This is a genomic window from Pedobacter sp. UYP1 (assembly GCF_040547305.1).
Taxonomy (GTDB): Bacteria; Bacteroidota; Bacteroidia; order Sphingobacteriales; family Sphingobacteriaceae; genus Pedobacter.
The window spans coordinates 114560-345245 of record NZ_JBEPPL010000002.1 but is presented as its reverse complement, the minus strand read 5'-3'; the positions used below and the strand labels follow the sequence as shown (position 1 = coordinate 345245).

The 230686-nt window shown below is 38.8% G+C and carries 197 protein-coding genes and 1 tRNA gene (2 of these 198 cut by a window edge); 100 read left to right on the top strand and 98 right to left on the bottom strand.

Annotated features, from left to right (window positions below; translation table 11 throughout):
• Together ABIB30_RS05470 and ABIB30_RS05465 are read left to right on the top strand one after the other, a co-directional pair.
• Positions 1-554, top strand: the 3' portion of a protein-coding gene (locus ABIB30_RS05470; RefSeq protein WP_354299985.1) for a nucleotide-diphospho-sugar transferase. 403 nt of this gene lie to the left of the window's left edge; the window shows 554 of its 957 coding nt (coding positions 404-957); its start codon lies off the left edge, out of view; its stop codon occupies positions 552-554.
• 51 nt (positions 555-605) lie between these two features.
• On the top strand, positions 606-1463 hold the full coding sequence (locus ABIB30_RS05465) for an alpha-1,2-fucosyltransferase (RefSeq protein WP_354299983.1): 858 nt from the start codon (positions 606-608) through the stop codon (positions 1461-1463).
• A gap of 95 nt (positions 1464-1558) precedes the next feature.
• Here ABIB30_RS05465 and infB read toward each other — a convergent pair whose 3' ends face one another.
• The 4 genes from infB to ABIB30_RS05445 all read right to left on the bottom strand — a co-directional run bounded on the left by infB (position 1559) and on the right by ABIB30_RS05445 (position 7043).
• On the bottom strand, positions 1559-4627 hold the full coding sequence (infB, locus tag ABIB30_RS05460) for a translation initiation factor IF-2 (RefSeq protein ID WP_354299980.1): 3069 nt from the start codon (positions 4625-4627) through the stop codon (positions 1559-1561).
• A 72-nt stretch (positions 4628-4699) separates the two neighbouring features.
• Positions 4700-5935, bottom strand: a complete 1236-nt coding sequence (gene nusA, locus ABIB30_RS05455; protein WP_111635455.1) for a transcription termination factor NusA — start codon at positions 5933-5935, stop codon at positions 4700-4702.
• 2 nt (positions 5936-5937) lie between these two features.
• On the bottom strand, positions 5938-6402 hold the full coding sequence (rimP, locus tag ABIB30_RS05450; RefSeq protein WP_354299977.1) for a ribosome assembly cofactor RimP: 465 nt from the start codon (positions 6400-6402) through the stop codon (positions 5938-5940).
• A gap of 206 nt (positions 6403-6608) precedes the next feature.
• The gene (locus ABIB30_RS05445) at positions 6609-7043 is read right to left on the bottom strand and encodes a hypothetical protein (protein ID WP_354299975.1); all 435 of its coding nucleotides are present in this window, start codon (positions 7041-7043) and stop codon (positions 6609-6611) included.
• Positions 7044-7061: 18 nt separating this feature from the next.
• On the opposite strand from ABIB30_RS05445, the gene ABIB30_RS05440 reads away from it, so the two are divergent.
• Positions 7062-7409 carry a phage holin family protein gene (locus ABIB30_RS05440; RefSeq protein ID WP_354299973.1) on the top strand — a complete coding sequence of 116 codons (348 nt, stop codon included), beginning with the start codon at positions 7062-7064 and terminating at the stop codon, positions 7407-7409.
• A gap of 58 nt (positions 7410-7467) precedes the next feature.
• Here the strand turns inward: ABIB30_RS05440 and ABIB30_RS05435 are convergent, their stop codons facing one another.
• The 3 genes from ABIB30_RS05435 to panC form a co-directional block, all read right to left on the bottom strand.
• On the bottom strand, positions 7468-8607 hold the full coding sequence (locus tag ABIB30_RS05435) for an acyl-CoA dehydrogenase (protein ID WP_183891962.1): 1140 nt from the start codon (positions 8605-8607) through the stop codon (positions 7468-7470).
• A 90-nt stretch (positions 8608-8697) separates the two neighbouring features.
• A complete protein-coding gene (gene panD / locus ABIB30_RS05430) occupies positions 8698-9048 on the bottom strand; it encodes an aspartate 1-decarboxylase (RefSeq protein ID WP_111635459.1) in 351 nt (116 codons plus the stop codon).
• Between the two features lie 44 nt (positions 9049-9092).
• Positions 9093-9932 (bottom strand): pantoate--beta-alanine ligase, encoded by an 840-nt coding sequence (panC, locus tag ABIB30_RS05425; RefSeq protein ID WP_354299969.1) that lies wholly within the window; start codon positions 9930-9932, stop codon positions 9093-9095.
• 152 nt (positions 9933-10084) lie between these two features.
• Here panC and ABIB30_RS05420 point away from each other — a divergent pair, with 152 nt between their 5' ends.
• Together ABIB30_RS05420 and ABIB30_RS05415 are read left to right on the top strand one after the other, a co-directional pair.
• Entirely contained in the window at positions 10085-10909 is an 825-nt protein-coding gene (locus tag ABIB30_RS05420) for a glycogen/starch synthase (RefSeq protein WP_068407750.1), read from the top strand.
• Positions 10910-10932: 23 nt separating this feature from the next.
• The gene (locus ABIB30_RS05415) at positions 10933-12420 is read left to right on the top strand and encodes a DUF4270 domain-containing protein (RefSeq protein WP_354299965.1); all 1488 of its coding nucleotides are present in this window, start codon (positions 10933-10935) and stop codon (positions 12418-12420) included.
• A 217-nt stretch (positions 12421-12637) separates the two neighbouring features.
• Here the strand turns inward: ABIB30_RS05415 and ABIB30_RS05410 are convergent, their stop codons facing one another.
• Positions 12638-13063 (bottom strand): single-stranded DNA-binding protein, encoded by a 426-nt coding sequence (locus ABIB30_RS05410; protein ID WP_041883024.1) that lies wholly within the window; start codon positions 13061-13063, stop codon positions 12638-12640.
• A gap of 14 nt (positions 13064-13077) precedes the next feature.
• Positions 13078-14127 (bottom strand): A/G-specific adenine glycosylase, encoded by a 1050-nt coding sequence (gene mutY, locus ABIB30_RS05405; RefSeq protein WP_354299961.1) that lies wholly within the window; start codon positions 14125-14127, stop codon positions 13078-13080.
• 259 nt (positions 14128-14386) lie between these two features.
• On the opposite strand from mutY, the gene ABIB30_RS05400 reads away from it, so the two are divergent.
• From ABIB30_RS05400 to ABIB30_RS05375, 5 genes are all read left to right on the top strand, one after another.
• A complete protein-coding gene (locus ABIB30_RS05400) occupies positions 14387-14689 on the top strand; it encodes an HU family DNA-binding protein (protein WP_041883022.1) in 303 nt (100 codons plus the stop codon).
• Between the two features lie 7 nt (positions 14690-14696).
• Entirely contained in the window at positions 14697-15560 is an 864-nt protein-coding gene (locus tag ABIB30_RS05395) for a tetratricopeptide repeat protein (RefSeq protein WP_183869379.1), read from the top strand.
• A 254-nt stretch (positions 15561-15814) separates the two neighbouring features.
• Positions 15815-17365, top strand: coding sequence for an Rne/Rng family ribonuclease (locus ABIB30_RS05385; RefSeq protein ID WP_183869378.1), 1551 nt, complete (start codon positions 15815-15817; stop codon positions 17363-17365).
• Between the two features lie 107 nt (positions 17366-17472).
• On the top strand, positions 17473-18849 hold the full coding sequence (gene radA, locus ABIB30_RS05380; RefSeq protein ID WP_354299957.1) for a DNA repair protein RadA: 1377 nt from the start codon (positions 17473-17475) through the stop codon (positions 18847-18849).
• 109 nt (positions 18850-18958) lie between these two features.
• On the top strand, positions 18959-20932 hold the full coding sequence (locus tag ABIB30_RS05375; protein WP_354299955.1) for a KUP/HAK/KT family potassium transporter: 1974 nt from the start codon (positions 18959-18961) through the stop codon (positions 20930-20932).
• Positions 20933-20995: 63 nt separating this feature from the next.
• On the opposite strand, the gene carB is transcribed toward ABIB30_RS05375, so the two are convergent.
• Entirely contained in the window at positions 20996-23812 is a 2817-nt protein-coding gene (gene carB / locus ABIB30_RS05370; protein WP_183869373.1) for a carbamoyl-phosphate synthase large subunit, read from the bottom strand.
• 520 nt (positions 23813-24332) lie between these two features.
• On the opposite strand from carB, the gene ABIB30_RS05365 reads away from it, so the two are divergent.
• The gene (locus tag ABIB30_RS05365) at positions 24333-25805 is read left to right on the top strand and encodes an MAC/perforin domain-containing protein (RefSeq protein ID WP_354299952.1); all 1473 of its coding nucleotides are present in this window, start codon (positions 24333-24335) and stop codon (positions 25803-25805) included.
• A 230-nt stretch (positions 25806-26035) separates the two neighbouring features.
• Positions 26036-26560 (top strand): hypothetical protein, encoded by a 525-nt coding sequence (locus ABIB30_RS05360; protein WP_354299950.1) that lies wholly within the window; start codon positions 26036-26038, stop codon positions 26558-26560.
• 57 nt (positions 26561-26617) lie between these two features.
• Here the strand turns inward: ABIB30_RS05360 and ABIB30_RS05355 are convergent, their stop codons facing one another.
• Positions 26618-29020 (bottom strand): TonB-dependent siderophore receptor, encoded by a 2403-nt coding sequence (locus ABIB30_RS05355; protein WP_354299948.1) that lies wholly within the window; start codon positions 29018-29020, stop codon positions 26618-26620.
• 120 nt (positions 29021-29140) lie between these two features.
• On the opposite strand from ABIB30_RS05355, the gene pnuC reads away from it, so the two are divergent.
• The 6 genes from pnuC to ABIB30_RS05325 all read left to right on the top strand — a co-directional run bounded on the left by pnuC (position 29141) and on the right by ABIB30_RS05325 (position 35213).
• On the top strand, positions 29141-29782 hold the full coding sequence (pnuC, locus tag ABIB30_RS05350; RefSeq protein WP_354299945.1) for a nicotinamide riboside transporter PnuC: 642 nt from the start codon (positions 29141-29143) through the stop codon (positions 29780-29782).
• Positions 29775-30296 carry an AAA family ATPase gene (locus ABIB30_RS05345; protein WP_354299943.1) on the top strand — a complete coding sequence of 174 codons (522 nt, stop codon included), beginning with the start codon at positions 29775-29777 and terminating at the stop codon, positions 30294-30296. The genes pnuC and ABIB30_RS05345 overlap by 8 nt, the downstream gene beginning before the upstream one ends.
• 9 nt (positions 30297-30305) lie before the next feature.
• Positions 30306-30458, top strand: coding sequence for a hypothetical protein (locus ABIB30_RS05340; protein WP_354299941.1), 153 nt, complete (start codon positions 30306-30308; stop codon positions 30456-30458).
• Positions 30459-30711: 253 nt separating this feature from the next.
• Positions 30712-33162, top strand: coding sequence for a TonB-dependent receptor (locus ABIB30_RS05335; protein ID WP_354299940.1), 2451 nt, complete (start codon positions 30712-30714; stop codon positions 33160-33162).
• A gap of 52 nt (positions 33163-33214) precedes the next feature.
• Positions 33215-33847, top strand: a complete 633-nt coding sequence (locus tag ABIB30_RS05330) for a thiamine phosphate synthase (protein ID WP_354299939.1) — start codon at positions 33215-33217, stop codon at positions 33845-33847.
• A gap of 91 nt (positions 33848-33938) precedes the next feature.
• Positions 33939-35213: an MFS transporter gene (locus ABIB30_RS05325; protein WP_354299938.1), complete on the top strand. Its 1275-nt coding sequence runs from the start codon at positions 33939-33941 to the stop codon at positions 35211-35213.
• A gap of 3 nt (positions 35214-35216) precedes the next feature.
• On the opposite strand, the gene ABIB30_RS05320 is transcribed toward ABIB30_RS05325, so the two are convergent.
• The 9 genes from ABIB30_RS05320 to ABIB30_RS05280 all read right to left on the bottom strand — a co-directional run bounded on the left by ABIB30_RS05320 (position 35217) and on the right by ABIB30_RS05280 (position 42708).
• On the bottom strand, positions 35217-36956 hold the full coding sequence (locus tag ABIB30_RS05320; protein WP_354299937.1) for an ABC transporter ATP-binding protein: 1740 nt from the start codon (positions 36954-36956) through the stop codon (positions 35217-35219).
• Positions 36957-37051: 95 nt separating this feature from the next.
• Entirely contained in the window at positions 37052-37615 is a 564-nt protein-coding gene (gene frr, locus ABIB30_RS05315; RefSeq protein WP_183869365.1) for a ribosome recycling factor, read from the bottom strand.
• Between the two features lie 40 nt (positions 37616-37655).
• A complete protein-coding gene (gene pyrH / locus ABIB30_RS05310) occupies positions 37656-38363 on the bottom strand; it encodes a UMP kinase (protein WP_068404326.1) in 708 nt (235 codons plus the stop codon).
• 44 nt (positions 38364-38407) lie between these two features.
• Positions 38408-39517: an N-acetylglucosamine-6-phosphate deacetylase gene (gene nagA / locus ABIB30_RS05305; RefSeq protein WP_354299935.1), complete on the bottom strand. Its 1110-nt coding sequence runs from the start codon at positions 39515-39517 to the stop codon at positions 38408-38410.
• A gap of 96 nt (positions 39518-39613) precedes the next feature.
• Positions 39614-40450, bottom strand: a complete 837-nt coding sequence (gene tsf / locus ABIB30_RS05300; RefSeq protein ID WP_111632682.1) for a translation elongation factor Ts — start codon at positions 40448-40450, stop codon at positions 39614-39616.
• A gap of 104 nt (positions 40451-40554) precedes the next feature.
• Positions 40555-41379: a 30S ribosomal protein S2 gene (gene rpsB / locus ABIB30_RS05295; RefSeq protein WP_068404332.1), complete on the bottom strand. Its 825-nt coding sequence runs from the start codon at positions 41377-41379 to the stop codon at positions 40555-40557.
• 20 nt (positions 41380-41399) lie between these two features.
• Entirely contained in the window at positions 41400-41786 is a 387-nt protein-coding gene (gene rpsI / locus ABIB30_RS05290) for a 30S ribosomal protein S9 (protein WP_068404334.1), read from the bottom strand.
• Positions 41787-41802: 16 nt separating this feature from the next.
• Positions 41803-42246 (bottom strand): 50S ribosomal protein L13, encoded by a 444-nt coding sequence (gene rplM / locus ABIB30_RS05285; RefSeq protein ID WP_068404336.1) that lies wholly within the window; start codon positions 42244-42246, stop codon positions 41803-41805.
• A gap of 99 nt (positions 42247-42345) precedes the next feature.
• Positions 42346-42708, bottom strand: coding sequence for a hypothetical protein (locus ABIB30_RS05280; RefSeq protein ID WP_354299931.1), 363 nt, complete (start codon positions 42706-42708; stop codon positions 42346-42348).
• A gap of 92 nt (positions 42709-42800) precedes the next feature.
• On the opposite strand from ABIB30_RS05280, the gene ABIB30_RS05275 reads away from it, so the two are divergent.
• The 6 genes from ABIB30_RS05275 to ABIB30_RS05250 all read left to right on the top strand — a co-directional run bounded on the left by ABIB30_RS05275 (position 42801) and on the right by ABIB30_RS05250 (position 47756).
• Complete coding sequence (locus tag ABIB30_RS05275) at positions 42801-43007, top strand: YtxH domain-containing protein (RefSeq protein ID WP_183869361.1); 207 nt, start codon at positions 42801-42803, stop codon at positions 43005-43007.
• A 75-nt stretch (positions 43008-43082) separates the two neighbouring features.
• A complete protein-coding gene (locus ABIB30_RS05270) occupies positions 43083-44504 on the top strand; it encodes an MBL fold metallo-hydrolase RNA specificity domain-containing protein (protein WP_354299929.1) in 1422 nt (473 codons plus the stop codon).
• The gene (locus tag ABIB30_RS05265; protein ID WP_354299927.1) at positions 44492-45595 is read left to right on the top strand and encodes a mechanosensitive ion channel family protein; all 1104 of its coding nucleotides are present in this window, start codon (positions 44492-44494) and stop codon (positions 45593-45595) included. The genes ABIB30_RS05270 and ABIB30_RS05265 overlap by 13 nt, the downstream gene beginning before the upstream one ends.
• A gap of 5 nt (positions 45596-45600) precedes the next feature.
• The gene (locus ABIB30_RS05260) at positions 45601-45906 is read left to right on the top strand and encodes a hypothetical protein (RefSeq protein WP_354299925.1); all 306 of its coding nucleotides are present in this window, start codon (positions 45601-45603) and stop codon (positions 45904-45906) included.
• A 75-nt stretch (positions 45907-45981) separates the two neighbouring features.
• Positions 45982-46671 carry a class I SAM-dependent methyltransferase gene (locus tag ABIB30_RS05255; protein WP_354299922.1) on the top strand — a complete coding sequence of 230 codons (690 nt, stop codon included), beginning with the start codon at positions 45982-45984 and terminating at the stop codon, positions 46669-46671.
• Positions 46672-46745: 74 nt separating this feature from the next.
• The gene (locus ABIB30_RS05250) at positions 46746-47756 is read left to right on the top strand and encodes an LLM class flavin-dependent oxidoreductase (RefSeq protein WP_354299919.1); all 1011 of its coding nucleotides are present in this window, start codon (positions 46746-46748) and stop codon (positions 47754-47756) included.
• A 1-nt stretch (position 47757) separates the two neighbouring features.
• Here the strand turns inward: ABIB30_RS05250 and pepT are convergent, their stop codons facing one another.
• Positions 47758-49014, bottom strand: a complete 1257-nt coding sequence (gene pepT, locus ABIB30_RS05245) for a peptidase T (RefSeq protein ID WP_354299916.1) — start codon at positions 49012-49014, stop codon at positions 47758-47760.
• A 130-nt stretch (positions 49015-49144) separates the two neighbouring features.
• Here pepT and ABIB30_RS05240 point away from each other — a divergent pair, with 130 nt between their 5' ends.
• From ABIB30_RS05240 to ABIB30_RS05230, 3 genes are read left to right on the top strand one after another with little or no spacing between them, the layout of a single operon-like run.
• Positions 49145-49855 (top strand): putative outer membrane beta-barrel protein, encoded by a 711-nt coding sequence (locus tag ABIB30_RS05240; protein ID WP_354299913.1) that lies wholly within the window; start codon positions 49145-49147, stop codon positions 49853-49855.
• 38 nt (positions 49856-49893) lie between these two features.
• Positions 49894-51606 carry a M14 family metallopeptidase gene (locus tag ABIB30_RS05235; protein WP_354299910.1) on the top strand — a complete coding sequence of 571 codons (1713 nt, stop codon included), beginning with the start codon at positions 49894-49896 and terminating at the stop codon, positions 51604-51606.
• 24 nt (positions 51607-51630) lie between these two features.
• Positions 51631-52257, top strand: coding sequence for a rhomboid family intramembrane serine protease (locus ABIB30_RS05230; RefSeq protein ID WP_354299908.1), 627 nt, complete (start codon positions 51631-51633; stop codon positions 52255-52257).
• Here ABIB30_RS05230 and ABIB30_RS05225 read toward each other — a convergent pair.
• Positions 52254-53222, bottom strand: coding sequence for a hypothetical protein (locus tag ABIB30_RS05225; protein ID WP_354299906.1), 969 nt, complete (start codon positions 53220-53222; stop codon positions 52254-52256). The genes ABIB30_RS05230 and ABIB30_RS05225 overlap by 4 nt on opposite strands.
• Positions 53223-53309: 87 nt before the next feature.
• Between ABIB30_RS05225 and ABIB30_RS05220 the strand changes: the two genes are divergently transcribed.
• Positions 53310-54344, top strand: coding sequence for a dipeptide epimerase (locus ABIB30_RS05220; protein ID WP_354299904.1), 1035 nt, complete (start codon positions 53310-53312; stop codon positions 54342-54344).
• Here the strand turns inward: ABIB30_RS05220 and ABIB30_RS05215 are convergent.
• Together ABIB30_RS05215 and ABIB30_RS05210 are read right to left on the bottom strand one after the other, a co-directional pair.
• Positions 54325-54558: a DUF6358 family protein gene (locus ABIB30_RS05215; RefSeq protein ID WP_354299902.1), complete on the bottom strand. Its 234-nt coding sequence runs from the start codon at positions 54556-54558 to the stop codon at positions 54325-54327. The genes ABIB30_RS05220 and ABIB30_RS05215 overlap by 20 nt on opposite strands.
• Before the next feature lies 1 nt (position 54559).
• Entirely contained in the window at positions 54560-54877 is a 318-nt protein-coding gene (locus tag ABIB30_RS05210; RefSeq protein WP_068404367.1) for a rhodanese-like domain-containing protein, read from the bottom strand.
• Positions 54878-55045: 168 nt separating this feature from the next.
• Between ABIB30_RS05210 and ABIB30_RS05205 the strand changes: the two genes are divergently transcribed.
• Both ABIB30_RS05205 and ABIB30_RS05200 read left to right on the top strand, forming a co-directional pair.
• Positions 55046-56131: a DUF4407 domain-containing protein gene (locus ABIB30_RS05205; RefSeq protein ID WP_354299900.1), complete on the top strand. Its 1086-nt coding sequence runs from the start codon at positions 55046-55048 to the stop codon at positions 56129-56131.
• The gene (locus ABIB30_RS05200; protein ID WP_354299898.1) at positions 56128-57444 is read left to right on the top strand and encodes a M20/M25/M40 family metallo-hydrolase; all 1317 of its coding nucleotides are present in this window, start codon (positions 56128-56130) and stop codon (positions 57442-57444) included. The genes ABIB30_RS05205 and ABIB30_RS05200 overlap by 4 nt, the downstream gene beginning before the upstream one ends.
• Here ABIB30_RS05200 and ABIB30_RS05195 read toward each other — a convergent pair.
• Both ABIB30_RS05195 and ABIB30_RS05190 read right to left on the bottom strand, forming a co-directional pair.
• Positions 57441-57956, bottom strand: a complete 516-nt coding sequence (locus tag ABIB30_RS05195; RefSeq protein ID WP_354299896.1) for a GNAT family N-acetyltransferase — start codon at positions 57954-57956, stop codon at positions 57441-57443. The genes ABIB30_RS05200 and ABIB30_RS05195 overlap by 4 nt on opposite strands.
• Complete coding sequence (locus tag ABIB30_RS05190) at positions 57953-58516, bottom strand: thiamine pyrophosphokinase (protein WP_354299893.1); 564 nt, start codon at positions 58514-58516, stop codon at positions 57953-57955. Before ABIB30_RS05190 ends, ABIB30_RS05195 begins: the two co-directional genes overlap by 4 nt.
• A gap of 98 nt (positions 58517-58614) precedes the next feature.
• On the opposite strand from ABIB30_RS05190, the gene ABIB30_RS05185 reads away from it, so the two are divergent.
• Positions 58615-59802 carry a hypothetical protein gene (locus ABIB30_RS05185; protein WP_354299891.1) on the top strand — a complete coding sequence of 396 codons (1188 nt, stop codon included), beginning with the start codon at positions 58615-58617 and terminating at the stop codon, positions 59800-59802.
• A 63-nt stretch (positions 59803-59865) separates the two neighbouring features.
• Here the strand turns inward: ABIB30_RS05185 and ABIB30_RS05180 are convergent, their stop codons facing one another.
• Positions 59866-61353 (bottom strand): RagB/SusD family nutrient uptake outer membrane protein, encoded by a 1488-nt coding sequence (locus tag ABIB30_RS05180; protein WP_354299888.1) that lies wholly within the window; start codon positions 61351-61353, stop codon positions 59866-59868.
• Between the two features lie 13 nt (positions 61354-61366).
• Positions 61367-64552 carry a SusC/RagA family TonB-linked outer membrane protein gene (locus tag ABIB30_RS05175; RefSeq protein WP_354299886.1) on the bottom strand — a complete coding sequence of 1062 codons (3186 nt, stop codon included), beginning with the start codon at positions 64550-64552 and terminating at the stop codon, positions 61367-61369.
• 463 nt (positions 64553-65015) lie between these two features.
• Here ABIB30_RS05175 and ABIB30_RS05170 point away from each other — a divergent pair, with 463 nt between their 5' ends.
• The 6 genes from ABIB30_RS05170 (at position 65016) to ABIB30_RS05145 (ending at position 73789) form a co-directional block, all read left to right on the top strand.
• A complete protein-coding gene (locus ABIB30_RS05170; RefSeq protein ID WP_354299883.1) occupies positions 65016-66125 on the top strand; it encodes a sensor histidine kinase in 1110 nt (369 codons plus the stop codon).
• A gap of 6 nt (positions 66126-66131) precedes the next feature.
• A complete protein-coding gene (locus ABIB30_RS05165) occupies positions 66132-66890 on the top strand; it encodes a LytR/AlgR family response regulator transcription factor (RefSeq protein ID WP_354299881.1) in 759 nt (252 codons plus the stop codon).
• A 157-nt stretch (positions 66891-67047) separates the two neighbouring features.
• Positions 67048-68223, top strand: a complete 1176-nt coding sequence (locus ABIB30_RS05160; protein ID WP_354299878.1) for an efflux RND transporter periplasmic adaptor subunit — start codon at positions 67048-67050, stop codon at positions 68221-68223.
• Between the two features lie 51 nt (positions 68224-68274).
• Positions 68275-71406, top strand: a complete 3132-nt coding sequence (locus ABIB30_RS05155; protein WP_354299876.1) for an efflux RND transporter permease subunit — start codon at positions 68275-68277, stop codon at positions 71404-71406.
• Positions 71407-71427: 21 nt separating this feature from the next.
• A complete protein-coding gene (locus tag ABIB30_RS05150; RefSeq protein ID WP_354299874.1) occupies positions 71428-72837 on the top strand; it encodes an efflux transporter outer membrane subunit in 1410 nt (469 codons plus the stop codon).
• A gap of 106 nt (positions 72838-72943) precedes the next feature.
• Positions 72944-73789, top strand: a complete 846-nt coding sequence (locus ABIB30_RS05145) for a YitT family protein (RefSeq protein ID WP_183869340.1) — start codon at positions 72944-72946, stop codon at positions 73787-73789.
• A gap of 83 nt (positions 73790-73872) precedes the next feature.
• Here ABIB30_RS05145 and ABIB30_RS05140 read toward each other — a convergent pair whose 3' ends face one another.
• Complete coding sequence (locus ABIB30_RS05140) at positions 73873-75270, bottom strand: S41 family peptidase (protein ID WP_354299872.1); 1398 nt, start codon at positions 75268-75270, stop codon at positions 73873-73875.
• Between the two features lie 397 nt (positions 75271-75667).
• Between ABIB30_RS05140 and ABIB30_RS05135 the strand changes: the two genes are divergently transcribed.
• The 6 genes from ABIB30_RS05135 to ABIB30_RS05110 all read left to right on the top strand — a co-directional run bounded on the left by ABIB30_RS05135 (position 75668) and on the right by ABIB30_RS05110 (position 80241).
• Positions 75668-76207, top strand: a complete 540-nt coding sequence (locus tag ABIB30_RS05135; protein ID WP_354299870.1) for a hypothetical protein — start codon at positions 75668-75670, stop codon at positions 76205-76207.
• A gap of 154 nt (positions 76208-76361) precedes the next feature.
• Positions 76362-76676: a hypothetical protein gene (locus ABIB30_RS05130; protein ID WP_157288024.1), complete on the top strand. Its 315-nt coding sequence runs from the start codon at positions 76362-76364 to the stop codon at positions 76674-76676.
• Position 76677: 1 nt separating this feature from the next.
• Entirely contained in the window at positions 76678-77007 is a 330-nt protein-coding gene (locus tag ABIB30_RS05125; protein WP_354299867.1) for a hypothetical protein, read from the top strand.
• On the top strand, positions 77007-78140 hold the full coding sequence (locus ABIB30_RS05120) for a glutathionylspermidine synthase family protein (protein ID WP_354299865.1): 1134 nt from the start codon (positions 77007-77009) through the stop codon (positions 78138-78140). The genes ABIB30_RS05125 and ABIB30_RS05120 overlap by 1 nt, the downstream gene beginning before the upstream one ends.
• A gap of 82 nt (positions 78141-78222) precedes the next feature.
• Positions 78223-79110, top strand: coding sequence for a helix-turn-helix domain-containing protein (locus ABIB30_RS05115; RefSeq protein ID WP_354299863.1), 888 nt, complete (start codon positions 78223-78225; stop codon positions 79108-79110).
• 90 nt (positions 79111-79200) lie between these two features.
• Complete coding sequence (locus ABIB30_RS05110) at positions 79201-80241, top strand: NAD(P)-dependent alcohol dehydrogenase (RefSeq protein WP_354299861.1); 1041 nt, start codon at positions 79201-79203, stop codon at positions 80239-80241.
• A 90-nt stretch (positions 80242-80331) separates the two neighbouring features.
• On the opposite strand, the gene ABIB30_RS05105 is transcribed toward ABIB30_RS05110, so the two are convergent.
• The 6 genes from ABIB30_RS05105 to ABIB30_RS05080 form a co-directional block, all read right to left on the bottom strand.
• Positions 80332-80610: a hypothetical protein gene (locus ABIB30_RS05105; RefSeq protein WP_354299859.1), complete on the bottom strand. Its 279-nt coding sequence runs from the start codon at positions 80608-80610 to the stop codon at positions 80332-80334.
• Positions 80611-81096: 486 nt separating this feature from the next.
• Positions 81097-81168: transfer RNA gene (locus tag ABIB30_RS05100), tRNA-Arg, on the bottom strand.
• A gap of 4 nt (positions 81169-81172) precedes the next feature.
• Positions 81173-83281, bottom strand: coding sequence for a methionine--tRNA ligase (gene metG / locus ABIB30_RS05095; RefSeq protein WP_354299857.1), 2109 nt, complete (start codon positions 83279-83281; stop codon positions 81173-81175).
• A 131-nt stretch (positions 83282-83412) separates the two neighbouring features.
• Positions 83413-83919 carry a hypothetical protein gene (locus tag ABIB30_RS05090; RefSeq protein WP_354299844.1) on the bottom strand — a complete coding sequence of 169 codons (507 nt, stop codon included), beginning with the start codon at positions 83917-83919 and terminating at the stop codon, positions 83413-83415.
• Positions 83920-83949: 30 nt separating this feature from the next.
• Positions 83950-85404, bottom strand: coding sequence for a SusD/RagB family nutrient-binding outer membrane lipoprotein (locus tag ABIB30_RS05085; protein WP_354299841.1), 1455 nt, complete (start codon positions 85402-85404; stop codon positions 83950-83952).
• A gap of 23 nt (positions 85405-85427) precedes the next feature.
• On the bottom strand, positions 85428-88595 hold the full coding sequence (locus ABIB30_RS05080) for a SusC/RagA family TonB-linked outer membrane protein (protein ID WP_354299838.1): 3168 nt from the start codon (positions 88593-88595) through the stop codon (positions 85428-85430).
• 594 nt (positions 88596-89189) lie between these two features.
• Here ABIB30_RS05080 and ABIB30_RS05075 point away from each other — a divergent pair.
• The gene (locus tag ABIB30_RS05075; RefSeq protein ID WP_354299836.1) at positions 89190-90089 is read left to right on the top strand and encodes a S66 peptidase family protein; all 900 of its coding nucleotides are present in this window, start codon (positions 89190-89192) and stop codon (positions 90087-90089) included.
• A gap of 74 nt (positions 90090-90163) precedes the next feature.
• Here ABIB30_RS05075 and ABIB30_RS05070 read toward each other — a convergent pair whose 3' ends face one another.
• The 3 genes from ABIB30_RS05070 to ABIB30_RS05060 form a co-directional block, all read right to left on the bottom strand.
• Entirely contained in the window at positions 90164-91645 is a 1482-nt protein-coding gene (locus ABIB30_RS05070) for a SusD/RagB family nutrient-binding outer membrane lipoprotein (protein WP_354299834.1), read from the bottom strand.
• Positions 91646-91657: 12 nt separating this feature from the next.
• On the bottom strand, positions 91658-94930 hold the full coding sequence (locus ABIB30_RS05065; RefSeq protein WP_354299832.1) for a SusC/RagA family TonB-linked outer membrane protein: 3273 nt from the start codon (positions 94928-94930) through the stop codon (positions 91658-91660).
• Positions 94931-95561: 631 nt separating this feature from the next.
• Positions 95562-98048, bottom strand: coding sequence for a M14 metallopeptidase family protein (locus ABIB30_RS05060; protein ID WP_354299830.1), 2487 nt, complete (start codon positions 98046-98048; stop codon positions 95562-95564).
• Positions 98049-98142: 94 nt separating this feature from the next.
• On the opposite strand from ABIB30_RS05060, the gene ABIB30_RS05055 reads away from it, so the two are divergent.
• A complete protein-coding gene (locus ABIB30_RS05055; RefSeq protein WP_354299828.1) occupies positions 98143-99498 on the top strand; it encodes a UDP-N-acetylmuramoyl-tripeptide--D-alanyl-D-alanine ligase in 1356 nt (451 codons plus the stop codon).
• A gap of 128 nt (positions 99499-99626) precedes the next feature.
• Here ABIB30_RS05055 and ABIB30_RS05050 read toward each other — a convergent pair whose 3' ends face one another.
• Genes ABIB30_RS05050 through ABIB30_RS05040 form a run of 3 tightly spaced genes read right to left on the bottom strand, consistent with a single transcriptional unit; the run spans position 99627 to position 102737 of the window.
• Complete coding sequence (locus ABIB30_RS05050) at positions 99627-100109, bottom strand: gliding motility lipoprotein GldH (protein ID WP_354299826.1); 483 nt, start codon at positions 100107-100109, stop codon at positions 99627-99629.
• Positions 100096-101586: a regulatory iron-sulfur-containing complex subunit RicT gene (gene ricT / locus ABIB30_RS05045; protein ID WP_354299824.1), complete on the bottom strand. Its 1491-nt coding sequence runs from the start codon at positions 101584-101586 to the stop codon at positions 100096-100098. Before ricT ends, ABIB30_RS05050 begins: the two co-directional genes overlap by 14 nt.
• Before the next feature lie 2 nt (positions 101587-101588).
• On the bottom strand, positions 101589-102737 hold the full coding sequence (locus ABIB30_RS05040) for a DNA polymerase III subunit (protein WP_354299821.1): 1149 nt from the start codon (positions 102735-102737) through the stop codon (positions 101589-101591).
• Positions 102738-102776: 39 nt separating this feature from the next.
• Between ABIB30_RS05040 and ruvX the strand changes: the two genes are divergently transcribed.
• From ruvX to ABIB30_RS04995, 9 genes are all read left to right on the top strand, one after another.
• Entirely contained in the window at positions 102777-103193 is a 417-nt protein-coding gene (gene ruvX, locus ABIB30_RS05035; protein ID WP_183869306.1) for a Holliday junction resolvase RuvX, read from the top strand.
• 8 nt (positions 103194-103201) lie between these two features.
• The gene (locus ABIB30_RS05030) at positions 103202-103837 is read left to right on the top strand and encodes an O-methyltransferase (protein WP_354299815.1); all 636 of its coding nucleotides are present in this window, start codon (positions 103202-103204) and stop codon (positions 103835-103837) included.
• 3 nt (positions 103838-103840) lie between these two features.
• Positions 103841-104551: a glucosaminidase domain-containing protein gene (locus ABIB30_RS05025; protein ID WP_354299813.1), complete on the top strand. Its 711-nt coding sequence runs from the start codon at positions 103841-103843 to the stop codon at positions 104549-104551.
• On the top strand, positions 104551-105387 hold the full coding sequence (locus ABIB30_RS05020; protein WP_354299810.1) for a glucosaminidase domain-containing protein: 837 nt from the start codon (positions 104551-104553) through the stop codon (positions 105385-105387). Before ABIB30_RS05025 ends, ABIB30_RS05020 begins: the two co-directional genes overlap by 1 nt.
• Positions 105388-105436: 49 nt before the next feature.
• The gene (locus ABIB30_RS05015) at positions 105437-106186 is read left to right on the top strand and encodes a hypothetical protein (protein ID WP_354299808.1); all 750 of its coding nucleotides are present in this window, start codon (positions 105437-105439) and stop codon (positions 106184-106186) included.
• Entirely contained in the window at positions 106183-106506 is a 324-nt protein-coding gene (locus ABIB30_RS05010) for a hypothetical protein (protein ID WP_354299806.1), read from the top strand. Before ABIB30_RS05015 ends, ABIB30_RS05010 begins: the two co-directional genes overlap by 4 nt.
• 35 nt (positions 106507-106541) lie before the next feature.
• Positions 106542-107567, top strand: a complete 1026-nt coding sequence (locus tag ABIB30_RS05005; RefSeq protein WP_354299804.1) for a DUF3078 domain-containing protein — start codon at positions 106542-106544, stop codon at positions 107565-107567.
• Between the two features lie 104 nt (positions 107568-107671).
• Entirely contained in the window at positions 107672-109012 is a 1341-nt protein-coding gene (ffh, locus tag ABIB30_RS05000) for a signal recognition particle protein (protein WP_068404601.1), read from the top strand.
• Positions 109013-109130: 118 nt separating this feature from the next.
• Entirely contained in the window at positions 109131-110669 is a 1539-nt protein-coding gene (locus ABIB30_RS04995) for a YifB family Mg chelatase-like AAA ATPase (RefSeq protein WP_354299801.1), read from the top strand.
• Between the two features lie 54 nt (positions 110670-110723).
• Here the strand turns inward: ABIB30_RS04995 and ABIB30_RS04990 are convergent, their stop codons facing one another.
• The 3 genes from ABIB30_RS04990 to ABIB30_RS04980 form a co-directional block, all read right to left on the bottom strand.
• On the bottom strand, positions 110724-112133 hold the full coding sequence (locus ABIB30_RS04990) for an MAC/perforin domain-containing protein (RefSeq protein ID WP_354299799.1): 1410 nt from the start codon (positions 112131-112133) through the stop codon (positions 110724-110726).
• Between the two features lie 172 nt (positions 112134-112305).
• Positions 112306-113139 carry a M57 family metalloprotease gene (locus ABIB30_RS04985; protein WP_354299797.1) on the bottom strand — a complete coding sequence of 278 codons (834 nt, stop codon included), beginning with the start codon at positions 113137-113139 and terminating at the stop codon, positions 112306-112308.
• Between the two features lie 200 nt (positions 113140-113339).
• Positions 113340-114176, bottom strand: a complete 837-nt coding sequence (locus tag ABIB30_RS04980; protein WP_354299795.1) for a M57 family metalloprotease — start codon at positions 114174-114176, stop codon at positions 113340-113342.
• A gap of 97 nt (positions 114177-114273) precedes the next feature.
• On the opposite strand from ABIB30_RS04980, the gene ABIB30_RS04975 reads away from it, so the two are divergent.
• On the top strand, positions 114274-117111 hold the full coding sequence (locus ABIB30_RS04975; RefSeq protein ID WP_354299793.1) for a S8 family peptidase: 2838 nt from the start codon (positions 114274-114276) through the stop codon (positions 117109-117111).
• Between the two features lie 45 nt (positions 117112-117156).
• On the opposite strand, the gene ABIB30_RS04970 is transcribed toward ABIB30_RS04975, so the two are convergent.
• The gene (locus ABIB30_RS04970) at positions 117157-117423 is read right to left on the bottom strand and encodes a hypothetical protein (RefSeq protein WP_354299791.1); all 267 of its coding nucleotides are present in this window, start codon (positions 117421-117423) and stop codon (positions 117157-117159) included.
• Positions 117424-117459: 36 nt separating this feature from the next.
• Entirely contained in the window at positions 117460-118047 is a 588-nt protein-coding gene (locus ABIB30_RS04965; RefSeq protein WP_354299789.1) for a TlpA family protein disulfide reductase, read from the bottom strand.
• Positions 118048-118188: 141 nt separating this feature from the next.
• Here ABIB30_RS04965 and ABIB30_RS04960 point away from each other — a divergent pair, with 141 nt between their 5' ends.
• Complete coding sequence (locus tag ABIB30_RS04960; protein ID WP_354299787.1) at positions 118189-120336, top strand: S9 family peptidase; 2148 nt, start codon at positions 118189-118191, stop codon at positions 120334-120336.
• An 85-nt stretch (positions 120337-120421) separates the two neighbouring features.
• Here ABIB30_RS04960 and htpG read toward each other — a convergent pair whose 3' ends face one another.
• Entirely contained in the window at positions 120422-122311 is a 1890-nt protein-coding gene (gene htpG / locus ABIB30_RS04955; RefSeq protein WP_354299785.1) for a molecular chaperone HtpG, read from the bottom strand.
• A 129-nt stretch (positions 122312-122440) separates the two neighbouring features.
• Here htpG and ABIB30_RS04950 point away from each other — a divergent pair, with 129 nt between their 5' ends.
• The 4 genes from ABIB30_RS04950 to def all read left to right on the top strand — a co-directional run bounded on the left by ABIB30_RS04950 (position 122441) and on the right by def (position 126574).
• A complete protein-coding gene (locus ABIB30_RS04950) occupies positions 122441-123421 on the top strand; it encodes a DUF2157 domain-containing protein (protein WP_354299783.1) in 981 nt (326 codons plus the stop codon).
• Entirely contained in the window at positions 123418-124608 is a 1191-nt protein-coding gene (locus tag ABIB30_RS04945) for a hypothetical protein (RefSeq protein WP_354299781.1), read from the top strand. Before ABIB30_RS04950 ends, ABIB30_RS04945 begins: the two co-directional genes overlap by 4 nt.
• Positions 124609-124658: 50 nt before the next feature.
• Positions 124659-125888, top strand: coding sequence for a M16 family metallopeptidase (locus ABIB30_RS04940; RefSeq protein WP_354299779.1), 1230 nt, complete (start codon positions 124659-124661; stop codon positions 125886-125888).
• A gap of 122 nt (positions 125889-126010) precedes the next feature.
• On the top strand, positions 126011-126574 hold the full coding sequence (gene def, locus ABIB30_RS04935; RefSeq protein ID WP_354299777.1) for a peptide deformylase: 564 nt from the start codon (positions 126011-126013) through the stop codon (positions 126572-126574).
• On the opposite strand, the gene ABIB30_RS04930 is transcribed toward def, so the two are convergent.
• Genes ABIB30_RS04930 through ABIB30_RS04920 form a run of 3 tightly spaced genes read right to left on the bottom strand, consistent with a single transcriptional unit; the run spans position 126571 to position 128620 of the window.
• On the bottom strand, positions 126571-127212 hold the full coding sequence (locus ABIB30_RS04930) for a hypothetical protein (protein WP_354299775.1): 642 nt from the start codon (positions 127210-127212) through the stop codon (positions 126571-126573). The genes def and ABIB30_RS04930 overlap by 4 nt on opposite strands.
• A gap of 53 nt (positions 127213-127265) precedes the next feature.
• Positions 127266-127511 carry a NifU family protein gene (locus ABIB30_RS04925; protein ID WP_354299772.1) on the bottom strand — a complete coding sequence of 82 codons (246 nt, stop codon included), beginning with the start codon at positions 127509-127511 and terminating at the stop codon, positions 127266-127268.
• A 32-nt stretch (positions 127512-127543) separates the two neighbouring features.
• Positions 127544-128620 (bottom strand): Mrp/NBP35 family ATP-binding protein, encoded by a 1077-nt coding sequence (locus tag ABIB30_RS04920; protein ID WP_354299770.1) that lies wholly within the window; start codon positions 128618-128620, stop codon positions 127544-127546.
• 118 nt (positions 128621-128738) lie between these two features.
• Between ABIB30_RS04920 and ABIB30_RS04915 the strand changes: the two genes are divergently transcribed.
• The 3 genes from ABIB30_RS04915 to ABIB30_RS04905 all read left to right on the top strand — a co-directional run bounded on the left by ABIB30_RS04915 (position 128739) and on the right by ABIB30_RS04905 (position 132173).
• Positions 128739-130886 carry a transglycosylase domain-containing protein gene (locus ABIB30_RS04915; protein WP_354299768.1) on the top strand — a complete coding sequence of 716 codons (2148 nt, stop codon included), beginning with the start codon at positions 128739-128741 and terminating at the stop codon, positions 130884-130886.
• 15 nt (positions 130887-130901) lie between these two features.
• The gene (gene hpt / locus ABIB30_RS04910) at positions 130902-131447 is read left to right on the top strand and encodes a hypoxanthine phosphoribosyltransferase (protein WP_354299766.1); all 546 of its coding nucleotides are present in this window, start codon (positions 130902-130904) and stop codon (positions 131445-131447) included.
• Positions 131448-131513: 66 nt separating this feature from the next.
• Positions 131514-132173, top strand: coding sequence for a phosphatidylserine decarboxylase family protein (locus ABIB30_RS04905; RefSeq protein WP_068404647.1), 660 nt, complete (start codon positions 131514-131516; stop codon positions 132171-132173).
• Between the two features lie 1203 nt (positions 132174-133376).
• Here the strand turns inward: ABIB30_RS04905 and rplS are convergent.
• The 9 genes from rplS to ABIB30_RS04860 form a co-directional block, all read right to left on the bottom strand.
• Positions 133377-133724, bottom strand: a complete 348-nt coding sequence (rplS, locus tag ABIB30_RS04900; protein ID WP_041883657.1) for a 50S ribosomal protein L19 — start codon at positions 133722-133724, stop codon at positions 133377-133379.
• 165 nt (positions 133725-133889) lie between these two features.
• On the bottom strand, positions 133890-134162 hold the full coding sequence (locus ABIB30_RS04895; RefSeq protein ID WP_354299763.1) for a hypothetical protein: 273 nt from the start codon (positions 134160-134162) through the stop codon (positions 133890-133892).
• A gap of 166 nt (positions 134163-134328) precedes the next feature.
• Positions 134329-135006: a tRNA (guanosine(37)-N1)-methyltransferase TrmD gene (gene trmD / locus ABIB30_RS04890; protein ID WP_354299761.1), complete on the bottom strand. Its 678-nt coding sequence runs from the start codon at positions 135004-135006 to the stop codon at positions 134329-134331.
• Positions 135007-135015: 9 nt separating this feature from the next.
• Complete coding sequence (rimM, locus tag ABIB30_RS04885; protein ID WP_354299758.1) at positions 135016-135543, bottom strand: ribosome maturation factor RimM; 528 nt, start codon at positions 135541-135543, stop codon at positions 135016-135018.
• Positions 135544-135633: 90 nt separating this feature from the next.
• Entirely contained in the window at positions 135634-136197 is a 564-nt protein-coding gene (locus ABIB30_RS04880) for a 30S ribosomal protein S16 (protein ID WP_354299756.1), read from the bottom strand.
• 136 nt (positions 136198-136333) lie between these two features.
• The gene (gene pfkA, locus ABIB30_RS04875) at positions 136334-137317 is read right to left on the bottom strand and encodes a 6-phosphofructokinase (RefSeq protein ID WP_354299754.1); all 984 of its coding nucleotides are present in this window, start codon (positions 137315-137317) and stop codon (positions 136334-136336) included.
• Complete coding sequence (locus tag ABIB30_RS04870) at positions 137317-139011, bottom strand: protein-disulfide reductase DsbD family protein (RefSeq protein WP_354299752.1); 1695 nt, start codon at positions 139009-139011, stop codon at positions 137317-137319. The genes pfkA and ABIB30_RS04870 overlap by 1 nt, the downstream gene beginning before the upstream one ends.
• Before the next feature lie 187 nt (positions 139012-139198).
• Positions 139199-139648 carry a protein-disulfide reductase DsbD domain-containing protein gene (locus ABIB30_RS04865; protein ID WP_354299749.1) on the bottom strand — a complete coding sequence of 150 codons (450 nt, stop codon included), beginning with the start codon at positions 139646-139648 and terminating at the stop codon, positions 139199-139201.
• Between the two features lie 43 nt (positions 139649-139691).
• The gene (locus ABIB30_RS04860; RefSeq protein ID WP_354299747.1) at positions 139692-140465 is read right to left on the bottom strand and encodes a biotin--[acetyl-CoA-carboxylase] ligase; all 774 of its coding nucleotides are present in this window, start codon (positions 140463-140465) and stop codon (positions 139692-139694) included.
• A 44-nt stretch (positions 140466-140509) separates the two neighbouring features.
• Between ABIB30_RS04860 and rsfS the strand changes: the two genes are divergently transcribed.
• The 4 genes from rsfS to ABIB30_RS04840 all read left to right on the top strand — a co-directional run bounded on the left by rsfS (position 140510) and on the right by ABIB30_RS04840 (position 144862).
• The gene (gene rsfS, locus ABIB30_RS04855) at positions 140510-140884 is read left to right on the top strand and encodes a ribosome silencing factor (protein ID WP_068404664.1); all 375 of its coding nucleotides are present in this window, start codon (positions 140510-140512) and stop codon (positions 140882-140884) included.
• Between the two features lie 35 nt (positions 140885-140919).
• The gene (gene ftsH, locus ABIB30_RS04850) at positions 140920-143013 is read left to right on the top strand and encodes an ATP-dependent zinc metalloprotease FtsH (protein WP_183869278.1); all 2094 of its coding nucleotides are present in this window, start codon (positions 140920-140922) and stop codon (positions 143011-143013) included.
• Positions 143014-143070: 57 nt separating this feature from the next.
• Positions 143071-143715 carry a LutC/YkgG family protein gene (locus tag ABIB30_RS04845; protein ID WP_354299742.1) on the top strand — a complete coding sequence of 215 codons (645 nt, stop codon included), beginning with the start codon at positions 143071-143073 and terminating at the stop codon, positions 143713-143715.
• A 64-nt stretch (positions 143716-143779) separates the two neighbouring features.
• Complete coding sequence (locus tag ABIB30_RS04840) at positions 143780-144862, top strand: 3-oxoacyl-ACP synthase III family protein (RefSeq protein ID WP_354299739.1); 1083 nt, start codon at positions 143780-143782, stop codon at positions 144860-144862.
• Here ABIB30_RS04840 and ABIB30_RS04835 read toward each other — a convergent pair.
• The 9 genes from ABIB30_RS04835 to ABIB30_RS04795 form a co-directional block, all read right to left on the bottom strand.
• Complete coding sequence (locus ABIB30_RS04835; protein ID WP_354299737.1) at positions 144859-146364, bottom strand: tetratricopeptide repeat protein; 1506 nt, start codon at positions 146362-146364, stop codon at positions 144859-144861. The genes ABIB30_RS04840 and ABIB30_RS04835 overlap by 4 nt on opposite strands.
• 141 nt (positions 146365-146505) lie before the next feature.
• Entirely contained in the window at positions 146506-147249 is a 744-nt protein-coding gene (locus ABIB30_RS04830; RefSeq protein ID WP_354299735.1) for a zinc ribbon domain-containing protein, read from the bottom strand.
• A 243-nt stretch (positions 147250-147492) separates the two neighbouring features.
• Entirely contained in the window at positions 147493-149922 is a 2430-nt protein-coding gene (locus ABIB30_RS04825) for an outer membrane beta-barrel protein (RefSeq protein ID WP_354299733.1), read from the bottom strand.
• Positions 149919-151028: a PepSY-associated TM helix domain-containing protein gene (locus tag ABIB30_RS04820; RefSeq protein ID WP_354299731.1), complete on the bottom strand. Its 1110-nt coding sequence runs from the start codon at positions 151026-151028 to the stop codon at positions 149919-149921. The genes ABIB30_RS04825 and ABIB30_RS04820 overlap by 4 nt, the downstream gene beginning before the upstream one ends.
• Positions 151029-151089: 61 nt before the next feature.
• On the bottom strand, positions 151090-152322 hold the full coding sequence (locus tag ABIB30_RS04815) for a DUF4374 domain-containing protein (protein WP_354299728.1): 1233 nt from the start codon (positions 152320-152322) through the stop codon (positions 151090-151092).
• Positions 152323-152462: 140 nt separating this feature from the next.
• Complete coding sequence (locus tag ABIB30_RS04810; protein ID WP_354299726.1) at positions 152463-154907, bottom strand: TonB-dependent receptor; 2445 nt, start codon at positions 154905-154907, stop codon at positions 152463-152465.
• 195 nt (positions 154908-155102) lie between these two features.
• A complete protein-coding gene (locus ABIB30_RS04805; RefSeq protein ID WP_354299724.1) occupies positions 155103-156290 on the bottom strand; it encodes a DUF4374 domain-containing protein in 1188 nt (395 codons plus the stop codon).
• A 10-nt stretch (positions 156291-156300) separates the two neighbouring features.
• Complete coding sequence (locus ABIB30_RS04800; RefSeq protein ID WP_354299722.1) at positions 156301-156954, bottom strand: hypothetical protein; 654 nt, start codon at positions 156952-156954, stop codon at positions 156301-156303.
• A gap of 74 nt (positions 156955-157028) precedes the next feature.
• The gene (locus tag ABIB30_RS04795; protein ID WP_354299719.1) at positions 157029-157583 is read right to left on the bottom strand and encodes an RNA polymerase sigma-70 factor; all 555 of its coding nucleotides are present in this window, start codon (positions 157581-157583) and stop codon (positions 157029-157031) included.
• A 142-nt stretch (positions 157584-157725) separates the two neighbouring features.
• Here ABIB30_RS04795 and ABIB30_RS04790 point away from each other — a divergent pair, with 142 nt between their 5' ends.
• Complete coding sequence (locus tag ABIB30_RS04790; RefSeq protein WP_354299716.1) at positions 157726-160161, top strand: phosphocholine-specific phospholipase C; 2436 nt, start codon at positions 157726-157728, stop codon at positions 160159-160161.
• Positions 160162-160222: 61 nt separating this feature from the next.
• A complete protein-coding gene (locus ABIB30_RS04785; protein ID WP_354299714.1) occupies positions 160223-161863 on the top strand; it encodes a beta-N-acetylhexosaminidase in 1641 nt (546 codons plus the stop codon).
• Positions 161864-161908: 45 nt separating this feature from the next.
• On the opposite strand, the gene ABIB30_RS04780 is transcribed toward ABIB30_RS04785, so the two are convergent.
• The 3 genes from ABIB30_RS04780 to ABIB30_RS04770 are packed head-to-tail and all read right to left on the bottom strand — an operon-like array spanning position 161909 to position 163749.
• Positions 161909-163006, bottom strand: a complete 1098-nt coding sequence (locus tag ABIB30_RS04780) for a Nif3-like dinuclear metal center hexameric protein (RefSeq protein ID WP_354300779.1) — start codon at positions 163004-163006, stop codon at positions 161909-161911.
• Between the two features lie 27 nt (positions 163007-163033).
• Positions 163034-163396 carry a TM2 domain-containing protein gene (locus ABIB30_RS04775; RefSeq protein ID WP_068404691.1) on the bottom strand — a complete coding sequence of 121 codons (363 nt, stop codon included), beginning with the start codon at positions 163394-163396 and terminating at the stop codon, positions 163034-163036.
• Between the two features lie 17 nt (positions 163397-163413).
• Positions 163414-163749 carry a DUF2752 domain-containing protein gene (locus tag ABIB30_RS04770; protein ID WP_354299711.1) on the bottom strand — a complete coding sequence of 112 codons (336 nt, stop codon included), beginning with the start codon at positions 163747-163749 and terminating at the stop codon, positions 163414-163416.
• A 51-nt stretch (positions 163750-163800) separates the two neighbouring features.
• Here ABIB30_RS04770 and mfd point away from each other — a divergent pair, with 51 nt between their 5' ends.
• Both mfd and ABIB30_RS04760 read left to right on the top strand, forming a co-directional pair.
• Entirely contained in the window at positions 163801-167142 is a 3342-nt protein-coding gene (gene mfd / locus ABIB30_RS04765; protein ID WP_354299709.1) for a transcription-repair coupling factor, read from the top strand.
• Between the two features lie 9 nt (positions 167143-167151).
• Positions 167152-167364, top strand: coding sequence for a DUF3820 family protein (locus ABIB30_RS04760; RefSeq protein ID WP_354299707.1), 213 nt, complete (start codon positions 167152-167154; stop codon positions 167362-167364).
• 29 nt (positions 167365-167393) lie between these two features.
• Here the strand turns inward: ABIB30_RS04760 and ABIB30_RS04755 are convergent, their stop codons facing one another.
• From ABIB30_RS04755 to ABIB30_RS04740, 4 genes are read right to left on the bottom strand one after another with little or no spacing between them, the layout of a single operon-like run.
• Entirely contained in the window at positions 167394-168041 is a 648-nt protein-coding gene (locus tag ABIB30_RS04755) for a hypothetical protein (RefSeq protein WP_354299705.1), read from the bottom strand.
• Positions 168042-168047: 6 nt separating this feature from the next.
• Positions 168048-168857: a phosphatidate cytidylyltransferase gene (locus tag ABIB30_RS04750; RefSeq protein WP_111632777.1), complete on the bottom strand. Its 810-nt coding sequence runs from the start codon at positions 168855-168857 to the stop codon at positions 168048-168050.
• Positions 168854-169063, bottom strand: coding sequence for a putative signal transducing protein (locus tag ABIB30_RS04745; protein ID WP_068404701.1), 210 nt, complete (start codon positions 169061-169063; stop codon positions 168854-168856). Before ABIB30_RS04745 ends, ABIB30_RS04750 begins: the two co-directional genes overlap by 4 nt.
• A complete protein-coding gene (locus ABIB30_RS04740) occupies positions 169044-169976 on the bottom strand; it encodes a CPBP family intramembrane glutamic endopeptidase (protein ID WP_354299702.1) in 933 nt (310 codons plus the stop codon). The genes ABIB30_RS04745 and ABIB30_RS04740 overlap by 20 nt, the downstream gene beginning before the upstream one ends.
• A gap of 53 nt (positions 169977-170029) precedes the next feature.
• On the opposite strand from ABIB30_RS04740, the gene dusB reads away from it, so the two are divergent.
• Together dusB and apaG are read left to right on the top strand one after the other, a co-directional pair.
• A complete protein-coding gene (dusB, locus tag ABIB30_RS04735) occupies positions 170030-171037 on the top strand; it encodes a tRNA dihydrouridine synthase DusB (protein WP_354299700.1) in 1008 nt (335 codons plus the stop codon).
• Positions 171038-171081: 44 nt separating this feature from the next.
• Positions 171082-171468, top strand: coding sequence for a Co2+/Mg2+ efflux facilitator ApaG/CorD (apaG, locus tag ABIB30_RS04730; RefSeq protein ID WP_354299698.1), 387 nt, complete (start codon positions 171082-171084; stop codon positions 171466-171468).
• On the opposite strand, the gene ABIB30_RS04725 is transcribed toward apaG, so the two are convergent.
• Positions 171465-172160 carry a zinc metallopeptidase gene (locus ABIB30_RS04725; RefSeq protein WP_354299696.1) on the bottom strand — a complete coding sequence of 232 codons (696 nt, stop codon included), beginning with the start codon at positions 172158-172160 and terminating at the stop codon, positions 171465-171467. The genes apaG and ABIB30_RS04725 overlap by 4 nt on opposite strands.
• A 318-nt stretch (positions 172161-172478) precedes the next feature.
• Here ABIB30_RS04725 and ABIB30_RS04720 point away from each other — a divergent pair, with 318 nt between their 5' ends.
• Complete coding sequence (locus tag ABIB30_RS04720) at positions 172479-173807, top strand: DNA recombination protein RmuC (RefSeq protein ID WP_354299694.1); 1329 nt, start codon at positions 172479-172481, stop codon at positions 173805-173807.
• Here the strand turns inward: ABIB30_RS04720 and thiL are convergent.
• Complete coding sequence (gene thiL / locus ABIB30_RS04715) at positions 173797-174837, bottom strand: thiamine-phosphate kinase (protein WP_354299692.1); 1041 nt, start codon at positions 174835-174837, stop codon at positions 173797-173799. The two genes, ABIB30_RS04720 and thiL, sit on opposite strands and share 11 nt — an antisense overlap.
• 110 nt (positions 174838-174947) lie before the next feature.
• Positions 174948-175940 carry a quinolinate synthase NadA gene (gene nadA / locus ABIB30_RS04710; protein ID WP_354299690.1) on the bottom strand — a complete coding sequence of 331 codons (993 nt, stop codon included), beginning with the start codon at positions 175938-175940 and terminating at the stop codon, positions 174948-174950.
• 398 nt (positions 175941-176338) lie between these two features.
• On the opposite strand from nadA, the gene nadB reads away from it, so the two are divergent.
• Positions 176339-177925 (top strand): L-aspartate oxidase, encoded by a 1587-nt coding sequence (gene nadB, locus ABIB30_RS04705; protein WP_354299688.1) that lies wholly within the window; start codon positions 176339-176341, stop codon positions 177923-177925.
• Positions 177926-177937: 12 nt separating this feature from the next.
• Positions 177938-178447, top strand: coding sequence for a gamma carbonic anhydrase family protein (locus tag ABIB30_RS04700; RefSeq protein ID WP_354299686.1), 510 nt, complete (start codon positions 177938-177940; stop codon positions 178445-178447).
• 1 nt (position 178448) lies between these two features.
• Here ABIB30_RS04700 and ABIB30_RS04695 read toward each other — a convergent pair whose 3' ends face one another.
• The 8 genes from ABIB30_RS04695 to ABIB30_RS04660 form a co-directional block, all read right to left on the bottom strand.
• On the bottom strand, positions 178449-180083 hold the full coding sequence (locus tag ABIB30_RS04695) for an Ig-like domain-containing domain (RefSeq protein ID WP_354299683.1): 1635 nt from the start codon (positions 180081-180083) through the stop codon (positions 178449-178451).
• 144 nt (positions 180084-180227) lie between these two features.
• Complete coding sequence (mnmG, locus tag ABIB30_RS04690; RefSeq protein WP_354299681.1) at positions 180228-182090, bottom strand: tRNA uridine-5-carboxymethylaminomethyl(34) synthesis enzyme MnmG; 1863 nt, start codon at positions 182088-182090, stop codon at positions 180228-180230.
• Positions 182091-182251: 161 nt separating this feature from the next.
• Positions 182252-184126, bottom strand: coding sequence for an ABC-F family ATP-binding cassette domain-containing protein (locus tag ABIB30_RS04685; RefSeq protein WP_354299678.1), 1875 nt, complete (start codon positions 184124-184126; stop codon positions 182252-182254).
• A gap of 504 nt (positions 184127-184630) precedes the next feature.
• Positions 184631-185083: an rRNA maturation RNase YbeY gene (gene ybeY, locus ABIB30_RS04680; protein WP_354299676.1), complete on the bottom strand. Its 453-nt coding sequence runs from the start codon at positions 185081-185083 to the stop codon at positions 184631-184633.
• 10 nt (positions 185084-185093) lie between these two features.
• Positions 185094-188408 (bottom strand): DUF4175 family protein, encoded by a 3315-nt coding sequence (locus ABIB30_RS04675; protein WP_354299674.1) that lies wholly within the window; start codon positions 188406-188408, stop codon positions 185094-185096.
• A gap of 201 nt (positions 188409-188609) precedes the next feature.
• Positions 188610-188801 carry a cold-shock protein gene (locus ABIB30_RS04670; RefSeq protein ID WP_037441187.1) on the bottom strand — a complete coding sequence of 64 codons (192 nt, stop codon included), beginning with the start codon at positions 188799-188801 and terminating at the stop codon, positions 188610-188612.
• A 95-nt stretch (positions 188802-188896) separates the two neighbouring features.
• Positions 188897-189838: a hypothetical protein gene (locus tag ABIB30_RS04665; protein ID WP_354299670.1), complete on the bottom strand. Its 942-nt coding sequence runs from the start codon at positions 189836-189838 to the stop codon at positions 188897-188899.
• A gap of 130 nt (positions 189839-189968) precedes the next feature.
• Positions 189969-192476 (bottom strand): zinc-dependent metalloprotease, encoded by a 2508-nt coding sequence (locus tag ABIB30_RS04660; RefSeq protein WP_354299668.1) that lies wholly within the window; start codon positions 192474-192476, stop codon positions 189969-189971.
• Between the two features lie 172 nt (positions 192477-192648).
• Between ABIB30_RS04660 and ABIB30_RS04655 the strand changes: the two genes are divergently transcribed.
• Entirely contained in the window at positions 192649-193980 is a 1332-nt protein-coding gene (locus ABIB30_RS04655; RefSeq protein ID WP_354299665.1) for a D-alanyl-D-alanine carboxypeptidase, read from the top strand.
• A gap of 217 nt (positions 193981-194197) precedes the next feature.
• The gene (locus ABIB30_RS04650) at positions 194198-195376 is read left to right on the top strand and encodes an MFS transporter (protein WP_354299663.1); all 1179 of its coding nucleotides are present in this window, start codon (positions 194198-194200) and stop codon (positions 195374-195376) included.
• On the opposite strand, the gene ABIB30_RS04645 is transcribed toward ABIB30_RS04650, so the two are convergent.
• The 3 genes from ABIB30_RS04645 to porX are packed head-to-tail and all read right to left on the bottom strand — an operon-like array spanning position 195377 to position 198636.
• Positions 195377-196603, bottom strand: coding sequence for an alanine dehydrogenase (locus ABIB30_RS04645; RefSeq protein WP_111632794.1), 1227 nt, complete (start codon positions 196601-196603; stop codon positions 195377-195379).
• Positions 196604-196650: 47 nt separating this feature from the next.
• Positions 196651-197073 (bottom strand): tRNA (adenosine(37)-N6)-threonylcarbamoyltransferase complex ATPase subunit type 1 TsaE, encoded by a 423-nt coding sequence (gene tsaE / locus ABIB30_RS04640; protein WP_354299661.1) that lies wholly within the window; start codon positions 197071-197073, stop codon positions 196651-196653.
• Between the two features lie 9 nt (positions 197074-197082).
• Complete coding sequence (gene porX / locus ABIB30_RS04635; RefSeq protein ID WP_041883582.1) at positions 197083-198636, bottom strand: T9SS response regulator signal transducer PorX; 1554 nt, start codon at positions 198634-198636, stop codon at positions 197083-197085.
• Positions 198637-198740: 104 nt separating this feature from the next.
• Between porX and ABIB30_RS04630 the strand changes: the two genes are divergently transcribed.
• The 6 genes from ABIB30_RS04630 (at position 198741) to efp (ending at position 204717) form a co-directional block, all read left to right on the top strand.
• Entirely contained in the window at positions 198741-199970 is a 1230-nt protein-coding gene (locus tag ABIB30_RS04630) for an HD domain-containing protein (protein ID WP_354299658.1), read from the top strand.
• Positions 199971-200106: 136 nt separating this feature from the next.
• Positions 200107-201153: a UDP-3-O-(3-hydroxymyristoyl)glucosamine N-acyltransferase gene (gene lpxD / locus ABIB30_RS04625; RefSeq protein ID WP_354299656.1), complete on the top strand. Its 1047-nt coding sequence runs from the start codon at positions 200107-200109 to the stop codon at positions 201151-201153.
• Positions 201154-201179: 26 nt separating this feature from the next.
• Positions 201180-202592 (top strand): bifunctional UDP-3-O-[3-hydroxymyristoyl] N-acetylglucosamine deacetylase/3-hydroxyacyl-ACP dehydratase, encoded by a 1413-nt coding sequence (locus ABIB30_RS04620; protein ID WP_183869240.1) that lies wholly within the window; start codon positions 201180-201182, stop codon positions 202590-202592.
• On the top strand, positions 202589-203374 hold the full coding sequence (gene lpxA / locus ABIB30_RS04615) for an acyl-ACP--UDP-N-acetylglucosamine O-acyltransferase (protein WP_068404747.1): 786 nt from the start codon (positions 202589-202591) through the stop codon (positions 203372-203374). Before ABIB30_RS04620 ends, lpxA begins: the two co-directional genes overlap by 4 nt.
• An 8-nt stretch (positions 203375-203382) precedes the next feature.
• Positions 203383-204000, top strand: a complete 618-nt coding sequence (locus ABIB30_RS04610; RefSeq protein WP_354299649.1) for an ABC transporter ATP-binding protein — start codon at positions 203383-203385, stop codon at positions 203998-204000.
• 156 nt (positions 204001-204156) lie between these two features.
• On the top strand, positions 204157-204717 hold the full coding sequence (gene efp, locus ABIB30_RS04605; RefSeq protein ID WP_354299645.1) for an elongation factor P: 561 nt from the start codon (positions 204157-204159) through the stop codon (positions 204715-204717).
• Positions 204718-204723: 6 nt separating this feature from the next.
• Here efp and ABIB30_RS04600 read toward each other — a convergent pair whose 3' ends face one another.
• Entirely contained in the window at positions 204724-204990 is a 267-nt protein-coding gene (locus tag ABIB30_RS04600; protein WP_354299641.1) for a hypothetical protein, read from the bottom strand.
• Positions 204991-205206: 216 nt separating this feature from the next.
• On the opposite strand from ABIB30_RS04600, the gene ABIB30_RS04595 reads away from it, so the two are divergent.
• On the top strand, positions 205207-205773 hold the full coding sequence (locus ABIB30_RS04595; protein ID WP_354299637.1) for a 5-formyltetrahydrofolate cyclo-ligase: 567 nt from the start codon (positions 205207-205209) through the stop codon (positions 205771-205773).
• A gap of 37 nt (positions 205774-205810) precedes the next feature.
• Here the strand turns inward: ABIB30_RS04595 and ABIB30_RS04590 are convergent, their stop codons facing one another.
• Positions 205811-206581 (bottom strand): exodeoxyribonuclease III, encoded by a 771-nt coding sequence (locus ABIB30_RS04590; RefSeq protein ID WP_354299634.1) that lies wholly within the window; start codon positions 206579-206581, stop codon positions 205811-205813.
• Between the two features lie 139 nt (positions 206582-206720).
• Positions 206721-207443 (bottom strand): peptidylprolyl isomerase, encoded by a 723-nt coding sequence (locus ABIB30_RS04585; protein WP_354299630.1) that lies wholly within the window; start codon positions 207441-207443, stop codon positions 206721-206723.
• Between the two features lie 151 nt (positions 207444-207594).
• Here ABIB30_RS04585 and ABIB30_RS04580 point away from each other — a divergent pair, with 151 nt between their 5' ends.
• The 13 genes from ABIB30_RS04580 (at position 207595) to ABIB30_RS04520 (ending at position 221867) form a co-directional block, all read left to right on the top strand.
• A complete protein-coding gene (locus ABIB30_RS04580) occupies positions 207595-207996 on the top strand; it encodes an HYC_CC_PP family protein (protein ID WP_354299628.1) in 402 nt (133 codons plus the stop codon).
• Positions 207997-208114: 118 nt separating this feature from the next.
• On the top strand, positions 208115-208651 hold the full coding sequence (locus ABIB30_RS04575; protein WP_354299626.1) for a heavy-metal-associated domain-containing protein: 537 nt from the start codon (positions 208115-208117) through the stop codon (positions 208649-208651).
• A gap of 8 nt (positions 208652-208659) precedes the next feature.
• Positions 208660-209469 carry a hypothetical protein gene (locus tag ABIB30_RS04570; RefSeq protein ID WP_354299624.1) on the top strand — a complete coding sequence of 270 codons (810 nt, stop codon included), beginning with the start codon at positions 208660-208662 and terminating at the stop codon, positions 209467-209469.
• Positions 209470-209611: 142 nt separating this feature from the next.
• Positions 209612-210121, top strand: coding sequence for a DUF3347 domain-containing protein (locus ABIB30_RS04565; RefSeq protein WP_354299620.1), 510 nt, complete (start codon positions 209612-209614; stop codon positions 210119-210121).
• Between the two features lie 76 nt (positions 210122-210197).
• Positions 210198-210770: a YceI family protein gene (locus ABIB30_RS04560; RefSeq protein WP_354299616.1), complete on the top strand. Its 573-nt coding sequence runs from the start codon at positions 210198-210200 to the stop codon at positions 210768-210770.
• Positions 210771-210845: 75 nt separating this feature from the next.
• Positions 210846-211673: a 4,5-DOPA-extradiol-dioxygenase gene (gene ygiD, locus ABIB30_RS04555; protein ID WP_354299612.1), complete on the top strand. Its 828-nt coding sequence runs from the start codon at positions 210846-210848 to the stop codon at positions 211671-211673.
• A 105-nt stretch (positions 211674-211778) separates the two neighbouring features.
• Positions 211779-214127, top strand: coding sequence for a S9 family peptidase (locus tag ABIB30_RS04550; RefSeq protein WP_354299610.1), 2349 nt, complete (start codon positions 211779-211781; stop codon positions 214125-214127).
• A gap of 140 nt (positions 214128-214267) precedes the next feature.
• Positions 214268-214813 (top strand): peroxiredoxin, encoded by a 546-nt coding sequence (locus ABIB30_RS04545; protein ID WP_068404771.1) that lies wholly within the window; start codon positions 214268-214270, stop codon positions 214811-214813.
• A 130-nt stretch (positions 214814-214943) separates the two neighbouring features.
• Positions 214944-215528: a carboxymuconolactone decarboxylase family protein gene (locus tag ABIB30_RS04540; RefSeq protein WP_354299607.1), complete on the top strand. Its 585-nt coding sequence runs from the start codon at positions 214944-214946 to the stop codon at positions 215526-215528.
• Positions 215529-215667: 139 nt separating this feature from the next.
• Positions 215668-216279: a TetR/AcrR family transcriptional regulator gene (locus tag ABIB30_RS04535; protein WP_354299605.1), complete on the top strand. Its 612-nt coding sequence runs from the start codon at positions 215668-215670 to the stop codon at positions 216277-216279.
• Between the two features lie 36 nt (positions 216280-216315).
• Positions 216316-217689: a TolC family protein gene (locus ABIB30_RS04530; RefSeq protein WP_354299603.1), complete on the top strand. Its 1374-nt coding sequence runs from the start codon at positions 216316-216318 to the stop codon at positions 217687-217689.
• Between the two features lie 18 nt (positions 217690-217707).
• Positions 217708-218784, top strand: a complete 1077-nt coding sequence (locus ABIB30_RS04525; protein WP_354299601.1) for an efflux RND transporter periplasmic adaptor subunit — start codon at positions 217708-217710, stop codon at positions 218782-218784.
• Entirely contained in the window at positions 218781-221867 is a 3087-nt protein-coding gene (locus ABIB30_RS04520; protein WP_354299599.1) for an efflux RND transporter permease subunit, read from the top strand. The genes ABIB30_RS04525 and ABIB30_RS04520 overlap by 4 nt, the downstream gene beginning before the upstream one ends.
• A 79-nt stretch (positions 221868-221946) precedes the next feature.
• Here the strand turns inward: ABIB30_RS04520 and ABIB30_RS04515 are convergent, their stop codons facing one another.
• The 5 genes from ABIB30_RS04515 to ABIB30_RS04495 all read right to left on the bottom strand — a co-directional run bounded on the left by ABIB30_RS04515 (position 221947) and on the right by ABIB30_RS04495 (position 229328).
• Positions 221947-224535 carry a phosphoenolpyruvate carboxylase gene (locus ABIB30_RS04515; protein ID WP_354299597.1) on the bottom strand — a complete coding sequence of 863 codons (2589 nt, stop codon included), beginning with the start codon at positions 224533-224535 and terminating at the stop codon, positions 221947-221949.
• Between the two features lie 223 nt (positions 224536-224758).
• Positions 224759-226306 carry a DHA2 family efflux MFS transporter permease subunit gene (locus ABIB30_RS04510; RefSeq protein ID WP_354299594.1) on the bottom strand — a complete coding sequence of 516 codons (1548 nt, stop codon included), beginning with the start codon at positions 226304-226306 and terminating at the stop codon, positions 224759-224761.
• A gap of 4 nt (positions 226307-226310) precedes the next feature.
• On the bottom strand, positions 226311-227375 hold the full coding sequence (locus tag ABIB30_RS04505) for an HlyD family secretion protein (protein ID WP_354299592.1): 1065 nt from the start codon (positions 227373-227375) through the stop codon (positions 226311-226313).
• Positions 227376-227394: 19 nt separating this feature from the next.
• Complete coding sequence (locus ABIB30_RS04500) at positions 227395-228711, bottom strand: TolC family protein (RefSeq protein WP_354299590.1); 1317 nt, start codon at positions 228709-228711, stop codon at positions 227395-227397.
• Positions 228708-229328 carry a TetR/AcrR family transcriptional regulator gene (locus ABIB30_RS04495; protein ID WP_354299588.1) on the bottom strand — a complete coding sequence of 207 codons (621 nt, stop codon included), beginning with the start codon at positions 229326-229328 and terminating at the stop codon, positions 228708-228710. Before ABIB30_RS04495 ends, ABIB30_RS04500 begins: the two co-directional genes overlap by 4 nt.
• A gap of 174 nt (positions 229329-229502) precedes the next feature.
• Between ABIB30_RS04495 and ABIB30_RS04490 the strand changes: the two genes are divergently transcribed.
• Both ABIB30_RS04490 and ABIB30_RS04485 read left to right on the top strand, forming a co-directional pair.
• On the top strand, positions 229503-229688 hold the full coding sequence (locus tag ABIB30_RS04490; protein WP_232324642.1) for a hypothetical protein: 186 nt from the start codon (positions 229503-229505) through the stop codon (positions 229686-229688).
• A gap of 52 nt (positions 229689-229740) precedes the next feature.
• Positions 229741-230301 (top strand): DUF2911 domain-containing protein, encoded by a 561-nt coding sequence (locus ABIB30_RS04485; protein WP_354299585.1) that lies wholly within the window; start codon positions 229741-229743, stop codon positions 230299-230301.
• A gap of 63 nt (positions 230302-230364) precedes the next feature.
• On the opposite strand, the gene ABIB30_RS04480 is transcribed toward ABIB30_RS04485, so the two are convergent.
• A protein-coding gene (locus tag ABIB30_RS04480) for a DMT family transporter (RefSeq protein WP_354299582.1) crosses the window boundary here: on the bottom strand, positions 230365-230686 show its 3' portion. 5 nt of this gene lie beyond the right edge of the window; 322 of the gene's 327 nt are visible here — the last part of the coding sequence; its start codon lies beyond the right edge, outside the window — the gene reads right to left on this strand; it ends in the stop codon at positions 230365-230367.

The following is a 230686-nucleotide window of genomic DNA, read 5'->3' as shown; positions in this document are numbered from 1 at the left end:
GCATAAGACATATCGCAGGCTGTAATAATGGATTAGGAAAAAAATGGGGTGATACAACTATATACTTTGCAAACCAGACGCATGTCTGGGGCTGGGCCAGCTGGAGAAGAGTCTGGAAAGATTACGATAAAGATCTTAAAATATATTATGAAGATGAAGTAGGTGCCCAGCTACGTACCATTTTTAATAACTCTTTTGTTGAAGAGATTTGGAAAAACATTTTTAAAAGGGTTAAAGCCGGTGAAATAGATACCTGGGATTATCAACTTGCATTTCTTAATTACTTTAATGGGGGGCTTTCTGTTAACCCTAATGTAAACCTCATTTCCAATATAGGTTTCAGGAAAGATGCAACCCATACAATAGATTTAAACAGTGTTTATTCTAATCTTCCGTTAGAAGAAATTACTGAAATAACGTACCCGAAGTATATCTTACCCGAAAAACAAGCAGATTATTCAGTCCTTAATCGCGATTACAAAATTGACGAACAGATAAAAAGACATAATCTATTAAGAAGGCGCTTCAAAAGGTGGCTAAGGGGCCTATTTTAACTTGATTACTATGAAAATTTAATGATCTGCATTATTTAACAAAACATCATCATGAAAATTATTCGTTTTTTAGGCGGATTAGGTAACCAAATGTTTCAATATGCCTGTTATAAAGCATTGGACAGGAAATTTCCAGATGTTAAAGCTGATTTAAATAGTTTTAATTTCGATACCGCACACAATGGCTACGAACTAGAAGATATTTTCCAATTAACCATAAATAAAGTCTCTCCCTTTACAGGTGGTATTTACGATATAAAAAATAGAAAATGGATTTATCGAAAGATAAGAAGAGTTCTTAACTTAAAAAAGTATCATAAAGCCGAAGAAAAAGACTTCACATTTGATCCTGCAATTTTCTCTGATTCTAAATCAAGGTATTATTCAGGCTTCTGGCAAAATGAAAATTACTTTATTGATATTGCTGATGAGATAAGAAAAGATTTTAAATTCAGTGCATTAACAGCTCAACAAAATATTGATATACTAGAAAAAATAGAACAAGCAAACAGTGTTGGAGTACATGTTAGGAGAGGCGATTATGTTAATCATCCTGCATTTGGAGGACTTTGTGAAAAAGAATATTATGATCAGGCCATACAAATCATACAATCCAAAACAGATGCTGCAAAATTCTTCATATTCTCTAATGACATTGATTGGTGCGTTAATAACCTAAATATTAAGAATTGTGAATTTATTTCATGGAATACAGGTACACAGAGTTACATTGACATGCAATTAATGAGTGCATGCAAGCATAATATCATTGCAAACAGCAGTTTTAGCTGGTGGGCAGCATGGCTTAATAACAATCCGGAAAAGATCGTTATAGGCCCTAAAAAATGGCTCCATGGAGATCAATACGATACCTCTGCACTGTTGCCGGCAGGTTGGATAAAAATATAGGCACTAAGCCCAAACCTCTGTTCATAAAAAGGCCCTGTTAAAAATCTTTTACAAGATTCATTAACAGGGCCTTTTGGCATGTGTTATTTATAAACTTATAACTTTCTTTTTACTTCTACTTGTTCGTAAGCTTCAACGATATCACCAACTTCAATGTTATTAAAGTTCTGTATGTTCAGACCACATTCGTAACCTCTTGCTACTTCTTTCACATCATCTTTATAACGTTTCAGTGAAGCCAGCTCACCAGTGTAAACAACCACACCATCTCTTACAATACGAATCTTACTGTTACGGGTAATCGTTCCATCCAATACCATACAACCAGCAATCGTTCCCACTTTCGTGATTTTGAATGTATCTCTGATCTCAACGTTTGCAGTAATTTTCTCCTGGAATTCAGGAGCAAGCATACCTTCCATCGCAGCTTTGATCTCATTGATCGCATCATAGATGATTGAGTACAAACGAATATCGATTTGCTCAGCTTCAGCAAGCTTTCTTGCACCTGAAGAAGGACGAACCTGGAAACCGATGATAATCGCATCAGAAGCCGAAGCTAACAATACATCAGATTCTGAAATCTGACCTACCGCTTTACTGATAATATTAATCTGAATCTCTTCAGTAGATAGTTTCAGTAATGAATCGGCTAATGCCTCAATCGAACCATCCACGTCACCTTTAACAATAAGGTTAAGTTCTTTAAAGTTACCAATCGCTAAACGACGGCCAATCTCATCCAGTGTAATATGTTTCTGAGTTCTCAAGCCCTGCTCACGCATTAATTGTAAACGTTTGTTTGCAATCTCTCTCGCTTCAGACTCATTCTCTACAGCATTGAACTTATCACCTGCTGTAGGTGCGCCCTGCATACCCAATACCTGTACCGGTACTGAAGGTCCAGCTTGTTCTACTTTTTGCCCACGTTCGTTAAATAACGCTTTCACACGACCACTATAGCTACCCGCTAAAATCGGATCACCTACTTTTAAAGTACCAGCCTGAACCAGTACAGTAGTTACAATACCACGTCCTTTATCTAAGGTCGCTTCAATTACACTACCAGTAGCGCGTTTATTAGGATTAGCTGTTAGTTCTAACAATTCAGCTTCCAATAATACTTTATCTAATAAAAGATCAACATTTAAGCCGCTTTTACCTGAGATTTCCTGAGACTGGAATTTACCACCCCAATCCTCAACTAAGATATTCATGATCGATAACTGCTCACGAATCTTATCAGAGTTTGCTCCCGGCTTATCAATTTTTGTGAAGGCGAATACCAAAGGAACCCCAGCTGCCTGAGCATGGGCAATTGCTTCTTTAGTCTGAGGCATCACTGCATCATCCGCTGCAACAACAATAATTGCAATATCCGCTACTTTCGCACCACGTGCACGCATCGCTGTAAAGGCTTCGTGACCCGGTGTATCTAAGAAGGTTACCTTTTTACCGGTTGGTGTAGTTACCATATAAGCACCAATGTGCTGTGTAATACCACCTGCTTCACCAGCTACAACATTCGCTTTACGGATATAATCCAGTAAAGAGGTCTTACCATGATCGACGTGACCCATGATCGTAACTACCGGTGCTCTTGGTACTAAATCTTCAGGATTATCTGATTCTTCAATAATACTATCGCCTTCATCATCTGGTTTAACGAATTGGATTTCGTAACCAAACTCATCTGCAACGATCGTTAATGTTTCTGCATCTAAACGCTGATTGATCGAAACGAACATACCAAGACTCATACAAGTACCAATAATTTTGGTAACCGGTACATCCATCATGCTCGCTAATTCGTTTGCCGTAACAAATTCTGTTACTTTCAACACTTTAGACTGTAGTTCCTGCTCCATTGCAGCTTCTTCCGCAGAAAGAGCCACATCATCACGTTTACCACGACGCAGTTTTGCACGTTGTGCAAATTTACCAGATTTACCAGCTCCGCTTAAACGTGCAAGCGTTGCTTTAATCTGATCTTGTATTTCTTTTTCCGTAGGTTCTTCTTTAGAGCCTCCAGGTCCGCCTGGTTTGCTGTTTCTAAAGTTTGGCCTGTTGGCAGTATTGTTTGTATTGTTCCTGAAATCAGGTCTGTTGGTAAAAGTTGGCACGCCTGCAGGTTTTGCAGGTGTAGCAGGATTGTTTCCTCCTTGCTGACCAGGCGCTGAAGGATTACCTCCCGACGACTGATTCTGTCCAGGTGCACCCGGAGCCTTTTTACGCTTGCGTTTCCTTTTCGCATCATTACTGTCCGCCGAAGAAGCGACAGGTTGCGATTTACGTTCAGGTGTTGTCGGCAAGACAATTTTACCAATAATATTTGGTCCGGAAAGTTTTACAGAACGGGCTTTGATAACCTCAACTTCGTCAGGTTTATCCGCTTTCGGTGCAACAACTTCTTTAACCGGCTCTGCTTTAACAACAGGTGATTCCACAGGTTTTGGTTTTTCTTCTTTAACTTCTTCTTCCACAGCTTTAACTACTTCAGGTTTAATTTCAACAGGTTTAGCCTCAATAGGTTTTTCTACTGGCTTAACTTCCTCCTGAACTACCTTAGGTGCCTCCGGGATAATCGCTGCTGGTGCAGGTGTTTCAACGGGAGCAGCCGGTACAACCGGAGCTTCAGCTTTCACAACTTCAGCAGCTGGAAGTTCTTCTTTTTTTGCAGGGCGGGTCTTAGCGTTTAAATCGTCAAGATTAATTTTCCCTACAATTTTAACACCTTTTAATGTGCCTTCTTCAACCTTTTCAGTTTCCTTTTCCACTGCCGCTTCTTTTTCAGGAGCAGGGGCAGGAGTTACTTCTTCCTTAGGTTTCTCAACTGTAGGAGGAGCATAGGAATGAAGGTTTTTGATTAAAATACCCTCGCTTTCGAATTCAACATTTTTTCTAGGTGCATCCGTAACTTTCTCAGTTACTTCAGGCTCATCACGACGAATTTTACCTATAACAATTTGATTGGCTTCTTCTTTTACGATTTTATCTCCCTGAAACTCTTTCAATAATGCATTATACATATCGCGGGAGAGTTTAGTAGTGGGTTTATTCTCAACAGAAAAGCCTTTCTTTTCTAAAAACTCAACGGCCGTAGCTATCCCTACGTTAAGTTCCTTAACTGCTTTGAATAAAATTATTGGTTTGTCGTCTGACATTGATATCCTATTTTTTCTTAATTCTTATACAAAAGTAACGTTTATTCTTGTTTTTTCTCATCAAGTCAACGCTTATTCAAATTCTGACTGTAATATACTGATAACTTCTTTAATAGTTTCTTCCTCCAGATCAGTTCTTTTTACTAATTCGTCTACTGACAGCGCTAGTACGCTTCTTGCTGTATCACAGCCAATTGATTTCAATTCATCGATAATCCAGCTATCGATTTCATCCGAAAATTCTTCGATATCCACATCTTCATCTTCTTCACCAGCTTCACGGTAAACATCAATTTCGTAACCAGTTAATTTACCGGCAAGCTTGATATTATGTCCACCACGGCCAATTGCAAGAGAAACCTGGTCAGGCTTCAGGTAAACCGAAGCATGTTTAGTTACATCATCCAATTTGATAGAAGTGATTTTAGCAGGACTCAAAGCTCTTGTGATATAAAGAGAAATATTATTAGTGAAATTGATTACATCAATATTCTCATTTTTAAGTTCTCTCACGATACCGTGTATACGTGAACCTTTCATACCAACACAAGCACCCACCGGGTCAATTCTGTCATCATAAGATTCCACTGCTACCTTAGCACGTTCTCCTGGTTCACGAACAATTTTCTTAATCGTAATTAAACCGTCGAAGATCTCAGGAACCTCAATTTCAAACAAACGTTGTAAAAACTCAGGAGCAATTCTTGAAATGATAATCTTTGGTGTGCTATTCATCATATCCACCTTTAAGATTACCGCACGTACAGTATCACCTTTTTTGAAATAATCAGCTGGTATCTGTTCAGTTTTAGGCATGATTAACTCATTACCTTCATCATCCAGTACTAACGTTTCTTTTTTCCAAACCTGGTAAACTTCTCCTGTTACGATTTCTCCAACTCTGTCCTTATATTTCTTAAAGATTTCGTCTTTCTCTAATTCAAGTACTTTAGATACCAATGTCTGACGTGCAGCTAAAATAGCTCTTCTTCCAAAACTCTCTAAAGTAATCTGCTCAATGTAGTCGTCTCCAACTTCCATATCTGCATCTAACTGCTTAACCTCTGCCAATTCTATTTCAAGATCATCATCTTCAGAAAAGCCGTCTTCCATTACTTTTCTTGTACGCCAGATCTCTAAATCACCATTATCAGGGTTAACAATTACATCACAATTCTCATCAGTACCATATTTCTTACGTAACATGCTACGAAATACTTCTTCCAGCACACTGATCACCGTAGGACGGTCGATGTTCTTGAACTCTTTGAATTCTTGAAATGAATCGATTAAATTAATATTGCTCATTTTTATTTAAATGAAATTAAAACCTTTGTTTCTATTATATTACTAAAGTCCAGACTGGTTTCAACCAATTGTGCTTTCTTTCCTTTTTCTTTTACTTTCGCTTCAATGGTAATCGACTGCTCATTTACATCCAGCAGTTTTCCTTCCATAATATCACCTCCGGTAACTTTAACACTCAATTCGCGTCCGATGTTTTTCTCGTACTGTCTTTGAAGCTTTAAAGGCTCGCCAACACCAGGAGAGGAAACTTCCAGGTTATATGCTTTCTCAATAGTATTTTCTTCTTCCAGATGAAATCCAACATGTCTGCTAATTGCAGCGCAATCCTGAATACTGATACCCTCGTCACCATCCACATGAATGATTAACTTATTGCCAGGCAACAACTTTACCTCAACTAAAAATAACTCCGGTCTGTCCGAAATTTTCTCCTCTACTAACTCTATTACTCTCTTCTCTACTTGCATAAACCAATTTGCGGATAAAAGAAAAGAGGGGACATCTGCCCCCTCTTGCCCCTCTATATCAGTGCAAAGGTAGGGATTTTATTTCAAAAATAAAAACAAATACCGCTTGTAAATCCATATGCTGTTTACCAGAACTAATTTAAAAAAATTAAATAACAGCCTGAAACAGAAAATAAAAAAAAATTAAATGCAGAAGAATTAAAGACTTAACGCTTTAGTGTGACCTGCTGAGGCTTTACACTATGATTTAGCTGACCACTGATGATCTTCTCTGTACTGGCAAACTTCGCATTCATATAGGAGATTACTAAATAATTTTTTCCTGAAATAAATGATTTAGAAGGTCTGAAAACCAAAGTACTGTCCGTTACTTCCAGTTTGCCCGGCACATCATGCTCCATACCTGCAGTATCCTCATCGGAAGGCGTCTCTAAAACAGTAATCAAATCGGCATGTGCTGTATCCACCCCTGGGATATTCCTGATCAGTCCCAAACCAGCAGGATCGATATCTGAAAAGATAATCGCAGAACTATCTGTTGAAAAACGGACAGAAAGTGGCTTATTATTTGCTGAGGAACATGACATTAAACAAGCCATTCCAAACAGTACCGGAGGGAATTTTAATAAACAGCTGTACATTTTTTAAAACTAAACATTATGAAACTTATTATTGAAATTTTATTAATGGGTCTGGCCATGCTGCTGGGTTCATACCTTGTTCCGGGAGTTCACATTGATGGGTTCGGAACCGCTATTATCGCCGCGGTACTGATTGCACTAGCTAACGCGACCATTGGCTTCGTTTTAAGACTGCTCACTTTCCCAATCAACTTTCTGACACTTGGCCTGATGTCTTTCATCATTACCGTTTTAATGATTTTATTAGTAGATAGTATGATGAAAGGATTTAATACCTCAGGATTCTTCGCTGCCGCATTTTTAGGGATTGTTGTGGCTGTTATCAAAGCTTTATTCGGTACGATTGCTGGTACTGACAACGACTAAAATATAAAAAGGCTGTTTTCAAAACAAAAAACAGCCTTTTTATAAAGTTTTTTATTAATTATCTTAATATCTCTCTTGAAATTACCATTTGCTGGATTTCAGAAGTACCTTCATAAATCTGTGTAATTTTTGCATCACGCATTAAACGCTCCACATGGTATTCTTTAACAAACCCATAACCACCATGCACCTGAACAGCCTCAACTGTCACGTCCATTGCCACTTTAGAAGCATATAACTTAGCCATAGAGCCAGCAAGCGTATAAGGTAAGCCCTGATCTTTTAACCAGGCTGCTTTATAAACCAGCATTCTCGCCGCTTCAATACTTGTAGCCATATCTGCCAATTTAAAGGCAATCGCCTGATGTTCTGCAATTGGTTTACCGAATGATTTACGTTGTTTAGCATAAGCAAGTGCCAGTTCGTATGCACCAGCCGCAATACCCAAAGCCTGAGCGGCGATACCGATACGACCACCTTCTAAAGTCTTCATCGCAAACTTAAATCCAAAACCATCTTCGCCAATTCTGTTTTCCTTAGGAACTTTAACATCATTGAACATCAGAGAATGTGTATCAGATCCGCGGATCCCCATTTTATTTTCTTTCGGCCCAATTGTAAAACCTTCCATTCCTTTTTCTACAATAAAAGCATTGATTCCTTTATGTTTAAGATCAGGGTGAGTCTGTGCAATAACCAGGTAAGTAGAAGCATTGCTTCCATTGGTGATCCAGTTTTTTGTTCCGTTTAACAGGTAATAATCACCTTTATCTTCGGCAGTAGTCTGCTGAGAAGTGGCATCCGAACCTGCTTCTGGCTCTGATAGACAAAATGCACCGATTTGTTGTCCTGAAGCTAAAGGCTTAAGATATTTTTCTTTTTGAAATTCAGAACCATAGGCCTCTAAGCCATAACAAACTAAAGAATTATTCACAGAAACCACAACTGAAGCTGAAGCGTCAACTTTAGAAAGCTCCTCCATAACCAGTACGTATGAAACCGCATCTAACCCGCTTCCACCGAACTTTTCTGAAACCATCATTCCTAAAAAGCCCAGTTCGCCAAGTTTTTTCACCTGCTCTGCCGGAAATTTTTGATGTTCATCTCTTTCAATTACACCAGGCTTTAATTCATGCTGCGCGAAATCTCTCGCAGCCTGCTGGATCATCAATTGTTCTTCACTTAGTTGAAATAGCATAATAATTATTTTTGGAAAATTACTTTTTGCCAAATTTAGTATTTCAAACTGAAAGATACTATGGTTGCATAGTATCTTTCAGAAAAATAATTATTTCAGCAGATGATTGTTATCATCAGGGAAGACCAGAATAGGTTTATACAATTTAGCTTCTTCAATAGGTAAAGAGCCATAAGAGATGATAATTAAGGTATCTCCAACCTGCACCTGTCTGGCAGCTGCACCGTTTAAACATACAGTACCTTTACCGCGCTCACCTTTAATCACATAGGTTTCAAATCTTGCCCCGTTATTATTATTGACAATCTGCACCTTTTCATTAGCAATGATATTCGCGGCATCCATCAGGTCTTCATCAATTGTGATGCTGCCTACATAGTTTAATTCCGCCTGTGTCACTCTGACACGGTGTATTTTCGATTTTAAGATCTCGATAATCATGCTGTAAAGTTAGATAATATTATATTGATTCATTGTAATTCTTGTCAGTTCAGCATCATGTTATCGATCAGCCTGGTCTCTCCGACTTTTGCCGCAACCAGGGCAACCAGATGCTGCGCTGCTTTATCTTTTTCCGGAAGAAGTGTCTCACTGTTCGCAATCGTAAAATAGTCGAGTTCAACTCCTTTTACGCTTTGAATGATAGCTATGGCTTGTTTTAATAAGATATCTATATTTTCTGTATGAAAATGATCTTTCACATAAGTCAATGCCTTGCTCAGTACCAGCGCGTGCTCATGTTCTTCAGCAGAGAGATGAATATTCCGCGAACTCATTGCCAGCCCGTCTTCTTCCCTGATAATAGGGCAGGAAATGATATTCACCGGCAAATTGAAATGAGCAACCATATTACGGATCATCAATACCTGCTGAAAATCTTTCTGACCAAAAAACGCCAGATCAGGATCAACTGCATCAAAAAGCTTTTTAACGATTTGAGTTACGCCTTGATAATGTCCTCTTCTGAACTCTCCTTCCAGCAAAAATTCAGCTGGTCCGAGGTCAATATGCCAGTTTTCAGGCACAGGATACATCTCTTTAACGGATGGCATAAACACATAATCACATCCCGCATCCTGCAGCATTTCAATATCATGCTGCAATGGCCTTGGATATTTTTCCAGGTCCTTAGGGTCAGTAAACTGCGTTGGATTCACGAAAATACTGCAAACTACAACATTTGCATGCTGTTGAGCGATCTTAACGAGAGATACGTGTCCTTTGTGCAAAGCGCCCATAGTAGGCACTAATGCTATTTTTTGTTGAGCCAGTTTTAGTGGCTTCAGCAAGCTATTTAATCCTGCTATTGTATTTATAACTTCCAAACCGGGTTGTAAAATTTCAAAGTCCAAAGTTGGTTAATTATATAATCCCAACAAAACATCTAAGCAAGATATTGATAAATTTGAATAAATTGCTTACCTTTGCCCCTTGATTATCTTTTCTTTAACATAAATATTTATTCACAAATATGGAGATGGCAAAAACGAAGCTACTGATTGTTACACACGAGATGTCGCCTTTCCTGGAACTCACCAAAATTTCAGAGATTACCCGTCAATTACCTCAGGCAATGCAAGAAAAAGGATTTGAGATCCGCATTCTTATGCCAAGGTTCGGCAATATCAATGAACGGAGGAACAGGCTGCACGAAGTTATTCGTTTATCTGGAATGAACATCATGATTGATGACAATGACAACCCGCTTATTATCAAAGTCGCATCTATTCCAGCAGCTCGTATGCAGGTTTACTTCCTGGATAATGAAGATTATTTCCAGCGCAAGTATGTATTCAGAGATAAAGAAAACAAGTTTTATGCAGACAATGACGAAAGAACAATTTTCTTTTGTAAAGGTGCGCTGGAAACTGTTAAAAAGTTAGGCTGGGCACCGGATATCGTGCATTGCCACGGCTGGATGACTTCATTGGTTCCTGTTTACATCAAAACTTCTTACAAAAACGACCCTACATTCAAGAATTCTAAAGTAGTTTATTCTGTTTATGAAAACTGCTTCACTGAAACTTTACATGCTGATTTGCATAAAAAAGCAGTGATGAACAACATGACAGCAGACGACACCAAAGTTTTCGAAAATGCAGACAGCAATACTTTGCATATCGGTGCAATTACTTACTCTGACGCTGTAGTTTTGGCTGATGAGAAAATCGATGCAAATGTGTTAAAATTTGTTAAAGATTCAAATAAGCCAACTTTAGCCTTTAATTTAACCGAAAATTTCGAGAACTTCTATGCTTTGTATGAAGAAATCTCGAATGATGAATTGGTTTCAATAGCATAAACTCAGGTATTATTAAATTAATTATGAAATTTTCAAAACTAGACTTATTGACCCTGTTAATAAGTCTTTTTCTTTTTTCGTCTTGTAAAGACTCCAGTACTATCGGTTTAGATATTAATCCAGCTAACGCGGTCAGTGGGATTCTTTTAGATACAGTTACGGTTACTTCCCGTACTGAATTAGATGATCCTGCCTCAACTTACCCTCCTGCAACTACAGGTTCAGCGGTTGGTTTAGTCAGATATCCTCTGGGACAAATGGCTGATCCGATTTTCGGTTCAACCACAGCAAATCTTGCAATGGCAGTTAACTTGCCAGGTGGCGCCGGATACAGCTTTGGTACAGCCGCCGAAATTGATTCGGCAGTATTAGTGATGTCCTACGCTACAAATACTGCGGTTCCGGCTTCAGTTCAGGCAACTATCGGAAGCCAGCTTGCCCAGTTTTATGGTGACAGTACTTCAACTTTCAATGTTAGAGTAACACAGTTAAATGCTAACCTTTCGACACAAACCGGCTTCCTGAATACTACAGACTATGCATCAACTGATCTTCTGGGATCAGCAACCATAACACCAAGACCAGGTTCATCTGTCAGAGTTCTCAGAGTAATTCCCGGAGCAGCAGATACTGCATATAATGCAGCCCCTCAGGTCAGGATTAAATTGTCAACAGCACTGATCAAAAGCAAGATCATGGCACTTGACTCTGTAACTTTAAGTACAAATGCGAATTTAGCAGCTGCATTTAAAGGTTTAAAAGTAACTGCAAGTCTTGTTTCCGGAAAACCTGGGGCAGTGATGTTTTTTGACTTCGCCGGCAGCAATTCTAACCTGGAGATTTATTATAAAAAACAGAACACTACAACTGCAACGCTCAGAGATACAGTAGCAGCAATGTTTCCTATCTCCGCACCTTCAGGACCAGTTGCAGCAACTGTTAAACATGATTATACCAATACAGCTATTGCAACTCAGCTTAAAACTCCTGCAGACTACGCAGTAACTTATTTGCAGGCTATGAGCGGGGTGAGAAACAAAATAACCTTCCCTTACCTGAAGAACCTGAAAGCTTCCATTGGGACAAAAATTGTAATTAACAAAGCGGAATTGGTAATTGACATCAGTGATCCTGCAGATTCAATTCCATTTAAAATACCACCACGTCTTTCTTTATACAGGCTGGATCTTGCAAAACAAAGACAAAATCTGCCGGATAATAACGTTGCCTCACAGACTAACCCATCAGGTGACCCAAGAGCAATACTACCATTTGGAGGATTTTACGATAAAACTAAAAAAAGCTACACTTTTGTAGTGACCAGCTATATTCAGGATATTGTTGACGGAAAAACTGTTGATTACGGGACTTACCTGGCACCAACTGCAACAACCGAATTTAACCTCTTACCTTATGCAACTTCAGCAGGAAGAGCAGTAATCGGTTCCTTTAACAACCCTGCAAGCAGGAAAATAAGACTTAATATTTATTACGTTAAGAATCCCAATTAGTTTTTAACGCTCAGGATATAACAGGCTGCCCTATATGGGCGGCCTTTTTTATTTTAAGCCATTTGCACCCTTTTCCCAGACTGCCAGCAGCAGTGCAGAGGTTAACCTCTGCACTGCTGCTGGCAAAACAGAACAAAAAAGCCAGCCTGTCGGAATTGGACAGGCTGGCTTTTATAAAATATTAAACAAAAAACTTTATGCTATACTTCGAATGACCTTAAAAAGGCAGGTCACCTGAGATACCATCTGCATCCAGGTAATCATTTTCACTTTTAGGGGTACTGTTGGTCGTTACAGGTGTATTTTCAAAATCGCTTTTTCTGCCCAGAATAGTAAAATTCTCGGCCACAACTTCAGTTACATATTTCTTTATCTTCTCCCGGTCTTCAAATGACCGTGTACGTAGTTTTCCTTCTATATAAACGAGTTTCCCCTTCTGCAGATACTTTGATGCTACTTCGGCTAAACCCCTCCACAATACGATGTTATGCCATTCTGTTTGTTCTATGCGTTTTCCATCTTTATTATAGGTTTCTGATGTAGCCAGTGGAAAGCTTGCAACGGTAACACCACCATCTAAGTGACGGACTTCAGGATCCTTCCCTAAATGTCCAACTAAAATTACTTTGTTAATACCTGACATGAATTTGGAGTTTACTATTTGTTAAAATAGAAGTTAATAAATTTGGTTAGAATTTTCGGTTGTGGCAGCTGGTCTAAATCGGCCCATGTGACCCAATTGGCTTCTGCGCTAATATTAAAGTTAATGATATAATTATCTAAACCAAAAAATTGAACGTATATAATTTGGTGTGTCAATAAATGTTTCACTTGCATCAACGGACGGATAACAACAGCAGGCCCGAAATTTTGTTTAACTTTTTCCGAAAAACCCTCATGATTAACGTCTGCTTCTATTAAAGTTTCCAGGTTAGGAAAATCATATAAATGCTGCCAGATATCTTCCGAAATCCTTTTATTAACGAGTACTTTATTGTCATTTTCGCAAATAAAATAATTAATATAGCGTGTTCTGACCTTTACTGTTTTGAGTTTAACGGGAAGAACAGGGATCAGGTTATTATTTTTTGCATAACAGGAAAGCATCAGCGGACAAATTTCACAGTCAGGAGATTTAGGCTTACACTGCAAAGCACCGAATTCCATAATTGCCTGATTATACAGCGCGGGGTTCTGCACATCAATAAGAGATTGTGCAAGCTCTGAGAATTGTTTTTTGCCCAGCGTACTATTAATCGGTGTACTGATTCCAAAATATCTGGAAAGTACACGGAACACATTTCCATCTAAAACAGCCATCGCTTCACCAGAAGAAAAGGAAGAAATCGCAGCCGCTGTATATTCACCAACCCCTTTAAGTTTGATCAGTTCCCGGTAACTTACAGGAAAAACACCATCATATAAATCCATAATCTGCCGCGCGGTAAACAACATATTTCTACCACGTGAATAATACCCCAAACCCTGCCATAGCTTCAGAATCTGTGTTTCTGTTGCTGCAGCAAAAGCCGAAACTGTAGGATATGCTTCGAGGAAACGATTAAAATAAGGCAACCCCTGCTCCACCCTTGTCTGCTGTAAAATGATCTCTGATAACCAGATGATGTAGGGATCTTGCGTATGTCTCCAGGGGAGATTTCTTTTGTTAACCAGATACCAACTAATAAGCTCTTGCTGAAATGCCATAACCCCAAAAATACAAGTAATACATTATTTTGCAGAGTTATAAATTATTATTTTTTCTTGCGCAAAATTCACCAATGTATATTTTGTTATAGCCTGCAGAAATACGCTGATCAGGTTAGATTATGTAAAACTTGCAATTCCCTGATACTATTCAAGATAAATAATTGATCTTTTATTTTCCTATCTCATTAAAAAGCAATACTTTTGCAACCCCAAATCACTTATAATATTAAACACACAACAATTAATAATAGAAAATATGACTAAGGCAGATATTATTTCAGAAATATCAACGAAAACAGGAATTGAAAAGGTAGATGTACAGGAAACCGTTGAGGCGTTTTTCAAAGTAATCAAAAGCAGTATGATCGGTGGCGAAAATGTCTATGTTAGGGGTTTTGGAAGTTTTGTTGTTAAGAAAAGAGCACAAAAAACTGCCAGAAATATTTCAAAAAACACTGCGATTATTATTCCAGAGCATTTTGTACCAAGTTTCAAACCAGCAAAAGTTTTTGTTGATAAAGTAAAAAACAATTCAAAAAAACTAAGCGTAGAAGCTTAATCTGCTTATGATGAACACTATCCGATCTAAACAAACATTAATTATTGCAGCGGTAATTCTGCTGGCCGTATTTTTGTTTACAAGAGATATTAAAGGTTTAGTGAAGCCGAAGAAAGAAACATCTGGCGTTCCTGCCGGAGGGCAACTTACTTCAGCAGGCAGTACAATTAATTTAACAGAGGTCTCGACCGCTGCTAAAAATTCAATTAATGCTAACTTAGCTGCGGAAATCACTACATTGGAAAATGCGTATAAAACTGCATCTGAAGATCAGAAAGTGAACGCTGCGAAAGTTCTTGCAGAAAAATGGGATGATGTTGAACAAGCTGTTCCAAGCGCGTTATATCTGGAAATCATTGCTGGCAAAGAGCGTAACCTGAATAGCTGGTTAGCTGCTGGTGGCAGATTGATGAAAGCTTTTGACAATACACAGGATAGTTTAATATCTCCTGTATTATTACAAAAAGCAAATGCAGCTTATACGAATGCTGTAGCACTGGATTCAACAAATCTTGAAGCTAAAACCGGTTTGGGAATCACTGTCGTAAATGGCATGGGTGCACCGATGTCGGGAATAGCAATGTTGCTGGACGTCATTAAAAAAGATCCTGATAACCTGAAAGCAAACATGAGCTTAGGAACTTTTGCAATAAAATCCGGACAATTTGATAAAGCAATAACCAGGTTCAATGGTATAATAGCTAAAAAGCCTTCACCAGATGCTTATTTCTATCTGGCTACAGCTTATGAGAACCTGGGTAAAAACAAGGAGGCTGTTGAGGCTTACCTGAACAGTAAAAAATTGGCAGCAAATCCAACCTTATCTAATTTCATTGATAAGAAAGTGGCTGAGCTGAAGACCAAAAACTAATAAACAGATTTATAAAAATATCTAAACCTTACAATTATGCCAAGCGGTAAAAAAAGAAAAAGACATAAAATGGCCACCCACAAACGTAAAAAGCGTTTAAGAAAAAACAGACATAAGAAAAAATAGATTTTTCTCCATGATCAACGAATAATAGATACTAAGATTAGTTTTAGTATCTATTATTCGTTGATCTGTTTTTTATATATTCAGTCCATGTGTTTAATAAGGGATTCATCCCTTTAAATGTATAGCTTTTGGTAAAGGAATTAATTATCGATTCGTCTCCTACGGGAGTAACCATAGCTTTGATTGAAGATAAACAACTTGTAGAACTTCATAAAGAACACGTCAACACAAATTACGCCGTAGGCGACATCTATTTAGGCCGCATAAAGAAAATTATGCCGGGACTAAATGCTGCGTTTGTTGATGTGGGTTATGAGAAAGATGCTTTTTTGCATTATTTCGATCTTGGTCCGCAAGTTCAATCTTTATTAAAGCTTACAAAAATTAAGCGGAATGGCACTGTTAGTGGGACGTTATTAGACAATTTAAAGCTTGAAGCCGATATTAATAAGGCTGGCAAAATATCTGAGGTCGTTTCCAAAAACATGCTTATACCTGTTCAAATAGCTAAAGAGCCTATTTCAACTAAAGGACCGCGTCTAAGCTCTGATCTTTCTATTGCAGGACGGTACATTGTATTAGTCCCATTTTCTAATGTAATATCAATCTCGAAAAAAATTAAGAGTAATACGGAACGTAATCGTTTAAAAAAGATTATTGAAAGTATTAAGCCTAAAAACTTCGGTGTGATCATCAGAACAGTTTCTGAAGGTAAAGGGGTTGAAGAATTGCAAAAAGACTTATTGGATTCTGTCTCTAAGTGGGAAAATTTCATCAAGAAATTACCTGAGGCCGAGCCTTCCAAACGTGTTTGGGGTGAGATGGACAGAACGTCAACGTTAATTCGTGACATTTTAAGTGTTGATTTCACTAATGTTTATGTGAACGATGCAGGCTTGTTTGAAGATATCCGTTCTTACGTGCATGAGATTTCTCCGGAAATGGAGAAAATAGTAAAACCTTATAAGCACAAGGAACCTATATTCGAGCATTTCGGAATTGAAAAACAAATTAAGAATGGCTTTGGTAAAACCGTAAATCTTGCCGGTGGAGCTTATCTTGTTGTGGAACATACCGAAGCACTTCACGTTATCGACGTTAACAGCGGTAACAGAACAGCGAATAAAGAAAACCAGGAAGACAATGCCTTACAGGTAAACAAGGAAGCTGCAAAAGAAATTGCACGTCAGCTCAGACTACGTGATATGGGTGGTATTGTAGTAATCGATTTTATCGATATGCACAAACCAGTAAACCGTAAAATGTTATTTGACTATTTGCGTGAACTGATGCTGCTGGATCGTGCTAAACACACTATTCTGCCTCCAAGTAAATTTGGTCTTGTACAAATTACACGTCAGCGTGTTCGTCCTGAGATGAATATTGTGACTAGTGAAGTTTGCCCAATGTGTCATGGTACTGGTGAAATTAAAGCGAGCATCGTTTTAATGGATGATATTGAAAGTAATATGAATTACATTTTGCGTGAGCAGAATGAAAAAAACATTACGCTTTGTGTACACCCGTATATAGAGGCCTTTATCAAAAAAGGTATTTACTCCCTGCAATGGAAGTGGTTCTTTAAATTCGGACAGAAAATTAAAGTTAAGGCAGTTCCGTCTTACTTATTAACAGAGTTTCATTTTATCTCTTCTAAAGACGAAGAAATAAAATTGTAAAACTCGTGTTCAAAACATAATGGAAAAGCCTGGCACTTTAAATAGTAACCAGGCTTTTCTATTTTTCTACCGAATTAAGTTAAATTCGTGTTTTAATCTCAAATCAATTGGCTAAAACTAAATCAGCATATTTCTGTCAGAGTTGTGGGTACGAATCAGCCAAATGGCTTGGAAAGTGCCCTTCTTGTAATTCCTGGAACACCTTCGTAGAAGAAGTTATTGAAAAACCAGGAGCCAGTGTTCCTGCATGGCAGGCATCCGGATCTACGAAAAGATCAAATAAACCTAACAAGATTACTAACATTGCATTTTCTGAGGAGAATAAGCTCTCTACTAACGATCTGGAATTAGATCGGGTATTAGGTGGGGGTTTAGTCGCCGGATCTGTCGTTTTGATCGGAGGTGAGCCAGGCATAGGAAAATCGACATTGATGTTGCAGCTTGCCCTAAACATCACCGGAAAAAAAGTACTCTATGTTTCAGGAGAGGAAAGTGAACAGCAAATTAAAATGCGCGCAGAAAGAATTACGAGCAACCCAACTGCAGATTGTTACATTCTTACCGAAACCTCTACACAAAATATATTTAAACAAATTGAGGTTCTTGAACCCGATATTATTGTGGTGGACTCTATTCAAACCTTGCATTCTGCTCATATCGATTCTACACCGGGCAGTGTTTCTCAGGTAAGGGAGTGTACTGCTGAATTATTACGTTTTGCCAAAGAAACTGATACCCCAGTCTTTTTAATAGGTCATATTACCAAAGATGGAGCGATTGCAGGACCTAAAATCCTGGAACATATGGTGGACACCGTTTTACAATTTGAAGGAGACAGGCATCATGTTTACAGAATTCTCCGTTCGATTAAAAACAGGTTCGGTGCCGCAGCGGAACTGGGTATTTATGCCATGCACAGCGGCGGGCTCAGACAAGTTTCCAATCCTTCAGAAATCCTGCTTTCTCAAAGGGATGAGGAATTAAGTGGTATTGCGATTGCGGCAACATTAGAAGGTGCAAGACCGATGCTAATTGAAACACAGGCTCTGGTCAGTACTGCAGCTTATGGAACGCCTCAACGCTCAGCTACAGGCTTTGATACCCGAAGAATGAATATGCTGCTTGCTGTTCTGGAAAAACGTTGTGGATTCAGATTAAGTACCAGGGATGTATTTTTAAATATTGCTGGTGGAATCAAAGTGGAAGACCCTGCAATTGACCTGGCAATTCTTGCAGCTATTATTTCATCACATGAAGATATTTTCATCTCTTCAAAAATCTGTTTTGCGGCAGAAGTTGGTCTATCAGGGGAAATCCGTGCAGTAAACAGGATAGAACAGCGCATTGCTGAAGCTGACAAACTGGGATTTGAAAGGATTTTTGTTTCCAATTATAATTTAAAAGGGCTGATTACAGATAAATACAAACTGGAGATTACAGGCGTAAATAAAATTGAAGACGTTTTTTCTTTGTTGTTCGGCTAGCAGGATATGAGAATTTAGGGCAAGAATTAAAATGTGGTTAAAATTAAACCGCATATCACTGATATAGAACAAGAAAGCGTAATTTTGTTTTAAATCAGCCTTTAAAAACATGCATCCTAATCTAAAAAAACTATCCGCAGCGGGTATGTTAGTGACGTTGGGTATAATATTCGGTGACATAGGAACTTCGCCGCTTTATACCTTTCAAGTATTACTTAAAGAGGGTGGACAGGTTAATCCCGCCTTAGTATTAGGCGCTATTTCTTGCGTATTCTGGACGCTCACACTGCAAACTACTTTCAAATATATTTTCATTACACTTCAGGCAGACAATAAGGGAGAGGGCGGCATTTTTTCCTTGTACGCATTAGTGAGGCGTTACGGTAAATGGATGGCCATCCCCGCAATAATCGGTGCCGGAACCTTACTGGCCGACGGGATTATTACACCCCCCATTTCTGTAACCTCAGCTATTGAGGGCTTAAATCTTGTTCCAGCATTGTCAAAGATTATTGTACCCGGTAACACCCTGATTTTGTGTATTGTCATTACAATTATTGTGCTGCTGTTCTTTTTTCAGCAATTCGGGACCAAGGTTATCGGCGCTTCTTTCGGGCCTATTATGCTCTGCTGGTTCTGTATGATTGCTCTGCTTGGATTAATTCAAGTACTACATTACCCTGAGATTTTCAAAGCACTGAACCCATATTATGGCGCGAGGTTATTAATGGATCATCCACATGGCTTCTGGTTACTGGGTGCTGTATTTCTATGTACCACAGGAGCCGAAGCGTTATATTCTGATTTAGGACATTGCGGGAGAAAAAACATTCAGATCAGCTGGATCTTTGTTAAAACAGCCTTAGTATTGAATTACCTTGGTCAAGGTGCCTGGGTTTTAATGCAAAGTCCGCAGAAAGATTTCAATGGAATCAATCCCTTCTTTGAAATTGTCCCCCATTTATTTCTGATTCCTGTAGTTATCATCGCAACTATGGCGACTATCATTGCCAGTCAGGCTTTGATTTCAGGTTCCTTTACCTTGATCAGCGAGGCAGTGAGTATGAATTTCTGGCCTAAGGTGACGATTAAATATCCAACTAATATCAGAGGTCAGATTTATATTCCAAGTATTAACTGGCTACTTTGTATAGGGTGTATTGCGGTCTCTCTTTATTTCAGGACCTCCGAGAATATGACCGCAGCGTATGGGTTTTCTATTACGATCGCCATGCTGATGACCACGATACTGATGTATTATTTTATGCGTTATGTAAAGCGCTGGCCACTTTGGCTGGTAATTATCATTGTGAGTGTTTTTGCAGTAGTAGAGCTGTCTTTCTTTGTGGCAAACTCTGTGAAAATTGTTAAAAGATTATTCTTCTTAGTCTTCGAAGTAGGTTTGATTTTTACTATGTTCGTTTGGTTCAAAGCGCGTAAGATTACGAATCGCTTCTTAAAATTTGTAGAACTTGAAGATCAGGTACCGATGCTGAAAGCGCTGAGTGAGGATCGTTCGATAGCTAAATATTGTACTCACCTGATCTATTTAACCAAGGCCAATAACAGCAAGCAAATTGAGCAAAAGGTACTTTATTCTATATTCAGCCGTAACCCTAAGCGTGCTGATGTATACTGGTTTGTACATATCGAAAGAACTGATGAACCTTATACCATGGAGTTTATGGTAGAGGAGCTTTCTGATGATAAAATTATCCGTATTGAGTTCAGACTTGGCTTCCGTATTCATCCAAGGATCAATGTCCTGTTCAGAAAAGTGGTGCAGGAAATGGTGGCGAATAAAGAGATCGATATTACAAGTAAATATGACTCCCTGAACAAGTTCAATCTCGCAGCGGATTTCCGCTTTGTTATCATGGAGAAATTCCTTTCTTATGAGAATGAATTCAGCTTAAAGGATGGGTTTATCCTGAGAAGTTACTTTGCGATTAAGCGATTGGCTCAATCCGATACTAAAGCTTTCGGACTGGATACGAGCGAAACGGTTATTGAAAAGATCCCCCTGGTAGTTTATCCTGCCGAAAATATTCATTTAAAACGTATTTTCAGACCAGTTGGTTAAAATCAAGACATAAAAAAAGGTCCCGTATTTATACGGGACCTTTTTTTATGTCTTGACTTTTTATTATTTCGATAAATACATCGATTTGTCTTTGTACAACTTTCTGAAATATGGATCTTCCAGGTCTTTGATAAACCGGATAGACTCACCAGTTGATTTCATTTCAGGACCTAATTCCTTTGGTACTTCAGGGAATTTATCATAAGAGAAAACAGGCTCCTTAATCGCATAACCTTCTAACTTACGCTCAATTGTAAAGTCTTTCAGTTTGTTCACACCCAACATGATTTTAGCTGCAATATTGATATAAGGAACATCGTATGCTTTAGCGATGAAAGGAACAGTTCTGGAAGCTCTTGGATTCGCTTCAATTACATAAACCTTCTCGTCTTTCACAGCAAACTGAATATTCAGTAAACCAATTACGTTTAATGCTCTGGCAATTTTCTTAGAGTAAGTCTCCATGCTTTCCATTACTTTGGCAGAAAGACTGAACGGAGGCAATACAGCAAATGAATCTCCGGAGTGGATACCAGCTGGCTCAATATGTTCCATTAAACCTACAATATGTACATCCTCACCATCACAGATCGAATCTGACTCAGTTTCTTCTGCTCTGTCAAGGAAATGGTCAATCAGTACTCTGTTACCTGGCAGATCACCTAATAACTTCACTACTGCTTTTTCCAGATCCTCATCATTGATGACAATGCTCATTCCTTGTCCACCTAATACATAACTAGGACGAACCAGCACCGGGTAACCTACTTCATTAGCTACTACAATAGCTTCTTCAGCATTTTCCGCAACACCATATTTAGGATAAGGGATATCTAATTCTTTTAATAAGTCTGAGAAACGACCACGATCTTCTGCAACATCCATATCATTGTAAGATGTTCCGATAATCTTGATTCCATTCTCATGAAGTTTTTCTGCCATTTTCAAAGCAGTCTGACCACCTAACTGTACGATTACACCTACCGGATTTTCCAGCTCGATGATTTCACGCACATGTTCCCAGAATACTGGCTCAAAGTATAACTTATCAGCCATGTTGAAATCTGTAGAAACTGTTTCAGGATTACAGTTGATCATAATTGATTCAAATCCGCTTTCTTTTGCTGCCAGTAAGCCATGCACACAAGAGTAATCGAATTCAATACCCTGACCAATACGGTTCGGGCCTGATCCTAATACAATGATTTTCTTTTTATCCGTAGGGATAGATTCATTCTCCTCCTCAAAAGTTGAGTAGTAGTATGGAGTTTGTGCAGAGAATTCAGCAGCACAGGTATCTACCATTTTATAAACTCTCCTGATTCCCAGAGATTTTCTGCGGTCATAAACCTCATCCTCAGTCACATTACCTAACAAGTAAGCAATCTGAATATCAGAGAATCCTTTTTGTTTCAGCGTGAAGAAGAATTCCTTCGGTATATTATTTAATGAATAACGTTTTAATTCTGTTTCCAGCTGTACCAACTCCTGGATCTGTGCTAAGAACCATTTATCAATTCTGGTTACTTTACGGATAGACTCCAATGGAACGCCCATGCTCATTGCATCCTTGATCAGGAATAAGCGGTTCCAGCTTGGATGTTCCAAACCGTGCATAATCTCTTCAATACTTCTGTTATGTTTTCCGTCGGCACCTAAACCAGCACGTCCGATTTCTAAACTCTGACATGCTTTTTGAAGAGCTTCGATAAAGCTGCGGCCAATAGCCATAACTTCACCAACAGATTTCATCTGTAAGCCTAACTCCATGTTCGCACCTTTGAATTTATCAAAGTTCCAGCGTGGTATTTTAACGATTACATAATCTAACGTAGGCTCAAAGTAAGCCGAAGTAGTTTTAGTAATTTGATTTTCGATTTCATCCAGGTTATAGCCAATCGCCAGTTTAGAAGCAATTTTAGCAATCGGATAACCAGTTGCTTTACTTGCCAGTGCTGATGAGCGGGAAACCCTTGGATTAATCTCGATAGCGATGATATCGTCGTTATCAGGGTTAACTGAGAACTGTACGTTACATCCACCTGCGAAAGTACCAATCGCACGCATCATTTTAATAGCCTGGTTACGCATCTCCTGGTAACAAGTATCAGATAAAGTCATTGCTGGTGCAACCGTAATAGAATCACCAGTATGAATACCCATCGGATCAAAGTTTTCGATCGAGCAAATGATAATCACGTTATCATTGCTGTCTCTTAATAACTCCAGCTCGTATTCTTTCCAGCCTAAGACTGCTTTTTCTACTAGTACTTCGTGTGTTGGAGAAGCTTCAAGACCACGTTTCAGCGCAGCATCAAATTCTTCTTTCTTGTGTACGAAACCACCACCTGATCCACCCAGTGTATAAGAAGGGCGGATAACCAGCGGATAGCCGATTTCCTGCGCTGCTTCTTTACCTTCAAGGAAAGAGTTTGCAATTTTTGAGGGCGCAACACCCACACCTATATCTACCATTAACTGGCGGAAAGCTTCTCTGTTTTCTGTTTTTTCAATTGCAGCAACATCAACGCCAATTACTCTAACGCCATGTTTTTCCCAAACACCACGTTCTTCAGCTTCTTTACAAAGGTTTAAGGCAGTTTGCCCTCCCATTGTTGGCAATACAGCGTCAATTTTCCGCTCTATTAAAATCTGCTCAATAGAATCTACCGTTAAAGGTCTGAGGTAAACATGGTCTGCAATGATCTTATCAGTCATAATAGTTGCAGGATTGGAGTTTATAATAGAAACTTCAATTCCTTCTTCTTTTAAGGATAAGGCAGCTTGGGATCCGGAGTAATCAAACTCACAGGCTTGGCCAATAATAATAGGTCCGGAACCGATAATCAATACTGAACGTATGGAGGTGTCTTTAGGCATAAGGCTTTAAAAAAGTCTAAAGTGTTTTGTTAAAAAATGTTCGTCTTGTAAGACTGATAGCTGGGCGAGATTTTACGTGCTATTGCTAAAGAATCCCGACTGTTCTGTCGGGATGCAAAGATACATCATTAGCCTGTAATAATTCAGATTTTTTTAAAGAATTTCTTAAATAAAAGAGATGGCCAAATCCTTTATCTCCATGGATTGAGAGATCCTTTTAAAGCGCCCTAAAATCATATTCTTAAAAAGGACTTCTTAATCAAGAAAAGTCGCATTAATATATGTATAAGAAAAAAACAAACAGGAATGCACACTAATAAATGATATATTTTATTCTTTTATAATATTTTTAACCAAAAATCATTTAATTACATATCTTTACAAGACATTAAAAGAAAATTAATAGAAAAATATTGCTCATATAATTACAAAACACTGATTATAACCCTATTATTTATATAAAAACTTTAACATACGCAATAGCGCAATCACCTACTATTTATTAATCAAATTTATTATCATGAAAAAACTTTTACTTCTTTTAATTCCTGTTACTATGTTTTGGTCCTGCAAGCGCCAGGACGACATTTCACCCGCTACGAAAGGAGAAAAAACTCAAACTTTCTCCGCCGGAGATGGTTCGTTTGACCGATTAGGTTATGGATTAGATGTCACCAGGGATGTCCTTAATTTAAAAGCCACATCTGATGCTCCAATTTTTGACGCGAAAAAATTTGTAGCTGACAATCCTGCTAGAATTGACATAAGCACTTCTACAGAAGGGAGAGAGCAATATTATGGTGGAGCATCAGCCGTAGATTACATAAAAGATGTAAGCACAAAAAAATCATTTGATATTAATGGCACGAACACCCCTAAAATTGAAGGTGCCACGCAGGATGGCTCCCAAAATCTTTTCACTGGAAGTCTTAGTTTAAATAGTTCTGATCAAAACAGAACTACTTATTCAAGTAAATATTCCTATGCATCCTACGAAATAACACAGAGGGTGAAACGAATAAGACTTACCGGCGATGCCACTATAAGCCAATTGATGCAGTATTTGACCCCAGATTTCATCAGTAATGTAGCCAATATGAGTGCAGATCAATTAGTAACAAGGTATGGTACCCATGTACTATTGGATATTAGCTTAGGAGGGAATTTAAAATTTAATTATAGTGGTTCTATAGTAACCCAATCTGACTACACAAAAAAAACATCGGATGTAAAAGCGGGATTAGGCTTTGGTCTTCTTAAAATAATTGGAGTTAATATTAATGCCAGTAAAACTAAAGAGGAAATAACCCAAATTACAAATACAACCAATGAAAGAGAATATACAGGCGTCTTCTTTGGTGGAACAAATGGCGGTCAAAGTCTGACAATTGATAAAGATGCAAATACTAGCCAAACTGTTAATATTGCATCTTGGCAACAGAGTATTAATGCAAATAACGCTACGTTAATTGACGTAGACAAAGCCGTTTTTCTTTATAATTTCATAGCTGATCCAGTAAAAAAAGCACAGGTTAAGGCCGCAATTGAAAAACATATCAATGATAGACAGATTAAACTCTCTCCTCAGGAAGTCTATGAGTTTTCTACTCCTCAAATGGATAGTAAGCATGCAAATAACCTGGATCCTAATATGCATCTTAAATATTTACAATTTGGATGGCATCCAAATGGTCAGCCGTTTAAGGCTTATTCTTTTGCGTATAATGGTGCTGTTCCTGTTTATCAATTTATAAATAGAAGCACTAATAACAGATTTTTAACTACTCAAAGAGATCTTCAATATCCAGCATTTGTTAACGAAAGCATTCTTTTCTATGCCTATACCACTCAGGTACCAGGATCTGTACCTGTCTATCAATTTGGTTCGAAAACTAATAGAACTGGTGATTTTTATTACAGTACTATTCAAACCCCATACGATTCCTCGTGGGAAGGTGGTAACTGGGTTGTGTTTTATGCTTTCCCAAACTAAAAGCAATTAAAACCTTCTAAAAATGTAAAAAAAAGTGGTCAAATTGACCACTTTTTTTTACATAACGGACTGAGCAGCCGAACGAACTATATTGGAATCAAATACTGCTAGAACTGAGAAAAAAAAGAGCTTATTAAGCGCTGAAGGTGATTTGATTTTTATTGGCGTACTTTGAGCAGCTTTTGTGCGTTAATTAGAAAATATCTGGCGCTGTTATACATTATAAAACGATGAAAAAAATACTATTTGCAGTCTTTGCTACGGTTATTTCACTGAGCGGATGCGGAACTGTCCAGTCTATTATTAAATCGAGTTTTCCTTATACCGCTACCCAGGTTATTCCTAAATCTTCAAAAGTGGACAGCACAGCTTCTGTGACCAGTGCTGCAGGTAGTTTTGATGAAGTAATCGGTAATCAGAGTGGAAATGATTACGTCAGGGATATCAGGATTGCTTCTGCAAGAATTATGGCTTCTAATCCAAATGATAAAAGTATGGGTATTTTTAAATCCATCAAGATTTTTATTTCCAATGGAAGCAGTGACGAAGTCATGGTTGCTTCAAGAAGTGACATTGCAGAACATATCGGATCTTCTTTAGTCCTGGATATTGACAATTCCCGCTTCGTTGACCAGTATATCAAAGGCAGCAGTCTGAAAGTACGATTGGAATATGTATTGAGAGAAAAGCTAAATACAGATGTGAGTATCAGAACTTCTTTAAGTTTCAGTTCTTCACCTGCCAGCAAAAAATAAAACCAATTCAATGATCCGGAGCCTCATCATTCATCAGGCTCCGGATCATTTATCAAGTTAAAATTTATAAGCAATACCTACCCTGTAATTTCTTAAAGGTTCGGTTTGCCAGGCATAGGCAGTGACTGTACCAAAATTATAGATCTCCCCATCATACAGGTATTTATTTAATATATTAAACACATTACCCGTGATTTTAATATTGCCACAGCTCCAGAACACTCCACCATCCAAACGGAAATAGTTTGGCAATGGCTTATCATCAGACCTGCTCCAGGAACCAGGCACGCGGCCAACCTGCCACGAAAAACCTGTTGAAACTCCCGCACCTTTCAATGGCCCGTTTTGCAGCGTGTAAGTTAACCACGCATTTGAGGTATGTTTAGCGAAACCTGGTACAACATCACCAACTTTAATACTTTCCACACCTGGATTAGCTTTAGTCACTTTTCCGTCCGTATAAGCATAATTAGCAATAAGTTGCAACCCTTTTACAATTTCTCCTCTTAAATCAAACTCAATACCCTGCACTCTTTTTTCACCCAGAACAACGCTGTATATTCTCTTTGGATCAGTTGGATCACCAGTCAGTTCGTTCTGTTTAATAATTCTATAAAACGATAAAGTGGTATTAACCTTTCCATCAAGCCAATCTCTTTTAATTCCGAATTCTGTATTAACTCCCATAAGAGGCTTGATCTTGCTTCCGTCTCTTAGTATTCCGCTCTGAGGGATAAAAGCCTTATCATAAACGGCATACAAAGAAGTTTTGTCATCAATAGAGTAGCTTAGACCGAACCTTGGTGAAAACTGGCTCGCCTTATTTGGATTTTCGGCAGTCAGCCCCCAGCTATATTCAGTTATATTGGTAAATCTGCCAGCCAGGGTCAGCCTCAGTTTATTGTTAAAGAAGCCTAGTTCTTCCTGCAGATAAAATGAGTGATACTTAGAGCCTATTAATCCTCCTGCATCTATAGCCCGCTCTTTTAAAGGAGTTAACCTTCTGACATCAAAAGCAGTATACGCCGCGGGATTGGTACCATAAACAGGATGTTCACTGTCAAAAGGATTAGCATCCGTATCCAGGTTAACACTCGCATTCCAGTCGGCTTCATATTTTTTATCGCCCGCATCAAAACCAGCCAGAATCCGGTGCTGAATACTACCCGTATGGAAGTTGCCGTTTAAAAACACCTGCCCAAGTTTCATGCTGCTGGTTGCATCCCATATTCCAATGTTACGGATGATGGTGCCGTCAGCATTCACTTTAGACGGCCATGCACTATTCCCAGACATATTATAGTCGTAATATGCTCCCTGAGCAGTCAGCTTCCAGTGTACATCGAACTGGTGCTGTACATTCAATGTGACGCTCTGATCGTTGATGATAGTAGGTGGGATCAAAGGATCAGATTGTGAAAAATCTACAGGAAAAGTACCATAACCTTTCACTCCAAAAACATAAGAGGAGCCTACCTGGCTGGTTTTTGCCCGCTGCAAAGTATATTCGGCAGTAATTTTAGTATTCCCAGTCTGATAAGACAGCGTTGGAGCAATACTGTATCTGTCATTGTATTCAAAATCCCTGTGCGATTTCTTATTTTGTCCGGATGCATTAAGCCTGAACAATAACTTCCCATCTTCGGTAAGTTTTCTATCAAAATCTACAGTTGTACGGTACAAACCATAACTCCCGGTCGTAAATGATACCTCTCCTTTATCAATTCCTGCAGGCTTTTTAGTAACTACATTATACAAGCCACTTGGATCACCACTGCCGAGCATAAAACCCGCCGGCCCTTTAACAAATTCAATGTGATCAACAAAACTCATGTCTTCAGTGAGCGGCCCCCAAAAAGAGTTCACTACATTAAAGCCATTTCTAAAAGCCTGAATTTGTGAGCCACGCATTTTGATATTGGCATACATGTCAGACCAGTGCTGAGTCCGTATGGCGCCACTGACATTTCTGATAACGCCATCGCTCATACTGGTAATTTGCTGATCCTTGATAACTTGTTCACTTACAATCTGAATGTTTTGAGGAGCCTCCAATAAAGGTTCATTTAACCTTAAAGTAGCAGAAGGTAAGCTGACTTTATATTTATTTTTAATGGCTGCGATTTTTACTTCTTGTAAAGCCTCATCATTTACGGCCAAAATAAAATCGACTGTTTTAGTTTCTCCCTCACTCATTGAGATCATTTTTTCAGTAGGATGAATACCTACTGCTGATGCCTTAATGATATAATTTCCTGCTTTCACATGTTTGATCACAAAATCTCCCTTTTCATCAGTTGTCGTCCCAATGCTCTTGCCTTTTAGCATTATGGAAATCTGAGGAGCAGCTTTCCCATTGGAAATCTTAACATTGCCTTTGATAATTGCGTGTTGTTGTGCAAAAATAATCAGGCTGCTAAACAACATCGCTGCTGTTAGTATAAGTAGTTTTTTTAACATAGGTATTATTTAGATTTATTATTAATAGCAGCAAAACTAATAGATAACACTCTAAAATTCAAACTATTTAAAATAATTCTAAATAATCAGCAGAAAGAAAAATAATTTTACATTTGACGCATGGTAGCTATAGTAGATGTAGTCAGAGAAAGTATTGAACATTTTTTCAGGATAACCAGCTGGCTGGAATGGTGCGGTGTAATCACCGGAACCCTTTGCGTGTGGCTGGCAGCAAAAAATAATATTCTGAACTGGCCTCTGGCTATTGTCAGTGTACTGATCTATATCTTCATCTTTTTTGAAAGTAAACTCTACTCGGATATGGGCTTACAAGTCTATTTCCTGGTAACCAATGCCTATGGCTGGTATTTCTGGAGTAAAAACAGGAATAATCCCGAAACCTCCAGACCTGTCAGTATCATTACCAACAAAGAAATGGGTTTGTCGGCTGCTGCTATTGTTTTACTAACTATTCTTCCCGGAACTTTACTGCACTACTTTACCAAGGCATCTTATCCATTTCTAGATAGTTTTTGTACTGCATGTAGCCTGGTTGCGCAAATATTCCTCGCCAGAAAAGTCTTGCAGAATTGGCTGATCTGGATTTTTGTAGATATTGTTTATGTAGGTGTTTATGTGTCAAAAGATCTTTATGCAACTGCAATTATGTACGCTTTATATGTTTATATCGCCTGGGTAGGTTACCAGGGATGGAAAAAATCAAGATTGGAAACAGAAATTACAACGAAAAGTCATGACTAAAAAAATAGCTATTGTTGGACCTGAGAGTACAGGGAAGTCCACACTGACAAAATTACTGGCTAAACATTACCACACGCTTTGGGTTCCTGAATTTGCGAGGTATTACTGCGCGGCGTTAACCGCTCCTTGCACTATGCAGGATGAAATTAACATGTTTCATGGACAGCAGGCACTTGAAGAATCAATCCTGGCTATTGCAGAACAGGAGCTCATTTTCTGTGACACCACATTTCTGACGGTAAAAATATGGAGCGATGAGATGCTGGGTGAAACTCCTCAACTGGTATTGGATGCTTTGCCACTGAGAACCTATGATCATTACTTACTGCTGAATATTGACTTACCATGGCAGGAAGATCCACAACGCGATTTTCCGCATATGCGGGAACATTTTATGGCGATATGGCACAAAGAATTGAAAAACCTGGGTGCTGACTATGTTGTGATCAGCGGTATTGAAGACAGATTACAAAATGCGATCAAAGCAATAGATAAATTTTTGGAAACGAAATAAGAATACGAAATGAACGAAACAGAATTTTTAGAGTATTGTAAAAGTCAATTGACACGACCAATTCAAGATGAGGATATTATTACCATGTTAACTGCCTGGGGGAGTATCAAATATTCACAAGGGTATACAAACGCGCAAAGCGAGAAAGAAGATATAGAATAACGATACAAGCGTTGCTAAATTGCTATATCTAAAATATTTTATACATTTGCCGATATCAAAAGGGGTGCCTTGTTTTGTAAAAAACACAAAGACAGGCTGAGATCATACCCATTATTTGAGCGCTGAATTAATTTCAGGCGCTTCAAATATGCACCTGATCCGGGTAATGCCGGCGGAGGGATTGGAGTTATGGAGTTTAATTATGTTGTATTAGCCCTATCTACAACAGGTTTTACTAAAAAACAGTAGCAAATTGAAAACATTATTGATCGCAGTTATAGCTGTGTTCCTTTTACCTGTATTTGCCAATGCGCAATTCACAATCTCGGGATCTGTTTCCGAAAACACCAAACATACCAGCTTACCGGGAGCAAGTATCAGCTTAAAAAACACCAGTATTGGCGTTAATAGCAATACGAATGGAGCCTATCAGCTTAAAAACGTTAAGGCTGGTAAATATGTGCTTACTGCAAGTTTTGTTGGCTATGAAACGCAGCACAAAACTATTGAAGTGAAAGGAGATCAACAGATCGATTTCAACATGGAGCCTTCAGCATACCTGGCAGATGAAGTTATTGTCATGGCTACAAGGGCTACTGAAAAATCAGGTACGACTTATAAAAACGTCAGTAAATCTGATATTGAGGCCAATAATTTTGGACAGGATTTACCTTTCATTATTAACAACACACCGGGTGTAGTAGTCACTTCTGATGCCGGAACCGGCGTAGGTTATACAGGTATCCGGATCAGGGGGAGCGATGCGACAAGAGTCAACGTCACTGTCAACGGAATTCCTTTAAATGATTCTGAAAGTCAAGGTTCATTCTGGGTAAATATGCCCGACTTTGCCTCTTCGGTTGAGAGTATCCAGATTCAGCGTGGTGTAGGAACTTCTACGAATGGTGCAGGTGCGTTTGGAGGAAGCCTGAACATACAAACTTCTGCTCCAGGCTTGGAACCTTATGCAGAGATTAATAGTACCTATGGCTCTTTTAACACTTTAAAAAACACGGTAAAAATCGGGACAGGACTGATTGATAATAAATTCAGCTTTGATGGCCGCTTATCCAGAATACAATCTGATGGTTTTGTAAACCGTGGCGCGTCCTTATTAAAATCTTATTTCTTGTCTGGTGCTTACCATGGCAAAACCGATCTGTTACGAATCAATGTCTTTTCTGGTTCAGAGAAAACTTACCAGTCCTGGAATGGTGTTCCGGAGTCGAAGTTAAGAGGGGATGTACAAGGGATAAATGATTATATCGAAAGAAATGGAATAACAGGCGCTGATGCGACGAATTTATTAACAGCGGATAACAGAAAATATAACTCTTTCTTATACAAAGATCAGAATGATAATTACTGGCAGGATCATTACCAAGTCTTATATGCGAAACAGTTTAATGAAAAGTTCTCTTTTAATGGTGCATTGCATTATACTTATGGAAGAGGTTATTATGAAGAATTTAAAGCCGGACAAAAATTTGCCGACTATGGTTTAGTGAATCCAATTATTAATGGCGCACCAGTATTAACAACCGACCTTGTTCGCAGACGCTGGTTAAACAATAATTTTTACGGCGCAACTTATAGTTTCAATTATAAAGCGTCTTCCCAGTTGAATTTCACAGTAGGTGGTGCTTATAATCAATACCGCGGCAAGCATTATGGTCAGATCAACTGGGCACAAATCTCTTCGAACCTGAATAACTCTGATCATTATTATGATGGAGACGGAAATAAAAATGATTTCAATGTTTATGCAAAGATTTCTTATAGTCCGGTTGAAAAGCTGAACTTATTTGCAGACCTGCAATACAGAAGACTGAATTATGATATTACAGGTAAGGACAATGACTTACTTCCCTTAAACATCCATGATAAGCTGAATTTCTTCAATCCAAAGCTTGGTGCCTCTTATTTTGTAAACCCAAAAAGCAATATTTATGCTTCTTTGAGTATTGCCAACAAAGAGGGTAACCGGGATGACTATGTGAATGCAAATGCAGGTACTCTTCCACATCCGGAAAGGTTATATAACGTAGAAGCCGGGTATCGGATCAAAGATGCACAATACAGCGCAGGTGTGAACGTATATGGCATGTTCTATAAAGATCAGCTGGTGGTAACTGGAAAACTAAGTGATGTCGGGGCTTCTATCCGTCAGAACGTCCCTAACAGCTCCAGAATTGGAGTTGAGTTTGATGGATCTTACACCTTAAGCCGTCACTTTCTGATTAATGCCAATGCTGCATTGAGCAGAAATAAAATTAAAGACTTCTCTGAATTCATTTTTAATTATGATACGAACAAAGAGGATACCTACAATTACACCAATACAAACATTTCTTTTTCACCGGATGCAGTCGTATTCGGAGAGCTGGTTTATAAACCATTCACCAGTTTTGCTGTAGCTTTACAAAGTAAATATGTGAGCAAACAGTATATGGACAATACACAGAATGAAGGCAGAAAACTGAATGGATATTGGGTAAATAATGTCCGCTTAGGCTACGATTTCAGCTTTAAAGGAGTGAAAAACATGAATGTTGGTTTACTGGTCAATAACATCCTCGACAAAAAATACGAGAGTAATGGCTATACTTATGGATCTTATAGTGGCGGTAACCGGGTAACAGAGAATTTCTATTTCCCGCAAGCGGGAACTAACCTCTTATTATCCTTAAATGTTAGGTTTTAAGATTTAACTTTAACAAATTTTAATAAGAACATCTTTAACAAGAAATATACAAATGAAAAAATTCATCGAAAAGCTTCAGTTTATCACACATGATATTGATGCCTTAACGCATATTGAACAGGCGCAACTAGCTTGTGAGGCAGGTGCGAAATGGGTGCAATACCGTTGTTTGACGAAGGATGATGACGCCCTTTTAAAGGATATTCATGCGATCGCAGAAATTTGTGATGACTGGGGCGCAACATTGATTGTAACCAATCACATCCATTTGAACAGAAAAGCAGATATCCAGGGCTTTCATATCGAAGACATGGATGCTGATTTTAAAGCGTTACGTGAGCAATTAGGAGAAGATATTACCATTGGTGGTTCTTCCAATACTTTAGAAGGATTACTAAGACTAGCCGCAGAAGGTGCTGATTACGCAGGTTGCGGCCCGTTCAGCCATACCGATACGAAACCAAACAATTCACCGTGGTTAGGTCTGGAAGGTTATGCGAAGATCGCTTCTGCTTTAAAAGAAAAAGAGATTGACCTAGCGGTATTAGCAGTTGGCGGTGTAAAGTTAACTGATGTAGAAGCTTTATTGGAAACAGGCATCTTTGGAATTGCAGTTTCTTCTGCAATTAACCAGGCTGAAAACATGATGCATGCTTACCAGGATTTCTACGATCTTGTAAAATAATTCGTTAATGTCAAATATGGCTTTGTCATATTTGACATTACATTTCAAAAAGACTTGCTTATAATATACATTTGTTTCAAATTATTTTCCTTTGGACAGTCCCAGAATTGTAGATAAACAAGATCCTTACGCCGCCCTGCGCTACAGGGAATTCAGATCTTTCCTTGGTATGCGTTTCTTTTTTACGTTTGCCTATCAAATGCAAGCTGTAATTATCGGCTTTCACATTTATCACTTAACTAAAGATCCGCTTGCTTTAGGCTTGGTTGGTCTTTGTGAAGCACTCCCTGCAATTGGGATTGCACTTTATGGAGGTTATGTAGCTGATAAATCTGAAAAGAGAGGGCTATTGCTGAAAATATTCCTGGGCGTTTTTATCTGCTCACTGATCATGCTGGTGGCAACTTCTCCTCAAATGCATCCTTATGTTCCGGAAAGTTATATTATCCCAATCATGTATTGCATGGTATTCGGCATAGGGATAGCCAGGGGGTTCTTCAGCCCTGCTACTTCATCTTTGATGGCCATGACCATTCCCAGAGAACTTTATCCGAATTCAAGTACCTGGAATAGCTCTTCTTATATGACAGCCTCTATTTTAGGACCTGCCGTGGGAGGTTTAGTTTATGGATTTTATGGAATTACTGTTACTTATACAGTAATCATCGCTTTTATACTCATTGCTTTAGTCTGCGTATTTTTCCTGAAATCACATCCGCCAAAATATATTCCTAAGGAAAGTATTATGAAGAGCCTGACAGAAGGTGTTCAGTTTGTATTCAAGAGTAAAATGATGCTGGGTGCAATGAGCCTGGATTTATTCTCTGTATTTTTTGGTGGTGCTGTTGCTTTATTACCCGTTTTTGCGAATGATATTTTAAAGGTTGGACCTGAAGGACTCGGTATTATGCGTGCAGCAGCTTCTGCAGGTGCAGTACTGACCATGCTGGTGATGACCAGAATCTCTCCAATGAACAAACCCTGGAGAAACCTGCTGGTAGCTGTAGTTGGCTTCGGCACCAGTATTGTCTGTTACGGCCTTTCTAAGAACTTCTACCTGACTTTGGTGTTCCTGTTCATGGAAGGTGCGTTTGACAGCGTCAGCGTATTGATCCGGTCTACAATCATGCAATTACTAACACCCGACCGGATGCGTGGCCGGGTATCTGCTGTAAATAGTATGTTTATTGGTTCATCTAACGAAATTGGTGCTTTTGAATCCGGACTTACTGCAAAGCTCATGAGAACTGTTCCAGCGGTGGTGTTTGGTGGCTGTATGACTATTATCATTGCAGGTATCACTTATACCAAAACCAAAAGCTTGCTTGGCCTTACTTTACAGGATATTCACGAAGAAACAGTTTAGGAACTATCTTTCTCCTACCTGTTGTCTCCACATCGCATAATACAATCCTTTCTCTTCCAGCAGGTCTTTATGTTTCCCTTGTTCGATGATATGCCCCTTTTCAAGTACATAAATCCGGTCTGCATGACGGATTGTTGATAAGCGGTGTGCAATCAGTATCGTGATATGATTGGTAAACTCTGAAACTTCTCTGATCGTAGCAGTGATCTCTTCTTCTGTCAAAGAATCTAAAGAAGAAGTAGCCTCATCAAATACCAGGATATCCGGCTTACGCAATAAAGCCCTGGCGATAGACAACCTTTGTTTCTCACCTCCGGAAACCTTTACCCCACCTTCTCCGATAACCGTATCCAATCCTTTGTCAGCACGTGCTAAAAGTGTTTGACAGGCTGCTTGCTCCATCACCCGTAAACATTCTTCATCTGTTGCTCCCGGACGGACAAACTGAAGGTTCTCTCTGATCGTACCCGAGAACAGTTGTGTATCCTGAGTTACAAAACCTATTTTCTCCCTGAGCTGATCCAGATCAATCTCTTTACTTGAAATACCATTGTATAAGACTTCACCTACCTCCGGCTGATAAAGACCAACCAAAAGCTTTACAAGTGTGGTTTTACCAGAACCCGATGGCCCCACGAAAGCGATAGTCTCTCCGTCATGTGCTTTAAAGCTGATTTCATTTAGTGCATTTGTTTTTCCGGTCAGGTGCCTGAAATTCAATCCTGAAAATTCTAACGATTCAATTTTGTTCAGCACTTTGGGATTCAAAGGTTTCTGATCGATTGGTGTACTGAGGATCTTTTTAAAATTGCCCAGGGAAACCTCTGCCTCTCTCCAGGAAAGAATCACATTACCTAACTCCTGTAATGGGCCAAAGAGGAAAAATGAATAAAACAGGAAGGAGAAATATTGTCCTGCTGAGATCGTATTTTCAAAAATAAGAATCAGCAATACCACAACCATAATACTTCTGACCAGGTTCACTGTAGTCCCCTGTACAAAACTCATACTCCGCACATATTTGACTTTTCTGAGTTCTAAGCCTAATATCTTGTAGGTAGTTTTATTCAGACGGTCTATTTCCTGGTTAGCAAGCCCCAGACTTTTTACCAGTTCAATATTTCTTAAAGATTCTGTTGTTGAACCTGCCAATGCAGTAGTTTCAGCAACAATACTCCGCTGGATAACTTTAATCTTCCGGCTTAAGAACCAGCTGACAAAACTAATGATAGGGATAGCCAGGAAATAAATTACGGTTACTTTATAACTTACAGTAACGGAATAGACGATGACAAAAACCATCCCGATTAAACTGACAAATAAAATGCTGATGAAAGAGGTAATAAATTTCTCACTATCCAGCCTTACTTTTTGTAGGATTCCAAGCGTTTCTCCGCTTCGCTGATCTTCAAAAACCTGGTAAGGTAATTCCAGTGAATGTTTAAGGCCATCGGCATACATTTGTGCACCGACTTTCTGCACGATAATACTGGTAAAATAATCCTGGAAATTCTTTGCGATACGGGATACCATTGCTGCGCCAACGCCAAGGCCAATCAGCCCTAAGACGCCCCAGACAAACTGATCTCTGCTCAGCACGTCCTTTTTCTCAATGAACCTGTCCACAATGCGACCTGTGATATAAGGATCAAGCAATGAAAAGCCTATGTTAATGGCTGCAAGAACCAGCGCAAGACAAACTATCCATTTATAATTTTTAAGATATTGTACTAATAAGTTCATGTTAAAAAAATAGAGCGCAAAAATAAACAAAGGGAATATAGCAAAAGCCATATTCCCTTTTAATTACTCTTAAATTATATTTGAGCAAATCCGGATTATACCGTCATTACGTCTTTCTCTTTTGCTTCAGCGTGTTTATCCACCTTTACAATATAAATATCCGTCATTTTCTGTACTTCACCTTCACCTGTTTTGATTTCATCATCAGAAACTCCTTCGCCTTTCAGCTTTTTGATTTTCTCATTGGCATCTTTACGGATGTTACGAACTGTGATACGGCCACGTTCTGCTTCTTCTTTAACCTTTTTTACCAGGTCCTTTCTACGTTCTTCGGTTAGTGGCGGCACTACCAGGCGAATAACAATACCATCATTTTGTGGATTGATACCAATGTTAGCTTCCATAATTGCGCGTTCGATTGGAACTAACATGTTTTTTTCCCATGGCTGAACCAAAATAGTACGTGCATCAGGAGTAGTTAAACTCGCTACCTGAGCCAGACCAGTTGCGCTGCCATAATAGTCAACCATAATTCCATCCAGCATACCTACTGAAGCCTTACCCGCACGTATTTTAGTCAATTCAGTTTCACAATGAGCAATTGCCTTGTCCATTGTTGCCTGAGCATCTTGTAATTGTTTCTTTATGAGGTCGTTCATAATTTGTGCTTTTTATCAAAAAAATATATTTGTATTAAATTTAGCCTTTTACCAGTGTTCCGATTTCTTCGCCCTGCGCTATTTTCATGAAGTTCCCTGTTTTATTCATATCGAAAACGATAATAGGAAGTTCATTTTCTTCACAAAGTGTGAAAGCAGTCATGTCCATTACGTTTAATCCTTTCGAATAAACTTCTTTGAAAGAGATTTCTGTATAACGGGTTGCTGTCGGATCTTTTTCCGGATCTGCAGTATAGATCCCATCTACACGTGTACCTTTCAATACCACGTCTGCTTTAATTTCAATTGCACGTAATGCTGCAGCTGAATCTGTTGTGAAGTATGGGTTACCTGTACCCGCACCAAAAATAACAACACGGCCTTTTTCAAGGTGTCTTACTGCTCTTCTGCGAATAAATGGTTCGCAAATCTGCTCCATTTTAATAGCGGTAAGTAATCTTGTTTTAAGTCCTACTTTTTCCAATGCATCCTGTAAAGCCATACTGTTAATTACAGTAGCCAACATTCCCATATAATCAGCTTGTGCACGATCCATACCAGATTTCTCTGCGCTCAAACCTCTGAATATATTACCACCACCTATAACTATTGCAATTTCCAGGCCCTGTGCATGGACAGCTTTAATATCTTCTGCGTACTGCTTAACGCGGTCATTATCAATACCATATTGCTTTTCGCCCATTAGCGACTCTCCGCTTAACTTGAGTAGGATCCTTTTATACTTCATGACTCCAAAAATAACTATTTGTTTTAATTATTAAGCTGAAATGTTCAAACGTTTATTAAACCCGCTACAAAAACCTTTTGAAGGGCTAACTGGTCTGTGATTAATAACAAATCTGCTGCTTTGCCTATGGCTATTTGTCCGTGTTCAGTATCCATTCTCAAAACTTTTGCCGGATGAGCTGAAGCCATATTTAAGGCTGCTGACAGCGGAACATCACAATGGTTAACACAGTTGCGCACTGCATCAAGCAAAGTGATATTAGAGCCCGAAATTGTGCCTTCAGGAGTTACATATCTGGAACCTTCTAACTGATGCTGATACGGCCCTACATTACAAGCAGTAACTGCATCTGTAATCAGAAACAGGCGTTCTGGCATTAATTTATAAGTCATTTTAACAATTTCAAGATCAACATGAGCACCATCCGCAATGATACTGGCCATAGCAGTTGGATGATTAAAGACTGCAGCCGGTAAATTTGGATTCCTGTGGTGGATAGCAGGCATTGCATTAAACAAATGTGTGGTTGTGGTAAAGCCGCTTTTATAAGCATGGTTTGCCTGCTCAAAATTGGCATTGCTATGTCCTAAAGAAAGCACTATCCCCCGATCCAGCAAATAATTGATGACTTCATCATCCTGTAGTTCGTGTGCAATAGTCATCATTTTAACTACACCGTCTGCATTTTCAATTAATTCTTTTACTTCTTCCAACGTAGCTTTATGTACATATTCCAGCGGATGAGCTCCTAATCTTTCGGGATTTAAATAAGGGCCCTCTAAATGCAAGCCTAAAAAAGCACGGGCATGCGGTTTATAAGCTTTAGCCGCTTCAATGGCTTGTTTAAATATATCGATTGTATTGGTAGCCACACAAGCAAGGAAACCTGTTGTTCCTTTACTGATCAGGTCGGCATCCATCTGTTTTAATGTTTCTGCTGTAGGATAAGCAGAAAACAGATTTCCTCCGCTACCATATATTTGCAGATCCATAAATCCGGGGGTCAGATAACTGCCTTGCGCGTCTATGACTTCATATCCTGCTGGGATATCGCCTTTGATAATTTCTTTGATTAACCCATCTGCGATTAAAACAGTCGCATCGGTAATCAGCTGTTCACCTTTGAAAAATCTGGAGTTCTTGATTGCTATCATATCTTGTTTTTAACAGTTCTTAAATATGGACAAAAAATACAGGGCAAAAAAAAAGTCCCTTAAAATAAGGGACCTTTTAATTTATCATTGAAGGAACTATGATCCTAATTGAACACGTTTAAATGCAGTAACAGTTAAACCGTTAGCTGTGTCATTTAAAAATTTACGAACGTCTTTAGAAGAATCCTTAACAAATTCCTGGTTTAATAAAGTACTGTCTTTGTAAAACTTGTTCAGTTTACCAGCAGCAATTTTCTCAACCATTTCTTCTGGTTTACCTTCTGCACGGATTTGCTCTTTAGCAATTTCCATTTCACGCTCGATAGTGTGTGTGTCTACATCTGCTTTGTCTAAAGCAACCGGGTTCATTGCAGCAATTTGCATAGCTACATCTTTTCCAGCTTCGTCAGCACCAGCAACAACTTGGTTTAAAGCAACCAAAACACCTAAACGGTAGTTACTGTGGATGTAAGGGACAACTTTTTCGCCTGATACTGTTTCAAATTTAGAGATACCAATTTTCTCTCCGATTTTACCAGTGTTTTCAACGATGATGTCAGAAACTGTTTGACCATCAACTTCAAGTGCTAATAATTCTTCTAAAGTAGCTGGATTTTTCTCAACAGCTAAATCAGTGAATTTATTTGCTAAAGCGATGAAATCAGCATTTTTAGCTACGAAATCTGTTTCGCAGTTTAACTCAACTACAACACCACGTTTTCCGTCAGCTGTAGCTTTTGCGATTACAACACCTTCGTTAGAATCACGATCCTGACGACTTGCTGCAACTTTAGCTCCTTTTTTACGTAAGTAATCAACCGCAGCTTCGAAATCGCCATTGGCCTCTATTAATGCTTTTTTGCAATCCATCATACCGGCACCGGTTTGTTGGCGTAATTTGTTTACATCTGCTGCAGAAATTTGTACTGACATTTTATTTTCTTTTTTAAGTTTTTATCTAAAAAATTATGGGTTGTACATTGTATGTTGTAAGTAAGAACCCGCAACGCACAACATACAACCCAAAAATATATTATTTATGCTTCGCTTGTACCTTCTTCGGTTTCAGCATTTTCTTTTCTTGCTCTTCTAGCGCCAGGTGCAGCAGTTTCAGGAGCATCAGCAGCAGTTTTAGCAGCTACAGCTTCTTTTTCAGCTTCATCATCTTTTTCACGTTTGCGCTCGTCTAAACCTTCTTCAATTGCTTTGATGATTACATCAGTAATTAAAGAGATAGATTTAGTTGCATCATCATTCGCCGGAATAGGGAAATCGATGTTAGAAGGATCAGAGTTAGTATCAACCATTGCGAAAGTTGGAATGTTTAATTTCAACGCCTCACTAACAGCGATATGCTCTTTTTTAACGTCAATTAAAAAGATAGCAGCTGGTAAACGGTTTAAATCCGCGATACCACCTAATAAGCTTTCCAATTTGATACGCTCACGCTGGATCATCAAACGCTCTTTCTTAGAAAGAATCGAGTAAGTACCGTCTTTAGTCATTTTATCGATGTTAGACATCTTTTTGATTGACTTACGTACAGTTTGGAAGTTAGTTAACATACCACCTAACCAACGCTCAGTTACGAAAGGCATGTTTACTTTTCTTGCTTGATCAGCAACGATTTCTTTAGCTTGTTTCTTAGTCGCTACAAATAAGATCTTACGACCTGATTTTACGATCTGTTTGATCGCTGAAGCAGCTTCTTCAGTTTTAGTTAAAGTTTTGTTTAAATCTATAATGTGAATCCCATTGCGTTCCATAAAAATATATGGTGCCATTTTCGGATTCCATTTGCGGGTAAGGTGACCAAAATGTACACCTGCATCCAATAAGTCTTGATATGTTGTTCTTGCCATTGTCTTTGTCCTCCTTGAGATTAACGTTTACTGAATTGGAACTTTTTACGAGCTTTCTTGCGACCTGGTTTCTTACGTTCAACCATACGCATATCACGGGTCATTAACCCTTTAGCACGTAATGCCGGTTTTTTCTCAGCATCTATTTCAACAATAGCTTTAGCGATAGCTAAACGAACAGCTTCTGCCTGGCCTTTAATACCACCTCCTGCTACGTTTACTTTTACGTCATATTGACCGATAAGTTCTGAAACTTCAAAACTTTGGTTTACAATATATTGTAAAGGTAATGTAGGGAAATATACTTTGTGATCTTTACTGTTAACAGTAATTGTACCGTTGCCCTCTTGCATGTAGATTCGCGCAACAGCAGTTTTTCTTCTTCCTGAAGTGTTAGTAACTGACATTTCTTTCTTCCTTTAATTAAAGTGTAATGGTTTTTGGTGATTGTGCTGCATGAGGATGCTCAGTACCTGCATAAACAAAAAGGTTGGTGTATAATTTTGCACCTAATTTTGTTTTAGGTAACATACCACGAACTGCTTTTTCTACTACACGTGTAGGATGTTTCGCCAATAACTCTTTTGGAGAGATGAAACGCTGACCACCTGGATATCCAGTATATGAAACGTACTGTTTGTCGTTCATTTTGTTTCCGGTCAACTTAATCTTGTCCGCATTGATAACGATCACATTATCGCCGCAGTCTACGTGTGGGGTGTACTCAGGCTTGTTTTTACCACGGATGATCATTGCGATCTTCGATGACAAGCGCCCCAAAATCTCGCCTTGTGCATCAACAACAACCCACTGTTTGTTAACAGTTTTAGCATTGGCAGAGACAGTTTTGTAACTTAACGTATTCACTTGCTTGTATTTAATTTGTTAAACAATTATTTTTTCTCCCTAGGATTTAGGGACTGCAAAGATAGATTAATATGTGTAATTGTCAAATAGTTAATCAAATTATTTACATGTTTTTTTATACAGGCTTGCTAAAAGCTGTAAAAAGATCGTAAATGAGAATAATACCCCTGAAATGATAAGAAGAATCGTTTCAGCAGGATAATAATGATAACTGATCGTATCAATTAACAATGAAACAGCACTGTATCCCATATAGGAAGCATATAGCAGGGTTACAAATCCTGCCAACCATTGTAAAACAGACCAGTTGGTTTGCTCAGTTTCCATATTCCGCAACACCATCCAGTTAAAAACAATGACAATCAATAAACCAAAAACAACCCAGCGATTACCATTCAACAGATAAGTCAAAAAATAAAGGACTGCAAAAATCAGGTTCAGATAAGATAAAGTTCTAAGCATGTATCAATTTTTTCAAAAAACAGCGTTTATTATATAAATTTAAGAACCTTTTTATTCGCATATTGTTACACTAACACAAAAAGACATTTATTATGACAAAAGAAACGAAAATAGTTGCAGGTATATTGGCAGGAGCTGCCCTTGGTGCTGCGGTAGCTTTAATCTTATCTTCAGACAAAAGCGATGACGTAAAAGATAAAGTTACAGACTGGTTCTGTGACTTGCTGGATGCTTCTAAAGACAAAATCTCTGATGTAGCTGACACTGTAAAAGACAAAATTGCAAAAGTAAGAGCTTAATACTCTTTATAACTTTATAGATGGCACCGGATGCTTACCGGTGCCATTACTGACTATTACACCTAAATATAACCGATGAAAATCGCTTTCCATGGTGCTGCGCGCGCCGTTACTGGTAGTAAACACCTGATAACTTTAACAAACCAAACTCAAATACTATTAGATTGCGGCATGTTCCAGGGCATGGGCGAATCAACAGAAAAGCTAAACAGTTATTTTGGATTTGAGCCTTCAAAGGTTACCTACATGATACTTTCGCATGCGCATATTGACCATTGTGGTCTGTTGCCACGCCTGGTAGCAGAAGGATTTAAAGGAAATATATTCTGTACCCCGGCAACAATGGATCTCGCCAGAATTCTATTAATGGATTCAGCAAAAATTCAGGAACAGGATGCGGCATATGCAAACAAGAAAAGACCTCAGAACGAAGAAGTAGAAGAAGCGCTTTATACGGAAGATGATGTAATTAAAACCTTAAGTCAGTTTAAGATTATAGACTACGATACTAGTTTTGACATCTGCCCGGAGGTCGCAGTATGCTTCACAGATGCAGGACATATTGTAGGCAGTGCAGCAGTACATTTGACGATAAAGGAAAATGGAAAATCGACACGCCTTACTTTTAGCGGAGACGTTGGCCGTTATGGAGACCTGATACTCAAAAGCCCGCAGGTTTTTTCGCAAGCAGACTACATTATTATGGAATCTACATATGGAGACTCCCTGCATAAGGATCTTGAGCCTATAGAAAATATGTTGTATGAAATCATTCAGCATACCTGTATAGAAAAAAAAGGTAAAGTTGTTATTCCTGCATTTAGTGTCGGCAGAACGCAAGAATTATTATATGCACTAAATAATCTTGAACTTAAGCACAAATTACCTGATGTTCCTTTCTACGTTGACAGCCCTTTATCTATCCAGGCTACTGAAGTTTTAAAGAACCATCCGGAAGTTTATAACAATGGCGTTAAAGAAGTTATGAAAACTGATGAAGACCCATTTAGCTTCAAAGGACTCAAATTCATCGAAAGTGTAGAAGAATCTAAAGCACTCAACAATGACAACAGACCATCTGTGATCATTTCTGCTTCTGGTATGGCCGAAGGAGGAAGGGTAAGACATCATATCCGCAATACGATCGGTGATCAGAAAAATACAATTTTAATGGTTGGCTACGCTTCTCCAGGTTCACTGGCTGGCAAATTAATGGCTGGAGATAAACAGGTCTATTTATTCAGAGAGAATCTTGATGTGGTTGCCGAAATTCGTTCTATACGCTCCATGAGTGCGCATGGCGATTATGAGGATCTGCTTCAATTCCTTTCTTCTCAGGACCCTGCGCTGGTTAAACAGCTTTTCCTGGTACACGGAGAGTATCCGGTTCAGCAGCATTTTGCAAAAAGACTGAATGAACACGGATTTAAACAGGTAGTCATTCCTGAATATCACCAGGTATTTGATTGCGAGACTGAACCTGCATGGAGCATTTAAATGATTTTTTTGGCTACCCAGTACCGCAATTCCTGCAAAATATAATCATTGCAGTATGCAGTTGCGCACTGGGCGCTATACTGACCATAATCATCCGGAAAGTCTTTAAGTTTTTTGCAAGATACTGGGCAACGTTCGAAATCCAATCGATCATTAAACATCTCAACAGGCCAGTAGGTGTTTTTATTCCCCTGTTATTACTAAACATGTCGTTGAGTTTGATGGTGATGAATGAATCCATCATGGCCCAGCTAAGCAGAATTATAGAGATATCCCTGACTATCATTTTTGCTTTAGTCCTTATCCGGATTATTAAAGTACTCGAAGACTATTTTTATCATAAATACGACCTTAACAAAGAGGATAACCTGAAGGAAAGAAAGATCAGGACACAATTGCAATTTATACGGAAATTTGTGGTTTCACTGATTATCCTGGTTACTGTCTCCATTATCTTACTGAGCTTTGAAAGCATGCGCAAAATCGGTACAGGCTTATTGACCGGGGTCGGGATTGGTGGTATTATTATTGGTTTCGCCGCTCAAAAATCACTAGGTAATTTACTTGCGGGCTTTCAGATTGCTTTTACACAGCCTATCCGGATCGACGATGTTTTGATTGTTGAAGGAGAGTGGGGCCGGGTAGAGGAAATTACACTCACTTATGTTGTGGTCAATATCTGGGATCAGCGGCGGCTGATTCTACCGATCACTTATTTTATTGAAAAACCTTTCCAGAACTGGACAAGGGTTTCCGCGCAGCTATTAGGAACAGTTTTCCTATACCTCGATTATACGATTCCTATTCCACCGTTAAGGGATGAATTAACCAGACTGCTGACCGATCATCCTTTATGGGATAAAAGGGTTAATGTGGTACAGCTTACAGATAATAAAGCAAATACAGTAGAAGTTCGTTTTTTAATGAGTGCCCGCAATTCTTCTCAGGCATTTGATCTGCGCTGTTATGTCCGTGAAGAGATGATTGCTTTTATCAGGGCGAACTATCCGGACAGCCTGCCTAAAACAAGACTGGAATATAATAGCAATAACTATCAGGGGGCAGAAGACGCCGTCCTTCAGAAAAAATAGTTTTTATGGCATTAGACATTCACAGACTCGACAACCACGATCATTTATTTGGAATTGATGATATTAAATTCAAAAATCTGGACGATATATTTACAGCATATAAACATTGGACAGGCACTTCAATTCATCAGTATGACGACACCAGGCTGATGGTAGGAGATCAGAAAATAATGATTAAAGTTATAGATGACTATGTTAAAAAGACAAATTTAAATCAGGACAAATCAAAGACCACAGATATCCTGGAATTCAGAGGTCTGTTAACCTATTTCATCAATAACAATTATGATATTGAATTTTTTAGTGATTAATCCTGCTTAACTCATAAGGAAAGTCCTTCATTATCCCTCAGCTTCAGAAAAAATAATTTAATATCTTTGCCCCCGATGGACGTTTTCGGAAGTGCTTTACAAGATCAGTTTACAAATGGTACCGCAGCAACACTACTGCTGCATAATTCTTATGATGAACCGGAGGAAATGCCAGTTGACATTTTTTTCCGTACAGAAGAAGAAATGCCGGACATAGAACTGGAAGCGATGGATCTTTGTGAAGGCAGAGTACTTGACGTTGGCGGAGGAGCCGGAAGCCATGCGCTTATTTTACAAGAACGTGGCTTTGATGTCATTGCGCTTGATATTTCACCAATCGCCGTAGAAATCATGAAAACAAGAGGCGTAAAGCATGCGGTAGAAGGCGATGTTTTCAGTTACCAGGGCGAGAAGTTTGATACTTTATTATTCCTGATGAACGGAATCGGACTGACAGGTACCATTGATGGCTTCAAAACATTCCTTAATCATGCAAAATCCTTATTAAACGAAGACGGACAATTATTATTTGATACTTCGGATATCTCTTATTTATATGAAGATATGGAGAAACCTGCTGGTAAATACCACGGGGAGATCGCTTATCAATACGAATACAAAGATCAAAAAGGAGAATGGTTCAACTGGCTGTATCTTGATCCACAGCTCCTGAAACAAATCGCTAAAGAATGTGGATGGGAATGTCATTTGTTATTTGATGATGGCCAGGATCAGTATCTTGCAGAAATGAGGGTCACTCAATAATCTGGAAGTCACAATAATTAAGAAACTCATTTGCCAGAAACAGACATTGTATTTTTGTAATACAATTTGTCAATATGAGCAATTCTTCAATTCAATTAAGCGTTCTTGACCAGTCACCTGTTAGAAAAGGTGTTTCTGCACAACAAGCAATACAGGAAACTGTTGAGCTCGCAAAAATAGCGGACAATCTCGGTTATACCCGTTTTTGGGTTTCTGAACATCACAATACAACTGCATTAGCCGGCTCAACCCCCGAAATTCTGATTGCACACCTGGCAGGTCAGACTAAAAATATAAAATTAGGATCAGGAGGCGTTATGCTTCCCAACCATAGTGCCCTAAAAGTTGCTGAGAACTTTCGTATGCTCGAAGTACTTTTTCCAGGAAGGATTGATCTTGGATTAGGCAGAGCTCCAGGTACAGACCGGATTACTGCCAGCGTACTTAATCCGTCTAACCAATGGAGAGAGCAGGACTTTTTAGAACAGCTGAATGACCTCAGAAATTATCTGCATGATTCCGGAGAACCTGGCACTATACAAGAAAAGATTATCGCTATTCCACAAGCAGCAACCGTACCGCCAATGTGGTTATTAAGTTCAAGTGGCCAGAGTGGTTTATTTGCTGCACATTTCGGTATGGGAATGTCTTTTGCGCATTTCATTAATCCTTTAGGGGGCCCTGAATCTGTTCAGATTTACCGCGACCGCTTTCAGCCATCCATTGATAAGACAGCGCCAGAAGTAAACGTAAGTATAGGTGTTTTTTGTTCGGAAAATGAAGAAATCATCTTCCGTCAGCAAGCAGTGATGGACTATAGATATCTGCAGCTTGAAAAAGGAGGCAGATTATATCCAATAGCCTACAACGACATTAAACATGTGACTTATAACGCTGCTGAACAGGAAAGAATAGACCATAACAGGCAAAGGATGTTAATCGGAACGCCGGATATACTTAAAGAAAAAATAGATACATTGCTGGCTGATTACAAAGTAAATGAGCTGATGGCTGTAACGATCACCGAAGGTTTCGAAGAACGCATCCGCTCTTACGAGCTTTTAGCAGCAATGTATCTGAAATAGTTTAGTTGCTCTTTTCTTCCCAGATCAGCGCAATATTGATAATAGTTTCCACTGCTTTTTCCATGTCTTGTACGGAAGCCCATTCCTGCTTGCCATGGAAAGCATGTTCTCCTGCAAAAACATTAGGACATGGTAAGCCCATCAGTGATAATCTTGAACCATCTGTTCCACCTCTGATACTTTGTCTTTTAACCGGAATACCTACACGTTCAATTGCCAGCACACCATATTCCAAGACTTGCGGATGCTGGTCCAGTACTTTTTTCATATTGCGGTATTGTTCCTTGATCTTAAGCTCATAAGTAGCATTCGGATAAGCAGCGATCACTTGTTTAACAATGGTTTCCAGCGTGCGGCCATGTTCAGCCAATAAAGCATCATCAAAATCACGGATAATAAAATGTGCTTCTGCCTGTTCTACATTACCCTGTATCGTAACCGGATGTAAAAATCCTTCTTTTTTCGAAGTCGCTTCTGGCGTTAAAGTATCTTTTGGTAAAGCACTGATAATATCACTCAGAATCTTAATCGCACTTTCCATTTTGCCTCTCGCAAAACCAGGGTGAGAACTAATGCCATGTATAGTTAAAACTGCTCCATCAGCAGAAAAAGTTTCATCTTCAATAGAACCACAGGTTTCCCCATCGATAGTGTAGGCGAAATCCGCGCCAAGTTTATCCAGATCCGCTTTATCTACACCTCTTCCAATTTCTTCATCAGGCGTAAAAAGAATCCTTATTTTACCATGTTTATGCTCAGGATGCTGCATCAAAAAAGCAGCAGCTTCCATAATTTCAGCTAAACCAGCTTTATTATCTGCTCCCAATAAGGTAGTACCACTTGCAGTAATGATATCATTTCCGATCTGATCTTTCAGGTCTTTATGCTCGCTCATTCTCAAAACCACTGAATGGTCATCAGGAAGTACAAGATCCTGTCCCTGGTAATTGGTGTGAATAATTGGTTTTACACCATATCCGCTACAATCCGGAGAAGTATCCATATGCGAGCAAAAACAGATTACAGGAACATCTTTAGTTGTATTGGAAGGAATAGTGGCATACACATAGCCGTACTCATCCAGGTGTGCATCTGTTATACCCAGCTCCAATAATTGAGCAACCAGTACCTTACCCAGATTCTTCTGTTTTTCGGTAGAAGGAACGCTTGCAGACTCAGGATCAGACTGTGTGTCTATTTTTACGTATTCAGTAAATCTATTTTGTAAAGAATTACCTGTGTTATGATATTTTAGCATAATTTTAAAAAAAAGTAAAGGCCTTCTTATTCAGTAAATTCAAAAGCTGTTTTTAAATATATTCAAACAGTTTCTTAAAAGGCTAAAGATAACCAAAGATGATATTTTATCTATAAACAATCAGCATAACTTGAAAAGGATACTTATTTCAACCTTATTTTTAGCATTAGCGTTCTCGTCTTTTGCACAATCAAATTTCTACAAGTTTTCTGTTGGTGCTGGCGCTGGTATTACGCAGTCTTTCGCAGATCTCAAAAAACATGACTTCGGGCTGGCCGGCTATGCTACGCTCGATTATTTATTCACTCCTTACCTTAGCATTGGCCTGGAACTTCAAAAAGGTGAAATCAATGGAGGGGACGTCAACGCTATTCCAGACGACAGGCAGTTCATCAATGGTTACCAGGCGGTGTCTGTCAATGGAAAAATATCTTTAGGACAATTTATAGATTTTGACTATAATGGCCTATCCGGCAAGCTCAGAGGCTTGTATTTTGGAAGTGGCCTGGGAATTATTCAGAACAAGATGAAAGGGATCAGACGCGCAAACGTTAACGACCCTACCCATCCATACCCTGGAGAAGATAGTTCAAATGACATTTACTTTCCATTGAACCTGGGTATTAATTTCTTTTTCCCGGATCAGGAGGGCTTTTACAGATATACACTGAATATTAATTGCCAGAGTAATGTGACCCTGGGAGAAGGACTGGACGGTTATGACAATTCATCTTTAACCCGCAAATCCGGAACACCTGATATCTATAATTTTTATACTATTGGATTCAAATACAGTTTCGGAAAAATGGGGCTGTATAAGAAAACATTCAGACGCTTTTAGTCTGGAGAAATGTGGAGTACTTTTATAAATGCGTATCAATGAAATATCTTTTACTGTCTTTAATTCTGCTAACGATGGAAACATTTGCACAGCAAACGCCTTACGAGCTTAGTAATAAAAATCAAACGGCTACTTATGAGCAGGCCATTGCTTACTATAAACAACTGGCTAAAGTATCTCCACAAGCTAAACTACTTACTTATGGGACTACTGATTTTGGAAAACCGCTTCATTTACTGGTCTTGTCAAAGAACAAGGTCTTTGACCCTGTTGAACTCAGAAAAAATAATCAAAGAATATTATTAATTAATAATGGAATCCACCCCGGTGAACCTGAAGGCATAGATGCATCAATGATGCTGGCCAGAGATTTACTAAAAGACAATCATTTACCAGCTAATGTTGTGATCTGTATTATCCCGGTTTACAATATAGACGGATCATTCAACCGCAGCAGTACCTCCAGAGCCAATCAGAATGGACCGGAAGCCTATGGATTCAGAGGAAACAGTAAAAACTATGACCTGAACAGGGACTTCATTAAAACTGACTCCAAAAACTCAGCTGCCTTTCAGGAAATATTCAATACCTGGCAACCAGAAATCTTTGTAGATACCCATACCAGTAATGGCGCCGATTATCAGTATACAATGACACTTATCCCTACTCAAAAAGACAAGTTAAATCCTATTTTAGCAAATTACCTGACCAAAACTATGGTTCCTGCTTTGTATGCTGGGATGAAGAAAAAAGGATACGAACTCATTCCATATATCAATTCGGTAGAAAACACACCAGATGCCGGAATCACAGGTTTCCTGGAAACACCACGTTATTCAACTGGTTATGCAGCTTTACACAATAGTATTGGATTTATGCCAGAAACACATATGTTAAAGGCTTATCAGAAGAGGGTTGAGTCTACTTATCAATTACTTCAGACCTATGTTGATTTAGTAAGCAGAGATGCAAAAATCATCGGGGAGAACAAGCGCAAAGCGGATGAAGCTGCTTCCATACAAAAAGAATTTCCATTGAGCTGGAAACTAAATGAGACTACCTACGAGCTGATTACTTTTAAAGGATTTGCTGCAAAATATAAGCCCAGTGCTGTGAGTGGAGCTGACAGGCTTTATTATGATAGAAACGATCCTTATACAAAAAAGATCAAATACTGGAATAAGTTTGAACCGCAGCTTACCGTAGCAAAACCAGAGGCTTACGTTATTCCAAAGGCATGGGACAAGGTAATTGGTTTGCTGAAATTAAACGGAGTCAAGGTGCAGGAACTTAAAGAAGATCAGGAACTTGCAGTCGACGTTTATTATATCGAGGATTATAAAACAGCTTCAAGGCCTTATGAGGGGCATTATATTCACAATAACGTTCAGCTTGTTACTAAAAAACAAACTTTAAAATTCTATAAAGGAGATTACCTGGTTTATGTAGATCAGCCGCAAAACAGGTATATTATGGAAACACTGGAACCACAGGCTACCGATTCTTTCTTTAACTGGAATTTCTTCGACTCTGTACTGGATCAGAAAGAACATTACTCTGCTTATGTTTTTGAAGATACAGCTGCCGGGCTACTAAAAGATGATCCTGAGCTTAAAACCAAGCTGAATCAAAAGAAAGTAAAAGATAATACATTTGCCCAGAATCCTTCAGCGCAACTTGAATTTGTATATCAAAATTCAAATTACTACGAAAAAACACATTTACGCTATCCAATTGCTAGATTGCAATAATTTAAAATCCGATACGAATACATTATGATACAAGAATACCTGATCAACACACCTGTCGCTTCTCTGATTTTCATTTTCACGCTGGCGACGAGTATATACGCTTTTAATGACAGTTCCCTGTATGGAAAGTTTATGCTTCATCCTTATAGCGTGTACCGTAGAAGTAATGTTTATACGCTTTTAACCAGCGGCCTGATCCATGGAAGCTGGATGCACCTGGCATTTAATATGTTTACTTTCTATTTCTTCGCTTTCTCATTGGAAGCTACGGTAGGGAGCCTGAGATTTGGCCTGATCTATTTTATCGGTTTGATTTTAAGTGATATTCCTTCTGTGATCAAACATAAAGATGATTACCATTACCATAGTCTGGGCGCGTCAGGAGCAATTTCCGCAGTATTGTTCAGTTATATTATGTTTTATCCGCTAAATACTTTAATGATATTTCCATTACCGGTCCCTATCTGGGCAGCATTATTTGGTGTATTATACTTGGTTTACTCTTATTACATGTCAAAAAGTTCCAGAGATAATATTAACCACGATGCGCATTTATTCGGTGCGATTACTGGTATCATCATTACGATATTAGTTGTACCAGGTATTGTCCCTCATTTTATTGAAACTATCACTGCCCGTTTCGGAGGTTAATCCGTAGCTGGCAGAGAAGGCGGGTTGAAGTAGCTTGTAGGTGCCAGTGGGTCTTTTCTGATTTCCATCAGCAGATTTCCCCAGGGTTTCCAGACGGTCTCTAAAACCTGCGCATAAATTTTATGCTGCCAAACGTCAAACAATGGTTTGTTGGTTGTCCCTCTTAAAGGCATTGCATCAATATAGATTGATCCATCAACAGGCATTATCGTATATTCTGGCAAACGGTTGAACAAATAGGCGGAATAAAAGAACCTTGCACACAGTTCTTCAAACTGCTGGTCTGTTAAAGACTGGCCTGCAATCTGATCAAGGATCTCCTGATGATATCTTTTATTGGTTCCATTATCCTGCAAGCAGGCAATAATACCAAAATCTTTAAGTTTTAAAGAGAAAGTAAGGGTATTGATCTCATCCCTGAAACTGAAAGGAATATCATTCTGCTCCAGCGGTACAATCACCAAAGACCATGGCGTAAAATCTTCCAATATTACACTCCGGTAAATACTCTGGATCATAGTTTGCAAGTTGCCAAATTTATGCATCAGCCCTTGTGACATATTTAATCCATCATCACTAAGTTGCTGCAAGTTTACCGCGGCATTCATCTCAATATAGATCAGGCTATAAAGAAACTTACCTATCCATTTAAACAAGTCCATTTCTTCCAGCTTTGAAACTCCGGCAAACCCTTCTGCAAATGCTGTGGCTATTTTAGCTTCCAGCGGGCCGATAAAATTGAGCAACACCTCTTCACTTACAGGTATTTTCAATGTATTATAAGACCTGATAGACTCATCTAACAATTTAATCTGTTCATCGCCGCTAAAATTTGCAACTTCCAATAACCAAGCAGGCAATACATTGGTCTGTATCACAGGCGCATCAAAAGTATCTCCGCTTAAAAAGCAGTTTTTGAATTTAAAGTCGAAGTTTTTAAACGGCTGATAGATTGTGTTAGTCATATTAAGCGCAATATTAGGGATATTATTTTTACATTCGGTGAGGCGCCCATTTTTTAACTTTGATATTACCAAAAGCTTTTAAAACACATGCAAGCAGTTCATATCTCTTTCAACCTGGAACTTAAACATCCTTTTACTATTGCCGGATTCACCAGAACAAGTACTCCTTTATTGTTATTAAAGCTTACTTATGAAAATATTGACGGTTATGGCGAAGCTTCTATGGTTCCCTATTTGGGTGAGAGTTATAGTTCGGCAGCAGCATTCCTGCAAAAGGTAGACTGGACACGTTTTAAGCAACCTTTTAATTTCGGAGAGTTCATGACCTATCTGGATAGTATTGACGCTGGTAATCCAGCGATAAAGGCTGCTATTGATATCGCACTGAATGACATCAATGGAAAGATTCTGCAAAAGCCATGTTTTGAAATCTACAAAGCCGATCCGGCAAAAATGCCGGTTACTTCATACACTATAGGAATCGCTGCACCAGAATTGATTAAAGAAAAGGTTGCTGAGGCAAAAGGGTTTAAAGTACTCAAAGTCAAATTGGGATCAGGTCATGATAAAGAATTGATCAATGCCATCAGAAGTGTAAGTAATTTACCACTTTATATAGATGCTAACCAAGGATGGACTGACCGGAAAATGGCTATAGATTTGATCTATTGGTTACACGACCAGGGAGCCGTACTGATTGAACAACCGATGGACAAGGCAAATATAGAAGGAAATGCCTGGTTAACGGGGCGTAGTCCAATTCCAATCCTTGCGGACGAAGCCGTACAAAGATTAAGTGATATTGACCACATTAAAGGGGCTTATCATGGTATAAACGTTAAACTAATGAAAAGTGGCGGAATGTATGAAGCCAACCAGATGATTTTAAAAGCCCGTTCTTATGGCATGAAAGTAATGATCGGCTGTATGAGTGAAACTTCTATTGCTACTCAGGCCGGATTGGCTCTAGCACCATTATGTGACTGGGTAGATCTGGATGGGCCTTTTCTGACTAAGAACAATCCATTTGAAACACCTGCGTTTGAGCAAGGCAGGTATATATTAAAAGACCTTCCAGGTTTAGGGCTGAAAGGTCTTTCTGCTAATTTGTTTCTTCCTTAACAGCAGCAGAATTATTCACAATATTTTGTTTTTCTTTGATACCAGCTCTCACTTCTTTGACAATCTTAATCTTCAGGTAAATGAAAAATAAACCTGTAGCGATTAACAAGGCAACAACAGGATAGTTTGCGTTCTGGAAAGCCCATTTAAGGCCGATTACAGAAATCACAATACCCAGGGTATAAAACGTATTTAGTGCAATTTGCTTCTTCATCTTAATAAACTGGCATGCTAGGATCAAATGCAGCCTGCCATGCAAGGATACCGCCTTTTAAATTATAAAGGTTTGTAAAACCATGCAACTGCTCCAATTGCATTACTGCTGCTGCACTGCGTTTACCGCTTCTGCATTGCATAATTACTGGTTTATCGGTTGCAATTTTCTCCACTTCAATCAGAATCCCTCCTAAAGGAATATTCTCTCCGTTAAGGTTTGAAGTATCGTATTCGAAAGTTTCTCTTACATCAATCAGTTGAAAATCTTCCTTGTTATCTATTTTTTGTTTTAATTCTTCTACGCTAATTTCTTTCATCTTCAAAGCTTTTAATGGATGGTTTATGATCCATGAATAATGGTCAAATATAAAGTTTATCAACAACTTATCTGCTAAATGCAAGTCAAAATTTATGGTTTTAACCTATGGCTTGTAACAACTAAGAATGCCGGGCGTTTAATAGTATTCTTTCTTAACTTTGTTATTATGGATGCCCTGTCACGTTTCTTTTGGTTTTGTTCTGGTGTACACCAGCCTACATTAGAGAAGCACCCTACTGAACATAATAAATATGTTGGTATCGGCGCAACTATCTTTTTCACTGGTTTATTCGCTGCTTTATCTGGTGGATATGCCATGTATTTTGTTTTTAAAGGCGACACCGCTGCCGTACTTTTCGCCATATTTTTCGGTATCCTCTGGGGACTTGCCATTTTTAACATGGACCGCTATATAGTGTCCAGTATCAACAAGAACTCTACTTCAACGAAGCAAATTCTACAAGCAACACCTCGTATATTACTGGCTATTATGATCGGCATGGTAATTTCGCGTCCTTTAGAGCTTAAAATCTTTGACAAAGAGATTAAAGAGCGGCTTAAGGTAAGTTACCTGAACAACCAGCGTTCAAAGATTGACACCCTGAATAAAGCATTCACCAATAAGTACACGATTGAGCTCAACAAACTGAACGAATCCAAGGCACAAAGAGACTCTTTGGAAAATGGGATCAAATCTGACCGGCAAAAACTTAACTTTGAAGTGTTCGGAACTAAAACGACCGAAACATCAGGGGTGATGGGTTACGGGCCTTATGCAAAGCGGAAAGAGGAGGAACTCAAACAGCGGCAGCAAAATCTGGATTCCCTGAATTCGGATGTAAGGAGGATGGAGCGTTTTGTAGATGGCAGAAAGCAGTTTGACGGGCTATTATCGGAGCGGCTTTACACAGGCAAACAACTGGATAGCCTGACCAGTATCGCCGGTTTTGCTGATCGTAACTGGGCACTAGGCCAGTTGAGTTTCAATACAGATGGAACCCGTGATACCACAACGGCCTTAGCAGTTACGTTTATTGGCTTGCTGTTCATCTTTTTTGAATGCCTGCCGGTATTTGTAAAAATGATGAGTTCAAGAGGCCCGTATGACAGGTCTGTAGAAAATCTGGAGACCAGCCAGATCCATACCTCTGAAAAGGACAGAGACTTTGAAATCGAAGTGACCGATGGCGTACATGATACCCGTGTAACCACTACTATTGCAAGAGAAAAAGAACTATTAACTAAATTATGATGAAATACTTTTATTACCCATTGATTTTACTTTTTATCGCCCGAACGGCTTCAGCCCAGGATATTGATAAAATTATCACAAAAGACTATGTAGACAATCTGATCAAAACCCTGAGTAGTGATGACATGCAGGGCAGAGCTACATTCAGTCCTGGAATTGATAAAGCAGCTACTTTTATTGAAGGTGAATTTAAAAAAATAGGCTTGCAGCCACTTAAAGGTGCAACAGGCTATAGACAGACTTTTTACAAGTACGAGCTTAAACCCGCCTCAGGTGAGGTATCAATTGATGGGAAAGTGATTGCTCCTGCTAACTTTGCAGTTTGGGGAAATACCAGCGAAAGCTTGAATTTCGATAATACCGGCGGAGACGGATGGGCAAAACTTGATTCTTCAAAAACCTTCAGAGAGCAGTACAGACTTTTAGTCCGTAATAAAAAAACAAAATTGGTTCTGGTAGATCCGAAATTCACCAAAGAATTTAATGAGTTAAAGGCTTACCTTTCAAAAGCAGCTGTTGTAGATGAAAAGATGATGCATGAGATCAACAAGTTTGCTTTAGTTCTGGTATTATCTCCAGATACAACGGTAAAAAACTTTACAGTATCCTTAAAAAACAAGGCCAACAAGCTACCGCTGTTTAACGTTGCCGGTATCATTCCCGGAAAATCAAAAGCCAAAGAATTAGTCATATTCTCGGGACACTATGATCACCTGGGTATTATTCCTTCGGCAGACCAGGATAGTATTGCAAATGGCGCAGATGATGATGCTTCTGGTACCACAGCTATGATTGCTCTTGCCAAATACTATAAGAAACTGAATAACAATGAGCGGACGCTTATTTTCGTTGCCTTTACAGCAGAAGAAATTGGCGGTTATGGCGCAAAATATTTCTCCGAGCAGTTGAATCCCGATGAGGTTGTTGCGATGTTTAACATTGAGATGATTGGTAAAGAAAGTAAATTTGGTAAAAACGCCGCTTTTATCACGGGTTATGATAAATCTGACTTTGGAAAGATTTTACAGAAGAACCTGGAAGGATCAGCGTTTACTTTCCATCCTGATCCTTATTTACAGCAGAATCTATTTTATAGAAGTGATAATGCCACACTAGCTGCACTAGGTGTACCTGCACATACCATCAGCACTGATCAGATAGATATTGATAAACTTTATCATACAGTTAAAGATGAGTACAGCACACTGGACACTGAAAACATCCTGTCAACCATCAAAGCAATTGCTAAAAGTGCAATTACCATTGTAAAAGGTACTGATACGCCAACCAGAATACCTAAATTAACTAATTAAACAGTTTTTAAAGGCGTTAGTGGCAGGGCCATCACATAATCATTCATAAAGAAACCGTTGCCAATTTCAATGTCGACGGTTTCTTTAACGACAAAACCCATCCTTTCGTAAAAGTCTTTTGCATTATTGTAACGGTTTACATTTAATTCCAGGCTATCTGCGCCCGCTTCTATAGCCTTATTTCTTACTTCATTCAGCAAGAGCTTACCCAGGCCTTTTCCATGAGCCTCAGGTAAAACATACAGTTTATGCAATTTGGCCACAATATGTTGTTGATGTGTTATAGTGGAGTAAGACATAAAAGCAAGATCCTGATCGCCATCCTGCGCAATCAGAAAAGTATGACCTTCCATCAGTTGTTTCGTTAAAGCAGTAATACTGTAAAACTGATCAAGCATGTAATCAATCTGTACCTGATCAAGAATATGGCCATAGGTTGGACCATAGGTAGAGGTTCCTATATGCTGGATGATTGCCAGATCTTCTTCTTTTGCTTTTCTTAGTGTAATCATATTTTTTCCGTTAAGAACACATATTCCGTAGCGAAAGTGAACTCTACAAAACCATCTTTCACTACCTCAAATTCCCTTTCGTCTTTTTGCATCAGATTAGTAGCTTCAAAATAAGAAACTACATCGATAAGAAACAGACTTCCGGCAGGTTTCCAAACACTAAATCCAGTGTTAACCGCATAAGACTTCTCGGTTGCACTGAATAAAACGATATTGATTTTAGGCAGGTAAAAAGCCAGATCTGACAGTGCTTTTTGTTCATCAATAATATTTACTGCAGAATACTTCTCTGAAATCAAGTAGTTCAGCACGGTATTATATTCATCACCGGGGCCCATAATAGACTTTGTGTTTTCTTGTGGAGCAAGTTCTCCTGTAGCATTCAGGATCACATCTACTTTTAAACCCAGGCTGAGAACTTTCTCATAAATTGCGCTGTTGACTATTAAAGTAGGACTCCATTCCAGGATTTGTCCTAAGTATTCCTCATCAAAATTGCCCAGATTGTGAATGTATAAGGCTGGCTCCTGTTTTTCTCTGACTATATGGTGCGACGACATGCTGCTAAGGTATTAATGATTACTGAGAAGCTAAATGATTATTTGAAGAAATAACAGGAAACATTCAACTCTGCTTACTGTTATACTATAAATATCATATGTATAAATTAATACTCTTATTGTTGATCATACCAATGCTTACTTTCGCGCAACAAGATAAAGAAGAAACACTCTATTTAAATAGCAAAAATGAAGTTACGACCACAAAAAGCGAGTTTAAATGTATTAAAAACGAGGAATTATCTAAAGAACGTGTGTATTGCTATGCATGTGAAGATGCGCAGCACCGTGTTGTAAAACAGCTCTCTGTTAATTTTCAGATCTCAGATAAGATTAAACAGGGCATTAATCCTGCTTATTTTGGACATCTGAATCATACTGACTACCTGGTTGGTGATTTTAAAACCGGAAAACCCTATAATGGTTTTTTCAAAGAAAAAAGAGATGGTTCTGAGTGGTTGATCTACAATTACTATCAGCAAGGTGTCCTGGTACAGCAATGGTACAATGATTTATTCAATAGACTCCTCTCAGAAGAGCATAAAGAAATGTCTGATGTGAATCTGGATTCTAAAACCACCTTTGTGAACGGCAAAATTGACAATGGAATAGAAATTATTCCTGTTGACATGAAGCAACAACACGCAATGGCAGAGCTCATCCGCACAGTTAAAGACACTAAAACACTTTTATTCAGCGTGCTCATTTTTGCAGAAAACACAGGCATCCTTCTTAGAGTCAGTCCAATTACTCAAGGGTATCTGCTAGAAGATTTCGGGAAGAATAGTCTAAAAATAACTTTTACCCCAGAGGGCCGGAAAATAGAAACAATAGCACCTGAGAAAAAATCGGGAGAGGTAATAACCTATAATTATTATAGCTTTTCAGACCGTACCAAAATTGATAAAACCCGTCCTTATTCCTATTTCCAGAAAAACAACAAACTCTATATAGAACAAGCCAGATTTGCTCAGCCAGAACCGAAAGAATACGATGGGGAAAGCAGCCGTATGCTACAAAGACTATCCTTAAGTTTATATGATAGCACTCCACTGGAGACCTCAGACATGATCAGTTTTCTGCAGGAGCGCAATGAAGTGAAAAATTATATGGGCCACTGCGGGATTTATGAAGGCAAACTAGAGGGATTTATCTATAAGCCGGGAGATACTGAAGGTACCTATACAATGCAGCTGTACAGCCAGGGAAAGCTTGAACCTGCAAAAGTATCCACAAAGAATAAGACGCTGAAGGAGCTTGCTGTAATTCTGAAAGCGCACTATTAAATTTTCTCAAAAAAAGAGGCTATTCTTTTTGGGAATAGCCTCTTAATCATTTTTTAATTCTTACTATGGATTCTGTCCCCCTGGCCCAATCGCTGGATTTGCGTTAATCTCAGATTGTGGAATTACCCATTGCCATTTTGGATCACCAGCAACTTCACCTAAAGTTGTTGCCAATTCATTTGTATGGTTAGAATTACTTCTGTCCAATGCAGAATTTAAACGCTTAAGGTCCGTAAAACGGAATCCTTCACCCCATAATTCAACACGGCGCTGAATTAAGATCTCATTGATCAAAGCATCACCAGTATTGGTTGACAATACATAATTAGGATCTCTGTTCACAGCCAATTTATATAGTGCTGCTTGTGCAAGACTATTCTGTCCTGTTCTGGCTAAAGCTTCTGCTTCAATCAGGTACATTTCAGCAGTACGCATATGCGCCACATCACCTATACTTGTAACGCCCGCTACTGTGAACTTTCTGTTCATATATGGTTTTCTTGCTCCGCTTGGTGGAACAAGAAAAGTCTTGTCTGCACCTGTTGGATCCCATAATGTCTTTCTTACATCAGTTGCAGCGATTTTATCATATAATAATTTGTTAATCGCTTTAGGGTTTGTTCTAACGTTAGAAGAGTTAAAATTTGAAGACATATAAGCAAAGAAAGAAGAGAAATCAGAAGATTGATCTTCCACTTGCTTACTTCCCCAAATCCATTCTTGATTTGCTGAATTATTAAAGCCGCTTTTGTATTCATCATTAGTCATTAAGCTGCTTGCAGCTCTTGCTTCTACAGCATTTGCAGCCGCAACAGTCCACAAACCTTGCGTTAATGCAACTCTGGCTTTGATACCTTTTGCTACTCTTAAATCGAAATGGCTTTTATTTGCTCTTACTGATGTTTTAGCAAAAAGAACAATAGCTGCATCGATATCTTTATTAATCTGCGTATAAACACCTTCAACTGTACCTCTTGGTTTTGCAGTTACATCAGTAGCCAATACGATAGGCACACCTGGCTGTGTATTATTTCCAGCTGCATCATAACGTTTCGAATAGATTTGTACCAATAAGAAATGTGCCCATGCTCTGTAGGTTAATGCTTCGGCCATAATTGCATCTTTAGCTACCTGCTCACCTTCAGCTCCATTTACTTTCGCAATGATCTGATTTGCATTTGCAATAATCGTATAATAAAATTTATACGCGTATTTATCACTTGTGCTGGAAGCATTTCTATGGTCAATCCATTTGTACATGTTATTGTACCAGCCATTACCAGCTGTGGTCATTACCACATCTTCTCCAAGCATGTCCAGGTTGATTTTCATACCCGACTCTCCGCCTTGATCCTGGTTGCTATCATCGAATTGTTTGTACAACATACGGTGAATACCGTTTAAAGCAGCCATTGCGTTATCTGTAGTTTTAAATACAGTAGCATCATCCGCTTTATCAGTAGGATTTGTTTCCAAAAAAGACTTTTTACATGATGCAAAGGTCAATGCAATCAATAAAAAAGGAAGGAATTTATATTTTATAGTTTTCATCAGTATAATTTAATTAAAATGCAACATTTAGTCCCAAAGTAATAGTACGTGTTGGTGAATATCCAGCTGATGTAGTTCCATTATAAGAATAACTTGGATCTAAACCTTTACGTTTGGACAATAAGAATAAGTTCTCTCCGCCAACATATACTCTCGCATTTTTAAGATCTGCTTTGGCAACTAAAGCTTTTGGCAAATTATAAGAAAGCGTAGCTGATCTGAAAGCAAGGTAAGATGCATTGATTAACCAACGATCTGAAGCCGCATTATTGAAAGCAGACTGACCAACATCCAAACGAGGGACATCAGTAACATCTCCAGGGTTTTTCCAGGCATTTAACGCATCAACGTGTAATGCACCACCATATCTGCTGTAAGTCATTAAACCCGCATAAGCAGAATCATAAACTTTACCGCCAATCTGGTAGTTCACCATGAAAGAGAATTGGAAATCTTTGTAAGTAAATGAATTGGTAATACTACCTGCAAGTTTTGGAATAGCAGTCCCAGCATAGCCATATTCAGCATTGTTAGGATTTGTAGTATAATCTACACCATTAATAGTTCTGCTTTGTGCAGCATTACCAACAGGAATATTTTTATCTCTTACATAAAGTGAAACACCATCTGCAGGATCTACACCACCCCATTTTCTTAACCAGAAATCATATCTTGAATGACCACGTTGTAATTTTGTAACGCCATCAATGATTGTTGGTGTTTCTTCAGGTAATTCTGTAACGCTGTTTTTAACAGCTGTCATATTGATATTAGCAGTCCATTGGAAGCTTTTTCTTTTAATGATGTCTCCGCCAATTTCAAACTCAATACCTTTGTTATACATACTTCCAATGTTTCTTGCAATAGTTGGAACACCATTGGAAACTGGAAGTGGAACATTAAATAATAAATTATTTGATCTTCTGTCAAATACTTCAAGTGTACCACGCAATCTGTTTTTAAACAAACCATACTCTAATGCAATATCAGTAGAATAGTTAGTTTCCCATTTCAAATCAGGTGTTGCTAAAGTATTTAAAGCTAATCCACCTTCTTTGTTATTGTTATAGTTCAGATTATAATATGATTTGTAGTTATAATAAATATCGTTTCCATCAGCATCAAGTAATCTATCATTACCAACAGAACCGTATGAAGTACGTAATTTCAAGTAATCTACCCAAGGCGTACTTTTCATGAAGTCTTCAGCAGTAATTAACCACGAAGCGCCTACTGAGAAGAAGTTACCCCATCTCGATTGTGAGGAGAATTTAGAAGAACCGTCACGTCTGAAAGACCCGTTCATGAAATACTTACCATCATAGTTATAATTTAACTGTGTGAAATAAGATTCCAGGTTATAAACGTTTTTGTAAGCATTCAGATCGCTCGTTGTTGTAAAGTTGATCAGCTCAGTATTTCCATCTAAAACCTGTCCATTTCTAGAACCTGTTCTGTAGTTATAAGTATACTGGTAAGTTTCATGACCAGCAAGAAAATCAAAATTACTCTTCTCCACAGTTTTGTTGTAATTTAAAATCTGAGTTGAAGTAAATGAAGTTGTTGTCGAACCAGTGTTAGATGATCTGCCACTAGGAGCTCCATCACCAATAAATCTGTTATCGTAAGCAATTGCACTGTAGTCTGAAACGTCTACATTCAGTTTTTGAGTGAATTTAAAGTCTTTCAAGAAGGTAACCTCTCCGAAAGTTCTTGCACTCAATGAATTTATTTTAGTTAAATCCTGATTTAAAAGAGTTTCTTGTACAACATGTCTTCCACTGCTTGCGCCAGCTGGGCGAAGTGCTCCTGGATCATATATCTTATCCCCATTTTTATCAGTCATAAAAGCACCTGAAGCATCATGCATGTATACAGGATAAATCGGGCCAATATTACGTGCAAAATAGAACACGTTATTATAACTTGTTCCACCAGTAGTTCCTTGAGAGTTCAAAGTCATACCACTTGCTCTGTTCGATTTAGTCAAGTTTCCTGAAACATTTAAACCTGTTTTAAACCAGGTTAATGGATTTGCATTGACACTCACACGGCCAGTAATTCTGTTGTAATCTGAACGTTCAACATATCCTTTGTCATCAAGGTATCCCAATGACATGAAGTAATCTGATTTTTCAGAAGCACCACTGTAGTTAAGATTTGCATCAGTTCTTTTACCAACACGAATCAATGGTTTTGCCCAATCAAAATCATCATATAAAAGTTTTGCATTTGGGTTTAGCAATCCATCAGTACCAACAATTGCATTGTCAGCGACATTGAAAGGATTATATCCTAATGCACCTTTAATTGATGCAGATGCTTTTGCTCTCGCTTCTGCATCAGTCAGCCCTTTTCCACTTTGCGGATATACCAGGTTATTTTTATAAGCCTGCCATGCTAAAGGATAATACTGAGCTGCATCAACTCTGTCATATTCAGGAATACCTCTTGAGCTTATACCTTGAGTAATGTTTAATCCTAATTGATCATTACCTTTTCTACCTTTAATAGTAGTCACAATAACCACCCCATTTGCTGCACGTGATCCGTACAAAGCAGATGCAGAAGCATCTTTTAAGATCGAAATATTCTGAATGTCATTCACGTTCAGATTCGAAAGATCGCCATCATATGGAGCACCATCTACTACGTATAATGGAGTATTTGAAGCGTTAATCGATCCAAAACCACGGATACGAATAGATCCTGAAGCACCTGGCTGTCCACTGCCTGAACTAGACATTACACCAGCAGAAGCTCCAGATAAAGCGCTGTTAACATTCGTTAACGGTCTTAATTCAAGCTCTTTTTTGCTAATTTGTGCTACTGAACCAGTAATAGCTTCTTTTTTTGAAGTTCCGTAAGCAACGTTAATTACCACTTCACTTAACGACTGAGCATCTTCGCTCAGTAAAGCATTGATAACAGCTTTTGATCCAACTGTTTGTTCTGTTGTAGTATAACCGATTGCTGAAAACACAATCACATCTGCTGGAGTAACCGGGCCTATTGCATAAGCACCATTTCCATCTGTTTGGGCACCTGTCGTTTTTCCTTTAACTTTCACAGATACACCCGGAATCGGAAGACCATCTCCTTTTCCTGTTACTTTACCTTTTATTGTTGTATTTTGAGCAAATGCAGAACTTATGCATAGCAAACTCAGCACAATAAAATTGAGTAGTTTTCTTTTCATTTAGAATAAGTAAGGTTAATTATTTGTTATTTGGGGCACAATATGTACAATAAATTATACTTGTAAGAACAGTTGACGGACAAAGACTTCTTTTTAGCTTTTTTACTTATTTCTTTTATTTAACCGAAAATATTTTTACTTAAAGTGTTTAATGGTTCTGAAAAAACATTTTAGCGTATTAAATAAACCACATTCACATACGCTTGATATTTAGACTCCAAAACACAAACTGCCATTTCCCGCTTATAGCCTGTAAAGCAAGAGCCACATGATTTTTAATGAATATGGTTTTCCCTATCTTTGAATTGCCTGTCAAAGATCATTCAGGGCCAGTACTACTGAGCGATTCAAAAGACCGTTTCAGCCCGGTAAATATAAAGTTCAGTCAATAAGATCTTTGCATAAATGGCTTTAACACTAGATTTACAGATTAAACCTGTTTTGTTGATTATAAGAGAAAGTCATGGCCAAGAATACTAAAGAAATAAATGAACGTGCTTTTTATCAGAACTTCAGGTTTTTCATTTTACCTGTTGTCTTTTTCTGCTTCTACACCTTCATCTACCTGTTAAATCCTTACGATCCCTTCTGGAATGTTTATTTTGAACAGAACATTTATACACTGCTCACCGAGTGGCTGGGGGTAATGGTCATTTGTTTTTTGATTACGGAATCCAGTTTGCTGATTGCCCGCTGGCTGGACCGGCATATTCCATGGATAGAGTCGCCATTATTGCGCTTCGTTTGCCAGTTTTTTTTACAGATCCTTAGTGCGAGTATTGTGATCAGCCTGTTGCTTTATATTGATCATCTGGTCTACCCGCATTACGATACTTATTCACAGAGTGACAAAACATTTGGCTGGCAGGTTTGTATGGTAAGTATTATCATCAGCACCCTAATCAGCGCTATTTATACCGCTGATTTCTTCCTCCGCAAATGGAAAATGTCAATGCTTGAAACATCAGCGCTAGAGCTTAAAGCCTATGATCTGAATCAGGTAGCTATGCAGGCAGAACTCCAATCATTGAAAGCACAGCTTGATCCGCATTTTATGTTTAACAACTTCAGTACCCTCTCAAGTCTGATAGCTGAAAACCCGGAATCCGCACTCCTTTTTCTGGACAACCTCTCCAAAGTATACCGCTACATGATCATTAACCTGAGCCGGGATATTATCTCGTTAAGGGACGAAATCAAATTTATCAACTCTTATATTTACCTGATTAAAATAAGGGTATGTGATAACCTGCAGATCAATATTGATATCCCTGAAAATTATGAAACTAAAGGCGTACCACCAATCACACTGCAATTATTGATAGAAAATGCGATTAAGCATAATGTAGCCTCACGGTCACGCCCATTACATATCAATATTTGTATCAATGCTGAAGGCTGGCTCGAAGTTTCAAACAATCTGCAGCTGGTCAACTTTCATATACCATCAACACGGGTCGGACTAAAGAACATTATCAGCCGTTACCGCTTATTATCAGATGCCTGTCCGCAGATCATAGAAAATGATCACATATTTATAGTCAAACTACCCTTATTAGAAATAACTGAATAACAAACGATGAATGTATTAATCATAGAGGATGAAAAATTGAATGCCATACGCCTGCAAAAGATATTGCTTGAAATTGATAGCCATACTGAGATTGTTGCAACGCTGGATACGATCGCAGATAGTGTACAGTGGTTGCGTTCAAATCCACACCCTAACCTGATTTTAATGGATGTACGCCTGGCAGACGGTATTTGTTTTGAAATATTCTCTAAAGTTGAGATTACTGTCCCTGTTATTTTTACGACGGCTTATGATGAATATGCATTACGTGCTTTTAAGGTAAACAGTATTGATTACCTGCTAAAACCAATTGACATTGATGAATTAAGAGGCAGCATTTCTAAATTCAAGCAACAGCACACGCAGAAAATATCTTCCGGAACAATTGAGGAGGTCGTTGCGATTATAAAAAAACAAAATCCAAATTACCGTTCCCGTTTTCTAATTCCATACCGTGATGGTTACAAGACCATTATGGTTCCAGATATTGCTTATTTTTACTCTGAAAACAAGGTCACAAATATCGTTACCCGCGATGCAAAAGAGCAGGCTGTATCTTATACAATGGATGAACTTGAAGAGCAACTAGACCCGGCAATATTTTTTCGTGCCAACCGGCAATACCTGATCAACATCAAAAGCCTGGAGAGTATACACAACTATTTCAATGGTAAATTAAAACTTATCCTGATCCCCGCAGCGGCAGCAGATATTCATATCAGTAAAGAAAAGGCAAGTCAGTTTAAGAAATGGCTGGATAGCTGATTCAGTCGTACTGAAAGTTGTTTCATCAGCCAATAAAGCGTTCTCAGTTATTTCTTCTCCCTCATTTTGTGACTTAAATCATAAAATTGCATCGTTGTAATCTGTATTTCATTAAGCAATATGGGTTCCCGCAATTTATGCAAATCCTATCACACTCATGAAAGTTGAAAACAAATCTCTTCTATTAAGAAGACCAGGCCTTTTATTTTGTTCAGCACTGCTCCTTACTTCTTTGTTCAGTTGCCGCTCCGCTAACGAAGGTTCTGGCGCTCAGGAAGCCCCACCAACAATACCCGTTATTACACTGACTAATTCTGCAGCAACAACTACTAAAGATTATACAGGCACCCTTGAAGGAAAGGTAAATGTTGAAATCAGACCTCAGGTAGAGGGTTATCTCGACAAGGTTTATGTTGATGAAGGTGCATTTGTACACGCAGGCGAACTATTATTTAAAATTAACGATCAGCCTTACCAACAGCAACTTAATAATGCCGTAGCCGTTATGCATGCTGCAGAAGCCACATTAAGCAATACACAGCTGGAAATAGATAAAGTTGTCCCACTGGTTAAAAGTAACGTAGTCTCTGCTATACAACTTAAAACAGTGCAGGCAGCTCATAATGTAGCCAAAGCAAACCTGGAACAGGCAAAAGCTGCAGTAGGGTCAGCAAAGATTAATCTGGGGTTCACAAAAATTAAAGCACCGGTGAATGGGTTCATCGGCAGAATTCCACGCAGGTTGGGCAGTTTAGTTGGCCGGAATGATCAGCAACCTTTAACAACGCTTTCAGATGTACATGAAATCTATGCTTACTTCTCTATTGGTGAAAGTGACTTTATCAATTTCAAATCACAATTTCCAGGCAAAACACTGACAGAAAAGATCAAGCAGATCCCCCCGGTATCCTTACTCCTTGCAGATAATACTATTTATACACATCAGGGGCGGATCAGTATGGTAGACGGACAATTCGACAAGAATACAGGGTCTATTATGCTGAGGGCAACATTTCCGAATGCAGACGGCTTGTTACGTGCAGGGAATACCGGAAAGATCAGAATTGACCAGCTTCACCAAAGTTCTTTACTGGTCCCTCAGGCTTCAACACTGGAACTTCAGAATAAAGTCTTTGTCTACAAACTAGCGGACAGCAACAAACTCAGCAGAGTAATGATTGACATTGCGGGTAAAAGTGGTGCAGACTACATTATTAAGGATGGTTTAAAGCCTGGCGACAAGATCGTATCCGTTGGACTAGACCGCTTACATGAAGGCATGGTTATCAATCCTGGCTCTTCACCGGCGCCTTCAAAAGCTGCAAAAAAATAATATTAACATTAGCCGGCAGTTCAACTGTCCGGCATCATTATACAATGAATCATGTTTAAGAAATTCATAGAAAGACCCGTATTGGCTACGGTGATCTCCATTTTACTGTTAATACTTGGACTCTTAAGTATGACAAAACTCCCGGTCACTCAATTTCCGGAGATTGCACCACCCAGTGTATTCGTAACAGCGGTATATCCTGGTGCAAATGCAGAAACAGTGGCACGTACTGTTGCTCCTTCGTTAGAAGACGCGATTAATGGGGTAGAGAATATGACTTACATCAAGTCAACCTCAAGCAATGATGGCTCCTTAAGTCTCCAGGTCTATTTTAAACTTGGCACAGACCCAGACCAGGCAGCAGTGAACGTCCAAAATAGAGTATCACAAGCCATTAGTCAGTTACCCACCGAAGTGGTTCAAATTGGTGTTACTACGCAAAAGCAGCAGAATAGTATGATTATGTTCATGTCTATTTATGATGAAAGCAAAAATTATGACGCTGCATTTGTTGAAAATTATGCGAAGATCAATGTGATCCCTGTGCTTAAAAGAGTTACAGGAGTTGGTAACGTTACAGTATTCGGGAACAAAGATTATGCGATGCGTATCTGGCTAAACCCGGAACAAATGGCCTCTTATGGGTTAACTCCGCAAGAAGTAATGGCAGCTATTCAGGATCAGAATGTGGAAGCAGCTCCAGGAAAATTTGGTGAAGGCAGTAAAGAAGCATTTGAATATGTACTTAAATATAAAGGTAAATCTAATCAGCCTTTAGGCTTTGAAGAGATGATTATCCGTGCCAACGCCGATGGATCAGTATTGCGGGTAAAAGATGTGGCGAAAGTTGAATTTGGCTCTTATACGTATAGTGGTGACACTTGGGTAAATGGCAAGTTCGGTGCGGGTATGGCTATTTACCAAACCGCAGGATCCAACGCAAATAAGGTACAGGAAGACATCAATGAAGCGATGTTGAAACTCTCAAAAACTTTCCCTAAAGGCTTAAAATATGAAACTCCTTTGAGTACAAAAGTTCAACTAGATCAATCGATTTCACAGGTAATACACACCTTGATAGAAGCATTTATATTGGTTTTTATCGTGGTATTTATTTTCCTTCAGGACTTCAGATCGACCTTGATTCCCGCTATTGCCGTGCCGGTAGCAATTATCGGAACGTTCTTTTTTATGCAGTTATTCGGATTCTCAATTAACTTGTTAACGTTGTTTGCCCTGGTACTTGCCATCGGAATTGTAGTAGATGATGCCATTGTTGTAGTCGAGGCCGTCCATTCAAAAATGGAACATGAGCATCTTGCTGCAAAACCAGCCACTTTATCGGCTATGCACGATATAACCGGGGCAGTAATCTCAATTACACTGGTTATGGCAGCTGTATTTTTACCAGTAGGTTTCATGGAAGGTCCCACGGGAGTCTTCTACAGACAGTTTGCCTTTACCCTGGCCATTGCTATTGTGATCTCAGCAGTGAATGCATTGACACTGAGTCCTGCATTATGTGCATTATTTCTGAAAAACAACCATACCGCGCCTGCTCAAAAGACAAAGTTCAGCGACCGGTTCTTTACCGCATTCAATACCGGATTTTCGGCAATGACAGATAGGTATATCAGAAGTGTCAAAGTATTGATCCGTTTCAAATGGGCAAGTTTCGGTGCATTTGCCTTGTTGATGCTTTTAACTTTCTGGATGCTGCGTACCACACCTAAAGGCTTTATTCCTGATGAGGATGGCAGCTTCATCGTATTTTCTTTAGCAATGCCAGCCGGATCTTCTCTGGACAGGACCGGAAAGGCATTGAAGAAAGCCGATAGTATAATTAAAACCATACCTGCCGCTGAAGGAGTTACCAGTATTTCTGGTTATGATATGTTAAGTTCAGCTACCAGCCCATCGTTTGGTGTTGGGTTCGTGAAGTTAAAAGATCTGGATAAAAGAGGAGAGGTTAAAAACATTAATGAGATCATTGGTGTGATGAATCAAAAACTCTCCACCATTCTGGAAGGCAGCATATTCGTGTTCACCATGCCAACTGTCCCTGGTTTTGGAAATGTCAGCGGATTGGAATTTGTTTTACAAGACCGTACAGGAGCCAAACTTGATAAGTTCAGTGAAATCGCTCAGGGATTTACCCAGGAATTGATGAAGCGTAAAGAAATAGAGGCGGCATTTACTACTTTCAGAACAGATTATCCACAGTTGGAAATGGAGGTCGACGCGGTAAAAGCCAAGCAACTTGGTGTCAGCATAAAGGAACTGATGGGAGTTATGCAAGCCTATTACGGAAGTATACAAACTTCAGACTTTAATCGGTTCGGCAAATATTACAGAGTAGTGGTGCAGGCAAACGTAGCTTCAAGAGCGACACCTGAATCGATGAACGGAATATTTGTTAAAAACAATGGTGGCCAAATGGTTCCTGTCAACACTTTAATTAAATTAAAGAGGGTTTATGGCCCTGAAACTGTAGCCCGTTATAACCTATTCAATGCGATTAGTATTAATGCAATGACCAAAGCCGGATTCAGTACAGGCGATGCCATTAAAGCGACAGAAGAAGTTGCAGCTAAATATCTTCCTGAAGGTTATAGTTATGAATGGACTGGAATGTCTCTGGAAGAAAAAACCTCTGGTGGACAGGCAGCGACCGTATTCGGCTTATGTTTACTTTTCGTTTACTTCCTGCTGGCAGCGCAATACGAAAGCTATATTTTACCACTCGCAGTTATTCTTTCTGTTCCTGTAGGTATTCTGGGTGTACTGTTAGCTGTTAATATGGCAGGGCTGGAGAATAATATTTACGTCCAGGTAGCTATGGTCATGCTAATCGGCTTACTCGCTAAAAATGCGATCCTGATTATTGAATATGCCGTACAAAGAAGGAAGGCAGGAATGACCTTGTTAGATTCAGCTCTTGAAGCATCTAAACTCAGGCTGCGTCCAATTATTATGACCTCTCTTGCATTTATCGTTGGGCTAATCCCTTTGATGCGTGCTGTTGGGCCATCGGCATTAGGCAACCGTTCTATTGGAACAGGTGCGGCAGGCGGAATGGTACTGGGTGTAATTCTGGGTGTGTTTATTATCCCGGTACTTTACGTTGCCTTTCAGTATTTGCATGAAAAAATAAGTGGTAAGCCTACCGCGATAGAAAGTTAACAGACCTTTAGAAATCCGAACATGAAACTGAATAAATATATATACCTTTTAGCTGTACCATTGGCATTATCGGCTTGCAAAACGGGGAAAGACTATGTCAGGCCGCAAACTGCCCCGCCGGGAAAATTCAATACCAGCACAGCAAATACCGGAACAAGTATAGCAAATATTGCCTACAAGGATTTCTTCACAGAACCAACCTTACAGCAACTAATAGACAGTGCAATTCTGCGTAATTTTGACCTGGCTTTTGCCATTAAGAATATAGAAAGCGCCAGATTAAGCTTAAAACAGGCAAACGCAAGCCTGTTCCCTGACCTTAATCTGCAAGTCAATGCAGCGACAAACAGATCTTCAGACAATAGCATAAACGGAATGAGTGCGGCTATGTTCGCCGGATCAAAACATATAGAAGATTACAATGTGAGTCTAGGCTTATCGTGGGAAGCGGACATCTGGGGAAAAATCGGAAGACAAAAAGAAGTTGCACTAGATACTTACCTGCAAACTGGAGCTGCCGCCAGGGCTGTTCAAACCCAGGTGGTAGCGAATGTAGCACAAGGCTTTTTTAACCTGCTGATGCTGGATGCGCAATTGGAAATAGCACACCATAATGTTATCCTGAATGACAGTACTTTAATGGTTATCCGTTTACAGAAGGAGGCAGGACAAGTCAATAGTCTTGCTGTTCAGCAAGCCGAAGCACAACGCCTTTCTGCGGCATTGCTTGTTCCACAATTAGAACAGACGATTGCTATCCAGGAAAATGCGTTAAGGACGCTGGCCGGTGCTTTCCCTTCAAAAGTTGAAAGAAAAGTGAGCCTGACAGCCTTTACTGTACCAGAACATTTAACAACAGGTATTCCTGCAGATATATTAGCCATCAGACCAGATGTTAAAGCTGCAGAACTAGGTGTTATGGCTGCCAATGCAAAAGTTGGAGCAACCCAGGCGAATATGTACCCTTCACTAAACATCACAGCAAGTGGCGGTATCAATGCGTTTAAAGCAAGTAACTGGTTTAATATACCTGGTTCCTTATTTGGGACAGTAGCAGGAGGATTAACACAGCCAATCTTTCAGCGACGCCAATTAAAAACACAATTTGAGCTCGCCAAAGTAGAGAAAGATAAAGCTGTTATAGAATTTAAGAGAGCCGTACTCAATGCAGTAACAGAGGTTACTGATGCGCTTGTTAAACTGGAAAAGCTAAAAAAACAACGTGAAATAGAGGAATCAAGGGTACAAACCTTAAAGCAGGCGATTAAGAATGCAGCTATGCTGTTCAAAAATGGAATGGCAAATTATCTGGAGATCATTACTGCACAAAGTAATGTATTACAGAGTGAATTGAACCTCATGGACATAGAACGTCAGCAACTCAGTGCAATGGTAGATCTTTACCGTTCACTGGGCGGAGGATGGAATTAGTAGTGTAAAAGCCAGAATTGTTTTAGATATTTGCAGAATAAATATCGCTGAAATCCTATTTAACGATCTCCCGATCCTATTTACTCTCATTATCTAAAACAACAACATGGCAACGCCGGCAACAAAAGAACATGCAAAGAATATCGCACTGATAATTTTAGGAACCCTTATTTTCGCTTCGGGTATCAACTACTTTGCTATTCCTAATAAATTGTCTGAAGGCGGAGTAATCGGACTGACCATTGTGGCCTTTTACTATTTTCATTGGTCACCTGGTATTCTGAACCTGATTCTGAATGCTATACTGATGGCAATAGGCTATAAATTACTCGATAAACGTACGATCGTTTACACGTTGTTTGGTATATTTTTCTCTTCCCTATTTTTATTTCTTACAGAGAATACGCATCCTCCTTTAACTTCCGATCCGCTGCTTGCGGCAATATTTGCAGGTTTATTTGTGGGTGGAGGTATAGGCCTGGTCTTTCTTTCGGGAGGAACAACTGGTGGCTCAGCCATTATTGCCAGGCTATTTCAAAAGCTCTGGGGATGGAAACTGGGTACAGCAATGCTGATCGTTGACATTGTAGTTATCGGCCTCTCTACCTTTATTATCGGCCCCGAAAAAACAATGTATACCCTGGTTGCAGTTTATATTGGTGCAAGAGTTGTAGATTTTATCGTTGAAGGCTTTAACACTAAAAAGGCAGTAACTATTATCTCTGCTCAATCGGTGATGATTGCTGAAAAAATAACCATGGGGCTGGTCAGAGGAGCAACTGTTTTACATGGTCATGGTGCTTATACCAAAGACCGCAAAGAGGTTATTTATGTGGTGATCAGCAAACCTGAACTCATAGAATTAAAAACGATGGTACATGAAACAGATCCTGATGCTTTTGTCGTGATCCATGATGTCCATGACGTTTTCGGTAAAGGATTTACTATATAAAAAGGAGCTGCAAATTTTGCACTGCCCCAAAAAATCAGACACTTTATGGGGCAGTCCATTTTAAGATGCAGGCTCCTTTTATTTTATTTCTTCTCCAAAAGATCTTGTGCTGCTGTTACCCAATTTTGAGTAGGTGTCAATAGATAGTCTGGCTTGATCCCGACGTTATCTATACCAAGCCTCATATCAACTCTTCGGCTGCGGCTTGTCGCATAATGCAATGCATAAGGCATACAGTTAAAAGAAATATCCCTGACATTCGCATAATCCAGTACTCCAGCAGAATTTTCACCCATCACGATGATTTTTTTACTCTGTTTTGCAGTCAAAAGAAATTGCTCAGTAGTTGATCCGCAGCCCTTATTAATCAAGACCACAATCTTTTTGGGAAAAACTTTAATGCTATCCAATACTAAATCATTATCTGCCCCCAGGCTAATAAACTGGTCGCGGTGAAGCTGCATATCCTTTATCTTTTCACGGATAAATACTTTCTGGTCTTCCGGAATATCATTCATTTTTAACAGTCCTCTCCATCCTTCTTCGTTATCTTCTGAGGCCAGGATATCCGGTCCTACAGTCTTAATTTTATTCGTATACAAATAAGGGAGCAAAGGTCTGTAGGAGAAATCGGCACCCCCGCCATTATTCCTCAAATCAAGAATCAAATTAGGTGTTTTTTCCAGAATTGCCTGATTTGCCTGGATTACAGAGTCAATGCTTTTAGCATTTCTCTGATTAAACGTACCAATCTGTATATAAAATGTCTGGGCTGAAAGTGATTTACAAGAAATATCGTTTGTCAGTATTTTTTCTGTTTTCACGCCTGCTGTACCTTCTCTCTGCCAATCGCCAAATGCATTTTGACTCAGCTTCCATGAGACAGATTCCGGTGTATAATATTTATCATAGATAATTCCTTTTAAACTGGTTTTCTGAGCTTTCAATTCCAAGAGTACAAAACCTGGTTTCCATGCTTTATTCTTAGACTCAAGAATTACACCTGCATAATCACGAAAGCCATTTTCACTTTTGATAAGCGCCACTTTGTAAATAGAATCTTTGCTCCAGTAAATACCTGTTACTCCTGCAGATTTCTTTAAACTGTCGATATCCTGTTCACTGACTTCACGTTTTTCAAGACTTGCAATTAGCCTGTCCTGATCTGCGTCATATTTCTCTTTAGAAAGTCTGTTGCGCCCAACTTCAATATGCCCATCCTTAAAAAAGCCAATCCATTCATTGATCAAATTGACACAGTAGGCAGGTGAGCTGATCTTTTTAGCTCTTTCCAATACCTGGGCAGAATATTTTTGATAAGCTATTTTAGTTTTAGGGTTTACTTTATCTCTGAACCCGGCATAATTCTTTTCAATCTTATGTTGAACATATTGAAATTCTTCTGCGCAATTACAGTCCTGAGAGAAGCTGCGGGGCTGGAATAGAAAAAATAGAAGGAGAGAAACAAGAATTACTTTCATATGGTCTTAACTGGTGTGATTAATCAAATATAATTATATCTGCTAAACGAAGGAAGCAGCAATAAAATGATACCGTATATTTCTTTTTACAGGATGTCTAAAGCACCAGCTAAACAACAAGAAATTCAGTTAAAAAACGATAAACTTAATTAACCGGACAATTCTATTGAAATCTTCCCCATAAAGATGTATTCCGTTGAATAAGAATAATATATTTCAATATTGTCATATTAATAAATATATAAAGAAATCAATCCGATAATATATCAAATACGTAAAATAATAACTGCATTTATTCTTAAATAATATATTTATTAAAATAAATTATTTTACTATTAAAAATAGTTACATTTATTTTAGTATCAAATGCCTGATACACAACAACCTAACCAAACCTATGAAAAACCTAACCATTTTCAATCTGTTAAAGTCTAAGACGGCACTTTTCGTTTTAGCAGGCACAATGATTCTTGCCTCATGTAAAAAAGAAGTCGAAGTTCAAAACCCTGGTTCACAAGACGTTTCAGCAACCAAAGTTGATGCTGAAGTATGGCGAAAAGCCAATTTAACCAATTATGAATCGTTTCCTCTTCCAGGAAGTCCGGAATGTGTAGAGTTTAATGGCTGCACCTGGGCAGGTCAGTTCGCATTTCTTAATGGGAAACAGACATTAAGCTGGGTAAAAGCAAACAACATTATTTCTATCCATTCAAAAGATGCAGGCAAGTATAAATTAAAAACATTTAGAATAAGACAAGGCAGCAAACAAATTGATGCCAAAGTATACGACAATTGCTCCGATTCTGATTGTGATGGATGCTGTACCATTAATGCGAATGAAAATGGAATCGGCTTTCTGATAGATCTTGAAAAATACACCATGCAGCGTTTCGGTTCAGGAGAAGGAATCGTAGAATGGAGATGTCTTGATTGCTAATCATCTTTAACTTGCAATCGGAGCTCTTTTATTAACAGCAAAGAGCTCCGTAAAAAACCCAAAAGGGAGTTTTCTGATTGAAGAAGCTCCCTTTTATGCTGTATGATATTTTAGATTTCTTATCTTTCAGCAATTAATAGATCAAATTCAATCCATGAAAAAATTAGTACTCGCCATCCTTATGCTATCCTTTATGGCCTGTAAAGAGGAAAATGACGATAAAGTTAAAGAAGTAGATAAAAGCGGATCAGTAGAAACTAAAGTTCACATTTCGCACCTGAATGATTCACTAGATGTAATGAAGACTGAAAATATATTCTGGGTTAAGAACAAAGATGTCAAAAGAGTAACACGGTTAGATACAATCCCCTCACTCGGGCTCTCCACTGAACAGGGAGAAAATAGTTCTGGCCAGGATACCACTTTAAAAGTTAAAAAAAACTACCAGCTCTTTATTACAGTTAATTAATATGAAGAAATCAAAAGTCGTAAACCTGGTGCTTATTACCGCAGCGCTGGCTTCCTGCAGTAAGCCTAAACCAGACTGGGACTCAAATGAAGTGTATATGCGCTCTGATACGACTGCAAATTATACACATACCCAGGGCATGCACCTCTCACCATTTCTATGGTACTATGCATTCAGGCCATATGGCATGTATTATGGAGGCAGCTATCATCACTCTGGTTATTATTCTTCCTCACTCTCTAAACGCTCTAACATTGGCAGATCCAGTATGAAAGGCGCAGCAATAAGAGGCGGGTTTGGGGGCTCACATTCATTTTCTGTTTCTTCGTAATGCAAAGACATACTATTATCCCAAGAAATAATTGGCAAGCCTCAGTAGAAAAACTAGGCTTTGGCTTTCATACGGCAGATGTTCCTTATTGGAATGAAAATGCTTATTATGAGTTTTCTCTTTCAGAAGTTAATAAAATTGAAACAGCTACAGCCGAACTCTGGGGCATGTGCCTGGAAGCAGTGCAGTATGTTATAGACCATAAATTATATGCCAAATTCGCTATCCATGATCAGGCTATAGCAATTATAGAAAAGAGTTGGAATGATGATGTTCCTGCTATCTACGGGCGTTTTGACTTCGGTTTTGACGGAACAGACTTAAAGTTGTTTGAGTTTAATGCAGATACACCAACCTCGTTATTTGAAGCAGGCATTGTCCAATGGTTCTGGCTACTGGATTTCGCATCTCATAAAGATCAATTCAACTCCGTACACGAACGCCTGGTTGATTACTGGAAATATCTGAAACCTTATCTTCATGAGGGGATTTTACATTTTACCTGCGTTAAGCAATCACTGGAAGATTTAACAACAGCAGAATACATGAGAGATTGTGCAATTCAGGCTGGTATACCAACAAAACTTGTTTTCATTGATGATATCGGCTGGAATCAGGAAGAATGTGAGTTTGTAGATTTAGAAGATCAGGAGATTAAGAACATTTTCAAACTTTATCCCTGGGAATGGATGGTTAATGAGCCGTTTTTCGATCAGCTACTCTTAAATCCTGAAGTATACTGGATTGAACCGGCCTGGAAAATGATCCTTTCTAATAAGGCTATACTACCCATTTTATGGAAGCTATACCCTAATTGTCCTTATATCCTGGAATGCTATTTTGAAGAAGAAAACAGATTGAATGATTATGTAAAGAAGCCAATCTATTCCAGAGAAGGAGCAAACATCAGCATTGTTAAAAATGGACAAGTAGTAGAGGAAACCAGAGGTATCTATGGCAAAGAGGGTTTCATTTGTCAGCAAAACTTCAACATCCCCAGATTCGAAAGTAAAATCCCAATTATTGGATCATGGATTATTGGTCAGCAACCTTCGGGCATGGGAATCCGGGAAGATGATAGTTTGATTACCGGAAACACATCCTGTTTCATTCCACACCTGATTAATAATTAAATAGAGTTGATATATACTGATGAAAAGTCCGGACTGAGGAAATGCTCCAGGGCTTTTCTCTTTGAAATATTTAACTTTGCATATGAGCTCAATAGAGGAAACTGGTATTACCGACCAATATCTGGACAATATACAAACTGAACGTACTCAATTCAGAGTCGCAAATACCTGCACAGCCAGTTGCAGCCTGACTTCTTATAATCGCCGCGATTTCTATAAAATCACACTGAAACTAACTGGCAATAGCATGCTGTATTATGCCAACAAAGCGATAGAAATAAATCGGCCTGCCCTGGTATTTACCAACCCGATGATTCCTTATGCATGGGAAGGTGATCATGAAGCTAACATCAGCCATTTTTGCGTTTTTACTAAAGAATTCCTTCAGGAAAACGGACGTATGCACAGTTTGGAAGATTCTAATCTATTTAAGCCTGGGGGAGACCCTATCTATTTCCTGACTGATCAGCAAGCTGATCACCTGACCAGTATCTTTATCAGAATGAAACTAGAGCAAGAGAGCGACTATATACATAAGAATGATCTTGTTCGCAATTACCTGAACCTTATTATTCATGAAGCGATAAAAATGCAACCTGCGGCTGCTTATTTTACCCCTCAAAAAGCTTCCTCCCGTATTGCCAAGCTATTCTTAGACCTTCTGGAGAGACAATTCCCTGTAGATTCGCAGCAATACACACTCCTGCTCAAAAAAGCAAGTGACTATGCAAATCAACTAGCTATACATGTCAATCATTTAAATGCCGCGTTAAGTGAGGTAACAGGACATTCAACCACAACTCATATTAATAACAGAATATTAGCTGAAGCAAGATCACTGCTTACCCATACCGACTGGAATGTAGCAGAAATTGCCAGGAGCCTGGGCTTTGACTATGCTTCTTACTTTAATAACTTTTTCAAAAAGCATACTGGCATTACTCCAATGGCATTACGCAAAACTCTTTGAAAATTATAATTATTGCTTTGAATTTTGTAGTTATGATCCGGACTACAGGTTATACATTTGAATAATAATATAAAACATAAGATCTTAACCATGATACAAGCCAAAGGATATGCAGCACAAGATGCTCAAACAGACTTAGCTCCCTGGAACTTTGAACACAGGGAAGTAGGGCCGCATGACGTTCAAATTGAAATCTCTTATTGTGGCGTCTGCCATTCCGACCTTCACCAGATTAAGAACGATTGGTTTCCGGGTATATTCCCAATGGTACCAGGACACGAAATCGTAGGCAAGATTGTAAAAGTTGGTGAACACGTAAAAAAATTCAGTGCAGGGGAACTTGCTGGCGTTGGCTGCATGGTCGATTCTTGCCAGGTTTGTGAAAATTGCAAAGATGGACTGGAGCAATACTGCCTTGAAGGAAGTACTCAGACCTATAATAACAACGACAGATCAGGAGTACCAACTTATGGAGGTTATTCTAATACAATTGTAGTTCGTGAAGAATTTGTATTGCACATCTCTGAGAAATTATCCCTGGCAGCAACAGCACCATTACTTTGCGCAGGTATTACTACTTACTCACCTTTACGTCACTGGAAAGTTGGTAAGGGCCATAAATTAGCAGTTTTAGGCTTAGGTGGGCTAGGACACATGGGCGTTAAGTTCGGCGTGGCTTTCGGTGCTGAAGTAACCGTATTAAGCACTTCTCCTGCAAAAGAAGAAGCTGCAAAAGCATTAGGAGCACATCACTTTGTAGTGACTTCAGATCCTGCTCAACTTGAAGCTGTAAAGGGCTCATTTGACTTTATCCTGGATACGGTATCTGCAGTACACGATATGGACATGTATATCTCCTTATTGCGTACAAATGGCACACATATTTGTGTTGGTGTTCCATCTGAAGCATATGCGATTCAGCCATTCTCTTTATTAGGTGGCCGTAAAAGTGTTGCAGGTTCAGGTATCGGCGGTATAGCTGAAACTCAGGAAATGCTTGATTTCTGTGCAGAACATGATATTGTTTCTGATATTGAGGTAATTGATATTAAAGATATTACTGCATCTTACGAAAGAATGCTAAAAGGCGATGTCCGTTACAGATTTGTAATTGACATGGCAACGCTTTAAGCGTAAGCTTAGCAATCATACGCTAATCAACAAGAAAAGCCACGTTACGGTGGCTTTTCTTGTTGTGGTTCTGATGAGTAGTAATAAAATCTATGGTGTGAGGTTACCCACTACACGAATAAGCCTTCCGCTTACCGTATAAATCTTAATATTAACCCGGATAACACCGTTAGTTACGAAAACACCCCCATTTTGTACGTTATCAATGGCAATACCATTCCTTGTAGCAGTTTCATAAACGTCTACACTTGATACTTTATTAGTGGCAAGATCTCCAAATATGGAAATAGTATAAATACCCTGGACAATGTAACCCAGATAAGAATTTGCTTGTTTATTACTATGAACAGGAATAATTGTTTTTCGCAAAAGAATAAGATGTTGGGAAGCTTAGAAACATTGACATGAACAGCGCTCCGGTTAATGTTTTTTTCATATATTGATATTTTAGGATTATAAATCATATAAATACACCTATTAATTACTTAATATATCACCATAAGATATTTTGTATATATTGTCTTTACGCTCATTTTGTATTGACAAGAAAAGCCACATTACGGCGGCTCTTCTTAATTGTGATTCTAAAGTGGTTAATCTTTATTTTGTAAGCTTACTGCTTATACGAATAAGGTCTCCATTTACTGTATAAATCTTGACATTAGCAGTAATAACCCTGGATAACGTATCCCAGGTAAGAATTTTCCCTTTGATTATTATGAACAGGATTAACGGTTTTAGCAAAAGAAGGTGAGGCTAAAGGCATCAGTCATTTGCTTTCAACTCAAAAAACCGCTAATAGGAGAATAATACTGAATATAAAAAAAGCCTTTAGAAATAATCTAAAGGCTTTTGTGGTCCCGACGAGAATCGAACTCATATCTAAAGTTTAGGAAACTTCTATTCTATCCGTTGAACTACGGGACCTGTACTACCTGATTACGCTTCCACTTACATGGTTTTGTAAAGGCGACACAAAAGTAAGTTTTCCATCTGAATTTTCAGACATTAAAATCATGCCCTGAGATAAAATTCCTTTAATTTCTCTCGGAGCAAGATTGATCAATAAGCTAACCTGCTGACCAACTACTTCTTCTGGAGTAAAATACTCTGCAATTCCTGAAACAACCGTACGCTCATCCAAACCTGTATCTAAAGTAAGTTTTAACAGTTTCTTGGTCTTCTCCACCTTTTCAGCAGCGATTATTGTCGCTACACGGATATCCATTGCACTAAACTGATCGAAATCTATATTCTCTTTAGCAGGAGCTACCACTACATTAGCCGCTATATTATCAACTTTACTCTGGTTTAACTTATCGATCTGAGCCTGAACATCAGTATCCTCAACCTTTTCAAATAACAAAGCAGTTTCATTCAGCTGGTGACCTGGCTGCAATAAATCAATTTTACCAGCATCTCCCCACAAATGTGCCTCGTGGTTCAACATTCCTCTTAATTTCTCCGCCGTGAACGGTAAAAATGGCTCTATTAAAATCTCCAGACTAGCAACAATCTGCAAACTGATATTTAAAATAGTTTTTACCCTGTCTTCATCAGTTTTAATAACCTTCCATGGCTCAGTCTCCGCCAGGTATTTATTTCCTAAACGTGCTACGTTCATCACCTCAGTTAATGCCTCTCTGAACCTGTAAGTCTCTATAGAAGCGCTAATTTTTGAAGGATATAAAGCCAGTTCATCAATCACTTGCTGATCTTGCTCATTTAACGTCATTAGCTCAGGCACCCTGCCCTCAAAATACTTATGCGTCAATACAACTACCCTATTAATGAAGTTGCCTAATACAGCAACTAATTCATTATTATTTCTGGCCTGAAAATCTTTCCAGGTAAAATCATTGTCTTTGGTTTCAGGTGCAGTTGAAGTCAAAACATAGCGTAATACATCCTGCTTACCCTTAAACTCAACCAGGTACTCATTCAACCATACTGCCCAGTTTTTAGAAGTAGAGATTTTCTGTCCTTCTAAATTCAGGAATTCATTTGCAGGAACATTGTCAGCAAGAATATAATCTCCGTGCGCCATTAACATCGCCGGAAAAATGATACAATGGAATACAATATTATCTTTTCCAATGAAATGTACCAATTTGGTCGCATCATCTTTCCAATAATCTTCCCATTTCCCCTCCACTACATTATCCTTGTTCAGGTAATATTCATCAGCCTTAGGATTCTGGCCTTCCGCACCAGCATAACGGAACAATTCTTTCGTCGCTGAGATATAACCAATCGGGGCATCAAACCAAACATACAAGACTTTGCCCTCAGCATCTTTTACCGGAACCTTTACGCCCCAGTCCAGATCCCTGGTCATAGCTCTTGGCTGCAAACCTGCGTTTAACCAGCTTTGACACTGACCAGAAACATTTGGTTTCCACTCTTTGTGACCTTCAATATAAGTTCTTAATTGTTCTTCATATTTCTCTAACGGCAAGAACCAGTTTTTTGTCTCTCTGCGAACCGGAGGCTCACCAGATAAAGTTGATTTTGGATTAATCAGGTCAGTTGCATTCAGCGTACTTCCGCAATTCTCACACTGATCACCATATGCATTTTCATTTCCGCACTTCGGACAAGTTCCGGTGATATAACGATCAGCAAGAAAAGACTGTGCTTTCACATCATAATACTGCTCCGTTACTTCTTCCGTAAAAATACCTTTATCGTAAAGAGTCTTAAAGAAGTCAGATGCCGTTTCATGATGCATCTCAGAAGAAGTACGGTGATAGATATCAAAAGATACACCGAACTCTTTAAAAGAATCCCCTATGATTTTATGATATTTATCAACCACAACCTGTGGAGTAACACCTTCTTTTTTGGCTTTTAATGTAATGGGTACACCATTTTCATCAGAACCACAAATAAATTTAACGTCTCTTTTATTTGAACGAAGGTAACGTACATAAGTATCAGCAGGCAAATAAACACCAGCTAAATGCCCAATGTGTACCGGACCATTCGTATAGGGTAACGCCGCCGTAACGGTATATCTTTTTATCTTACTGTTATCCAAAACTATTTATATTATTTTATCAAAGATAAGATTTTTGACCCTGATTAAACAGCCCGGAAGCAAGATTTAATAAAACATAAAAAGGGTGCCCGAAACATCAGGCACCCTTTTTAAAGAATAAAATAGTGTTACTATTTATCTACATACACTCTTACATAAGTAGGAACGATTACCTGACCATTATCTAAAGTGATCATGAAGTAAAAGTTTCTAGCCAGAAAGCTGGTTGCAGTACCTGCTGTTGCAGCAGTTGGTGCAGCTAAGCCTGTTTTTGCAGTATACTCTGCTAAAGTTGTATTAAATGTGATCGAAGTAGTTCCCGTACCAGCTATTGGTCCTGTAACATACAAACCTGTTGTAGCCTGTACACTTCCATAAGCTGTACCTGCTGCTACCTTTGTTATTTCCTTTATTGTTCTTCCTGAACTTGCAGGAATCTCAAGAATAACTTTAATAGCACCGCCGCCTGAAAGCGAAGTACTAACTGCAGGAGCAGTGAAAATCCCGATTTTATTCGTTACCGTTACAGGAACGTCAGGAAAATTATTCACTAATGAAACGTTATCCTTCTTACAAGAAGTCATCGCCATTGTAATAATCACACCCAGGGATAATATTGATTTTATATATAATTTCATAATATTCATTTATAATAGTTACTTAATATCTTATAATCCCCACCAAACTTTCTGATCAGTCTTAGGACGAGGCTTAGGTTGATTCGGGTTACCATTTCCTTCAGTCGTAGTGTAAGGCAAACGTTTAGGGATTACAGATGGATTATCACCACCAGTAACATTTAACGCTAAAGCTAACACAGGAAATCCTGTTCTTCTGTAATCGTTATAAGCTTCAAAACCATTACCAACCCAAGATAGATACTTTTGAGTAATAATTTGTTTCAATTTATCCTGAGTAGTTCCAGTTAAGTTAACGACAGTTGGATTGTTTGTGAAATAAGTACTGATTTCTGCAGCAGTCAAACCTGCTTTAGCCATAGAAGCAGTTATACCTGCCTGGTACAATACATTTGCATCACCAGCAGTTCCTAAAGTAAGTGCCGCTTCTGCCAAGTTAAATTTAGTCTGGAAAGCAGTCAGCAATCTTACAGGAGCCTCACCATTTGCACCTACTACATAAGTATTATAGATAGAGCGGGTAGCAAGAGTTGGCGCAGCACTATTCGCACCGTTTTCATAAGCAGTGAATTTACCTCCTGGTTTAGTATAGAATTTAGCCAGTCTAACTGTATCATTTACCGATCTCGATAAAGCCAGTAAGCGAGAGCTTAACATCTCATTATTTTTGAAACTTCCTGAGATATCATAAACATACATCGGATTCTGGTTATTCAATGAAGTTGTGAAAGGAACTGCCAAATCAAATTTTCCATCATCGATAACTCCATCAGCACTTCCCAAAACAGCAGTAACTGTAGAGGTTGCTAATGGCTTGCTTACATTGGAAACAGTAATTGCGAATTTTAATAACAATGAATTCGCTGCTCTTTTCCATTTAGACAGATCACCGCCATAAACAAGATCATCTACTGTACCAGGAACCAAAATTGAAGTTTTATTTAAATCAGCAATTCCGCTTTTTACCAGGTCAAAAAGACCAGTAATTCCTAAAGCAGAATTTCCTTGATAAATATCTTCTTGCTTATCATAACGTGGTTGAGGAAATTGCAAACCGAATCCTGCCTGAGAATAAGGAACATCTCCCCATAAATCTGTCGCCATAGAAATAACATAGGCTAACTGAATTTTAGCAATCCCAGAATAAGCAGGATTAGTCGCCTCATTATTTTTAATAATAATTCTTAAGTTACTTACAATGCCGGCATAGATCTCACCATCCCATTGGTTATTAAATGAGCCTTCGTAATTATAAGAATCATAAGTAAGCGAGGAGTTGGTTATCCCTGCATTATATTGCATTAGGATGGAAGAAACTCTTCCCAGCTCATTTGCATTTGTAAATCCCAGACCAATTGTTGTAGTCGGCAAAAGTACTTTTGCCGGAACATCAGTTGGTGCATTTGGATTCTGGTTTATATCTGTATATTTTTTGCAGGACGCAAGCGAGAGCGTGCATAATGCAAGTACTATTGTCTTTTTCATATCTATATTTTTTAATATTCTCATTAGAAAGTAACTCTTAAACTAGCGCCAAAATTCCTTGTATTTGGAGCACTTTGCAGTTCCAATCCACGAATGTTTCCAGCTCCCTGAGTACTTAACTCTGGATCAACCGGGCTGTTTGGTGCGTAATAATAAAGGTTTCTTCCATAAACTGTTAAACGAATATTTTTAATAGCTTTTGTTTTTAAAACACTTCCAGCAAGATCATAGCTTAAAGTAATTTCTCTTATTCTCAAAGTAGTTGCATCAAATACGTTGAATTCACCGCCGCCAATTCCACCAAAACCACCGTTCCAGTAAGTCTGGCCAGGAATTTGAATATTATTTGGTCTGAAAGTTCCATCGCTGTTTTGAATTACACCAGGTAAAATATGTGGTTGCTCACGGTCAACAGCAGTAACCTCAAGAGAACCATTCTGTCTTAAAGTAGAAGCTGTCCAGGAAACGATATCGCCTCCTTTTTTGAAGTCAACTAATCCTGAGAAAGTAAAGTTTTTAAATCTTACAGTATTGGTAATACCTGCAGTCCATTTTCTGTTTGGATCAGCAATAATCTGATTTGCATTTAATGTAGAGTTATATAAACCAGTATTTGGATCTACGATCAGTTCTCCTGATGGACTACGTTGATATTTACTACCCACAATCACACCAAAAGGCTGGCCTTGATAAACAGAAGGAGTTACACCGGTAAAAGAGTCACCTGCAATCCCGAATGAAGTAACACCTGGTGCTATGTAGATAACTTTACTGTCATTTTTAGAGAAGTTAGCTGAGATATCCCACGATACATTTTTGCTTCTTATAGCACTTCCGTTCAACATTAATTCAACACCTCTGTTTCTTAACTGACCAATATTGGTAGTTTGGCTTTGGTAACCTGAAGATGCTGGTAATGCCACATTCACAATCTGGTTTTTACTTCCCTGAGAGTAGAAAGTCGCATCAAAAGTAAGTCTGTCCTTGAAGAATCCAAAGTTTGCACCTACTTCGTAAGATGTAGTAAATTCTGGTTTCAAATTAGGAGCTGCGATGCGGGTATTTGCACCAAATCCTGCAGTTGGGCCGAAAGGGAAAGAAACACTAGAAGTATTATTTCCAAAAGAACCATTCAGGTAGGTATCCTGAATCTGATAAGGAGTTGCATCTCTACCTACTTTTGCAAAGGAAGCGCGAATCTTTCCTAAAGAAAAGACATCAGACTTAATATCAAATGCATCAGTGAAAACAAAACTACTGGAAACAGATGGATAGAAATAAGTATTATTATTTGTAGGAAGCGTGGAAGACTGATCAACACGTCCTGTTGCTTCTAAGAACAAATAGTTATTGTAGCCAAAAGAGAGCTGAGCATAATAGCCCAAAAGACGTCTTTTAGTATCAAATTCAGTAGTATTTGTAAAATTAGTTGAATTACTCACATTCGTAAAACCAGGAATTGCAAGTCCTAAACCAGATGCAGAGACATTCTGATAAATTCTCTGGTTAAAATTCTGACCCAATAAGGCAGTCATGTTCAGTCCATCAGTAAAGATATTCTTTTTCTTAGCGGTAATGATTAAATCACCATTCAGCTCATTTCTAAAGAATGTATCATCCTGAATAGCTCCAGCAGATCCTGTAGCCTGAGTTGAACCAATTGTGATATAGCGTTTTCTTCTGTCAGTATAAGTATCCAAACCAAGTCTGTAACTTACATTTAACCAATCCAATACATCATATCCAACAGTAACATTTCCCAAAAACCTGGTCAGGTTACTTGTAAATGTATTTTCATTCGCAGAATAAAATGGATTATCTCTTCCTGGAACATACCAGTTATTGGTACCGTCTGGTCTTGTATAGTTATTTTTATAATAATCAAGATCAGTACTTCTTGTTACACCATATAAACCGAAGATTGTACTTCCTGCTCCGTTACCCTGAGTCGTTGCACCATTTTGTAAAGTATTGAAATAATTAATACTTCCAGCGACAGTCAACTTATCTGATAAAGCAGAAGACGCAGAAAAAGCAGCATTTGTTTTTTTGAATTCCGAAACCGGAAGAATACCTGTAGTACTTGAATTTCCTATAGAGAATGAATAATAGTTTTTAGCATCTCCACTGTTTATCGAAAGATTATTATCCCAGGTATGACCTTGTGTGAAGAAATCTTTGATGTTGTCAGGGAAGTTTGTGTAAGGAATAACGTCACCTGGTTTATAAGTAACTCCATTAACATATGGAGACGTACCTGGTGCAACGATTAAGCCATTTGCCAAAGATGGAGTAGTTCCAAATTTCGGGCCTAATGAGTTACCTGAAATTGCATTGAAAGAACCACTTGCTCCTTGTCCGTATTCATTTTGTAATTTAGGGAAACCATAAACATTTTGAACTCCATAAGAGCTGTTCAATGCAACAGACAATTTTCCGATTCCGCCGCTACCTTTTTTAGTAGTGATCACAATTGCTCCGTTTGAAGCTCTTGAACCATATAATGCAGCAGCACCTGGTCCTTGTAAGATGTTAATCGATTCAATATTGTTTGGATCTAAATCTAAAGCCCTGTTTGCTGGTTGGTTACCATACAAAGTACTTACTGTTTGATCCAGGTCATTACTGATTGGAATACCATCTACCACAAATAATGGTTGATTGCTTCCAGAAAAAGATGACATACCACGTAAAACAATGTTTGTAGATGCACCTGCGCTACCGCTGGCTCCGGTAATCTCAACACCTGCAACTTTTCCTTGCAAAGCATTTAAAATGTTTCCGTCACCTCTGTCAACAAGCTGATCATTTTTAATTGTTTGAGTAGCATATCCAAGACTTCTCTTGCTTTTTACTACACCCATAGCTGTTACAACTACTTCTCCTAATTGCTTTGAATCTGCAGAAAGAGATACATTAATAACATTTCCAGAGCCGATAGCTCTAGTGTGAGGAATGTAACCTAAAGAAACGAATTCTAATTCTTTTGCGTTAGCAGGTACTTTGATGGAGTATTTACCATCTGCCGCAGCACTTGTTCCGGTGGTAGTTCCTTTAACCTTCACAGTTACGCCTGGCAATGGCAACCCATCTTCTTTGCCTGTAACTGTACCGGTAATTGTTCGTTGCTGAGCCATTGCAGGAATTGCAAAAAGCATAATCACGAACAAACTTTGTAGAAGTTTTTTCATAAATTCTTTGGTGTTTAGTTTAGTTAATTAATCCAAGATAGCCGATTAGCTTAGAGAAAAGCTGTAAAAATCACTCAAAAAGATCATTATGACAATTTAATGACTAAAACGTTAAAGTGCTGCACAATAAATCATTAGGGGTGACGAACATCTTAATAAAGAAACAATATTTAGTTAAAATAGCGATATATTTAACCTTTAGAATAGTAAAATCAAGAAAAAACAACAATAAATAATTAATTATCACGTTCAACGCTTATTCCTATACCTCTATATGATTGTCCAGAATTAAAAAGAAAACATTGCAATCAGATGATTTTAAGAAAAAACGATTAATCAGTATAAAAACAGATTTCGAACTTAAGTTATCGCATTTAAAATAATATATTCACCACCCATAGCACCAGAAGAATAATTATAATCCAAAAAGAAAATACACATATAACTATAAAGAAAAATTAGAATTACAACAAGCTGATTTAACACCCCATTTTTAACGAGAACCCTTCAAACAAATTATCAGGCAAACTGTTTGCTTATATTACCATAATTCAAGACTATTTGTATTCTTTTGTAAGTGCTTAACAATTATCTATGAATATTCAACCTCCGCATTTAAAAAGAGGAGACAAGATTGCGATCGTCTGTCCTGCAAACAAATTAAAGAAATCTATTGCGCCTGCCATTGCGCTGTTAGAGACCTGGGGACTCCAGGTTATCCAGGGAAGAAGTATCCATGCGGATCACTTTCAATTCGCGGGAGATGATGCATTAAGGGCCGCAGATCTTCAAAAGTTTCTGGATGACAAGGACATTAAAGCAATCCTTGCCGCAAGAGGTGGCTATGGAGGTATCCGGATTATTGATCAATTAGATTTTACCAGGTTCACTAAAAATCCAAAATGGTTAGCTGGCTTCAGTGATACAACCGCTTTACTTTCTCATATCCAGGCGGTATTCGATACCCAGAGTATTCACGGACAGATGCCCGCCTCTTTTGAAGCCGGAACTCCCTTATCTTTAGAGACACTGAGAAAAGCATTGTTTGGGGAAGAGCTTCAGTATACTTATACCAGTACAGCTATAAATCGTTCCGGTAAAGCAGAAGGGGTTTTAATTGGCGGGAACTTGTCCCTGTTAGTTGCCATGCAAGGTTCAGTTTCAGAAATGGACTATTCAGGCAAGATCTTATTTTTGGAAGACGTCGGCGAGCATGAGTATGCCATAGACAGAATGTTGCGTATGTTGAAACGCGGCGGGAAACTGGCCCGTTTAAAGGGATTAATTATCGGAGCGTTTAATAAGATCGAACCACAGGAGATTCCTTTTGGACAGACGCCAGAAGAGCTGATCATGGATATTGTCCGGGAATACGATTATCCGGTCTGCTTTAACTTCCCTGTTGGGCACATCCCTGACAATCATGCATTGATTATCGGAAGAACCGCTTTAATAGCTGTAAATGACTATGAAGTAAACCTATCTTATCAATAACTATAAACAAAAATTATCCTGTAAAAAAAACGGCTATCAAATGATAGCCGTTTTTTTTACAGGATAATTTTTGTTTAGTTCTTTTTACCCCACCAAACTGGAACATTTAAAGCAATGGTACCAGGATAATTTAAGTTAGTAACAGATTCACTGTTCGGATAAAGCATTCTTCTTGGCGGTATAGTAGTACCCGCTGGTGCAGCTTTTGAAATGATCAGGAAATCAGGATAACCTGTTCTGCGGTATTCAGACCAAGCCTCAAAGCCCTGGAATCCACACAATGCATAATATTTCTGCGTGATAATCGCTTTTACTTTTGCCTCAGGCGAAGCTGCTGCTGTTAAAGCTAATTGTCCGTCTCTTGCAGTAGTAATGTAAGTTGCAGCTATAGTAGGATCAGTAATTCCGGTTGCAACAAAACTTGCATTAATTCCTTTTGCAAATAAATCGTTAACATCACCAGTTGCCCATCCTCTTGCTACAGCTTCTGCCTGCAAGAAGTAACTTTCCGAAGCAGAGATAAGCTTAACAGGAGCAAGCGCTGATTGTGCATTGTTAGGACTAGCACCTACTAAAGCAGAAGGAGTAGACACAACAGCTGTTGGAAATTGAGCAAAAGTTCCTTGCACTAAAGTTGTAACAGTAGTAGTTCCTGAAACAGGAACATAAAGCTGAAGAACCCTAGGATCATTATTTGCAACAAATTGATCCACAGCTGTTGCACTCGCAACAAGATTCTGTGGTTTACCTAAACCAACGATCTCACTATAAAGTGGGTTATCATTACCACCAGTAGAGCTATATTTAATTGACGCATCCTTAGTCAGGAAAACAGGGCTGGTTGCATATAATGCAGCTATACCTGCGCTAGCTTTAGCAGGGTCAATGTTTGTTAATCTTAAATAAGCTTTAAGTCTTAAAGTATTAGCGAAAGCTTTCCACTGTGCCATATCACCTTGAAAAACCACATCCTGAGAACCCGGAGGTTTAACCGCATTCGCAACACCAATTAAAGCAATACCTTTATCTATATACTTGAAAACGCTATCATAAACAGCAGCCTGAGCAATATACTTAGGTGATAGATTAGTAGTTTGCAAGGCATCTCCAACAGGAATATCACCAAATGCATCAGTAGCAAGCTGGAAAGTATATGCTTTAGTTAAATAAGCGATACCTTTTGTCTGCTCAACACCGCCTACTTTACTATCAATGATTAGTTGTGCATTGATTAAAGCTTTGGTATAAATACGGTTCCATACCTGATCGAAAGCAGTATTCGGATCATTATAACGTTCAATTGATCTATACTGACTCGCACTTGGACCTTGTGTCCAGTATTGACCCCAGATATTACCATAAACCTGGAAATAATTTCCTACTACTGTACCAACAGCAACCTGTGAAACAGGTAACAATAAGTTAGGATCTGCAGTACTGGGTTTATTAGGATCCTGGTTAACGTCTAAGAATTTTTTACAGCCTGATAAACCTACCACGCCAATAAAAACAAGAAGCAACAACTTCTTAGGATTAAATATATACTTTGCGCTCATAATGAGTAATTTTTAAAATGAAACTTTTAGATTGATACCATAATTTCTTACAGATGGCTGTGCAGTGAAGTCAAATCCTTGTGCATTTGAAGCACCTGAAGAGTTGATCTCAGGATCTGCATATACATTCTCTTTAGCTGTCCATAAGAATAAGTTGTTACCATATAATCCAATAGTTAATGCACCAAAAGGACTACGTCTTAACTGATCTTTAGTAAACTGATAAGCAATACTTGCAGAACGTAGTTTAATGTAAGAAGCATCGATTACGTTTACACCAGGAGCAACACTACCAGTGTAATAATCTTGTTTGTTATAAGTCGAAGTAGTATTTACAACTGAAGCACCGTTCTCTATGTAAACAGAGTTAGGATAGATCACATTCATTCTGTCTCCACCTGTAATTTCAGCAGCTCCTGAGAAACTTAAGATATCTTTAGTTCTCGAGAAAAACTTACCACCTTGTTTAGTATCAAATAACACACTTAATGATACTTGTTTGTATTTGAAAGTTGTTCCCAATGAAGCCTGGTAATCTGGATTGTAACTACCTAAATACTGAGCGCTTTTAGTTTGAAGAGGCAAACCGCTTGATTTACTTACAATAGTTCTGCCTTGAGCATCAGTCTGGTTAGTAACCCCATAGAATTCACCATAAGGTCTGCCAACAGCAGCAACAATACCCATTCCACCAAATCCACCAATGGTAACCTGATCAACTCCAGGTAAAAGAGAAACAACTTTACTATTGTTTTTAGTGTAAGTTCCGTAAACTTCCCAGGTAATATCAGTAGTTTTTACTGGAGTACCTCTTAAGCTTAACTCAACACCATTATTTTGGATTTCTCCAGCATTTAACACACTGAAAGCATAACCTGTTGAATTAGGAATTGGAACAGGTAAGATTTGATTTTTAGATTTGTTTTTATAATAACTGAAATCTACTGAGAAACGGTTATCAAAGAAACCCAATTCTGTACCCACCTCGAAAGATGATGTTTTTTCAGGTTTAAGGTTAGCATTTCCAATAACATTGTCAATCATTAAACCTGGTACATTGTTAAAAGGGAAAGTTGTACCTCCGAAAGCACTGTTAACATTTCCACGAACATAATTAGTAGCCAATTGATAAGGATCAGTATCATTACCAACCTGAGCCCAACTCGCACGAACTTTACCATAAGTCAACCAGTCTGCTACTGAAGAACCTTTCAATAATTCAGAGAAAACGAATGATCCACTTACACTAGGGTAGAAGAATGAATTGTTTTGTGGAGGCAATGTTGAAGACCAGTCATTTCTGGCTGTTGCTTCTAAATAAATTAAGTTTTTGTACGAAAGGTTTAAATCTGCATATAAACCAACTAATCTTCTTTTGCTGATCTGGTCAGTTATAATATTAACAGGACCATTGCTATTTCCCAGGTTATACCAGTCAGGAACAACTAAACCAGAACCATTATTTGTAGCAGTCTGATTAATGTTGCTTGATCTTTGGCGAATATTATTACCTAACATTAATGATCCTTCAAAATCATCATTAAATTTATGACGTGCGGTAACCATTAAGTCATGCACCAATTCAGTCACATTGAACTGATCTATTTCATATGATCCAACATTTGATTGTTTATTACCATCCGGATCATACATATTACCGGTATCAGCTGGACTAAAGCTATATTTTGGAGCGATTAATCTGCGTCGGTCTGAATAAGTATCAATACCAACTCTTTCTTTAACATCTAACCACGTTGTAGGCTTGTAACCAATATTGAAATTTCCAGTTACACGGCTAATGTTATCCGTATTTTGAAAGTTTTGTAAAACATAATATGGATTCAGTGTATAAGCACCGTAATAACCATACAGATCATCATGAACTACTCCATCTGCACCTGTATATCCATAACCATTATATTTGTTACCTAAATCTTTCAAGCTACTCAAATCAATATCTCTTGGTGTTTGATATACGTTATTCAATACTGAAGAACCACCTTGTCCACCACCAACATTGGTACTGGCTACATTCGTATAATTGAAGTTAACACCTGCTGAAAATTTGTTACTGAAGTCTGTGTTACCGTTAAACCTTACACCATACTTATTGTAATCGTTACTTTTTCCAGGAAAAACACCTTTAGAATTCAATGAATTTAAACCTAAATAAAAAGTAGACTTATCAGAACCACCAGAGAAACTCAAGTTGTTATCTGTTGCAAATCCTGTTTTAAAGAAATCCTTAACGTTATCCTTAACTGCCGAATAAGGCTTCTGCTGACGAACACCGTCAATCTCTTGTCCCCAAGGCTGTACAGTTCCTGTAAAAGGAGCACCCCAGCTACCATTTTCTCTTGGATCATTCACATATTGCTGAACACCATTAATAACTTCAGGTTCACCATCATCACCAACTGCATAATAACCTTGTCCATATTGATTTTGGAATTTAGGTAATTTTAAAATAGAAGAGAATGTATTGGAAGTGTTAAAAGTAATAGAAGTTTTATCAGCACCTTTAGCACCACTTTTTGTAGTGATAATCAAAGCACCGTTAGATGCACGCGCTCCATAAAGAGCCGCAGCAGCAGGGCCTTTTAATACCGTTACCGAAGCAATGTCATCAGGAGCAATATCGTTTCCTCTGTTACCAAAGTCGACACTTGATCTGTCATCACCACTACCAGCTGCACTACCACCAGTAATACTAGAGTTATCGACAGGTACACCATCAATAACAATCAGCGCCTGGTTATTTCCATTAATAGAAGATCCACCACGAAGAACGATACGGGATGAACTACCTGGAGTATTTGAACTTGAAGTAATGTTTACCCCAGCTACTTTACCAGTTAAAGAAGTAATGGCACTTGGATTCCCGCCCGACGTCAATTCATCGTTTTTAATAGTTGGCGCAGAATAACCTAACGTTCTCTTTTCTCTCTTGATCGAGTTTGCTGTAACGACAACTTCACTTAATGATTTAGTATCAGCTGCAAGGCTAACACTAATTACATTACCTGCTTTAAGTTCAACAATCTGATTGATATAGCCTAGTGAGCTGAATTCAAGGCCTGTAGCTCCTGCTGGAACTTTGATTGCGTACTTTCCGTCAGATCCAGATTGTGCTCCACCCTGAGCTCCTCTGATTTTTACACTGACACCAGGAATGGGCTGCCCGTCATCCTTTCCTGTCACAGTACCAGTTATTGTTCTGTCCTGAGCCATTGCAGCTACTGCAACGCATAGGAACAAGAATAAACTTAGTATAAGTTTTTTCATAAAAAATATTTGTCTAGGTTGTTAATAAGTTAATTAGCATCTAAGATAAACTAAAAAACTATTATTATTATTTTTTTACTCCTTTTTTGAGTGTTGTAACATAAAAATCATAAACCGGCATTAGAGCTGGTAAAAGGATATTTCATCTTCGAAACGGGCACTTTATAAACCCGAAATTTACCAATAAATGTGACAGAAAGAGCCAATTTCCCGTGTAGCTGTTTACACTATTGTAAAAACAGTTTAATAAAAGGAAACATGAGTGCAACCTTTCACCCCGGTTGTTAACCAAAAATCGGTTATCAGCCAGTTTACTATTAAAAAATTTCCTGTTAATCGATTTAGTTTTTAGCAAAAATGAATTATCTCAAAAAAAACAATCTTAAAAAAACAATAATTCACCCCGGAACTGCGCTATTTTTAAACCGTATATCACAGTAAATCTGTACACTTATCTATTGGATTGGACAAAAGATAAGGAACACCCATTTATGTCATTCAGCATGGAGCGTCCTATGGAAATGACTTTCTGCCTTTTACGGCTCTTATGAACAAACCTCACTGGAAACCTCTTAAAATATGACATAAAGAAAACAATACTTCTTGAAGTATCAACCAGTTTAAGCGCTATTTAGAAAACGAGAAAGATTGTATTCACAAAAAGCTGTTTGCCACTTTCCCAAAATGAACGGAACAACAAGTTACAGGAGAGATACACAATATTTCCTTTACCAGCCGGCTGTACCCCAAATAGCATTCCCTGTGTCAGCTTTTCCTGCACATTTTTGCCAGCAATTCCAGTGACATAGGCGTCTTGCTTCAGCACGCCAACATTCCAACCCTTTAGTAAAGGCTCGTAAATCTTGTCATCCGTCTTTAAAGTATAATAAACTTCTCCCAGCCCAATAGAAAAAGGATGACTCTTATCCAGGTTAACTTTATAAATAGCGCCAGGAATAGCATCTGCCGCATTGTCCCTGTCCTTCTCATTATAACTCCGAAAAAAACCATCCTTTGCTGTAGCAGCAGGAAACTCTTTTTTCCTGATTTCAAATGGCTTAATCCCTGCCACGCTGGAAATTGCGTCTTCCAGCAGGATCACTTTACCACCAAGGTTAATCCAATCTTCCAATTTCTCCATATTCCTGCGCATATAGGCCCCATCAGGTAAAATCAGGACATTAGTGGTCGCCAGGTTTAAGCTTCCAATACTTTGTTCTGACATAATATTCAATGGGTAATTTAGTTCCTGCTCAAAAAAGTGCCAGACTTCACCAACACTTTGCGCAGAAATATCCTGGCCAGCAACCATCGCAACTTTAGGCACAGGGAGTAATGGATAAGCAGAAGAGCCCAGATCTTTTCCTTTCTCTACATAACTACCAGCAATAGCAAAGAAGGGTTTTCTATATTTTTTAGAAAGCGCAGCAATAGCTGCTTCTATGAATTTATTTTGCTTTTCATTTTCAGCTCTGTAAATCAATAATGATCCTGCCTGACGAACTTTTCCTCCAACAGTAAAAGCTTGTTCCGCAATACGCACCTTAATATTTGCCCGGTGCAGTGCGATCAAAATCTGAGCGTCCTCAACTGCATCCCATGATAAAACCCATCCATAAGGCTTCACTAAAACCTGCACGCTATCTTTCCGGGCTTCAGGTTCCTGGAATTCACCAGTAAATACCTCTTTACATGCAAAAGCATTCAGACCGTAAGCATATGGTAATGCCCATGCGGTAATGTCATAAGTATTTGAATCAGTAACCATCGTTTGAGGCTCGAAGAGAACATTAGCGAGAACAGAAGCGGGTTGTTTAAGACTAATGACCATATCATTTCTGCCTGGCCTGAAAATCGCGGTCTTTTTTGTTCCAAAATTAAATCCCGTTATGGTCTTATCTCCGCCAAAAGCATAATGGATATTATTCTTTGTTAACAAAGCAGCCATTTTTTTCATCCTGCTCATATTATCAGCTTTTACCACATAGGTTTTATAAGTCCCGGGAGGATAAGCAACAGCTTGCGTAAAATATTTCTTAAACTCTGCAACCAATCTGTAGCTGTTATCAGATACCGTTTCGAGCGTAGCAAGCCCGGTTGTGAGATGATGGTTTATCCTGTCTTTTAAAGTTAAAGAATCACCGTTAGCGGTCACCACAGCTAAACCAGCGCCAATTCCACCTTGCTCATAAGTCATTCCAATTGCCCCATTATATAAAGGATAGGTATCTCCATAAGAAGGATATAACAGGTCAAATCGTTCTTTAGTAAAGTATTGCCATCCATTTTTATCAAAATATCTGGCATTATTTTTTCCTGCTATAACTTGAAATTCACGTTGAAAGGCCGTGATATCCTGATGTACCGGTTCGGCAGCAGGTGCAAAATAGTAGGGCTCGTTATAACTTTGTTCGTGAAAATCTATATGGACTTCAGGCATCCACTGATGATACAAAACCTGGCGTTGCTGTGTTTCAATTTGTGATTGCCAGGCCCAATCGCGGTTAAGATCAAAATAATAATGATTAGGACGACCACCTGGCCAGGGCTCAATATGTTCTCTGGAAAGAGGGTTCGCATCAGGAGTAAGTCCCACTACCCCCGTATAATAATTAATATACCTTTCTCTTCCATCAGGATTCAAACAAGGATCGATAATAACTATCGTATTTTTCAGCCAATCTCTGGTCTGCCGGTTTACGCCCTCAGCTAAGGTATACAGCATTTTCATAGCCGTTTCTGACGAACTGGCTTCATTTCCATGAACATTATAGCTTAACCATAAAATAGCTGGCTGTTTACTTAGATTGAGTTGTCCGCCTTCTGCCTTACTCAAACTTAAATTATTCTTCCTGAGTTGTTCCAGATTACTCATGTTCTCTTTTGAGGAGACAACAGCTGCCAGCAGCTCGCGGTTCTCATAAGATTTCCCATAATTGATGAGCTTGATGTTACTATCCGCTCCCGCCAGGTACTTAAAATAGGCCAGAATTTGGTAATGCGGGGTAAACCTTGTGCCTAATGGATAGCCTAGAAATATATCCGGAGATTTTATCTGTGCCTGAATAGCCGTAAAGCAGATGAATAACGATAAAAATAAGAGCGTAATTTTCTTCATCAGGCTGGTTTATTCAGGTTGTTAATAATAAGTTAATTTAGAGGCTGTTTAAATTTAAACGATTTCTTAACACCAAAGTACTAAAGAATATTTTTTGTTTGTAATCCATAATGTAATTTTACCAACGATTACTACAACAACCTACGCCATGTCCCAAATTGAATCTCTTTATCAACACTACCTGTCAAACCCGGTGATCTGTACTGACACCAGGAATATTAGTGCGGGCTGTTTGTTCTTCGCATTGAAAGGGGCGCATTTCGATGCCAATACATTTGCAGCAGAAGCTTTAAAACAAGGTGCTGCCTATGCGATTATAGACAATGCGGAATACCAGATCAATGCTTCCTGTTTATTGGTTGAGGATGTCTTAACTGCCTTGCAGGATTTAGCCCGCCACCACCGTACACAGCTTCATATCCCTATTATTGGCCTGACTGGGAGTAATGGAAAAACAACCACCAAAGAACTGATCAATGCGGTACTTAGTGAAAAATATAAAACCTTTGCTACAAAAGGTAACCTGAATAATCATATTGGCGTTCCTTTATCAATTTTAGCGATTGCACCGGGTACAGAGATCGCTGTGATTGAAATGGGTGCCAACCACCAAAAAGAGATTGAGTTTTTATGCACTATTGCTCAGCCTACTCATGGGATGATTACGAATATCGGGATGGCCCACCTGGATGGGTTTGGAGGCTTTGAAGGAGTGAAAAAAGGGAAAGCCGAGTTATTTACTTATCTCAAAAATGCTGATGGTATAGCTTTTATCAACAGAGACAATCCATACATCATGGAAATGAGCGGTGTTGCCGGATTAACTCACCTGGTTTATTATGGAACCGAAGGAGAGAATTCCGTGACCGGAAAACTTTTGAAATCAGATCCGCTGATTGAATTAAGCTGGAAAAAAAAGCAGGAAGTTTTTAAAGTTAAGGCAAACCTGACAGGGGCCTATAATTTCGAAAATATCCTGGCTGCAATTTGCATCGCTTCTTTCTTTGAGCTTAACCCGGATCAGGTCAATAGAGGCTTAGCAGCATATTTTCCGAATAATAACCGTTCACAATTGACTAAAACGGCAACGAATACCATCATTTGTGACTTTTACAACGCTAATCCAAGCAGCATGACCGCAGCGCTGGGCAATATCTCTATGCTGGAGGCCAAAAATAAAGTTGCTATTATCGGTGATATGTTTGAACTGGGCCCGGAAACTGAGCAGCAACATCATTTGATAGCTGCTTTAGCAGAAAAATCAGGATTAGATACCGTCATTTTAATCGGCAAGCATTTTTATGCTTTAAAAGATGTTTTTAAAGGGTTGTTTTTTAACACCCCGAAGGAAGCTGAAGCCTGGTTGAAAGCGAATCCAATAACAGACAGCCTTGTTTTATTAAAAGGGTCAAGAGGTATGGCTTTAGAGCAATTATTGCCCGTCTTATAAAAAACAAGAGTTTTATAGCGGTTGCGGATAGGTTATATCTTATACTGAAATTACTTGACAGATAAAATCAACAAAAAATCCGGCTCTGTAAACAGCCGGATTCTTTAATAAATAGCAATAATATGTTTTTATTTTACTGGAACCCCGGAAACGGTAATTCCTGCATCGCTGATTTCCTTTAAAGGATTATCGCGCATATTCTGTTCAATTTCAATGGTATATTTCCCTGCTTGCGGAAAATGGTAATTAGTCAGCAACGGGAGAACAGAAGTATATAAATTCCCCGAACCTTTACCTAGCCATTGCCCGTCAGACTCGGCCAGTTTATATTCATAACGTCTGGTGATTTTAGGCAAACCAGGGCCACTCAGGTGCATTAAAATATAAATATTAGCATATCTGTAATCTGCAGTATGTCTGAGCTTAAAATGCAGAGATACAGGCATTGCAGGATCTTTGATCTCTGCAGTGCCCTTAATCTTATTGACATAGCTCCAGTTGCGCTGAGGCATTTCTTCGTTCGTATCAATCAGGTTATTTGTATTACATCCCAGCAGTCCTGTTGCCAGTACGCCGGAAAACAACAATACAAAAATCTTAATTCTCTTCATTCTTTGGCTTATCCGTTGGTTTGTTACGTCTGCGGTTATTCCTCGACCTGTTGTTTCTGCTGGCAGAAGGGGCTTTAACAACTTCCCCATCTTCTGTTTTAACAGCCTCAGGTGCTTTTTTCACTTCTTGATTCCTTCTGTTTTCAGCAGGTTTCTGGTTTGGCTGTGCAGCTTTCTGAGCTGGTTGACCAGGTTTTACACCCGGCTGGCCTCCTTTTGCAGTTTGCTGGTTTGGCTTAACAGCTGGTTGCCCTGGCTTAACGGATGGCTGACCCGCCTTAACTGCAGGCTGTCCCGGTTTTACACCACGTTCAGGCCTGTTAGGCGCATTCGTTTTATTCCTGTTATTGTTATTCTTTGCGTTTTTATTTCTTGGCTTATCGTCCAGACGGGTTAAACTATCCTGACCAACAACATTCTCATAATCAGGGATTTTCTCCACAAAAACTGTCGTTGCTAATTCCACCGCTTCATCTTTTAGATTAACAGGCTTCTGCCCCTTTTTATTCATGGCCATGATTTCTTTCACACGGTCCACTTTCAATGGGATCCAGTCTTCCTGATTTGGATAACTAAACCACATTAATTTCTTGAAAATATCTGTTTTTTGATGACGTGCTGTCCCGATTTCTGTTTGAAGACTTTCTACGCGATCCGGAATATCCTTTAAAGCATCCAGATAAGTATCCAGCTCATAGTTTAAACAGCATTTCAGCTTACCACATTGTCCGGCAAGTTTTAAAGTGTTCAATGAAAGATTCTGATATCTTGCAGCAGCAGTAGAAACTGTTTTAAAGTTAGTTAACCAGGTAGAGCAGCATAATTCACGTCCGCAAGACCCAATTCCACCTAATCTTCCAGCTTCCTGACGCATTCCGATTTGCCTCATTTCAATCCTGATGCGGAAAGTTTCAGCCATTTTTTTAATCAGCTCCCTGAAATCTACCCGCCCTTCAGCAGTATAGAAGAAAGTTGCTTTGGTTTTATCACCCTGATAATCCACGTCACTGATTTTCATCGAAAGACGCAGGTCAAGAGCCAGCGTACGGGCCTTGTGCATGGTTTCCCATTCCAGGTCTTTAGCTAGTTTCCATTTATCTACGTCAGCTTCTGTCGCTTTTCTGTAGACTTTGCGGGTCACCTGATCCATTGGTGTTTTACGGCGTTTCATCTGCATACGCACCAGTTCTCCCGTTAAAGAGACATGGCCAATATCATATCCGCCAGTAGAACCTTCTACCGCAATCAGTTCCCCGATTTCCAGATAAATATTATCAGTATTCAGATAAAATTCCTTTCTCGCACCTTTGAATTTAACCTCTATAACCTCGAAAGGTTTATAATTAGAAGGCATGTCCAAATTAGACAGCCAATCGTAAACTTCCATTTTCTGACAACCTCCAGTAAGGCATGAGCCATTACTTTTGCAGCCTGAGGGGGCGCAACCGCCACCTGTAGAACAACTTCCACATCCCATAACTAATTGTATATATGTTGAGTCCCTTTCGGGAGCGTTTTAAACTTGATTATTTTTACCAATTGTAAAGATACATCTAAAAATAGTATTTTAGGATTAGCGTTACGTTCTATATGGTAATGTGCTTGCTCCAGCTCGTTAATAATTGCCGAAGCCATATTCAGATCCAGTACATGTTTACTTAGCTTTTGTGCAGTCTCCAGCGTTCTGGCAGGTAATTTCACTAAACTATCTGCCCCGCTCATCAGTAAACTGCACTCTCTTAAAAAGCTGATTCCGTACTTTAAAAAATTCTTTTGATTTTCTCTGCCCCAGCTTGCAGCCTGGTCTACAAAATTGACCAGATCAAGCACCCGGTTCCCATAACCCATTCTTAACCATTCTGCAAAAACCTCTGCATTATCATTGTGTGATTGTGCAGCCTGTAATTTAGCTTCAATTAAATTGCCGTCAGCCAGAAAGCTATAAGTCGCGGCCTGTTCTTCGGACAAATTATGATTGCTGGTGAGGTAGTTTTGCACAGTTTCAAAGGGAAGCTTCGGTATTTTGACAATTTGTGTCCGGGAAAGCAACGTAGACAGGATGTGTTCCTGATTATTCGCAACCAATAAGAATAAAGTATTTGCAGGTGGCTCTTCAATAATTTTCAACAAAGAGTTGCCTTCTTTTTCCAGGTATTCCGGCAGCCACATAATCAGCACCTTGGTCTCTGCTTCAAAAGCTTTATAACTTAATTTCTTAATGATATCATGGCATTCAGCGATATTAATATTCGCCTGTTTATTTTCAGCACTTAACTGTAATCGCCAGATATCAAGATCGACATAAGGGTCTGCCAACAGCATAGTTCGCCATTCTTCCAGTACATCGACAGCAATTTTAACATCTTTCGATGCAAAAAACGGATAAGAGAAATGCAAATCAGGATGAATATATCTTTCGTACTTCCGGCAAGAAGAACAAATCCCGCAACTATCGGTAGCAGATTTGTCTAAACAATTGATATACTGCGCATAAGCAATAGCGAGAGGCAAAGACCCCGTACCCTCCGCAGAGAGAAATAACTGGGCATGACTGACCCTGTTTTCAACAACTGTTTGTATCAGCTGACGCTTTATTTCTTCTTGTCCAACGATCTCTTTAAACTGCATTTGGTGCAAAATAGTAAATTTATAACAATCTTTGCAGCTATGTCCCGTATTATCGCATTTGATTATGGTACCAAACGTATCGGCATTGCCGTTACAGATCCACTGCAAATTATTGCTACAGGTCTGGATACCATACACCCAAAAGATATTGTCGAATATTTGAAAAAATATCTGCTGACTGAACAGGTAGAAGCCTTTGTTATTGGAGAGCCAAAACAAATGGATGGCACCCCGTCTGAGTCCGCGCAGCATGTAAAAGGTTTTTCTACAACCCTGAAAAAAAACTTTCCTGAGATTCCTCAGCATTGGGTTGATGAACGTTTCACGTCCAAACTTGCCCATCAGACAATTATGCAAAGTGGCCTGAAAAAACAGGATCGCCGCAATAAAGAACGGGTAGATACGATTGCTGCAACAATTATTTTACAATATTTCATGGAAGAACACCGTTTATAGAACATCACATGAGCCTGATTAAAGAAGACTTACAACTTTTACTACTGAATTTCTGCGAACCGGAATCCGAATTGCTACAGCAGATTGACCGGGAAACTAATCTGAAGGTTTTAATGCCAAGAATGCTTTCTGGCCACTATCAGGGCCGTGTTTTAAGCATGTTAAGTAAGTTGATTACCCCTAAACGTATTCTCGAAATCGGCACTTTTACCGGCTATGCTACTTTATGTATGGCCGAAGGACTTGCCCAGGATGGGATCATTTATACTTTAGATAAAAATATGGAACTCGAAGACCGCGTCCGCGGTTATTTCGCTGTTTCCCCTTATAATTCACAAATAAAATATATCATGGGTGATGCCACCCAAACCATTAATGATTTAAATGAGACTTTTGATCTTGTTTTTATTGATGCGGATAAGAAAAACAATGGAACCTATTATGATCTGATCTTTGACAGGGTAAGGCCAGGTGGGTTAATCATTGTTGATAATGTACTGTGGAGTGGAAAAGTACTAACACTTCAACAAGACAGAGATACCGTTAATATTAGTACTTTTAATGATAAAGTTGCTGGAGATGACAGGGTTGAGAAATTAATCTTACCCGTCAGGGATGGCTTGTTTATCATCAGAAAAAAATAAAATATGATAACAAAAAAACTAATGCTGATTTGGCTGGCACTAATTTTACTGGGCTCAGCTGCCCAAAGCCAGACTGTTACCCAATACGTTGAGGAGCATACAGATCACGCACAAGAATTAATGAGAGCATATGATGTCCCGGCAAGTGTAATTCTCGCGGTCGCCATTCATGAGTCAGCAGCAGGTAAAAGTAAAGTCGCCCGCCATTTGAACAATCATTTTGGCATCAAAGGGTCAAACAGTAATGCCGAAATCAATTCTTCTTACCGTGATTTCGAAAGTGCGGATGAATCTTATGATAATTTCGTTGAGGTATTACAAAACAAGTCTTCCTTTAGTAAATTGTTCGATGAGTGTGATCAATATGATTATGCGGCCTGGGCAAGAGGGATTCAACGCGGTGGTTACGCCAGCAGCAGAACCTGGGCTAAACAGGTTATCGCGATTATCAATAAATACGAATTGTATCAATATGATGAAAGACCGGATGACTATGCGGAACCAGTAAAGATTGCACCTGTAAGTATCAAAAAACATCATAGCCGTAGTTATAAAGCTAAGAAACATCGTTCTTCTGTTAAATTGTATACCGTTAGGAAAGGGGACAACCTGAATAAAATTGCGGAATCACACGGTACTTCTTCCCTATCGCTGATGCGTAAAAATGGATTGAAGAAGTCGGCGCTTAAACCAGGACAAAAAATCAAGCTTTAATGAAACAACCATTCTTACTCTTCGCTATAGCGATCGTTTTCTTATCCTCGTGTAAATCGAGAAAGTATCACCGGAACAATGCGCAGATTGAAAAAGCTGCCAATAAAGCGAATCCGAATTTTACTGATTATAATACGCTGAGCTATATCGAAGCTTTTAAGGGTGTGGCCATTGAAGAAATGAATACTTATGGTATTCCTGCCAGTATTACACTGGCCCAAGGTATTATTGAGTCTGGCAGCGGAAATAGCAGCCTGGCGAAATATGCAAATAACCACTTTGGGGTTAAATGTACGGCAGAGTGGAGAGGGAAGGCATATTATAAGGATGATGATCAGCGTAATGATTGTTTCCGGGTCTATAAAGATGCCAGGGAATCTTATAAAGATCACTCTGAGTTTTTAAAGAGGAAGCGTTATGCCCCATTGTTTGAGCTGGATAAAAATGATTATAAAAACTGGGCTAAGGGTCTGAAACAGGCTGGTTATGCAACCAATCCAAAATATCCTGACATGCTGATCAATACGATTGAGAAATATAATTTGCATCAGTATGACCAGTCTGAATCTGAACCAGATAAAATTAAACGTGAAGACCGGGTATTTACGGAAATCAACGCGAATATCCCTAAGGAAACAAAGAAATTTGCACCGGTAGAAATACCTGTATCCAAACAAGTTATCAACACAACAGATCCTAATTATACCGTTCAGAAAGGCGATACACTTTATAACATTTCAAAAAGATATAACATGACTGTAGACGAATTAAAGTCGCTGAATGGTCTTTCGGATGAGGGTGTAAAAATAGGACAGAAGCTGGTAGTAGTTAAATAATGTTAATATAAGCCATTTAGCCTCGTCTTATTTGTATTTTTGCTGTGCAATGAAACCTACTCTTTTATTCCTTTTCTGTTGCTTTTTTTGTGGTGTAGCTTTAGCTCAAAAAAAATCCGTTCAAGGGTTTGTTATCGATAAGGTATCCAAACAGCGTTTAGCTACAGTCTATATTTATAATTCTCATAATGATGATGGGATTTATAACAACAGTAAAGGTGAATTTACAACGCAAGCCGCTATTGGCGATACTTTATTCGCTGTACGTCAAGGCTACGGATTAGATACGGTAGTTTATAAAGGAAGTGCAATCTTTTTTCAATTAAAGCCACTGGCCATTCAGTTGAAAGAGGTTTCTATTATTGGAAGCTCCCTTTCTCCAAAGCAGCGGTATGAACAGAGAACCAGAGAATACAAGTATGCAACTGATCTGGGAAGCTCCAGAGATTTACTGAATTTAAGTTCAAGAGGAGTCGGCTTAGGAATAGATGCGATCTATAATTTGCTGAGCAGAAAAGGTAAGAATGCAAGACATTTGCAAGCTATCCTGGAAAGAGACTACAAAGAAGAAATTATTGATTACAGGTATAATCCTGCTTTTGTAGGCCGTGTGCTAAGAATTAAAGATTTTGAACTGAAAGATTTTATGCAGCAGTACCGCCCTAGTTATGACTTCGTGCTTGCAGCTTCTGATTATGCTTTTATAGTCTTTGTGAGAAACAATTATGCTTCTTATAAGCGGAATCCGAAGGCGTTCAGATTACAACCACTTCCTGTAATCAAAATTGATCATCCATGAAATACTGGCCTGTAATCTGGAGGGGACTTCCTGCAAATGCAATGGCTATTTTTCCGTTTATGTTTTTTAAGGATCCCGGACAGAAAACTGATACGTTATTGATTAACCATGAAAAAATTCATTTCTACCAGCAATTAGAGCTCCTGATCCTTCCTTTTTATATTCTTTATTCAATAAACTACCTGGTTAATCTATATAAATACAGAAATCACAGCAAAGCTTATTTTAATATAAGTTTCGAAAAGGAGGCTTATGCCAATGAATTGGACATGAATTATCTGAAAAACAGGAGACTGTATTCGTGGTTTAAATATTTATAATAAATCCTACGAACATTTTTCTTTTCTTTGTATCAATGAGAGGTATATACGCATGTTTACTATTTGTATTTGCAGTTTCAGCACAAGTAAGTGCACAAGAGATAGATACAGTTCCTATAACAGTTAAAGATTTTGACCTTAAGCTGAGGAAAAGTCCATTGCCTTCGCTAAAAGGTATTATCGTCTTTAAACCAGTGGAGATTAATCCGCTGATTGTGAGTTCAAAGGTAAATTACTGGAAAACTAAAACTGCAATCGGGATTAATGTAAATCAATCTTCTTTCAGTAACAACTGGAGTGGTGGTGGTGTAAATTCACTGGCCGTAGAGGGATTAGTCAATTACAAAGCCGAATACAAAAAAGAAAATTACAGTTATTTAACTGAGGTTGATCTGCGTTATGGAAAAATAAGAAATAAAGGTCAATTGCAAAAGAAAACGAATGACCGGATATTCTGGAATAATACGGGAGCATTCAAAATCTCTAAAAACTGGAATTTATTTACCCAGGTAACTTTTGAATCGCAATTTGATAACGGATATTCGTATTCATCGCCTAATGGGGTGGAGACTGCTACATTAATTTCCAAATTTATGTCTCCGGGATACCTGACGGAATCTTTCGGTTTTGAATACAAGCCAAATAAATTTTTCTCTACACAATTTGGTACCGGTGCTGCAAAACAAACATTTGTTTTGGATAACAAGGCACTGGCTGCAGCTGATGCGAAGGCAAATCCGGACCCTGCGACCCAGAAAACAGATTTTTATGGGGTTCCGGTAGGAGATACTTTTAAAAATGACCTGGCTTTTCAAATCACTGTTAACTTTGAAAAAGATATTTTTCATAATGTAAACCTGAAAAGCAGATACTATGTCTTCGTCCCATACGATCATTTTGAAAACATGAAACACAGGCTGGATGTGACTTTAACAACTAAAGTCAACAGGTTTATGAACGTGACACTGAATGGTATCGGAATATATGACAAGACGATCAGTGACCGGATCCAGGGCAGCCAGTCTTTAGCGATGGGCGTGATGTTTATATTCCCGCGCTAAATACCTTTGCATCCTATTTTAATGTTGATTGTTATTAAAAATGTTTGCAACTTTGTACACGACTACCATTATACATTAACTAATTGACTATCAATTAATAAAACATGTTTGAAAATTTACAGGATAAACTAGACCGGGCATTTAAAGTTCTAAAGGGTCAGGGAAGCATTTCAGAGATCAACGTGGCTGAAACCATGAAAGAAATTCGTAAGGCTTTACTGGATGCCGATGTAAATTTTAAAACGGCTAAAAGCTTCACTGACGAGGTTAAGGAAAAGGCCCTTGGCCTGAATGTACTTACCGCGGTTTCTCCGGGACAATTACTGACTAAGGTAATGAACGACGAGCTGACTGCATTGATGGGCGGTGAGGTTAAAGAATTAGATTTAAAAGCGAATCCTACAATCATATTGATTGCTGGTTTGAACGGTGCGGGTAAAACAACCTTCTCTGGGAAACTGGCAAATTACCTGAAAAGTAAAGGTAAAAAACCTTTATTGGTAGCTGGTGACGTTTACCGTCCTGCAGCGATTGATCAATTGCAGATTTTGGGTGAGCAGATCGGTGTTCCTGTTTATGCGAACAAAGATTCTAAAGACCCTGTTGCAATTGCACTGGAAGGTATTGAACTTGGAAAGAAAGAACATCATAACGTAATTATCATTGATACAGCGGGTCGTTTAGCGATAGACGAGCAGATGATGAATGAGATTTCGGATGTGAAATTGCATACTAAACCGCATGAAATCCTGTTCGTAGTTGATGCCATGACCGGACAGGATGCGGTTAATACAGCTAAAGCATTCAATGAAAGATTAGATTTTACAGGTGTTGTACTGACAAAACTTGATGGTGATACCCGCGGTGGTGCGGCTTTATCTATTAAGTCTGTGGTTAACAAACCGATTAAATTTGTCGGTACTGGTGAAAAAATGGAAGCACTTGATGTTTTCTATCCAGACAGAATGGCTTCCCGTATTTTGGGAATGGGTGACGTTGTTTCCCTTGTTGAGCGTGCTCAGGAGCAGTTTGATGAAAAAGAAGCAGCAGAACTTCAAAAGAAAATCCGTAAGAATAAGTTTGACTTCAACGATTTCTATAACCAGATTCAGCAGATCAAGAAAATGGGTAACATGAAAGACTTGATGGGCATGATCCCAGGGGTAAGTAAAATGATGAAAAACGTAGAGATTGAAGATGATGCTTTCAAAAATGTGGAAGCAATTATTCAGTCGATGACGAAATATGAGCGTGAAAATCCAGACAGCATTCAGCAAAGCAGACGTTTACGTATTGCTAAGGGTTCTGGAAATAAAATAGAAGAGGTTACTAAACTGATTAAACAGTTTGAGGATATGCGTAAGGTGATGAAACAGTTTTCTAACCCCGCTGCTGCTGCTAAAATGATGCGCGGTATGCCTAAAATGCCACAGGGAAGAATGTAATCATTCTTTGCTGATCTTTAAAAACCGGGCTCTCAATCCGGTTTTTTTTATGTCTGTACTTTTTTAACCTATAAGGCTTAATATGGAATTAAATTTACGTGCTAATTCGTAAATCAATATGCTCATTAAAACTTATGGCAGCGCAGTCTTTGGCGTTAATGCTTTAACAATCACTATTGAAGTTAGTATTAGCAGCGGAAATAAATATCATATTGTCGGATTGCCCGATAATGCAGTTAAAGAAAGCCTTAAAAGAGTAGAGAGTGCGATTCAGTCTTCCGGCTTTAAGATGCCCAGGCAAAAGATCGTAGTCAATTTATCACCAGCAGATATCCGTAAAGAAGGTACATCGTATGACTTGCCCATTGCTATCGGGATTTTAGCAGCTTCAGGACAATTAATCAGCGAAAGGGTTGCAGAGGTGCTCATTGCAGGAGAACTTTCGCTGGATGGAGGTATACAGCCTGTAAAAGGAGCCCTTCCTATTGCTATCCAGGCGGCAGAAACAGGTTTCAAAGGATTTATTTTGCCTGCAGAAAATTCAAGAGAAGCGGCTGTTGTTGACAATCTGCTGGTTTATGGCATGCATCATTTAAAAGACCTGGTCGCTTTTTTCAATGGAACTGCCATTTTTAATCCTGTTCTTGTGGATACGAAAAGTGAGTTTACAAAAGATACTGGTTTTTATGATCATGATTTTTCTGATGTCAACGGACAGGAAAGCATTAAAAGAGCTTTAGAGATTGCTGCCGCAGGCGGACATAATGTAATTCTGATCGGGCCGCCCGGAGCTGGGAAAACAATGCTGGCTAAACGTTTACCTACCATTTTACCTCCTTTAAGTATGCAGGAAGCATTGGAAACAACCAAGGTTTATTCTGTGAGCGGGAAATTAAATGCAGCGACTTCATTAATGACGGAAAGACCATTCCGCAATCCGCATCACAGTATTTCTGATGTGGCTTTAGTGGGCGGAGGAGCGAATCCGCAGCCAGGAGAAATCTCAATGGCACATAATGGTGTCTTATTTCTGGATGAGTTACCAGAATTTAAGCGGTCTGTGCTGGAGGTGATGCGCCAGCCACTTGAAGACCGCAAAGTGATCATATCAAGAGCGCGTTTAAGTGTAGAATATCCGGCGAGTTTTATGCTTATAGCCGCCATGAACCCCTGCCCTTGTGGATTTTATAACCATCCGGACAAGGAATGCGGCTGTTCTCCATGGATTGTCCAGAAGTATCTAAGTAAAATTTCAGGGCCGCTTATGGACAGGATTGACCTGCACGTGGAAGTCACTCCTGTTCATTTTGATGAATTGGCTTCTTTGCGGCCTTCGGAAAAAAGTGCAGTGATCAGGAAAAGAGTAATCAGTGCAAGGTCAAAACAGGAAATCCGCTTTGCTGAGCATACAGGTTTGTATTATAATGCGCAAATGAGCCCCGCCCAGGTCAGGAAACTTTGCAAAATCAACGGGGAAGGCCTGGAACTTGTCAAAAAAGCGATGGAAAAACTCGGTTTATCAGCCCGTGCCTATGATAGGATCTTAAAGGTCTCAAGGACAATTGCCGATCTGGCAGGGACTAAAAATATTGAATTGGAACATTTAGCTGAAGCGATTCATTTCCGTAGTCTGGACCGGGACAATTGGGCTGGATAAACAGAAAATCCGGAGACTGAGTCATTCCGGATTTCTGTTTTTAATCTGATTTGATTATTTCGAAGGGTAAGCATAAAAAGCGATACCACTTACCGGTAACCAGTAACGTGAATCAAGCTGTCCTCCATCAGGCGTATAGTAATGATCTTTACCATCTTTGCTGGTATGCAGATAAATCGGAATAGTTCCTGGAAATTGTTGACTATAAGCATAAAAAGCGATTCCTTCACTTCTCCACCATGAAAAATCATCGACAGATCCCTGAGTATAAAAGTGATCTGCCCCTTTTTGGCTAAAGAAAACATTGATTGGTACAGTTCCTGGTATAGGTTTATTATAGGCACGGAATGAAGAACCGAGATAGCTCCAGTAGTTCCAATCATCAACCATACCTGTTGACAAATAATGATGTCCTTCTTTTTTAGCGCTAAATGAATTGATATTGACTAGTTGGGAAGTAAAATCATTGTCTACAGTTACTTGGTTATCAATCAGATATTGTTTAATATAATTTTCTACTTCTGCTTTTTTCGCACCGTCAAAAATTAAATCTGAAATTGGAATCAATCCGTCATTACTAATCGCTATAAGCTCTGCATTAGGCACATTAGAAGTGCTTTGCCAATTGGCAATATTTACTGTTGGAACTGTTTGATCCAACGATAGTGTTCCTATGAGGCTTTTTGATGGATCGCCACCATAGGTTTTATAATGTAATCGCTGAGAGGAATTTTGACTGGCAGAGGCTTTATCATAGTTTAAACCAGTGTTTATATTAAATATAGCTCCTATACCTACATCCAGTCCGGCAGCAGCAGCTACTGTCCTGTCTGCTTTTGAAGTTTCTGACTGATACAAGACTTGCAATTTTGCCCCTAAAATAATGTCAGATAGCACATGAGTGCCATATTTTCTAACAATATATGCCGCAGAGTTATTTTGAACATCCGTCGTAAACTCAGGAGTAACGTAGCCTCTTAATAACTCATTAGTTGCGTTAAATTTGTTTCTTTTTTCCTGAATCATTAATTCATAACTGCTGTAAACATATCTCGAAGAAAAAGAGCTTGCATCAGAATAGGAGCCTGTTATAGTAGACTTAAATAAGGCAAATCCTACCGTTGCTTTTAACGTAGCAGAGATTTTTTTTGAATAGCTTTCTGCATTGTCAGCAGAAAATATTTTACCTTCCTGTTTTTTAGAAAGATCTATTTCAACCCTGTTTGGCTGATCACTTTTCAATCGCTCCACGTCGATTACCTTATACGTAGCTGCGCTTGAATTGCCATATTCTCCGGTTACATTATAACCGTACCCAAGTACATCATACAGTCCGTCGACAGCTGATTGGGGTTTATTGGTGGAGGGATTACCATCTTTCACTGCGGCAGATTTGTCTTTTGAACAACCGCTGATCATAACAACTGCTGCAAAAGCAGCAATCAGAGCGTAATTTTTTTTCATATAAATAAATTTAGATTAATGCTAAGATATTAATCTATATCAAAAAAAATACTCATTGATAGAAAAATAATTTCAGATTAAATAATTAAAAATCCGGCTACAGAACAAAAAAGCCCGGTAAATTAATGCCGGGCTTAATACCATGACTCATAAATCAGCTAGGATTTGCAGATTAGTTATATAAATAGTTTAGGGCAATTTTATCATTAGAATTAAACGTCCTGTCAGATCCGTTTGAGCAAGCTAACATAAATGAAGATGCATCTGGTCCTGATGGTGTACCTGGAATCTGGATGGCGCCAACCCCGCTTGAACCTTCATTTACTGCGGTTCCACCACAGCTGTAAGCCCGGTTTGAATAATCAGTATGACGGAATCCAATACAGTGTCCAACTTCATGCTGTAAAACAGAGGTCAGGTATCCCAGGTTAGGATTAGCTCCGTATGCTGCAGCGTTTGTATTCATCTGAATCTCCCCATAAGGATCGCCTCCCGAAGGGAAACCTGATGAGCCTAATGTAATATAACCACCAGAAGGACCTTCATTAAAGCCTACTACATCTATATCACCAGTGGTTCCTGCAGCTGCACGCTGGAAAGTAATGCGCAAGCCTAAGTCATTATATCTTTTAATCATTCCGTCTACAGCATTACCATAAACAGCAGGTAAATTTGTTACCGAAACTGTAATTACTCTTGGTAAACCACTAACCTTATTCAGCGTACGGTATTGTTCTGTTTTGGCAATACTTAAGTAACTTGTAGCCGCTTTTTCATTGAGATTTTTATCACTCAAAAAAATATCTCCTTCTACGAGGTATCCTCCTTTTACTTTCCGGGCATTCTCAGTGCTAAAGCCCAGGTTACTGATTTGAGATTTTGTGCTTGCAGAAATTTGATCCTGACTAGCAGCTGAGGAAGTTTGTGCTTCTTTTTTCTGGCATCCAAAAATGCACAAGATCATTGTACCCACGAGGGCAAATGACAATAAATTCAGTTTTTTCATTAAGTTAATTTTAGGTAGATGATTAATAAGTCATAGGTAACCTAAAATTATATATATATTAAGATAAAAACGAATTTATTTTATTTAAACAACTGAATATCAGAAGCTAACACAAGGAAGTCTTAAAAAGACTAAGCCCGGCAATAGTTATTGCCGGGCTTAAAGCCTTTAATTCACAAAATATCTAGAGGTTAGGTATTTTATTTATATAAATAGTTAATTGCTTTTACATCATTCGCATTAAAGGTTCTGTCGCCGCCATTTGAGCAAGCTAACATGAATGATGCTGCATCTGGTGCAGAAGGAGTTCCAGGAATCAGAATTGCTCCAACACCGCTTGCGCCTTCGTTAACTGCAGTTCCACCACAGCTATAAGCTCTGTTAGAATAGTCAGTATGACGGAATCCAATACAGTGTCCAACTTCATGCTGTAAAACAGAGGTCAGGTATCCCAGGTTAGGATTAGCACCGTAAGCTGCTGCATTAGTGTTCATTTGGATTTCGCTATATGGGTTACCAGAAGCCGTTGGGAAACCAGAAGAACCTAAAGTAATATAACCGCCAGAAGGACCTTCGTTAAATCCTACTACGTTAATTTGACCAGTAGTTCCAGCAGCTGCACGTTGGAAAGTAAAACGTAGCCCTAAGTTGTTGTATCTGGTAATCATTGCATTCACTGCATTACTATAAACTGCAGGCAGGTTAGTTACAGAAATAGTAATTACTCTTGGCAAAGCTTTTACAAGATTAGTGGTTCTGTACTGCTCTGTAGAGGCAACACTTAAGTGTGTAGTTTCAGCTTTTTCAGTAAGATTAGCTTCGCTTAAAAGGATATCACCTTCTACAAGGTAACCTCCAGCTACTTTTCTTGCATTTTCAGTACTGAAACCAAGACTTGAGATCTGTGATTTAACAGTTGCTGAAATTTCATCTTGTTTAGTATCAGCTGTAGTAGCAGCTTCTTTTTTCTGACATCCGAAAACGCAGAGTGCTAGCATGCCGGCTACGGCAAGCGAGAATAAGTTAAATTTTTTCATTAAGTTAGTTTTTTAGGTAGATTGTTTGTGAACTAATAGGTTAATCTAAAATTATATATAATTTTAACCATTAACAAATTTTTAATTTCAAATTATTGTGAATTTCAAAATAAAATATGCTTTAATTATAATTCTTTTTTGCAACACAGCTGCAAAGGCACAAAAATTATCGGTTGCAGAAAAAAAAGAGATATTCCACAAATACAGCTCTACTGTATCGGATTCAAAGATTAATGGTGAAAATCTTCTATTAGTCGAGCTTTCCCGCCCGTTAACATCGGCAGAAATTCAGGAGTTAAAACCGTTGCGCAGTTTTTCTTTGAACCATTTAATTATTCCGGAAAAGACGGCTGCAAAATTCAGTTCTCTGATTATTTCTCAGACTAAAGCAAACTCTTTATGGAAAGCCAGTGATAAACTCGCACGTCAGTATGCGCAATATTCAACTCAAAATAAGCAATTTACAATAAGAATTTCGATAAACCCAAAGACACCAAGTGTTCCTGTTTCAGTACAAGGCTTAAAATCTTACACATTTGATCAAAACAATTACGTCGTTACAGCCAGTATACAAATGAGTGAGCTGATGCCGGTCTTACAACTAGAAGAAGTCCTGTTTGCTGACGTTTATCAAACCGCAAAAGACGAAACGGTCATCAACGACATGGATCTTTCCAGCAATGAAATTTCAGCCGTACACCTGCGTTATCCTGATATTGACGGGAAAGGCATTACGCTTTCCATTAAGGAACAAATGTTCGTTAAAGAAGATATAGACCTGGCAGGAAATATCGTAGCAACACCTTCAACTGCTCCGGTAGTAGATGATCATGCAACACAAATGGCTACACTTGCTGTTGGCAGGGGAAATACGTTTATACGTGGACTGGGAGCAGCTCCTTTTACCTCATTAACAGCTTCAGATTACAGGAAAAACAATAATGATCTCATGCCGGATGATATCAAGGAGTTAAATCAATATAAGGTAAATGTACAAAACCACTCTTATGGTCTTGGGATAGATAACTTTTATGGGATGCAGGCTGTTGCTTATGATAAACAAGTATTTGAAGCAGATACGATAGTGCATGTATTTTCTTCGGGAAATTCGGGTTTGGTTACAGCGGTGGATGGTATTTATAAAAACATTCCGAATACTGCTCAGTTAACAGGAAATTTTAAGACTGCGAAGAATGTATTAGTTATAGGAGGGATAAATCAGGAAAATGTATCAGAAAGTCAAAGCAGTAAAGGCCCTGCCTATGATGGCCGGGTAAAACCTGAGCTGGTTGCTCTGGGACAGGATGGTACATCTGGTGCCGCGGCATTAACTTCAGGATCGGTAGCCCTGTTTCAGCAGCAATACAAAAAACAGTACGGAAAACAACCTTCTGCAGCCACGGTAAAAAGTATCCTGATTAATTCGGCAGACGATATTGGAACGCCTCAGGTGGATTTTGCGACAGGGTTTGGAAAATTAAATACTTTACAGGCTATTCAGACTATTATTGATAAACGTTTTCAGACAGGAGTAGTGAACGATCAGCAGGATTTTACGTTTCCATTGCAAGTAACCGCAGATCAGCAGGAACTTAAAGTAACCCTGGCCTGGCTCGATCCTCCTGCGCCGGTTAACAGTGTACAGAGTATCGTTAACCATCTGGACCTATCTATGGAAACACCGGCCGGAACTGTCATTTTGCCCTGGATATTGAATACCTATCCCAGTGCGGATTCTTTATTGATGCCTGCAAAACGGGGATTAGATAACTTGAATACAGTGCAACAGGTAAGTTTAACCAATGTACCTGCAGGAACCTATACCATTCATGTAAAAGGCAGAACTGTCACCCAGGGAAAACAAGATTTCAGTATCGCTTATCAATGGAAAGCAAAGAATGATTTTAGCTGGACCTTCCCTTTAAAAGACGCTGCAATATTCGCTGCTGAGAGCAATTATATCAGATGGGGAAGTACTCTATCAGGTCAGACAGGAAAGCTCTCTGTGAGTTACGACAACGGTGCTAACTGGACAGTTGTGAACAGCAACATTGACCTTGGATCTTCTTTTTATAAATGGGCTGCTCCAAATTTATTTACACGCGCCATTTTCAAGATGGAGACTGGCGGAAAAGAGTTTCTTAGTGAATCTTTTGTTATTTCGCTTGCTGAAAAACTACAAGTGGGTTATAGTTGTACAGACAAGATTTTGTTTCATTGGCCAGCTCAACCGCAGGCAACGGGTTACACGCTTTACAATTTAAAGAATAATACCTTAACGCCGATCCGGCAATTGACAGATACCCTGGCTATTGTTGATAAATCTGCTATAGCCTCCAATTATTTCACAGTTGCAGCAAATGGCCCTGATTTCAGCGGGTTAAAAAGTTATACGGTAGACTATACGGCACAGGGTGTAGCCTGCTATGTAAGAACTTTTCTGGCAAATATTGTAAATGATGCGGGTAAACTTGACTTAACGATAGGCACAACCTACAATCTGAAAAGTATCATTTGGGAAAAACAAACTTCCCCTGGAGTATTTGCAACGCTGGCCGAAACGGTTGTCACTTCTGGACTTTTGAATTATAGCCAGACTGATCAGAACCTGGTACGTGGCATTCAGTTCTACAGAGTGACCTTGGTTACAAATGATGGGATTAAAATCCCTTCAGATATCTTACCGCTTAACTTCCTGAAAGAAAATGATTTTGCAGCTTTTCCAAATCCGGTGATTGACTTTTTATCGGTACTTAGTGGCGATTTTGATCCTTATACACTTACGCTTTACAATTTGTCAGGACAAAAGATTTTCCTGAAAGAAGCCAATGGGTTATATCAGTTTGATTTATCTGCATTATCTACCGGGTTATATATCGGCACAATTACCAGAAATGGGAATACACTCAAAAAGATTAAGATTATAAAAAGATAAAGTCCCTGTAGAGACTTTATCTTTTTATAGCTTTTATAAATACTATTATAATTCTTCGTCTTCCTGTTCTTCTTCTTCGTCCTCTTCTTCTGGCACATAAGCGATGATCTCCCGGCCGATAGCATTTACTTCTTCATCTTCTCCAAACAAGGGTAGTGCAGTCTCAGGATCCAGTGTCAGCCACTGTGATTCTGTATCTTTCAGGATATGACGGTATTCCTTACCATCCTTAAAAACAACATAAGTATCATTTCCTTCTGGAAATATAGCATAGTCGATTTCACCTATAGTAATATCAAATGGTTGTTGCATGATTATTCTTTAACCGGGTATATAAATTGATAATTATTAATTCGTTGTTTTCAGTTTATTGATAAATGCAATGAATTTTGAATCTGCGTAGTTAGCGGCTCCGGCTTCATTATAGGAAATCCTGCCTGCTTTATCAAATACGACTGTAGTGGGTAATGAACCTTTAAAAAGTACTTCTGGAATTTCACTGTCTACGGCATAAACAGGCAACTGATATCCTTTTTTATCCATAAATTTTTGTGCTTTTGGCAATTGACTATCAGCATCAACCAAAATAAAAACCACGTCTTTATCATCCTTGAATTTTTCGTGCAATGCATTTACACTCGGCATTTCGGCCAGACATGGAGGGCACCAGGTTGCCCAGAAATTAAGAAAAACAACCTTTCCTTTCAATTCCCCAAGGTCAATAACTTTTCCATTGATATCTTTAAACTTAATACCGGATAGATCGCCTGCAGCATTAACCTGTTTATCGACTGCAGCAGTATCAGGCTTGAAAAACCCAATTTTCATTAAGCCTTCCAATACCAGCGCTTTCGCAGGAGGTACAAAAAGCAGCACCAGGAATAATACAATCAGCATCCCGTTAAAAATATTCTTTCGGTTAAGAATCTTATTCATGATGATATATAGTTTATAAAAATTAATCCTATTTTGCAGTAGTCAAAGCCCGAAAAGCAAACAACAGAAACGGAACAAATCATCAAAGGGCGCCATGATAGCTTTTTAGCCTATCTGTTAGTTAACCTCAAACGCCATACAATGAAGAAAATTATTCCGTTTATACTCTTGCTAAGTTCAGCTTTAGCTTGCACAAACAAAGATACGAAAATGGAAACTTATAAATGGCCGGCAGCAAAAGCCCCGATAGCAGAAATCAAACCTAAACAGCGTGTTTTACATGGTGACACGGTAATTGATAATTATTACTGGATGATTGATTATTTTAAAAAGGGGCCGGACAGCACAAAAACGATCGATTATCTCAACGCTGAAAATGACTACCTCGACAAGATGATGAGTGGCACAAAAACGTTACAAGCCAATCTCTTTAAAGAGCTGAAAGGCCGCATCAAGGAGAAAGATGAGTCAGTTCCGGTATTTAAAAATGGTTATTTCTATTATTCCAGAACTGAAGAAGGAAAACAGTATTCCAAATTCTGCCGTAAAAAGGAAACATTGGATGCCAAAGAAGAAATACTGCTCGATATTGACGAACTGGCTAAGGGACTTCCATATTATTCAGCCACCGGGTACAGTGTAAGTCCTGACAATAAATTACTTGCTTATGGGGTCGATAAGGTTTCCAGACGCCAGTATACTATTTTGATCAAAAATCTGGAAACTGGAGAGCTATTAAAAGATAGTATTCCCAATACAGAAGGAGATGCGGTTTGGGCAGCAGATAATAAAACACTTTTTTACACCTCAAAAAACGCAAAAACACTGCTTAGCGAAAAAATCAAAAAGCATAAACTCGGAACAGCAGCTACCAAGGATATTGTTGTATATCAGGAAAAAGATAAATCCAACTATATCGGTGTCGGTAAATCCAAATCCGGTAAGTATATTTTCATTTATTCTTCGGCAACCTTATCTGCCGAAGAGAGACTGATTCCTGCAGATCAGCCTGACGCCGAATTCAAAGTATTCCAGCCCAGAATTAAAGATGTACTTTATAATGTAACCGCCTTAGCCGACAAATTTCTGATCGTAACCAACTGGAATGCTAAAAACTTCCGTTTAATGGAGTGTCCACTTGACAGAACAGAAAAAGAGAATTGGAAAGAGGTGATTCCGCACCGCAAAGATGTCCTTTTAGAGGATGTGGAGGGATTTAAAGATTTTATAGTGATTTCAGAGCGTAAAAATGGTCTGGCCCAGTTACGCATCCGTAAATTAAATGGTGCTGAACATTATATTGATTTCGGTGAACCCACTTATAATGCTTCTGTTGGTAATAATCCAGAATACAATAGTGAAAAGCTTCGCTACATCTATACTTCCATGACTACACCAGTATCCGTTTATGACTACCATATGGATACGAAAGAAAAGCAGCTGATGAAGCAGCAAGTGGTTGTAGGTGGTTATAATAAGGCCGACTATACGACAGAGCGCCTCTACGCGACAGCCAAAGACGGAACACAGGTTCCCATCTCGTTAGTCTATAAAAACGGTCTTAAAAAGGACGGAAACGCGCCTTTGCTACTTTATGCTTACGGTTCATATGGACACAGCATGGACGCTTCTTTTTCTTCCAGTAATCTGAGCCTGCTGAACAGGGGCTTCGTTTTTGCAATTGCACATATTCGTGGTGGACAGGAAATGGGCAGACAATGGTACGAAGATGGAAGGCTGATGAAAAAGATGAATACTTTCACCGATTTCATTGATTGCGGGAACTTCCTGATTGAAAAAAAATATACAAGCCCGGCACACCTTTATGCACAGGGTGGTAGTGCTGGCGGCTTGTTGATGGGTGCAGTAATTAACCTTGCACCTGAGCTATGGCATGGGGTGATTGCTCAGGTCCCATTTGTAGATGTGGTGAATACAATGCTTGATGAAAGTATTCCGCTTACGACAAATGAATTTGATGAGTGGGGAAACCCTAAGAATGCGGATGCTTATCATTATATGAAAAGTTATTCTCCATATGAGAATATTGAAGCTAAACATTATCCAAATATGCTGGTAACCACCGGTCTTCATGACAGCCAGGTTCAATATTTCGAACCCGCTAAATGGGTTGCAAAGTTAAGAGCAACCAAAACAGATAAAAATGTCCTGCTGCTAAAAACAGATATGGACTTTGGACACGGCGGAGCATCCGGCAGGTTCGACTATCTAAAAGATATCGCATTGAACTATGCTTTCCTGTTAAGCCTGGAGAATATTAATAAATAACAAAAAACCCTGTTTTCTGCATAAATCCTTTATAGGAATACAGGAAACAGGGTTATTATAAGAAAAGAGCAAAGGCTCCTTCTGATTAAATCAATTCAACGCTTCTGTTAACAAATGCTGTTAATTCAGCACCGGTAAGCATCCCTTGAGAAAGTAAAGCTAAATCTACAGCCTGTTTAGCCAGTGCACTTTGCTCTTCGCTATTTTCAGTCTGTAAAATTTTATTCACCAACTTATGGTTACCATTGATTGCAACTTTATAACTATCAGGCATGCTACCATAGAAACTCATTCCACCGCCCATTTGAGCCATGTCTTTCATTCTTCTCATGAACTCATCCATAGTCACTGTTACAGGGAATTCTTCTGGATGTAAGCCAACAATCTCTACCTGGAAACCTGGTTTAACAATTGCTTTCTCAAAAACGTCTTTCACTTTTGCAGATTGCTCATCAGTCAATACTGATTCTACAACCTCATCTTTTTCAATCAGTTTACTTGCAACACTAGAATCCACACGTTTCAACAATGTTTTCTCCAATTTTTGCTCTAAAGAGGTTACAAAGTGATTATCGATTGCTGAGTTCATCAACAGAACGTCGTAATCTTTTTTGTTTGCCGATTGAATGAAACCGTCTTGTTTAGCAGGGTCGTTTGTATAGATATAAACCACCTGACCATTTTTATCAGTCTGGATATCTTTTACTTTTGCATGGTATTCATCCAGCGTAAAGTTTTCATTTTTAGTATTGGTTACTAAAGCGAAATCTTTTGCTTTATCATAGAATTTCTCTTCGCTAACCATTCCGTATTTTACGAAAAGGCCGATATCACTCCATTTCTCTTCATAAGCCTTACGGTCTTTATTGAAAAGCTCGCCTAATTTATCAGCTACTTTTTTAGTGATATAGCTGTTGATTTTTTTCACATTGCTATCTGCCTGAAGGAAACTTCTGGAAACGTTCAATGGGATATCAGGAGAATCAATTACACCATGCAATAACATTAAGAATTCAGGAACGATATCTTTTACTTCGTCAGTAATAAATACCTGGCGGCTGAATAATTTGATTTTATTACGTTGCATATCAAAATCATTCTTCACTTTAGGGAAGTATAAAACGCCCGTTAAGTTGAAAGGATAATCTACATTCAGGTGTATCCAGAATAAAGGATCTTCTCCAAAAGGATATAATTGTTTGTAGAAGTCCAGGTAGTCCTGATCTGACAAATCTGCAGGTGCTTTAGTCCAGATAGGGTCAGTGGTATTGATGATGTTATCAGTTTCAACACTTACTGTTTTAGGCTTTCCTTCTTCATCCTCACCGTCAGGAATTTCCTGAGTTTTTGTACCGAATTTAATTGGTACCGGTAAGAATTTACCATATTTATCTAAGATCTCTTCTAATTTATGCTGACTAAGGAATTCAGCAGATTCTTCATTGATATGAAGGATAATTTCTGTTCCGCGGGTAGTACGTGAACCTTCAGTAATCTCATAAGAGGTACTTCCGTCGCAAACCCAACGTGCTGGTTCTGCGCCTTCCTGATAAGATAAAGTCTGAATTTCAACCAGATCTGCTACCATGAATGCAGAATAGAACCCTAATCCGAATTTACCAATGATCTCATTGGCATCTTTAGCGTCTTTAAATTTCTCTACAAATTCACTCGCACCTGAAAAAGCTACCTGATTAATGTATTTCTTAATCTCTTCGGCAGTCATTCCCAATCCGTTATCACTGATTGTGATCGTCTTTTTTTCCACATCAAGCGCAACTTCTACTAAAGGATTGCCCAACTCACCGTTGTATTGTCCTAAGGCAGCTAAACGTTTGATTTTTTGTACCGCATCAACCGCATTTGAAACCAGCTCACGCAGGAATATCTCATTGTCTGAGTACAGGAATTTCTTAATAATAGGAAAAATGTTTTCGGTATGTATGGAAATACTCCCTTTTTCTTCTATGCTCATATGTTAACTCATTTTTAAGTACATAACGGCTTTATCAAGGGATGTTCCAATTTCATTTTAGTTGTCAAATTGACAGTCTAATTAAATTTTCGTAAGCTTACCATAGAAATTATAGCTTCAGCCGGAAATATGAATATTAACCTTTATAAAAAGCTGCATACTAAGGGGCTCATTAGTGAGCAAACACTGGAAAAGGCAGTGGAAAGAGATAAAAACTCTTTATTCTCTTTACACTGGGAGCTGAAAACTCTTTTATACCTGGGTGTTACACTCTTGAGCACAGGCCTGGGAATTTTGATCTATAAAAATATTGACACCATTGGTCATCAGTTTATCTTACTTTTTATTGCTGCGATCTGCACAGGCAGTTTCTTTTACTGCGTTAAAAACAGGAAACCTTTTAGCAGGGAAAAAGTCAAATCTCCCAGTTCTTTTTATGACTATATCTTATTATTAGGCTGCCTCAGCCTGCTGAGCTTTCTGGGTTATCTTCAATTTCAATATCATGTTTTCGGCGATAATTATGGCCTTGCCACGTTTATTCCAATGCTCATCTTGTTTTATGTAGCTTATGAATTTGACCATATCGGTGTGCTGAGTATGGGCATTACCAACCTGGCTATCTGGCTGGGTGCAACCATTACGCCTTTCACTATCCTTTCAAATGGGCTGTACAGCAGTAATCCTTTAATTGTCCCTTATCTCTTTTTAGGGTTGTTGTTGTTAGCTGCAGCTTACCTTTCTGAGCACTATAACTTTAAAAAGCATTTTAAGTTCACTTATCAGAATTTCGGAGTGAATATTTCTTTTATTGCACTTTTTACGGGTTATTTCAGTTTTTATGAAAATATGCTAAGCTTTCTGTGGTTAATTGCCGTGCTTATACTGGCTTTTATCTTGTACCGGAATGCCTTAAAAAATAAATCGTTCTATTTTCTGCTGCTGGTTATCTTATATGCTTATGCAGCAATCAGCACCCTTGTAGTCAGAGTGCTGTTCAATATAGATTCAGAAGCTGCTTTTGTGACAGGGTTACTCTATTTTATCGGATCGGCAATCGGTTTAATCGTTGCACTGGTCCAGCTGAATAAAAAAATTAAAGAGATATGATCATCTACAATAAAATATGGCTGACCAACCTGAATATACAAGATCAGGTTTATCCTTCTCTGATCGCGGGTGATCTGACCAAAGAGGAATTTAAAAATATAGAAAAAGCTTATCCGGTTGGATTTTACTCTCCTAACATCTTTGTCAGATCAGGATTATTCCTGTTAACATGTGTGATTGCTTTGTTTGGGGGCTGTTTACTGACCTATATGTGCTGGGATTCAATCGTCACTTCTCATAGTGGTGCCTGGGTGCTTTTTTTAGGTTTGATCAGTTATATTGCGCTGGAGGTGGTTGTGAAAAACAAACATCATTTCAGATCTGGTACTGATGACGCCCTGATCTGGATTTCGGGCGGCCTGTTTTGTGTTGCATTTACCTGGCTCACATTTACGATGGACTGGGATTTTAACACCACCATGAACACTGCAATCTCTATGGCTGCTTTTACGCTTTTCCTTAGCTTATTCCTGACGGTAAGATTTGCAGACAGCCTGATGGCTTTATTTTGCTTTTTAACGGCATTAGTACTTGCGGTACTGTTGGCTATCGCGCACCTTTCTTTTGGTAAAGCAATACTTCCATTTTTAGTGATGTTGCTATCTGCTGTTGTTTATTATTTTTCATGGTCTAAAAGTCGTCATCCAAAATTTGCTGATTACCAGTATTGTCTCCGCTTTGTGCAAACAGGCAGCTTACTTACCTTATATCTGGCGGGTAATTATTATGTAGTTCAGGAAATGGGTAATGCACTTTATGGCTATACGACCATTGGGCCATATAAAGTTCCTTATCCTGTTTTTTTCTGGCCATGGACTATACTTGTTCCTTTCATTTATACTGGCCTGGGCCTTTATCAAAAGAATGTGATTTTACTCCGTACGGGGCTTGTGCTGATCGCTATAGCTGCAGTCACTTTTAAAAACTATTATCATGTACTGCCTATTGAGGGCACGCTTGTTTTGATCGGATTGATTACACTCGGAGGCTCTTATTGGGTAATCAGCTATCTTAAGATCCCTAAAAAAGGCTTTACTTCTGAAGAGTTGATTGAAGATACTATTCCTGGAGGCCTCAATGTGGAGTCACTGATTATTGCGACTACTCAGCTGGATACGCCTTCCGGAACAGAGAGCCGCTTTGGTGGCGGAGATTTCGGTGGAGGGGGTTCTTCTTCAAATTTTTAAGAAAGAATATTACAATTGGTTAGCAATGTTCTTCTGTATCTTTGCATAGAATGGAATATAATGTACACACACTGCCTAATGGCATTCGTCTTCTTCACGTACCCTCTGCATCAGCGATCTCTCACGCCTGTATTATTGTAAATAGCGGTTCGCGCGATGAGACTGAAAGCCAGGCTGGACTTGCCCATTTTATTGAGCATTTAATTTTTAAACGCACAGAAAAAAGGAATACAAACCAGATTCTGAACAGACTCGAAAGTGTTGGGGCAGATTTAAATGCCTATACAACGAAAGAATATACTTGTATCCACGCTTCTTTTCTACACCCTTACCTGGACAGAACACTGGAACTGTTTAATGATATTGTTTTCCATTCTACCTTCCCTGAAGAGGAAATGGAAAAAGAGAAAGGCGTGATCTTAGATGAGATTGCATCATACCTTGATCAGCCGGAAGAAGCTATTTATGATGATTTTGAAGATATCGTATTCGCTGATCATTCGTTAGGAAGGAATATTCTGGGTACAACAGAAAGTGTAGATAAGCTTTCTCAACAAGATATTAAAGATTTTATTGCAGCTAACTACCATACAGATAAAATTGTTGTTGCGGTATTGGGTGATTACTCTTTAGCTAAGGCCGTTAAAATCTTCACTAAATATTATGAGGAAATTCCAGAAAATCTGCATCAGGATAACAGAGAAGCTCCGGCTCAATCACAAGTAATTACGCGTATCGACCAAAAACCGATTATGCAGGCACATACCATGATTGGCTCTACAGCTTATTCTTTACATCATCCTTTTAAAACAGGCCTGTTGTTATTGAATAACCTGTTATGTGGTACTGGAATGAGTTCTATTCTGAATTTACAGATCAGAGAAAAGCATGGGATTGCTTACAGTATAGAATCGGGATATAGTCCTTTGAGTGATACGGGTATTTTTACTTTGTATTTTGGGACGGATAAAGAAAAAGTGAATAGAGCGCAATCCCTTATTTATAAAGAATTTAAAAAAATAAGAGAAAACCCATTGACAGAAGTGCAGTTGCAAAAGGCCAAAAATAAGTTTATAGGACAAATTGCACTAGGAGAAGAAAATAGAATAGGGCTAATTGTCTCCATGGCCAAAAGCCTGATTGATTATGATAAAATAGACAGTCTGGAAACTGTTTTTCAAAAAATACAAGCTGTAAATACGCAGGATATGGCACAAATTGCAGACGAAATTCTGGATGAAAAAAACCTCAGCGTCTTAACCTTTTATCCATTAGCTTAAGAGCCAGTTTGAAACAGGCACTAATATTTGTACTTTTGTAATATACTTTGTTACTGTCAATAAGCAGTAGCAAGATAAATACATATTGTATGTATTTAAACAGGTCAAAAAAAATTATACAGATGAAATTACCAATTATAGCTTATGGAGATCCGGTATTAAGGAAAGTATGCGAGAGCATAGATGAAAATTATCCGGATTTACAAAAACTAATCAGCAATATGTTTGACACCATGTATGCAGCAAGTGGTGTTGGTTTGGCTGCGCCACAGATTGGCCTGCCAATCAGGCTGTTCATTGTGGATACTGGTGAGGATGAAGATGGAAAGCAAGGCTTCAAAAGGGTATTTATCAATGCTGTGATTTTGGAAGAAACAGGTGAGCCCTGGGCTTTTACAGAAGGATGTCTGAGTATTCCTGAAATCAGGGAAGATGTATTACGTAAGCCTGATATCAAGGTTCAGTATTATGATGAAAACTGGGAAATGCGTGAAGAAGCTTTGTCAGGTATGGCAGCACGTGTTGTACAGCATGAATATGACCATATAGAGGGCAAGTTGTTTACCGATACTTTAAGTTTATTGCGTAAAACAATGCTGAAGTCTAAGCTGGATTCAATTTCAAGAGGAGATATTCATGCAGATTACAGAATGAAATTTCCAAAACAGCGCAATAAGAAACGCTAATTATTGTTTTGTCTGCTTTTATCCCCACTAAAAATCTGCTGCATGAGCTTGCCCCAGGCAAACGGATTTAATAATGGGTTAGTTTGTACCATATTTTTATTCAACGCTCTTTCCTGATCTATACGGAAATTCGTTGAAGATATCTCTCCAGCATCCCTGGGGAGATATTGAATTTTTCCATTGATGGAATGTGAAGACATGTTCTTCCTTGCAATTTCCATATCATCATCAGCTACCTTCATTGCCAGAAAATCTTTGGTAAACTCTTCTACGGTAGCCCATGGATAAACACGTACAGCTGGAAGGTAAACGATCTCTGATTTCATTTTTACCATCGCTGTGTACTTCGAGTCTTTAATATCAAACGGGATAAGAACCACTTTGTCGGTGTATCCGATAGCGTTGTAAATCAAAGTGTCTCCCGGGTGGGCAACGAAAGAAAAATAGCCTTTATAATTGGCAGCATAACGCTGGTCCTGGTTGGTTTTATTGGTTATAGTCACGTAAGGGACAACAAAACTACTGTCCCTGTCTGTTATAATACCAGAAAATTGGATCAATTTCTTCCCTGAAGGCGTTTGTTGCGCAAACAGCCCTGCAGTAAAAAAAATCAAAACGACCGTAAAGATGTATTTCATTGTACAAAAATAACTGTAATTCTTACAGTGACTAGTTAAATTTTGTTAAATGGCTAAACTGATTCAGTCAGGTTAATAGCTTCAACCGCAGTAATTTGTGGTACCGCTTTCATTATAGCCTGCTCAATTCCTGCTTTCATGGTCATAAAACTCATTTTGCAAGATCCGCAGTTTCCCAATAACTTCAATTTAACGACATTGTCCGGCGTAATTTCTTCTATCGCAACATCACCCCCATCAGCCTTAAGATAAGGACGGATAGTTTCTAATGCTTGTTCTACTTGTTCTTTTAATTCCATGATATATTTTAAAATATAAATTTACTAATTTTTTAGCAATCTGACCGCAACGCATTATTAATTGCAATCTGCTGTGCAATCTTTCCTGCCATTTCTGAAAATGCAATTGACGTCTGGCTCGCTTTATCCATTGCAATAGGCGTACCACTATCTCCACCTTCAGTAATTCCCTGAACAAGAGGTATTTCCCCTAAGAAAGGCACATCAAAAGAAGCTGCCAAAGCTTTTCCACCGTCTTTTCCAAAAATATAGTACTTGTTTTCAGGCAGTTCTTCAGGGGTAAAATAAGCCATATTCTCAATTACTCCTAATACCGGGATATTAATACCTGGCATCCTGAACATCGCAAGTCCTTTTCTGGTGTCTGCTAAAGCCACTTGCTGTGGTGTTGTCACAATTACTGCACCTGCAATCGGGAAGCTTTGGGTAATAGTGATGTGAATATCCCCGGTTCCAGGAGGAAGATCTACAATCAGATAATCCAGTTCACCCCAATCAGCATCGTTGAACAATTGTTTAATTGCATTAGATGCCATAGGCCCACGCCATGGTACGGGCTGGTCAGGATCTGCAAAAAAGCCAAGTGATAATAACTTGATACCATATTTTTCAATTGGAAGAATCAGTGTTTTTCCTTCTGCAGTCTCCCTTGCACTTGGTTTGGCACCCAAAAGGCCGAACATAGTTGGTACAGAAGGGCCGTAAATATCTGCATCAATTAAACCAACTTTAGCTCCATCTGCTGCCAGCGTAACAGCAAGATTACTCGCCACAGTCGATTTCCCTACTCCACCTTTACCAGAAGAGACCAAAATTATATTCTTGATGTCTTTTAGCTGGGTAGTATCATTTGGTTTGGTCACTCTTGAGGTAATTTTTATATTTATTTCGGCCTCTTTGTCTACAAAATGCTTGATGGCATTGAGGCAGGCATTTTTAAGCATATCCTTCATTGGACAGGCTGGAGTGGTCAGTTCTAAGGTGAAACTAATTTTTTTATCTTCGATGCTCAGCTCTTTAATCATGTTCAATGTGACCAGATCTTTTTTAAGATCAGGGTCTTCGACATTTCTTAAAGCAGCTAAAACTTGTTCGTTGCTAATATTCATTGCCCAAAATTAACAAAAGGAGGTTACAATTAATTGATTTTAGGCTTTTTAAGTGTAATTTTAACACGAAATAAACATTTGCATTTAACGTTAAGCAATTAAACATCTATTTTACAGCATGCGTCTTCCAAAAATAAACATCCCTAAAAAGTACATCAAAGCAGGTGCATGGGTTCTAGGGGTATTTCTTGTATTAATTGCCATCCTTGGTTCTGTTGCTTATAGCAAAAGAGAAGCTCTACTCAAAAAAATGATAGCCAAGGCTATCCAGAAGGCCGATACTGATTATGGATTAGCCATAAAAATTGAGACTGCCGGCTTTAAAGGATTAAGCACTGTACACATGAAAAACATCTCTGTGGTTCCTAAAGACCGGGATACTTTATCTACGGTTGCTGATCTTACTATTGGTGTAAAGCTATTTCCTTTACTTTTTGGAGACGTCAAATTAGCAGAGGTGGCTTTAAATACGGGTAAAGTAAACATCGTATTGAAGGATAGTCTGACCAATCTGGATTTTATTCTGAAAAGAAAAAAGAAAGATAAAAAAGACAATAAAGCAAAAATTGATCTGAGTGAAATTGCGCATGATATCCTTAACCAGGTACTCAATAAAATCCCGGATGATATGGAGATGAAGAACCTGGTTTTTACATTGAATGACAATGACACTGCAAAATTAAGTTTTCTGACTACAACGGCGACAATTGACGGGGGAGATTTAAAATCGACCATTTTGGTCAATAACAATGAGGCTACCTGGCATATTGATGGTAAGCTGAAACCGGGTAAAAAACAGATGGACGTGCTGTTCTTTGCAGATGGTAAGAAGGTCGAATTGCCTTACCTTGAAAACAAGCTGCATGCTAAACTAAGCTTTGATACCGTCAGAACTGAAATGAGAAGCGCTGAATATAGTGGTGACAATTTCAAGATTTCTGGTTCCTGGTCAGTCAAAAACTTACTAATTAACCATGCAAAGATTGCTTCTAACGACATTATAGTCAAGGACGCTAAAATTGACGCTGACATGCTGATCGGGCCAGATTTCGTAGCGCTGGATAGTACATCAACGGTATTCCTTAAAGACGCCGCAATTCATCCTTATCTGAAGTATACACTTTCACCGGATAAAATTTATGAAGTGAAACTTCATGCCGATGAACAGGACGCGCAGGCTGTTTTAAATGCTTTTCCAGAAGGCTTATTTGAATCATTGGATGGGTTACAGGTTAAAGGAAAGATTAAATACGATCTTAATTTTTATTTGGACAGCAGTACGCCGGATAGTTTAAAATTCAACTCTACGCTGACACCTTATAATTTCAAAATAGTGAAATGGGGTAAGTTAAATCTGCAAAAGATCAATGATACTTTTGTATATACGCCATATGAGTATGGAAAACCAATGCGTGATATTACAATCGGGCCATCTAACCCCAATTATACGCCACTTTCTGAAATCTCAAGTAATTTCAAAAATGCGCTGCTGACTTCTGAAGATCCTTCTTTTTATACACACAAAGGCTTTGTGGAAGAGTCCATCCGTAAATCGTTCGTGATTAATTTCAAAGAGAAGAAGTTTGTGAGAGGAGGAAGTACAATTTCAATGCAGCTGGTGAAGAATGTATTTTTAAGCAGACAAAAAACGCTTGCACGTAAGGCAGAAGAAATCCTGATTGTCTGGTTAATTGAGAATAACCGCCTGATTAGCAAACAGAGAATGCTTGAGGTCTACTTCAATATCATTGAGATGGGTAAAAACATCTATGGAATAGGTGAGGCATCACGCCAGTATTTTGGAAAGAGCCCTTCACAACTGAGTATCGGTGAAGGTATATTCCTGGCCAATATCGTTCCGCGCCCTAAAATAGCTATGTTCAAATTCCGTGGTGATGGTGGGTTGAAAGACTATATGCTGCCTTATTTCAGATATATGGGCAGGATCATGGCTAAACGTGGCTTAACACCTGCTGATACCAGTGGTTATGGTTTTTATAATGTAAGATTAAGAGAAGGTCTGCGCCGTTATCTACTGCCTGATTCGGCAAAAGTGGATACTGCTGCTTTTGATACAGATACCGATGCTCCTGTTAAAATGCAGGATGAATCAAAAAATCTTTTTGACAGGTTATTTGGCAGGTCTAAAAAAGAGAAGGATACGACAAGTAAACAGTTAACAGTACAGGATACTGTAAAAAAAACAAGAAAAGAATTGCGAAGAGAAAGGCGGGAAAAACGCCGTCTGGAAAAAGAAGCCAATTAACTTCGCCATAAAGAAATGATGAATACGATAGAAGTTGGAGACAGAAAGTTCGGGATATCGATCACGAACGAACGCATTAATGAGCGTACAAAAGAAATTGCAGCACAAATTAATGCTGAGTATAAAGATAAACGCCCTCTTTTTATTGGAGTGTTGAATGGCAGCTTTTTATTTATGGCTGATTTGCTTAAAGAAACTGAAATTCCTTGTGAGGTAGCTTTTATGAAGGTTTCAAGCTATAAAGGCGGACTAACCAGCACTGGAGAATTGAAAGAGATATTTGGTTTGCCAGAGAATCTTCAGGACCGTCACCTGGTCATAGTAGAGGATATTGTTGATACAGGGTTGACGCTGAAATATATATTAGAAAAGGTTTATCTGCAGCAGCCGGCGTCAGTGCGCGTTTGCAGCTTGCTTTTCAAGCCAGAGGCCATTCTTTCGCCTATTAAAGAGCTTGAATATGTAGGCTTTGAAATCCCGAACGAATTTGTAGTAGGCTATGGCCTGGATTATGATGAATTGGGCCGGAATCTTAAACATATTTACCGCACAATTTCCTGATCGTGATTCTTTAGCCTGATTCCCGTAAATTTTTCACAATTTTGCATCAAACATATTTATACTTAAATGACAATACATAAAGAAGGTTATACAACCATCGCACTCTCTCTCCTTTTTATTTTCGTCCTTAATGCTATTATTGACTATAGATTTGCTGATGTTACCTGGCTAAGGTGGGCAGTGTATATTGCTTCATTCGCGTTATTCATTACTGTTCTTCAATTTTTCAGAAATCCATCCAGACCATTCGTAACTGGCGGAAACCTGATCATCTGCCCGGCTGACGGGAAGGTTGTTGTAATTGAAGAAACTCAGGAAAATGAATATTTCAAAGACAAAAGATTACAGGTTTCTATTTTTATGTCTCCTGTAAACGTTCATATAAACAGAAATCCAATTGCCGGTGTAGTTAAGTTTTTCAAATATCATCCTGGAAAATATCTAGCGGCATGGAATCCAAAATCTTCTACTGAAAATGAACGTACAACAGTTGTTGTAGAACACGCAAACGGAACGCCGGTATTATTCAGACAGATTGCCGGAGCACTTGCCAGAAGAATCGTATGGTATGTTAAAGAAGGTGATGTAGTAGAACAAAGTAAAGAATTTGGCTTTATTAAGTTCGGCTCCAGAGTAGATATATTTCTTCCTGTTGGGACTAAAGTTAACCTGGAACTGAACCAGGTAGTTAAAGGCGGTATTACTGTCCTTGGCGAACTCGCTTAGTTTCCATAAGAGAACTCAATAAGATAAGAGGGTCAATATTGGTGTATACATACATCAATATTGACCCTCTTTGTTTTTACACTATTTTCATACCCACAAAGCTTTTCGGCTTCCTGGTGACCTTTGGAATCCCGTTATATAATCGAGGTAAGAAAACTTTATTGACCGCTTAATATCGCCTTATTTACGGCTTGATCACTCTTAACAATGTATGCCTTGGATAACCAGCTCCAGAGCCCCTTTAACCTGGCTGTAGAAATCCAATTACTTCCTGATTTTATAGTTCAATTTATCCTTATTAAACGCTCCTGATTACTTTGATAAGAGATCGGCCAACCCTTCAGCGGAATTCTCAGGGGGAGGAAAGATCCTGATTTTTTCCAAGCTTGCTACTTTTACGAAAGTTCTCTGATGCCTTTCGGTTTCCATTGATTGTTTCATTATGCCCCTTACAGAACTTTTGAAACAACCTGTACTCCAAACTGCTGCTTTAAAAATGAAATCGCCCAGGATTCCCTTTAAAAATTTACCCGTTAAACTTCCCATAATAAATAAATGCCTTTCCACCAATGTAGGCTATTAGCGTTAAAGATTATCCTGATGCGTAAAAAATGTCCGTAATTGTCCGCAGCTGTCTGCAATTGTCCGCAGTGGTCCGTGGGTTAGTCAAAGGGAAAATTATAATTTCATTAATCTTCATCCGGTTGTGATTTAGTTGTGCCTGAGTGGTGGTCGGGGTGACAGCAGGTTGTAAACAGCCTTTAAGCATAGCAACTCTAAGTCATTTCAACTAGTTGTTTTGACCTGGACTTGCCATGCTCTCGCGTTACTTTAGCACTGCTCTTACCCTAACGAGTACTCGGACAGTACTCAGGCAGTACCCGGCCGGTATAGATCTGTTATTTGGCTATTTTGAATTTATTTACGAACAGCCCGGCCTTGTTTCGCCTGAGTCATTCCCATACAAATTGAAAGCTTTCGGCACAACTTCCAGAGGCATAAGCGCATCCGTGATCGCAAAGGCTTTCTGTTAACGTGTCCAAAATTTATGCTTAAAAAAGAGACTGCCCCACAAGTTTATGACTTGATCCGGGTAAAATAGGACTGTCCGGCAAAGAACATGCGGAACCAGGGGATGAGGTAAGTACAAACAAAAAAACCTCCCCGACAGAATCGGGAAGGCCTATATATTTTGTAGAGAAATTAAACTCTCTTAGACTTGATACGAGCTGCTTTACCAGTCAATTCACGAAGATAGAACAACTTAGCTCTACGCACCTTACCGTGACTGTTAACTTCAATTTTAGCGATGTTTGGCGAGTTAATTGGGAAGATACGCTCTACTCCAACTCCATTAGACATTTTACGAACAGTAAACGTCTCATTAGCACCTACGCTGTTACGTTGTAAGACTACACCTTGGTAAATTTGAACACGTTCTTTATTACCTTCGCGAATTTTATAGTGAACACTCACTGTATCTCCTGATTTGAATGCAGGAAACTCGTTCTTTGCGATTACCTGCTCTTCAACAAATTTTACTAAATCCATGATTTTAAGCTATTAAGCCGACTTTTTGTTGTTTAAAATCGGACTGCAATATTAGGAATTTTATTTAATAAAAAAAAGTGATTCTTGTTTTTTTTCAACATTCTTTACGAAATCCACAATAATTCTTCTTTTTTTTATTTCTCAATAGGTATTAAATTACGCTTGTCATTGGCCTTTAAGCAATTGCACGAGGCTTTTTCCGTTCATTTTTGTAGTTTCCAGCGCCCCGCTTTCCGCGTCAAATAAAATTTCCATGAGTTTAACTTTTTCATACGGGATGTCCTGGGTCTCGCCAATTTTTATTCTCCGGTAATTATGAAATGTGTTCATCGAAATATTCAACAATTTGGGAATCATTTTCATTGCAAACTTATATTCCTTAACGGTAAGCTTGTCTAAGAAATAATTGATCTTATACTTATCTATACTTTCACTCATTCTTATTGAATTTATTTACACGATTTACAAGCAGCCCGTTAAACGGGCTACAAATACTATTTCGTAAATATATAAATAATTTCATCTGTAAATAACGAACAAGTGAAATAAATTATTTATTAAAGAATTAAAAGAGTTTTAAGAGAATAATATTTACAGAAACCTGTTAATCTTCCAACAGATCGGGACGACGCTTCATTGTCCGTGCCAGAGCCTGCTCATGCCTCCAATTGTTAATCTTCAACTCATGGCCACTCAAAAGGATTTCGGGTACCTGGTGACCTTTATAATCGGCAGGACGGGTATATAACGGAGCGTCAAGCAAGCCTCCCTGGAAACTGTCGCTCAAAGCTGACGTCTCATCATTCAATACACCTGGTATTAATCTTACTATTGCATCTACAAGAACTGCTGCAGGCAATTCACCACCCGATAAAACGTAATCACCTATAGAAACTTCACGTGTCACATAAATATCCCTGATCCGCTGGTCAATCCCCTTATAATGACCACACAAAATGATTACATTTCCTTTTCCAGACAATTCATTAGCCATAGACTGATTCAATGTTACTCCGTCTGGTGTCATGAAAATAATCTCATCATAGGTACGCTGCTCTTTTAAAGCATCTATACAGCGCGCAAAAGGCTCAATTGACATCACCATACCACTACCACCGCCATATGGATAATCATCAACACTGCGTTGCTTGTTTGTGGAGTAATCTCTAAGACTGTGCACTACTATTTCAGCAATACCCTTAGTCTGTGCCCGCTGCAAAATAGAATGTGCGAAAGGGCTTTGTAATAGGTCTGGCAAAACTGTTATGATATCAAAACGCATAGGATCAAATTAATTAGACAAGTAAATATCAAGCAGACCATCTGGAAGATCAACCAATAATGTACTGGCATCTTCGTCAATCTCAACAATCATATCATCGTTTAAAGGAAACATGATTTCTTTCTCCTGATAGGAAACCGTAGCTACAAACTGCTGAGGATATTCATTGACTTCAAGAATTTCACCAAGCTCTCCATGAGTTTCATCGGTAACTATAAATCCAACCAGATCAGTATAATGAAAGTCATCATTATCTCTGTCAGGCATCTTGCTGATTGGCAAATAAACCTTTTTCTTTAGCAGAGGTTGTGCCTTGTCAATATGATCGATATCGTCCAGGTAAATATTTCCAGTGCTATTAGGCTGCATTTTAAACGCCGAAACGAAAAAAGGAACCATCTTGCCGTTCATCTCTGCAAAGATGACATCAAGCTCAAGTAAACCTGGTTCATCATATTCAAAGTATAGTTGAAGTTCACCCTTTAATCCTTTTGTTTTGGTAAAATACCCTATATAAAATGCCTCTTCGTGCGTCATTAAATCTAAATCAATTATTACATTAAATAAAAATAGCGAAGAAAACCTTCAGATGAAGGATTCTTCGCTATAATCAAGAATTACAAATTACTATGCTTCTTCTTCTTTTGTTTCTTCTGTTGCAGGAGCTTCTTCAGTTGTTTCTTCAGCTACAGGAGTTTCCTCTGTTTCTTCAGCTACAACTTCTTCTACTACTGGTGCATTTTTCAATGCGATAGCAGCACCACGGTCTGCATTTTTCTTAGCTTCAGCAGCAAGAGCAGTTTTCTTAACTTCATCTTTAGATTTAGTCAAGCTGTCTTTTTTGCCTTCGATTTTACTGTCTTTAGCTACTAACCACTCAGCAAATTTAGCATCTGCTTGTTCTTCAGTTAAAGCGCCTTTTTTAACACCACCTTGTAAGTGTTTTTTGTACAAAATACCTTTGTGAGATAAAATAGTACGGCAAGTATCCGTAGGCTCAGCACCTTTGTTTACCCAGTCTAATGTTTTTTCGAAATTAATTTCGATAGTAGCAGGATTGGTGTTTGGGTTGTATGAACCTAAACGCTCAATAAATTTACCATCTCTCGGTGCGCGTGAATCCGCTACCACTACGTGGAAAAAAGGTCTGCTCTTTTTACCGAATCTTTGCAATCTGATTTTAGTTGCCATTTCTTTATAAGTTTATGTATTCAACATAGTTCCCGGAGCTGCATGCTAGCGGGGATGCAAAAGTAAGTAAAATACTAATGATAAGCAAGATGCCGCAAAAGTAATTGCTCAATTGACTATTTAAGCACATTAATTACTACAAAGAGAGAATCTCTACCAGTTTTAACCAGACCGGGCTTACCTCTTCTGCATCGATGTGTTTGATAGCATGGTCAAAAGGAGTAAACAAAATTTCTTTGTTGATCTGACCGACCATACCACCCGATCTGCCTTCCAGCAGACCTTCTACGGCTGCTACACCAAAACGGCTTGCTAGCACGCGGTCCATACAGCTTGGCTTACCACCACGTTGTATATGCCCCAGAACAGAGACACGGATATCATAATTAGGGAAGTTCTCTTTAAGCACTTCTCCTACATTAAAAGCTCCGCCTACTTCATCGCCTTCAGCAACAATAATAATTTTAGATGATTTATCCTTTCTTCCGTATTCTAATCTTTTAATTAATCCTTCTACACCCATATTGGCTTCAGGAATCATAATGGCTTCTGCACCTACACCGATCCCACTTCTCAAAGCGATTAGTCCAGAATCCCTGCCCATCACTTCTACAATAAAAAGTCTGTCATGTGATTCTGCAGTATCCCTGATCTTATCAATAGCATTCACTACCGTATTAATTGCGGTATCATATCCAATAGTAAAATCTGTACCTGCTAAATCATTGTCAATAGTACCTGGCAGACCAATCACCGGGAAATCAAATTCACTGGTAAACAAATTTGCGCCTGTAAAAGTACCGTCGCCACCGATCACAACCATTGCATCAATATTGTGCAATATCAACTGGTCATAAGCTTTTTGTCTTCCTTCTTTAGTCCGGAAGTCATCACTCCGGGCTGTTTTAAGAATGGTACCACCACGCTGTATAATATTCGCTACGGATTTCCGGTCCATGGGGATAAAATCTCCATTAATTAAACCTTCATATCCTCTAAGTACTCCTGAAACATTTAAATCATAATATATCCCGGCTCTGACTACTGCCCTTATGGCAGCATTCATACCTGGTGCGTCTCCCCCTGATGTTAATACAGCTATGTTTTTAATTTTGTTCATTATTTCTTGGATGCTTTAAATTTATCAAGTCCGCTTTGCAAATAAGCGGCGTATTCTTTAGCGTCAAAAATTGCTCCCTGAGGGGCAACTAAAGGTGCCAGATCATGCCCGCCAAGGACATAAAAAGGTTGTGAGTTAGAATTATAAGTCGTAGCCTGGAAATCACCGTTCCAACGGCCAAGGTCATCTGTAGTAGTCCTTAAAATTTTAGAGTAATGTACTTTCTCTGGTGGCATTTTAACAGACCGCTCATCTACATATAATTGTATAAGAACGTATTCATCCTTAATTAAATGACCCACTTGCGGATCGATCCATACTTTATCTTCCATTTTCCGGCAGTTTACGCAAGCATGTCCAGTAAAATCTATCAGTACTGGTTTATTTACTTTTTTCGCATAAGCCAACCCTTCATCCAGATCAAAGAATGCATTGAATCCATGCGGAGGATGTAAGACATCGTTATATTTAACTACCGCAGGAAAATCGGAGGTTCCCTGTGAACTTCCACCACTATTTCCACCCAGAATAAAATCCTGTGTATTTAAAGGAGGCGCAATTCCACTTAAAATATTAACCGGCGCTCCCCAAAGACCAGGAACAAGGTACATCGCAAAAGAAAAAGAGAGTATAGCAAAAAACAACCTTGGAACAGAAACATATGGGACATCACTATCATGCGAAAACTTGATCTTCCCAAGAATGTAGATACCCATCAGGAAGAAAATTACAATCCATAAGACCAGGAATATCTCTCTGTCAAACCATTCCCAGTGCCAGACCAGGTCTGCTGCAGACAAGAATTTTAAGGCCAGCGCAAGCTCAAGGAAACCAAGACAAACTTTTACACTGTTTAACCAGCCACCTGATTTAGGCATGCTGCTTAAGAAACCAGGAAATATCGCTGATAAGGTGAAAGGTAGTGCTAAAGCCAGCGCAAATCCAAACATCCCAATTGCAGGAGCCAGAATTTCGCCCTTCGAACTCGCCTGTACTAACAATGTCCCAATAATAGGACCAGTGCAGGAGAATGAAACAAGCGCTAAAGAAGCCGCCATAAAAAATATTCCGCCTAAACCTTTAGTGTCATCTGCTTTCTGATCAATTTTGTTGACAAAAGAACTTGGTAAAGTAATTTCAAAAGCGCCGAAAAATGAGATCGCAAAAACAATCAGCAAGATAAAAAAGGTAAAGTTGAACCATCCGCTGCTGCTGAGTTCATTTAATTTAGCAGAACCGAAAAGCAGGGTAATCAATAATCCGAAAGCTACATAAATAACAATAATAGAGAGTCCGTAAATCACAGCCTGACCTATTCCCTTTTTTCTGCTGCCTGCTTTTTTAGTAAAGAAACTAACTGTAAGTGGCACCATCGGGAAAATACAAGGCATTAAAAAGGCAATAAAACCACCAATCAACCCCTGTATAAAGGTTTGCCATAACGTTTTCTCCTGCTCTGTTTGCTGTATTTCTTTCACAGGCTTAATGACAGCGGCGGCCTTTACAGTATCTTTTTTAACACTGTCTTTAACTATAGCGTTCGCAGCACTGTCAGCAGGAGATCCAATTTCAGTAAACTGGATATCATCGCTTATTGCTGTAGAATCATGGCTTTGTATCAAAGCAAAACTCTGGCTGGAATGCACTAAAAGCATCGTAAGCACCAAGCCAAGCATTAAAATTAACTTTTTCATTCTCATGTTTTTTAACCTGATTGGGTATTACCCTTTTCTATAAGGCTGTGAAATTACTTATAATTTCTTGTTTAAAAAGTTTTGAATTACCGGATTGCCAATATTTTACTGTACTTCGATATTCGGCAGAAAAAGACAAAAAAAAGAGCGCCAGAATTTCTGGCGCTCTTCAATAGTCCTTTTAAATCTATTTGACTTGTACAGAAAACTTCACTTCGTCCGGAGGAAGACATTTCGAAGCATCACAAACCATAAATTCTATGGTACCAGAAACAACTGTTGCTGGTTTATTCAATTTAATTTTTTGCTGGAAGACAACTTGATTCTCAAAATAACCAACATTCATATCAAAAACTTTCTCAAATTTAGAAAGAGCTTTAGGTTCTGCAGTAGTCCCTACTTTAGTAAAATCTTTTGATGGATTAAACTTAATCGTTGTTTTAACCGGCCCACCTGGTTTTACAGTTTGAGAATAGATATGCCATCCATCCTGAATAGTTGCTTTAAGATAAACTATGGCTTCTGTTTTACTGATCTTCTTTTGTGCATAAGACCAGGTTACCGGATTCTCAATCTGAGCAGAAGCTCCAAGAATGGTAAAAAACAATAAGGCAAATACTAAGGTTATTCTTTTCATGTTTATAAATTATATTGGTATTTACTAAGACTGATAATTTCTATTATGGTTTAATGAATTCAATTTCTTTAAAATTATACGTCTTTATTCCCTCAATGGTTTCCAGACTCAATAATCCATTTTCGCTTACATCGACTATTTTTCCCTCAATTATCTCGCCATTTTGTCTGTAATTGGCTTTTATGTTATATTGATAAAGATAATTCAGGTACTCATTACGCAAACTGTTATAGTTCCCTGCTTTGAGTTTTAAATATCCAGCCTCTATATGGCTGCAAATTTCTGCTAAAAGCGTTACTAAATCAACATGCCGGTGTAAAATTTGATAGATTGAGCTGGCCCGGTCCTGTAACTCAGTTTCAAAGACTTCCTGATTAACATTGATTCCTATTCCTACGATACAAGCCTTTATATGGCTTCCAGCAACGATATTCTCCAATAACATCCCGCCTATCTTTTGATGTCCAAAATAGATATCATTCGGCCATTTGACAGATAAACCTGTACCAATAAGACTTTCCAGCGCTTTCTGAATCGCAATACTGATAGTCATATTCAAGTTAAATTGCGCTCTGAGCTGCATGAACGATGGCCGGAGAAGAATGCTAAAAGTGAGGTTTTTACCCGGTTCAGCATGCCATTTACTCCCTACCTGGCCACGCCCTTCATATTGATTCTCTGCCATAATAACAGTTCCTTCGGGTAATGGCTCGGAATTTGACACCATCCTTTTCAAAAAATTATTGGTAGAATCAACTGCTAATAATTTGATAAGATTTTGACCAACAAATAGTGTTGAAAAAGTGTTATTTTGCAATAGTTGATTTTATAGTTGTTATTTATCAAAAATAAAACATTTTAATGGTAAAAAAGAAATTAGTAAACCTTTCTACCTACCTTTCAGAAATAGCCGTTCAAGGCATGCAGGAAAAAAAGGGCCACGATATAGTCCGTCTGGACTTAAGAGAATTAAATAGCTCCGTATCAGATTATTTTATAGTTTGCAACGCAGACTCGTCGACACAAGTGAAAGCTATCGCAGATAGTGTAGAAGACGAAATTTACAAAAACACAGAAGCCACGCCGTGGAGAAAAGAAGGATTAGAAAACGCAGAATGGATAATCTTGGATTATTTTGATGTTGTTGTTCATATCTTCAAAACTGAAAAAAGAGATTTTTATGGGATCGAAGATTTATGGGGCGACGCACAAACAACTTCTTATCAAAGCGCATAACCAGTTACAACCTTATACATTTTTTTGAATCAACGATGAAAGAGAAAGAAAATACTAAGCCCAAATTAATTAAGAGAATACCGAACATTCCCAAAAAACCTCAAAAGGGTTCAAACTTCAATATATTCTGGGTTTACGCTGCTATCATTTTAGGCCTTGTCCTGGTTTCCGTTTTGTTTACCAATGATACCAATAAAACAATCACGTACAGGGAATTTGAAACGAACATGCTTGCTCCGGGAGATGTTCAGAAAATTATAGCATACAAATATGAAGACCTGGTCAGGGCTGATGTATTTATTAAACCAGACCGTCTTAACCAGGAGAAGTATAAAAAATATCAGACTAAGAGCAATTTTGGTTCAACGGGAGGCCCTACAGTATCGTTTACTGCCGGATCTATGGATGCATTGGATAAGCAATTGTCAGAATCACAAAAAACTGTTCCGGTTGACAGCCAGATTTTAGCAGAAAAAGAAACCAGACAAAGTACTTTTAATTCATGGTTCTTCACAGTAATTATTCCTGTGTTGTTATTTATTGGATTCTGGATCTTTATCATGCGTAAAATGGGTGGTGGCGCCGGCGGTGGCGGCGGACAGATTTTCAATATCGGAAAATCCAAAGCAACTCTTTTTGATAAAGAAAGCCAGGTAAACGTAACATTTAATGATGTTGCAGGGCTGGAAGAAGCTAAACAAGAGGTTATGGAGATTGTAGATTTCCTTAAAAACCCAAAAAAATACACCAACCTGGGTGGTAAAATACCAAAAGGGGCGTTACTTGTAGGTTCTCCCGGTACTGGTAAAACTTTATTGGCGAAAGCTGTTGCTGGTGAAGCTCAGGTTCCATTCTTCTCGCTTTCAGGTTCTGATTTCGTGGAAATGTTTGTTGGAGTTGGTGCATCACGAGTACGTGACTTGTTTAAACAAGCTAAAGATAAAGCTCCATGTATCATCTTTATTGATGAGGTTGATGCAATTGGACGTGCCCGTGGTAAAAACAGCATGATGGGTGGTAATGATGAGCGTGAGAACACTTTAAACCAGTTATTAGTAGAGATGGATGGATTTGGTACAGATTCAGGAATTATTATTCTTGCTGCAACTAACCGTCCTGATGTATTAGACAGTGCTTTACTTCGTCCGGGAAGATTTGACAGACAGATTTCTATTGATAAACCAGATTTAGTAGGTAGAGAGCAGATTTTTAAAGTCCACTTGAAACCTATCAAAACTGATGTGGTCGTGGATGCTAAAAAACTTTCTGCACAAACTCCTGGTTTCGCCGGGGCTGAAATTGCAAACGTTTGTAATGAAGCTGCATTGATTGCTGCCAGAAGAAACAAAGAATCTGTTGATATGCAGGATTTCCAGGATGCAATTGACCGTGTTATTGGTGGTTTAGAGAAGAAAAATAAGATCATCTCTCCTGAAGAGAAGCGTATAGTTGCTTATCATGAGGCTGGACACGCTATTGCTGGCTGGTACCTTGAACATGCAGATCCATTGGTAAAGGTATCTATTGTACCGCGTGGTGTTGCTGCATTAGGTTATGCACAGTATTTACCAAAAGAGCAGTTTTTGTATACTACAGAGCAGCTTACTGATGGTATGTGTATGACTATGGGTGGTCGTGTTGCTGAAGACCTTGTGTTTGGTAAAATATCTACAGGTGCACAGAATGACCTGGAGAGAATTACGAAATTGTCTTATGCAATGGTGACTATCTACGGAATGAACAGTACGATCGGTAATGTTTCCTTCCATGATCCTCAAAATGAATACAACTTCAATAAACCTTACTCAGAAAAAACCTCTGAACTGATTGATATTGAAGTACGTAAACTAATCAATGAGGTTTATGTCAGAACAATGCAGTTATTAATTGATAAAAGAGATGGTTTAGAGAAACTGGCGGAGAAACTATTGGAAAAAGAAATTCTTTTCCAGGCAGATCTGGAAGAAATCTTAGGTAAACGTCCTTTTGATAACCGTACTACATATGATGAATTCGTGAATGGCACAGGAGATCAAAAACCTGCAGCCGAAGGCTTACTTCATGAAGGCGTTGGAGAAACAACAGATCCGTCTGCTCCTTTAGTATCGCCTTTAAATTCTGAATCTTAATAATTAACTTTATGGAGCTGTCATCAGGTATACTGATGACAGCAAATCCATTTTTTTATGCAAGAGAATATTTCCTCCAAGGAGTTAATGCTAAAAAAGATAAGGAAAGCTCTACTTGAAAAAAGAGATAATCCACATCCTAATTTAGAAGAAACCCCGCTTTACAAGCCCAACACAGAGATTCCGGAAATTTTATTTGCCGAGCAGTTAACCGCTGTATCCGGCAATTTTATTTATTGCGAAGACGGTGTTGAATTCATCGAAAACATTCTCGAACTGGCTGAGAAGTTCAAATGGAGAAAAATATATTGCTGGGAAACCGAGCTTCAGAAATTACTTTCCACTTACGAATTCCCTTTTTACAAGACCGACAAGGACTTTGAAATGGCTGAAGTTGGAATTACCATGTGTGAAGCCCTGATTGCCAGAAATGGCTCTATATTGCTGAGCAATCAAAATGAAGCAGGAAGAAGGCTCAGTATTTTTCCTCATCACCATATTGTCATAGCGAGAACAGGTCAAATGGTTATGGATCTTAAAGATGGATTTCAACTGATCAAAAATAAATACGGCTCACAGCTGCCCTCCATGATCAGTACGATCACCGGCCCCAGCAGAACTGCCGATATTGAGAAAACACTCGTCCTTGGTGCCCATGGCCCGAAAGAATTATTTGTTTTTTTAATTGATGATTTCTCTTAAATTTTTGTTTTCAATAAATTAATCCTAGTTTTATACTAAATACTAAAACAGTATACGGTTCAGAATGGGTAATAAAAAGCATATATCTTCAGTAATTGCAGGCACAGGAAGTTACATTCCGGAGAAAATTGTTTCAGGAGATTCCTTCCTAAACTCTACTTTTTACGAAAACGGGCTCATTCTTGAGAAAGACAACGCAGACATTATCAGTAAATTCTCTGAAATTACTGAAATTATAGAGCGTCGTTATATCGATGATAACCTGCTTAACAGCAATATCGCTGCCATTGCAGCACAAAGGGCTCTGGATGATGCAAAAATCGATAAAGAAACCTTAGATCACATTATTGTATGTCATAATTTCGGAGATATTCATCATGGAAGCAACCGTATGGATATTCTGCCTTCTCTTGCGGCTAAAGTTAAGCAGCAATTAGAAATTGTGAACCCTGATTGTGTTTCTTATGATATTATATTTGGATGTCCAGGATGGGTACAAGGAGCTATACAAGCCAATTACCTGATTCAAAGCGGAGATGCCAAACGTGTTTTAGTAATAGGTTCAGAAACACTATCCAGGATAATTGATCCGCATGACCGTGACAGCATGATTTTTTCGGACGGGGCAGGAGCAGTAGTTTTTGAAGGCGTTGAAAAGGAAGAGCCAATTGGTATTATCGCTCATAAAACACAAACATTCGCTGGTGCCTTTGCCTCGTTGTTATATATGGCTAAAAGCTGTAATCCAGATGCTACAGATGGCAATACCTACATGAAAATGAATGGGCGTAAGCTCTATGAATTTGCAGTTGTAAACGTTCCTCAAGTAGTGAAAATGGCTATTGATAAAGCAGGATTAACTATTGAAGATATCAAAACCGTATTTATCCACCAGGCCAACGGCAAAATGGATAATGCAATCATGAAAAGATTATTCAAATTATACGATAAGGATGCTGTTCCTGAGAACCTGGTTCCTATGACCATTTCATGGTTAGGTAATAGCTCAGTTGCGACTATCCCAACTTTACTGGACCTTGTTTTAAAAGAGAAAGTAGCGGGCTATAAGATAAAAGCAGGCGAATATGCAGTCTTTGCTTCTGTTGGCGCAGGAATGCACATTAACGCCTTCGTATATCGGTTTTAATTGCCTAGTTTCTTCAGGCCTTCTTTAGCCTGAGTTTCAATACTATTCTCATATTCATGATTTTTCATATTGATTGCCTGGTTAAAGTAAGCTTTAGCCTTGGCATCATTCTTTTTCTTTGCATAGATCTTACCCATATTTAAAGCAGAGGTCGCTGCAAAGTAATACTTTAAATTTTTCCCGTAGTTTATAGCATTCTGATAAGACTGCAAAGCACTATCGTCTTTATCCAGCGCATCATAAATTCTGCCTGTACGATAATAAAACTCCACTTTATCTTTGATAGCCTGATAATCTGAAGCATTCTCTCCAGCTAATACTTCCAATGCTTTCGAATAATATCCGCCGTCAAATAATAACCTGGATTTTAATAATCCTTTATCCGGAACTGGAGCTCCAGCCTCATTCATTGCCTGCTTATCTTTTTCAGCATAAGTATATCCAGCACTTTTAACTTTGGCTATATAACCCCTATAAGCCCCTGTATCGCCATTTAATAAAGCAACCCATGACAAGTGAAGGTTAGCGTCTTTGATGTAATTCACGCCTTTATTAAGCTGTAAAAATCTTTTGAAATTAGTAGAAGCTGAATAATCCAGCTTATTCAATTTTGCGGTTCCCATTAAAAGCTCCAGGTAAGGAAATGCCTGGTAACTCTCACCAGCTGGCCTCTTTGCCAGGATAGCGATCGCTTCTTCGTTATGGCCATTCCGTGCACAAACATAAGCCTGTAAATAAGCCTTCAACAGACTGCTGTCAGAAATCCTGGCCGTGTATTTCATAGTTTTGGCATAAGCATCCGGGGAATGGATTACATCAGATAAAACATAAGAATAGTAGAAGACTACTTCCTCGTAAAATGGCTCAAATGCAGAACGGGGAAGGTTTTGTGCCAGTTTATCCAGCATCAACAATCCCTTTTGGACATCACCTTTAACTCCAAAAGTAGAAAGCATGCTCTTCAGTGTACCATCAGGAAGATTTCCCAGGAAGACATTAATCAGGCCCAATCCTTTACCATTTAAATGAAACCCTGGAAACTTCTTACTATTATCCTGCAAAAGGCTATTCGCTTTCTTGATCTCTCTTGCAGCTGTAAAATACTCTCCATAACGGCTCCTTAATAAAGCCCACTGCAAATTAACCTCTGCCTGCGCATACAGGTAATAAGGAGATTTATCATCGTCATCCTCAATCTGACTAAGTCTGCGGGATTTTTCGTCTTTCAACCTGTCAAAATCCTGTTTACTTTCTACCGTAATCAGGTAAAAATAATCCGCATAATTCTCTAATAAGGGCACTATGGAATTTTTAGGGTGTGCGCTCTTTTCAGCCGCGATCAGTTGTTTTGCCGCGTTAATTTTAAGCTCAAATATTAATTGATAGGCCTTTAAACAATTAGCATTAAAATCAAAATTAGCATGAACTGTACCGGGAATGACTAAGAATAGGGGAAAGAGGCAATATCTTAACAGGAGGATGAGTTTCCTTTTGGCGGGCATAAATAAAATATTTCTATAACGTGAATCCATAAAAACGACGAACACAACGCTATTGTTTTAAATTTAGAAAAAACTGTATAAAAAAAACGGTCAGATTACAATCTGACCGTTTTTTTTATAGGATTAGCAATAATTGCTTAATTATGCTGGTACGTTTTCTAATGTTAAGGCTTCATCCACTAAAATCCTTCCGCAATGCTCACATACGATGATTTTTTTACGCTGACGAATGTCTAACTGACGTTGAGGTGGGATCTGATTGAAACATCCAGAACAAGAATCACGATCAATTGTTACAACAGCAAGGCCATTGTTTGCGTTTCCTCTTAATCTTCTGTAAGCAATTAACAATCTTTCTTCAATTACAGACTCAGCTTTCTCCGCTTTTTTATTTAAACCCTGCTCGTCTTTTTCAGTTTCAGATGTAATCGTTTGTAATTCTCCTCTTTTGATCTCAAGATCTTTCTTTCTTGACTCCTGATCAGCTAAAGCTTTCTCATAAACTTCAGTCTTAGAAGAGATATCAAATCCATATTCTCTGATTTTCTTTTCACAAACCTGAATTTCAAGAGACTGGATCTCTACTTCTTTTGTTAAAGCATCATACTCACGATTATTTTTTACCTCTTTTAACTGAGTATCATATTTCTTAATCAAAGCCTGAGATTCTTTGATCATATTTTTACGTGTTACAATAGCATCTTCGGTTTCATCCAATTCAGCTTTGAATTTTTGTATACGTGTATCCAATCCCGCTACCTCATCTTCTAAATCAGCCACTTCCATTGGCAATTCACCACGAATCTGACGTATTTTATCAATTTTTGTATGAAGGGTTTGTAATTCGTATAAAGCTTTCAGCTTTTGCTCTACAGTTTGTTCCATTAAATGAAATAATTTATGGGTATGGGTATAATTATATTTGACTAATTGTCAGTTCTTTAACTGTTTCTTAGCTCTTGCACAGACTCAAAACAAAATATAATTCCCCAAAATATAGGAATTAATTGTCATATAGTCTATTGCTAAAGCTTGCAAAGATAAGTATTATATTTTCTTTCAGCCATACAATTTGCTATTAATCTGCTGATTGGCTTTTAATTAAATATTTTATCCCGGATATCCCTCTTATTTCAACCTCCCTTTTAAGTCTTCACTAGCCGTACTTCGTTGTTTACCACCCGCTCCATCTCCGCCAAAGCGATAACTGAAAGAGAGGACTACAGCCCGGCTGTCAGGCCTGCTATGGCTGTAAGCAGAGATATTCCCATACTTGGCAGATTGCTTAATTTGTTTGCTCTGGAAAATATCATTCACCAGTAATTTAAGCGTTCCCCTGTCCTTAAGAATATCTTTCTGGCCACCCGCCGACACCATATAATAACTTTTAGTCGTAAATACGCCCGAAACTACTTTCGACTTGTACATTCCGCCCAGCTCAGTCTTCCAGCCATTTCCCAGCTTAAAAGTATTTTGAGAATCAAATGTGAAACTTGTACCTTGAATACGCTGTTCTCCCTGAGGAGCCGCAATAGAAAAATCATTTCTGAAAAGATTAGCAAACTGAGTTCCTGACCACCATTTGGTAAAATCTACAGTCGCTGTAAAACTGATCCCATAATTTTTGAAAGTTGCCAGGTTCTCTGGTCGCTGAAAAGCAAGATTACTGTCACCTCCAACCAGGCTGCTGATTACATCTGTACTCGAATTGTAAGTCAATGTCGTATAATAACGGGAACGAAAGCCATAGCTTAGTTCAAAAGCATTTACAATAGACGGACTCAGGTAAGGATTTCCTTCCTCATAAGAAAACGGATCCATATAAACCCTGAAAGGATTCATATCCCAATAGCCCGGACGTTCTATGCGCTTGCTATAACTCAGCTGCACCCTGTTCTTATCATTTATTTCCTGCGTCAGGAATACACTTGGGAATAATTTAAAATAGCTCCTTTTAACTAAAGAATCTGTGGTAAGCTGATGCCCCTGCGTATAAGTATATTCTCCCCGCAGCCCCGCCTGGATACTGAATTTTCCAATATCCTTTTTCAAGTTGACATAACCGGCCTGAATTTGTTCTTTGTAAATAAAATCATTGCTTGTTGAATGATCAGGCACATACATCCCGTTTTGTAAAGTATCATATTTCAGGTTGTTTACCATACGTACGAAACTTCCTTTCCAGCCAGCTTCCAGTTTTCCCAGCTTACCAGCAGGCAGGACATAATCAATCTTCCCTACATAAATATCATTGTCAGAAGGAAGATCACCAATTCTTGATTTTAATTCAGGCAGGAACATATTTTGTGCCCCCATGAATCGCGTATCCAGCTGTTGATCCATTTTAGAAAAGTGAGAAACATAATCTATGTCCGCTGTTAATTCATGTCCTTTATCATTAAAAAGGTGCTTATAATTAATGTTATAAAGCATATCAGTCCATCTTTCTTTGCCAGTTGTATTCGTATGGGCGTCCCAGATTACATCACCAGTTTCATTATTGTATAACCGGTTCCGGGTAGGCTGTACAGATGGATATTTACCAACTCCTCCATTTACCATGAAACCTAAAGTATTTTTCTCATTTAAAAACAGATCCATTCCTGCCTGGAAATTATGCGAGCGTAATTTTGCTTTTTCATCCATTCGCTGAACAGAACTGCTGTAAGGAGTTTTTCCTGTCCCCATGCCATCCTGGTAAAAATCTCTTTTCACATCATCAGAGCCCTTTAAATCCTGGTAGAAATAATTATAATTTCCAAAAAAGCTAATCTTTTCCGTTCGGTAATTCAGGCTTGTACCCCCACCAAAACGGGCCGACTTTCCTGCGCCACCATTCGCAGAAACAGTCCCATTTAAACCTGCCTTTGTCTGCTTCTTTAAAATAATATTAACGATCCCACCATTACCCGCAGCATCATATTTTGAAGAGGGGCTTGCCATAATTTCAATTCTGGAGATCGTGTTTGACGCAGTTCCTCTTAATAAATTTGCCAGCTGATTTCCTGAAAGGTAAGCAGGCTTGCCGTTAATCATCACCATAGTACCAGGCCTGCCTTTTAAACTAAGCTCACCGCTCTCACTCATGGTTACACCAGGAGCTTTATTCAGCAACTCTAAAGCTGTTCCTCCTTCGGCCATGACGCTATTTTCTACATTCATGACCATCCGGTCAAGCTGTTGCACTATGGTCGCTTTATTCGCTTTGATTTCTACCGTATTTAGTGACATCTGTTCAGCAACCAGCCGGATACGTCCAAGGTTAGAAACCAGTTCAGTACCATCTAACTCCAGAGGCTCGCTCCTGTAAGGCTGATAGCCAATAAAGCTGATTTTGACAAAATATTTTCCCTTTGGGACATTAGAAAGATTAAAATGACCGGTTGAATCACTCACAACAGCCTTAACCTTCGTCGAATCGGCTGCACTCAGCAAAAAAATCCCCGCATAACCTACCGGTTTTTGATGCTCATCCGTTAAATGACCTTTTACTTGATGCGTCTGTGCATTTAACTGAGTTAATAGGAAGAAACTGATTAGAGTCAGGATTATTCTCATGCCGTTGTTATTTTATTTTTTTTCGTTTTTTTCCTTTTACCCCACCACACATAGAACCCTGTGATAGGTAAACCAGCGCAAATCAGGCTGGTTATAAAAGCTATAATTTTCGTGAATAATCCACCAATAGCCCCAACATGCAACGCATAATTGGATTTACGGAGCCAGTCTGCAAAAGCAAGATCTGACAATCTTTTTCCGGAGTAAGGCAATGCCTCTATCGTGACAGGGTCAAAATAAAGATCTCTCCAGCTACCGTTGTGCATATCTGTACAAGCGTAAATCGCCTCATCGTCATGATCAGGAATGGAAACTATAATGGAATTTTTTTCATGGACAGCGATCTCTTTTCTTACTTTGTACCAGACCTTATCCGAACTGTAAACGATTGGATTTGGCGGCGGAATTATTTTAATTTCCTGCTGTTTAACTCTTTTGGCCATACTTCCACCACTTAACCAGTAAATACTTTTCGAAAACCACGAAAAGCTCATTACCAAGCCCGTACAGGCCAGTACAACGGCAATTAACAGCGAATAAAACCCCAATACATTATGCAGATCATAGTTAAGTCTTTTGAATTTTGCATCCCATTTTATTTTAAAGCTCCTGTTGAAATTTGTCTTGCTCCACTTTTTCGGATACCATAAAATTAATCCGCTGATCAGCAGCAGGAAGAAAATAAAAGTTCCCCAGCCAACAACAGCCTTACCAACTTTCCTTCCCATCCAAAAATTCCGGTGTCCCTCATCCATGAAATGGAAGAAAGCGTCATGATCAGCCACGGCCAGCACTTCACCGCTAAAAGGATTCATATAAACTGTAGAATCAGAATTAATAGTTACATGTGCAGATTTATTTAACCCATGATACCAGATACTCTCCGCTTTTTTGCCTGGTAAAGCTTTCGCTAAACGTTCAGCCAGCTGAGAAGGAGGGAGATATTTACTTTCCACTTCCGGCTTTACGGTCAAATATGGATACAGCAGGTTATTTATTTCCTGCTCAAACACTAAAATGCAGCCCGTAAGACTAACAATAACTACAATAATACCCGAAGCAAGCCCTAGCCACAGATGGAGCCAGGCATTGATTTTTTTGAACATCAGTATGGAATAAAAAAGGGCCGCTTACTCCTGGTAATACGGCCCAACAAAACACAATATTTTAATAGGTTAATTTCGATATGGCAGTTACACCAGCTGCACCTTCAATATGCGCACCTTTTGTTACACTTCCATTGTCTGCATTAATAATATATACATAATATTCACCTGCATTGTCCTCCATAACATAGTTGATCGTTTTACCGTCTGGTTCAGCATAAACAATTAGCTTAAACCCACCAAATTCATGTACAGGAACTCCTGGAACCGGGGTGATCGTATTGTTAAATACATCAGCAATAACCATCTTGATTTTTCCTCCGGTTGCTTTGGCATCCGTATAAACCGCCATCAGGAATTTACCTTTACCAATATATTCACCTCTGCAGATTTTTGATCCTGCAGCTGCCTCAACATTAAAGAAATAAGATTTATCGAATTGTTCCGCTCCTTTTTTGATACGGACAATACCAGATGGTTTTGTCGATGTTCTTTGCTCACCATCACCAGATGCAGTAGACCAGGCATAAGTGTCTCCGTTCTCAATTTGCTTAAGACCTTGCTGACTGCTCCAGTCTCCGATATAACCAGTGCGATCATCTGAAATTGTTTTTTCGTATTTAAGTTCAGGATAACTGAAAACAGCCACCCATGTACTGTCTAAACTACCATATTCACCCTCGTAAACTCTTCCACCAGGAGTATGTTTAAACTTATAATAAGGGATATACAGCTTGTTATTTACTTCAAACAGACCTGTCCATACGGCATTGAAGCCTGTTCCAGTTATTTTCTTTAAATCAGTTGTACTTCTTCCTGCAAGCTGGAGATTAACTGCATCAAAACGGTATAATTCACCCACACCACTTGAACGCGGGTCACCACCACCTACCCAGAAATCATTACCAACTTTACCAGATATACCTGTACGGAAAGTTGTTACTGCTCTCCCGGCTTCAAATATTTTACCCTGTTCATTCAAACGAAATGGCCTGACAAGGCCCTGTTCATTGTAAGCCTGTGCAAATACCGTATTATTCTGGACAACAAAAGACCATGCATCTACTTCTACACCATTATTGGTTGATGAAACTCCTCCTTTGGTAATATCATCCGTACTTACAATATAGGTTGCAGCGCCATCGCCCTTTCCAGTATAAACAAATACATATTTTGAGCGACCTGTATTTCCTGGATCTACAGGAGAATCCGGAGTTTTATCTTTGCTGCAAGCACCTAACAGTACAGCCATTCCTAACATGCCTGTCATTAAAAAATTAGTAGTCTTTTTCATTGTTATATAGTTTGTTTTTTAATTGTGATGAAGCTATCCTGTGCTACCCGATTTTGTTCATTCCGGTTTGTTTTCGCACATGATGGTTTCATTGTTTTATTTATTTAATTGTTAAAAGCTGATTTAAATGGCAACTCTGATCAGAGGCCTCTTTTTTTAGAAAAATAATAGCGAAGCTTTAGGTTAAAAGCCCGGCTGGGCTTTTGCAATGCATAATTATCAAACAGCTGAGCATCAGTCAAATTCAAACACTCTACTGCGATGTTATATTTTCCACCTGCCATTGCATAGATCATATTGACATCATGGGCCCACTGGGTCGGGACAACCATTTTAGTCTCTTTAGATCCCTGTCCTGGCCAGTACAGGTAAAATTTATTGACAAATAATACATTATAGCCTACAGTAAGCTGGTTGCCTTTTTTCAGGACATCATTGAAATAAAAACTGCCGTTTGCATTTCCAAAAAGGTAGGGAGTATTTGGAATACGGTCTCTATAAATGACACTTCTTGTTTTCGAGAGTTCACCTGAAATCAGTCTGTCGAATTCATTGTCATTCCTTAAATTCTGATAAGTGAAATTGGTATTCAACGTGAACAGCTGCTTGTAAGCATAACGAAGTTCTGCATCAATCCCGCGATTGGTTACTTTACCCTCATTGCTAAACTTGCTTAAATATCTTCCATTACTTGCGCCAGGCAATACATTAGCCCGGATATAATCATTTGCATTACGAAAAATATAATTAGCCTGAATTTGAAAGAAATGTGTTTTGTTTATTTCTGTAGTGTAAGTCGCTCCAATATTAATGTTATCACTACGCTCAGGCTTCAGTTCCAGATTTGCAACTGTCAGATATACATTACCAAAAAACTCATCATTATCAGGCAGGCGATAGGCCTTCTCGTAAGAAGCCTTTAACTGAAGATTTTCTGTTAAGAAATAAGATCCCGCAAATCCATAACCTTGTTTAGATAAATCCGAGCTTCGCGAAAGGATAGTATAAGTTGTTACTTTAGTAGAATTATCAAAATCCCTGACTACATTATTACTGGTAATGTGTTGATTATATTGTTTGATAAAGGCAGTAAAATTCAGTTTTTCATTAAGATTTAAGCGATAACCTAACCCTAAAATGTTCTTCCTGGAAATCTGAGGCTGCTTATCCTGTCGATTATCCGGATCAAAGCGATTCAGTCCTTTCCTGTTAAAAGTCGAAAACTGATCATTAAGAGATAAAGAATGACGGTCATTTATAGCATAGTTAAGCCCTGCGTTAGCCAGCCCATTGTTATTTTTAAACTTAAAATCAGCCAGGTCACCTTCTCCGCCAATGGCTTTAGGGTCGTTCCTGTTTCTGGGTACAGAAGACCCATCCCAGGTGAATTTTCGGGGAACCGTATCTACATTGCGCTCTTCTCCAAAATTAAAATTTCCATTTACCCTTAAATCCAATCCTTTGACAAACAAATCCTTCTTCACATACTTTAAAGTAGGCTGTATTGTATTTCCGGATTTCCACCTTCCACCAAATACATCTTCCATTCTGTTTCCAACCTGTATGTCTGCTTTGTTTTGCCCCAGAGTAATACCGACCAATAACTGATCAGCATATTTTTTCCCGGACACACCAACATTTGCGACTACAGTTTCATTGTGATACCGATCATGAAATCTGCGCACTCTTGTCGGCGTATTTACTCCGGTGATGCTATCTGTCACTCCCCCTGTTACCCAGTAATTATTATCAGAATAGTTTTGAAAAGCACTTAACTGTGCAGTAAAACCAGATTTAGCCGTATAACCGGCATTAACAGAGCTTTTATGTGTGTTAAAAGAACCATAAGAATAAGAAGCATCCACATAAGTTCTCGGATCAGTATTCGTTACAATATTCACCGCTCCCCCTAAAGCATCACCACCAAGCCATACCGGAACAACTCCTTTATAAACTTCAATCCTGTCGGCAAAATTCACCGGAATATTATTTAACTGGAAAGAAGATCCAAAATTCTCCATCGGCATACCATCCAGAAAGAACTTCACCTGGTTACCGGAAAACCCGTTCAAACTAAAAGTCATATTCGATCCCACTCCACCAGACTCACGGACACGAGCACCAGAAACCCTGTTCATTACCTGTCCAAGGTCCATTGTCGTATTGTGAAGCGTCTTTGCATCTATAGAGATTACATTATAAGCCTGCCTGTTTGTCTTCTGATTTTTATTGAAGCCGAGAATTGCGACTTCGTCGATCTCCCGGACGTCCTGCTTTAGTTTATAACTAACCTTCAGCTCCTGCCCAGTAGTTACTGTTAAACCTTTTTCAGCTTTAACATGGCCTAACGCATGAATTTTAAGCTGGTAAGTTCCCCCAGCTAATCCATCAAAACGGAATTCGCCTTTTTCATCACTGACCGCTGTTTTATTTAAGGGTAATAACTGGATGATTGCACCTGGAATGGCTTCCGACTGGTCATTATAGACACTTCCTTTAATCGTGCTGTTCTTGCCACTCTGAGCCTGAACAAAAAAAATCAGGGCGCACAAAATACCCGTCAGAAAAATTTTCTTAATTTGCATTACTTTTAAATGATAAACGATTTAGAGGTAACCCCATTTGGGGATGAGTCATACAGGTACGAACTGTATGGCTCTTTTTTATTTGTTTTACATATTCTATTGCTGGTTTCCCTGCTTCTACTATACTATTATCATAAGTCGCACTTTCCCCCTACGGCTATTTAGAATAATTTTAAATAAAATGAGATAAAGGCTTTAATCTGCTAGTTTGTCGATTCGGATGATCTCTCCATTTACAGTTACGCCACGTTTAAGTATCCCCGAGCGGAGATTATAAATCCAGATTTGACTTTTGTCATTCTCCTGATAAACCGATAGATAGGCGAAATTTTCATCCGCAGTAACGTTCATTATAAAATTAAGCATCACAGGAGGCATAGCCAGCTTGATCCTTTTTTGCCTGCGAAGGTCCAGTAATTCATAACGGGAAATTCTTTTCAGCATATAATCGTCAAACTGAGTGACTTCAGAAGATTCTACAATCCTGGTAATAGCCAGACCGTGTCCCATATTATAAAGCGTATAAGCCTCCTGACCGCCATGATTACCTAGTTTAAACAAATAACCCGGATCAAACTCCTGAGCGCCTTTATTTAGCCTTAAAATGGCTGAAGGGGCCGTAGGATGATTACCTGTTCTACCACCAGGCTGCCCTAATACATAAGCAGTATCATTTAAGACCAGAGAATTGGAACTCCATATATTATAACTTCCGGGCCAGGTAGTCCTCTTATCTTCAAAACTACTTTGTAATTTCAGCTCAGGAAAGCTAAAAACAGCAGTATGGATTGCATCATCAGGCGGATTAACATGCTCCCGCATAAAACCCTTTTGAAAAGTATAGAAGATAAAAAGTTTGTCTTTAACCAACTGAGCCGACATACCCGTATAATTGACACCTTTCGGTGCTGGAGGAACCGCCAATAATCCATTCCGCAATATTTTCATCTCCCTCAAGTCTATTTCTATGTACCGGAACCGCTCATCAACAACGCTCCCCAATAAAATAGTATGGTCATTTACCCAGTTTACCCAGCCAGAATAAGGTTCCCAGGGAAATTTTTTCATGTCAATTGACTGCTCCAGTACTAAACCCTCTGCCGTTGCCCGGTATTTCAACAAACTATGATCAGACATATCCATCAGCAAATAACAACGGTCATAAATAGCAATCGTCATTCCAGGCAGCTCAATGCCTTTAGGCTCAGGTGTCCCTTCCTGTATTTCATAAACAGGCATAAAATGGGTTACATCTTTATCCTGATCATAAACAATCAGCCCAAAATTAAAATCATCTTTCCCCTTGTGCCCATCACAAGCACAGATCAGGAGGAAAATAAACCAAAATAAAAGCCGGAAACTACCCGTTAGATAACGATTCACATCAATGGGTTTAGAGGTCAAAATCTCTTTTCATATTCAAAGCCAGTATGGGTGGCATATTCATGAGATTACGATTTTCTACTACAACGAGTTCATCATCCTTAAAAAGATAATGCGCCAGTAAATAAGATCTGCCCTTTCTTAAATTAAGTTTTTTAGACCAGGCCTGGCCCTCATTATTTTTAGATAACACCAAAATTTCTTTGTCAGCAGAAGTTGTATTGCGGACCATCATATTTCCTGAAAAACTGATATCCAGTGTATCATTTCCCTGTTGCGCTAACCTGACCATTCCATTTTGTCCTAAGCGGATCTTTAATCCATTAAACTCATTTTCATAGGATGGTCTGGATTGATCATAATGAAACACCATTAACTGATCTCTTGAGACACTTTTATGGAAACCAAAGCAATAAAACATAACCAGTAAACTAGCAGCAACCAATAACTTAAAAAGCTTGCTTTTATAAAGCTTTGAATGCTCATACTTTAAATTATCTGCTTTGATCTTAGACCAGACTTCCCCCTTTAAAGGAATGTCATCTCCAGTTAATTCCTCTGCATCGAAATCATCAGTTTCCCCTTCCATCCATTTTTCATAGGTTTCAAGTTCTTCTTCAGAAGCATTGCCCGATAAACATTTTTTTAATAACTCCGGATTCATATAGTGGCCTGCTGATTATAATTATCACAACCTATCTTTATCCCCTATGTCAGGGCAGATAAAGACGATTTATTTTAAGATAATGGATACTTTTCGAGTCCCTTCCGGATAAACTTCAGCGCTTTTGTCAATTGGTTTTCAACTGTTTTTTCAGAGATCAGCAGACTACCTGCAATTTCCTGGTTATTTAACCCTTTTTCTCTGCTTAATACATAGACCGCCTTACAGCGTTCAGGAAGGCAATTGACCAATTTATCAATATCTTCTCTTAAAAACCGGTACAGAACTTCCTGCTCTGTCTGGTTATGATTACTTGCTGTTTGTCTTAACAGCAATTCATCCATCTTTTTTGCCTTGCGGACTTCATCACTATAGACCCGGCTGATCCGGAAACGTACTGCACGAACCAGGTAATTTTCTATCGTATCCTCACTCAGCAGCAAACTATCCTTACGCTGCCAGATAGAGGTGAATACCTCTTGTACTACACCTTCCGCACGATAAGCATCTCCAAGATATTTATAGCTCATTTGATATAATTTTTTCCAATAGCGTTCGTAAATGTGAAAAAAAGACGTTTCATCAATTCTGAGCTGGTTCTTTAAATTATCCGGTGATTGTTCAGACACGATTTATCAGGTGTTTATTGGTCAAAGTTAATATAATTTAGAACGATTCAAAACGACGTAATATGTAACGATTTTATGTAGAACGACATTAAATAACCCATTAAGCTTGTCAGTTGAAATAATTTATAGATTTTTATAGTACATGGAGAACAGAAGAGATTTTATCAAAAAGGCATCTTTATTAACCGGGGCCTTAAGTCTTTCAACAATTTTACCAGGATCAATACAAAGGGCATTAGCCATCGATCCTGAGCTGGGAACAACCTTTTTAGATGCAGAACATATTGTTTTTCTGATGCAGGAAAACAGATCTTTCGATCATGCTTTCGGTTCTTTAAAAGGAGTCCGGGGCTTCAACGACCCCAGGGCAATACGTTTGCCAAATGACTACCCGGTATGGCTGCAAACCAATAAAAAAGGAGAAACTTATGCACCTTTCAGACTAGACCTTAAAGATACCAGGGCAACCTGGATGAACTCTCTGCCACATTCCTGGGAAAATCAGGTCGACGCCCGTAACCATGGCGACTTCAATGGATGGCTTGAAGCCAAAAGATCCGGGAATAAAGATTATGCGGATATGCCACTCACCATGGGCTATTATAACAGGGAAGATATCCCCTTCTATTATGCCCTTGCAGATTCCTTTACCGTTTGCGACCATAGTTTTTGCTCTTCCCTGACTGGTACAAGCCCTAACCGCACCTTTTTCTGGACAGGAAAAATCAGAGAAGAACAAAACGATACCGCTAAAGCTCACCTTGACAATGGAGATATTGATGGATCAGAACGCCTTTCCTGGGGAACTTTTCCAGAACGTCTGTCTGCTCACGGCATAGACTGGAGAATCTATCAGAATGAACTTAGCGCAGGGGTTGGATTTGAAGGAGAGCAAGACGACTGGCTGGGGAACTTTACAGACAATCCGATTGAATTTTTCCAGCAATACCACGTTAAAAGGCACCCTGAACATATTGTATGGTTAAAAAGAGCAACTGCTGATCTAACGGCTAAGCTAAAAGACAAGCCAGATCCGAAGCTGCAAAAGACACTGGAACGCTATCAGAAAGACCTTTCTTTTCTGGAGAGCAACCCCCTTGAGTCCTTAACCCCCGAACAACAAGACTTACATCAAAGAGCATTTACCACGAATAGAAATGATCCTGATTTCCATCAACTGGAATCCATTACCTATCATGACCAGGGCAAAGAAAGAACTACAGCAATCCCTAAGGGAGATGTACTCCATCAGTTTCGCTCAGACGTAGATTCTGGCAAGCTGCCCGCAGTTTCCTGGTTGGTTGCACCATGTAATTTCTCCGATCATCCTGGTGCACCATGGTATGGCGCATGGTATTTATCAGAAGCCATAGATATTTTAACAAAAAATCCTGAAGTCTGGAAAAAGACAATTTTTGTGCTTACTTACGATGAGAATGATGGTTATTTTGACCACGTTCCCCCATTTACAGCCCCTAATCCTAAAGACCCATCCACAGGAATCGTTTCAAAAAGCCTGGATATTGCAGCAGAGTTTGTACAAAAAGGCCAAAGTAAAAGAGAAAGTCCGGTAGGCTTGGGCTTCAGAGTGCCCATGGTTATCGTTTCTCCATGGACACGCGGAGGTTATGTCAACTCACAGGTTTTTGACCATACCTCATCCATTCAATTCTTAGAACACTTTTTAAGTCACAAAACAGGACAGAAGATTCATGAAGAAAACCTGACTTCCTGGCGAAGGAGTTTATGTGGCGACCTGACCTCGGTCTTCAGGCCGTACAATGGAGAAAAGATACCATTGCCAAAAACGATAGAAAGAAAGCCCTTTATCGAAGGAATTCATAAAGCTCAATTTGCTAAGCTACCAGATAACTTTAAAAAATTAAATCAGCAAGCAATTGCTGCGGTCATCAAAAGCACAAAAGGATCTCCGCACCTTCCAGCACAAGAAAGAGGGATTAAGCCAGCCAATGCCATTCCTTATGAAATTTATGCTCATGGAAGACTAAATACAATTAAAACCCAATTTGAACTTTCCCTTACTGCCGGCAATAAATATTTCGGCAAGCAGGCTAGCGGTGCAGGCTTTAACATTTATGCAAAAGACAAAAATTGGTCTTTTACCGCAGCAGCAGGAGACACCCTTACTTATCAATGGCCATTGGATACATTTGATCAACAGCAATATGACCTGAAAATATACAGTGTAAATGGCTTTTTCAGACACTTTATTGGGAATGCCGGCGATCCTGAAATTATGATTTCTCTGCATTATCAGAATGAAAAAGGAAAGATTGATCAATTAAACGGCAATATAATCCTGGAAATTACGCGCCTTAAAAAAGGTGTCCCACTTCAGTTCATCCTTACAGACAACGCTTATCAGCAACAGCAAATTGAGGTTGCAATCGGCGCAAAAGAAATGGTAAACCAAGTTACCCTTGATTTAAAAAACAGCCATAATTGGTATGATTTTACAGTGAAGGCAAAAGGTTATCCTACTTTTAGCCAGCAGTTTGCCGGCCATGTAGAACATTCCAGAGAAAGCTATACAGATCCATTAATGGCAAACATATAATTAAGCTATTTCATTAAAAATTTATATATTAAGAATTCCCCAACTTAACCAAATAACCATTATGAAAAAGCTTTTAGCTTCGTTTGCGGCACTCTGCTTACTTGTCAGTAATCAAACCGTATTTGCACAGACAGAACCCCTTATTTCTCCGCGTCCCTTAACTCTGGAAACAGCCCAGGGAACTTTTCAGCTTAATGCTGCGACAACAATTATTGCGGCTAAAACATTAACCACAGAAGCGAATTATCTAAAGGACAAACTCTTAGCCGCTGCCGGACTAAATGTACAGATCAGCAGCCCATCAAAAGCCGAAAATCATAAAATTATACTTGCACTGGAACAAAACCTATCAGCAACAGCTGGTAAAGAAGGCTACCAACTCACTGTAAATGCTGCAGGTGTCAAAATAACCGCAGCAGATAAGGCTGGTTTATTTTACGGTATTCAAAGTTTGCTGCAATTAATTACACAGCAGGAAAACGGTAAAAATGTAAACATTCCTTTTGTAACTATTCAGGATAAACCACGCTTTAGCTGGCGTGCACTAATGCTCGATGAAGGCCGTCATTTTAAAGGAGAAAAAGTAGTTAAGCAACTATTGGATGATATGGCTATGCTGAAAATGAATGTCTTTCACTGGCACCTGACAGATGATCAGGGGTGGAGAATTGAAATCAAAAAATACCCTGAACTAACAAAGATCGGCTCCAAACGCAAAGATTCACAATTAGCCTGGAGAAGCGAAAAACGTTCAGGAAAACCCCACGAAGGCTTTTATACACAAGAACAGATTAAAGAAGTGGTTCGTTACGCTACCGAAAGACATATTACAGTAGTTCCGGAAATCGAAATGCCGGGTCATGCAACTGCGGCTATAGCCGCCTATCCCTGGTTAGGTACTACAGGAGAAAAAGTAGAAGTCCCGGTTACTTTTGGCAAATTTAAAGACACCTACAACGTAGCCGATCCAAAAGTTTATACCTTTCTGGAAGATGTATTAACTGAAGTTATGGCCCTGTTTCCGTCCAAAGTAATTCACATTGGTGGAGATGAAGTTTTATATGACCAGTGGAAAAGTTCTCCTCAAATACAAGCACTGATGGTTAGAGAAGGCTTAAAATCACCAGCCGATGTACAAATATGGTTTACCAACAAAATATCTAAGTTCATTGCTTCAAAAGGCCGCAGGATGATGGGTTGGAATGAAATTATGGGTGGTAAAGTCCATGAAAATATAGATGAAAAAGAGACGATGGTCAAAGAGAAACTGGATCAGGGAACAATCGTTCATTTTTGGAGAGGCACTACAGATATGATTACCAACGCAGCCTCAAAAGGATATGATCTGGTTAACTCTTATCATATTTACACTTACCTGGACTACGACTACAAAGAAATACCAGTTCAAAAGGCCTATGAGTTTAATCCGATCCCAGAAGGCCTGGATCCTAAATATGATAAACATGTACTAGGCTTAGGCTGTCAGATGTGGAGTGAATTTATTCCGGAAGTTGCAGATATGCAAAAGAAAATTTATCCACGCTTAGCTGCATATGCAGAAGTAGGGTGGACGGATTTATCCCGTAAAGACTATACCTATTTCAAAAATACAATGAAGCTTATTGAAGCGCATTGGAAAGCAGAAGGAGTGGATGTTGCGATCGTTGATTACGATGCTAAGGCCGAAGAAACTAAACAATAAAAAAAGGGGGTAGCTTATCGCTATCCCCTTTTTAATCTATATTTCTTAATAAAAATACTGGATCGGATTTGTATTCACTTCGGTTAAACGAACCGTGAGTTCCGGGAATTTTCTTTGCAGAATATCCACCAGCAAATCAGAAGTGAACTGTTCACTTTCAAAATGTCCGATATCCGCGATAATAAGTTTTCCATCTGCATCAAAAAACTCATGGTACTTAAAATCTGCTGTAATAAAAGCATCAGCACCAGCCGCAATTGCATTTCCCAGCAGAAAACTACCAGAACCTCCGCAAACGGCCACCTTTTTAATTTTCCGGCCTGTATCTTTTGTATGTCTGATCACGCTTACATTCATTCTTGATTTTACAAATCTCAGAAAATCAGCTGCGTCCATTTCTTCTTCCAGCCAGCCGACCATTCCTGATCCAACGGTGTTTAACTTATTTTCCAATGGATAAATGTCATAGGCAACCTCTTCATAAGGATGATTTTCAAGTAATGCAAGCAATACTTTTCTTTCATCCTGTATTAAAAATACAGTTTCAATTCTCACTTCAGGTTCCTGATGCTGCACACCTTGTTGACCAACAAAGGGCTGTGTACCAGCTGAAGCCTTAAACGTACCTACACCTACTGCGTTGAAACTACATTCACTGTAATTCGCAATATTTCCAGCACCCGCAGCAAAAAGAGCTTCTCTTAATCTGGTCACCTGCGCTGTTGGGCAAAAAGTAACCAGTTTTTTCAGAATCCCGTCTTTAGGCGCAAGAATTTTTGGCTGTTTTAAACCCAGGCGTTTGCAAATCACTCCATTCACACCGTTTTGTACACTATCAAGATTCGTATGAATCGCGTATAAAGCAATATTATTCTGAATTGCTTTCACAATGACACGCTCCACATAATTCTTACCCGTAAACTTCTTCAATCCCTTGAAAACAATTGGATGATGCGTAATGATCAGGTTACAATTTCTGGCAATGGCCTCATCAACAATATCTTCAGTACAATCAAGAGCAACTAAAGCACCTGTGATTTCCTGGTTCATATCACCCGTTAGCAAACCCGAATTATCATAATCTTCCTGATAATTTAACGGTGCATAAGCTTCCAGATGTTTAGTAATTACAGCTAATCTCATCATACGTAAAGATACGATAACATTTAATTATTGGGTAATTGCACCCATTTTTGCCATTTGTAAACTTTCAAAAGCCACCTTCTGATTGTATTCAAAAGCCAGGTTTTTATAATTTACCAAATCTATAATTGTTCCGATCATGCATAGACCATAGGTAAAAAAGTAAAGGATTCCCATCCCGATCTGATTAACCAGAAACCTGGATAATCCAGGTACAAAAAATCCCAAAACACAATAAAGTACCATATCATCCGGATTTCTTCTTTTGCTATTGTAGATCATCAGAAATCCATTCAACTGCTGCTCATTAAAACCTGCAGTCATAGATTGCAAGTAAGAAAACTCTTGAGGCGTGATGCCCGGAAGCATCATAAATGGTGAATTGTACATAATATCTCTCCTTATCTTTAATTTATTCTATTCTTATTTTTTTCCCACCCGTACTTTCCAAGTGTAACAATTCTCAAACCGATAATGATTACTGCAGGTATGCCCAACCAGTGCTGATGAATACTTTCATCTAAATTACCATGGAACAATTGCGTAATCGACCTCCCCAGCCCGCAGCCCGGACACCAGTCCAAACCCAGGTTTGCTAAAGGGCAAAAAGTAAAATGATGCACCTGATCATGTCCCTGAGGTTCAGCAATTGCCAGCAGCAATATACCTGTCACCCAGAAAACCAACTCCAGCGGTATACGGTCTAACCAGTTAAGCATCACGGTTTTGAATTTTAGAGTCATAAATGGCCGCATTGTTACATATTAGCAAATCATAAATATTATCTTTGTGAGGTGAACATCCGTGACCTGATCAATAGATATAAAACTGATGAGCGCATCGAAGCGCTTGCAAAGACCCTCAACTCGGGTAAAGGTAATAAACTTCAATTAAAAGGTTTAGTAGGATCTGCCGATGCTACAGTTGCCGTTACCACGTACTTCCTGCTGCATAAGCCACAATTATTTATTCTTCCTGACAGAGAAGAAGCGGCTTATTTCATGGCAGATCTGGAAAGTATACTTGAAAAAGAAGTCTTAATTTTTCCATCTTCTTTCCGTAAAGCCTTTGATTTCACTCAGGTAGATACCGCTAATGTGCTGGCCAGAGCAGAAGTACTCAATGAGCTGAACCACAACTCTTCTTTTGGAAAGATCGTGGTGACCTATCCCGAAGCGCTTGCCGAGAAGGTAATTAACAGAGATGTGCTCGAAAAAAACACCCTTGAAATAAGCTTGGGCGTAAAATTAGGTATTGACTTTATCAACGAGTTTCTTGTTGATTATGATTTTAACCGCACCGATTTTGTCTATGAACCCGGTCAGTTCTCTATTCGTGGTGGTATCGTTGACATTTTCTCTTTTTCTCATGATCTTCCTTACCGGATAGAATTTTTTGGTGATGAAGTAGAGAGCATCCGGACTTTTGAAATAGAAAGCCAGTTGTCCGTAGAAGATGTTAAAACCTTTACTATCATCCCTAACGTACAATCCAAATACTTGACAGAAAGTAATATTAACCTACTGGATTATGTAGAAAATGATACACAGCTCTGGTTTAAAGATGTAGAATTCACTTTGGATGTCATTAAAACCGGTTATAAAAAGGCCGTAGAATTATGGAAAGCACTTCCTGCAAAAGAGAAGCAGGAAAATCTGGACTGGATTGACCCGAAATTTGCCTTTTCTGATGAACGGATGATTGGAGATATTTTACATGATTTCTCTGTCATAGAATTTGGAAAGCAATTCTTCTATAAAACTGATAACGTTTTCCTGTTTGACACTAAACCACAGCCCTCTTTCAACAAGGATTTCAATCTGCTGATCCATAATTTGAAAGAAAACGAGAAAAACGGAATTCATAACTTTATTTCCAGCTCTTCTCCTAAACAAACCGAGAGGTTATACGCTATATTAGACGATATTGATAAAACAGCAAAGTTCGTCCCTGTCAATATTCAGCTAAGAGAAGGCTTTATTGATCCTCAGCAATCTATAGCCTTCTATACCGATCACCAGATCTTTGACAGGTTCTATAAATATAAATTAAAAAGAGGCTATCAGCGTAGTCAGGCTATCACCATGAAAGACCTGAGAGACCTGAAACCTGGTGACTTCGTGACCCATATAGATCATGGTATTGGTAAATATGCCGGCCTTGAAAAGGTCGAAGTCAATGGCAAAACACAAGAGATGATCCGGTTGGTATACGCTGATAATGACTTGCTTTATGTCAATATCAACTCTTTAAACCGTATTGCAAAATACAGTGGAAAAGACGGTACACCACCCAAAATGAATAAACTGGGTACAGAAGCCTGGGATAAACTAAAAAAGACTACAAAAAAAAAAGTTAAAGACATTGCCAGAGACCTGATCAAACTCTATGCTTTGAGAAAATCACAGGTAGGAACCGCATTTGATCCCGATGGCTATCTGGAAACTGAACTGGAAGCTTCCTTCATTTATGAAGACACCCCCGATCAGATGAAAGCCACCAATGATGTCAAAAAAGATATGGAAGCTCCACATCCAATGGACAGGCTGGTTTGTGGTGACGTAGGTTTTGGAAAAACAGAAATAGCCATCAGGGCGGCATTTAAAGCTGTAGCAAACGGCAAACAGGCTGCGGTTCTGGTTCCAACAACGATCCTTGCTTTACAGCATTTCAAAACATTTTCAGGAAGACTAAAAGAGTTTCCGTGCAAAGTAGATTATATTAACCGTTTCAAGACTAATAAACAGATCAAAGAAACACTGGCACAAGTAGAAGAAGGTAAAGTAGACATCATTATCGGAACTCACCGTTTATTGAGTAAAGACGTGAAATTCAAGTCACTCGGTATTATGATTATCGATGAAGAACAGAAATTCGGTGTCTCTGCCAAAGAAAAACTACGCGCCTTGCGTGTGAACGTAGATACGCTTACACTTACCGCTACACCAATACCAAGAACCTTGCATTTTTCGCTGATGGGCGCAAGGGACCTGTCTATTATGAGTACCCCACCGCCAAACAGACAACCAGTTAATACTGAACTTCATGTATTCAATGACAAGCTTATCCAGGAAGCAGTACAGTTTGAACTGGATCGTGGCGGACAAGTATTTTTTATCCATAACCGGGTTAATGACCTGCCACAACTCGGCGGATTAATACAAACACTTGTTCCAAAAGCCCGTATAGGCATCGCTCACGGACAATTAGACGGAGATGCGCTGGAAGATGTCATGTTAGATTTCATCAATGGAGAAAAGGATGTATTGGTAGCCACTACGATTATTGAAGCTGGTCTGGATATCCCAAATGCCAATACTATCATCATTAACCATGCCCACATGTTTGGTTTAAGTGACTTGCACCAGATGCGTGGAAGGGTAGGAAGATCTAATAAAAAAGCTTTCTGTTACCTTTTAAGTCCACCTTTATCCACACTAACCTCCGAAGCAAGAAAACGCTTAAGTGCCATTGAAGAATTTTCTGATCTGGGCAGTGGTTTTAATATTGCCATGCGTGATCTGGATATCCGGGGTAGTGGAAACCTTCTGGGGGCAGAACAAAGCGGATTCATCGCAGAAATAGGTTTTGAGATGTACCATAAGATATTAGATGAAGCGATACAAGAGCTTAAATCTGATGAATTCAAAGAATTATTCAAAGATGACAAGGAGCGCCCCTTCGTTACCTTTACACAAATAGATACAGATCTTGAATTATATATTCCAGATGATTATGTAACCAACATTACAGAGCGATATAACCTCTATACCGAACTTTCGAAACTGGATGACGAATTACAGCTAACTGCTTTTGAAACGTCTTTAAAAGATCGCTTTGGTGCTGTTCCGAAGCCTGTAAAAACCATGTTGAATGTACTGAGGTTACAGTGGACAGCAAAGAAGCTTGGGTTTGAAAAATTAAGCTTTAAAAAAGGGGTATTAAGAGGCTATTTTATTGCCGACAAGCAATCCAATTTCTTCGACTCCCCAATGTTCCATAAAATATTAACCTTCGCGCAGCAGCATCCCCGGATGTGTAACCTGAAAGAAGTTAAAAATACTTTAAGAATTGCTTTTGAAGATCTGAAAACGGTAGATGAAGCGATTCAAATGCTGCAAATGGTTGCAGAATAAATAAACAGGATGAACCCACAACTATTGAACGATCTGGTTACCTTCAGGATGCCTTTTGGCAAATACAAAGACAAAATAATCTGCGACTTACCAGAGTCGTATCTGATCTGGTTTAATAACCAGGGTCTTCCTCCAGGTAAGCTTGGAGAATTGATCGGAACCATGTATGAAATCAGGCTAAACGGACTAGAATATCTGTTAAAACCATTGAGAACAAGATAAATCAAACATAAAATAACTGCTGGATCAATTTATCCAGCGGTTATTTCTTTGATAAAACGCAAACGGCCTCCTTCTAATTTGAAAGTCCATTGCTGCGCAGATTCGCCACAAACTTCTTCCTGATCCGGATGCGCTTCCCTGTATTTGGGATCTGAATTTGTTCCATATTGCAGACTTACAGTATCCCCGTCAATCTGGACTACATAGAAAGAATAACAGCCCTCGTCTTCCACATGCGATTCATTTTCTAATCTGGTCTTATCCTTTAACTCAGCAATATTAACGGCCTTAAAAAGGTCATTAATGCCACCCATTTGAAAGTAATCGTAGATATCATTAAAGTTTTTGATAAAAAGTGTTCTGCTGATCATTCCGCCGTTCGCTTTTCTTACCTGATCAAAGTCTTCATTGACATCAAACATGGACATTGTACTATCAGCCAGTGGAAAATCAAAATACTTTTCAATCTGATTCACATCTTTTGCAATGAAAGCCTGCTGCATCTTTTTCAATTCAGCAATCATCAAAATGCGTTTAGCAGCAAGTGAAGTATCATTTTGTGCTTGCATTCCTTTATTCTTTGTACCGTCTGAACCATTTTTTCCAGCCCCGGATTCTTGAGTACAGCCGGCAGAAACTGCTAATAGAAGCAAAATAAAATAAGCAAATTTATTCATCAGAAATTAATTTAAAACAAGGTACAAATAGGCAAAAACAACAGGCGCCGCAATCAATAACCCATCAAATCTGTCCAGTAAACCACCATGTCCAGGTAAAAGTGTACCCGAATCCTTTGCATTTAAACTTCTTTTAAGCATCGATTCTACCAGATCTCCAAGCGTACCAAAACTTACAATTAAAACAGCCATTCCAGCCCAAACCAAAAATGGTATTTCAGTAAAAAACAAAGAAATTACAAAAGAAACTAAAACACTGGTCAGCATACCGCCAAAGAATCCTTCCCATGTTTTTTTCGGAGAATGACGCTCAAATAACTTATGACTTCCTAGTTTTCTGCCAAATAAGTAAGCACCGGTATCACTAGCCCATAACAAGAGCAAAAAAGCCAGCGGCAAATGATAATTATGTGTTTTGAAATCTTGTATAAACGCTAAAGAATAGAAAAAACAGAAAGGAACGGTCACATAAACAAAGCCTACAAAAGTATAAGCAATATTGCCAAATGGAATCTTATCTTTCTTGTAAAGTTCGCCCAGGAAAACTGCGGAAACCAGCGGGATCAACAACAATAAGTATTTGGTATCAAACTGATACAAATGGTAACCTGCAGTGATTAAAAATATAAATGCACTCACCACCAAACCGATATTCCGATGCGGCCTGATTCCAGATGTTTTGATCAGTTTATAAAATTCTGCCAGAGAAAAAACACTTAAAAACAGGTAAAAGAAAGTAAAAGTCAAGGCCCCCAGAAAAATAGAGCCTAACATCACAATCGTAAAAAAGAAGGCTGTTATTGCTCTGGTTTTCATTCTGTTTCCGTAGATTTTATATAAGTATCCGCAGCATCAAAATCCTTTTGATTCACCAATACTTCAATCACACCGAAAGTCTGATAAGAAGAATCTTTTTTATTCATAATTACCGCAGCAATATCATTTTCTATTAATCCTTGTTTGATAATCTCTGCCGTCACAGGATTTTCTGTGGTATAAACCTTAACCCAATTGTTTTCCATTGCCCGATGTGGTTTTGTTTTTTAAATACTTAAATAAAAATATGCTCAAAATTAAACTAATAACATATGCATACCATGGAAAATTTGAAGAATTATCCGCTTCGGTTAAAGGAATGTTATGCTTTTGCAAATACCAGGCTACACTAACTGCATAGGCGTTGTTCAAAAAGTGCGCCAGCATAGCATACCATAAACTACCCGTCCACCAATAAATGTAACCAAATGCCGCCCCTAAAAATAACCTGGGGAAAAAACCAAAAAACTGAAGATGTATTGCACTGAAAATAAAAGCAGAAATCCAGATAGCCACATGCGGATTCTTGAACATTTTAGTAAATGACCGTTGAATCCCTCCTCTGAACATCAGTTCCTCTCCGATGGCCGGTAGTAAAGCGATGACCAGAATATTTATCAAAAAGTCAGAGATATTCTTCGTTTTTAATAATAAAATTGTCATTTTCATCGCTTCATCCTCCTTACTCCGCATCCAGTTTTCAAGTGGTTTAAGAAATTCCGGAAGCACCATTTTTTGATTAGCCAAACCAACCCACTCCATTAAAGGCATGGAACAAAGCATGATCAAAAAGACTAAAAAAAGAAGAGAAGCCGTTGGTTTTTTAAAACTATAAAAATTACTGATTTTAATCTTTTCAGTCCAGGCAAGCATTAAAGGCGGTAAAATGAACATACAGCCGGTAGTTAAAACCTGTGAAACTTTAAGGACAGCTGCAGAACTGGCATCTCCGCTCATTAAAACGGCAGCATTACTTAAACCATCGGTTCCGTAAACGGCCACTACTACAGCTAAACTTAGAACTGAGCCTATAACTAAACCTAATATCGTATAACACAGAATCATAAGTAGCTGTATATAAGCATCCTTTTCTTCCGCCTCGTTGTAAATGAAATTCATTATTGGGAATAGTTTGTACCTTTGTCTTTTAATTTTGGATTGAAGATAGAAAAATGTCCGTAAAGATAGGAAATATTGACTTGGGAGAATTCCCATTATTGCTGGCACCGATGGAAGATGTAAGCGATCCGCCTTTCCGTTTTGTATGTAAACAAAGTGGTGTGGATATGATGTACACAGAATTCATTTCTTCGGAAGGACTGATACGCGATGCGGCTAAAAGCAGGCAGAAACTTGATATTTTTGAGTACGAAAGACCTATTGGTATTCAGATTTTCGGAAGCGAAATATCAACCATGCACGAAGCTACTGAAATTGCTACCCTGGCCAAACCAGATCTGATTGATATCAATTATGGCTGTCCTGTTAAACAGGTAGCTTGTAAAGGCGCAGGATCAGCTCTTTTGCAGGATATAGATAAAATGGTTAAAATGACTGAAGCTGTAGTCAAAGCCACGCATTTACCAGTTACTGTTAAAACCCGTCTAGGCTGGGATGATAACACTAAAAACGTAGATGAGGTTGCCGAAAGACTACAGGATATTGGTATTCAGGCGCTAACCATTCACGGAAGGACAAGATCGCAAATGTATAAAGGCGAAGCAGACTGGCGGATGATCAGAGATATTAAGAGAAATCCAAGAATCAAAATTCCAGTTTTCGGTAACGGAGACATAGACAGCCCTCAAAAAGCACTCGACTGGCGCAGAGAATTTGAAGTAGATGGAATCATGATCGGCAGAGCTGCAATTGGTTACCCATGGATTTTCAGAGAAATTGCCCATTTCTTCAAAACTGGGGAAAAACTTGCTGGCCCTACAGTTGCAGAAAGAGTTTCAGTCTGCAGAACGCACTTAGATAAATCTATTGCATGGAAAGGACCAAAAGTTGGTATTTTCGAAATGAGACGCCATTATGCCAATTATTTCAAAGGACTACCTGACTTTAAGAACTATAGAATGTTATTGGTCAAAGAAGATAATATTGAAATAATTCATGCTATTTTAGACGAAGTGGCAGATAAATATCATCACCTGCTCCTGGAAGGAGAAATGGCTTGATTTTTGAAAAACACTTAATAAATTAGATTAGAATTTAGATTACAATGGTCACAGCGATTACACAAGGCGTTAAGATTTCGGTAGATACGGTGTATCAGGAAGAATATTCCAATCCTGAGAAAGAACATTTTATGTTTGCTTACCAGATTTCTGTAGAAAATCTGTCAGATTATTCGATACAATTAATGCGCCGTCAATGGTTCATCTTTGATTCCAATGGCACACAAAGGGAGGTAGAAGGAGAAGGCGTTGTTGGCATTCAGCCTGTTATAGAACCAGGAGAAAGCTATTCTTACGTTTCGGGATGTAATTTAACAACAGATATGGGATCGATGTCAGGAAATTACCTGATGCACCGTATTGCAGATGAAAGTGATTTTACAGTCGATATTCCTGAATTTCAATTGATTGTACCTTACCGTCTGAATTAATTTTTATTTCTTCCAAACAACATGGAAGCGTAATATAATAAATTGGACAATGCACCAAGGGCAGCTACTACGTAGGTCATTGCTGCCCACCATAAAGCATCTTTTGCCTGCGCATTTTCTTCATAGCTATGCATTACTACCTGATTATTTTTAAGCCATATTAAAGCTCTTTTACTGGCATCAAATTCAACTGGCAAAGTAATGAAACTAAATATAGTGATCAGCACCAGTCCAGCTACTCCCATTCCAAGCACAAAAGGATTACCCGTAAACCCAATCAGCAAAATACCTATAATCAACACCCATTGTAAAAGATTAGAAGATATACTGACTACAGGAACCATATTAGTTCTGAATTGAAGCCAATAATAGGACTTAGCGTGCTGAACAGCGTGTCCGCATTCGTGAGCAGCTACGGCTGCGGCTGCAACACTTCTTCCATAATATACGTCCGTACTCAAATTAACAGTCTTATCTGCTGGATTATAATGATCGGTTAACTGCCCGTCTGCATTCATCACTCTTACATCATATATACCATTATCATGCAGCATTTTTTCTGCAATTTCATGTCCTGAAAATCCAGAATTCAACTGCATTTCCGCGTACCTCGCAAATTTATGTCTGAACTTCCATTGCACAAAAATGCTTAGAATCAGCATCGGAATTATAAAAAACAAATAGGTTGCCATCTCTTTATATCACATTTTATCCATTGCGCTAAATCAAAAATTGTTCCCATAATCTTGAATTTCAATTATATTTCAATAAAACAGCTATTCTATGATTAAAAAACATTACCATAATTAAAAAACACTCTTAATAATTAATTTATTAATTCTTTATTAAAAAAATACCCTTTTCATTCTTTCAAATAAGGAGCAGATTTTCACTATAAAAACTTTATGTCCCTTAAAAACTTCATAAATAACAGTAATCACGGCTATATAAATACTAAAATAGTTGTTAAAATCGTTTATATTATAGATTTTTGATAAAAATATTAGCAAATGAATATTCTTATTATAGTATTGCTTATCGTAGTCATCATCTTCCTTTTTTTCATTTTATTAAAAAAGCCAGGTGTAATTAATAATCAGACTGATCTTTTATGTTTAAAAGAGGCAGAGCATGAAAAGATTTTAGGGTATTACAAAGAAGAAAAGCAACGCTTAGAAGACGAAATTATTGATTTGCGTACAGGTTTCATGGATGAAAGAAGCCGTGCTGTAAAAGCAGAAGAAATGCTTAAAGCTCAGGTAGACAAACAAACTGAACAGGAAAAATATATAGCAGAGCTGCAACAAAAATTCAAAATGGAATTTGAGCATATCGCAAATCAGATACTTGAGGAGAAAACTTCAAAATTCACGGCAAATAATAAAGCGAACATGGACCTCATTTTAAGCCCGCTGAAGGAGAATATAAAAGCATTCGAAGAAAAGGTCGACCGGGTATACAAAGCGGAGTCAGACGAACGCAATATACTCAAAGGCGTCATTTCACAACTGATGGACCAGAGCAGACAAATACAAGAAGACGCAAATAACCTGACCAAAGCACTAAAAGGAGATAATAAAAAGCAAGGTAACTGGGGAGAAGTAATCCTGGAACGTGTACTGGAACGTTCAGGACTTGTTAAAGACCAGGAATACCGCATACAATCGAGTTTTAGCACCGCGACGGGCAACAGAGTACAACCCGATGTAATTATCGATCTGCCGGAAGATAAACACATTGTTGTCGATTCTAAAGTTTCACTGATTGCTTATGAGAAATATGTCACTGCCGAAACCGAAGAAGAAAGAGAAATATTTGTCAAACAGCATTTACTTTCCTTAAAAAATCATATCCAGGATCTTTCTGGTAAAAATTACCAGGCACTTTATCAGATCAATTCCCCTGATTTTGTATTGCTGTTTATCCCTATAGAATCCTCGTTCGGTATTGCAGTTCAAAAAGACGCTGAACTTTTCAATTATGCCTGGGAAAGAAAAGTAGTGATTGTAAGCCCGTCTACCTTACTCGCTACTCTGCGGACCATTTCGAGCATTTGGAAACAAGAAAGACAGAACCGGAATGTACTGGAAATAGCACGTTTAAGCGGCAGTATGTACGACAAATTTGTTGGTTTTGTAACTGATATGGAGAGTATTGGAAGAAATATCAGGCAGAGTCAGGATGCATACGATAAAGCCATGGGCAAATTAGCTACCGGCTCAGGAAACCTGGCTAATACAGCTGATAAAATAAAAAAGCTGGGTGCAAAAACAACCAAACAAATTGATCGTAAATTTTTGGACCCAGCTTTAATAGAGGATGAAAATCCTATAATTTAAAGGCGTTCCAGCCCTGTGCTTTCAATTCATGAACAACACTTGATTTAGAAATCATTTTACAACCTGAAGCTTTATCAGTGATATGACCAATTACAGTAATATCCACGTCATGCTTTAATTTTGTATAATCTTCCTGCTTGATCGTGAATAACAATTCATAATCTTCGCCACCATTTAATGCACAAACAGTTGGGTCAAGTCCCAGCTCTCTGGCAGTTTCATAAGTCATCGGATCAATTGGAAATTTATCTTCATACAAAGTACAACCTTTTTCAGATTGCTTGCAGATATGCATAATATCAGAAGCTAAACCATCAGAAATATCGATCATTGAAGTAGGTACAATTTTCATCTGAGCCAGCAGATCCACAATGTCTCTTCTGCCTTCAGGCTTCAATTGTCTTTCAATAATATAATCTTTCCCTTCCAGATCAGGTTGAACATCAGGATTTTCCAGGAAAATCTGTTTTTCTCTCTCTAAAATCTGAAGCCCTACATATGCGCCGCCTAAATCACCAGACACACAAATTAAATCACCTTCATTGGCACCGTTTCTATAGCAAATATCTTCTTTAGCTGCATAGCCAATGCTCGTTACACTCAATACTAACCCTTGTTTGCTCGAAGAGGTATCCCCACCAATTAAATCAATATTGAACTTATTACAAGCCAGCTCTATCCCTTTATAAATTTCTTCGACAGCTTCCAATGGAAATTTACTCGAAACTCCAATAGAAACAGTAATTTGAGTAGCTACCCCGTTCATTGCGTAGATATCGCTTAAATTAACCTGGACCGCCTTATATCCCAAGTGCATCAGGGGTACATAAGCCAGGTCAAAATGGATTCCTTCCAGCAATAAATCTGTGGAAATTAAAATTTCCTTATCGCCAGAATGCAATACCGCAGCATCATCACCAATCCCTTTGACACTACTTTCGTGTCTTATTTTAAAATTATTTGTCAGGTGTTCGATCAGACCAAATTCGCCCAATTCACCTAATTCTGTACGTTCTTTATTCTCAAACATATTTTTTTTATAAATATTAACCGCTGGAATTTTCCGTAGGTTTTTACCCCTGTTTCTTAAGTTTTAAAACTTATTAACAGTTGTTAGGAAAGTTTAAAAGCTAACAATTCCTATAAGCCAAGACTTGCCGATATTTCCAGCATTCTTTCAATTGGTTTTCTTGCTTCTCTGATAATATGCTCAGGAACAGTCACTTCTGGTGACCCATTTTTTAAACATAGATATAGTTTTTCCAAAGTATTTCTCTTCATATATGGGCAATCATTACAAGCACAATTATTATTCGGCGGGGCCGGAATAAAAGTTTTTGTCGGATTAGCCTTTTCCATTTGGTGAATTATACCACTTTCTGTAGCTACAATGAATTCTTTCGCATCACTTTTGATGGAATAATTTAACAATCCGGTAGTAGATCCGATATAATCTGCCATTTGTAATACAGCTTCCTCACATTCCGGATGCGCAATAAATTTTGCATTCGGATGACGCTCTTTTAGCTTGGTTATTTTCTCTCTTGAAAATATTTCGTGAACCATACACGCACCATTCCACAAAACCAGATCCCTGCCAGTTTTTTTCGCCACCCAGGCACCCAGATTTTTATCTGGTCCAAAAATAATCTTCTGCTCTTTTGGCAGGCTTTCTACAATTTGAACTGCATTGGTTGAGGTACAAACAATATCACTCATCGCTTTTAGCTCTGCGGTACAATTCACGTAGGTAATTACCAGGTGATCAGGGTATTTTTCTTTAAACTTTTTAAACAAATGTGGCGGACAACTATCTGCTAATGAGCACCCTGCTTTTAAATCTGGTAGTAAAACCCTTTTTTCCGGTGAGAGAATTTTAGCTGTTTCTGCCATAAAATGCACTCCTGCAAAAACAATTACATCTGCCTCTGTTCTGGCTGCTTCCTGAGAAAGCCCCAAACTGTCCCCAATATAGTCAGCAACATCCTGTATATCAGGCTCTTGGTAGTAATGTGCCAGGATTATCGCATTTTTCTCTTTTTTTAATTTTTCAATTTCCGCAAAAAGATCAAGTGTTGGGTCGATACTTTCTTCTACAAATCCTCTTCTGTTCAATTCTTCTAAGGTATCCATTTTCAACGTTTCAATAATTAATAATTATTTAATATAAATAGATTTCTATTGTTTATTAGTGTGTTAGTAATGTTTGTAACTCTGAGCTTTTTATTCGTTTTTATAACTTGTTCTATACTTATCAACAATTAAATTACTTTTTTTTTGAAAAAATCCGCTGATTAACAATTAGATATTTTTAAGATTAAAAACTTATCCATACTCAGATGTTTATTAGTTACTTGGTAGTAAAAAGTTAATAACTCATGCAAAGTTGCTGAAAAATAACTTAAAATATTGTGTCTAATTCTCATTTTACCTTAGCTTTAAACATTCTTAAATAGTTACTCTATTTATTTAGACAAGTAATCAACATATTTCTAACGTTGTTAACAACAAGGCGGATTTAGCACAATTCAATGAAGAATACAGACTTTTTAGTAATAGGATCGGGGATTGCGGGCTTGAGCTTCGCTTTAAAGGCCGCTAAGCATGGTAAAGTTTTAATTATAACAAAATCAAATGAGGATGAATCCAATACAAAATACGCCCAGGGTGGGGTAGCTGTAGTTGTTGATAAAGATGATTCTTTTGAAAAGCATATTCATGATACTTTAATTGCCGGCGATGGACTTTGCGATCCGGCAATTGTGGAAATCGTGGTTAAAGAAGGGCCTCAGCGTATCCAGGAGATCATAGATTACGGAATTAAATTTGACAAGGACCCCGCAGGCGTCTATGATCTTGCGAAGGAAGGAGGACACTCAGAGCACCGAGTTTTACACTATAAAGACGTTACCGGATATGAAATTGAGAGTGTTTTGCTGAAGCAAATTCATGAAAATCCGAACATAGAGATATTAACACATTACTTCTGTTTGGAGTTAATTACCCAACATCACCTTGGTGAGTTTGTTGACAAGAGTACCAAAGTTATTAACTGTTTTGGTGTATATGCCTTTAACACAGAGCTTAACGATGTGGAAAAGATACTAGCAAAGGTAACTGTGCTGGCTTCAGGTGGCGCTGGTCATGTGTATTCCAGCACCACAAATCCAGTAATTGCAACAGGAGATGGGATGGCAATGGTTTACCGTGCAAAGGGAAAATTGAGGAATATGGAGTTCATTCAGTTTCATCCTACCGCTTTATATAACCCTGGGGAGTATCCATCCTTCCTGATATCGGAAGCTGTAAGGGGCTTTGGAGGCGTTCTGAGGCGTAAGAATGGGGATGAATTTATGTACGAATATGATGAAAGAGGGTCATTGGCGCCACGTGATATTGTGGCTAGAGCAATAGATTCTGAGATGAAAAAATCGGGTGAAGATTTCGTTTATCTGGACATCAGGCATCGTTCAAAGACTGACATTTTGACACACTTTCCAAATATTTATGCGAAGTGTTTATCTATAGGTATAGACATGACTAAAGATTTAATTCCGGTTACTCCAGCTGCACATTATATGTGTGGTGGAATTTTAGTCGATGAATTCGGAAAATCTTCTATTCATAATTTATATGCTTGCGGTGAATGTTCTTCAACAGGTTTGCATGGTGCAAACCGGTTAGCTTCAAATTCGTTACTGGAAGCTCCTGTTTTTGCACATCGCATTTATCTGGATGCTATAGAAAAATTTAAAGACAGCGTTATTCCTGAAAATATTCCGGAATGGAACGATCATGGAGTTATTCAATCTGATGAAGATATTCTGGTCACACACAACCTGCGCGAAACTCAGAAATTAATGAGCGATTATGTAGGAATTGTGCGTTCAGATTTTAGACTGGACAGAGCAATGAGACGTTTATTTTTACTGCATGAAGAAACTGAAGAATTTTACAAAGCCAATAAAGTTTCTGTTAAATTGTGTGAATTGAGAAACGTTATACAAGTTGCTTTTACAGTGATAAAATCTGCGATGGCAAGAAAAGAAAGCAGGGGTTTACATTATACTACAGATTACCCTGGCCATGCGGAAGAATTAATTGATACTATTTTTTAATATATATAGAATATGCCCGTTATTTTACCGGTTTTAGATAAACATCCCAAATGGGGAGATAATTGTTTTATTGCGCCAAATGCAACTATAGTAGGGGATGTCACTATCGGAACGAATTGTTCTGTATGGTTTAATGCAGTAATACGAGGAGATGTAAACACGATTACTATCGGAAATGATAGTAACATTCAGGATGGTGCAGTCATTCATGCTACTTATCTCAAAGCAGCAACTACTATTGGAAACAGGGTCTCAGTGGGTCATAATGCAATTGTACATGGCTGTATCCTTAAAGACCATGTTTTAATTGGTATGGGTGCCATTATTATGGATAATGCTGTGGTAGAAGAATATTGTATTATTGGTGCAGGATCAGTTGTATTGGAAAATACAATTTGTGAAACTGGTTTTCTCTATGCAGGAACACCTGCAAAAAAAATAAAGCCCATTACTGAAGAGCAACGGGCTTTATTAAATAAGTTACCAGATAACTATATTATGTATTCAGACTGGTTCAGATAAGCTATTTTTCTTTAGGTAGTGTAATCGTCTCATTTCTATCCCAGTTAGCCCGTATAGAGAGCTCTTTAGGCTCATTATAAATGGTCTCTGGCTGTATGCCCAACTTTACATTACCAGTGTCCCAGATGCCATTTTTATTGGTGTCATAAATGATCCTGATAAAGTATCTTCCGGCTCTGTAATTCGCGAATTTTACGGTGGTGTCTCTGGATACCACCAGATTATTTACCAATGCTTTAGCTTCGTTGGTAATTTCCAGGAGATACTGCTTATTAGGTTCAGGAACAATTATTTTTACTTGTAAAGTTCCGTAATCGTCCTTCTTTGCCAGCTGGAATTTCTTTAAAAACTCTTTACTTTTTGTCGCAAACAGCCCGGTAAAAGCACCATCACCAAACTTGATTTCATAAATGTTATTTGCTTGCCAGGGGTACATGATATGGTAAGCCAGGAAGTTTGCACTATCCTTAACCACTGTGAAATTTGTCTTCACCACAGAATCTTCCATCAGAATTATTTTTGATGGATCTACGGCCTCAATAGGCATCCCAAATGTCAAAGTAAATGGCTTATTCGGATTGATTAAATTGGTTTCGATATTATCCGTTGCAACAACAGTTCTTTTATATGTATCTTTTTTACCCCTGTTAAAAGTAACTGTTTGCAGTAATTTTCCCTCATTAGTGACACTTACTTTTGCAGAATCAAAGCTTAAATCTGCTAACCAAACCTTTACGGAATCACCATTTTTATTGAATTTAACTAATTTAGTGGCGTCCAGATTTTTAGGTTCCGTCACTACAATTTCTGGGTTTTTTAGTTTCTGATTGAAGTTCATCGAAATACTTCCATCTGCATTTAGCCTTCTATCATTGATCCTGAAAAGTATTGCGTCTTCTTTAAAGACCAGCATATTTACATTTTGGGTATCTTTTTTCAGAACCAGAGGTTCTTTAACAAAACCAATTTCATCAGAACTTTGCTGGTAAATCTTATCACTGCTTTGTTCTTTCAGTGCATAAACTTTATAAGTATCTGCTCTTAAATTATTGATTTTATAATTCCCGCTACTGTCCGTTAACGTATAAATTGAAGCTTTCTTTTTTCCGAAAATACTATCCCTTGATAGGGGCAGAACAAAAGCGACACCTTCGATCAGCGGCTTACCTGTTTGTGATTCTTTGATGTTACCTGAAATACTCAGAGAATCCAGAGAAGCTCCGGTTGAAAAAACATAAGTCAGGTTTTTAATCACATTGCCTTCATTCACATCACCAACTGCCTTACCAAAATTAAGCGTATAGGTCGTGTTCTTTTCCAGAGAATCTGTGAAAGTAATTTCCAGTGACTTATCCTTAATTTTTAAAGTGGGCATCACCTCAACGTCCGGAGAAATCGAGAACTGCTTATATTGATCAGTCAATTTGAAATACTCATCAAACTGGATAATGATTTTCTTGGCCTTAAAATTTCTGGTTAAATTTTTTGGGGTCATAGAAAGCACCTTTGGCGGAGTTTTATCTTTTGGGCCTCCCTGAGGGCCCGGTCCAATGCTCGCGCAACCATAAATCAGGGAAATTCCTGAAAATGTATAAAATAAACTCCTTGCAATCTTTAATAAGCTGTTTTTGGCCATTTATGTGCGATGTAATAGAATCTTTAACCTTTTTAATAACTATAATGTAAAAAGTCTGAAAGCTTCTTATATCGCTTTAAAATAAGCTGCTTTCAGACTGTGTTATTCTTGTTTGTAATTAGTTGATTGTCAATTAATTATATTTTATTTGCTAATGTGTACCATCAAAACTGAAATGTCTGAAGGAGAAACCCCCGAAATTCGTGATGCTTGTCCTAATGTACGTGGTTTTATCTTCAATAATTTCTCTCTGGCCTCTTTTGACAGCGACCCTAACGATGAATAATCAAAATCCGGATTGATATCTTTGTCTTCCATCTTTTGCATTTTGTTGACGATCTCCTGTTCTTTTAGAAAGTAACTTTCATATTTCACTTTGATCTCAGCTTGTTCAATAGTTTCCTGATCGAATGGAGCTAAGTATTCATCAAGACTTTTACTCACCTTTCTCAGGTCGTCAATTCCAACCTGAGGCCTGCCAAGTACACTGACAATTTTAACATTTTGTGCTAAAGGTGTTGAACCTAAAGTTTCCAGCATGTCATTAGCTTCAGTCATTTCGATTCCTTGTTTGCGGGTGAAAGCAACGATATTATCTGAGTTCGAAATTTTCTGATGAACAATGGCCAGGCGCTCGTCACTAATTAGTCCTAAAGCATGACCAATAGGGGAGAGCCTGATATCTGCATTATCCTGACGCAGCAATAATCTGTGCTCAGCTCTGGAAGTAAACATGCGATATGGCTCTTCAGTTCCTTTAGTTACCAGGTCATCAATTAAAACACCTATATAGGATTCTGAACGTTTCATAATTAATGGCGCTTTCTCATTAATTTTTAAGTGCGCATTAATTCCGGCAATGAATCCCTGGCTCGCTGCTTCTTCATAACCTGTAGTTCCATTAATTTGTCCGGCGAAATACAGATTCTCAATTAACTTAGTTTCTAAGGTTAAAGATAACTGGGTAGGTGGGAAGTAATCGTATTCAATTGCATATCCTGGTCTGAACATCTTTGCATTTTCAAATCCTGGTATTTGGATCAAAGCTCTGTATTGAACATCTTCAGGCAGTGAAGTCGAAAAGCCGTTTACATAAATCTCACAAGTATTCCATCCTTCAGGTTCTACAAAAATCTGATGTCTGTCTCTTTCAGCAAACCTGTTAATTTTATCTTCTATAGAAGGACAGTATCTTGGGCCAAGACCTTTAATTCTACCCGTAAACATTGGTGATTTTTCGAAACCTTCTTTTAAGGTTTCGTGAACATTACTATTGGTATAAGTAATCCAGCAACATCTTTTTTCTGTTGGTCTTTCTACATTGGTGTAAGAGAATCTTCCTGGATTTTCATCTCCCCATTGTTCTTCCATTAACGAATAATTCAAAGATCTTCCGTCCACGCGTGGGGGAGTTCCTGTCTTCATTCTGCCAGCTTCAAATCCAATTGAAGTTAGTTGTTCTGTAATTCCTGTAGCTGCTTTTTCACCAGTACGGCCACCACCAAATTTCTTTTCACCAATATGGATCAAACCATTCAGAAAAGTACCATTTGTTAAAACAACACTTTTAGCTTTTATCTCTACACCAATGGAAGTTTTAACTCCAGTTACTTTGTTATTTTCAATGATCAGACTGCTGACCATATCTTGCCAGAAATCAACATTTGGTGTACGCTCTAAAGCAAGTCTCCATTCTTCCGCAAATCGTTTCCTGTCGTTTTGTGCACGTGGGCTCCACATCGCCGGGCCCTTAGATAAATTCAGCATTCTAAACTGTAAAGTAGTCTTATCGCTGATGATTCCGGAGTAACCACCCATGGCATCAATCTCTCTTACAATTTGTCCTTTTGCCACACCACCCATAGCGGGATTGCAGCTCATCTGCGCAATTGTCTCCATATTCATGGTGACTAATAAAACGGAAGATCCCATGTTTGCTGCTGCCGCTGCTGCTTCACAACCCGCGTGTCCGGCACCAACAACAATCACATCATATTCTTTAAACATCTTATTTTGTATTTATGTTCCACGTGAAACAAGGTCTGTAATTCTTGTTCTGGAGCCCTGGTGTTTCACGTGGAACGTTAATTCTTATGCTGGCTTAACGGGTTTGTTTAGTCATTCTGAAGCCTTAAAAAGCCTTATAATGACCTAAACTGATTCTTTAATTAAGTCGTTTTATTTGTCTTCTCTGATAACTCTACCCAACGTTCCATGGTGTGTTCTAAAGTACTATTTAGCTTTTCGATAGCTTTCGTTACTTCTTGTATTTCCATATAGTTAGTGCTATCAATGGAAAGCAGGGAATTAGTTAATTTATCAATTTCGTTTTCAGTCTCTGCTATTTTAGCTTCTGAATCATCTAATTCTTTCTGCTCTTTATAGGTTAATTTATTAGCTGGGATAGCAGTAGTTTTCTGTTCGGTTTTATTCGACTTTGTTTCTGCTTTTTCTTTAGGTGTATCCAGGCTAATTCTATATTCAGAATAATTACCATTGTAAATACTTACGATACCTTCACCTTCCATAATGAATAATTGCTCACTCATTTTATCTAATAAATACCTATCGTGAGAAACCAGGATCAATACTCCCGGGAAGTTTTCCAGGAACTCTTCCAATACATTTAAAGTATCAATATCTAAATCATTGGTCGGCTCATCCAAGATCAGGAAGTTTGGATTTTGCATCAAAACCTTCATCAAATGTAACCGCTTTTTCTCCCCACCACTTAACTTTTCTACCATCCCATGTTGCTTTTTAGGAGGGAAGAGGAATAGTGTTAATAATTGAGAAGCGGAGATCATCGAACCATCAGCCATCTTGATATATTCGGCATCTGATTTTACAATATCAATCACTCTTTCTTTTTCATTAAATGCTAAACCACCTTGTTTATAATATCCATAAACAGTAGTTTCTCCAGTGCTTACTTTCCCTTTTTCCGGAATTTGAAAGCCTGTAATAATGTTTAGTAAAGTAGATTTTCCAGTTCCATTTTTTCCTGCTAAACCAATACGGTCTGCACGCTTGAATGTATAACTGAAATCATTGATTATCTTTTTCTCATCAAAAGACTGACCAATGTGATCCAGCTCCAGAATTTTATTTCCCTGGCGGGACATCTTCATGCTCAGTGTTACACTTCCTGTATCAGACCGTTGTTTAGTTTTACTTTCTAAATCATAAAAAGCATCTATCCTCGATTGAGATTTAGTCGTTCTTGCCGCAGGCATTCTGCGCATCCACTCTAATTCTTTCTTCAGGAGATTCTTGTTTTTTTGGAAAGTACTCTCATCAGAAGCTTCACGTTCTGATTTTTTTTCAAGGAAATAAGCGTAATTCCCATTGTAATTATAAATCTTACCTCTGTCCAGTTCTACAATGGTATTACATACATTATCCAGAAAATACCTGTCATGTGTTACTAATAATATTGTTTTATTTCCTGAAGTCAATAACTTTTCTAACCATTCAATCGTATCGATGTCCAGGTGATTCGTAGGCTCATCCAATACATAAATCTCAGGGTCTTCAATCAAAAGTTTAGCCAGTGCCAAACGTTTTTTCTGACCACCAGATAGCGTTGAAATTTTTTGTTGCAGATGATTAATCCCCATACGGCTTAAAATCGTTTTGATTTCATGCTCATATTCCCAGGCATTATGTTCGCTTAACTCTTCGTATAAACGGTTAAGTTTTTTCTCATCAGGGTTTGGATCTTCAATCAGTTCTTCATATTCTTTGATTAACTGTTGCTGCTTATTGTCTGTAGAAAAAATAAAATCACTGATAGAATATCCATCCGGGAAGGAGGGTTCCTGATCCAGAAAGCCAATCTTAACGAATTTATTTTTTACTATTTTCCCTTCCAGCGGAGTAAACCGCTCGGCCAGTAATTTTAATAGGGTGCTTTTACCAGCTCCGTTGATCCCAACCAACGCTACGCGCTGGCCAGTCTGGATGCCTAAGGTTAAATTTTTGAATAACCATTCATCGTTGTAGGCATGGCCTAAATTTTCTGCTGCAATTAATGTGCTCAAAGTATATTTTTAACGAATTATCAGATAAGAAATTATCCGCAAAAGTAAGCAATATTTGTGGGTATAATATTCATGTGTTTAAACAACTAAATATTATATTACAATTCAGTAACCTACGGATTTATAAGTATATATATAAAAAGAGCTGTAATGAAGATTTGAAAAATCAGAATGATAAAATTATAGGGGAAAGGAGCTGTCGGTTAACCTGAAAAAGAAAGAATTGATTTTATTAATCAGCACCTGCTGACAGGTGATTATGGGGCTAAAGAGCAAAGATTTGACAAAACACGATAAATCAGATGACTACTCACTTTAATGTGCTGTTTTCGGCACTTTATAGTCGATTTAAAGAAATTATTGATGTTTTGAACAGATGAGTCTAAGAAATTTTAAAATGAGCTTATAGCGCTTTAAATAAGGCCGGTGTTTTAAGGCTCAAAACTAAAATGTAAGTATTTGATTTACAGGAGCTAATGCGATAATCTTTAAGTGCGATCAGAATTATATGGCTGTTTTTATCAATGCAGCGTTGAATAAAGCCAGATATTGATCTTCTTTCTGCGTCATCAGGGTTTTCGCTGCTTTTCCCTTATCCTTATAACCTAATAAGTGTAAAGTACCATGAATAATTACTCTGCACAATTCATGCTGTACCGTACTCTTAAATTCTTTTGCATTTTCCTGGATACGTTCTATACTAATAAAGATATCTCCCTGAATTATTTCAGGAGCCTCTGAGTTATCAAAAGTGATCACGTCGGTATAAGTATCATGATTTAGATATTGCTGGTTTATGGCCAGCAGATATTCGTCAGAGCAAAGGATAAACGTTAACTCCTCCAGTTGAAAACCTTCTGCAATGATAGTCTCATTGATCCAGTTTCTGATTACTGTTTTATTTTTAAGGGTATACTTAACGTCTTCTAAAAAAAAATGTACTGCTGGTTTGCTCATGACTCACGATTTACGGCTGCAAATTTAGCAATTTAAAATAGTCTGCTATTTTATTTTTGTAATAGTAATTCAGCGAAGGCGGCAATTTCTGTAATAATTCCTGTTCAGCAGCTTGTTTCTTTTTGAACTGTTCCAACAATTTAGGATAGGATGGAGGAAAATCTTTTCCGGCTTTGCTTTCTCTTTTCTCATCTTCACTTTGTTCTCTGCTTGCTTTTTCAGCATCCAGTAGCTTAGTCAGTACGCCTTGCTGACGTTTGATCGTTGCGTCTTCCAGTCTTTTATTGATCAGGTCAGACTCCGTCGTTTTCATGTCTTTAATGACCTGGTTTAAATTACCCAGACCACCACTTCCATCTTTATTTTGTTCTGTATTGAGCTTCTGTAAAGCTTCGCGGATCATCTGCTGCTGCTGCGCCATTTTTGCAAAACTTTCACTCATTTCTCCCTTAGGTACATTTCCTTGTTTACCTTCCTTTTGGAGCTTTTGTCTGGCCTGTTCCATATTCTTATTCAACTGCTGCTGCATTTGCTGAAGCTGCTGCATAGCTTGTTTCCCCTTTCCTTTTCCACCAGATTTAGAATTCCTCTTGTTTTTTTCCAATTGTTCCAGTGCTTCATTCAACATTAAAGCCAGATTATTAATTGAAGTCATCGTATACTGCTGATTTTTGACGGCCTCATAGGTCCTGCGTTCAGCAAGGTTTTCCAGGCTTTTATCCAGGTTAAAATTGATCTGCTGCATTTCTTCACCCACCGCAGTCTGGATCTGAGGAATTCTTTTGCTTAACGAAGACAAACTATCTGAAATCGTTTTTAAATTATCTTTTATTCCGCGTTGTAACTGGACATTGCTAACATAAGCAGGATCATTGAATGCCATTTTCTTTAAACTAAGCATCACTTTTTCCTGATCAAAAGAAGTTTTTAGCAAATGCTGAAGCAATAGCCTTAACTCTTCTACCTGTAGATTATTTTCGGTTTCAGTTGCAGACTGCTGTTCTTCTTTGAGCTGATCGGCCATTTCCTGTAGTTGATCGCCCGCTTTTTGCTGTTGCTCTGAGGCCTTTTGTCTTTGGTTTTTCGTTAACTTTTCCAGACTTTGCTGCTGTTGCTGCTGAATTTGCTGTGCTATTTTTTCCTGTGGCTGAAAAGGGTTAGGTCTTTCCAAAGCCTGGTTTTTAGCATCCAGTTCTTTCATCTCTTTTTTCAGGTCATTAAATTCCTGTTGTTGCTTTTCCTGTTTCTTTTGTAACTCATCCAGTGAATTCTTCTGTTCTTTAGTAGACTTGCTTAAATCCTTTTGAGCCTTGGCAAGGTCAGCTAAGCGGTCGATCTTATTTTGCAGATTTTGCTCAAATTCCAATTGCTTATACAATTCCAGGATCCGGTCAAGCTCATTCTTTAAGGATTTATTATCCATGGTCATTTTGCTCAGCTCCTGTTGCGTCTGATCTTTATTATTCTGAGTAACCAGGCTTTGCAGTTTTTCGAGTAGCTCTTTGGTTTTAGGATCAAGAACATTGTTAAACAAATCATCTATTTTTTTCTGCTTTTCTGCTAATTCTTTCTTTAAATCATCATTCTCTGTAGAATTGAAAGTGCTTTTCTGTTTAGCCTCCTGAATTTCCTTTACAACAGCCTCTAACTTCTTCTGCTTTTCCATTAACTGCCCGATATCTTCCTTATCCTCAAAAGTGAGCTCCTTTTTATCCAATAATGTTTCTCCCAGTTTCTTGCTTTCTTTCTCTACCTGACCGGCCAGTTTAATTGCCGACTCCATTTTCTGTTTCAATTGACTGCTTGCGGTATTAGTCTGTTTTTCCAATTGACTAGCGGTAGGCTGCTCATAAATCCTGACTGCGGTTCGGCTTTTTTTAGGCCCATTCACTGCATCATTATCCGCTACCTCAAGGTAATATTCTAATAGCTGACCAGGTTTAATCTCAATATTTTTGAGATTCCAAAAATAAAAGAAAGAATTCTCCAGCTGATTAGCCTTCACAGGAATACCTGTTTGTACTGTTTTTTTCGCGATGCCATTTTCTTTAAGCGTATAAACGAATTTTAAAGCGCTGAAACCATGGTCATCATGAATATTACCGGTAAAATATAAAGCTTTTCGGCTCAGTGAATCCGCAGTTTCTTTCACTTCTATAGCAGGAGAAAGATCTGCAATTACCTCAATTTTATGGCTGATCGAATCCTGATGTATAGAAAATTCATTTTTAGGGACAACCCGGTAGTCCTGGCTTTTTTTGAGTACAGCTTTAAACTCCGCTGAATTATTTTCCACAGGAAGTTCCCGAAGCTGGTTACCTAATGCAAATAATAATTGTTTCGTATTTTCAGTAGAGACAATCCAGGTGACAGCAGTGCCTTCCGGTAGGGTTAAATCTCCAGCATTGGAAATCGTTTCATTCTTTTTCTTCAAATAAGAAGGGTAGCTCAAACGCGCCTCCAGCGTTAAAACAGCTGGTCTGGGTTTAATAGTCAGGGTATAAGGCCTGGAATCAAAGCCACCTGCACTAAAGCGGATCTGTTGTGTTTTTTGCAGGTTTTTTAAAGTATAATGAAAGCTACTATTTGTTTTTTTTTCCAGTTTAAAAGTATTAAGTCCCTCTTTTAAATATACTTCTTGCGGGAGTTGATCTCCGTCTATTTTGAGATTTAGCTGTAAATCGTCCCCCTGCGTTACTACAAGAGCCTTATTGAGCAATATAAAATCAAAAGGAGCTACTGGTAAAACCTCCTGATCATACTTAACAAAGCTCTTGGTCCCTTCTTTTAAAACAGCAGGAGCTACGATTCCTATAGTGATAATTAATACCAGCGGAACTACAAAATACTTGATTAGTTTTTTATTATCCCCAAGGTTAATCGCTTTGCTAAATGGAACAGGTGTTAATTCACTGATCTTCTGGTTTATTCCTGCTAAAATTAACTCATTATGCTCAGGAGATAAATCTGCCAGGGCTTTAAGCTGCAAAGTATTCAGCAATTTATCACGCACGGGCTCAAAATGGTTTCCTATAAGTGTTGCCGACTCCTCTAAGCTAATAGTCTTACTTAGCCTGAAATAAGCAAGAGCGGGTTTAATAATGCCAACGGTTATAGAAACCAGCAAGATTAACAAATAAGAAAAGAAGAGGATAGTTTTAACCAGGGGTGCAGGGTGCAGATAATACACCAGTACAAATAAGAAAAGGTAAAGGGCAAATAAAAGAGCAAGTGTATAAATAAGGCCATGAAGCAGTTTATTAAGATAAAACCGCTGCTTAAATTCATTAATCTTTGAAATTAAAAGGCTGTAATTGCTATCCATTTCTGCTATTTAAAAGCCCGTTTAAGCTGTTTCTGAATTTAAAGATAGAAAAGCCTTGTACAGAGAACGAATGTAATTGTTCTTTTTTTATTCAAAAGGTCAGTAAATAGCCTTTTTGTATTCCGGATGGATTTTAAAGGACATAAAAAAAGCTTCCCGATATCTCATCAGGAAGCTTGTACGAATTATGGTTATAATAATCTAGATTACTTTAACATTGATCGCATTCAAACCTTTTTTACCGCTTTCAACATCGTATTCTACTTTGTCGTTTTCACGGATTTCATCGATAAGGCCTGTTGAATGTACAAAAATTTCGCTATCGCCATTCGCTGGTACGATAAATCCAAAACCTTTAGTTACATTGAAAAATTTTACTGTTCCTTCTTGCATTGTATTATGTATTAATAATTAAGTCTGCAATGTAGTAATTATTTTTTTATAATCTGCAAATGCTTCATTTTTTGATAAATATAATTTTTGACGATTTATTTTGAGGGTTTTCTTCCGACCACATTTACTGTAATTTCGCTCGTATGAGGCACCCCAAGAGTACTCCCAGGTTTAATTATTAGTAAATTTTGCAGATATACGCTGATAATTCCTTCCAGAACTTTTTTTCTTGTTTCCTTGAATTCCGGAAGATTTGTGAAAAAATAACTTAATCTCATTTTGCCTTTCTCGTCTACCAGAACATTGAATCCATAAGCAAACTCTTTATAAGCATCAGGAATAACCAATTTATATTGCGGATAGAGATAATCATAAGCTTCTGTCCTGCCATTCAATTTATCGACGCTACTTAAGCGCTCCACGGTAATGCGGTTATCGCGCGGACGCAAAGAAACAACCTGTCTGCCCGCAAAAACACTATCTCTCTGGTCAGGGTATTTAGTCGCTTTAGCCACCATTTCCGCAATAAAAAGGGTATCGGCTTTACTTGGCCGCTGCAACTTTTCGGCAGTAGTCTTTAATTTATTTTTAATATAATCGTCGGCATAAAAAGTCATGTTTACATCCGACCGTATATCATCTGCAATCACTTTTTTAGTGACTTGAAGTCGCTGAAAAACAAGACTGTCTTTGCTGATCAGCTTAAACCTGAACCATTCTTTCGCAAAATTAAAGACATCAGCATGATCATGATGCAAATGAAAAGGTTGCATGATTTTTTGTACAGGATCATAAGCCAGCACTGTATCAGCAGATCTAAATTGAATAATCCAGCTTGGTTCCTGCTGAAAACCACTCGTATCGAAAGACAGTCCGTTGCTGAAACGACGTTTTACTTCCGTATATCTGATTCCTTTTACCGGAGTTACATCCAGTTGCACATGTTCTGGTGGTTTCTCTTTCTTCGTTTTTGTATTACAGGCAGTAATTAAAAGGCTGAAACTTATAAAAATAGACAAGGAGGGTATTGCTTTCATATTACAAACAACGCTTTTTTCTTTCAAATATATCAGGCTTTCTTTGCCAATCATAACAAGAGTTGATAAAAGAAAAGCCCTTAAGCTATAAAAATATTGCTTAAGGGCTTATTAAAGGGAATAGATCCGATTATTTTTTAGGAAAAAGAATATCATTAATCCTGATCACCAGGTCATCATAGTGTGCTTTTGTCAAGCTATCGCCAGCCAAAGCTCTTGCTTTAGTGAGCGTTAGCAGTGATTTTAATTCAGCTCTTACCAATGGTCTGATATCCGACAAAGAAACATTAACAGGAGTAAAACCATAATTAGCAAGCCCTTCGGCATTTGCCCCTGGTGGAACATCCATTTCTTTAGTCATCAATTGCGTTAACGTCTCTACATAAGAACGTTGCAAATTACGTTTAAATGCATCTGGTCTGTTGGCGGAGAATACGCTGGTTTTCAGATCCGTAAACAGCTCAGGAAGCGTATAGGCATTTGCTGTTCCATTTTTTGTTTCATTGTCCAATAAGCGCGCAATGCGGCCAGGTGTCAACAAAAGACTCAATGTGCTGGTCTGTACCGCCTTAATTTTATTCAATATTTGTCCGTTATCAAATTTATTCAGTTGTTCGTTATTAATCAGCCATACTGGCGTAGTAAACAACTGTGTATTAAAAAAGGCGATCGCTTCTCTTTGTTTGGCTTTAGGCAAATAAGAATAAACAGTACCCTTTTGATCATTCGTTTTGAAGTTTTCACTCATTCCGCCAACATTAGCCCTTACGTGCCCCATATATCTGTTGTACTGCGTAATAACTTCATTGTAGAGCTCTTTCAGGTCACTAAAATCCTGCCCTTTCTGATAAGTCCATATTTCTATATTCGGAAGGATACGTTTTAAGTTGGCAATACCATAAGTGCTAGCTTTCATAGCGTTGTCTCCCAAATCTTCACTTTGTAAACGCGGATCAAGACTTGTGCCCTGACGGCCATAATAATACAATGGATTTCCTGCTTTAGCCACCGTCCATACATCCAGTTTTGCTCTTTCCTGTTTGGCGGTTAAGTTACCCGGAAACCAGGTATAGCCCCATTTAATGGACCATTTATCATATTCACCAATCTCAGGGTGCAATTTAGTTACTCCGTCACCAGGTTGTGCGATATAATTAAAACGCGCATAATCCATGATAGAAGGTGCTGTTCCATGGGTATTGGTAAAAGTTTTCGAACGAAGAGAATCAACCGGATAAGCATAGCTGGAACCAAAATTATGAGGTAGACCAAGCGTATGCCCAATCTCATGTGAGGAAACAAAACGGATCAGTTCACCCATTTGTTTATCGTCAAATTTGGCTTTTCTGGCTGCCGGATTAACGGCCGCAGTTTGCACAAAATACCAGTTTCTCAGTAAATTCATGACATTATGGTACCAGCCAATATGTGTTTCAAGAATTTGTCCGGTACGTGGGTCAGAAACATGCGGGCCATAAGCATTGGCAATGTTTGAAGCAAAATAACGCACCACAGAATACCTGGAATCCTCTACACTAAAATCAGGATCTTGTGCAGCAGTAGGGGCTTCCTTTCCAATAATTGCATTTTTAAAACCTGCTTCCTGAAAGGCAACCTGCCAATCATTAATCCCCTGAATTAAATAAGGAACCCATTTTTTTGGAGTAGCCGGATCAATATAAATTACAATTGGTTTAACAGGCTCTACCAATTCGCCGCGCATATATGCTGCAGTATCTTTTGGAACCAGGTTCCAGCGGTGGATATAGGCTGTGCGTTCTGCTTTTTGGGCATCTGTACCATAATCGGTTTGTGATTGTCCGAAATAGCCTACTCGTGGGTCTGTTAATCTCGCTTTAACCGGAGTTTTTGGTAAAAGGAGCATCGAGGTGTTGAATTCAAAAGTGACCGCACCAATACTATTGTCGATAGGTGATTCTGCCGATTTATAGGTTTTGCTGGTCACTACTTCAATATTTACAGGGAAAGTTTTGATCGTGTCGACATAAGAACGTCCGGCATCTAAAGCACTGGCTTTATAGGCTTTTCTTAAGGCATCAGTCGCACCGATTGCCACCACGTCACCATTGTAGAAATCTGTTACATCGATCACTACGCCTGTCGTATCCTTGTTATAGGCCTTAATCTCAAAGCTGGCAAGAATTGTAGAAAGATTCGAATTTTTAACGGATTGGTACATATCTGAAGTGCTGTCAGCTCTTACAGAATAGCTGGGTACACGGATAAATACCTGTTTTCCGCGACGTTCCCATTGCCAAACCTGGTCATTTAATTCTTCTCCTCCATATTGCTGATTACCAACAGATACGCCAGATGGGACTTTATTTAAACGGGTAACAACAAGCATTTCGCGATTTAATAAGGTATCAGGAATCTCGAAATACCACTTGTCATCTACCTTATAGGTTTTAAATAATCCATTTCTCGTTCTTGCTTTAGCAGTAATTACTTCGGAAAATGGTTTCAGTCCTTCTTTTTTCGGAGCTGGAATAGTGGGAGCGGGCGCCGCAGTTGCAGCTGTCTTTTTAGATTTTTTCTGTGCAGAAGCAGTTTCACTGCAGACCGTACCTAAAAAACACAGACCGGCAATGGCCAGTAATTTAGTCTTTGAATTCATTGGTAGTTAAGAAATTTTGGATTTTGGGTGATGGTATAAAAATATTCATTGTCCGCTTAAAATGATGCAACGTAATTGCAACGTTACAAAATAGGCCGGAGTTTAAATGAAAGGACATACGTATTTTCTGAAAAAGCAATATATTCGACCTATGTCAATGGTAAAGAGTATAATGGAATTAAAAAAAGAGTACAGTATTCAATCATTTTTCATTCCAGCATTGCTGATTTTGCTATTTCTTGAAAGTTGCTCTGTTCAGCATCGGTTAGCCAAAGATGTTTCTCGTTTTTTAAGGGATTCACCTGTTCTCAATAACCATCTTGTCGGATTTGCCCTCTCCGGATCAGATCAACAGGGGATGATTTATGCGCAAAATGCGGACAAATATTTTATTCCCGCTTCTAATACAAAGTTGTATACTTTCTATGCAGGGCTGAAAATGTTACCAGATTCTATTCCATCTATACGCTACATAGAACGCGGTGATTCTCTAATTTTCTGGGGCACAGGAGATCCATCCTTTTTAAAGCGGGGAATGAAAACGGATAAAACCTTCAGGTTTTTAAGTACAAGTCCCAGGCGGCTATTTTTTGCGGCAGGCAGATATACTGGTAATGCTTATGGACAAGGCTGGGCATGGGATGATTACAATGATGATACTCAGGCAGAAATTAATGAGTTGCCCATGCTGGATAATCTGGTGGGATTCAAAAATGAGAATGGAAGGGTCACTGTGGACCCACAGCATTTTAACGATTGTCTGCTGAAAGATAGCTTAAATCATCAAAAAGAGTTCAGCGTAGTCAGGAAAGTAGGAACGAATGAATTCGACTATCCGCCGGGAGCTGTTCCTGCAGATTTTATGCAGCTTGTTCCTTATAAAACGAGTACTTTAACTACGTTAAACTTGTTAAGGGATACTTTGGGCAGCGATGTACAACTCATTCAACTGGAAATGCCGGGTAATGCAAAAACAATTTACAACAGCCGGTCTGAAGATGTTTTTCGGGAAATGCTTTTACCGAGCGATAATTTTATTGCCGAGCAGCTTTTACTGGTTTACTCGAATCAGTTTCAGCAAAGCTTAAGCAGTACTGACGCGATCCGGTATATTCTGGACAAATACCTGAAAGATTTGCCTGACCGTCCGCGCTGGGTAGATGGATCGGGAGTATCAAGGATGAATCTCTTTAGTCCCAGAGACATGATTATGCTGCTTCAGATGATAGATAAAGAAATAAATAACCGGCAAAAACTCTTCAGTATGCTCCCTGCCGGCGGACTGAGAGGTACACTCAAAAATGCCTATCCTAAAACAGAACATCCTTTTGTATTTGCCAAAACCGGAACCTTTTCCAATAATTATAATCAAAGCGGTTATATCGTTACCAAAAAGGGAAAAATACTTGTTTTTTCTTTCATGAATAACAACTTTATGGGGCCTGTTAAAGAATTGAAGGCTGAAATGGCCAAACTTATGGGATATATTCACGACCAGTATTAAACCTTGTTCTTCTCGTATTGTATTAACTTCCAGCAGGGTCTTCCTTGCTATTGTGGTTGGGGTTCTCTTACAGTTACTTTTGTAAACAGGGGTTGAAAAGGTATTTAATAAGTATACTCCTGGTTATAAATCATAAGGGAAACAATCTTGTACTTTACAATTTTATCATCTCAATTTAAACTGCTTCTCTGAATTTTATCTTTATTTTTGTGCGGATATGCAAAAGTCTGATCAATCGATTTATACCCTGCAATTTGGCCTGGTATGTTTAAGTTCCTTCCTTTTTTCTGCCAGTTTTAATATGCTGATTCCCGAATTGCCTGCCTATCTGAGTGCGATGGGTGGTGCTTCTTACAAAGGATTGATCGTTGCGCTGTTTACGCTTACAGCAGGCATCTCCAGGCCTTTTAGTGGTAAGCTGACTGACACTATCGGCCGTGTACCAATAATGGCTGTAGGCTCAATAGTTTGCTTCGTTTGCGGATTCCTGTATCCTGTACTAACTACAGTTGCCGGATTTCTGTTTCTTAGATTAATTCATGGATTTTCTACTGGATTTAAGCCAACAGCAACAGCCGCTTATGTTGCAGATCTGGTTCCAAAAAACAGGTGGGGAGAAGCGATGGGGATTCATGGAATTTGTTTCAGTACAGGTATGGCCATCGGTCCCGCCATTGGCAGTACTATAACCGATCATTTTTCCATTAATGTCTTGTTTTATTGCTCTTCAATTTTTGCTTTATCATCCATTGTAATTCTTGGAAATATGAAAGAGACCCTGAAAGAAAAAAAACCTTTCAGTTTCTCCTTATTGAAAATTAAAAGGCAGGATATCATTGAATGGAGGGTGATTCCTGCGGCTTTAATTACACTATTAAGTTATGTGAGTTATGGTGTAATCCTGACTGTAGTCGGAGATTGGAGCAAGTATCTTGGTACCAGTAATAAAGGCTTGTTTTTTATGGTATTCACCCTTTCTTCTTTGCTCATCCGGTTTGTAGCAGGTAAGGCCTCTGACAAACATGGAAGGGTCTTAATCCTTAAAATATCCCTGGCATTACTGGCCGTTTCGCTGTTATGCATAGGCTTTGCGAATTCATCTTTTACCTTGATGGCCGCTTCAGCATTATACGGCGTAGCAACAGGAATGCTTTCGCCAACGGTAAACGCCTGGACAATAGATCTGAGCGACCCAAAACATCGTGGAAAGGCCATGGCAACCATGTATATTGCACTGGAAGCTGGAATTGGTTTGGGCGCTCTGCTGGCAGGATGGTTATTTATTGACAATATCAAAACTATACCCCATACATTTTTCATCTGTACAGGCATTACTATTGCAGCACTGGTTTACTTGCAATTTGTCTGGAAACCGAAGCTTACAGCAACAGTTTAGCTATTGATTAGCAGCCACTAATAATTCGATGTCCTTGTAAGGCAGGTTAAACCTGGCAGCCAGATCTTTGCTGGTCAGGTGGCCTTTATAAATATAAAGCGCTTCTCTGATGCCTGGTTTATTCCAGATCAGGCTCATTAAGCCGCCCATTTCGCCTATATCTACCAGTATTGGGGTAAAGATATTCGTTAAGGCATAAGAAGCTGTTCTGGGCACTCTGGATGCGATATTAGGCACACAATAATGAATAACATCGTGTTTTCTGAAAACAGGGTCTTTATGGTTTGTCACCTCAGAGGTTTCAAAACATCCACCCTGATCTATACTCACATCAATGACAACTGAGTCTGGTTTCATTCTGCTCACCGTTTCTTCGGTCACAATACAAGGGCTCCTGCCGTGTGTCGCGCGGATGGCACCAATCACTACATCACAGGTTGTTACGGCCTTTCCTAATACGATAGGCTGCATAACAGAGGTAAATACGCGGCTTCCCAGGTTATTCTGAAGACGGCGCAAACGGTAAATAGAACTGTCAAATACTTTAACCTCAGCCCCTAATGAAAGTGCTGTCCTGGCTGCATATTCTCCAACAGTTCCGGCACCAAGAATGACAATCTCTGTCGGAGGGACACCCGTAAAACCGCCTAGCATTAAGCCTTTACCACCGGTTACACTGCTTAAATATTCTGCGGCAATGAAGATCGAAGTTGCGCCAACGATTTCACTCATAGCGCGCACAACCGTTAAAACATTTCCTTCATCCCTTAAATTCTCAAAGCATAAAGCGTTGATTTTCTTATTCAGCAATGCTTTCAGGTAACCTTCTTTAAGTGCGCCCATCTGCAAAGCGGAGATCAGCGTCTGGCCCTTATGCATCAGATTGATTTCTTCTACCGTTGGCGGGGCTATTTTTACGATAATATCAGCATCATATACATCCTTTTTATTGAATGTAATCTGTGCACCCTGTTCACTGTAATCATTGTCAGAAAAGTTTGCGCCTGTACCCGCACCACTTTCCAGCAATACTTTATGGCCATGATTGACCAGTAGTGCAACGGATAAAGGTGTGAGTGCAATCCGGGTTTCCTGAAAAGAGATCTCTTTAGGAATACCAATATAAAGACTGTTGCTTTTTTGTTTGATTTCTGACAATGTCTCTTTAGGCTGTAGCAGTCCTTTTTGAGCAATAGAGGCCATTTCTTCCCGTAATCCTGTAGCCATTCTGTCTATCTGATTTTTTGATTGAAATTAAGAAAAATAAGCTGAATTTAAGAAATTTTTGTGAAGGTGAAAGATCGTTTGTTTTCTGACAATGCGGTAATTTCCACTTCGATATAAGTTTCAGGCAGCAATTCCCCAATTCGCTGGGGCCATTCTATCAGGCAGATATTGCCAGAATAAAAATACTCTTCATAACCAATATCAAATACTTCCTGCAGGTTTTTAATTCTATAGAAGTCAAAATGATAAATGACCTGATGAGCCGGTGCTGCATATTCGTTTACAATGGAAAATGTAGGACTGTTGACTACATCTGTTACGCCTAATTTCTGGCACAGGACTTTAATAAAAGTTGTTTTTCCTGCTCCCATTTCGCCCTTGAAGGCGAATATTTTTTCGTTTCCTGCAAAACTAAGCAGTGCTTCAGCGGCACTGCCCAGTTCGTCCAGGTGATTAATTTCAATGTTCATTTCAATATGCTATCTTGAGCTATAAGTCGCTACAGGAATCATCATTTCCTCCAGAGAGATCCCACCATGCTGGAACGTTTCGTTATAGTAGTTCACAAACTGGTTGTAGTTATTCTGATAGACAAAATAACGGTCTTCTTTGGCGAAAATATAATTAGAACTAATATTTATTTTAGGCAATTGTGCCTCATGAGGATTTTTAATCAAAAAGACCTCTTTTGCATTAAAATTCAGATTTCTGCCCTGTTTATAGCGCAGATTTGTATTGGTATTTCTATCTCCGATTACTTTACTTGGATGTTTAACCCTGATTGTACCGTGATCTGTAGTAATAATTACTTTAACTTGTTTCTGAGCAAGTTTCTTTAACAGCTCTAGTAAAGGAGAGTGCTCAAACCAAGAAAGCGTTAGTGAGCGGTAAGCAGCATCGTCATTTGCCAGCTCTCTGATCATGGCCATATCAGTACGGGCATGAGAAAGCATATCAACAAAGTTGTAAACGATTGCATTGAACTCATTCTGCATCAGATTATTCATTTGTTCGTTAAGCGCTTTTCCATCATCATAAGTCAGAATTTTATGATAACTGAATTTACAGTCTTTACGGACGCTGCGTTTAATCTGATCTGCAAGGAAGGCTTCTTCATGCATGTTTTTACCACCCTCTTCATCATCATTTTGCCAAAGTGAAGGAAAACGTTTTTCCATTTCTAGTGGCATCAGACCTGAAAAGATGGAATTCCTTGCATATTGTGTAGCTGTTGGCAGGATACTCGTATAAATATCTTCCTCGTCTAACCTGAAATGTTCTGTAATTAGAGGATTGATAATCTTCCACTGATCGTATCTCAGGTTATCTATCAGAATAAAGAATACGGGTGTAGTAGAATTGATATGCGGAAATGCTTTCTTTTTAAGCAGTTCATTAGACAATAAAGGCGTTTTACCTCTTTTATTAACCCAATCAATGTAATTGTCTTCGATGAATTTAGAGAACTGTGTATTCGCTTCAGACTTTTGCATGGTCAGAATTTCATGCATCTGAGGATCATCCAGTTTTTCAAGCTCCAGTTCCCAGAAAATTAGTTTTTTATAAACCTCTGTCCATTCCTCGTAGCTTAATTTGTCATTCAGTGTCATGCCTAAACGTCTGAAGTCTTGTTGATAAGCCATCGAAGTTTTAGCACTGATCAGTCTTTTATTGTCTATGATTTTTTTGATTGTCAGCAATACTTGCTTAGGATTAACCGGCTTTATCAGATAATCGTCAATTTTTGAACCGATCGCATCCTCCATCAGATTTTCCTCTTCACTTTTGGTAATCAGGACAACAGGGATGTCGCTTTTTATATTTTTAATGGCTGACAGGGTTTCCAATCCACTCATGCCGGGCATATTTTCATCCAGAAATACCAGGTCGAAATGCTCCTTGCCAAAAGCCTCCAATGCATCGTTTCCATTCGTAAATGTAGTCACGTGGTACCCTTTTTCGTTCAATAGTAATATATGCGGTTTTAATAAGTTTATCTCATCATCGGCCCATAGAATCTTGGTTTCCTGCATTATTGTATGTATAAGGTGTAAATAAATCCTTAAAAAGAGATATCTCTTTCTTAAGTACGGATAAAAATAGCAATTTTTGTACCGTATAATTTATTTTGCCAAGATTGAATAAAAAGAAAATAATAAATGACCCGGTATATGGATTTATCAATATACCCTCAGAATTGATCTTTGATCTGATCTCGCATCCCTTTTTTCAGCGGTTACGCTATATTAAACAATTAGGGATGACACACCTGGTTTATCCGGGAGCTTTGCATACGCGTTTTCACCATGCACTCGGTGCAATGCATCTGATGTGCCTGGCTATTGATATCTTACGCAGTAAGGGTCACGAGATTACTAAAGATGAAGAAGAGGGTGCAACGATAGCTATATTACTCCATGATATCGGTCACGGGCCATTTTCTCATGCACTGGAATATTCGCTGGTGAAGGGAATTCAGCATGAAGATATTTCTATTCTGATGATGGAGCGCCTGAATATGGAGTTCGACGGAAAATTAAATACTGCCATCGCCATATTTAAAGGAGCGTATCCAAAGAAGTTTCTGCATCAGCTGATTTCAAGTCAGCTGGATCTGGACAGGATGGATTATTTAAACAGAGATAGTTTCTTTACGGGCGTGAGTGAAGGTGTAATCAGCTTTGACCGGATTATTAAGATGTTTAACATTGCTGATGATCAGCTGGTTATTGAGGAAAAGGGCATTTATTCTATTGAAAAATTCTTGATTGCGAGACGATTAATGTACTGGCAGGTTTATTTGCATAAAACAGTTATTGCAGGAGAAATGCTGCTGGTCAAGATTTTAAAACGTGCAAAAGAGCTTGCTGTAAAGGGAGCGGATTTATTTGCTACACCGGCATTGCAGCATTTCCTGAAAAATGAAATTTCTCAAAAGGAATTTTTTGAAACGAATGTACATTTACTACAATTCGCTAAACTGGATGATCAGGATATTTTCGCTTCGGTGAAAGTCTGGTGCGGAAATCAGGACAGAATTCTTTCGCTGTTATGTAATATGCTGGTTAACCGGAATTTATATAAGATTGAGATTACCAATGACATGCCTGACCCAGGCAGAGTTTCTCTGATTAGTGAAAATACCGCCTTTAGTCTCGGAATTGATCAGAATGAGGTACCTTACTTTGTTTTTACGGATGTAATCAGCAATAGAGCCTACAATACAGGGGGCGGAAACAGCACAATTAACATATTAATGAAAAATAATACAACGACAGATATTGCAAAAGCATCCGATTTATCTAACCTGGAATCGCTCGACAGGACAGTTAGAAAGCATATACTTTGCTATCCAAGAATTATTTAGCATTATTTAACAAAATAATCCAATTATTATCCCGTTTTTTATCCGATTATACAGGAGCATTGAAATGGTCAAGTGGCTGATAAAATAGGGAGTTGGGATAATTTGTTCATATCAATTTAACATTTAACTTTGTAGAATGCAATTTACTGCCAAGCAGATAAGCGACTTTTTAAGTGGAACAGTTGAAGGCGATGAAACTATCACAGTTTCAGAGCTTTCGAAAATAGAAGAAGGGAAAAAAGGGGCCTTATGTTTTCTATCTAACCGGAAATACGAGAACTTCATCTATTCAACGAACGCATCTGTCGTTATCGTTGGGTTAGATTTTGTTCCTTCGCAACCTATCAGCTGTACGCTGGTAAAGGTGAAGGATCCATATAGTGCTTTTTCAGTTTTGCTGGAAAAGTATAATGAGGTCTTAAATGAGACTGCTCAAAAAACAGGTATAGAACAGCCTTCTTTTGTTCATCCTTCAGCAAAAATTGGTAAAAATGTGTTTATAGGGGCTTTCTCTTACATCGATGCCAATGTAGAGATTGGAGACAATACAAAGATTTTACAACAAATACATATAGGAACAGATTCGAAAATTGGCTCAGGATGTACTTTTCATCCCGGAGTTAAAATCTATAACCGTTCTGTGATTGGAAATGGGGTCGTTATCCATTCTAATACAGTAATTGGTAGTGATGGATTTGGATTTGCCCCTCAGCCGGATGGTACCTATACAAAAATTGCACAGATAGGGAATGTCGTTATCGAAAATGATGTTGAAATCGGGGCAAATACTGCAATTGACAGGGCGACAATGGGTTCTACTTTCATTAGGAAAGGCTCGAAACTGGATAATCTGATTCAGATTGCACACAATGTAGAAATTGGAGAGCATACGGTTGTTGCTGCCCAGGCAGGAGTTTCAGGAAGCAGCAAGGTCGGTGAAAGATCAGTTGTTGGTGGCCAGGTTGGAATTGCAGGGCATTTATCATTAGCCAGAGGCACGCAAATCGGTGCACAGGCAGGGATCAATTCAAATATTACAGAAGAGAATAAACAATGGCATGGCACACCTGCGCAACCCCTTAGAGACTGGATGCGTGCATCTGTGTTGTTTAAACATTTGCCGGGAATAGAAAAACGGATTACAAAATTAGAGGCTGAAATTACAGCAAAACTCCAGTCATAGTATAATTAGTACCACACAAAACAATAATGAACGTTAAACAAAAAACCATAAAAAGCGAAGTTTCTGTACATGGAGTAGGCTTGCATACAGGTGCCAGTGTCACTTTAACTTTTTGTCCGGCTCCGGAAAACCACGGGTTTAAATTTCAAAGGACTGATTTACCAGGTCAACCAATCATCGATGCAGACTGTGACAATGTAACAGATACAGCAAGAGGCACAACAATTACGCAAAACGGAGCGAGTATCAGCACGGTGGAGCATGTAATGGCTTCTTTGGTTGGAATGGACCTTGATAATATATTAATGAAGCTGGATGGCCCTGAAACTCCGATTATGGATGGAAGCGCGATCCTTTTCGTAGAGGCACTGGAAAGTGTAGGTTTGGTACAGCAAAGTATCGATCGTGAATATTTCCAGATTCCGCATAACATTACTTATACTGACGCTGAGCGCAAGGTAGAGATCGTGGCTATGCCGCTTGAAGATTACAGGTTTACTTGTATGATTGATTATAACTCTCCTGTTTTAGGTAGTCAGCATGCTGTAATTTCTACAATTGCAGAGTTTAAAAGTGCGATTGCATCTTGCCGTACTTTCTGTTTCCTGCATGAATTGGAATATCAATTACAGAACAACCTGATTAAGGGTGGTGATTTAAACAATGCCATTGTTATTGTTGACAAAGAGGTTACGCGTGATGAGTTAGATCACCTTGCTAAGATATTCAACAGAGAGAAGATAGAAGTAGCTCCACAGGGTATTTTGAACAATATGGAGTTGCGTTACCAGAATGAGCCTGCAAGACACAAATTATTAGATATGATTGGTGACCTTGCGCTTGTTGGAATGCACATTAAAGGGCATATCATGGCTGCAAGACCAGGGCATGCGGCAAACATTGCGTTTGCGAAAAAGATTAAAGCAGCAATCAAGAAAGAAAAAAACAAGAAAGTTCAGCATGTTTACGACCCATCTGTAAAGCCACTTTATGATGTGATGCAGATCATGGATATTTTACCGCACAGACAACCGTTTTTGTTTATCGATAAAATCCTTGAATTGTCAAAGACACACGTAGTTGGCGTGAAGAATGTCACAATGAATGAAGAGTTTTTCAAAGGACATTTTCCAGGTGCACCAGTTTTACCGGGTGTAATTCAGATTGAGGCGATGGCGCAGACTGGTGGTATTTTAGTATTAAGTACTGTTCCTGATCCAAGAAATTATCTTACTTATTTCCTTAAAATTGATAAAGTGAGATTCAGGGCACAAGTGCTGCCCGGTGATACGATCGTTTTCAGATGTGATTTGATGGAGCCAATCCGCAGAGGCATTGCACAGATGAAAGGCGTGGGCATGGTAGGAGAGAAAATAGTAGTAGAGGCAGAGATGATGGCCCAAATTTCAAAAGTTAAAGATAGCGAACGCGTATCATGATACAACCATTAGCATACATACATCCTGATGCGATTATAGCAGACAATGTGGTCATAGAACCTTTTTCTGTTATACATAAAGACGTTGTCATTGGGGAAGGAACATGGATTGCCTCTAATGTGGTAATCATGGACGGCGCGAGGATAGGAAAGAACTGCAGGATTTTTCCTGGTTCTGTAATCTCCGGAGTTCCTCAGGATTTAAAGTTCGCAGGTGAAGTCACTACTGCCGAAATCGGGGATAATACCACGATCAGGGAGTGTGTAACGATTAACCGCGGAACAAAAGATAAATGGAAGACTGTTATTGGAAGCAATTGCCTGATTCAGGCATATTCACACATTGCACATGATTGTGAGGTGGGTAATAATTGTATTTTCTCTAACAGCACTACGCTGGCCGGACATATCACTATTGGTGATTATGTGGTTCTGGCTGGTTTAGTTGCAATACATCAGTTTGTTAACGTTGGAGCGCATGCGTTCATTACCGGTGGCTCATTGGTTAGGAAAGATGTTCCGCCTTATGTTAAAGCTGCCAGAGAGCCTTTATCGTACGCAGGGATTAATTCTGTTGGATTAAGAAGACGCGGATTTTCTTCGGAGAAGATCAATGAGATACAGGAAATCTACAGAGTATTGTTTGTAAAGCATAATAATGTGACCAAAGCTCTTGATAAGATAGAGGCTGAATTTGCACCAACTGAAATTCGTGATGAAATCGTTGATTTTATCAGAAATTCAAACAGAGGGGTAATGAAGGGTTTTGGGTCAGGTAGTTAGTCATTTGAATGAAGATCGATTTAAAAGATGCCGGCAGAAGGTTTAATCAGGAGTGGATATTCAGAAATTTCACTTATGGATTTGCTGCTGCCGGCAATTATGCTATTCTGGGGCCAAATGGTTCTGGTAAGTCGACTTTACTAAGTGTAATTCTGGGTAGTCTGGAGCCTTCTGAAGGCACAATTACTTATGCGGATGACACTAACATCATCCCGATAGAAAAGGTATACAAGCAAGTGAGTTTTGCTGCACCCTATCTGGATTTGGTGGAAGAGTTTACCTTACAGGAGACTATCGATTTCCATTTTAAATTCAAGCGTTTTTATCCCGGTGTCAGTGCGGCACAGGTAATGGATCTTTTAGGATTGAGGAAGGCTCAGGATAAGGCTTTAAAGTATTTTTCTTCGGGTATGAAACAGCGGACCAAGCTGGCTTTAGCTTGCTGTACTGATACACCGCTGCTGCTGTTGGATGAACCAACTTCTAACCTGGACCAACAGGGAATCAAGTGGTATCACGATCTGATCCGGGATTTTACTGCTGATAAGCTTGTCGTGATCGGCTCCAATCAGGAAAACGAGTATTCTTTTTGCGATAATTTTATAAAGATAACTGACTATAAATAAAGCGAAACGTAGTGAATTGCAAGGCTATTGTCAAGAAATGGACTAAAAATTGGCCTTATTTATATTATTTAAAATAACTATTGTAGAACCAGAAATTGTTTTTACCTTTGCGGCACGAAATAGCGCTGCTGGTAGGGCAATGAATTTCAGAAAAAAATGGCAAAAGCATCAGAAGTGAAAAGCGGTAATATTCTTCGTTTCAATGGAGAATTAATAGTAGTAGAAGAGTTTCTACACCGGACTCCTGGAAATTTAAGAGCTTTTTACCAGGCAAGAATGAGGAACATTAAAAGCGGCAAATTAGTCGAGTATAGGTTCCGCACAGATGAAGAGGTAACGATATGCCGGGTAGAGACAAATGATTATCAATATTTATACGAAGATGGAGAATTCCTCGTTGTTATGGATAACAGTTCTTTTGAACAATTTAACATCCCAAAATCATTATTTGGGGACCAGATTAAATTCTTAAAAGAAGGCATGAATGTTGTAATAGCATTCGAGAGTGAAGAGCCGATTTCGGCACAAACTCCCCAGCATGTTGAGCTGGAGGTTACCTACACAGAGCCCGCTGTTAAAGGGGACACTTCAACAAGTGCATTGAAATATGCGACCGTTGGAGCAGACGTTGAAATTAAAGTGCCGATGTTTATCAATCAAGGCGATAGGGTTAAGGTTGATACACGTACAGGTGAATATATAGAAAGAGTAAAATAAGAATTTTCATAGTTTAGTTTTAGGTTTAGGTTGATTTTGGCTTCGGAGTGGTTCCCGAAGCCATATTTTTTTCAAGACTTTTTTATTCCGCAGGGTCTGTTCAGGTTCAATTCGCGTGAGCATCACAAAAAAAGCTGCTGGAGTAGAAGTCCCGGGTGAGAGAATAGCGCAGAATTTCCACCCATTGACACATAATGGGGTAGTTGGTGCAATATTATAACTTGAAGGTAACAAAGGATCACCAATTTCGTTGTAACCATACCGTCTTGCCATAACATATAATCCTTTATACATCAAAAAGGGATCAAAAAACTTTAATTTTGCCTACTTTTTTGGGTTTCGGCTTCCCCATATTTGTAGCATTAATTTACAAAGATTTATTCCGCTTTCCCAGAGCCAGTAGTCCCCGAATAATTGATCCTGTTTTGTTGCGCATAGTGATTTTTTTGGACAAGATTTCTAACTTGCAGGGCACAGCACTATTAAAAGATGAATAAAGCAGAAATCAGGAAACAGGAGGCTAAAAAAAGAAAAGAACTTAATTCAGAGCAGGTTTCTGCATTAAGCGGGAAATTATTGGAGCAATTTACTGCCCTTAATCTGAGCGCTGTAAAAACACTTCATATATTCCTTCCGATTGCCGAAAAGAATGAACCAGATACTTTTTTGTTTATAGATTGGCTGAATAAATACCATCCGCAGGTCAAAATAATTGTACCCCGTGCAGATTTTAAAACGTCTTTAATGACACATCATCATTATAGGGGTGAACAAGAGCTTTTAAAGAGTTCTTTTAATATTCTGGAGCCAGTTGACGAAGAAGAGTATAAAGGTGATATAGGCCTCGTTATTGTGCCTTTACTGGCATTTGATGACCGGGGTTATCGCGTAGGATATGGGAAAGGGTTCTATGACCGGTTTTTAGAGGGGAGAGACACGCTTAAAGTGGGCTTGTCTTTTTTCAAAAGCGTGGGCATCATTGCTGATACCCACGAGAATGATATTCGTCTTGATCTTTGTATTACACCAGATCAGGTGATCTATTTTAAAGATTAACTTCCTTTCAGGAAATTGATCAGAAGATAATCAGCGATTATGGGGTTAATTCCAATAAAATCGGACAATGGTCAGAGTGTATAGCATCTGACAAAATCTTAACGTCTTTAATCCGGTCCAGCATAGGTTGTGTTGCCAAATGATAATCGATACGCCAGCCCAGGTTCTTGCCTCTGGAACCTGCTCTGTAACTCCACCAGGTGTAATGATGCGGATCTTTATTCAGGTGTCTGAAAGTATCAATAAAACCAGCTTCCAGGAACAAGCCCATCCACTCTCTTTCTTGCGGAAGAAAACCAGAAGAATTTGCATTGGATTTAGGGTTATGTATATCAATTGCGGTGTGACAGATATTATAATCACCAGAAATGATCAGATTTGGATAAGTTTCCCGGAGTTTGGTAATATACTTCTCGAAATAAGCCATGAATTCATACTTTTTGACCTGTCTCTCGTCTCCGGATGATCCGGATGGCAAGTAGACGCTCATTAAAGAGAAAGTGTCAAAATCGGCCCTTAAAATGCGCCCTTCTTTATCAATCCATTCCTCACCGCACCCATATTCAACGTGATTAGGTTTTATCTTTGAAAATATAGCGACTCCGCTATATCCCTTTTTTTCTGCAGCAAACCAATAATGGTGATAACCCAGGTTCTCAATTAAACCAATTATCTCCGGAATTTGAGAAGGAAGGGCTTTCACTTCCTGAAGACAGATCATATCTGCATCCGTCGATTGCAACCAACCTACAAAGTTTTTTGTAGAGGCAGCACGGATTCCGTTCACGTTGTAAGAAAGTATTTTCATCGTGTTTTCTATTGTTTTTTTTCGGGGTGTTTATTGTTTTTTAATTGAACTCAAGAGCACTTCGTGGTTTAATGGTGATGAAGCTTGCCGGGCTGAAAAGCCCAAGCAGGTTTCATCGTGTTGTATATTGTTTTTAATGTTATTGGTTAAGCAGAAAGGTGACTTCATCACCTCCTGATTTTTTCATCTCTTTTTCCAGCCTGCGCGCCTTTCTTTTTTTCAAAAGTGTAACCGTCATTTTTACATCTGCCAAAGGACGGTTATTGGAATCTGTTTTCACTGCGGCAATTGAATCAATCATTGGTAATCCACTTACGACTTCGCCATAAACCGTATACCGTTTATCCAAATGAGGTACCCCGCCTTCATTCTTATAAATTTCGCGTTCCCATTGCGGAATTTTAAATTTTAATCTGTTAACCTCCATGCTGTCCAGCTGGGCATCGGTGAATTTCTTTCCCTGTACCAGGTAAAACTGGCAGCCACTAGACGCCATCAGCGGGTTGTCATCTCTTGCCGCAGCTAATACGCCCTTTTTATGAAACAGGCTATCGCGGAATTCGGCAGGTACAGTATAACCCACATCCCCATTTCCTAATTCTTTACCTGCCGGAGCATTTTTAGAATCAGGATCACCTCCCTGAATCATAAATGAATGGATTACCCGGTGGAAAAGTGTTCCATCATAAAACCCTTTTTTAACCAGTTTAACAATGTTATCACGGTGCTGCGGAGTTTTATTGTATAGCATAATGATACATTCACCCTGCGCTGTTGTTATTTTTAGATACTGATGTTTTGGCCCGGAAGCGAAAACAGAATTCAAGCAGAGCAGGAGCAAAAAGGTAAAGAATGGCTTCATCTGGTCGGTATTTTTGGCTAAGTTAAGACAGAATTCTACTTTTAAAAACTGGTATGGCATAATCTTGTAATCTTTCTGTTTCTAACTGACTCTGCTTTTCGCTTTCAAAAATTTATACTTAAGTTTGATAATTGATACTATTAATACGTAAATGAAATTAAAACAAAGGATAGCTTTAGGATTATGTGCCTTTTACCTGATTAGCGTAATTGGTGTTGCCCTGAGCCTGCATTTTTGCGGGGGTGAACTATCTGGAATTCATTTGACGGAAGTTGCCCATTGTGGTGGCTGTAATGAGGCGGAAAAATCAGTTAAAAAAGAAGATTCCTGCTGTAAAAACACAAAGGTTGATGCAAAAATCAAAGACAGTCATCAGACAGGTCTGAAAATTGATGTTCCTAAAAACCATAGCCTTCCGGTATTAATCTCTTCTTATATTTCTGAACTGCTGTCCTTTGTTTTACCTCAGCTATTCACTAAAATTAAAGAGGAGGCACCTCCTTTATCCGCGCGGGTCGCCCTGCATGCCTACAACTGCGTTTTCAGAAATTAGATCAGGAATAAATTAAATGTAATTGCGGATTTTCATTCGCCATTGCCTCTTTGTATCAATTTATTTCAAATCATTAGCCCCGTTTTTAATATTCAGACAGGCTTATAACAATTTCATTATGAAAACTATCAAATATATCATCCTTCTATTCTGCTTATTTATTGGCGGAAATACCTTCGCGCAACAGATTTCTAAAGCTGAATTACAGGTTAACGGGCTTACTTGCTCTATGTGTTCAAGAGCTACGGAGACCTCTTTAAAAAGTCTTGGTTTTATTGAGACGGTGTCTCCAGACCTGAATAGAAATGTCTTTGTCCTTACTTTTAAAGCAGATCAGAAAGTAAATCTGGACGAAATCAGAGATAAAGTTCAGGATGCGGGATTCTCTATAGGAGACCTTTCGGCCACGATTAATTTCAAAAATACACAAGTTGATGCCGCTGGGCTTGCTGAACTTGATGGTGCTGTTTTTCAGTTCATTAATGCAAAAAACAAAACGTTGGACGGCCCGGTTATCGCCCGTATCATGGATAAGGATTTTATCACTTCGTCAGCTTTTAAGAAACAAGCTGCGGAACTAAAATCTGAAACCTATCTTAAAGGAAAAGGTGTTGTTCAGGGTAAAGAAACACGTATTTTTCACTTAAGTATTTAAGCACAAGAATGAAGTTTATTCAATTAGCAGCAATATTTTTTCTGCTTGGCGGGAGCTTGAGTGCGGGTGCGCAAGAATTATATGTCTTTACGGAACCTGCAAGTAATATGGCTGCCAAATCTATTGGGGTCAGAATTACCAATGAAGGGATGTTTAACGGAGGCGGAAACAGAACCATGCCTGAAGTCATGTTTAGCTTTAACAAAAACCTGATGACACATTTCCAGGGATTTTTCTCTGATATGGATGGCAAGTACAGGCTGGAAGGAGGAAGTGTTTATGCAAAATATCGTTTCCTTTCTATCGATGATACGCAGCGGCATTTGCGTGCTGCGGTATTCGGCAGGGTAAGTACCAGTAAACGGCCAACTTATACAGAAGATATTAATCTGGAAGGTGATAACAGTGGAGTTCAGGGGGGGGTAGTTGTGACTCAGCTACTTCATAAACTGGCTTTATCGGGTACAGTAAGTTATAGTAAAGCTTTTGATGTGGAAAGTCAGCGGGTGGCGGGAACCTTACAGCCTGATCAAATGATCGGGTATAGCTTATCTTCCGGATACCTGGTGCTTCCATTTGTTTATAAAAACTACAATCAGCCAAATTTCAATGTTTACTTTGAAATGCTGGGTAAAACAAATCCGGCAAACGGAAAGTCTTACCTGGATCTTGCACCCGCTTTACAGGTTATACTGAATAGCAGGACACGTATTGATCTGGGATACAGGTTCCAGGTAGCAGGAGATATGGCTGGCAGATATAATAAAAACATGTACCTGGTACGTGCAGAATTTAATTTCTTTAACGTTTTAAAATAATATTATGAAACCATCATGATTTTTCAAATCTCATCACGAAATGGATATAAAATCATGTTAGCTTCATTACCATAAAACCACGAAGTGCTCTTGAGTTCAATTAAAAAACAATAAACACCCCGAAAAAAAACAATATACACTTATGAAAACAGTAATTTTAGGTTTAGCCTTAATTTTAGGCGCATTTGTACAGCCTGCCCTTGCGCAGAATGCTGACGTTTCTGGTAAATTCAACCAGAGTTTAAAAGGCTATTATGCTTTAAAAAATGCCCTTGCGACAGATAATTCTGGGGAAGCTCCAAAATTGGCACTGGCATTACAAACCTCGGTCAAAGAAGTTCCACACAAAGGATTTAAGGACACTAAACAACACTTATTATGGATGTCTGAATCGGCTGTAATTCAGCAGAAAGCGGTGGAGCTAAGTAAAAGTAATGACCTGAAAAGTCAACGCAAAAGCTTTGAAGGAATCAGCACTGCATTTATCAAATTAACTAAAGAATTGAAGCTGAATACTCAGGAAGCCTTTGTTCAATACTGTCCGATGGGTAAATTCAGCTGGTTGAATGAAGTTAAAGAAATACAAAATCCTTATTACGGGAGCCAGATGTACGACTGTGGTACTGTGAAAGATACGCTTGCAAAGAACTAAACATTTCTTATCATACATCAAGGGTTTTTGCCATAATTCCCTATACGTTTGTATGGTTATTTAAAACACATCATTTATGAAAAAGATATTTTTATTTCTGCTTGTCGCTTCCATCAGCACAGCATCATTTGCACAAACAAAGTGGTCTGTAGACCCTATGCATACCTTCATTAACTTTGAAGTTAAACACCTGGGTATCTCCTTTGTAAATGGGTCATTCAAAAAATTTGAAGGCACAATTGATGCAGCTAAACCAGATTTAACAGATGCTAAAATCAACTTTACTGTAGATGTAAACAGCGTTACTACTGGTGTTGAAATGAGAGATAATCATTTGAAAACAGATGATTTCTTCAATGCAGAGAAATATCCAACTATGACTTTTGTGGGTTCGTCTTTCAAGAAATTGAAAGATAATAATTATGAACTTGCTGGTAAATTGACCATCCGAGACGTAACGAAAGACGTGAAATTCAGCGTTGTTTATGGTGGAGTAGCTAAAGATCAGCAGGCAAATACAAGAGCGGGCTTTCACGCTACTACCACGGTTAACCGTTTAGATTATAACATTAAATATGATCCAAGTGGAATGGCAGTAGCTAAAGACATCAAAATTGAATTAAACCTGGAATTCGTTCAGGCTAAATAATATTCTTGTTTAAACGGAAAAGGGGTTGTTTAAGCAGGTGAATGCTTAGATAACCCCTTTTTTTAGTTAAAAATTATGGCAAACTTATCAGAGCTTAAAAATTTAACAGGAAATCTTCCTGTTCAGGATGAATTGATGCCGGTTTTGTTTATTGGTCATGGTTCTCCAATGAATGGGATCGAAGACAATGAATTTAGTCAGAAATGGGCTGATATGGGCCGCACGATGCCCATTCCCAAAGCTGTTATTGTCGTTTCTGCACACTGGTTTACCAGGGGTACAGCGGTTACAGCAATGAACTTTCCGAAAACAATCCACGACTTTGGCGGATTTCCACAGGCTTTATTTGATGTAGAATATCCTGCACCGGGCAGCCCTTTACTGGCCGCAGAAACAGCAAAGCTGATTACCAGTACAGACGTTGTTTTAGACCATGACTGGGGACTGGATCATGGGGCATGGACAGTATTACAGCATATGTTTCCAAAGGCTGATATCCCTGTACTGCAATTGAGTATCGATTATACGAAAGATCCAAAGGCTCACTATGAAATGGCTGCCGAACTTTATCAGCTTCGTAGAAAAGGGGTATTGATTATGGGAAGTGGTAACATGGTCCATAACCTGAGGATGATGAATTGGGAGATGATAAACGGTGGAGGATATGACTGGGCACTGGAAATTAATGATCAGTTCAAGTCTTTGATTATGAATAAAGAACATCAACCTTTGATGGCTTATCAAAATCTTGGCAAAGCTGCTATGCTGGCCATTCCGACACCAGAACATTATTTGCCGTTGTTATATACATTAGGCTTACAAAATGGGCAGGAAGAAGTTGTGCTTTTTAATGACAAGGCAGTTGGTGGTTCTTTAACGATGACTTCTGTCCGGATTGGTTAGATCCTGCTGAATTGAAGCAGGCCCCTGTAACATTTGTAAAACGTTCTTTTATGGCAGAAGGTGAGGCTTGATTTTTTTCATAAATTGCGGTCTAAGTTTAAATTAATGAAGAAATTCTGCCTCTTATTTTTATTGGGTTCCAGTATCGCACAAGCTCAGGAAAGACCTGTTTTAACTGTAGAAAGTATTATGCGTGACCAGAAATGGTTAGGTGTTTCCCCGTCTGATTATCATTGGTCTGGTGATAGTAAAACAATATATTTCAAATGGAACCCAGAAATTAAGGATAGTAACGAGTCTTATAAAGTGGACATTTCTTCTGGGAAACCAGTTAAAACTACAGATAAACTCGCTGAACAGCAAAGTATAGGTGATTATACTTACAACAAAGACCGTAGTTTAGGACTTATTGAAAAGTCGGGTGATTTATTCATTTATAATTTCAAAACAAAGCAGCAGCGCAGACTCACCAATACTTTAGAAGCGGAACGTAACGCCGTTTTTTTGAACGATGGGACAATTGCCTTTCAAAAGGGAAATAATTTATATGCACTCAACCTGAATACTTCGGAGCTGAAACAGCTTACCAATTTTGTTTCCGGGAAAAAGACTCCTGCGGGTCAAAATACACAAGACAGCTGGTTAAAAAAGGAACAGGATGGACTTTTTGAAGTGCTTAAAAGCAAGAAAAAGCAGGAAGCTTTCAGGCTTGCTAAAAAGAAAAGTCTGAGCGGGGATGAAAAACCTTTGAGGGCAATTGAACTGGGTAATCAGCAATTGAGTAATTTGGTAATTAGTCCGGACGGACATTATATCAGCTACAGATTGAAAATTCAGGCGGAGGAAGGCAGAGAAACGATTGTTCCGAATTTTGTGACTGCATCAGGGTATACTGAAGATATTCCGGGCAGAACTAAAGTAGGAGAGCCTTTACCAGCTTATAACAATTTTATCTATGATCAGCAGCGGGACACTATTTATAAAATCCAGACGGCAAAGATTCCTGGGATTAAGGATCTGCCAGACTATTTGAAAGACTATCCAAAGGAATTGGAAGTCGTGGTAAAGAAAAATGAAGACAGAAAAGTAAATTTATCTGCACCGGTATGGAATGCTGCAGGGACGATCGCTGTTTTAACAGCAGAATCGCAAGATAATAAAGATCGCTGGATCTTGAAGTTAGATGCACTGACAGGTGGCTTAACCCTTCTCGACAGACAACGCGATGAAGCGTGGGTTGGCGGGCCTGGTATCAATTCAGATAACCTGGGATGGACAGATAATCAACATATATATTTCCAGAGTGAGGCGAGTGGCTACGCACATCTATATGTTGCTGATGTTGTTAGCGGAGTTAAGCGCCAGCTAACCAGCGGAAAATGGGAAGTGAAAAATCTTTCTTTGTCAAAAGACAAACAGAACTTTTATTTTACGGGAAACATAGAACATCCAGGAATTACGCATTTTTATAAAGTGAGCATCCATGGTGGAACACCGGTTAAAATTACCAGTATGAAAGGAGGGAATGAAGTCACTTTATCCCCTGATGAACAATGGTTAGCTATCAATTATTCTTACATGAACAAGCCTTGGGAGCTTTATATTCAGGCAAATAAACCAGGTGCTAAAGCAATCAGGGTAACGGAATCTTCTTCTGCTGAGTTTAAAGCTTACCCATGGAGAAAGCCAGATCTGGTTTCTTTTAAAAACAGGTATGGTGATGAGGTATATGCACGTGTTTATCCGGCATTAAAGCCTGCTGCGAATCATCCTGCGGTTGTATTTGTGCATGGTGCAGGTTATTTGCAGAATGTACATTACTGGTGGAGCCAGTATTCCAGGGAATATATGTTCCATAATCTGCTTGCAGATAATGGTTACACGGTAATTGATATCGATTACACAGCAAGTTCCGGATATGGCAGAAACCATCGTACAGGAATTTATCGCCATATGGGTGGTAAAGATTTAACGGATCAGGTAGACGGCGTAAAAATGCTGGTGGAGAAATACCAGGTGAATCCGCAGCATGTAGGGATTTACGGGGGGTCATATGGTGGGTTCATTACTTTAATGGCGTTATTCAATGAGCCTGGTGTTTTCGCTTCTGGTGCAGCACTGCGTTCGGTAACAGACTGGGCACATTACAACCATGGCTATACTTCCAATATTCTGAACGAGCCCGCTAATGATTCACTGGCTTACAGACGCAGCTCTCCAATCTATTTTGCCGAAGGCTTAAAGGGAGATTTACTGATGTGCCATGGGATGGTGGATGAGAATGTACAGTTCCAGGATATAGTCCGTTTGAGCCAGCGCCTGATTGAATTAGGCAAAAACAAATGGGATCTGGCTGTTTATCCTGTTGAAGACCATGGATTTGTACAGCCTTCGAGCTGGACGGATGAATACAAAAGGATCTTTAAGCTGTTTGAAAGGACGTTAAAGAATTAAAAGAGAGCGGGCTGATTGTTTGGTTTGTGCGTATAGCTTTTGTCTATGGGGCCATCAATATTAAGTATCTGTTATCTTTTCAATAGGGTTGATAAAGAGGCAATATTGATGTATTTTTGCACAACGAAAAAAAGAACATTATGATTAATATAGGTGAACAATTTCCAGCTTATTCAAAACCAGCTGTAGTTAGTATAGAAAAAGGAAAAGAGTTTGAAACATTAACTTCTGAAACTTTAGTAAATGAGAACAACCAATGGACTTGTATGTTCTGGTGGCCAAAAGATTTTACTTTTGTTTGTCCAACTGAAATCGCTGAATTCAACGCTAATTTCGGTGAATTCCGTGACCGTGACACTACTTTAATCGGTGCTTCTACAGATTCGGAAAACGTGCATTTAGCATGGAGACACAACCATGATGATTTACGTGGTTTAAAATTCCCAATGCTTGCTGATACTTCTAAATCATTAGCTGAAGCGCTTGATATTTTAGAGCCAACAGAAAAAATCGCTTACCGTGCAACTTTCATTATTGACCCACAAGGAATTATTCGTTGGGCTAGTGCAAATGACTTAAGTGTTGGACGTAACGTAAAAGAAGTATTAAGAGTACTTGACGCTTTACAAACTGACGAACTTTGTCCTTGTAACTGGGAAAAAGGTGAAGCAACTTTAACAGTTTAATTTAAGTTCCTGTTTATTTTTAAACAGGGTTTAATTCATAAAAACCCCTGTAAATGCATTTTGCAGGGGTTTTTTATACCCATAGAATCTGCTTTTTAAGCGAAAGACAGCTTCATAAAATCATAAAAAAATGAGTGAAAGTACTGAGACCATAGAAGAATTATTAGCCATTGTAGGTCTGAACGAAGGCTATAGAAACGAAAGTATCCATTTACTTGAAAAAGGTAATTCAAGATATGTACGTGACTTAAAATTAAATTTCAGCAGTACCCTGACTTCAGCACATATTACTGAAAAGGAATGTGCTTTACTGGGCTTAAGTATTGCAATCAATAACAACAACAAAGTATTAACTGATTTCTTCGAGAAACAGGCGCAGCAAAAAGATGCTACAGCAGAAGAAATTGCTGAAGCAACTGGTTGTGCTTCTTTACTGGCTTTAAACAATGTACTTTATCGTTTCCGTCACTTTACGGCAAAAGAGAAGTATACCCGCATGCCTGCACGCGTAAGAATGCAATTAATGGGCAACCCGGTAACTGGTAAAGAATTTTTTGAATTAATGAGTTTAGCAGTTTCAGCCGTGAATGGTTGTGAAATGTGTGTAAATGCACATGAAGAATCTATTTTGGCTTTAGGTGCTACTGAAGAACGTGTATTTGATGCGATCCGTATTGCTTCAATCGTTACTTCTGCTGGTAAGATCCTTTATTAGATTTAATCAATTTATTGAAAAAGGAGGTGTCTGAAAAGAGCCTCCTTTTGTTGTATAAGGCTATTTTTGAAAATATTTAAGTATTTATTTGGATTTACTGAACACTGTTCAGTACATTTGTGTCGTATAATTTAAGGATATGGGTATATCAGAGAGAAAAGAGCGGGAAAGAGAAGAGATGAAAACGATGATCACTACTGCGGCCATGAAAATGTTCCTGGAGGATGGTTATGCGAAAACTTCTATCCGTAATATTGCTGATGCTATTGAATACAGTCCCGGCACTATTTACTTGTATTATAAAGATAAAGATGAGTTGCTTTTTGAAGTTCAGGGACAAGCTTATCTGAAGTTATTAGAGGCATTCAAGCAAAACGTAACTAGCACCGATCCGCTGGAAAAACTGGAGCAGCTGGGTAAAACCTACGTTTCTTTTGGTTTGGCTAACCCTGAATTATATGACCTGATGTTTATTATCAGAGCGCCTACGAATGTGGATGAAACAACTCATGGACATAATGGTGATGCAACTTTTAATTACTTAATTAATTTGATTGAGGAATGTATACAGGCTGATCTGTTAATTTTTAAAAGTGCAAATCAGGCGGCATTGCAAATCTGGTCTATGGCGCATGGTCTGGTTTCTTTAAATCTTCGTTGTCGTTTAAAGGTGATGATTCCTGAAGAAGCCTCGATTCCTGAAATTTTACATAAAGCGATAGAAGAATATTTATTATCCATAAGGGCTTAGGCCTTTTTTTTGACCCATTACTAAACACTGTTTATTATGTATACATCATTTATTAAAGCGTCTGTTCTACTCACTGGATGGATGCTGGTTTTAGGAAAACCGGCCGTAGCGCAGCAACAGAGCCGGCAGCTGGATGACTATATCTCATTGGCTTTTGGGCAGAACCAAGGCTTAAAGCAGCAGAATTTCGATTTGGAAAAATCACTGTTTGCCTTAAAGGAAGCGAAAGCTATGTATTTGCCTACGGTGAGCATGCTGGGCAGTTACACAAAATCTGCGGGTGGCAGAACGATAAATGTACCGGTTGGCGATCTGGTCAATCCTATTTACAGCGCGCTTAATCAATTGACTTCTTCGTCTAAATATCCGCAGGTAGCGAATCAATCTTTTTTATTGAACCCTGATAATTTTTATGACGTCAAACTCAGAACATCACTTCCTTTGATCAATGCCGAGATCCGTTATAATAAACTGATTAAACAACAATTGATCAGCAGTCAGCAGGCTACGGTGAATGTTTACAAAAGAGCATTGGTCAAAGACATTAAAACTGCGTATTACCACTATTTCCAAGCCTTACAAGGCGTTGAAACTTATCGGAGTGCCCTATTGCTTATTGATGAAAATATTCGTGTGAATACAAGTTTACTAAAGAATGGGGTTAGAAATGGAACTGCTTTATTGCGTGCACAGACGGAGCAGGAAAAAACCAATGCTGCTTTAATCAATGCGCAACGCAACGTGGATAATGCCAGTGCTTATTTTAATTTCTTATTAAACCGACCTCTAAAGGAGTCAATTCTGATAGACAGCGTTGCCATTGCCAATGTGTTAGTTGTACCGGATACTACGACCGGTATTGGCGGACGGGAAGAATTAAAGCAGTTAAGTAGTTTAAAAGAGGCCAACAACCTGGATTATAAATTACAACGGTCTAACCTGATTCCTAAATTGAGCACCTATATCGATCTTGGATCGCAGGGAATGGATTTTAAAGTAAATGATAAAACCAGGTATTATCTGTGGGGTGTCAATCTGCAATGGGACATCTTTACAGGAGGTAAAAATAAGTTCCGTGCAGCACAGGCACAATCAAACATCAAGTCAAATACAGCAAAAATTGATGAAACGGAACAATCATTTAAATTACAATTAGCCCAATCTTACAACAATTACCGCGCTGCTAAGGCTGCTTGTACCAGTGCAATATCGGGGTTATCCTTTGCGGGCAAATATTACAGAGATCAGCTCAAAGCATACCGTGCAGGACAGTTATTATACCTGGAGCTGATTGATGCACAAGATCAGTTAACCATTGCAAAACTCAGAATGGCCGATACACAGGCCGACTTACAAATCACGCTTGCCGAACTTGAACGTGACCAGGCCACTTATCCATTGAATAATTAATATTAAAATATAAACAAAATGAAAGCTATTCATTATGCTGCGCTATTGCTGGGAGTACCGTTATTTTACGCTTGCAATACCTCAACCCCGGTTGCCAGTCAGGCTATGGGAAACGATACGATCCCGGTTCAGGTTATGAAACTTAACCTGGAAAGCAGTAATGCTGCGATCCCGGTATCCGGACAATTTACAACAAACGATGAAGTTATGCTCTCTTTTAAGACCGGGGGGATCATAAACAGCCTGCTGGTTAAAGAGGGGGATGCAGTTAAAAAAGGGCAGTTGCTGGCAACATTGAACCTGACAGAGATTAATGCGCAAGTGCAGCAGGCTCAACTGGGCTATGAGAAAGCTAAGCGTGATTACCAGCGGACAAAAAACTTGTACAGTGACAGTGTAGCTACTTTAGAGCAACTTCAAAATAGCAAAACTGCGCTCCAGATTTCTCAGCAGCAACTCAATCAAGTAGATTTTAACAGGAAATATTCGGAGATACATGCACCTGAAAATGGGTTTATTCTAAAAAAACTGGCTGATGTAGGCCAGCAGATTTCTTCTGGTACTGCTGTATTACAAACTAATGGGGCACAATCCGGGAAATGGGAGTTAAAAGTAGGCATCAGCGATAGGGAATGGGCAATTTTGAAATTGAATGATCCGGCAAAAATAGAAACTACTGCGATGCCTGGACAGGTTTTGGATGGTGTGGTGAGCCGTAAGTCTGAGGGTGTTGATGCAGCTACTGGAACATTTACAGCTTATATCAGGTTAACCGGACAGACGCCAAAAGCTATTGCTGCCGGTATGTTTGGAAAAGCAACATTGAGCCCTTCAAAACAGATGGAGCATAAAGGAAACTGGCAGATACCATACGAAGCTTTGTTAGATGGTGACGGTAGCAGCGGTTATGTATTTATCACCAATGATAACAAAACTGCGCATAGGGTAAAAGTGACCGTTGCAGGAATTGAAAAAAACACGGTAACCATCAGTGAGGGACTGGAGAATGCTGCAGCATTAATTATTTCGGGGTCAGCCTATCTGACAGATAACAGCAAGATCAGTATTCATTCACCATTAAAAGCAGCGAAATGAAAATATCAGATTACGCTGTAAAAAACAGCCAGTTTACGCTGGTGATTTTCCTGATGATTATCGTATTGGGGATTACCACCATGTTCAGTATGCCCAGATCGGAAGATCCGGAGATGCATGCACCAGCTTTTTCTGTGATTATTGTTTATCCGGGAACCAGTCCCAGGGATATCGAAGACCGTGTGGTTACTCCGCTGGAAAAAACGATCTCCGGGTTAGATGATATCAAAAGAATCCGGACCAGTATCTCTAATGGGGTGGCTGTTTTAAGAGTAGAGTATAAGTACAGCAGCAGTGTAGAGGGAAAATATCAGGAAATTGTAAGAGAGGTTAATAGCAAAAGAAGTGAATTACCGGCTGATATTTATAGCATAGAGGTACAGAAACAGCAACCTTCGGATGTGAATGTATTGCAGGTTGCACTGGTTTCGGAGAATGCACCGCGCAGCAAGATGCAATACTATGCGGAAAAGCTTCAGGATGAACTGGAAAAGGTAGCTGCATTGAAGAAAGTATCTATTTTTGGCTTGCCAAGGCAACAAGTACGGATCGAACTTGATCTGGAAAAAATGGCACAAATGAATCTTCCGGTTAGCGCGGTGAAAAATAGCCTTCAGAGCGAAATGGCAAGCATACCTGGCGGGAGTATTGATGCGGCTCACCAGACTTTTAACATTGTAACCAACGAGTACAGAACCTTGGACGCCGTGCAGAATACAATTGTTTATGCGGCAGGAGGGAAAAATATAGTCTTAAAGAATATTGCCCGGGTTTATTATGGGTATGAAGAAGATAAGCACATTACGCGCTTAAACGGGCACCGGAGTTTATTTATAACTGCGGCTCAGAAAGAGGGTGAGAATATTAGTAAAACGCAGCAGACTTATCAGCCGGTACTGGCAAATTTTAAAAAAACATTGCCTGCCAATATTGATTTAGTACAGAATTTTGACCAGGCAGATAATGTAAATAGAAGGCTGACGGGTTTGGGACATGATTTTATAATTGCGATTTTACTGGTTGCGGTAACTTTACTGCCCCTGGGAATGCGTCCGGCAATTATTGTGATGATTTCAATACCGCTTTCGCTGGCTATCGGGATTGTTTTATTACAGCTATTTGGTTTCAACCTGAATCAGCTGAGTATCGTCGGTTTAGTAGTGGCGTTAGGGCTGCTGGTAGATGATAGTATTGTCGTAGTGGAGAATATCGAAAGGTGGATGCTGGAAGGGCATAGCCGTTTGGATGCTACCTTGAAAGCAACTAAACAGATTGGAATGGCTGTAGTGGGGTGTACCATTACTTTGATTATTGCTTTTATGCCGCTGGTATTTTTACCAGAGGGTTCGGGTGATTTTATCAGGTCGTTACCATTGGCCGTTATTTTTTCGGTACTGGCATCAATGTTGGTTTCTTTAACGATTATCCCTTTCTTATCCAGCAGGTTATTAAAAACACACGTTGGGAATCCAGAAGGAAATATGTTGATGCGTGGACTGAAAAGATTGATTCATGGCAGTTATGCACGTTTATTAGATAAAGCGTTGCAAAGACCACTGTTAACTATTTCGATCGCGTTTGTACTTTTCGCAACTTCTGTATTCCTTTTCAAAGTGATTGGGTTTAGTTTGTTTCCTGCGTCTGAAAAACCGCAATTCCTGGTGAATATTACTACGCCAAATCAATCTAATCTGTCTTATACTGATGGAGTAGCCAAGGCTATTGAAAAAGAATTGAAGAAAGAGTCCGAAGTAAAATACTACTCTTCTAATGTGGGGAAAGGTAATCCAAGGATCTATTATAATATTATACCGGAGAATGACCGCAGCGATTTTGCACAGTTGTTTGTCCAATTGGATGAGGATACTTCTCCTGATGCAAAATTAAAGCTGATTCAGAAGCTACAGAAGCGTTGGGCGCATTATCCGGGTGCAAAGGTCGAAGTCAAGAATTTTGAGCAGGGGCCGCCTGTAATTGCGCCGGTTGAGATTCGTCTTTTCGGAGATAACCTGGATACGCTGCGCTTACTTTCTATCAAAGTAGAAAAGCTATTGAAGGAATCGCCGGGTACGATGTATGTCAGAAATCCCGTGAGCTTACTTAAAAGTGATATCCGTGTAGTGGTGAATAAGGAAAAAGCGCAGTTATTAGGAGTTTCTACTATAAATATTGATCAGACAGCAAGATTAGCTGTCACCGGGTTAAATATGGGAACATTTTATAACAATGATAATAAAAACGGCTATGGTGTATTACTGACACGTACCAAAGAGGGCAGGCCTGGGATGGACGCTTTCCGGAATTTGTATGTTGACAATGCAAAGGGAAATGCTTTACCGATGAATCAAGTGGCAGATTTGAAGCTGGAAGCCTCACAGGCAGTGATTAATCACCAGGAAAAGAAGCGTGTCGTTTCTGTACAGGCTAATGTCAGGGATGGTTTTTTAGTTAACCGGGTTATTGATGACGTTATCCTTAAAATGGATAAGGTTCATTTGCCGGCTGGCTATAGTTATGAAATGGGTGGCGAGGTTGAGTCCAGAAACAACTCTTTTGGTGGTTTTTTAAACATCATTCTGGTTACTGTATTCTTATTTATCGCGGTGCTGATCCTTTTATTCAAAACGTTTAAAAGTACGCTGATTGTTTTGTCTGTTATTCCTTTGGGAGTAGTGGGGGCTGCGGTAGCTTTATGGATAACGGGTAATTCACTTTCTTTCGTAGCTATTATTGGTTTGATTGCGCTGGCAGGGATAGAAGTGAAGAACACAATTCTACTGGTAGATTTCACCAATCAGCTCAGGAAACAGGGTAAAGGTTTACAAGAAGCGATCCGGGAAGCTGGTGAAGTCAGGTTTTTACCTATCGTATTGACTTCGCTGACTGCAATTGGCGGTCTGATACCGATTGCAATTTCAACTAATCCGTTGATTGCACCTTTAGCAATTGTTTTAATTGGAGGTCTGATCAGTTCGACTTTATTATCGAGGATTGTTACCCCGATTATTTATGAGCTGATTCCTCCGGTTATAGTGGTTGAAGAACAAAAGGGGGTTGAAGTGCAAAAGCCTGTTGAGAACTAACAGAATCCTGCTAAGTTTAATGGCAATAAAAAAGGAGGCGTTCCCATTTGGGGCGCCTCCTTTTGATTATAACTGTTATTTAGGCAGAGTTTCTACCTGCATTTACAATTCCGTAAACGGTTCTGATAGCCAGTTTCTCATAAGATTGATGTTGTTCGTCGTCAAGCTGATGCTGTAAGTTCTCTAAAGCAAAATGCTGGATCAATACCAAAGGAAGAACGATTTTCTCTCTGACTGCAATTGATCTTTTCTCTACCGGGTAATTTTCCATCAGGGTAGTGTGTCCTGCTAATTTTAAAAGCATTTCTTTAGAGCGTTCATACTCATCACGAAGCATTTTCCAGAAATCACCAAATTCAGGATCTTTAGCAAAATGTGCAGTTATTGAGAAGTCTGTTTTGCTCATAGACATCATTCCGTTGTCTATAATCGTCTTAAAATAACCAGATTCCTGATAGGTTTTGCGGATCTTATCCCAGTTTCCTGAGGCTTCCTGATTTTTTAAAGCGGTACCAATTCCATAGAATCCCGGAATATTCTGTTTCAGCTGCCCCCAGGCAGTTACAAAGCTAATTGCTCTGAGGTCCTCTAAACGTAGTTTCTCTCCTGAACTTCTTTTGACCGGCCTGCTGCTGATTGTTATCTTAGACAATAGGCTCAGTGGGGAGAAGCGCTCCAGGTAATTTAAAAATAATGGGTGTTTACGTAAAGCTACGAAAGCATCAAAACTATCCTTCGCCATCACATTTAAAATATCCTTATGTGGGGAATCCAGTAATATATTGTGTTTTTCTTTCAGGCCGGATGAGATTCCTGCATTGATTAATTGCTCAATATTAAACTCTGCACTATCAATAGAACCATACTGTGAACTGATCGTTTGTCCCTGGATAGTCAACTGTATATTTTTATTGGCAATCTCTTTTCCCATGGAAGCGTAAAAGCGGTGAGTTTTACCCCCACCTCTTGATGGCGGGCCACCACGACCATCGAAAAAGGCCAACTGTATGTTATGCGCTACCGAAGTTGCAGTTAAGGCGACCTTGGCGTTGAAAATAGACCAATTAGCCATCAGGTAACCACCATCTTTGGTACTATCTGAGAAACCAAGCATAATGTCTTGTTTGTTTCCCCGGCTTTCCAGATGTTTCCTGTAAAATGGATGCGTATATAAGCGTTCCATGATTTGTGAAGCACCTTCCAGGTCACTTACCGTTTCAAACAACGGTACAAAATCTATAGTCAATTCTTTTTCATCCCATCCGTTCCATAGAAACAATTCCATGAGTTGAAGGACATCGCTGGCCTGCTGGCAATTGCTGATAATATAACGATGACAGGCAAGTTCTCCATTTTGCTGCTGAATCTGTCTGATCTCGGCAATGGTTTGCAGGGTATCAGTAGTCAGCGAATCTGCATCGCCCGAATAATTTACTTTTGCGGTTTTGAAAGAAAGCAATTGTATTTTTTCTTCTTCTCCTAATTCATCGAAGTTTTCCGGAAAAAGGGAAATAATAGGTTTGAATTGTCTGCAGTATGCATGAACGCTACGAAGTACTCTGCTATCCTGTCTGATGTCCAGAGAGGCAAAATGACTTCCAAAAAGCTCAACTTTACGCAGCAGGTCGTCTACCAGGTCAGCAAAAAGGCCATCGTGGAATTCGATCAGGGTATCTTTAATCTGATTCAGATTCTCCACCAGAAAATCTGAAATGTTGGTCGGTTCAATATTAGTGTCAAAGGCATTTTTATAGAGTACATCCTGCACTTTATAAACTGTTTCTTCTACTCCTCTGAAAGTAATTCTTCGTTTCAGCTTCCTGAAATCTCTGTAATAACAGCGGAAGAGGATTTGGCGCAACATCTTTGAAACCTGTATAGTATCCTGTGCATGCACATTCGGGTTACCATCACGATCTCCGCCTGGCCAGAAACCAAGCTCTATTGCTTTTTTTGAAGGGATATTAAATTCCTCCAGGCTACTGTCTATTTCTGACTGTATATTGGCTGCGGCGAAGTAAAAAACATTCTCCAGATACCAGGTTAAGCTTAATGCTTCGTCAACTGGTGTTGGAGATTTTTTATTAAAAAACGGGGTTTTACCCAATTGCTGTAACAACTGGTTAATGGTCACAATATCATTGATCTTAATTGCTGTAGTAAGGTCATTGATAATAGAGAGCACACTACCCGGATAGAACTGTGTCGGATGCGCGGTAAGCACAAGACGCAAAGAGAAATCTTCGATCAGTTTCGCTATTTTTTCATGAAGCTCGGCGTTAAATTCACTTTTTTTCAACATAGACCGGAGTGAACTATGGTCTTCGGTTGTATTTAATTTTGTGAAGGAAGCATCCTCAACAGCATCAAATAATACAACCTGGCGTTCAATATATTGAATAAAACGGAACAGTAAATCGATAATATCCTTAGGATCTGTTGTTTGGGTATACCGCTCAAAAAAACTCTTAATAATTTCAGCAGGAGTCTTGAGATTCTTGACACCATCTTCACAGTGTTTAATAAAAAGGGGCAGTAATGTGCCAGTATCCTTGATTTTATAAAATGGGAGGGTTAGAAACAGGCTGTTGTAAAGTTCGAATCTGGAGACAACTTCGTTGTTAAAAATGGATTCTCTTGGCCCTGTAACTCTTAGTTTCTGCGTCATAACAAAAGGGTTCTTTTTGGGAGCTTAAGCTACAAAATAATGACGGGAACATCTATAGAATAATGTTAATAAATTTTGCTTGCTTTTTAATTGCAAATACTATAAATTGCTTTCATTAAGGTTTTTTAACTCTTTTAAAAGTATAAGCATTCGTTGTGTGTAGCGACATTGTATTTTTTTGTAAATGAAACAGGCTGTCCCGAAAGGACAGCCTGTTTTTATTTTAGTGAACGTCAACAGGGATGTTGACATTTTTCTTGAATTTCTGCAAATAAAGCAGTGGTATAGAGCACAATAGAACAAGCCCTACTAACCAGTAAGCATCGCTGTAAGTCAGCAATAAAGCTTGTTTGGTTACTGTACCATCAATGGCTTTGATGGCCATTACTTTAGCATCAAGCATACTGTAGCCTTTAGACATGAAATTATGAATAAAAGCATTCATTCTGTCTGTAAATGCCGGATTGTATTCGTTAACATTAGCTAGCAGTGAACTTCTGTGAAATCCCTGACGGGTATGAATCAACGTTGTTAAAGCTGCGATACCAAACGATCCGCCCAATTGTCTCATCATATTGTTCAATCCTGAACCCTGACCAATTTCTGCACCTTTAAGATCCTGAATAGCCAGTGTGGTTAACGGAACAAACAATAAAGCCATACCGATACCTCTGATTACCAGTGGCAGGAAGAAATCACTCGTTCCCGAAGAAAGTGTCGATTTGCTCAGCATATTACAGAAAACGAAGAATAAGAACATCCCGATTGTAGCCATAAACTGTGCAGGGATTCCTTTTTTAAGGAATATACCAATAAACGGCATCATCATAATGGTACAAAGACCACCTGGGAATAACAATTCTCCGGTTTGTAATGGAGAGAAACCTAATAGATTCTGACAGAAAACAGGGAAGACGAATACAGATCCGTATAACCCGAAGCCCAGGATAAATGAGGTCACCATACCAATGGAGAAACTTCGGTGACGCATAATCTTGAAGTTTACAATAGGGTGGTCTGTAGACATCTCCCTCCAGATAAACAGCAATAAACCAATTACTGAAGCTACGGATAGCGCAATAATATAAGGTGTTGCGAACCAATCTTCACTTTCTCCTTTTTCCAGCACAGTCTGTAAACTACCTACTGCAATTGCCAGTAATGCGATACCCCACCAGTCGACAGGTAGTCCCTGCCCATCCTTCGGAGTGGCCTTTATATAGGTTATCGTACAATACGCGGCGAGAATCCCGACGGGAATATTCACATAAAAGATCCATGGCCATGAACTAATGTCCAGGATATAACCTCCGATAGTCGGACCCACAGTCGGGCCTACTACTGCCCCTAATCCAAAGAGTGCGGTGGCTATACCTATATCTTCGCGCGGCCAGGTTTCTATCAGAATAGACTGTGCAGTAGAGATTAATCCCCCTCCGGCAAGTCCCTGAAGGATACGGAATAAAATAAGCTCTTCCAGTGAAGTTGCGTTACCGCATAAAAATGACGCTATCGTAAAGACAATGATGGAAGTTAGAAAATAATTTTTACGCCCGAAACGACTGCCCAGCCAGCCCGACATGGGCAGGACAATTACATTCGCAACGGCATATCCGGTTGATAACCAGGCGACATCCTCAAGAGTCGCGCCCAGGTTACCCTGAATCTGTGGTAAAGCCACGTTTACAATAGTGGTATCAATCAGCTCCAGTAAAGAGGCTGTGATCACTGTAAACGTGATTATCCATTTTTTAAAACCATACTCGGCCATTTTTCTAATCTTTTGTAGTTACAGAAACTTTAACACTCATACCTGGACGTAATTTTTCCAGCATTTCTTTTGAGGCCTTAAGTTTAATTTTAACAGGTACACGTTGAACAACTTTCACGAAGTTACCTGTTGCGTTATCTGGAGGAAGTAATGAACCTTTTGCTCCTGTAACAGGAGAAAAGTTATAAACTTCGCCTGGTATTTTCTGATCAGGGAAAGCATCAACTTCCACTTCCACTTTCAAACCAACACGGATTTCTTCCAATTGTGTTTCTTTAAAGTTGGCAGTTACATAAAGGCTGTTTTCATTTACGATAGAGAATAAAGACTGTCCAGCCTGAATTAACTGACCTTTTTGAATACTTTTCTTAGAAACAATCCCTGTTGCAGGTGCTTTAATTTCTGTATAAGACAACTGTAATTTAGCAAAGTCAACATCCGACTGACGTTGAGATACCCCATTACTGCTTACTGCAAGCTGAGATTTTGTAGTACCAATTTGTTTAAGGGCAACTGTATACTGATCCTTTGCAGCATTGTAAGTAGCCTGTGCAACGTCTCTTGTTGCTTTAGCCTGGTCAAATTGCTGTTGAGTGATCGAGCCGTCTTTAATCAGGTTCGCATAACGGTCAAAATCTTTTTGTGCCTGCCATAATTTTACTTTAGCAGATTCGATATTGGCTTTAGCTGTTCCTGTATTTGCTGAAGTCGCGATAATCTCAGATTGTGAAACACCAACACCAGCATCAGCACCTTTCTGACCTGCCATTGCTTGTTCCAATTTCACTTTATAGTCTCTGTCGTCTAAGGAAACCAATACCTGGCCTTCAGTAACTTTGGTGTTTTCTTCAAATTTGATCTCGTTTACATACCCGCCAACACGTGAAACTACCGGGCTGATATCGCCATCAATCTGGGCATCATCGGTATCTACGTGTTTGCTGTAGTACATATATTCTTTCACGCCAAATACGGCGCCTATAACGATTAGCACAGCTAATATTATAGGGACAACTTTACTTTTCTTTTTAGGTTCAATTGTCGCTTCTGTTGTTGATTCTGTAGTCATTACTAGATGGATTATAATATTATTGAGAAATTTTTCCTGTTGATTTTAATAAAGTATAGTAGGCAAGGCCTGCATCAGCTTTTGCAAGCTCTAAATTGATCTTCGCCTGGTATAAAAGGGTTTCAGCATCAATTCTGTCTATTGCAGAGGCTACATTATTTTTATATTTTGATTCCAGTAACCTGTCATTTTCAGTTGCCTGATCGATCGAGGTTTCCAGTACTTTGATTTTATTTTTAGCAACCTGGTAAGTCTGGTAGTTCCTGTTGATCTCAGTTTTTACGTTATCAGATTGAATATCTTTCTGAATAACGATGCTTTTCTGCTGAACTCTTGCTTCTGTTACCTTATGCTTATTAGTCCAAAGCGTACCGATGTTCCACGAAAGGGTAGCACTAGCGGTCATTGGCATGATATAATTATTTGATTTTGGTAGAAGACTTCCATTAGGATTGATGTAGTAAACATCTGCACCGATACCAAACGTTGGACTCGCGTTTGCTTTAACGGATTTGATATCGATCTCAGCAACTTTATTTTGTAAGTCAAGTTCTCTTAATTCCTGACGGTAAGCTAATGCCTGATCAATATAAGCGTTCAGTGGAGCAGCATCTTTCTGACCAGTAGAAGGGTCTGTGATATCAATCTGAGTATCTTCTGGTAAGCCTAAAAGGATGTCCAGATTGTAATTGATGATCTTACGGTTGCTTTCAATGTCCAGATCTGTCAGGGTAATATTTGCTTGTTGCAGCTGGAATCTCAGTACATCATTTTTAGTCACGATTCCTTGCTCAAAAAAGCGTTGTGATTGTTTCAGCTGACTTGCAATAGAAGCTAAATTTTGTGCGACAACCTTTTTACTTTGAGCTACCTTATATAAGGAGTAGTAAGTATCGATCACTGCATAAGTCACTTCTTCCTGGTTTTTATCTGCATCCAGGCGGGCAACATCAGCTAATAATTTAGTACTCTCTCTCGCATATCTCATCTTACCACCGCCATAAACCAGTTGTTGTACTGAGGCCGTACCTACAAAGGCATCGGCGCGTTTAGGAAGGAATATCGGGCTGCCGCCGTCTAAAACCAATTGATTGGCAGGAATTTCTGCGTGATTGTACAGTACACTTGCTTTAGCTGTAGGAAGAGAATTGTCTTTTGTGACATCCAGTTTGGCCATTGCTTCTTCAATTTTATTCTGAGAAAGCTTTAGGTTCTTGCTGTTTTCTATCCCTAACTGAATCGCCTCCTGCAGCGTCAGTTTTTTCACGTTCTGTGCATAGAGCATGCCTGGCAGCAGGAGAGCGAAGCAACTCATTTTAATTGTTTGGTGTATCATTTATGGGGTGTTAAATAGGTGGTGACCAAATCTTGCAGATGTGCGATTAAGCGGTCGGTTAAAATTTCTTTGTCTTTTGGGATGGTAATGTCTAGTGTGGAGCCATGTGTGATTTTACTCGGCATGGTGGCAACACTGGTGATAGTACCCATAATTGATGCCATGAGCATCCGGGTATCTACTTGCTTGAATGATCCGTCAGCTACTCCATTGTTAATAATGTTTTCAATGACCTGCATATTTCCTGACATCGCGTCTCTTAATTTAAGACACATTTCGGGACGTTGGGCCAGGGAGATTTCTCTATACATCATTTTGTGAAAGGGGATATCTGAAAGGATCCTATGGGCATATCCTTCAATTACTTTCATTAATTTCTGCAATGGGATGATGCTGTCTTCATCAATACTCACTAACTGGGCTTTAAACCCTTTAATTCTATCATTGATTACTTCGAGAAAGACACCTTCTTTTGATCCGAAGTAATAATTGATCATGGACATATTTGCCCCTGATTCTTTTGCAATCTGGCGGGTTGAAGTCCCTTCATACCCCAACTCAGAAAACAATTTTTGAGCAGCTATTAATATGCTCGTTCTTTTGTCTGGCTTTTCCATTTCTGATTTGATGGAACAAAATTAATCAATCGATTGATTGAATTATTATAAGAATAGTGATTCTAATCACAATTTACATATTTCTGACAATATAATCCGTGCTTCTTTTTGGATAAAGCGCTGAATTCTTTCTTATTTGAAATAAATCAATACCTTTGGATCATCAATATTTTAATGATGATTAAAGAAGAAAATAACAAAAGTTTTGATTGGGTTTATTCAGTTTTAGGCCTGGTATGTGGTATTGCTACCGCAGCAGTAATTTCAGGTAGTTTCCTTTGGTCACTATTTGGTGGCGTATTAGGATTGATTATGGGAGCAGTTTTCCTTGGATCAATTGTAAAAGGACGTAAATACTAGTTCACAAACGTCTCTCGGACCAGTTTACAAGTTTATAAACTAAATTTACAAAATGAAGAAGCTCAATCTGTTGATTGTAATGGCATTATTTGCTTTTACAGTAAATGCGCAAGAAGTTAAGTTCCCGGGGTTGGATACCAGCCCGGCAGATATTGCTTACTTCCCTTTAAATACAACTAAGGTTAAAAAAGGAGAAGATGCAGCTCCGTTGATCAAAGTTATTTATTCAAGACCTTCTGTGAAAGGCCGTGAAATCTTTGGTAAACAGGAAGCCTTTGGAAAAGTATGGAGATTAGGTGCTAACGAAAGCACTGAAATCAGATTTTTCAAACCAGTAGTTATTGGTGGGAAACAAATCCCTGCAGGTGCTTATAGCTTATTTGCTATTCCTGAACAAGATAAATGGGTAGTGATTATCAATAAACAAACTGATCGCTGGGGTGCATATACTTATGATGAAACTAAAGACGTAGTCAGAGTAACAGTACCAGTTAAGCCTTTAACCACTGTTGTGGAAGCTTTAGCGATTACTTTTACACCAAATGCATCAGGAGCGAATTTGATTATCGGATGGGACAAAACTTCGGTTGAGGTACCAGTAACAATTAAATAAAAAAAGGCATAAAAAAAGAGAAAAGTCCAACGGGCTTTCCTCTTTTTTTATGCCTTTTTTTATTTAATGTGCACTTCCTGCAAAGAATTTCAAGCCCAGTATAGAGCCGATTAAAGTGGCGATAAAAAATATTCTCCAGAAATTTGCTGGTTCCTCAAAGTATAAAATACCCACGATAACCGTTCCGACAGCTCCTATACCCGTCCACACGGCATAAGCAGTACCCATTGGTAAGGTTTGAGTTGCTTTATTTAAAAAGAAAAAGCTTAAGGTAATACAAGCAAAGAATGCTATACTCCATTTAAGGTTAGAAAAGTTATTGGAAAGCTTAAGACTGGTCGTAAATCCAACCTCAAATAAACCCGCAATAATCAAAATAATCCAG

Bases quoted from the DNA above. Each gene is read 5' to 3' on its own strand.
- ABIB30_RS05465 (WP_354299983.1), top strand. From the start codon at position 606: ATGAAAATTATTCGTTTTTTAGGCGGATTAGGTAACCAAATGTTTCAA.
- infB (WP_354299980.1), bottom strand. From the start codon at position 4,627: ATGTCAGACGACAAACCAATAATTTTATTCAAAGCAGTTAAGGAACTT.
- nusA (WP_111635455.1), bottom strand. From the start codon at position 5,935: ATGAGCAATATTAATTTAATCGATTCATTTCAAGAATTCAAAGAGTTC.
- rimP (WP_354299977.1), bottom strand. From the start codon at position 6,402: ATGCAAGTAGAGAAGAGAGTAATAGAGTTAGTAGAGGAGAAAATTTCG.
- ABIB30_RS05445 (WP_354299975.1), bottom strand. From the start codon at position 7,043: ATGTACAGCTGTTTATTAAAATTCCCTCCGGTACTGTTTGGAATGGCT.
- ABIB30_RS05440 (WP_354299973.1), top strand. From the start codon at position 7,062: ATGAAACTTATTATTGAAATTTTATTAATGGGTCTGGCCATGCTGCTG.
- ABIB30_RS05435 (WP_183891962.1), bottom strand. From the start codon at position 8,607: ATGCTATTTCAACTAAGTGAAGAACAATTGATGATCCAGCAGGCTGCG.
- panD (WP_111635459.1), bottom strand. From the start codon at position 9,048: ATGATTATCGAGATCTTAAAATCGAAAATACACCGTGTCAGAGTGACA.
- ABIB30_RS05420 (WP_068407750.1), top strand. From the start codon at position 10,085: ATGGCAAAAACGAAGCTACTGATTGTTACACACGAGATGTCGCCTTTC.
- ABIB30_RS05415 (WP_354299965.1), top strand. From the start codon at position 10,933: ATGAAATTTTCAAAACTAGACTTATTGACCCTGTTAATAAGTCTTTTT.
- ABIB30_RS05410 (WP_041883024.1), bottom strand. From the start codon at position 13,063: ATGTCAGGTATTAACAAAGTAATTTTAGTTGGACATTTAGGGAAGGAT.
- mutY (WP_354299961.1), bottom strand. From the start codon at position 14,127: ATGGCATTTCAGCAAGAGCTTATTAGTTGGTATCTGGTTAACAAAAGA.
- ABIB30_RS05400 (WP_041883022.1), top strand. From the start codon at position 14,387: ATGACTAAGGCAGATATTATTTCAGAAATATCAACGAAAACAGGAATT.
- ABIB30_RS05395 (WP_183869379.1), top strand. From the start codon at position 14,697: ATGATGAACACTATCCGATCTAAACAAACATTAATTATTGCAGCGGTA.
- ABIB30_RS05375 (WP_354299955.1), top strand. From the start codon at position 18,959: ATGCATCCTAATCTAAAAAAACTATCCGCAGCGGGTATGTTAGTGACG.
- carB (WP_183869373.1), bottom strand. From the start codon at position 23,812: ATGCCTAAAGACACCTCCATACGTTCAGTATTGATTATCGGTTCCGGA.
- ABIB30_RS05365 (WP_354299952.1), top strand. From the start codon at position 24,333: ATGAAAAAACTTTTACTTCTTTTAATTCCTGTTACTATGTTTTGGTCC.
- ABIB30_RS05360 (WP_354299950.1), top strand. From the start codon at position 26,036: ATGAAAAAAATACTATTTGCAGTCTTTGCTACGGTTATTTCACTGAGC.
- ABIB30_RS05355 (WP_354299948.1), bottom strand. From the start codon at position 29,020: ATGTTAAAAAAACTACTTATACTAACAGCAGCGATGTTGTTTAGCAGC.
- pnuC (WP_354299945.1), top strand. From the start codon at position 29,141: ATGGTAGCTATAGTAGATGTAGTCAGAGAAAGTATTGAACATTTTTTC.
- ABIB30_RS05345 (WP_354299943.1), top strand. From the start codon at position 29,775: ATGACTAAAAAAATAGCTATTGTTGGACCTGAGAGTACAGGGAAGTCC.
- ABIB30_RS05340 (WP_354299941.1), top strand. From the start codon at position 30,306: ATGAACGAAACAGAATTTTTAGAGTATTGTAAAAGTCAATTGACACGA.
- ABIB30_RS05330 (WP_354299939.1), top strand. From the start codon at position 33,215: ATGAAAAAATTCATCGAAAAGCTTCAGTTTATCACACATGATATTGAT.
- ABIB30_RS05320 (WP_354299937.1), bottom strand. From the start codon at position 36,956: ATGAACTTATTAGTACAATATCTTAAAAATTATAAATGGATAGTTTGT.
- frr (WP_183869365.1), bottom strand. From the start codon at position 37,615: ATGAACGACCTCATAAAGAAACAATTACAAGATGCTCAGGCAACAATG.
- pyrH (WP_068404326.1), bottom strand. From the start codon at position 38,363: ATGAAGTATAAAAGGATCCTACTCAAGTTAAGCGGAGAGTCGCTAATG.
- nagA (WP_354299935.1), bottom strand. From the start codon at position 39,517: ATGATAGCAATCAAGAACTCCAGATTTTTCAAAGGTGAACAGCTGATT.
- tsf (WP_111632682.1), bottom strand. From the start codon at position 40,450: ATGTCAGTACAAATTTCTGCAGCAGATGTAAACAAATTACGCCAACAA.
- rpsB (WP_068404332.1), bottom strand. From the start codon at position 41,379: ATGGCAAGAACAACATATCAAGACTTATTGGATGCAGGTGTACATTTT.
- rpsI (WP_068404334.1), bottom strand. From the start codon at position 41,786: ATGTCAGTTACTAACACTTCAGGAAGAAGAAAAACTGCTGTTGCGCGA.
- ABIB30_RS05280 (WP_354299931.1), bottom strand. From the start codon at position 42,708: ATGCTTAGAACTTTATCTTATCTGAACCTGATTTTTGCAGTCCTTTAT.
- ABIB30_RS05275 (WP_183869361.1), top strand. From the start codon at position 42,801: ATGACAAAAGAAACGAAAATAGTTGCAGGTATATTGGCAGGAGCTGCC.
- ABIB30_RS05270 (WP_354299929.1), top strand. From the start codon at position 43,083: ATGAAAATCGCTTTCCATGGTGCTGCGCGCGCCGTTACTGGTAGTAAA.
- ABIB30_RS05265 (WP_354299927.1), top strand. From the start codon at position 44,492: ATGGAGCATTTAAATGATTTTTTTGGCTACCCAGTACCGCAATTCCTG.
- ABIB30_RS05260 (WP_354299925.1), top strand. From the start codon at position 45,601: ATGGCATTAGACATTCACAGACTCGACAACCACGATCATTTATTTGGA.
- ABIB30_RS05255 (WP_354299922.1), top strand. From the start codon at position 45,982: ATGGACGTTTTCGGAAGTGCTTTACAAGATCAGTTTACAAATGGTACC.
- ABIB30_RS05250 (WP_354299919.1), top strand. From the start codon at position 46,746: ATGAGCAATTCTTCAATTCAATTAAGCGTTCTTGACCAGTCACCTGTT.
- pepT (WP_354299916.1), bottom strand. From the start codon at position 49,014: ATGCTAAAATATCATAACACAGGTAATTCTTTACAAAATAGATTTACT.
- ABIB30_RS05235 (WP_354299910.1), top strand. From the start codon at position 49,894: ATGAAATATCTTTTACTGTCTTTAATTCTGCTAACGATGGAAACATTT.
- ABIB30_RS05230 (WP_354299908.1), top strand. From the start codon at position 51,631: ATGATACAAGAATACCTGATCAACACACCTGTCGCTTCTCTGATTTTC.
- ABIB30_RS05225 (WP_354299906.1), bottom strand. From the start codon at position 53,222: ATGACTAACACAATCTATCAGCCGTTTAAAAACTTCGACTTTAAATTC.
- ABIB30_RS05220 (WP_354299904.1), top strand. From the start codon at position 53,310: ATGCAAGCAGTTCATATCTCTTTCAACCTGGAACTTAAACATCCTTTT.
- ABIB30_RS05215 (WP_354299902.1), bottom strand. From the start codon at position 54,558: ATGAAGAAGCAAATTGCACTAAATACGTTTTATACCCTGGGTATTGTG.
- ABIB30_RS05210 (WP_068404367.1), bottom strand. From the start codon at position 54,877: ATGAAAGAAATTAGCGTAGAAGAATTAAAACAAAAAATAGATAACAAG.
- ABIB30_RS05205 (WP_354299900.1), top strand. From the start codon at position 55,046: ATGGATGCCCTGTCACGTTTCTTTTGGTTTTGTTCTGGTGTACACCAG.
- ABIB30_RS05200 (WP_354299898.1), top strand. From the start codon at position 56,128: ATGATGAAATACTTTTATTACCCATTGATTTTACTTTTTATCGCCCGA.
- ABIB30_RS05195 (WP_354299896.1), bottom strand. From the start codon at position 57,956: ATGATTACACTAAGAAAAGCAAAAGAAGAAGATCTGGCAATCATCCAG.
- ABIB30_RS05190 (WP_354299893.1), bottom strand. From the start codon at position 58,516: ATGTCGTCGCACCATATAGTCAGAGAAAAACAGGAGCCAGCCTTATAC.
- ABIB30_RS05185 (WP_354299891.1), top strand. From the start codon at position 58,615: ATGTATAAATTAATACTCTTATTGTTGATCATACCAATGCTTACTTTC.
- ABIB30_RS05180 (WP_354299888.1), bottom strand. From the start codon at position 61,353: ATGAAAACTATAAAATATAAATTCCTTCCTTTTTTATTGATTGCATTG.
- ABIB30_RS05175 (WP_354299886.1), bottom strand. From the start codon at position 64,552: ATGAAAAGAAAACTACTCAATTTTATTGTGCTGAGTTTGCTATGCATA.
- ABIB30_RS05170 (WP_354299883.1), top strand. From the start codon at position 65,016: ATGGCCAAGAATACTAAAGAAATAAATGAACGTGCTTTTTATCAGAAC.
- ABIB30_RS05165 (WP_354299881.1), top strand. From the start codon at position 66,132: ATGAATGTATTAATCATAGAGGATGAAAAATTGAATGCCATACGCCTG.
- ABIB30_RS05160 (WP_354299878.1), top strand. From the start codon at position 67,048: ATGAAAGTTGAAAACAAATCTCTTCTATTAAGAAGACCAGGCCTTTTA.
- ABIB30_RS05155 (WP_354299876.1), top strand. From the start codon at position 68,275: ATGTTTAAGAAATTCATAGAAAGACCCGTATTGGCTACGGTGATCTCC.
- ABIB30_RS05150 (WP_354299874.1), top strand. From the start codon at position 71,428: ATGAAACTGAATAAATATATATACCTTTTAGCTGTACCATTGGCATTA.
- ABIB30_RS05145 (WP_183869340.1), top strand. From the start codon at position 72,944: ATGGCAACGCCGGCAACAAAAGAACATGCAAAGAATATCGCACTGATA.
- ABIB30_RS05140 (WP_354299872.1), bottom strand. From the start codon at position 75,270: ATGAAAGTAATTCTTGTTTCTCTCCTTCTATTTTTTCTATTCCAGCCC.
- ABIB30_RS05135 (WP_354299870.1), top strand. From the start codon at position 75,668: ATGAAAAACCTAACCATTTTCAATCTGTTAAAGTCTAAGACGGCACTT.
- ABIB30_RS05130 (WP_157288024.1), top strand. From the start codon at position 76,362: ATGAAAAAATTAGTACTCGCCATCCTTATGCTATCCTTTATGGCCTGT.
- ABIB30_RS05125 (WP_354299867.1), top strand. From the start codon at position 76,678: ATGAAGAAATCAAAAGTCGTAAACCTGGTGCTTATTACCGCAGCGCTG.
- ABIB30_RS05120 (WP_354299865.1), top strand. From the start codon at position 77,007: ATGCAAAGACATACTATTATCCCAAGAAATAATTGGCAAGCCTCAGTA.
- ABIB30_RS05115 (WP_354299863.1), top strand. From the start codon at position 78,223: ATGAGCTCAATAGAGGAAACTGGTATTACCGACCAATATCTGGACAAT.
- ABIB30_RS05110 (WP_354299861.1), top strand. From the start codon at position 79,201: ATGATACAAGCCAAAGGATATGCAGCACAAGATGCTCAAACAGACTTA.
- ABIB30_RS05090 (WP_354299844.1), bottom strand. From the start codon at position 83,919: ATGAAATTATATATAAAATCAATATTATCCCTGGGTGTGATTATTACA.
- ABIB30_RS05085 (WP_354299841.1), bottom strand. From the start codon at position 85,404: ATGAAAAAGACAATAGTACTTGCATTATGCACGCTCTCGCTTGCGTCC.
- ABIB30_RS05080 (WP_354299838.1), bottom strand. From the start codon at position 88,595: ATGAAAAAACTTCTACAAAGTTTGTTCGTGATTATGCTTTTTGCAATT.
- ABIB30_RS05075 (WP_354299836.1), top strand. From the start codon at position 89,190: ATGAATATTCAACCTCCGCATTTAAAAAGAGGAGACAAGATTGCGATC.
- ABIB30_RS05070 (WP_354299834.1), bottom strand. From the start codon at position 91,645: ATGAGCGCAAAGTATATATTTAATCCTAAGAAGTTGTTGCTTCTTGTT.
- ABIB30_RS05065 (WP_354299832.1), bottom strand. From the start codon at position 94,930: ATGAAAAAACTTATACTAAGTTTATTCTTGTTCCTATGCGTTGCAGTA.
- ABIB30_RS05060 (WP_354299830.1), bottom strand. From the start codon at position 98,048: ATGAAGAAAATTACGCTCTTATTTTTATCGTTATTCATCTGCTTTACG.
- ABIB30_RS05050 (WP_354299826.1), bottom strand. From the start codon at position 100,109: ATGAAGAGAATTAAGATTTTTGTATTGTTGTTTTCCGGCGTACTGGCA.
- ricT (WP_354299824.1), bottom strand. From the start codon at position 101,586: ATGGGATGTGGAAGTTGTTCTACAGGTGGCGGTTGCGCCCCCTCAGGC.
- ABIB30_RS05040 (WP_354299821.1), bottom strand. From the start codon at position 102,737: ATGCAGTTTAAAGAGATCGTTGGACAAGAAGAAATAAAGCGTCAGCTG.
- ruvX (WP_183869306.1), top strand. From the start codon at position 102,777: ATGTCCCGTATTATCGCATTTGATTATGGTACCAAACGTATCGGCATT.
- ABIB30_RS05030 (WP_354299815.1), top strand. From the start codon at position 103,202: ATGAGCCTGATTAAAGAAGACTTACAACTTTTACTACTGAATTTCTGC.
- ABIB30_RS05025 (WP_354299813.1), top strand. From the start codon at position 103,841: ATGATAACAAAAAAACTAATGCTGATTTGGCTGGCACTAATTTTACTG.
- ABIB30_RS05020 (WP_354299810.1), top strand. From the start codon at position 104,551: ATGAAACAACCATTCTTACTCTTCGCTATAGCGATCGTTTTCTTATCC.
- ABIB30_RS05015 (WP_354299808.1), top strand. From the start codon at position 105,437: ATGAAACCTACTCTTTTATTCCTTTTCTGTTGCTTTTTTTGTGGTGTA.
- ABIB30_RS05010 (WP_354299806.1), top strand. From the start codon at position 106,183: ATGAAATACTGGCCTGTAATCTGGAGGGGACTTCCTGCAAATGCAATG.
- ABIB30_RS05005 (WP_354299804.1), top strand. From the start codon at position 106,542: ATGAGAGGTATATACGCATGTTTACTATTTGTATTTGCAGTTTCAGCA.
- ffh (WP_068404601.1), top strand. From the start codon at position 107,672: ATGTTTGAAAATTTACAGGATAAACTAGACCGGGCATTTAAAGTTCTA.
- ABIB30_RS04995 (WP_354299801.1), top strand. From the start codon at position 109,131: ATGCTCATTAAAACTTATGGCAGCGCAGTCTTTGGCGTTAATGCTTTA.
- ABIB30_RS04990 (WP_354299799.1), bottom strand. From the start codon at position 112,133: ATGAAAAAAAATTACGCTCTGATTGCTGCTTTTGCAGCAGTTGTTATG.
- ABIB30_RS04985 (WP_354299797.1), bottom strand. From the start codon at position 113,139: ATGAAAAAACTGAATTTATTGTCATTTGCCCTCGTGGGTACAATGATC.
- ABIB30_RS04980 (WP_354299795.1), bottom strand. From the start codon at position 114,176: ATGAAAAAATTTAACTTATTCTCGCTTGCCGTAGCCGGCATGCTAGCA.
- ABIB30_RS04970 (WP_354299791.1), bottom strand. From the start codon at position 117,423: ATGCAACAACCATTTGATATTACTATAGGTGAAATCGACTATGCTATA.
- ABIB30_RS04965 (WP_354299789.1), bottom strand. From the start codon at position 118,047: ATGAATAAGATTCTTAACCGAAAGAATATTTTTAACGGGATGCTGATT.
- ABIB30_RS04960 (WP_354299787.1), top strand. From the start codon at position 118,189: ATGAAGAAAATTATTCCGTTTATACTCTTGCTAAGTTCAGCTTTAGCT.
- htpG (WP_354299785.1), bottom strand. From the start codon at position 122,311: ATGAGCATAGAAGAAAAAGGGAGTATTTCCATACATACCGAAAACATT.
- ABIB30_RS04950 (WP_354299783.1), top strand. From the start codon at position 122,441: ATGAATATTAACCTTTATAAAAAGCTGCATACTAAGGGGCTCATTAGT.
- ABIB30_RS04945 (WP_354299781.1), top strand. From the start codon at position 123,418: ATGATCATCTACAATAAAATATGGCTGACCAACCTGAATATACAAGAT.
- ABIB30_RS04940 (WP_354299779.1), top strand. From the start codon at position 124,659: ATGGAATATAATGTACACACACTGCCTAATGGCATTCGTCTTCTTCAC.
- def (WP_354299777.1), top strand. From the start codon at position 126,011: ATGAAATTACCAATTATAGCTTATGGAGATCCGGTATTAAGGAAAGTA.
- ABIB30_RS04930 (WP_354299775.1), bottom strand. From the start codon at position 127,212: ATGAAATACATCTTTACGGTCGTTTTGATTTTTTTTACTGCAGGGCTG.
- ABIB30_RS04925 (WP_354299772.1), bottom strand. From the start codon at position 127,511: ATGGAATTAAAAGAACAAGTAGAACAAGCATTAGAAACTATCCGTCCT.
- ABIB30_RS04920 (WP_354299770.1), bottom strand. From the start codon at position 128,620: ATGAATATTAGCAACGAACAAGTTTTAGCTGCTTTAAGAAATGTCGAA.
- ABIB30_RS04915 (WP_354299768.1), top strand. From the start codon at position 128,739: ATGCGTCTTCCAAAAATAAACATCCCTAAAAAGTACATCAAAGCAGGT.
- hpt (WP_354299766.1), top strand. From the start codon at position 130,902: ATGATGAATACGATAGAAGTTGGAGACAGAAAGTTCGGGATATCGATC.
- ABIB30_RS04905 (WP_068404647.1), top strand. From the start codon at position 131,514: ATGACAATACATAAAGAAGGTTATACAACCATCGCACTCTCTCTCCTT.
- rplS (WP_041883657.1), bottom strand. From the start codon at position 133,724: ATGGATTTAGTAAAATTTGTTGAAGAGCAGGTAATCGCAAAGAACGAG.
- ABIB30_RS04895 (WP_354299763.1), bottom strand. From the start codon at position 134,162: ATGAGTGAAAGTATAGATAAGTATAAGATCAATTATTTCTTAGACAAG.
- trmD (WP_354299761.1), bottom strand. From the start codon at position 135,006: ATGCGTTTTGATATCATAACAGTTTTGCCAGACCTATTACAAAGCCCT.
- rimM (WP_354299758.1), bottom strand. From the start codon at position 135,543: ATGACGCACGAAGAGGCATTTTATATAGGGTATTTTACCAAAACAAAA.
- ABIB30_RS04880 (WP_354299756.1), bottom strand. From the start codon at position 136,197: ATGGCAACTAAAATCAGATTGCAAAGATTCGGTAAAAAGAGCAGACCT.
- pfkA (WP_354299754.1), bottom strand. From the start codon at position 137,317: ATGAACAAAATTAAAAACATAGCTGTATTAACATCAGGGGGAGACGCA.
- ABIB30_RS04870 (WP_354299752.1), bottom strand. From the start codon at position 139,011: ATGAAAAAGTTAATTTTAATGCTTGGCTTGGTGCTTACGATGCTTTTA.
- ABIB30_RS04865 (WP_354299749.1), bottom strand. From the start codon at position 139,648: ATGAAAAGAATAACCTTAGTATTTGCCTTATTGTTTTTTACCATTCTT.
- rsfS (WP_068404664.1), top strand. From the start codon at position 140,510: ATGGTAAAAAAGAAATTAGTAAACCTTTCTACCTACCTTTCAGAAATA.
- ftsH (WP_183869278.1), top strand. From the start codon at position 140,920: ATGAAAGAGAAAGAAAATACTAAGCCCAAATTAATTAAGAGAATACCG.
- ABIB30_RS04845 (WP_354299742.1), top strand. From the start codon at position 143,071: ATGCAAGAGAATATTTCCTCCAAGGAGTTAATGCTAAAAAAGATAAGG.
- ABIB30_RS04840 (WP_354299739.1), top strand. From the start codon at position 143,780: ATGGGTAATAAAAAGCATATATCTTCAGTAATTGCAGGCACAGGAAGT.
- ABIB30_RS04835 (WP_354299737.1), bottom strand. From the start codon at position 146,364: ATGCCCGCCAAAAGGAAACTCATCCTCCTGTTAAGATATTGCCTCTTT.
- ABIB30_RS04830 (WP_354299735.1), bottom strand. From the start codon at position 147,249: ATGGAACAAACTGTAGAGCAAAAGCTGAAAGCTTTATACGAATTACAA.
- ABIB30_RS04825 (WP_354299733.1), bottom strand. From the start codon at position 149,922: ATGAGAATAATCCTGACTCTAATCAGTTTCTTCCTATTAACTCAGTTA.
- ABIB30_RS04820 (WP_354299731.1), bottom strand. From the start codon at position 151,028: ATGTTCAAAAAAATCAATGCCTGGCTCCATCTGTGGCTAGGGCTTGCT.
- ABIB30_RS04815 (WP_354299728.1), bottom strand. From the start codon at position 152,322: ATGAAAAAGACTACTAATTTTTTAATGACAGGCATGTTAGGAATGGCT.
- ABIB30_RS04810 (WP_354299726.1), bottom strand. From the start codon at position 154,907: ATGCAAATTAAGAAAATTTTTCTGACGGGTATTTTGTGCGCCCTGATT.
- ABIB30_RS04800 (WP_354299722.1), bottom strand. From the start codon at position 156,954: ATGAATCCGGAGTTATTAAAAAAATGTTTATCGGGCAATGCTTCTGAA.
- ABIB30_RS04790 (WP_354299716.1), top strand. From the start codon at position 157,726: ATGGAGAACAGAAGAGATTTTATCAAAAAGGCATCTTTATTAACCGGG.
- ABIB30_RS04785 (WP_354299714.1), top strand. From the start codon at position 160,223: ATGAAAAAGCTTTTAGCTTCGTTTGCGGCACTCTGCTTACTTGTCAGT.
- ABIB30_RS04780 (WP_354300779.1), bottom strand. From the start codon at position 163,006: ATGAGATTAGCTGTAATTACTAAACATCTGGAAGCTTATGCACCGTTA.
- ABIB30_RS04775 (WP_068404691.1), bottom strand. From the start codon at position 163,396: ATGTACAATTCACCATTTATGATGCTTCCGGGCATCACGCCTCAAGAG.
- ABIB30_RS04770 (WP_354299711.1), bottom strand. From the start codon at position 163,749: ATGACTCTAAAATTCAAAACCGTGATGCTTAACTGGTTAGACCGTATA.
- ABIB30_RS04760 (WP_354299707.1), top strand. From the start codon at position 167,152: ATGAACCCACAACTATTGAACGATCTGGTTACCTTCAGGATGCCTTTT.
- ABIB30_RS04755 (WP_354299705.1), bottom strand. From the start codon at position 168,041: ATGAATAAATTTGCTTATTTTATTTTGCTTCTATTAGCAGTTTCTGCC.
- ABIB30_RS04750 (WP_111632777.1), bottom strand. From the start codon at position 168,857: ATGAAAACCAGAGCAATAACAGCCTTCTTTTTTACGATTGTGATGTTA.
- ABIB30_RS04745 (WP_068404701.1), bottom strand. From the start codon at position 169,063: ATGGAAAACAATTGGGTTAAGGTTTATACCACAGAAAATCCTGTGACG.
- ABIB30_RS04740 (WP_354299702.1), bottom strand. From the start codon at position 169,976: ATGAATTTCATTTACAACGAGGCGGAAGAAAAGGATGCTTATATACAG.
- dusB (WP_354299700.1), top strand. From the start codon at position 170,030: ATGTCCGTAAAGATAGGAAATATTGACTTGGGAGAATTCCCATTATTG.
- apaG (WP_354299698.1), top strand. From the start codon at position 171,082: ATGGTCACAGCGATTACACAAGGCGTTAAGATTTCGGTAGATACGGTG.
- ABIB30_RS04725 (WP_354299696.1), bottom strand. From the start codon at position 172,160: ATGGCAACCTATTTGTTTTTTATAATTCCGATGCTGATTCTAAGCATT.
- ABIB30_RS04720 (WP_354299694.1), top strand. From the start codon at position 172,479: ATGAATATTCTTATTATAGTATTGCTTATCGTAGTCATCATCTTCCTT.
- thiL (WP_354299692.1), bottom strand. From the start codon at position 174,837: ATGTTTGAGAATAAAGAACGTACAGAATTAGGTGAATTGGGCGAATTT.
- nadA (WP_354299690.1), bottom strand. From the start codon at position 175,940: ATGGATACCTTAGAAGAATTGAACAGAAGAGGATTTGTAGAAGAAAGT.
- nadB (WP_354299688.1), top strand. From the start codon at position 176,339: ATGAAGAATACAGACTTTTTAGTAATAGGATCGGGGATTGCGGGCTTG.
- ABIB30_RS04700 (WP_354299686.1), top strand. From the start codon at position 177,938: ATGCCCGTTATTTTACCGGTTTTAGATAAACATCCCAAATGGGGAGAT.
- ABIB30_RS04695 (WP_354299683.1), bottom strand. From the start codon at position 180,083: ATGGCCAAAAACAGCTTATTAAAGATTGCAAGGAGTTTATTTTATACA.
- mnmG (WP_354299681.1), bottom strand. From the start codon at position 182,090: ATGTTTAAAGAATATGATGTGATTGTTGTTGGTGCCGGACACGCGGGT.
- ybeY (WP_354299676.1), bottom strand. From the start codon at position 185,083: ATGAGCAAACCAGCAGTACATTTTTTTTTAGAAGACGTTAAGTATACC.
- ABIB30_RS04675 (WP_354299674.1), bottom strand. From the start codon at position 188,408: ATGGATAGCAATTACAGCCTTTTAATTTCAAAGATTAATGAATTTAAG.
- ABIB30_RS04670 (WP_037441187.1), bottom strand. From the start codon at position 188,801: ATGCAAGAAGGAACAGTAAAATTTTTCAATGTAACTAAAGGTTTTGGA.
- ABIB30_RS04665 (WP_354299670.1), bottom strand. From the start codon at position 189,838: ATGAAAGCAATACCCTCCTTGTCTATTTTTATAAGTTTCAGCCTTTTA.
- ABIB30_RS04660 (WP_354299668.1), bottom strand. From the start codon at position 192,476: ATGAATTCAAAGACTAAATTACTGGCCATTGCCGGTCTGTGTTTTTTA.
- ABIB30_RS04655 (WP_354299665.1), top strand. From the start codon at position 192,649: ATGGAATTAAAAAAAGAGTACAGTATTCAATCATTTTTCATTCCAGCA.
- ABIB30_RS04650 (WP_354299663.1), top strand. From the start codon at position 194,198: ATGCAAAAGTCTGATCAATCGATTTATACCCTGCAATTTGGCCTGGTA.
- ABIB30_RS04645 (WP_111632794.1), bottom strand. From the start codon at position 196,603: ATGGCTACAGGATTACGGGAAGAAATGGCCTCTATTGCTCAAAAAGGA.
- tsaE (WP_354299661.1), bottom strand. From the start codon at position 197,073: ATGAACATTGAAATTAATCACCTGGACGAACTGGGCAGTGCCGCTGAA.
- porX (WP_041883582.1), bottom strand. From the start codon at position 198,636: ATGCAGGAAACCAAGATTCTATGGGCCGATGATGAGATAAACTTATTA.
- lpxD (WP_354299656.1), top strand. From the start codon at position 200,107: ATGCAATTTACTGCCAAGCAGATAAGCGACTTTTTAAGTGGAACAGTT.
- ABIB30_RS04620 (WP_183869240.1), top strand. From the start codon at position 201,180: ATGAACGTTAAACAAAAAACCATAAAAAGCGAAGTTTCTGTACATGGA.
- lpxA (WP_068404747.1), top strand. From the start codon at position 202,589: ATGATACAACCATTAGCATACATACATCCTGATGCGATTATAGCAGAC.
- ABIB30_RS04610 (WP_354299649.1), top strand. From the start codon at position 203,383: ATGAAGATCGATTTAAAAGATGCCGGCAGAAGGTTTAATCAGGAGTGG.
- efp (WP_354299645.1), top strand. From the start codon at position 204,157: ATGGCAAAAGCATCAGAAGTGAAAAGCGGTAATATTCTTCGTTTCAAT.
- ABIB30_RS04600 (WP_354299641.1), bottom strand. From the start codon at position 204,990: ATGGCAAGACGGTATGGTTACAACGAAATTGGTGATCCTTTGTTACCT.
- ABIB30_RS04595 (WP_354299637.1), top strand. From the start codon at position 205,207: ATGAATAAAGCAGAAATCAGGAAACAGGAGGCTAAAAAAAGAAAAGAA.
- ABIB30_RS04590 (WP_354299634.1), bottom strand. From the start codon at position 206,581: ATGAAAATACTTTCTTACAACGTGAACGGAATCCGTGCTGCCTCTACA.
- ABIB30_RS04585 (WP_354299630.1), bottom strand. From the start codon at position 207,443: ATGAAGCCATTCTTTACCTTTTTGCTCCTGCTCTGCTTGAATTCTGTT.
- ABIB30_RS04580 (WP_354299628.1), top strand. From the start codon at position 207,595: ATGAAATTAAAACAAAGGATAGCTTTAGGATTATGTGCCTTTTACCTG.
- ABIB30_RS04575 (WP_354299626.1), top strand. From the start codon at position 208,115: ATGAAAACTATCAAATATATCATCCTTCTATTCTGCTTATTTATTGGC.
- ABIB30_RS04570 (WP_354299624.1), top strand. From the start codon at position 208,660: ATGAAGTTTATTCAATTAGCAGCAATATTTTTTCTGCTTGGCGGGAGC.
- ABIB30_RS04565 (WP_354299620.1), top strand. From the start codon at position 209,612: ATGAAAACAGTAATTTTAGGTTTAGCCTTAATTTTAGGCGCATTTGTA.
- ABIB30_RS04560 (WP_354299616.1), top strand. From the start codon at position 210,198: ATGAAAAAGATATTTTTATTTCTGCTTGTCGCTTCCATCAGCACAGCA.
- ygiD (WP_354299612.1), top strand. From the start codon at position 210,846: ATGGCAAACTTATCAGAGCTTAAAAATTTAACAGGAAATCTTCCTGTT.
- ABIB30_RS04550 (WP_354299610.1), top strand. From the start codon at position 211,779: ATGAAGAAATTCTGCCTCTTATTTTTATTGGGTTCCAGTATCGCACAA.
- ABIB30_RS04545 (WP_068404771.1), top strand. From the start codon at position 214,268: ATGATTAATATAGGTGAACAATTTCCAGCTTATTCAAAACCAGCTGTA.
- ABIB30_RS04540 (WP_354299607.1), top strand. From the start codon at position 214,944: ATGAGTGAAAGTACTGAGACCATAGAAGAATTATTAGCCATTGTAGGT.
- ABIB30_RS04535 (WP_354299605.1), top strand. From the start codon at position 215,668: ATGGGTATATCAGAGAGAAAAGAGCGGGAAAGAGAAGAGATGAAAACG.
- ABIB30_RS04530 (WP_354299603.1), top strand. From the start codon at position 216,316: ATGTATACATCATTTATTAAAGCGTCTGTTCTACTCACTGGATGGATG.
- ABIB30_RS04525 (WP_354299601.1), top strand. From the start codon at position 217,708: ATGAAAGCTATTCATTATGCTGCGCTATTGCTGGGAGTACCGTTATTT.
- ABIB30_RS04520 (WP_354299599.1), top strand. From the start codon at position 218,781: ATGAAAATATCAGATTACGCTGTAAAAAACAGCCAGTTTACGCTGGTG.
- ABIB30_RS04515 (WP_354299597.1), bottom strand. From the start codon at position 224,535: ATGACGCAGAAACTAAGAGTTACAGGGCCAAGAGAATCCATTTTTAAC.
- ABIB30_RS04510 (WP_354299594.1), bottom strand. From the start codon at position 226,306: ATGGCCGAGTATGGTTTTAAAAAATGGATAATCACGTTTACAGTGATC.
- ABIB30_RS04505 (WP_354299592.1), bottom strand. From the start codon at position 227,375: ATGACTACAGAATCAACAACAGAAGCGACAATTGAACCTAAAAAGAAA.
- ABIB30_RS04500 (WP_354299590.1), bottom strand. From the start codon at position 228,711: ATGATACACCAAACAATTAAAATGAGTTGCTTCGCTCTCCTGCTGCCA.
- ABIB30_RS04495 (WP_354299588.1), bottom strand. From the start codon at position 229,328: ATGGAAAAGCCAGACAAAAGAACGAGCATATTAATAGCTGCTCAAAAA.
- ABIB30_RS04490 (WP_232324642.1), top strand. From the start codon at position 229,503: ATGATGATTAAAGAAGAAAATAACAAAAGTTTTGATTGGGTTTATTCA.
- ABIB30_RS04485 (WP_354299585.1), top strand. From the start codon at position 229,741: ATGAAGAAGCTCAATCTGTTGATTGTAATGGCATTATTTGCTTTTACA.